We start from the raw sequence: 230,686 nt of genomic DNA, 5'->3' as shown, positions 1-230,686 counted from the left end.
GAACTCCCTCTATAAAAAACTAAGAGTATATTAAATCTTATAAGCGGATGCAGTCCTTAACCCGGACGTTGCTTCCGTTTCTTCTTAGTGGAGCAAAGTTTTCGAAATCTCGTTCTTCTTTCCATTACCGGCCAAGGTCGAAGGAAAAGAGAGGGGTTTTTTGTCGTGTCAGAAGGAAGATTGAAAGAGGAAATGCAAGAAGTCACTTTACTTGGTAATCAGGGAACGCAGTACAAGTTTGGTTATGATCCAGCTATTCTTGAGGTGTTTGATAACAAGCATCCAGGGCGTGATTATTTTGTTAAATTCAACTGCCCTGAGTTTACTAGCTTATGTCCTGTTACAGGTCAGCCGGATTTTGCCACATTGTATATTTCGTATATTCCTGAACAGAAAATGGTGGAATCTAAATCATTAAAGCTGTATCTGTTTAGCTTCCGTAACCACGGTGACTTTCATGAGGACTGCGTCAACATTATTATGAATGATCTGATCTCACTGATGGACCCACGATACATTGAGGTATGGGGCAAGTTCACTCCGCGTGGAGGCATATCTATTGATCCTTATTGCAACTATGGAAGACCGGGTACGAAGTATGAGGCGATGGCGGAGCACCGCTTAATGAATCACGACCTCTATCCAGAAAAAGTGGATAACCGCTAATCCCAACAAGTTGATAAGGAGAGATTAAGATGAACAAAAAAGCACTCGTCGTATTTAGCGGCGGACAAGATAGCACCACTTGCCTGGTTTGGGCATTGAAGCATTTTGAGGAAGTGCAGGTAGTTACCTTTAATTATAATCAGCGTCATGCGGCTGAAATCGAAGTTGCTACAGAAATAGCAGCTAAGTTTAATGTAAAACAGCATATCCTTGATCTTGGGCTGCTTAATCAGCTGGCTCCAAATGCACTAACCCGCCAGGATATTGATATCGTTGCTGGCGAAGGTGATGAGCTTCCTAGTACATTTGTTGACGGACGGAATCTGTTATTTTTGTCTTTTTCCGCAATATTAGCTAAACAATTGGGATACTCCCATATCGTCACTGGTGTCTGCCAAACGGACTTTAGCGGGTATCCGGACTGCCGTGATGTATTTGTGAAATCATTGAATGTTACGCTGAATTTATCTATGGACTATGAGTTTGCGATACACACTCCATTGATGTGGCTGGATAAAAAGGAAACGTGGAAGATGGCAGATGAACTTGGTTATTTTGATTATGTTCGCGAACAAACATTGACCTGTTACAACGGTATTATTGGCAGTGGCTGCGGTACTTGTCCAGCCTGTCTGTTGCGTCAGCGTGGTCTTGAGCAATATGAGGCGGAGAGAATGGAGGCCGGTTCTTAATGCTTAACGAGGTTTCAGTCTGCAAAATATTTACGTTTGATGCGGCGCATCAACTAATTGGTCACAAAGGGAAATGCAGCAATCTGCACGGACATACTTATAAGCTCGAAGTAGTGCTTAAGGGCAAACCAGAGGCTACGGAAGGCCATTCAGACGAAGGGTTTGTTATTGACTTCAGCGATATCAAGGCGACTGTACAACAAAGCCTTGTAGATCGTTTAGATCACGCTTTTCTTGCTATGGGAAATGAACCTGTGTTAGAGACGTTAACGAATACGGGCTCCAAAGTAGCCTTGTTGTCATTCCGCACCACAGTGGAGAATATGTCTTCATATATTGCCTACAAGCTTAAGCAAGCAGGGCTGCCTTTGTACTCGGTAAAGCTATGGGAGACTCCAACCTCCTGGGCAGAGGTGCTGGCTGAAGATGTTCCGGATGAAGGGCCATCCTACCGTTTATATGGAGGCTGTGACTGTGAGTAAGATTCCTGTAATTGAAATGTTCGGTCCGACCATTCAAGGTGAAGGTGCGGTAATTGGTGTGAAGACAATGTTTGTCCGCACCTATGGCTGTGATTATCGCTGTGGCTGGTGTGACTCTGCTTTTACTTGGGATGGTACTGCTAAGGATAAGGTTCGAATGATGACCTCGGATGAAATTATGAATGAACTTTTAGCTATAGCTGGAGATAATTTCGACTGTGTTACGATTTCAGGCGGAAATCCTGCTTTGATTGGTGATGGGCTGGGCTCTTTTATTAACCAGCTACATGAGCGAGGGATACAAGCTGCAATAGAAACTCAGGGCAGTAAATGGCAGGAATGGTTCAATAACGTGGATGTGCTGACCATTAGTCCGAAGCCGCCAAGCTCAGGGATGACGACGAATTGGGAAATACTAGATAACATCATGAGTAAGATGGAGAATCTGGGCCGCTCTACGCACAGTCTTAAAGTCGTTGTGTTTGATGATAAGGACTTTAATTATGCAAAAGACATTCACCAGCGATATCCCAATGTGCAGCTCTTTCTGCAGCCTGGGAATGATGATGTCACTGAAGAAGGCGACATTTCTGCTCGACTTTTGGGAAGGCTGGAATGGTTGTTTAATAAAGTAATCGTAGACTCTGAGATGAATAGAGTACGTGTCCTTCCACAGCTGCATGCATTGATCTGGCATAATAAACGTGGCAAGTAAAAAGTATTTAAATGTAACGGGTGTCTGCTCAGCAGATGCCCTTTTTTTATTGATTTAAGCCTTTAAATAGGTAGATAGAATGTCCCATAATCTGGTATGATTTTCATAAAAATTGTAGGAGGTACTAAATGGGAAATTCAACTGCACTATTAATTATCGATGTTCAAGAAGCTATGTTCTCCTATCCTGATCAAAAGCTGTACGATGAAGAGGGTGTAATGGAGAGAATTATTTCCCTTCAGAACAAAGCTAGGGTAGCAGGTACTCCAATAGTTTATATTCAACACACCGAAGATGAGGAATATACAAAAGGTACGCCCACATGGCAGATCAGTCACCGCATCACACCGCAGGAAGGCGAAGTTATTGTGGAGAAGCCTACTTGGGATGCTTTTCACCGAACCGAACTGCAAGAGGAGCTACAGAAGCTGGGGATCACGAATCTGGTGATTTGTGGGATGCAAAGTGAGTTCTGCTTAGATACGACAATAAGACGCGCATACAGTATGGGGTATAAGAGTGTTCTCGTCCAAGATGCTCATAGCACCTTTGATAATGGGGTTCTGAATAGTAGTGAGATCGTTAAGCATCATAATGCGGTAATCGGAGGGAGATTCGCCCAGTTACGAGCTGAAAGCGAGGTTCAGTTCTAGATGAGTACACCTCAGGCTGCCATGAAACCTATTCAGCGTTCTCGACTTAGACTATTTGCCGGAAAGCGATATTTTATTTGGAAAAGATATTTGAAATGGTGCACTAGCCGCAGCAAGGTGGCGAAGCAGCGCACTAGTGAAATTTTATCTAATGAAGTGATGGCTCATGCTACACCGTTATTAAGAAGTCTACGGAATGTAGATATGGTGCTTCAATACAATAAAATAACCAATTTACGTCTGGCGATAGCGAAACTGAATGGGCTCTTGGTGCGCCCGGGTGAGACTTTTTCCTATTGGAGAAGCATTGGTAAGCCCAGTAAGCGAAAAGGGTATCTGGACGGGATGGTGCTGCATTATGGTGGCTTCCATTCTGGAGTCGGCGGGGGACTGTGCCAGTTGTCCAATCTGATCTACTGGATGACACTGCATACACCTCTTACGGTTACAGAACGGCATCGGCACAGCTATGATGTATTTCCAGATGAACAGCGTACACAGCCATTTGGAAGCGGGGCCACCTGTTCTTATAATTATTTGGATCTTCAAATGAAGAATAACACGAATCAAACATATCAATTAAAGCTCTGGCTGGATGACAGCCATTTGCATGGGGAATGGAGATGCGATGAGCAGTCCCTTTATAAATATGAAGTGTACGAAAGTGATCATCGGATTAGTTTAGAACCTTGGGGAGGGTATATACGCAGTAACAAGATTAGTCGAAAAGTATTCACACGTACCGGCGACCTAGTTGGAGATGAAGCTGTAACGGATAACTATGCGCTTATGATGTATTCTCCGCTTCTTCATGGATAAGAGGATAAGGTAATGGGTTATAACATAGAAGACACGTTATTGTTCTATCCTATGCTATACTCAAAGGAGCGGATTAACAGCATGAAAGCATTAACCTACCAAGGGAAGAAGAAAGTGAAAGTTAAAGAGGTTGCTGATCCGAAGATTGAGAAAAAGGATGACATTATCGTTCGAATTACTTCTACAGCGATTTGTGGCTCAGATCTGCACATTTTTAACGGTGAAATTCCAGGAATGCATGATGACTATGTTATTGGTCATGAGCCCATGGGCATTGTTGAGGAGACCGGTCCAGACGTAACTAAAGTCAAGAAAGGCGACCGGATCATTATTCCCTTTAATGTAGCCTGTGGTCAGTGCTACTTCTGCCAGCATGAGATGGAGAGTCAATGCGACAATGCTAATGACGCCAAGGATACAGGCGGATATCTGGGTTATTCCGATACTTATGGGGGCTTTGCAGGAGGGCAAGCCGAATTACTGCGGGTTCCTTATGGTAATTTCGGCCCTTTTGTCGTTCCTGAGGATGCAGAAATGGAAGATGAGAAAATTCTTTTCTTATCTGATATTGTTCCTACTGCTTGGTGGGGAGTAGAAAGCGGCGGAGTGAAGCCAGGGGATACAGTCATTGTTCTCGGTTGCGGGCCTGTTGGTCTGCTTACTCAGAAGTTTGCCTGGATCAAAGGCGCCTCAAGAGTAATTGCAGTTGATCATATTGGCTACCGTCTGCAGCATTCGAAGCTGAACAATAATGTCGAAATTTACAACTTTGAAGAGATTAAGGATATTGAAGCTCATTTGAAAGAGATAACACATGGGGGCGCAGATGTAGTTATTGACTGTGTAGGTTTGGATGCCAAAATATCTGCTTTGGAGAAAGTGGAAACCACTCTGAAGCTACAGGGAGGCTCACTCAGTGCATTTAGAATGGCCTCGGATATCGTACGTAAATTCGGAACTATTCAGCTTGTAGGAGTTTATGGGCTTAATTATAATATGTTCCCTTTGGGTCATCTATTTGAACGCAACATTACTTTAAAAATGGGACAGGCTCCAGTGATTCACTATATGCCTTTGCTTTATAAGATGATTAAAGAGAATAAATTTGATCCCACAGATATCATTACACATCGCTTGCCTATCAGCAAAGCGGAGCATGGCTATGACATTTTTAGTGAGAAAAAAGAGGATTGCATAAAGGTGGTTCTGAAACCTTAGCCTTTAAGAAGCATGAGCTCTCGTCAGAAATGACATTGCTTATGCTTTTTTTAGTGAAATCTAATGAAAATAGATGCATTTTTTCACGGTCTGCGTTAAATTAACATAAGTGACTTAAGATAGTGAAAGGACGCGTACCATGTGAAGCTTAAAAAACCGCCACTTCCTATTCCGATTTTAATGTTGATTGGGATTGTGGCCATCTCTTTTTCCGCCATTTTTATTAAGTGGTCAGCAGCGCCAGCATCTATACAAGGAATGTATCGGCTGTTGTTCACCTCGCTGCTGATGTTGCCTTTTGCAAGACCATACAGCGGAGCAGCGTTTGCTCTTCGTAAAAAAGACTGGATCATGCTTGTGCTCTCAGGCACTATGCTAGCTCTACATTTTTTGCTTTGGATGGGCTCTTTGAAGTATACTTCGGTAGCTAGTTCAACGATGATCATGGCGCTGGAGCCAGTGTTTATTATGCTGGGCGTTTATTTTTTGTATAAGGAAAGAACGGCTGTGTCTGCTATTCTTGGGCTGAGTATTGCTATTGGCGGAGTAGTGTTTATCGGTTGGGGAGATATTGGTATCTCTTCAGATAATCTTAAAGGTGATTTGTTATCGGTTGGAGGAACAGTAGCGGTAGCTGTGCATATGCTTATCGGTCAAAAGCTTGTAGTGCGCATGCCCTCATACCTGTACAGCTTGATAGTTTTCTTATCAGCGGCTGGTGTGTTTGCCATATACAATCTGATTATGGGGATCTCCTTTTTCAATTATCCTGCGAAAGAGTGGGGGATTTTCCTATTGCTAGCAGTTGTTCCTACGGTGTTTGGCCATATTTTATTTAATTGGCTGCTTCAGTATGTATCCGCAACTACGGTATCTATGAACATCTTAGGAGAACCAGTGGGGGCAAGTATCCTCGCGTATCTGCTCTTGGGTGAACAATTAACTGCGCTACAATGGGCAGGTGGACTTTTGGTTATGTTTGGACTTGGCGTATATTTGTATACTGGAAGAAATAAAACGATTCAGGTGGCAGAAGCCATTCAGAATGCTTCATAACAGATATTTTAATCATAAAGGGGTCGCAAGGTATGGAAGAACAAGATCAAAATTTAGAATTACATCCTGGAAAAGGCACTGGGCCAACAAGTGAGGAACTATGGAACGAAGACACGTACACAGCTTGGGTTGCTCGATTTGGTACACCGTCTGAGGCTGCAGCCAAGTTAATCAAGGAACCAAGTGCAAAGCTGTACCCGCTCTCTTCTTATTTTGGAGATGTACAGGGTAAAAAGATGATGAATCTCATGGGATCAAACGGAATGAAGGCAGTCGCGCTGTCATTACTTGGAGCGGACGTTACTGTTGCTGACTTCTCAGAAGCTAATGCGCGTTATGCAGCTGATCTCGCACAAGAAGCAGGTGTTCAGCTTAACTATATCGTATCGGATGTTCTTAAGCTGCCAGATCACGTGCTCGATGGTTCATATGATATCGTATTTGCTGAATTAGGAATTGTACACTACTTTACCGACCTAGCACCGTTTATGGAAACCGTCCGCCATTTACTTTCTCCTGGTGGGATTCTTGTTCTACGTGATTTCCATCCTGTGACAACTAAGCTGATATCCTCTAAGGGTTCTACAGCGAAGGTTCGTAAGCACAAAGTTAGCGGGGACTATTTCGATACGACATTGGAAGAAAAAAAGGTCTCATACTCTAAGTATTTGCCTTCCACAGGCAAACCAATAGACGAACAGGAACATAGCGTTGTATATTGGCGCCGCTGGACGCTTGGAGAAATTGTAACAGCTGCTGCCAGTTCCGGGCTTGTGATCCGCCAATTGATCGAAGAACCCAATCTATCCTCGGATGTTTATGATAAAGGAATACCAAAGACATTCACCTTGGTGGCTGGAAAGGGTCAGAACCTGTAGGCTATTCGAATGTAAGGATTCCAACTGTTATACACATATGAGCTGATCTAAAGGCTACTTCGTCCGTAAAAGGACGGTGTGGTCTTTTTTGCTTGCTTCAAAACATAAAATTTTAAACTTTTTTACGGAGAATATTCCATTACATTGGAAACTTATAGGTAATACAATAATTTTACATTCAACATTTGAAAGCGATTACTTTACAAAAAGGCATTCATAAAGGATTTGAGGTGGATATGAAATGGACGAAGTATTACTACGAATGGCGGGGATTGATAAATTTTTTCCTGGTGTTCATGCATTGAATCAATGTCAATTTGAGCTGAAACGTGGGGAAGTGCATGCCTTAGTCGGTGAAAATGGCGCAGGAAAGTCTACCTTAATGAAGATTGCAACAGGAGTCTATTCCAAGGATGCGGGTCAGATGTGGTACAAGGGATCTGAGGTGGAGATTGCCAATACTCGCGCTGCGCAGGAACTCGGGATTAGTATCATTCATCAGGAACTGAATCTAATGCCGCATCTTACAGTGGCCCAAAATATATTTATTGGTCGTGAGCCGCGCAAGGCGCTGAAATGGTTCGTTGATGATCTGGAGCTAAATCGTAAGGTGCAGGAACTGTTTGATCAGATGAATCTAAAACTAGATCCGAAGACTTTGGTCTCAGATCTGACAGTTGCTAATCAGCAAATGGTTGAAATCGCCAAAGCTTTGTCCTTCAATGCGGAGGTACTGATCATGGATGAACCAACTGCAGCGTTGACAGATACGGAAATTAACGAGTTATTCCGTATGATCGAGCAATTACGAGAAAAAGGTGTAGGTATTATATACATCTCTCACCGCATGGATGAGTTGAAACGGATCACAGACCGCATTACAGTCATGCGGGATGGTTGTTACGTGGATACTGTTCGGACGGATTCAATAACTATTGATCAGATTATTAGCATGATGGTTGGTCGTGAACTGTATCAAACGTCGAAGCCAACACATTCGTTACAGACAGAGCAAGTCGTACTAGAGGTTCGAAACTTATCCAGTGGGCAAATGTTGAAGGATATCAGCTTTCATCTGAATAAAGGTGAGATTCTGGGCTTCGCTGGATTAATGGGCGCTGGACGTACTGAGGTTGTTCGTGCCGTATTTGGGGCTGATCCTATCGATAAGGGTGAGATTAAGCTGCATGGAAATACGGTTCGTATAAAACAGCCTCACCAAGCAGTGCAGCATGGAATTGGCTATTTGTCCGAAGATCGCAAACGCTACGGGCTGCTTGTAGATATGGACATTAGCATGAATAATGCGATTGCTTCCTTCTATAAATTCCGTAATGCATTCGGATGGATGAGGGATCGGGAGATGCGAAAGTCCGCGGAGCATCATGCGGAAGCACTAGCAACCAAGACTCCAAGTGTAAGTCAAAAAGTCAAATTCTTATCCGGTGGGAATCAGCAAAAAGTAGTTATCGGGAAATGGTTAACGAGAGATTGCGATGTGTTAATCTTCGACGAGCCAACACGTGGTATTGATGTAGGAGCGAAAAGTGAGATCTATAAGTTGCTTGATCAGCTAGCAGGTGAGGGAAAAGCGATCATTATAGTCTCTTCAGATCTCCCAGAGATTCTAAGAATGAGCCATCGCATTATTGTCATGTGTGAAGGACGTATAACTGGTGAACTACTCGCAGAAGAAGCATCGCAAGAAGCGATAATGAAATATGCGACGATGCGTTCATAATCGTTCAAGAGTTTATCGGAGGTGTCAAGGTCATGAAGATCGCAGATAAAGGGATTAGCCAGCCTATCAGCTCGAAGCAAACCGGGGCGCAATCAGGGTTTAAACAAAAATTACTAGCATTCGCAAGTTTGATCATTCTGGTCATCGTATTTTCCGTAGCATCAAGTAACTTTTTTCAGTTTTCTAACCTAGTTGGAATCCTCGTCTCCACAGCTGTAATTGGAGTATTAGCGCTGGGCGCAACCTTTGTAATTATTACGGGTGGGATCGACCTTGCTTTGGGTACTGTGATGACCTTCTCCTCGGTGATGGTTGGCGTCATCATTACATTCTGGGGTCTACCTGTTCCACTCGGAATTGTAGGCGGGATTCTAGCTGGTGCACTTTGCGGCTTTATAAGTGGTTTAATGGTGGCGAAAATGAATATTCCTCCTTTCATTGCTACTCTGGCGATCATGATGGTCACTAAAGGATTGTCACTTGTCATAACGGGTGCCAAGCCGATTTATTTCAATGATGATCCGATTTTTGCCAAGATTGCAATGGGCAAGATGATCCCAGGCATTCCTAACACCATCGTAATCTTCCTATTACTCGGTGTTATCGCAAGCATCATCTTATCGAAGACCATTATTGGTCGCTATAACTTTGCACTTGGCAGCAATGAAGAAGCAACTCGCTTATCAGGTGTGAATACGGTCAAATGGAAGATTGTGATCTATACCATCACAGGGATTTTCAGCGGAATCGCTGGTATCCTGATGGCATCACGTCTAAATTCAGCCCAGCCATCACTTGGCACTGGTTATGAACTTGAAGCTATAGCGGCTGTCGTCATTGGAGGCACATCTTTAAGCGGGGGCGTAGGTTCTATTCTAGGTACAATTATTGGTGCACTGATTATGAGTGTACTGACGAATGGCTTACAGATTATGTCCGTTGCTCAGGAATGGCGGACAGTCATTGTCGGAGTTGTAATCATCATAGCAGTGTATGCTGATATTCTTCGCAGACGGAAGCAATGAACTAGGTATTATCTCCATACGGAGTGATATACAAAGCAAATGACGAGGGGGAAGATTTAAATGAAACAACGTCGAAGAGGGATTATCTTGCTTGCCAGTTTATTACTGGCTACTACCTTACTTGGTGCTTGTAACAACAGTGATAGCAAAAAGAGTGCATCCGGTTCAGACAAACCATATATCCCAGTCATTTCAAAAGGCTTCCAGCATCAATTCTGGCAAGCGGTGAAGCAAGGAGCCGAGAAGGCTGCCAAGGAGTTTAATGTCGAGATTACGTTTGAAGGACCTGAAAATGAGAGTCAGGTAGATAAACAAATTGAGATGCTGCAGACGGCGCTAGATAAGAAACCAGCAGCAATCGCGTTAGCAGCTCTCGATAGCAAAGCAGCGATTCCATATCTGGAAAAGGCAAAGGAAAACAATATTCCAATCATTGGCTTTGACTCTGGTGTAGATAGCGATATTCCTGTAGCAACCGCAGCGACTGACAATAAAGCGGCAGCAGCTTTGGCAGCTGATAAAATGGCTGAGTTGATCGGCAAAAAGGGTAAAGTAGGTTTAGTTGTACATGACCAAACAAGCAGCACAGGTCAACAGCGTCGTGATGGCTTCTTAGAACAAATGAAAGCGAAATATCCAGATATTGAAGTGTTAGAGCCGCAATATGGCGGCGGAGATCAGTTGAAGTCCACGGATCTTGCAAAAGCGATGATGCAAGCCAATCCGGACCTTAAAGGAATCTATGGCTCAAACGAAGGATCTGCAGTAGGAGTAGCTAATGCAGTAAATGAATTACAGATGGGTGGTAAGATTGTGGTTATCGGCTTTGACTCCGGTAAACAGTTAATGGATGCTATTCGTAGTGGTGTTGTAGCTGGTGCTGTTACACAGGATCCCATTGGTATTGGGTATCAAGCGGTAAAGGCAGCTGTGCAGGCGATTAAAGGGGAAACCGTAGAAAAGAATATTGATACCGGGTTTCACTGGTACGATAAGAACAATATAGATTCCGATGAGATCAAACCTCTGCTATACGAATAGAAGAGATTAATAATAGAGGTTGCCTCAAGAAGGCAACCTCTATTATGCTTATCCCAAAAGGTAAACATTTACATTACATGTACTCGATGAGTCAATAGCTGAGGAGGTGTTGGATGTATAAGATTATTCTAGTTGATGATGAAGACGAGGTTCGTGAGGGGATTAAACAGAAGATAGCATGGAATAATCATGGTTTTGAACTTGTTGGAGATTTCGATAACGGCAGAGATGCCCTTGATGCAGTCGAGCAGTATCGACCGGATGTGATTATTACAGATATTTGCATGCCCTTTATGGATGGACTTGGATTGGCTAAAGCTGTAATGGAACGATACCGGGACATGAAGGTCATTATCGTAACTGGTTATGAAGACTTCGAATACGCTAAACAGGCTATAACCTTGAAGGTGACGGAATATTTGTTAAAACCAATTAATGCTCGTGAGTTTGCCGAATATCTAAGCAAGATGAAGCAGGATTTGGATGAAGAGCATTTACAAAAGGCCAATATCGCTAAGCTTCGTATGCAATTAAATCAGAGCTTTCCTTTGCTTCGCGAACGTTTTCTGGAGAAGCTGGTTACTACTCGTATGAAAAACGACGAGATCGAGAATAAAATGAATTATTTTCATATACAGCTGCAGGGTGAGGCTAACCTTGCAATCGTAATCGATATAGAAATGGACAATCGTAGCCTAGATATTGCTTCTGATGCTGAGCTACTGCGCTTCGCTGCTTTTAACATTGTGCAGGAGCAACTTGAGAAGGAGCAGGGCGGTGTCGTATTTCAGACGAGAGATGGGAAACTCGCTGCGATATTATCAGGGGATTCCGAAGAGATCGAAGTCACAACACAACTTCTTGCAGATCAAGTACAAACCAGCCTGAACAAGTACTTGAAGCTGACGGCAACCATCGGCATCGGTAGAAAATACGCTGATTTACAGCAAATTCCACAATCATTCCAGGAAGCGATTTCATCCATAGAATATCGATATCTTTTAGGTATAGATAAGGTTATCTCCATACAGGATCTTGAGTTCGGCAAAGGATTGGATCAAGCACATTTCTCTTCATGGGAAAAGCAATTCATATCCGCCTTGAAGACAGGTAAAGCATCAGCGATCTCGGAAGTCCTCTCAAAATGGTTTCAGGAGCTAAAAAGCAATAGCTCTTCTATAGAAGACTGCCGCAGTAGCCTCTACCAAATGCTCGTCTCTCTAATGAACTATGTGGTCGATATCGGATTCCCAAATACAGAGCTTGTTTCGCATAATATGTTTGCTGAGGTTGCAGCCCTTAAGACTTTAGATGAAGCTAGGAATTATTTGGAGCGAACTTGCCATGAGTTGATACTCAAGCTATCGGAACAAAGAACAACCGTCAGAACCTCTCAGATGAAGGCAGCAGAAGCTTATATTCGGGAGAATTATTGTAATGACAGCTTTTCACTTAATGAGCTGTGCAGCCATATTTTTATGAGCATCAGTTATTTCAGTGTGACTTTTAAACAGCATACTGGAGAGACTTTTATTGAGTATTTGACTCGTCTCCGTTTGGAAAAAGCTAAAGAGCTCCTTACCGTCACACAGTTGAAGACTTATGACATCGCTGCTAGAGTTGGCTATGCTGATCCACAGTACTTTAGTGTGATTTTCAAACGTAATGTTGGGATCACACCGAAGGAATATCGACAGCGACAGAAGGAGAATCTCCTTCTATGAAACCTCATCGCTTCTTCCGAAGTCGAAGTATTCATAATAATATCGCTATTTCTTTTTCCCTTCTTATTCTTTGCACAACTATAGTTCTGAGCTATACTTCATACCGACTCTCCTCAGCTGCCGTCATGGGGAATTCCGTAGCCTATACTTCACAATTAATAGAACAAGTAAAACTGAACATCGAGAATTATATTAGTAACATGGAGAGTATTGCTGCTTTGGTATTAACTAGTAGTGATCTTGAGAGATATGTAAAAGGTTCGAGTTCGGGACAAGATGGAAAAGTCAAAGATAAGCAGTTAGCCAGCCAATATCTTCGATCTGTCGTCCAATCCCGCACCGACATTTCTTCTATAGTGTATGCAAGCTCAGAGGGGATAACGGTTTCGGATCGACTGGACGCAGTTTTGAAACCGCTTCCTGAGTTGATTGCTCAAGAGTGGTATCTGCAAGCTTTGAACCAGACGGGAGTGGCTGTCTCCTCTTCACATGTGCAGCACTTATTTCAGGATGAATATCGTTGGGTAGTGTCGATCAGTAGAAAGCTATCAGATACCTTTTCAGAAATGGAAGCAGATCGACAAGGTGTGCTACTTGTAGATCTTAATTACAGCGTTATTAACAATTTGTGCAAACAAATCGAATTGGGAAAACGCGGCTATGTATTTATCGTAGATCCGTCAGGGAGCCTAGTCTATCATCCTCAACAGCAGCTGATCTACTCGCAGCTCAAGTTCGAGCAATTGGAAACCGTTCTTGGGATTAAAAGCGGGTCGGTTACAGTGAACACAGGGAACGAGCAGAAGCTGTACACGGTGGATACAACCAGCTTTGGTTGGAAGATTGTAGGGGTGACCTATCCAGATGATCTGGTTGCTAACAAACAGCAGATGCAAGGTACAGCTGCCTTGTGGGGAGCAGTAAGTCTCATCTTTGCCATGGCTATATCTGTGCTTCTTTCGTACGCACTAACTAAGCCACTCAAGAATCTTGAAATAAACATGAAAAAGGCTGAACGCGGAGAGTTCGACATTCGTGTGGAAATTGAGAGCACGAACGAAATTGGCAAGCTTGCCCGAACATTTAACCTGATGATTATGAAGATTAAAGAGTTGATGAGTCAGATTGTGATGGAGCAAGAGATGAAACGCGTGAGTGAGTTGAAGGCCTTACAAGCACAGATTAAGCCCCACTTTTTGTACAATACGCTAGACTCGATCATCTGGATGGCAGAGACCGGTAAGATGGAGGAGGTGGTCGAAATGACCTCATCATTATCGAAGCTGATGCGTTCTACGATTGGTGAGGGCGAGGAATTGATTCCGATCGCAAGAGAATTAGAACATATTCGACACTATCTAACGATTCAGAATATGCGCTATCGCCATAAATTCACATATTCGATAGAAGTGGATGAAGACATTCTTGAATGCAGTATATTAAAATTAGTCCTTCAACCCTTAGTTGAAAATGCGATTTATCATGGGATAAAGCATAATCCTGAGCAAGGGCACATCCTGATTAGAGGTAAAAAAGAGCAAAACGATATTACCATTCAGGTTATTGATAATGGTGTTGGTATGAATCCAGAGCAGTTGAACAAGTTATTGCTTCAAAAGGCAGATTACAGGATTGGCAGTGGGGTTGGCGTCGCAAATGTGAACCATCGCATTCAGCTATATTTCGGGGACCATTACGGGTTGTCTTTTACGAGTGAAATGGAAGAAGGGGCGACGGTCACTTTAAGAATTCCTGCGCTCTATGAGGAGGAGAATCCATGAGCTCACTATGGTCGAAAATAGGCTTGTCTGCTCTACTGGTAATCTTCATTGTAGTGCTCGGGTGGGTAGGATATCGTATGTTTATGAACGATCTTGATCCAAAAGTCAGAACCATTATATACGTTCCTAAGACTATCGATACCAGTATTGAATTCTGGGAGGTAATGAAACAAGGGGTGGCGACTGCTGCCAAGGAATTCGGTGCAGATGTCCATACGGTAGGAACAGATACCGAGCTAGATGTAGATAAGCAGATTCAATTACTGGAACAGGCGATTGAGGAGAAGCCCGATGCCATTATTTTAGCTGCTACCGACTATTATCGTCTCGTTCCGGTTGCAGAGCAGATTAAGGCGGCTGGTATCACTCTTATTACGGTGGATTCGGGACTGAACGGCGGTGTATCGGAGAGCTTTATAGCTACAGATAATTATGAAGCAGGCCGTAAAGCAGCGCAGAAGTTGATTGAAAATATTCAAAGCGACGATCAAGTCGCCATTATGAATTTTGTACAAGGCTCCGCTACAGCTATCGAAAGGGAGAAAGGGGTTCGGGATGCTTTATCTCAGAATGGAGTTAATCTTGTGCAGGATACTCTTTACAGTAACGGATCTTCGAAGAAGGCATATCAATTAACTGTTGATCTTCTAAAGAATCAGCCACAACTAAAGGGAATCATTGGCTTAAATGAGCCCTCTACATTAGGTGCGGGACTGGCAATTATGGATATGGGCTTAAAATCAAAAGTGAAGCTGGTTGGGTTCGACAATTCCAGTAGTGAGGTTCAGTTGCTGGAGAACGAAACGATGCTGGGAACGGTGATTCAAAAACCTTTTACTATGGGGTACTTGGCTGTGAAAACTGCACTTGAAGTCGTTTCAGGTCACAAAGTAGCTCCTGTTATGGATACAGGCTCCGAATTCATTACGAAGGAAAATATGTACACAAGTGAGAATGAAAAGTTAATGTTTCCCTTTATAGAATAAGCAAATAAGAGCGCTCAAAACCATTTTGGCTTTGAGCGCTCCCTTTTATAAAATAGAAGGACCTATTAGTTGTTGTTTAATATATCGGCAAAAGATTGCTGCAACGGTGTTAATATATGATCTTTTCGCCAAGCCAGTACAAAACCACCGCTCTCAGGCAAAACTCCCGGTAGAGGAGCATAACAAAGACGACCTAACGCAAGTTCTGCTTCAATGCTAACTCTAGAACAAATACCTACGCCATCTCCCTCGCTAACTAACATCTTTAGAGTTTCGGGTGAATTCAACTCGGATCGGTTCCACAAGCGAATATGATTTATTTCTGCCCATTGATCCGCAAATCCCCGTAAACAAGAACCACCCTCATACTGAATCCAAGGCTCAAGCGCGATCTGTTCTGGTGTTAACTTCTCTATAGTTGCAAAAGGGTGACCAGGGGCAAAAATGAGCACAGGCTCGTCGCGGACAACCAGCTGAAAGTTAAAGGATTCATCATGCCAATCAGAAGTGTGTAAAATAGCCATTTGAATTTCTCGGCTTCGGAGTCGTTCCTTTAACAAAATATCACTTTGGATCGACATTGAATTATTAATCCCAGGATATTGTTTCATGAATTGGATTAGCGCTTTAGGTAAAATATAAGTTGCAGGTATATAACTTGCTTCCAGCTTTAAAGTACCTTGTGTTGGTGAAGAAAACTGTTTAACAGTACGTTCAGCTTCAGCTGTAAGTGAGACAATCTTGAGCGCATATTGATAAAGGGCCCGACCCGCATCTGTGAGCAGTACTCTTCCACTTCGATATTGGAATAAAGGCGTTCCAAATTCATTCTCTAGATTCTTCATATGAAATGATACTGTGGGTTGCTTAAGGCCTAATTCAGCAGCTACATCGGTTACTTTCTTATATTTTTCAAGTAGGATAACGATCTTTAACTTCATAATATTCATGACTTTCCTCCGTACAATGCTAAGTTGGATAACAAATTATATCTCCATTATAGATTAAATCTATACATATATATAGTTTCTATTGGTATTTTTATCGTTGGCTTTACAAAGTTAAGAAGTTTCTCTAACGAACGAGCTCTAGAATAAGAAGAGTCAAAGGGGCTAAGAAGCTTCGGACAACAACAATAACATATGCGTACAATGCACTTTTACAGTAAACAAGCATATGGGGGCCAAAGCTCCACAACACCATGTTAAAGCTTGCGAAGTCAGTTCCGTATGAACTGTATGAGGAAGCTGTGCTAACAAAACATTTAGGAGGAGACAAAACAATGCAATTCAAAAAATCTTGGGTTATGACTTTGGCTTTAACAAGCGTACTGGCACTTTCGGCCTGCGGTAATGGTGGGGCAAACAACACGGGAGGAAACGCTGCAGCTACAAATGAAGGTAGCGGCGCTAAAATAAGTGGTTCGATTCTAGCTTCAGGTTCAACAGCACTACAACCATTGGTTGAGCTGGTAGCCGAGAATTTCATGGATAAAAATGCTGGTGTGGACATTCAGGTTCAAGGCGGCGGTAGTGGTACTGGTCTTACTCAAGTAGCTGAGAAACAAGTAGATATCGGTAACTCTGACGTATTCGCAGAAGAAAAACTAAAAGATGCAGATGCAGAAAAAGCAGCAGCTCTTGTAGATCATCAAGTAGCAGTAGTAGCGATCGCAGCAGTAACTCATCCGGATGCTGGTGTGGACAGCTTGACTAAGCAACAGCTTATCGATATTTTTACAGGAAAAGTTACAAACTTTAAAGAAGTTGGCGGAGCGGATCAAAAAATCCAAATCATCAACCGTCCAGGCAGCTCCGGTACTCGCGCAACCTTTGAAAGCTTTGCACTTGGAACTAAAACTGAAGATATCCCAGGATCGATTCAAGAAGATTCCTCCGGTACTGTTAAGAAAATGATCGGAGAAACTCCAGGGGCTATCGGTTATCTGGCTCTTTCATACCTTGATGATTCAATCAAAACACTTAGCCTTGATGGTGTAGAAGCATCTGTAGACAATGTTATTTCTGGTAAATATCCAGTATGGGCTTACGAGCACATGTACACAAACGGCGAACCAAATGAAACAGTAAAAGCATTCCTTGACTTTTTCTTGACAGACGAAGTACAAACAGGTGAAGTCGTTGAGCTTGGATACATTCCAGCAGTAAAAATGCAAGTTACTCGTGACGTTGCAGGAAATGTTACAGCTAAGTAATTCACTTCTAAGTAATTTGTAAGGATTAGAATCTCAAGTGATTAGAGGCGGATACATCTGCCTCTCTTTTCACTTTAGAAAGAGGGAGCAATTAAGGGTGAAACTAAAGAACTCACGCATCGAGAAACATCATATTGAAGATTTTGTGGGACGTACATATATGTCCTTCTGTGTACTGCTATTGATAACAATCATTGTATCGATGGTATATTTTGTAGCGTCTAAAGGTATTTCAACTTTCACAAGTGGTGATGTTAGCGTTACTGATTTTCTATTCGGAACAAAGTGGTCACCTGAAGCAGATACGCCATCCTTTGGCGCTTTTCCGTTTATCACGGGATCCTTCTTAGTTACTTTACTTGCAGCATTGATTGCTAGTCCACTTAGCCTTTGCGCTGCGCTGTTCATGACTGAGATTGTCCCAGGATGGGGTAAAAAATTGCTTCAGCCCGTAATCGAGCTGTTGGCAGGTATCCCTTCAGTTGTTTATGGTTTCATCGGATTAAGTGTTATTGTACCGTTTCTACGCAACAATCTGCCTGGTCAAGGCATCGGGGTAGCTGCAGGCGCGCTTGTGCTCTCGGTCATGATTCTTCCGACGATTACAAGCGTGGCTGCAGACGCGCTGGCTTCATTGCCGCAAAATTTAAAGGAATCCTCCTATGCGCTTGGTGCCACCCGGTGGCAGACGATCTCTCGAGTGATTATTCCGACAACGTTTCCTGCTATTATGACTGGTATTGTACTGGGGATGGCACGTGCATTCGGTGAAGCCCTTGCTGTACAGATGGTTATCGGGAATGCGCCATTCGTACCAAAATCACTCTTTGAATCAGCTTCTACCCTGACGAGTGTAATCACACTTGGAATGGGGAACACAACCATGGGCTCTGCGCACAATAATGCTCTGTGGAGTATGGCACTGGTTCTTATGTTGATGACCTTTGTATTTGTCTTCTTTGTGAGACTGCTTGAAAGGAGAAATAAAATTTGAAGCCGAGAACCGTAAATAAAATTGCCACAAGCCTTATTGTGTTTTTCGCATTGCTCATCGTAGCTATTCTGGTTGGTCTATTAGGATATATCCTCTTTCGAGGTCTTAGTCACATTAGTTGGGATTTTCTATTCTCTGCACCGCAAAAAATTCGAGCAGGTGGAGGAATTGGCCCTCAGCTATTCAACTCCTTATTCCTTTTGGTACTCACGCTAATAATTACAGTACCTCTAGGACTGGGTGCCGGTATTTACATGGCTGAATATGCTCGTCCGGGAAAAATCACCGGCTTTATTCGCTTAATTGTTGAGGTATTATCTTCGTTCCCTTCAATCGTAGTCGGCTTGTTTGGTCTATTGCTGATTGTTAACTATTTCAATCTTGGCTTTTCATTAATCTCTGGAGCACTGGCATTGACGGTCTTTAATCTACCGCTGATGGTTCGGATTACTGAGCAAGCTTTCCGTAGTGTTCCGAAGCAACAAAAAGAGGCTGGTTTTGCACTAGGATTGTCCAAGTGGAAAATCGTAACCTCCGTGTTATTCCCAGTAGCATTACCAACGATTATTACCGGTACTATTTTGTCCGCTGGCCGTGTCTTTGGGGAAGCAGCCGCGTTGATGTTCACTGCAGGAATGAGTAGCCCAAGACTAGATTTCACTAACTGGAATCCACTTAGTCCGAACTCACCACTGAATCCTTTCCGTCCAGCTGAAACACTGGCTGTTCATATCTGGAAGGTAAATAGTGAAGGCCTTGCTCCTGATGCCGCGCAAATTGCTGCGGGAGCTTCAGCAGTACTTGTAATTATGGTGTTAATCTTTAACTTGGCAGCACGTTATTTCGGAAGATTTATTTATCGTAAGCTTACAGCTTCAAAAAGAATGAACTAATTCCTAAAAACTAAAGTAGAGATGTAGGAGGAGTAATCGATGGGAACGTCGGCAACAGCAGTGCGTGAATCTTTTCAAACCGAGGACCTGAGTATTTTTTATGGAACATATGAGGCAGTAAAGGGGATTAGTCTTCCTTTTGCTGAAAATACGGTTACTGCACTGATCGGCCCATCCGGCTGCGGTAAATCAACCTTTCTTCGTTCACTGAACCGTATGAATGACGAAATCTCCGGATCAACAACCAAAGGAAGCATCTGGATAGATGGCGTTGATATTAATGCTCCTGGAACAGACGTGATCAAACTGCGTCAGAAGATCGGGATGGTTTGGCAAAAGCCGAATCCGTTCTATAAATCCATTTATGATAACATCGCCTTTGGACCGAAGTACCATGGGGTAAAAGGAAAAAAAGCACTCGATGAGATTGTAGAGAGCAGCCTTCGTAAAGCAGCATTGTGGGATGAAGTGAAGGACCGTTTAAAAGATTCAGCATTAGCTTTGTCCGGTGGACAACAGCAGCGCCTTTGTATTGCAAGAGCGTTGTCAGTTAACCCACAAATTCTACTCTTGGACGAACCAGCATCCGCACTAGATCCGGTTTCCACTGGTAAAGTAGAGGAGCTCATCAAGGAGTTAAAAGAAGAGCTTCGTATTGTAATTGTGACGCACAACATGCAGCAAGCTGCACGGATTTCTGATTATACGGCTTACTTTTATCTGGGATCTCTTGTAGAATACGATAAGACGGATAAAGTCTTTACTAATCCTGAGAATCAAATGACACAAGAATATATCATGGGTCGTTTCGGCTGAATTCTTTCAACATCGTTCCTTAGGGAACGGTGTTTTTTTGTTTCTATTATTTGCAAAAGACAGATAGATACTGTATCATTAATGATAATGATTATCATTATTACTATAGGGAGTGGATCTCATGACACAAACTCAACCGACTCAAAAGAATAGCGTAGCTGAAGTAATAAGAGAAAGACGCTCTATTAAGCTTTTTAAAAAAGATCCACTGCCACAAGGTCTATTAGAGGAGTTGTTAAATGTAGCGGTATGGGCGCCCAATCATGGGGTGCGTGAGCCATGGAGATTTATTGCTTTTCAAGGTGATGGTACAAAGTTCTTGGCTGAAGCGGCATTTGCTTTCGTGAAACGTGCTTTTTCTGATCCTGAAGTGGCTGCTAAGCGAAAAGAATATATCTCAAATATTCCATTAACGTTAATTGTGGTGATGCCTGAGGATCCTCGGCAGAGAGAGTGGGATGAGGATTTTGCAGCAGCGTCAGCACTTGTGCAGAACTTCCAGCTAGCAGCTTGGGAGCAAGGCGTGGGAACGATTTGGAAGACCGATCCTTATATCAATAATCCTGAATTCCGTAACAAAATTGGTGTGAAGCCAGGAGAGAAGATCATAGCTATGATCCATGCCGGATACCCGGAGACTGTGCCAGACAGCCGTCCACGCACGGATGCTTCTGAACTGCTGAAGATCATTGATAGCTATCCAGAGAACGATGTAGTGGAATAAGCAGAAGGTTTTACGGTATTTGAATAATGAATATTAAAAGAATATATATCCGAAGCATCCGAAGGGGTGCTTTTTTGTTGTAAGTTTAAGCTCATAATGTCGAATGGTTGATAGGAATATCGCGATAAATGTTTATAGCAATATATAATGTACATAATGAATGATATTGATTACAATTTGGTTAAGTGAATGAATTTAATTAAGGAGGGAAAAGCGTGGGGGAGAACAAGAACATCAAGATGAAACTGGCTCGTATACAAAAAGATCTTTCCCAAGAACAGTTAGCGGAAGTTGTAGGGGTTACAAGACAGACGATTGGTCTGATTGAAGCCGGGAACTATAACCCAACGCTTAAGTTGTGCATAGCTATCTGCAAGGCATTGGATCGATCTTTAAACGATATTTTTTGGGAGGAATAAGATTGAGAGGGTTAAGGGTGGGTTCCATTATATTTTTCGTTGGGATTACATGGATGCAGTGGTTCATTATTAAAAGATCTAATAAAAATGCGGACAAAAGTCTAGATGGATAAGAAAACTAATAATTCACTCTTGTAAAACTAATATGATTAGTTTATATTTAAGCTAATACCATTAGTTTTATGGAGGGGTAATGATGAGAGTAACGCGTGAAGGTCATTTATTACAGCTAACTTGGATGCCAAGAGTGTTTCCTGTGAATTGTTACATCATTGAGGAAGAGAATGAGTTGACTTTGATAGATGCGGCAATGCCGTTCAGTGTAAAAGGAATTATAGATACCGCAGCGAAGCTTGATAAAAAGATCACTCGTATTATATTGACGCATGCTCATGACGATCATATAGGTGCACTGGATGAGCTAAAGAGACAGCTTTCAGAGGCTCAGGTGTACATTTCAGAAAGGGATGCAGCATTGCTTAGTGGAGATCGTTCCCTTCGTGAGGGAGAACCTCAGACCCCTATAAAGGGAGGCGTACCCAAGAAGGTAGCAACGAGACCAGATGTATTGCTCTATGATGGGGATACCATTGGTTCATTAACAGCAATTTTAACTCCTGGTCATACTCCTGGATCTATGTCTTTCATGGATACACGAAGCGGCGCTGTTATTGTTGGAGATGCTTTTCAAACCTTCCGGGGAACCGCAGTTTCAGGAACCGTAATTCCTTGGTTTCCGTTTCCGGCTATGGCAACCTGGAGTAAAGATCAAGCATTAAAAAGTGCGATTAAGCTTCTAGAGGCTTCCCCGACTATACTGGCTACTGGCCATGGAGACTTACTTAGAAACCCAGTGCAAACGATGGAGAAAGCTATACACAAAGCACAAATGATTCAAGATAGGAGTAATTAAAATGTCACCTAGAGCAGGATTAGATCGTCGTACGCTAGTTATTGCAGCAGCAGAAATCGCCGATCATGAAGGAATAGAGGCCGTAACCTTAGCCGCATTGGCTAACAAATTAGGTGTTCGTTCTCCGTCTTTATACAATCACATTAACGGGCTACAGGAATTGCGCACACAACTTGCGATTTATGGACTAGGCGAGCTTTCCAATGCAATGAACAACGCAGCTAAAGGCTTTAGTGGAGACGCTGCTGTACAGGCGATGGGGCGAGCGTATGTGGACTTTGCTAGAAGCAGACCTGGATTATACGAGACAACGTTGCGAGCCCCTGAACAGGCAAATACGGAGCTGGAAACGGCAAGTGATCATATTTTGAAGCTTATCATTCATGTGATGAAGGATTATCAATTGGGTGAGGAAGGAGAAATTCATGCAGTACGCGGGTTACGAAGCATTCTGCATGGCTTTGCCTCTTTGGAACAAAAGGGCGGTTTTGGAATGGCGCTTGATACGAATGTAAGCCTATCTCGGCTCATCAGTACTTATATTGCTGGGATCGGAAATATGAAGTCTAAATAATGGAGCACATAGGAGATGATGTTGTGATGTATAAGGGATATGAAGAGGAAAGTGTTATCACCTTTGAGGAAACTGCAGAACTCATTACCAAGATTGGGATTTTGCCGCTTGCCACTCTGATTCCTGAGCACCCATCTTTAAATGGATTAACGAAAGCGGAGAATTGGCATACGGGTTCAGAGCTAGATCCATGGTCATGGCGTGTAAGGTTTCCTTCTGAAGGCCTGGCTGGATACGGTAAATTTGTTAAGAAGAAAGCTATCTTGGTCTCTAGGGAGTGGTTTCCAGCATTTGTGTCAGCTGTAGGAAGTACTAAATCTATAGAACAACGTTATAATGACGGATTGGCCAGCAGAGAAGCAATGACTTTACTGCAAATTATCCGTGAACATCAAGGGATTGATACGCGTATACTTCGTGTTGAAGCTGATATGAAGGCTAAAGAAAAGAAGACGGCTTATGATAATGCGGTTACGGAGCTTCAGGCATCGCTGGACATCGTTATTTCAGGTGTAAAAGAACGCCAAAATGCAGAAGGTGAGAAAAATGGCTGGAGCAGTACCTCGTTTGAGACTGTAAGCCACTGGATGGAAGATAACGGTCTTTCCTCATTTGAAGGCGATAGAGAAGAGGCGATAGCTTGGCTACATTCCAAAATGAATGACATATGGTCGCCTTCAGCAATAGCCTGGACGAACAAAGCATTTTCATGGAAATAAAAACGGTTAACCACTACTCCCATGAGAGTGATTAACCGTAAGCGTTTTCTAATAAAATCATATCCATCACATTATTGTTCCAACATAGGTGCCAAGTAAGCAATCAGGAAATACAAGAATCCGAAAAACAGCATAACATAGGCGGTATATTTGATTGCATTAGATGCAACAATTCTTGAATCCACCGGTGCTTGAATTTCGAGCTGTTCTTCTTCAACGCTGTCAATTTCATTGGATATTGGGTCTCTCAACATGATAATCCCCTCCTTGGAAATTAGATCCTTAACTGTATTGTGACATATTTGTGAACGGAAATCAACAATAGTGTGAACAAATATTGAACTTTTATTCAAATTTGGACTATTTATTTTCTGGATATCTAGTATGCAATAAAAAACAACCTGCTTTTGTCCTCGGAAGAGGAACCAAGCAGGTTGTTTGGCATTTTATTTATTCAATAGTTTAAGCGAACAATTTAAGCCCAATCTCCATCACGGAAGATAGGTACGGTTGTTCCATCATCCTTAATACCATCAATGCTCATTTCAGGTGAACCCATCATAAAATCAACATGTGTATGGCTTTGGTTCATTCCTTTTGCCTGCAATTGTTCTTTGGTCATTGTCGTACCTTCTTGAAGGGTAAAGGCATATGCTGCACCTAACGCCAAATGGCAGGAGGCATTCTCATCATATAATGTGGTGTAATATAGAATTCCGCTCTCGGAGATCGGGGAGTGGAAAGGCACCAAAGCGACTTCTCCAAGATAAGCAGAGCCTTCATCTAACGCGATAAGGGAAGCAAGCGTTTCTGAACCTTTTTCAGCGGTGAAATCCGTTACTTTGCCGTTCTCAAAGGTAAGAGTGAAATTATCAATAAGATTACCCCCATAGCTTAGCGGTTTAGTGCTGCTTACCTTACCATTCACACCAGACTTCAGTGGGGCAGTAAATACTTCTTCTGTAGGGATATTGGCTAGGAAAGGGACACCTTTGCCATTGACAGCTCCGGCTTGACACCAGATATGGCCTTCTGGTAGTTCAATCGTCAAATCGGTTCCATGTCCTGTATAGTGCAGCTTACGGAACTTATTATCATTCAAAGCAGTACAACGTGCTTTCAGGCCATCTAAATGTTGACTCCATGCTTGAATAGGATCAGCCTGATCCGCTCGTGTTGCTTTAAAGATAGCATCCCATAGCAAATCAATCTGCTGATCAGGTGATGCTTCAGGGAATACTTTTGCCGCCCATGATGATGATGGGAAGGCTACAATACTCCAGCTTACGTGATTCCCCATTAACAGTTCACGATATGGAGCTAATGTCTGTCCAGAGATCCGCTGATTATCCGCAATTCTTCCTGACTCAACACCGCTCAATAGATCTGGATTCGTTGAAGTTATCGATAGAAATGCTGCACCTTTTTTAGCCAGATCTTCTAATTCATCTGCTTGCCATTGTGGCGGTTCCAAAAAGGAATCGGATGGAGCGAGGTCATAACGTGTACGTGTAACAACCTCGTCGCTATAATTAACCTTGACGAGCTTCGCACCCGTTTCATAGGCTTTGCGTACGACAAGACGCACTAGTTCTGCCGAAACGATGTCGGCATTTACAACAAGGGTCTGCCCAGGTTGGATATTAACCCCAATCTTCACTGCCAGCAACGCATAGTTCTCCAGTTTTTGCTTGAAATCTAACATAGTTTCAACTCCTCCCAATATCTCTAGTCTTTTATTTCATATTTGCAATAATTAGAACGCCCAGTTTCCATTCAGGAATACAGGTTCTTCTGTTCCATCAGCAGTAATCCCGTAAATATTCATCTCCGCAGAACCGATCATGAAATCCACATGGGTAACGCTATTATTCAATCCATGTGCAATCAGTTCATCCGGAGTCATATCTTTACCGCCTTCTAAACAGAAAGCATAAGCCATACCTATAGCTAGATGATTGGATGCATTCTCATCAAACAAGGTATTGTAATAAAGAATATTGGACTCTGAGATAGGGGACTTATGTGGAACTAATGCAACTTCACCTAGGTATTTTGCTCCTTCATCCATACTAATGAGGTGCTCTAGTGCTTCTTGTCCTTGCTCTGCACTAACACTAACAATTCGTCCATTCTCAAAAGTAATAGAGAATCCATCGATAATGTTGCCGCCATGGCTAAGAGGTTTGGTGCTTCGTACGGTGCCATTTACACCAGTCTTTAGAGGAGCGGTAAATACTTCCTCGGTAGGCATATTGGCTACAAAAGAATGACCTTTCGCATTAATGCTGTCACCTTGTGCCCAAATATGACCTTCTGGAAGCTCGATGCTTAGGTCCGTACCAGATGCTATGTAATGCAGTTTCTTATATTTTTTTGCGTTGAGTACATTTGCTTTTTGATCTAAGGTGTCGAGATGTTCTTGCCATGCAGCTACTGGATCTTCACGATCAAGACGTACGGTGTGGAAAATAGCTTCCCATAGCTTACTTACACGTTCTTCAGCTGGAACATCCGGGAATACTTTATCCGCCCAAGCCTGACAAGGTACGGCAACAATACTCCAGCTAACTTTGTCGGACATTTGCATTTCACGATATTTGGTGAGTGCGGCTCCCCGTACTTTTTGATAATTTGAAATGCGTACAGGATCAATACCTTTAAGTGCATCAGGATCTTCCGCGATCACGTTAAGAATAGCCGCACCCTTCTCGGCGAGTTCGGTCATTTCACCTGCGTACCAAGTAGGAGGCTCAGTGAACACTTCTGGTGCAGCATGTTCAAACTGCTGGCGTGTAATGCTTGCATCACTCCAGTTCACCTTCACCAAGCTTGCTCCAATCGCATATGCCTTGGCGGTAATCATACGAACGAAATCAGCTGCAAGAATCGGTGCATTCACCACCAGAATTTGTCCTGGTTGAACGTTAACCCCAATTTGCACAGCTAAATCTGCATATTTACTAAGCTTTGCCTCGAAATCAGTCATCGATATTTCCTCCAATTACTAATAGTTTGGTACTTTACAAGTATTGTACTAAATTATTAACCGCCGGATGAAAAAAGTCAATTACATGGAATTTACAGTGTAAATTGAGGAATTACATTCATTTCAATGCTATACTGAGAGGGGAAATGATTTGATGAATGGAAGGAAGATTAGCGGATGAATTTAGAGATCGTAAGTGCTGAAATGAGCCGTAAAGAGGATAAAAGCTATGTAGGGAGGACGATATTTACTCTCGAAAACCATAAGGCTCCATATGAGATTACTTTTTTCAGTACAAGAGGAACGGAATGGGATTACAGCCTAAGCTTTGCTGGTGAGCCTGGAAGTGAAGAGCAGTTCTTAGAAACTGACGCGCTACTTGAAAATGATGACGATGTATACAATCAATTGCTTGATGCCGCATTAGATAAACAAGAGATCGTTGAAGAGTAAAACATACAAGTGTTGATTGATTACCAGCGGCAATATTCATTGCCGCTGGTTACATCTCGCCTTATCCGATTGTAATCTTACCTTCAGGATATCTGTAAAGTTCCTTACTACCCTTAGGTTTGAGTGCATAAGCTAGAGTAAGCGGACCTGTCCGACCCAGAAACATTAGAAAAATAATGAGCACTTTACCCGCCGTAGTCAATTCTGGAGTAAGTCCCATGGAGAGACCAGAAGTCCCGAATGCAGATACGGATTCAAAGAGTACAGCAAGAAAGTCAGCCTTTTCTGTCACGGATAACAACATCGTAGCAATGACCACTAACATTAGAGACATCAGTGTCATCGTCACGGCTCTATAGACATTTTCTTTGGCAATTCGATGACGAAACATTACAATATCCTCTTTACCCCTTAGTCTTGCAGAAACCGCAGCCACTAGAACAGCGAACGTAGTAATCTTAATTCCCCCACCAGTAGATCCAGGCGCAGCCCCTATGAACATTAGCAGAATCATTAGAAATTGCGTTGATTCCCGCATCAGTGGAATTTCAATTGTAGTGACGCCACCTGAACGTGGTGTTATCGCTTGTAAAAATGTAGCCATCATCTTTCCACCTGCACTCAAGGGCTTCAGCGTAGAATTAAATTCTAGTAAGAAAAATAGAGCAGCCCCAATGACAATCAATATCATAGAGGTCGAAAGAACAACCTTAGAATGTAGAGTAAGCTTTTTGCGTTTTGGAAAGTCAAAAACATCAGATAGGACGATAAAACCGACCCCTCCAAGAAAGATGAGGATCATTGAGGTGAAATTCACTATAGGATCATTTACAAAACGAGTAAGTCCACTAAAGGGCCCATGAATGTCACCGAATAAATCAAAGCCTGCATTATTAAAAATAGATATGCTGTGAAAAATTCCATAATATACAGCTTTCCCGAAAGGCATATCCATCATAAACCTACCGGCAAACATGATGGCACCTGTGAGCTGAATAACAAGGGAATAGATCAGGACTCTGCGGATCAACTGGACAATACCTTGCATGGAATTCTGGTTCATAGATTCTTGCATAAGAATTCGCTCTTTAAAGGATATTCGTTTATTAAGGACCAAAGTAATCAAGGTGGCCATCGTAATAAAACCCAATCCCCCAAATTGAAATAATACGAGTAGAACAACTTGTCCAAAAGTAGTCAACTGTGTGCCCGTATCAATGACTGCCAGACCTGTAACACAGGTTGCCGATGTAGCCATGAATAATGCATCAATAAAAGAAATATGCCCTTCTACTGAGGCGACCGGCAAACTAAGTAAAAAAGTTCCGGCAGTGATAAGTATTACAAATCCTAGTGATAAGACTTTTGGTGGAGTTAATTTCAATCCACCGAAGTTCAGATTAGCCAATTCAATTCTCCTGTCATACGTGAAATTAGAGTAGTGCACACAAAATTATAACATAACTTGCCAGACCTTCCCTAAGTGGAGGGAGGTAATTGACATATTTTATCGAATTATTCTAGAATAACACCCTATTCTGCAACTTTAAAGAGGAGGCTTTCTTAATGGTGGTAAGTCCGATTCTGAATCAGATTGGTGCAGTTTTTATTCCGGTAAAGGATATTGAGAAATCCAAAGAATGGTATTGCCAATTGCTTGGTTTGCCTTTGGATGGTGAAGTATTATTCGGGCATCTATACGTGATCCCCATGCAAGGACCAGAAATCGTATTAGACAGCAAAATTTACACTTCTGAGTCCGTTCTTAATATCCCCTCTTTTCATCTAAATACCGAGGATATTGATGCTGCTTATGACTATGTGAAAGCAAATGGCGGAGAGATTCTTACGGATATCGAGCATGACCATTGGTTTAATTTTAAAGATCCGAATGGCAATGTTATCATGGTCTGCCGTTGTTAAGAACGATTAAGAAAGGAATAAACAAATGATAAGAGAGGCTGTTCCTGAAGACGCATTGTATATTGAAAACTTATATCGAATGTTGTTGCCTGAGCAGACAGCTATACAAGTGTCCCCGGACCGACTGAAGCGGATAGCTGACAATACGGATAGTTTTCTTTATGTGTACGAAGAAGAAGGGGCTATTGTTGGGACGCTTCATCTTCATTTATGTATGGATGCTTTATGTGACGATCGACCCTTTGCTGTCATTGAAAGAGTCATCATATCACAAGAGGTGAGAGGGAAAGGATACGGTGCGAGACTAATGAGATACGCTGAGCACGTAGCCACTTCTAAGGGCGCCCTTAAGATCATGCTATCGAGTGCGGTCAGAAGAGAGGATGCACATCAATTTTACGAGCATCTTGGCTACAATAGCAGCTCCAGTAAACTGTACAAAAAGTACTTATAGCTATTTATGATTGGAAGTGATGATATGATGGTTACACTTAAAGTGCTTATACCAGAGGATGCAGAAGAATTACTTCGATTACAGCATCAGTTGGATCAGGAATCCAAATTTATGTTATTAGAGCCGGATGAACGACAATCCAGTCTAAATCAGGTCAAAGAGATGATCGAAAGCTTCGCTTTAGCAAATACTTCAATCCTTATTGGTGCTGAGGTTGATAACCATTTGATAGGTTTTATGTCGGTTAGAGGTGGAAATGTTAGACGCAATCGCCATAGTGCGTACATAGTCATTGGAGTTCTAAGACAGCATCAAGGTCAGGGGATTGGTACGGGGCTATTCAAAGAACTGGATGTATGGGCTAAGAATACTGAAATTGTCCGGTTAGAGTTAACAGTTATGACCCATAATGAGATAGCTATGTCGCTATATATCAAAAATGGGTTTGAGATCGAAGGGACGAAAAGAAAATCACTTGTAATTGATGGCCAATGGATAGATGAATATTACATGAGTAAGATTTTGATAAAAGAAAAAAGGATAGAGGATCAGATTTAATCTGATAACTCTATCCTTTTTTTTATGATTAAAAGCTTATGAATTCTCAAGCTCTGACGATTCAGTGTCACCAGTGGTCTCAATGATGACCTCAACCTTGCGTACACGGTATCTGTTCATTTCACGAATGATTAAGGTTACGTTGTCATGTACAATGCTTTTGCCAACGGCCGGATCTGGGATATGACTGTATAACCAGCCTCCAATCGTTGTCACTTCCTCATGTTCGAAATCAAGACCAGTAAGCTCCTTGACCTCAATTAAAGATACCTTACCATCGAACAGATAATTTGTATCGCTTAGTTTCTCAATTTCTCTGCGCTCATCACCGTCAAATTCATCTCGAATTTCACCAACGATTTCTTCCAAAATATCTTCAATTGTGATGAGTCCAGACGTTCCGCCATATTCATCAAGCAGCAGGGCGATATGCACCCGCTCCAACTGCATACGTGTTAAAAGGTTCTTAACAGGTGTTACCTCAGATACGGTTAGGACTGGCTGAATCAAGCCTTTGAAATCAAAATCAGGGTTATTGTCATATTGCAAATAAAGCTGTTTCGTATTAATCATTCCGATGATATTATCCTTGCTACCTTCTGCAACCGGGAAGCGAGTATATTGTTCCTTACGAATAATCTCGAAATTTTCTTTCAATGAATGATTGGTGAAAAGACATACCATATCCGTTCGTGGAACCATGATTTCTTTGGCCAACATCTCGTCAAAAGTAAAGATACGGTTGACATAGCCATATTCAGCTTTATTGATTTTTCCACTTTCATAGCTTTCGGATAAGATCAAACGAATCTCATCTTCACTATGAGCGTCTCCATGCTCACTGGCAGGCTTCATCCCGAAAAGGCGAACAAGCAGATTTGCGGAACCATTCATAAACCAAATGAGTGGGTACAAAATTCTGTAGAACCAAATAATCAGCGGTGATGTAATTTGACCGATTTTTTCCGGAATGTTTATAGCTACTGTCTTCGGAGCAAGTTCCCCGACAACGACGTGTAGGAATGTTGCAATGACGAATGCGAATAAGAACGCAAGAGGGTGACTCACACTTGGACTAATATTAGCCCAGTCGAATACCGGAAGGAGCAACTGCTCAAACGCTGGCTCTGCCAGTGCACCAATACCCAGTGCAGTGATTGTAATCCCAAGCTGACAAGCAGATAAGTATCCGTCAAGATTAGCAGACACTCGTTGTACAGCTAGCGCGTTCTTCTTTCCCTCGATCACCATTTGACTGATCTGACTACCTCTAAGTCTCACCAATGCAAATTCCGTTGCTACAAAAAAAGCGGTTAAAATAATCAAAATAGCCACCAACGTCAAACTAAGTCCTATACCCATATAATCTTTACCATCCCTTTCGTTCCTAAAATAGGTTATACTCATATTATGAGTTCTTATGAACTATTCTACGAACTTTTCAGAGAAATATCAAATGGTGGAGGGAAACAGATATGGAATCATTTGCATTGACTCGTGTGGAGATGTCCAGTCTTCTGCTCTCATTGACCGGATTATCAGACCGGAAACCGCTGAATATCCTCCAAGAGGCATGGACTAAATTTCATCTTGATGAAGTACAAAAGGGGACTTCGTTACCCGCTTTTTTATCTACAGATGTTCCACCCATTTTTCAAAAGATCATTAAGGGGCATGATGTAAAAGGCTTTTCACTCGGTGAAATTGCTTCATTAGGCCATCTAATAGAGTATTCCACCTTGACTGTGACTACTATGCAAAATTGGGTGAAGCGTGATTTTAAGGAGTATCTCGGTTCTCCAAGAGAAGGAAAGAAGTATTCAGTTAATCAGGCAGCACTTCTGTTTATGATCGATGATCTCAAATCGGCCCTAAATTTCGAAAGTATTCGTCAGCTATTCCGATTAATGTTCTTAAAGCCAGATCGAGACGATGATGATCTTATAGAACCGGCGAAGTTGTATTACGCATATGCTGGGCTGTTTGAAGAAATCAAGAGCAATCCAACTATACAAACCCAATGTAAAGTAGATCAACTTTTACACAAGGAGTTCTCCTGGAAAGAAGATTCCCTGCTTAGAAGTTCCACAGATCGTGTGATCAATCGGCTGACGCATCTTACGAGATCTCAGAGAGAGTCTGTCCGCAACATACTTCTGATAGCCACGATAGCTGTTCAGACCTGTTATTTTCAATCGCTTGCCAGACAATACTTTAATGCAGCTTTATTTCTTGATTTTTGAACGCTTCAATTTTAATATGTATAAGTGAAACAATCAAAAGTAAGTTTCATAAGATATATGTTGGATATAAGGGGGCTTAGAAGTGAATCAAATGACACTGCTGCGGAATCCGAAGCAAAGGAAATTACTCTTCAGTGCAGGCTTAAGCTGGATGTTCGACGCGATGGATGTCGGGATGATTTCTTTTGTTGTAGCGGCTTTAGCCAAGGATTGGAATCTGGGACCGGAGCAGATAGGTATATTGACAAGTATTAACTCCGTGGGTATGGCTGTGGGTGCTGCGGCAGCAGGGATATTAGCCGATCGTTTTGGACGTAAACCGATACTTTTATGGACACTCCTAATTTTCTCGGCTGCGAGTGGGTTATCGGCTTTTGCAACAGGCTTCGGAATACTCTGTGTACTTAGATTTATCGCTGGCTTTGGACTAGGTGGGGAGCTGCCCGTCGCCTCAACATTAGTGTCTGAAAGTATGCCTGCCCGTGAGAGAGGCCGTGCGGTTGTGCTGTTGGAGAGCTTTTGGGCGGTTGGATGGATCGCTTCTGCTTTAATTGCATTCTTTGTTATTCCTGATTATGGCTGGCGTGTAGCATTCGGTATTGGTGCTGTTCCAGCTCTATACGCTCTATACTTAAGACGTGCTATAGACGATTCACCGAAGTTTGCTGAGATCAAGAAGGCGCCTGTGTCCTTGAAAAAACGTATCACAACAGTATGGTCACCAGAGTATCGTCGTTCTACGATTATGCTGTGGATTTTATGGTTTACTGTAGTGTTTTCGTATTATGGGATGTTTCTATGGCTGCCTACAGTTATGGTACTTAAAGGCTTCAGCTTGGTTAAAAGCTTCGAATACGTGCTTATCATGACGTTAGCTCAGCTGCCGGGTTACTTTACTGCCGCTTACTTCATCGAAAAGTTCGGACGTAAGTTTGTCCTGGTCATCTATATGCTGTTCACTGCCGTTAGTGCGGCATGGTTCGGAAATGCAACTACAGAAGGCATGCTGATGGCGGCCGGGATTTGCTTATCGTTCTTTAATCTCGGAGCATGGGGTGGCATGTACGCTTATACACCAGAGTTGTACCCAACAACTATTCGCTCAACAGGCGCTGGTTTAGCGACTTCCTTTGGCCGGATTGGCGGCATCATCGCTCCTTTGTTAGTAGGGGTGCTGGTAGGTAAATCTATAGCGATTGGCTCGATCTTCATGTTATTTTTTGTAACGATTATTATCGGTGCGTTAGCGGTGCTCTTCCTAGGAAAAGAGACAAAGGGAACGGAGCTCCTGTAAAGGATAATTCTTCATTACATACTTGATGTTAATCTACCAACAATGCTAAAATTTAATAAGAACAAAACGGTTCCTTCACAGTTGTGAACAGGGCCGTTTTTTTTAACATTAGAAACTATATTTTTAGGGCCCCCGCAAAGAAGGCGTTATGCTTGCATTAGTCCTTCTTTTATAAGAACGGAGCGATCGAACATGAGTAAGGATAGGAATCAGCCTCATTTCACGGAATTAGTCTGGGAAAGTACGGAACAAAACGTTCCTATTCCCCCGCGAAATTCATCAGAACCAGCGCTGCCAAAATTATCTACTGCAAATGTAGGGAAGCCTAAAGTGTCGTCTGAACCTTCTTTACAGCTTCAGCTTTGGGATCTGGAGACCGACACGCCGGAGCCTGTGACAACTACCGAAGGTCAGTTTGTAGCTAGAGCGAAGGAGTTGGAACATAGAACCGAGGATTCGGCGCTATTTATTCCTTTTAAGAGTTACTGGCCAACGTATGGTCATATGACGGGCACGCAAAGTAGATGGTATTTTTATTGGCGCAATGAAGTTAGACAGGGTAGATATCCGAAAACGGATCTTTCATATATTTTTCTGCACGTGTATGAGCTTATTAATGGTGTAGGCTGGCAAGATCCTTATGATGGCTATAAGCAGCTCAGTCAAATCTGGGAAGCTTATCGTGAAAATTATAAACGTCTGGATCAATATTTGGGTGGTTGGATCGCGGACTTCTCGTTTGTTCATCATTTGGATGTGCCTCTATCTTTAATCGTTGCTCGTTCACGCGGTCTTGCCGGAGATCTGGCAGAGCTAGAGTTAGAGAGATGTCTTACTGTAGCTCCTGAGCAGTTAACCTTTACGGTATTAACAGCAATGTCGGACTACGATATTAGTAAATCGAAGTTTTATATGGGGGAAGGTAAAGAAGCCCTCGAACGATATATTCCACAGGTAGTGGCATTAATCAACGCTTATGTCAGTAGGAAACATGGCTCGAATTTGGTTGAAATGTTCCCACCAGGCCCCTCAGTAATGCGGGAGCGTTATTTATTTCGTAGCGCCGTATATGATATTTCGCTATATGGTTATTCAGTACTTATACCGGTTGTGCGTATCAGTAAATCTCCACCGATTCGCAGTTTAATTACAAGGCTATTCCGTTTGACTGAGAATAAATTACGGGAACTGCTGGGGTATCGAGGACGGCTCAAAGGGGTTAATGTGGATGCAGATATGGATGACCTTATCACTCGTTTTCTGAAGCGGGAATTTGAGAAAGAGAAACAGGAAGATAAGGGGCCGGCAGTAGTTATTGATCGTGAGAAGCTTGAAAGGCTGCAGAGTGATTCCGAGATTGTACGAACCATGCTTACGGTTGAGGAAATGAATGAGCTGGAAGAACTTGAGGATAGCGGTTTTGAGATTACTAATGAGGAATCCGAGCTTGAAGAAGTAGTAGAAAAAGAAGAATTTGAAGATATTGAAGATGAAATCATTGTACCGCTTCAGTCTCTTGAGCCTGAATTAACTATAGAAGAAATTCAATCTGCTAACGTAGATACGGAGTGGGAGCAGTTCTCTAATGCTTTAAGTCCACTCCAACACAAAGCCCTGATTGCGCTTATGAACGAGGATGGAACACAAACCATTCAGAAGCTAGCGGCTGCAAATGGCACGATGTCAGAACTCTTGATTGATGAGATCAATGATATCGCAATGAACATTCTAGGTGATTTGATCATAGATGGTGAAGAAATTGCAGAAGAATATAAAATTCATCTGCTTAATATTTAATGGGGTGAACTTTGGATGAATGGTTTAAAAATACCCAAACGCATGACGACAGCGCTAGTCAATTCACTGACAGCCGGTGTGGTTCCGCGTATCGGACTAGAGCATATAGCCGTTGGCCGCAGGCCAGAGATTGAAGCGATATTGAGAGATATGGATAATATTGCGGAGGGTGGAGCTGCTTTTAAGCTGATTACCGGCAAATTCGGTAGCGGCAAAAGCTTTCTTTTGCAGATGATCCGTAATTATGCAATGGATCGGGATTTTGTAGTAGCCGATGCGGATCTATCCCCTGAACGAAGATTAGTGGGAACGAAAGGACAAGGTCTTGCTACATATCGAGAGCTGATGAGTCATTTGTCTACCCGGACGCGTCCAGATGGAGGCGCTCTGGAGATTATTTTGCAAAAATGGATCATTACGCTTCAGCAGTCTGTGATGCAAGAGAATGAATATGGCCCTGATCACCCCCAGCTTGGAGACGAGGTAGAGAAACGAATCTATGCTGTAGCCTCCGAAATGCGCGGTTTGGTGCATGGATTTGATTTTGCCAAGGTGCTGGCTTCTTATTGGAATGCCCATAAGCTCGCTGACGATGAATTGAAGCAGGATTCCCTTCGCTGGCTAAGAGGTGAATTCGCCACTCGAACGGAAGCACGAAAAGCACTTGGTGTTGGCGTGATTATTGATGATGATAATTGGTATGATTATATGAAGCTGTGGGCGGAATTCACTTCTGCTATCGGTTATAAAGGACTGCTGCTGTTCATAGACGAAGGCGTCAACCTCTACAAAATCACGAACAGTATCTCACGTCAGAGTAACTATGAAAAGCTGCTTACGATGTTCAACGATACGATGCAGGGCAAGGCAGAAAGCCTAGGGATTTTTATAGGGGGAACTCCGCAATTTGTGGAGGATGGACGGCGTGGATTATTTAGTTATGAAGCGCTGCGTTCAAGATTAGTTGCAGGAAGATACGGCGCAGCAGGTCTGAACAATTATACTGGGCCTATTATTGCACTGGACATGCTCTCACATGAAGAAATTCTGATCCTTTTGCAAAAACTTAGAGATATCCATGCCCTTCATTATGGTTACGAAGCACAGTTAACACAGGAGCAATTGGTTCATTTTATGGAAGAAGCTGTGGGCAGATTAGGGGCAGACGAGCTCCTGACACCGCGTGAAGTGGTGCGTGATTTCATGGATCTACTTCACACCTTACACCAGCATCCGGAGATCTCTTTCGAGAAGCTAGTGGGCGAACGAACCTCTAAACCTGCCGATACTGAACAAAATGAGTTAGATGGATTCCTCGCGGAGTTTGAATTATGAGTGATAATCCGTTTTATAGGCTGGCTCCCTTTATTAAAGAGTTTATCTATAAGAACCGTTGGGAGACTTTGCGTGAGGCGCAGGTGGATGCCTGTCGTGTGCTGTTTGATACACCGCATCACTTACTGATTGCTTCGGGTACAGCTTCAGGTAAGACAGAGGCGGCTTTTTTTCCAGCGCTTACTGAGCTGTATGAACGTCCTTCCGGTTCGGTTGGTATTCTGTATATCGCTCCGCTGAAAGCATTGATTAACGATCAATTTACAAGGCTGAACGATTTGCTCCGTGAAGGCAATATTCCGGTATGGCACTGGCATGGGGATGTTCCGCAAGCCGATAAGACGAAACTGGTGCAGAATCCTTCCGGCGTGCTACAGATTACCCCTGAATCGCTTGAAGGACTATTGATGAACCGTCCGAATGCTATCCCGGCGCTGTTTCATGATCTCCGATATATTGTCATTGACGAGGTGCATGCCTTTATGGGTGCTGATCGGGGGATTCAGGTTCTAAGTCAGCTGGCGAGAATCTCACGAATGGCGGGATGTCATCCGCGTAGAATCGGTCTATCGGCTACGCTTAGCGACTATGCTTCGGTAACGGAGTGGCTGGCGGCAGGGACGCGGGAGAGCGTAGAGGTGTCCGCTCCACAGGGCGGGCGTAAGCTCCGTTTAAGTGTGGAGCATTTCTCTTTCCCGGATGCACGGGATGAAGTGCAGGCGGAGCATTTAGAACGCGCGAAGCAGTCTTATTACGATTTCATTTATGATCATACGCATCTTAAGAAAGCGTTGATCTTCACGAATAGCCGCTCGGATGCGGAGACAGCAACCCTTGAGCTGCGGAGAACGGCCGCGAAGCGTGGTGAACGGGATGTTTTTCACGTTCACCATGGCAGCATCTCCGCGATGCTCCGCGAAGAGACGGAAGCCGCGCTGCGGCAAGGCTCCGGACCTGCAGTTGCGGCAGCGACATTGACGCTGGAGCTGGGCATTGATCTAGGAGAGCTGGAGCGGGTGCTCCAGGTCGGCGCTCCTTATAGCTGCGCAAGCTTTGTGCAGCGACTCGGCCGCTCGGGCAGGCGTGGTGACGCCGCATCCGAGATGATCTTTGTCACGCCCGAGGAAGAGGATGAGGAAGCACAGCTTCCGGCACGGATGCCTTGGACGCTGCTTCGAGCGATAGCGGTTATTGAGCTATATGTGCGCGAGAAGTGGGTTGAACCACTGGTGGTGCGCCAGCTGCCAGTCGGGCTGTTATACCATCAGACGATGAGCATATTGAAGAGTATGGGGGAGGCGGAGCCGGAGGATTTAAAGGAGGCTGTACTAAGCTTACCTTCCTTCAATAGCATTGATCCTGCCGACTACGATACCTTCATGATTTATATGCTGGGTATGGGACAAATCGAGAAGATGGATGAAGGCAGCTTGATTATTGGGATGGCGGGGGAGAAGATCGTGAATAACTTCCGCTTCTACGCAGTCTTCAAAGACGATGAAGAGCATGTTGTCTATAACGGGACTGAAGAGATTGGCTCGATCACAACTGTACCACCACCGGGTTACTGTTTTACTCTGGCAGGGAAGCTCTGGAAGGTAGAAGAGGTCGATAATCGACATAAAGCTGTTTATGTAAAAACCTCACGCGGTAAAGTGGATACGTTGTGGCTTGGAGCGGGCGGGGATGTGCATACACGAATTATGACCAAAATACGTGAAGTGTTAGGCGCAACATCCTTGTATCCGTATCTTGCTCCGAGTGCGGCTGCGCGGCTTGAACGAGCTCGTCGTTTAGCGAAGGAAAGTGGAATGCTTGAACGTTCCGTTATGCCGGCAGGTGGTGATTCGATGTTTATCTTACCGTGGGCGGGGAGTCGGCAATTCCGTACACTAGAGCGCCTTCTCAAAAACAATTTGAAGAGCTCTCAGGGACTTCGATCTATCGTGCCGATGGAACCTTATTATATGGTGGTTGCAGGCAAATCAGATGCAGAAACGCTGGAAGCGGAGATCATCGCTGAGAGTATGGCTGCCGTTGATCCTTTAACATTATTATCTCCAGATGAAGCACCCTACCTCGGAAAGTATGACGAGTTCGTCCCGCATGAGCTGCTGCGCAAAGCTTTTTCTTTGGATGGATTAGATGTTCCAGGGCTGCTAGAAGTACTAAAACAATGGCGGCAACCACAGTAACTATCTTAAATATTTTTAATCGAGACGCCTGCTTATGCGGGCGTCTCTTTATGTTCGGACGCACAGCAACGTGTATCTCCTTCCGCCGATCTAGACTTTCCTCCTATTCCATAAGTTGTATAAAAACAGGGCAGGCAGAGAATAGTATCTAGAAGATTCCTATTAAAGGATGATAACGATGTGGTCTAAAATAGTCTCTTATATTCCAGATTGGACAGTTTTTATGCAGGCAGCCATCACGCTGCTCTTTCCCATAGGGTTATATTACCTTTACAAGCATTTGTATTTTTATGTTGGAAGCGGACGCTCCAAGGAGTCAGGAGCTGACTCTCAGGAGGAACATAAGAAGGCAGACAATGAGGGAGTAAAACAGCAGCAGGGTGCGTCTACAGTGTTTACGCAAGATTATGATACCGACCTAGCGGCGATAAGAACGGCCTTGGGGGGGAACAGTGATGTGCATTTTCGTGAATTTTCAGTCAAAGGTATTCAGGCACGTGCCGCATTGATCTATGTGGAGGGCATGCAGGATGAAGAGCTAATCAATCAACAGGTGCTGCAAAATCTGATGTTTGCCGGTGAAATGCAAGCTTCGGAAGGAATATACACCTATATGAAACAGAATATGCTCCCGCTGGCTCAGCTTAGTGATGCTAGAGATTTGGACCATCTGCAGGAGTCTGTCCTGTTTGGATACACTGCACTGATTGTCGAAGGCATGCGTGAGATGCTTCTGGTGGGCTTTCCACATGGAGCAGTGCGCGCAATTACTGAGCCAACCTCGGAAGCTTTACTGCGGGGACCTCGGATTGGCTTTACCGAAGTACTCAGTGAGAATACCTCTATGCTTCGGCGTCAAGGGCTCAATAAGAATCTGGAAATGAAAAGGGTTGAAGTGGGTAGCGAAATTAAGAAGAGTCTAGTTATCGCTTATATGAAAAACATTGTAAATCCTGATCTGCTACAGGAAGTGAATGAACGGATCTCCAAAATTGATATGGATTTTATTCTGGAATCTGGCTATGTGGAGCAGCTAATCGAGGATGATTATTTAAGTCCATTTCAGCAAACACAGAATACAGAAAGACCCGATCGAGTGATTGCCTCTTTATTAGAGGGGAGAATTGCAATTTTGCTGGACGGCACACCGTTTGCACTCATTGTTCCAGTGACGTTCAGTATGCTTTTACAGTCTCCCGAGGATTATTATGAGCGCTGGTTTCCTGGTACACTTTTACGGGTGTTACGGTTTTGCGCAGCATTTCTGGCGCTGTTAGCCCCTGCGCTTTATATTTCCTTTATCTCCTTTCATCCGGGACTAATTCCTACTCAGCTGGCCATTTCCATAATTGAAGCACGCCAAGGTGTACCCTTTCCTGCTTTAATTGAAGTACTGATTCTGGAGATTTCCATTGAGATCTTACGTGAAGCTGGAATTCGTCTGCCGAAGCCCATAGGTCCGGCAATGGGGATTGTCGGAGGTCTGATCATTGGAGATGCTGCGGTACAGGCCGGTATTGTAAGTCCCTTTCTAGTAATTGTCGTAGCCGTGACAGCGATCTCTTCGTTTTCCATACCGATGTACAGTGCTGGAATTACTCTAAGGATCTTACGATTCGCAGGCATGTTATTTGCAGCGGTTCTGGGCATGTACGGAACCATCCTGTTCTTCCTGCTGATTTGCAGTCATCTGACTCGCCTTTCAAGCTTCGGGGTTCCTTACATCACACCTATCTCGCCCTTTCGGGTAAGTGACTGGAAGGATTTATTTATCCGTGCACCGTTATCCATTATGAAGCGAAGACCGGAGATGCTGAAGACCCAGAAGAAAAATCGCAAATCCTAGAGAATGTATTCTTGCAGGAGCAGGGGGAGACCACAGTGTTCAAACGTACGGATGACAAAATCACAACTTCGCAAGCTGCCATAGTATTGACCAATTCGATGCTGGGTGCCGGAATTTTGACCTTGCCAAGAGATCTTGTCAAGGCTGTACAGACTCCTGATGCCTGGGTTTCTGTGGTGCTGGGTGGTGTCGTCGTGTTTATGGTAATTATGATTATGGTAAAGCTAAGTCAGCAATTTCCTGGTAAGACTGTCTTTCAGTATTCCAAAAGAATCGTAGGGAATCTCCCAGGCGGTGTACTGAGTTCCCTTCTGATTCTATATTTCATAGTGGTTGCGGGCTTCGAAATCCGAGTACTGGCGGAAGTAACGTTGTTTTTTCTTCTGGAAGGGACTCCAATTTGGGCGATTGTGATGCCGTTCATCTGGGTAGGCACCTATTTGGTGTATGGGGGGATTAATTCCATTGCCCGTGTGTTTCAAATTGTGTTTCCGATCAGTATCTTTATCCTGATTATTTGTTTTATCTTAAGCTCCAGAATATTTGATATCCATCATTTACGCCCTTTTATGAGTGAAGGCCTGATGCCGGTCATTCGGGGGATGAAGTCGGGCATCCTGATCTTTACTGGATGTGAGGTTGTTATGATCATGACGGCCTTTATGGAGCATCCGCAGGAAGCGGTGAAAGGGATGATGGTCGGATTCTGTATCCCGTTGGTACTGTATTTGGTAACTGTTGTGATGGTTATTGGAGGTCTGTCCATCAATTCTGTAATCACCAGTACCTGGCCTACGATAGATTTGGTACGAAGCTTGGAAATTTCAGGATTCTTTTTTGAGCGATTTGAATTTCCTTTGTTAGTCATATGGCTGATGCAGATGTTCTGCAATTTTTGCAGTTTTTTCTTTAATGCGTCACTTGGAATCTCGCAAGTGTTTAATCTGAAGATCCATCCGGTTATGTTCGCCCTAATGCCTGTAATTTTCATCTGCACGATGATTCCTCAACGCATCAACGATGTCTTCAGTCTTGGTGAATCGATTGGCTATATGGGTGTGCTGATTTTTATGTTGTTGCCACTGTTATTGTCGATCGTATTACTGATCAGGAAGAAAGGACTCAAGCAGAATGTTTAGACAAAGGGTAATACACTTACTAATAATATTCATGATTCTGCTTACGCAGCCTGGTTGTTGGAGCAGTAAAGAGATTGAAGACCTGAGTGTTATTACGGGATTGGCGCTTGATAAGGGGGAACCTAGAACGCTCGAACGGGAATTTGAGGAGCGTGGAGGGAGCTACCCAAAGCATAATAAACTTACGGCAACCGTACAAATTGTGCCTGAAAGAACAATCGGGAACTCCGGTAAAGAAGGCGAAAAAACCAAAACCCATTTTTACAATATTTCAGAAACAGGGGATTCTCTGCTTGAAATATTCCGTCAGTTCTCCATTCGCAAGAACCGTCCGATTATAGGCCATCACCTTAAGGTTATCGTCATATCAGAGGATCTAGTGCAAAAGGCGAAGATCAGACAGTTAATGGATTTTGTACTCCGAGATAACGATATCCGTCCCAGTTGTCTCATATTTCTTAGCCAGGAGCTCGCGTCCGATTCGCTTATGACGACTGAGGAGGAGATTCCTTCCTTCCGGCTGGTGGAGATGGTCCGTAACAATTTCAGAACCAGTAAAGTTATGAAGGGCATAACGTTATCGAATCTAGATGCGCTGATGTACTCCAAGCAAAGCTTTGTGTTGCAGAACGTTATAGAGGCTCAAGGTGAGATCAAATTTTCCGGAGCTGGTATTATCAAGGGGGATACAGGACATTGGATCGGAAATCTCGACCAAAATGACGTGGAGAGTATTGCCTGGATCAAGGGGGATATAAGAGGAGGGAGCCTCAAAGCATATGATCAGTCGAACGACTCGATTACTTATGAGATTAAATCCGTTAAGAGCAAGATTACGCTGAAAGAGACCGATGATAAGAAGATATCCTTTCATGTTGCAATTGAGTCCACTGGACGACTAATAGAGGATTGGAATGTTGATGCGCATTCCTCGGATGTTGATTATTTCAAAGAACTAGAGAAGATATTCGAAGAAAAATTAACCCAACAAATCAATGCTCTTATCAACAAAATGCAATCCACTTACAAAGTGGATGTAGCAGGATTTGGAGATTGGTTCAGCATTAAAAAGCCTCATGTCTGGAAACAGATTAAGGATCATTGGGACGAGGAATTTACTCGGATTCCAGTGACCTTTGATCTAAAGCTTAAGATTACCGATTTTGGTACAACATCTGATTGAACGAATTTCCAGACAGAATATCGAAAATATTGTTAATCGAAGCACCCCAATTAGCGGGTGTTTCGTTATGTTCGGACATATATTGTATTTTTCTAGAAAAAACAAACCATATATCTTAAATTTGACACCTTGTTGAAAGCGCTTAACAGTACAATAATAAGCCTATAACGAAAATAGGGGGCGTCAAACAATGGTCAGCAAAAAAATGAAGGCAACTTCAACAATTGCGTTATCAGCAGCTTTGGTTTTAAGTATGGCAGCGTGTGGAAATTCAAACAACAACGAGAGTAAAGGCGCTACAGAGTCGAAAGGAAATACAGCTACGAATGCTCCAGATGCCGGAACTACAAAAACCGAAAGCGGTAAGAAGGTCACGATTACTTTTCAAAATATTTACCCGGATCCAGCAACACCTTCTTATAAGATGCTTCATGAATTAGTTGACCAATATGAAAAAGAAAACCCTAACATTCACATCGAACTGGATACTTTAAATACGGACCAGCAAAAGGTCAAATTGAAAACACAAGCCGCTTCCAAAGAAATTCCTGATATTACGATTGTTAACCCGGCTGCACAAATGAAACCATTCGTTGATGCAAAGCTGTTTGCTCCTCTGAATGACATGCTGGATCAAAATGGACTGAAAGACACTTATCAATCCGGTCTACTTGATTACTACAGCTTCGATGGTAATGTTTATGCGCTGCCAGATGGTAATAACATCGAGGTAGTCTACTATAATAAAGAACTCTTCGAGCAAGCGGGCATCGCAGACACTCCTAAAACATTCGATGAACTACTCCAAGATGTAAAAACCTTGAAAGCAAAAGGCATTACGCCAATCGCGATCGGTGAAAAAGATTCATGGACGGGTTCATTCTTGTTCATGAATATCCTGCTTCGCACCAATGGAGGCCCTGGTTTCCTTCAAGATGTACTTGATGGCAAAAAAACATTTGAAGATCCTGCTTTCGTAGAAGCTGTAGATCGTTTCCAAGACCTCGTGCAAGCAGGTGCATTCCCAGATGGAGCAACTTCCATCGATGCTAATGCAGGTGGTAATATCTTCAAATCCGGTAAAGCCGCTATGTGGGTTATCGGTTCATGGGAAACGGGTGCAATTGACGCATCCTCAGTTGCTGGTAAAGCAGGAGCCTTTCAATTCCCAAGTGTTAATGGTAAAGGGGATCCAAATGAATTCATGCTCGCACCAGGTAGCGCCTTTGCGATTTCTGCAAACAGTGAGCATTTACAAGAAACGAAAGATTTCTTGAATTTCTTCACACTGAATCTTCCTAAAAAACAATTTGAACTTAAAAATGCTGTAGGGATTGGTCAAAAAGTGGATGGAGACCTGAAAGGCGCAGGATATTCTGATCTGGCGATCAACATTTCAGGATTGTTCAATCAGGTTAAAGGTGGCGACTTGGCCTTTGACAACACCATGAACCCAGCTACGGCACAAGTCCATCTAAGCAGTATCCAAAATCTTTTTGTTCAAAAAGTGGATTCCGCTCAAGTAGCTAAAGAACATCAAACCGCATTTGAAGCTAATAAATAAGAAGGTTTTGAAAACGCGATGCGAGGGTGCTTAAACGCTTCTTCGCATCGTGTTTACATTCTAGGGGGCGGAAATAATGAAGGTACTAAAGGTTCCAGCGCGCACAATCGCCGTCTTCGTGTTACCTTGCCTGCTTTTGTATGTGTGCTTGGTGTTTGCTCCTATCCTAGTATCCTTTTATACAGGATTGCTGCAATGGGACGGAATTACGACTACGAAAACATTTGCTGGACTTGCTAATTTCAAAGAGATGTTTTTTCATGATCCAGTGTTTTGGCCATCTGTAAAAAGAACGTTACTCTATGCTGTGGCTTCCATGGTGGAAATTCCATTTTGTTTGTTGATGGCTATCCTGCTAAATCGGTACGTGAGAAAAGGAAACACTTTAGTTTCTATTTACTTTACACCGGTTATTTTGTCGGTGGTTATCATTGGGCAGCTTTGGAAAACGATCTATGACCCTGTCTCCATGGGCGGGATGTTGAATGGCGTCCTGATCTCTCTTGGGCTGGATAGCTGGACTCATAATTGGATCACAGAACCTAAAATTGCGATGTTCGCGCTTTATGCAGTATCTCTTTGGCAATATTTTGGCTACCATTTGCTGATTCAATATACCGGTGTTCAGAATATTCCGGATGAGCTGTATGAAGCGGCAAAGATTGATGGGGCTGATGGATTTAAAGCCGATCGATATATTACTTTTCCACTGATTATTCCAATCTTTAAAATATCTATCGTACTCGCCTTTATAGGGTCTTTGCAGGCTTTTGATCTCGTTATGGTCATGACAGCCGGTGGACCTGCTCACGCTACAGATGTTATTTCTACACATATGTACAACAGTTCTTTCTTATCCTTTAAATATGGATATGGTAGTGCTATCGCTTCGTTCTTGGTCATACTGTGCCTTGTGTTTACTGCTAGCATTAATACTATCTTTAATAAGCTTGAGAAAAAATTCAGTTAGCAAAGGAGTGCGCGATCATGCGGAATGTCAAGAAAGGACTCGTGTATCTTCTCTTTGCGATTCCTGTCGTTACCCAGCTATATCCTCTGCTATGGCTAATGCTCTATTCCTTGAAGACCAACGAAGAGATTTTGGGAGGAAGTTTTTTCTCATTTCCTAAAGTATTTCAGTGGCATAACTATAGCGAGGCTTATAAGTCAGGTAGCTATCTAAAGTATTTATCTAACAGTGTAGTGGTTACCGGTGTAACAATGATCTTCGTCATCCTGCTTAGTTCGATGGTAGCTTACGCGATCTCACGGTTCCGTTGGCGTTACGGCAACTTGGTCATGACGATCTTCTTAATGGGGATGATGATCCCCATGCAGGCCACCTTGCTTCCGCTGATGATCATTTTCAAAAATATGCATATTCTGAATACACACTTATCACTCATATTGCCTTATGTAGCTTTTTCAACCCCAATAGCGGTGTTCATATTAAGTGGCTTTATGAAGAGCATTCCGCATGAAATTGAAGAATCAGCCTTTATTGATGGGGCGAGCGTATATCGGATCTTCCGCACGATCATTCTTCCGGTATCTGTCCCACCTGTAATGACTGTATGTATTCTAACGTTCATCAACATTTGGAATGAGTATATCTTAGCGGCCACCTTCATTTCCTCCGAGAAATTGAAGACCTTGCCCTTTGGTGTGTACACATTCGTTAGTCAGTATTCTGTAAACTATGGGAATATCGGTGCATTTCTAGTGATGGGTGCGTTACCCGTCATTTTAATCTATTTCTTCTTATCCAATCAGATTACAAAAGGAATGGTGGCGGGCGCAGTAAAAGGATAAATCTATATTGCAAATTACAATAATGGAATTATAATGAAGAAGCAGCAGGACAGATGAGTTTGAGGAGGGAAGCCTTTTTGAGAAACAGCTTTCATTCCATCCACCATCGATTGTTTTTGCTGTTTCTTTTTTGCATGTCTAGCATTCTATTAATTGTGAGTCTGCTCTATTACAACCGGACAACCGTACAGTTTCATGAGAAAATAAGTGATTTGTCGCAGAAGAATGTCGCTCAGACAGCGGATCTATTCAGCTTACTGTACAAAGGGTATGATAGTCTCTCTAAATCACTCAGCAATAACTTTGAATTGATACGTTTGATTAATGAGACAAGCACTGAGCCCGCGGTTGCTTACATCAATGAACAGACGATTACCAATATTTTGGGAGCTATATTTTATTCTCGGGATGATCTCGTAGGTATTCATGTCATTACAGATAAAGGTAAGATCTATAATTACGGAAACTATATGAATGTGGTTGATCCCGAATATATGAAGGAAGATTGGTACCATCAGCTGCAAGCTTCCTCCGGTAAAATGGTCTGGCTCGGCGTCTATGAACATTCTCTTATCGATCAAGTGGAGGATAGTCCTGTGTTTGCCTTCGGACGTCAGATTTACGATCTTAATGAACACAAACCGATAGGCATTGTTCTGTACGAGACGAATCCGAAGCCTGTTCTGGATGCGCTGGATAATGTGAAGCTGGGTGAGCATAGCCAGGTGTATTTAATGTCGCAGGATGGACGATTCGTATCCTCTGCCGAAGATCAGGAACCTGATTTAACTCAGCTCCCGTCTTTACAGAACTCCCAGAATGTTGTGGTCGAACAGACAGCCAACCGTCTGCTTGTCGCTTCTAAACTGTCCTTCTCTGGTTGGTGGGTGCTTAGTATCACTCCTAATCGCGACCTAAATGTAGAGTTGGTAGAGATGAAACGGTATCTGTTCATTGTATTTTCGATTCTTGTTCTCGTCTCTACTTTGATAGCTTCTATTGTTTCACGAACGATTTCTTTGCCGCTTAAAAAGGTGATTCGAGAGATGAAGCAAGTGGAGATCGGTAATTTTCGGGGAATGGTGAATGTTTCATCTTATCAAGAGATTAATATTCTTGTTGCTTCGTTTAATCGGATGGTTCGCCGAATCGAAGAACTAATCGAGCGGGTAAAACTTTCTTCCGTCAGTGAGAAGAATGCTGAGCTTCATGCCTTGCAATCTCAAGTGAACCCACATTTTCTATACAATACTCTGGATATGATTTATTGGATGCTGGATGAGGAAGGGAATGAGCAACTGGGTGAACTTGTTCTCTCGCTATCTTCGATGTTCCGGTACAGCAGTCATTGGGAAGTTGACGTAGAAGTCACACTACGAGAAGAACTGGAACAAATCGGGCACTATCTAAATATTATTTCTATCCGGCTGGAAGGTCGTCTACGGATTGAGATAAATATAGATGAACGATGGTTTGAAGTTCGCCTTCCCAAGATGACTGTACAACCGGTCATTGAAAATGCTGTAAAACATGGCTTGGAATCGCTCGATCGTCAAGGTATTCTGAAGGTGAGTATACTTGAAGAAACTGGAGTGCTGAACATCGTCGTTCAAGATAATGGCAAAGGTATGGATGCAGAGAAGCTGAATGCGCTGGTGGAATCCTTGGATCGACCAACAACGAAAGAAAATGGAAAAATGGGGATCGGTCTTCAAAATCTGCATCGGCGGCTCCAGCATATGTTCGGAGAATCCTATGGTCTTGTGATTCGAAGCTTACCTGGAGAAGGAACCGAGGTTGCTATCATGCTGCCGATTCCGCAGGAAGGAGAGCTTAGTCGTGAACATTCTCATAGCTGATGATGAACGGGTGATCCGAGAAGGCATTAAGCGCACTATAAGAAGTATCTATCCAGATTATTGTGTACATGTTGCTGCGTCGACAGAAGAAGCTGTCAAGATTATGGAGGAACAGTTCATCCATATCGTCTTAACAGATATTCTTATGCCCGGTATGAATGGTCTAGAGTTCATGAGGATTTCTAAGCGGCGGTATCCTTATGTCAAATGGGTGGTCATCTCTGCACACAGTGAGTTCGCCTATGCGCAGGAGGCCGTTCGTCTTGGAGCGAGAGATTATCTACTTAAGCCGATCGGCAAAAGCAAGCTACTTGAGATTATTAGTAACTTATCGCTAGAAATAGAGCAGGATCATAAGCTTATTAAAGATGAAGACCGATTAAGGTCAAGTCTGAAATATTTAAGAGAAGGTGTATTTCAGAGGCTCGCTTCTGGTTTTAATCTCGGTAATTTAGACATCAGCCAATTAATAGAAGACCATCAATGTTTCTATTTGATTTTGCTGCAAATGGATGCGGGTGATAAAAACATTCGTATAGAACATTTTATTGTAGAGAATGTGTTAACTGAGCTGATAGAGCGTGACGGGAGCGGTTTTGTGGTCAGCTATGACCGCCAGAGTCTGCTGGGATTAATCACCTTAAGGGAAGAAGCACGATTAGAATCTTTTCTGGAAGATGGGCGGACCTATTTGAAGCAATATTTAAAAACACCCTTCCAAATGATCCATTCTGGACTTAGCTACGATATAAATACTGTACCTCAGATCGTAACTAGCTTAAGAGAGGCGGTGAATTCGCAAGTATTGGATTTAACGCCAGCGAAAGGTAGTGGCGAAAAAGCCATCGACATCGCATTGCAATATGTAAAGGAACACTATTACGAAGACCTTACTTTGGAAAAGATTGCTTCCGTTGTATTTCTGAATCCGGTCTACTTCAGTCAATTATTTAAACAGAAGACGGGTCAAGGCTATAAAGAATATGTGACATCCTTACGATTGGAGCAAGCGAAGCTGCTGCTAGTAAACTCGAAGCTTAAGGTGGCAGAAATCGCCGAACGTATTGGATATCAGGACATGCGACATTTTACACAGATGTTCCGCAAGCGGTTCCTCGTAACTCCTACGGAGTATCGTCAGCAGCTTAACAACGGAACCTACTGAATTTTTGTTCATAGGAAAGGAAAAAGGATCTCTGCAGCCATTAGGGTGGCTATAGAGATCCTTTTTTTTGTGTGTAGATCAGTATGGGTAACTAGAAGCAGCGTATATAAAAATAACGAAAAATAAAATGATTATGGCGTAAAGGAGAGTGCCGACAATCCCGCATACAAGACCCGCAATAGCTAAGCCTCTTCCTTGCTCATACCTAATCCGTATTTCTTTAAGGGACAGGGCAGATAGAATAACCGCTACAATCCCTAACAAAAATCCGATATAAGGAACAATTATGGAAAGTACTCCTAAGACGAAACCAGCAATTGACTTGCCATTCATCGGTGTTGGTGGGGGCGGGGGAGGATAATAGTTTTGATTCTCGTTCGGCCCATAACTCATTCAAATCACCTCCTATCAAGCGTGTTATTGGATGTAGTTAATCCAGTGTTCAAGCTGTACACAAGGAATGAGTCCAATAGATTCAGCTAGTCTGATGGAAGCTTGATTTGTTTCAAGCACATGATAGCGTGGAATAAACCCTCGTTCTAACGTTTCTTGTATGGCGGTTTGGACCACCTTTTTCGCATACCCGTTTCTTTGAGAGGATTCTAAAGTATGCACAGCGCCGATTTCCCAGAGGGTTTCTTCATTACAGAACGCTAAGCAGGTACTGACCGGATTGTTGTCTAGGAAAATTGACACGGAAAAAGCCCCGTTTTGAAAATAGTCTTCTATTTCGTCTTTCGTGTAATGATTAGCGGCCCACAGCGGAATTAATCTGTCGTCAACCACATGACTGATAACAACATCTTCGTCCTTCGGAAAGATTTGTCCCGCAGCTGTACTGTATGAGTAGAACCCCCGGACTTTCTCCATTGAAAAATGTGATGATAATGCCTTTGTATAGTTCACGTCTTGCAGTTTAAAAACAATTTTTGCTTGTGGAGGCAACAATTGAAACAGAGCCGGAAATACATCTGGGCTGCTGTAATCCATAAATACGATGTAATCCGCTTGAGGATATACTCTATGATCATATGCGTACGCTGAAGCAGGAAGAAGCAATAAAACACCCCATTGATTTCCTTGCTCCACAAGATGAGACTCCATGACTTCATGGAATGAGGTTAGCATTTTTAATAAACTGACATTCTTTAACGGTTCTTTGCGCAATCTGGTCATAATTCGGTCATTCTGGTGCATGTTATTTACTCCCCGCTCAATATATTTCAATATAAATTGCACTTATGCAGATCATTGTATTTAGGATAATTATTATATCGCAGAAATACGTCAGCTTGACAGTGACTGCTATAATGTATTAGGAAAATAAAGCTTGCTGTTAATGCAGCATACGTAATCGGAGGCACAGAATTTCATGACACAATCTATCACACCCGCTGCAGTTCGTGTAGGAGGAGGCCTAACTAAGCAATTCATACTTATTTTAGCCATTGCATCAGGATTAAGTGTCGCAAATATGTATTACAATCAGCCCCTTTTGGCCGATATAGGACGAACATTCCATGCATCCTCTAACGCAGTAGGATATGTATCGATGCTTACTCAGATCGGTTATGCGCTTGGGATGTTATTCTTTGTTCCGTTGGGCGACATCCGTGAACGAAGAACACTAATATCCGGACTTCTTATTGCTGTATCACTATCACTTGTTGGTTTCGCTACAGCTCAGAACCTTATTTGGATGTATATCGCCAGTTTTGCTATTGGCATTACTACGGTCGTGCCGCAGGTTATCATTCCTCTCTCGGCGGAGCTCGCTTTGCCAGAAGAAAGAGGAAAGGTTATTGGAACAGTAATGAGCGGGCTGTTTTTTGGTATTTTGCTTGCAAGAACAATATCCGGAATTATAGGAGATATGTTCGGCTGGAGAGCCATGTACTGGATTGCCGCAGCTATAATGCTATTGTTATCCCTTATCTTATACCAACTAATTCCAAAGACGAAACCAGAAAATAATTCATCCTATACAGATCTACTGAAATCAATGGGGAATTTGATTCGCAGATATTCGACGCTTCGTGAAGCATCATTGATTGGTGCTTGTATGTTTGGTGGCTTCAGCGTGTTCTGGACTTCACTGGCTTTCTTTCTAGAAGGTAAACCTTACCACTATAGTAGCTCTATCACAGGCTTGTTTGGGTTGATTGGTGTAGCAGGTGCTGCGGGCGCTCCATTTATCGGTAGGTTAGCTGATAGGATCGCACCGAAAAAAATAGTAGGTATACTACTATTGCTGACATTGATTGCTTATGGATTCTTCGGTTTAGCTGGATTTACAATTTGGAGTCTGATTGCCGGTGTTATTATCCTGGATCTTGGAGTACAAGGGTCACAGGTTAGTAACCAAACACGAATCTATGCACTTGAGCCGGCGGCGCGCAGCCGAATAAATACGGTGTTTATGGTTAGCACTTTTACAGGTGGAGCTATTGGATCAACACTTGGAAGCTTTGCATGGCAGCATTGGGGCTGGAATGGCGTCTGTCTGATGGGTGGAATACTAATTGTGGCCGCTATATGCATATGGATAGTCTATAGAGGAATTGAGAAGAAGAAATTCAACGCAGGAGGTGCATGAGCATCGCTCAGAAGACGAAAGTCGTAGAAGTTGTCCCATATGATCCAGAGTGGAAGGTAGAATTCGATAGAATAAGAGAACAGTTGTTATCTTATGTTGGCGACCTCATTATTACGATAGAGCATGTGGGGAGTACTTCCATTGAAGGGCTCGCTGCTAAACCCATCATAGATCTTGATCTTGTAATGGATAGCTACGATGTACTCCCACAAATCATAGAACGTCTACAACAGCATGGCTATGAACATCAAGGGAACTTGGGAATCGAGGGAAGGGAAGCCTTCAAAAGAGGTCAAGCGGACGAATTCATGAAATATCATCTGTATGTATGCCCTAAGGATGGAAAAGGGTATTTGGAGCATATCGCTTTTAGAGACTATCTCCGTTCAAATGCGGAAGCACGCCAAGCATATGCAGAAGTCAAACAGCATTTGGCGGAACAACATCGCTACGATATGGATGCTTACTGTGAAGGAAAGACAGCGTTTGTCACCTCGATTTTATCGAATGCCATGAAATAACCCATAAGGAATCATGTGCCAGATCGAAGATGGTTTCGATATTCACTGGGGGACATGCCGCTCCATTTACGGAACTGTTTGGAGAAATACAACGCATCATTGAAACCGACCGAAGAGGATACCTGGTCGATGGTGAGCGTTCCTCCAAGCAGTTCCTTTGCTTTATCCATGCGAACCTTTAACAAATATTGCTTGGGTGACATTCCGATCTTTTGCTTAAAGGCCTTAGAGAGGTGTGCCCTATGATAACCAAGAGAGGACGCCATGTGGTCGATACTGATCTGTTGATGGAATTGGAGAGAGATCCAGCGGATCGCTTGATTGATCTGGCGGTCGATAACATCCGGTAATTGTGCGGATTTAGGGGTTAGCGAACCTATGTTCGCAAGTCCGAATTTGTGCACCAGAAGGCGCAGCCACCCAGAAGCCTCCAAACTTTCCAACCTTGGATAAGCAGACTGCTGAAAGGAAAAACGAATATGCTCATACAAGTTATGTATCTCTATAAGGTTATCTAAGTGTATTAACGGCTTGTCCGGTGTAATCCCCACTTCTTTAAATAGCTGCTGAACGGCTTCTCCTTGCAAGGCTACCCATACATAAGTCCAAGGCTGTTCCATGTCTGCCTGATAGCTGAATAATGCCCCTGGGAAAATAACAAAGGTATCTCCCGTACCACATATATGAGAGTTACTTCCACTCTGAAACACACCCTTTCCATCCATTACGGTATGTATAAGGTAGTAATCGTGAACAGAAGGCCCCATCTTATGTCCCGGGACCGGTTTACCTTCTCCGCTGAACAATACAGTTAGGTCGATTTCATCTGGAGCAAGATTAAACCCTGCTGTGAAATGATAATGCTCTGAAGCCATTTGCTTATGACCTCCTATACGTGATTTGAATTACATTTAGATTATAGGACGGGCCACTTAAATGCAACAAATATCCATATATGAATTGTATTTCTCCATACTCATTGAGACCGCTCTCATTTATAGTGAATAGTGAAGAGAGAGACGGATATCCTTTGACATTCTAGTGTTTATAAGGGGAATTCATTGAGGTTTTCTGAGTGGCTAGCGATGTCGAGACCGTAGAACTCACTACTTAAGGAGGAATATTTCATATGTCCAAAATTACATTTATCGGAGCGGGTAGTACTGTATTTGCAAAGAATGTTTTAGGAGATTGCATGAGAACTCCAGCCCTTCAAGGCTTTGAGCTTGCCCTATATGATATTGATCTTCAGCGCCTGAAAGATTCCGAGAATATGCTGAGTAATATAAAAGCAAGTAGTGGCAGTACTTGTATCGTGAAATCCTATACGGATCGTAAGGAAGCTTTGCGCGGAGCTAAATATGTGATTAATGCGATTCAGGTCGGGGGTTACGATCCTTGTACCATTACAGACTTTGAAATTCCGAAGAAATATGGCTTGCGTCAAACGATTGCGGACACGGTTGGTATCGGTGGTATTTTCCGCAACTTACGCACGATTCCTGTCATGCTTGATTTTGCGGCAGATGTGAGAGAGGTTTGTCCAGATGCTCTGTTCATGAATTATACGAATCCAATGGCAGTATTGACCAATGTGATGAACACTTATGGTGGTGTGAAGACTGTTGGATTATGTCATAGCGTACAGCATTGTATTCCAGGCTTATTCGAGCATCTGGGAATGGATCAGACGGGTGTACAGGCTAAGATTGCAGGGATTAACCATATGGCTTGGCTACTCGAGGTTACGAAGGACGGAGAGGACTTATATCCGGAAATCAAACGCCGCGCTGCCGATAAGCAGAAAGAGCATCACGGGGATATGGTTCGTTATGAAATGATGCTTAAATTTGGTTACTATATTACGGAGTCTTCAGAACATAACGCAGAGTATCATCCTTATTTTATCAAACGTAATTATCCTGAGCTCATCGAACGCTTTCAAATTCCACTCGACGAGTACCCACGCCGCTGTGTAGAACAAATTGAACGGTGGCAGAAGATGCGTGAAGAATTAGTAAATAACAAAGAGCTTGTACATGAACGTTCGCATGAATATGCGTCCTACATTATGGAAGCCATCGAAACGAATGTACCTTTCAAAATTGGTGGTAATGTTATGAATACAGGTCTTATCACCAATCTTCCGAAAGAAGCATGTGTAGAAGTTCCGTGCCTTGTAGACCGCAGTGGTGTCACTCCAACCTTCGTGGGAGATCTGCCTCCGCAGTGTGCCGCACTGAATCGTACGAACATTAATACACAATTGTTAACAATCGAAGCAGCGATTACTCATAAGAGAGAGCATATTTATCACGCAGCTATGCTCGATCCGCACACTGCCGCCGAACTGTCGATGGATGACATTACGAATATGTGTGATGAGCTGATCACAGCCCATGGAGATTGGTTGCCCGCGTATAAATAAAATTTCATATTGTTACAATTTTATAATTCTAAAGCCTGAGAAATCAGGCTTTTTTTGCTTATCTGTCTAGGACAACTGGGGTCCTACGGAATACAAATATATGGACACCTAAATGCGGAGGTGAAGCATGATGATCGTTGAGAATTATACTTTAGCATCGTCCACATCCCATGCCACCCCTTATTACGTGATCAGAGGTGGGCTTCCTGGTCCTGTGTTTATGGTGGTGTCCGGCATACACGGGAATGAAACGGCAAGCATTCGTGCGGCGAAAAACATCGTGAATCACTTAAGACAAGGAGAACTATATATTTACCGTGGTACGCTTATTATTGTTCCCCTCATGAATCAAAAAGCTTATCGCAAACGAATTCGGGGTGTGCCCGATTTGAACCGAACGTTTCCGCGTACTCGGAATGGATCTGCCAAACATCCGTTATCCGTAGCCTTGCTTCAATTAGTACGGCGTTATCGCCCCTCCTGGTACCTTGATCTCCATGAAGCGAACGGTTTGTCTCAAAGAAATCCGAAACGCCTCGGTCAGTCTATTATTATTAAGCCGGGGAGCCAAGGTACGGTTACGGCAAGACGTCTCATAAAAGACATTAATCGTACAATCGCTAATACTTCTTATCATTTTAATATCCGATTACGAGAGCGCCCCGGCTCGTCACGTTCAGCCGTCTCCCGCATCATAGGAGCGAAGGCATTTACTGTGGAAACATGCTGGAGTCTTGATCGTGACCTTCGTATTCGCTATCAGATAGACATTGTTAGTCGCTTTTTAAGAAGCGCTGGATTAATGTGATGATGATTATATAAGCTGAATGTCAAGCAAGCTGACCCTGAGTTCATAGGAATCGGCTTGTTTTTTGTGGATTTTGAAAGATCATTGACAACAATGAGTATAGTGTATATATTACATATATACATTGAACACACATAAACTAGGAGTGAGGGCACGAGTTCATGAACATATTGATATCCAACACTTCCGGTGAGCCCATCTATGCACAGATTGTAAGTCAGATCCGCCAGATGATCCTGCAAGGAGAGTTAGTCTCAGGTACGCCTTTACCTTCTATTCGACTGTTAGCTAAAGAGCTGCAGATTAGCGTAATTACAACAAAACGAGCTTACGAAGAACTGGAGAGAGAAGGGCTTATCAATTCCATTGTGGGAAAAGGCTCCTTTGTTTCTGGTGCGGATCAGGAGTTTATTCGTGAACAACGGTTACGGATCATGGAGAACAAAATGAAGGAGATTATCGACGAGAGTAAAATGTTAGGGATTGATTTTGCTGAGTTCAGTGAGATGTTGAAATTGCTGTATGAGGAGGAGACAGAATGAACGATGTCATTCAATTGAATCAAATATCTAAAAAATATGGCCATTTTAGCCTATGCGAACTTACGTTCGGTATCAAGGAAGGATATATTACGGGGTTAATAGGACCCAATGGGGCAGGGAAAACAACATTAATTAAAATGATGATGGGTATGGTACAACCCGACCAAGGAAGTATCGAGATTTTCGGCAAAGAAACAACCGTAAAGAATGCAAAGTACAAAGAGCGAATTGGGTATGTTTCCGATGAGAACTACTTTTACGATCAATTAACCATCGATCAGATGAGTAAGATGATTGCTCCCTTTTATAGTCAGTGGGATAAAGAGACTTATAGGAAATACATAGAGATGTTCAAGCTTTCCCCGCGGAAAAAGATTAAAGAACTCTCTAAAGGGATGAAAATGAAGTATTCGCTCGCCATTGCTTTATCACACGGTGCAGATCTGCTCATCATGGACGAACCTACTGCAGGTCTTGATCCCATATTCCGAAGAGAACTGCTTGATCTGCTTAGTGAGCATATACAGGATGAGAAGAAATCTATTCTTTTCTCCACGCATAACACGACTGATTTAGACCGGATAGCGGATTATATTGTTTTTGTAAATGAGGGGCGACTAGTATTTAATGAGATGAAAGAATCTCTACCTAATAAATATATGCTGGTAAAAGGCAACAAGGAGTTGCTTGATCGGGATGTGCGGAAGTGTTTTATTGGGATTAAAGAGACAGCACTTGGTTTTGAGGGGCTTCTTAACCACAATTCTGAGGAGGCGCGGTATTTTAGAGATCAAGCGATATGCGAAATACCTACCCTGGAAGAAATCATGTATTTTACGGTAAAGAGAAACGCTTTGTATGTCTAATCTCTTGCTGTTGATTCGGAAAGACTTTATTCTCCTGGGGAATTTCATTCCTTTATTTCTCTTGAGTATTTTGTTTGTCGCATATGTACAATTGGATAGCTCCAGTATGTTTGCTACATTTCAATCTTTACTATTGCTCGTATACTCCTGTTCAATGGATGCACAGAATAACAACACAAAGTTTGTTTTAGGACTGCCAGTAAGTCGGCAAGAGATGGTCTTGGCTAAATACTTATCATTGATTCCTTATAGTTTCATCGGTTTAGTTTGCTCTTTAGCTTTGTTTCTAATTTCCTTTTCATTTGGATATTCCATTAGCCCAGTGTATTGGATAGGGGTATCTTTAACGTTATTTATGATTTCTTTGACTGCGTCTATTTATCTGCCGATTCATTATTGGCTTGGTAACAAGAACTATCACTTTAATATCCTTTTTAATGTAGTTGTAACGATAACCACGATAAGTGCTGGATCTTCACTCAACAATTCATCTTTTTTCTTAACAATAACCCACTTAAAGCTGCAGGATCATCTGGTACAGACAGCTTTGATAGGGATCGTTTATCTATTCATCTTGTACTTCTCATATAAGATTTCACTACGAATGTTTAGCAGGGAAGAGTTATAAGCTAAGGAGGAATTATAGTGTATCATTCATTGTATCTTATTCAAAAAGACTTCATTCTTTTGCGTAAATTTCTGATGTTGCTCATCCCTTTCTTTATTTTTATAGCTTACTCGAACTATCATAGCTTCAGTTTATTTACGGTAATGCCACCCATGCTGTTATTGATTAGCTCCTGTTCTATGGATACTCAGCAGATGACGCAACGGTTTCTCGTTAATCTCCCTGTGCGGAGACAAGAGCTTGTCCGCGCTAAATACTTCTCAATCCTTCCGTATGCGCTTGTTGGGCTGGCAGCAACTGCTTTTACCTATCTCCTGATTATTATGACAGGTAAAGAGGTGACCCCTCATTTCTGGCAAGAGGTTGGTATTGCGATATCTATTTTCCCGCTCCTCGCTATGCTTTATTTACCGATTCATTACTGGCTAGGGGCTAAAGGAACGCAAGTGGTTAATCTCGTTTTTATGATGATTATAATGGTTGGTCCGAATGTGATTGGTAGCTTGCTTCAATGGTTTCCTGAATTAGAGAACTGGCAGAGCTTTGGTGTGAAGTCTAGCTTTATTCCTTATATCATACTAGGACTCGCTTACGTGTTTTTACTCAGCTGTTCTTATCTCATTTCTTTGCGGATTTTTGAGAAGAAGGATCTCTGATGTTAATAATTTGAGATTTAGATTGAATTCATATACCATTATCACTACAACGATAAATACTGTAGGGGAAGGGTATACATCCAATGCCTAAAATGATTTATAGTTTTCGTACAAAAATGATTATGCTGCTGATGGCCAGTATGCTAGTATCCGGTGGGATAACCTTTTTAATCTATAAGGCGCTCCAGCGATATTATCACTCTGAGGTGAAGTTTGAGAATCCACTAACCAAAGTTCGCTATGTAATAAGAGATATTGGAGATGTAAATACATTTTTAATTATCTTTATACCACTAGCCATTCTATTTTTCTTCTTATTCACTAAGCCGTATGCAAAATACTTCAAAGAAATATCAAAGGGGATTCATCAACTAGCGTCAGGTGATTTCTCCGAACGAGTAGATATACCCTCCAAAGATGAATTTGGGATGATTGGTCATGATCTCAATCTAGCCATTGAGAATATGCAAGAAGCCATTGAGCGGGGAGACATTGCCGAGAGCAGTAAAGATCAACTCGTGTTGAATCTGGCGCATGATTTGCGTACACCCCTAACCTCGGTTATTGGTTATTTGGATTTTATTTTGAAAGATAATCAATTAACGCCTGAACAGACCAGGCATTACACGACGATTGCTTATACCAAATCTCAACGTTTAGAAAAATTAATCGATGAGCTGTTTGAAATTACAAGAATGAATTACGGCAAGCTTAAGCTTGAGAAATCCTCGATTGATCTCAGTGAGCTTCTCTTACAATTAAATGAAGAATTATATCCAGTCTTTGAGAAAAATGGCCTATCCTCCAGATTGGATATGACACAAGCTCTGATAATTTACGGTGACGGGGAATTGTTAGCACGTGTATTTGAGAACCTTCTTACGAATGCGGCCCGATACGGAAACGATGGTCAATTTATTGATATTCACGGTTACTTGGACGCTAACGAGGTAGTCGTTGAAGTAATCAACTATGGAAATTGTATTGAGCCGGAAGAGCTGCCACGAATTTTTGATATGTTTTACACGGGTGATCGTGCACGAACACATCCAACAGGAAGTACGGGACTTGGCTTGTTTATTACTAAAAATATAGTAGAGCAGCATAATGGAACCGTATCTGCGCAAAGCAGTGTGGTGCGGACAATCTTTGAAGTGAGACTCCCGAGAAACAGTAATTGAAGATCATTTCTATATGATGAAGTACCAACCTAAAGAGGATTCGTTGGTGGGTGATATCTAAAAATCGTCCACCTTTGAAATCCTCTTAAAAACATGATATAATTAGCATGCTAATTAATTTGTAAGGTGGTTCGGGGGAACAAGCTGTGATTGAAGATGAGATAAGAGAACTACTGGATAGAATTTCAGCCGAAATGCGTAGAGATTATGCAGCGCTGCTTAGAGAATTTAATCTTCATGTAGGCCAAGAACAGTTATTATGCCGGTTATGGAGATCAGATGGAATGACACAGATCCAGTTAAGCGAAAGTCTGAATTGTGAGCCTCCAACTATTACGAATATGGTGAAATCACTTGAGAGTCATGGGTTTGTTGTTCGAAAAAGAGATCCTGAAGATGGCAGAGTAAGCCGAGTGTATCTAACTCCAGCCGGACGTAATCTTTGTGAACCTGTGGAACGTATATGGAATAAGCAACTGGATAAATTATTAACAGGAATTTTACCCGAAGAACGTTTATTATTAAGAAGGCTTATGAAACAGATGGCGGATAATTTATCTTGAATCTGGCATTACTCACCACATCCATTAGCAAGCTAATCAAAACTTAGAAAAGAGGAACATAGATGATTACCAGTTTGACTCGTATTAATGAACTAGCCAGGAAAGAACGTGAAGAAGGTCTGACAAAAAGTGAATGGGTGGAACAGATCGCTTTGCGTGAAGATTATCTACGTGAAATTCGTGGACAAGTTCGTAACAGTCTATCGGGAGTAACGATTGTAGATCCTGAGGGAAATGATGTTACGCCTGAAAAAATTCGTTTATCGCGTAAAGAATCTTTGAACTAATCTTTAGCTAATGAAGTGAATTTACACCTTTAGAATATCGTTGAATGGTCTTATGGCTAATCAGCGAATATCTAAAGGTGTTTTTTTTTGATATCAAATGGACGAAAATGGAATCATATTTATAAAAATTATCTTAACGGAAGCTTAATTTGATTTTGTTAGCTGATGCTGAAAGTTAAGGTTCACTTAAACTTGTGTTTCACAGGATCTAAGACTGGATTGTTAGAATGAAATGGACAGAAGAGAAGATATAAATATGTGGGGAGCGGGAATTACATGATGAAAAAGACATTTTTCTTTTTACTGAAAGCAATAGGAGTTATAGTCATAGCCATAGCGCTTTTTCTAGCCATTGTTTTTACTGTTAATGTGATCTGCAACAAAATCGAGAAAGGAAAAATTGAACCCTATGGTCAGCTTGTACCTGTAGATGGAAAAAAAATGAACGTCACGATTCAAGGAAATGGTGAAGAGACGGTAGTATTATTACCAGGATATGGAACTGCAGCGCCGGGTATTGATTTTAAGCCGCTTGTAGACGAGTTATCTCCATTTTATAAAGTGGTTGTAATTGAGCCATTTGGCTATGGATTAAGTGATATCACGGAAAAAGAACGAAGTACTGAAAATATAGTGAGTGAGTTACATGAAAGTTTACAACAATTAAATATAGACCGTTATATTCTGATGGGACACTCCATATCCGGAATTTATGCTCTAGACTATGTGAACAAATACAAAAACGAAGTTAGTGCATTCGTAGGGATCGACAGCAGTGTTCCGGCACAAGGAGCCGGCGATGAACTTCCAACAGCAGCCTTAAAATCACTTAAACAATCAGGTTTCTACAGATTGCTGGTTAAACTCTCGCCTGATCAAATCATTGCACCCGATGTTGATGCTAAAACGAAAGAGCAAAATAGAGTGCTTTCGCTTAAAAACATGATGAATCCGAACATCATCAACGAAGCAGATCATTTCTCAAGCAACTTCAAAGCCGCAGAAAACTTAAAGTTCCCTAAAGAACTTCCCGTGATGTTCTTCTTAGTAAAAGATAATTCGGATGTTGAGGGCTGGGCAGCTTTACATGAAGAACAGATCAAAGATTCCTTGCATGGGAAGATGATGATGTTTGAAGGCGATCATTATTTACACCATACCCGATCGAAAGAAATCGTGGAGAACTTCAGAAACTTCATGAGTGAGATAAAATAAAAGTAAATAAGAAAACGTCGAACGATTCATATAGTGAATCATTCGGCGTTTTCTTATGGATTAAAGTACGATTCACCAGCGTGATTCTAAAAAAAGATGATTGATCAACGCAATTGTGGGCACTCTATATCCTAATCTTTACTATAGGAAGGACTACAATAGCATGTGCGGAATAGCAGGAATCTTAAAATGTAATGGACAACCCCCGCAAGAGGAAACCTTAAAACAAATGACAGGTGCAATGAATCACCGAGGTCCTAATCATGAAGGCGTATGGCTCGATTCTCAAATTGGGCTCGGTTTTCGTAGGTTATCCGTTATAGATTTACGTGATGGAAATCAACCGATGACGAATGAAGATCGTTCCCTTTGGATTGTTTTTAATGGTGAAATCTATAATTATAAAACACTACGAGATCAGCTTAAGCTAAAGGGACATCACTTTCAAACGCAATCAGATACAGAAGTCATTGTGCATTTATATGAGGAATACGGTAAGGACTGTGTCCATCATTTACGAGGAATGTTTAGTTTTGCGATTTGGGATGTTAAGGAACAGACGCTTTTTGCTGCCAGAGATCATTTTGGCATCAAGCCTTTTTATTATTACAAAGATGAGAATAACCTTTTATTTGCTTCGGAAATTAAAAGCATTCTTGCAGTTCACGGAGTACCAAGAAAGCTTCAGTATCAAAGTTTATTTAGCTACTTAACTTTTCAGTATGTGCCGCAACCGGATACGATGTTTGAACATATTCATAAATTAGGACCTGCAGAGCGAGTATTTGTTAACGCTAAAGGTGAAATGAAGATCGAGAAATATTGGGAACCCCATTTTCATCCGGTAAAACGATCTTTAGCGGACTATGCGGAAGAAATTAAGTGGAAATTGAAAGAGTCTGTAAACCTTCATTTACAAAGTGATGTGAATAGAGGGTGTTTTTTGTCCAGTGGAATTGACTCCACAGCAATAGCTGCAATGATGAAAGCAGAAGAATTAACAAAGACCTTTTCGATTGGATTTGAAGGGGTAAACAATGAAACCATCATTGCAAATCAAACGGCAGCTAAACTGGGAACGGATCATTATTTTCACATCTTATCTACAGAAGACTTTTTTGATAGTATTCCGAAAACGGTATGGCATCTAGATGAGCCTGTCGCGGATCCTTCCGCCATCGCTCTTTATCATCTCAATCAGCTTGCAAAAGATCATGTCACGGTTGTCCTATCCGGGGAAGGCGCTGATGAATTATTCGGAGGATACCGGATCTATAGAGAGCCAGATGCACTAAGACCCATTTCATGGATGCCCAATTTCATAAAGGATTCGTTACGAAAATCATTGTCTATATATCCATATCATTTTTATGGAAAAAACTATTTACTTCGGGGGCTGACACCTTTAGAGGAACGCTTTTTCGGTAATGCTAATATCTTTAACAAAAGCGGAAAGATGAACTTGCTCCATGAGTCGGTGCACGCTCAAAATAGCTTTTTACATCCGACGGATATCGTTAAGCCTTTTTATGATAAGACAGTGCACCTAGATCCTACGACAAGAATGCAGTTTATTGATATGAATTTTTGGTTGCCTGGCGATATTTTGTCAAAAGCAGATAAGCTGTCTATGGCACATTCATTGGAATTAAGAGTCCCATTTTTAGATAAAGAGGTTTTTGAAACGGCTAGTAAAATTCCAGTCTCCAATCGAATTGGCAAAAATACAACAAAACTCGCTTTGCGTAAAGCTATGGAAGGAATTGTTCCTGATGCTATTGTGAATCGCCCGAAATTAGGATTTCCCGTACCGATTCGTGATTGGCTTAAGACCCCGATTTCAGATATAATGTTTGAGCAAATACGCTATAGTGGTATTGAAGAAATATTCAATATGAATATCATCGAAGAAATGTTTATCCAGCATCGGAGTAATAAAGGTGATTATTCGCGTAGAATCTGGCTAATTTACATTTTTTCAGTGTGGTACACGCTTTTTATGAAAGAAGATCTGAAGCAATTAAAGAGTGCCGTGCTGTAATGGGGGAGAGATCGTTTGAACATTGAGGAATATGCATGGAATAAACATGAGCAGCAAATAAAATCAACTAACGAATTTACTTACAGTAGTCCTAAGATAAAGATTGTAGACAATAATGAATTAAGAAATCAACTTGAAGAGACACTTGAAAAATTACCGCAGAAGTTCCTGGCCAAATGGGCTTTGAGCGTTGCTGTTGAACACCTGGATCATCTGGATCAACATCTTATAAATGACCCGCGCATTGATTTAGGGATAGAAACGCTAGAAAAACGTATAGCTGGTGGTATCAGAGCCTTTGACTTAAGAAAAGTTGGATTCATAGTCAATGAATTAGCGAAAGAGTCCACAACCGAAGCAAGTAAGTATGCTGCTCGTTCTTTTGCACAAGCCATTGCAACTGGACATATGAGAGGACATGCTATGGTAAGCAGTGACTATGCAGTTAAAATGGTAATCATATCCAATAATTCCTCAGTGGCCGAGTCTGCCACTAAAGAACGGGAAAGACAATTAAGGATAGCTAAAGAAATGTTTTATAATTGAAGCTATAAGACTGAACGGTATGAAGATACTGATATAAGTTAATTAATGGTAATAATTAGCTTTTTTATTTAAGAGGTACGTAAAGAACAATCAACAATAAACATATAAATATAACTAAACAAAGTTTAATCCGAGATTCTGATACACTTTAAAGTTTAATACTCGTTAGAGACAAATCAATATCTAAAAAGAGATTCAATTGTTCATGAAAGGGAAGCTAGTATGAACAATTTTGAATATTGTATAGATATCAATTATGGACAGCTAATTGGCATTAGTATGGTTTAAATTGGCTTGTTCCATTAATTTATGTACTACTTCCTCACAAAACCCGTATTTTGTACATATGTCTTTGAGTTGGAATAAGCCCTGTTTACATCTAGGATGTTGTACAAATGTCGGTGGACAAAAACATAGTCCCTTTTAGGACAAGAACTTTGTCCCTTTGCCGACAAAGCCCCTATTCTGGCCATAAAAAAACAACTCAACTGGAGCAGTTTTCAATAATCATGCTTCTTTATATAAGAATTTACGTAATTAATCCGTTCATAATTTTTTGGATAATCAATGGATATCCGTGCTGGTACATAGGATTTCATTTTTGAAATAGCTTTCTTTTTTCTTAAGCTATGATTGGGGCATTGATATTCAGTGATTCTTGTGTTGATTGTATTCTCATAATACATCTTAAAGTTTATACTTTCAGCGCTCTTACCTTTAACCTCTTGGTATTTAAAAGCCATTTTGAAGTTAGCTTTTGTGCTGATGTGAGAATTTATAAGAACTTTATCTTTAATAAGACATAATCTACATTCTTGAAGCATTCGTGCCCCAGCTCCCTGCCGGCATGCCTTAATGGTCTATATATTTGGCACAGGCCCCTCAAAAAAAATAACAGAACCCTTAAAGCACTTTAAGGGTTCTGTTTATTATTTTATTTATTTGACATATTTAATTGCATACTTGTCAAGAAGCACTTCGGATTTGTTCAATTGCTTAATTCCTTCTGCCACCTTCTTTTCACCTGCATTGAATTTGGACCAATTTATTTTGGTCGTCCTCAAGCTGTCCCGCATTATAGTGAACCCTTCCAACTGGAGTTTTGCTCCTGCCAGATAGGAGGTATGTATTTCTTTCAACTCTACATTATTAGCTTTGAGGTTTTTCAACCCGGATACAAATTTAGTATAATTGGGCAATACAGTATTGTTTAAAGTAAGAAAGATTGTTTTTCTTGTTGAATCGTTCAGGAAACTATTTTGATTTAACGTAGTTATGGCTTTCTTTTCATAGCTTCCTAATGGCTGCAACTGCTCGATGTAATCTTCAAGATCCTGTAACATAATTTCTTCGTGTGTAGGTTCCTTTATAACTACCGGCTTAGTTGGTTCAGGAATGACTGTATAATCATCCACCACTTGAACAGTGAATACATAAGGTTCAAACTTTTCTCCAATATTGACAGTTAAGGTAGCATTCCCTTTATTTATGGCATGAAGTTCAGAAACCCATTGCGTTTTTCGTACGACCTTGACAACATTCTCATCTGATGAGATTGGAGTGAAGTCATGTTCTGTAACGTCTGCATCAGTCCAGTCAGTGATGGCTATTTCGTATGATTTCCACTCCCCAACTTTTATCTCAGCAGGTTTGGTCACTTTGACAATGTCGGTGATGTTCTGTGCAGCCGCATAAATACTGCCAACCCCAAACACAACCGATACTATAATTGCTAGCATTAGCGAATAAATCCAACTCTTTCGTTTCATATAGCCTTCTCCCAGCTTAATTATTAATAGTAAAGCATCTACCAATTTTGCTAATGTATTCCTTGAATAGGTTACAGGTAGCAAAAATAGCATAATACTTTCCTCTTATATTATATAACTTAGCAGGAATAATTGTCCTATTTTTTTTTGGTGTGCTTCCCGTTTCGAAGCACCGCCTTTACAAAAAAATGGTTTTCCGTCCGGGTCTATTCTGATCGCTCACACAAATGCCGTCCGCCATCAGATTCCAAACGCTTCCTTGTTTCCGAACGCGAGTATAGGCGAGCATTTGACACCTGTGGCCTGCGTCAAGTCGGTGTAAGACATACATTAGACAATCAAATCGGCAATAGTAACATGTTCTTGTCCATTTTCGGCAATGGGACCAAGTTCTTGTCCTGAGTAAAGGACAAGAACTTGGTCCCATAAATCAGAAAACCAGCGCTGGGCGCGGGCTCTTATGGGACTATGTTCTTGTCTTCTGACATACAATGACAAAAAGTTACCTACATAAATATAAATGTCACCCTCCCTATAATGATAACAAAAAATTGATCTTCAAAAAAATAAAATTTTCCTCAATGTAAAAAGACTATCTCCATTAGGTAATAGCCTTCGATATTAATAAATCACGATTTTGCCAGGAAAAACCCTATTTAACATATCACGCATTTCTTCTTAGCATTGCTTTTAATTATTAGTATTTCAGAAATAAGTATTCCGATGACATCTTCAAAATGGATATTCTCTTATGTAGCGGTTCTTTAATGTTGTTCTAATTCAGTCAATTTATCTTCGAGATACAAGTACGAGTCAATCCCTCGATGGAATTTTTTACGAACCGTTACACGCTAGATTTTAGGGTCCGAGCCGTACTCTCGTCTAGTAAAGGTTGTGGCTGATTGGGATCCAATTCGCTTGGTAACCTTGTTTTGTTCTCTCCCATTCGAATCCGCCATCTCTTGAAATGGACGAGGTAGCTGCTGAGCAAACTACCAAGCACGTCTCAGTCGTTCATCAAACCGTATGCAGAGTGAAACGAAGTAGTCTTCTTCTCGGTCACAGACAGTCGACTAGATTCGCTCTCTCCCTTAGAAAGTTACAATAACTTTGCCTTGTGAGTGACCAGTAGAAACTTGTTGTAACGCTTTATTAATATCATCAAATTTGTAAGTAGAATCAATTGAAGGTTTAATATTGTCATTTTCAATAAGGCTAGTAATCTCTTGTAGCTGTCTTCCATTGGCTTGCACAAATAAAAAGTGATATTCTTTTTTATCTCTTGCTGCTAAACGGTCTAAACGTGCACCTACTAAAGAAAACAACATTTTTTTCCACATTGGAAGATTATTTTCAACGGCAAAGCGATAATTTGGTAAAGCCTTCAATGATACTAATTTTCCTTGAGGTTTTAAAATATCAAGTTCCCTTTTTATTTCGTTTGTACCCAAGGTGTCTATAACATAATCTATATTGGATAGAATCTCAGCATAGTTATCCTCCTTATAATTTATAAATTCATCTGCTCCAATCGACAGTACACGTGATCGACCTCTTTCACTGCCACTTGTAATAACGTATAACCCCATTGCTTTAGCAATAGGGATTGCCATAGCACCGAACCCGCCAGTTCCGCCAGGAATAAATAGTTTTGCATTAGGCTGAGCGTTGAGCACTTCTTTCAATGCTTGATAAGCTGTTAAAGCAGTAAGTGGGACCGCAGCTGCTTCAATAAAGGATAGATTTTTAGGCATTTTAAATATAGCTTCATCTTTGACCGCCACATATTCAGCGAAAGCTCCTATTTTATTCACCGGCAACCTCGTATAAACTCGGTTACCAACCTGAAAATCAACAACATCTTTACCACATGCTTCTATAACACCAGAAAGTTCATTGCCTAATGTTAATGGGAAATCATAATCAGCAATCATTCGGATACTGCCATTTAAAATAAGAATATCTAAAGGATTTACACCTGCAGCTTCTACTTTAACGAGTACCTCACGATTATCGATTTTCGGTATTTTAACATTGTTTATTTCCAAATGAATTTCTTTTGAGTATTTCTGTATTTGAGCAGCTCTCATGTTGTGCCAGCTTCCTTTCCATTTGCAAATCTTAGAGCGTACAATTTTCAGTTGTACGCCATTTGTGATTTCACTTATTCTTATTGCTGTTGAGCTTTTAATTCTTCCATTATAGGGTAGTCTGTATAACCTAAGCTTCCGTTACCAGCGTATAATGTTTTAGGATCAACTATATTTAAAGGTGTTCCTTTTTTTAGACGTTCCACAAAATCCGGATTAGCTAAAGACCAGATACCGACTGGCACCACATCAGCAGTACCACTATCAATATCTACACTAATATCTTCAAGTGCCCGCCCTGCTCTATTGACCAATAATGGATTTGACCAAATTGAACGAATTTCACGGAGCAGTATTTCATTCCCTAAATGCATAACATGGAGGTATGCTAAATTATACTTAGCTAATTCTTTTACAAGATGGCGATAAACCTCTGGTCCTTGTACGCCTTCATCAATCCCACCAAGAGGTGTTCCTGGTGAAATACGGAAACCGGTTCTTTCTGCTCCAATTTCTTCAACTACTGCTTTTGTTACTTCGATTGCAAAACGAGCACGATTCTCCACAGATCCACCGTATTTATCGATTCGTTTATTAGAATTTTCACCAATAAATTGATTAATTAGATAACCGTTGGCTCCATGAATTTCAACCCCATCAGCACCTGCTTTAATAGCTGCTGCAGCTGCTTTTCGAAAGTCTGCAATAGTATTTTGAATATCTTCTTCGCTTAGCTCTCGTGGAACGGGTATTTCCTGCATTCCTTTATCAGTAAACATTTCTACACCAGGTGCGATCGCTGAAGGTGCAACTGCTTGTCGATGATGCGGAGTATTGTCGGGGTGCGATATACGGCCCACATGCATTAATTGTATATACATAAAGCCCCCTGCTTCATGTAATGCATCGGTAACCTTTTTCCAACCTTCTATTTGCTTTTCAGTATAGATGCCAGGTGAATTTAAATAACCTTGTCCATCATCAGAAGGTTGTGTACCTTCACTAATAATTAATCCCATTGATGCTCTCTGAGCATAATAAAGGGAGCTTAGTTCTCCCGGTGTGCCGTCCTTTTGTGCTCTACTACGTGTCATAGGTGCCATTGCTAATCGATGAGGTAATTCCATATTTCCAATTTTCGTATTACTCCACAATTTGTTCATTTTGTAGTCTCCTCTATAAATTAAGTTAGAAATGAAATTGTTATTAAGAAAGATGAGGGTACAGTGCAGGAACGCCACCTGCAAGTCCACCTTGTATCATTCGGCTGTTATCATCAGCAATAATTTCAAAACTGCCAGATTCTATGCCATCAATAGCTATTTTTGCGATATCTGCAGGGCTTACTTTGGGAACTTCTAAGCTGGATGTCATGTCTGTCTCCATAAAGCCAACATGTAATCCTGCTACTCTCACATTATGTGGATACAAGTTTATACGTAAATCGTTCGTCAATGCCCATGCTGCAGCCTTCGCGGCTGTATAAGCACCCGCAGTTCCGGAACTAAACCAAGATAATGCGGAAAGAATATTTAAAACCGATCCTCCCCCGTTTTTCTCAATGATCGGTGCAAAAGCACGAACCATGTATAGCGTACCGAAGAAGTGCGTATCAAACTCCAACTGTATTTTGTCCACATCACCTTCCAGCAAAGAAGCGCCAGTAGATGATCCTGCATTGTTGATTAATAGCGTAACGTCCTTAGCGAGGATAGCAGCTGCTTCAACTTCTTGAGTGTTGGTAATATCAAGCTTTACAGGTATAACGCCTGGAATATCAATGGTTTCCGGATTTCTTGCACCTGCATAAACCTTAGCCCCTCTGGATAGAAGTTCAAGGGTGAGATGGCGGCCAAAACCTCGGTTTGCTCCAGTTACAAATGCCACTTGTTCAGAAATTATCATTTTATTTACTCCTTTTATTCATCTATTAACTACTATATGGGAATGATCATTCTAAAATGTACACAAGAATAGATCATTCATGAAAGAAAACTAAAGCAAGGAAAGAAACATATTTTGAGAACGATCATTCTAAAAAATATACAAGAAGGATCGTTTAAAGAGATCTATAAACGAGACAACACTCAGTTATGAGAACAATCATTCTAGAATATGCATAAGCAATTATTTTTAAATAATAATTACTTATGTAAAAGTTTAATTGATAAATCGGCTATTCGATGTAATTTTTCTTTAGGCACTGAGGTCCTTGTCATTACCCTTAACCCCACACAAACAGAATGCAGATGTTCCGCTAGATCGTCGGCATTGTAATCCGAGCTAAATTCTTCATCCTGCTGCCCCCACAAAATAATATCTTTGAGCAGCTTCTCTGATAATGTGAACGATTCAGTGGACTTCAAATCCACATTGGCATCGCGCATTGCTAGTTCCACGGCTGAATTCACCATCAAACAGCCTGAGGGCGAATCTTCTTCACCATTTATTATGAAACTAAAGATAAGCTGAAGTGCCTCAGTTGCAGTCTTGGAACGTTTAACTTCCCTCGTAAGCTCAGCATTCACTTTATCGCGAAAACGGTCCATGGCTTTCAAAAACAGCGTATGCTTGTCGCCAAATGTGTCATATAAACTTCTTCGATGAACTCCCATATGCTCTACAAGATCTGTCAAAGATGTCTTCTCGTAACCCTGTTCCCAAAAAAGCTTCATCGCCTTATCTAATACTTCATTCTCTTCGAATTCTTTGCTTCTTGCCATTCGATTCCCTCCCTAATAGTAAATGTAACATATTGAGAACGATCGGTAAAGAATGGATTTTCTAATCACTGTTAACGATGTGCTCTCTTAGCTTTCTTCTTTACTCCTTCCGACTGGTCTGTGGTGCCTTACCTCCGAGCGGATCCCTTCCCTGTCCTTTTTATTTATCTTAGACTTTTCATACAGGACATTTCTTAGTGCATAAATCATCATAGCGCGACTATGTAGGTAACTTTAAGTCAATAAACCACAATGTAGGCACTTTTGTGTCATTGGACAGTAATAGTTCGTAACTTCATCCATCGAAGCAAACCACAGTGTTGCCGTCCACTGTCCATCACTCACCTCACTTTTTATATGATAAGCAATTTACTAAGATAATCATTCACTTATATCAATTGCTCCAAGATAAAAAACCCATATCGACCCTAGTTATAGGGTGATATGGGCGCCTGCCTTGAGATGTTATTTTTTAATTGCAGCTTTCAGAATTTCGATCTTCTCTTGTCGTGATAGATCCGATGAGGTTGAAATGCTATATCCAAATTTACCGCCATTTTGCCAAAAAACGTATTTCGGGAAAACATTAGCCGGTAAATCATCGTCAAAAAATCCATTATTCTTAGTTCCATCGGCGTCCACAGTATACTTCGTAATCGCAAGCGTATCTTTCCCGTTCGTGTATTCCAGGCGAATATCGTCGGCTTCTTTCCAGTCCATTTTTTTCGTGAAGACCGGTTTGCCGCTCTTCTTCCCTTCAGCTCTCAAATCATCGATGAACTTGCCTCCCAAGGGTCCTCCGATTCTCGCTTTGGAGAAAGTGTAGCCTTCTGGCAGGTTGGAAGGCTCTTGCAAGACAGCGCCTTTTAAGGTTGCTGCTTTCTGAAGATATTCATCGAAGGAAGCATATTCCTTCGTCAGCCCCCAATAGCTAAGATCAAGTCCGCTGTTCAACGCTTTATATTTATGATAGATAACATACGTGTCACCCGTCTCTTTAACCAATTCCTTCACGCGATTGATTTCATCGTCGATATATTTTTTATCCTCTGCTGGAAGTGCCTTAGCTGCATCCGCCGCTAGTTTATTCATTTTATCCATTTCTTGCTTATACAACGCACGGTCTACCTTAGATCCATTGAATTCCTCAGGATAGGTGATATCTAATTGACGATCCCCAGCTTCTGATTGTGCCGAAACAGCTATCGTTGCGTTCCCATCATCTTTTTCCTTGGCATTGACCAGCGTCACGCTGCCAAGCGCGAGAATGATTGTCATCCCTAAGATAGAAAGGCGATATGATTTTTTATTGAATTGTTTGATCATGATAAGTCTCCTTTTCATTTGTTTATGTGTCGCAGATAGGCCGGCAAGTCCCGGCAGGCGATGGTCTCCCGAGAAATGTTCCAACACTTGGATGATCGTCTGCCCATACGCATTATTTTGCTGTGGTCTCATCCGATCCAGCACGAAGGCATCACAGGCCATCTCTTGATCTTGTCGCGCTCTGTTCACTGCAAGCCATACAAGTGGGTTGAACCAATGGAGAATCAGAACCAGGTGCATGATCCAATTCACGGCTACATCCCTGCGACGGACATGAGCGAATTCATGCGCCAAGATATACTGAAGCTGTCCTTCATGCAGCGACATCAGTAGACTTGGAGAGATGACGACTGTCGGCTTACAAAACCCAACGACGGCCGGACCGGGAATACGCTCGCTGGAAACAAATTCAACTTTGCGCTTCACGCCGAGCTGCTGCCGTGTATCATGGAACAAGGCCAATAACAAAGGCGTTTCTATACGGCTACCAGCGCGCAGGGCATGTTGCAATCGCAGCTGATCGTATATGGTTTTCGCGACGAGAAGCAGTACACCCGTAAGCCAGATCAGTACCAAGACTGGAACAAAGCCCATCGATGTAATTTCATTCCACCAGAAACGGTTCTCCGGCTTGCTTCCCGATGTATCCGTGGATGCGGTTAATTCCGTTATCCCAACTACAATTCCATATTTCTCCGGAACAGAACCCTTTACGTGTTCTCCTGTCTCGCTTGCACTTATCGATGGATCTTGCATTTGCTGGTGAATGCCAGGCATGAAGGATTCCAGAGATAATACATTATAAAGGCTAAGAGAAGACTCTGGTGCCCAAGGAAGCAGCAAGCGGATCGCCACGGGTATCCAGAGCAAATATTTCCATCTGGCTTCCAGTTTGTTTTGGAATAAGAATTGCAGAATCAAGATCAGCATGACTAGAATGCCTGCCATGAACGATCCCTGGATCACCCAGCCGAAGAATGACACAACAGTTTCGTATAAGCTTGGACTCATTTAGATTCTCTCTTTTCTAGTTCCCCAATTCTGCCGCTATTGTCGAATAACGTCTTTAAATCCTCAATTTCCTGCGTATTCAGCTTCTCATCTTGGAGGAAATTAGCCAACATCGGCATAATGGAACCACCATACATCTTCTCCATGAAGGAAGTAGTCTCGGAACGCTGATATTCTTGCTCGCTGAACCGAGGATAAAATAATTGCATACGCCTCGAACTCTGCTCCAGCTTCACGCCCGCCGCTTCCTTCTGTACCAGTCGGCTAAGAAGCGTTCGGGTCGTATTCGGGCTCCAGCCCATTCGATCCGTCATTTGTTGAACAACTTCACTAGAATAGCAATCTGGATTTAGCCACAATACCCGCAAAATTTCGAGCTCTGCATCCGTTATGGATGGTATTCGGTTCATATATACAACCTCCAAATCTAACTTGCGCAGAATGCATAGGATGGGTGAACTGCTGCGCATGCTCAAGGCAACCTATCACTTCTTGACCGCTGCTTTTAGAATTTCAATCTTCTGTTCTCGGGTGATATCGGATGAAGTTGAAAGGCTGTATCCGAATTTGCCGCCAGCTTGCCAATAAATGTATTTTGGGAAAATGTTTGCCGGAAGGTTATCGTCAAAATAACCTTTCTTCTTCCCTTCCTTCGCATCCACCACAAACTTCGTAATCGCAAGCGTATCTTCCCCGTTCGTGTATTCCAGGCGAATATCGTCGGCTTCTTTCCAGTCCATTTTTTTCGTGAAGACCGGTTTGCCGCTCTTCTTCCCTTCGGCTCTTAAATCATCGATGAACTTGCCTCCCAAGGGTCCTCCGATTCTCGCTTTGGAGAAAGTGTAACCTTTTGGCAGGTTGGAGGGCTTTTGCAAGACAACGCCTTTTAAGGTTGATGCTTTCTGGAGATATTCATCAAAGGAAAAGTATTCCTTCGTCAGCCCCCAGTAGTTAAGATCAAGTCCGCTGTTGAGTGCCTTGTACTTATAATACATGACATAGGTATCTCCAGTCTTGGCGGTCAAATCCTTCACTCTCTTAATTTCTGCGTCAACCACCTTTTTTTCCGCTGCCGTTGGAGCTTGATCGGCTGCTTTTTTAGCCGTCGACTTCTGGGCTGACTTGGAAGAAGCCGCGTCTACCTCAAGGTTCATCGATGAACCCAATAGTAGAACACTGCTGAGGGTTGCGATGGCTAATTTTGATGCTGCTTTCATGTGAAAAACTCCTTTCTGTGATCCTGCTTTAAAACTACACGTGTAGTTATAATTCAATACTACAGTTGTAGTTATATTTTGTCAACACTATTTTATCGGACCCTTTTCGAGTATCCATGAAATAAAAAAAACTCCTCCGGAGAGCAGTTTGATCGTACGATGGATTCGTTATTGCTGTTGTAGGATCTGGCTGGAGATCTGCTCGAGCACGTTCTGATTATTGTCCACCAACAGGATGACATGATCCGGATTGAGGCTGGACAGCGCTTTGAGACTAGTTGGAAGCAGTCCTAGGTCATGGAAGATTAAATCGGCGATGCCGGTCTTCACATAGATTGTATGCTGGGTAATTTTGTGGAATTATACTAATAAAAAAACCGCGATTTACGCGGCGGTTCGACGTTAGGCTGAATGGTTCTACCTTTAATCAATTTTCTTATCGATCATCGTTGTTGCGACTCTCGTCAAACAAAGCTTTCAAGTCATCAATTTCTTTCTCGTTCAGCTTCTTATCCTGCAAAAAATTAGCGAGCATGGGTTTCAAGGCGCCGCCATACAGTTTCTTCATGAACGATTTGGTCTCCGACTTCAAATATTCTTGTTCGCTGATGAGTGGATAGAACAAAAAGTTCCGTTTGGATCCCTCTTCCTGTGTTGTTCCCGCCGCTTCTTTCTGCACTAGACGGTTCAGGAGCGTCCTTGTCGTATTCGGGCTCCACCCCACTTGTTCCGCCAACTGTTTGACGACTTGGCTGGAAGGACAATTCGGACTGGCCCACAATACGCGCATCACCTCGAGCTCCGCATCCGTGATGGGTGGTATTTTTGTCATGCCTAAACCCTCCAAAATCAAGTTATGACTACATCTGTAGTCACAATTAAATAGTACAATTGTGGTCTGATCTTGTCAACCTGCAATGTGTTACATTCTGAAAATAAAGTTTTGCCGATCGATATCTTGACCTTTAGGTTTGACCTAAGATATATCTTGGATATATGCCGAGCTATTATTTTTAGGAGTGAACGTGCCTATAGGAATGGTTTAACTTTACCAAATCAAGGCTCGTGGCAATAGGATCATGTTTTTTCCGTTTTCGGCAATCAGTACAAGTTCTTGTCCTGAGCAAAGGACAAGAACTTGTACTGATAAAAGACATGAACTTGTATCTATTCCCGATTAATCTACCCTCCGCAATGAAAAATACTGATCCAGGGAAGATCAGTATTTTATAAAGATTTTAAATGATAAAGATCTTGAGAAAACTCTCCAAATGGCTACTTAACGAAGTATGAATTGATAAGCGAACAGAGATTTTAGAGTATAAGAAAAAATATCCTTACGGTAAAGTGAATATTAATGTTACGTTGAAACACACCGAGCGAACGCGCCATGAAACGCGCCGTCGATATTATAAACGGAATCGCAATAAGGTACGTCGATAAAGATGTGGAAAATAACGTAGACGTCGGGTGCCCTTCCTCACGCCTCTTTTCGTGTGGTAACAAGATATATTCAGGATTCTGTTCTGCATACAAAGTGGAAGTATATGCACGACACAAAAAAAGGACACTCCCAGAAAAAAACTAAGGAATGCCCTTTATTCTCATTAAACTAAAAAACTTTTTCCTTATAATTACTAATCAGCTCTTCTTTTACTGGTTTATATTACCTATTTTTTGATTTAACAGACTTACTATTTCCTTTGAATTATTACTCATTCCTTCGTCAATATTCTGATTCTTATTAGATTTTGAAAGTAACCGCGAATAGTTTTCTGTACTTGTAGCTTCGTCCTCAGCTTGTTTTGTTTCACTCAATAAAACTTTTGATCCGTCTGAATTAACAAGATACTGTCTAATATAAGCGCCTTCCCTTGCTGTAACCAGTTGCCCCTTTTTTTCTCCGGATTTGTCCTTCTTTTCTTCATCATCTTTCTTTTCAACTGTTTGTATGAGAAGCGTTGATTTAAACAACTCTTTGTTGTTTGTTAGATTGTTGTGTTGGTTAATGTGATAAACGCTAGGACTAGAATTATTAATACGCATGACTCCACATCCTCATCGAATGGAATTTATTAAAATAGTTGTAACATATCATTTAATATCGGTATCTTTTGTTGAGTGATGAATACAAATTGCGATTTGGACAAAAAAGGGACGCCCGCGGCCATTAGCCTAGACGCGACGAGTATAGCCTGTGCGTCTATGTCTAGGTTATAGGGATCAATCTGACGTTTGGATTGGTACAAGCGAGGGAATAGCGTTAATGTCATTTGTTACGTTATTATTATTGTTCATATATTTATGTATGGCCCCTAATTACTTTTTCGTCAACACATTTTTCTATCAATGCCAATGGAAACCAACGGCAGAGATCCTTCGAGTAAAAAAAACAACAGGCTGAGTTGCCTCTTGTAACTACCATCTGCACAACGTCTCCGTGCCCGTTGTACAGGTAATAATAGTCCTAATGCAGAAAGACTGCCGGCAAATTTCTCCGACAGTCTTTCTCTTAAAAAGTAGTATTCTTATCTTCATATTCGCTGGACAATCCCTTAAGCGATTTGATTTTACCATGGGGATGCTGTTCTTGCTTTCGTGACTTCCAGGCAGCTTCTTTCCTTCTCTTCTGGTGAGCCATAAAAGATATCCTCCTCTGGAAATTGAGATGTATACTACTTCCTTATGATGTCATTCCATGGCTACGTTCATTCATATAATTATTTTGTGCTTACAGGCATAATACACTAGGGTATTTGTTTTTTTGGTACGTTCTCTTGTATCCGTTGGCCGCTGGTGCATACTGTAGCGGCACAATCGAGTTTTCCGAGCACGGTTAGAGCTGGTTTTCCAAAGGCAATTGCATATTTTTCAACGAGCTTTGTTTAAAAGTTTGTTTTTCAGATTTCCACCTGTTGTGCGGTTTTAAATTTTCCTGAGAATCCTTATTATGTTAACAAAAAAATACGACCACGGAGCTCCCTTGGGACTAAGACTGCCCTGTCATTTATTATTCTGCAAATAGTTTCGCATACGGATTTTCGATCTTTTGTTCGCTACTGCTCTTACCTGTGTTATTTAGAACATAATATTGATAGAAATGGTTTGAAAAATTTAATGATTCCAATGCTTTAGCCATAAATGGATCTTCCGTCTGATCACTCAATTGGTCCCCTGTCCAAAAATAATGCAACATGAGACGATTCTGGTTATACGGATGTTTGATAATGTAGGCTCCGGATTGATTAGACTTATTCATGATTTCCTGCCATTTAAAACCGACTGTATCAGCACGCTTGATGATGCCGGACTTCAAGGCTTGTACAAACCCATTCGCATCCGGTTTGCCGATGACAATGATATTACTGTCCCCTAGCTCCTTCTTAAGCTTGTTTTTTAATACTTGACGTTCTGTTATAATCGTTGGTTTTATTCCTGCTATTTGGAAGAAGCCTTGAAACTGGTTGAGCAGCTGATCCTGTTGTTTTGTTGCTTTGTCCGATGTCATACGGTCGCTCAAGATAATCGTTAGCGGCTCGCCCTGCAACGTTTTATCGATAATTCGGCTCATCGTTTCAAACGGAACCTCTGGAAACTGCACAAACACCGAATGGTATATTGATTTAAATTGCTCGTACATATAAGCGGCTTCCTCGTCCGCTGTTAGACGATATTCAGACTTCAACGAATAATTGGGCTGGCGCAAATCCGCTTCCCAATCCTCTCTGATCTTTTTGCCCGCTTTGTTCTCAACAACCTGAAGCAGTCCTTCGATCGTCGCATTTTTGTATACATACTGGTCAAAATATGTCTGCATCAACTCATCAAACTTCTCTTCGCCAAGCGTACGATACAACTCATAGATGGCTTGACGGCCTTTTTTATAAAAAATGGCGTCGGGAGAATCGCCAACCTTATCATTGGTCGCATCAAGCGGACTATCTAACGATACTTCATCGATTTGAATCACCTTGAATCCATTTAACGGATTTCCTTGTTTCTCATAGAAATATACCATAGAGAAATCGGCAAATCCTTCATCTAGAAATGATTCCTTCTCGGAATTATTTCCAATTAATGCGTGGAACCATTGATGCGCAATTTCATGGACAAATGCTGAATGGTTTGAAATATCTGGCTGACCCTCGATCATACCCATCTGAATCATTCGCGAATATTCAACAGCGATCCCTTCAACGTACGATTCAACAATTCTGAACTCCGGATAAGGATATTTACCATATTTTTCGCTGAAGAAGTTAATGACTTTAAACGCTTGATCAATATATTGATCGATAATCTGTTTTTTGTCTTTCTGATTATCAAAGTAATAGTATTGTATGGTCAGACCATCTCGTGTAACACTTTCTACTTTAAAATCTGGACTCGTGAAGAAGACAAATTCTCTCGTATTATTCGCAGTGGCCGTTACCATCTTGCGGCCTGTTTCGGCATCCTGTACGTTCAGTGTTCCAGGCATGGAAACCTGATAATCGGCGGGTACATTCATGGTTACCTGATAATCCGCAGAATCATAATAATCGGATTCAAATGTAGTGCTGTAAGGAGTTTTGTCCCACGTATGATCTGCAGGGTTATAGACCGAAAGCACAGGGAACCAATGAGCACCATTGATGATATTCTTGTAATGGGACAACCGCTGTGAGCCATAAGGAATTTTTACGTCAAATTCAAGTTCCAGTGTGATAGATTGCCCGGGCTGCAATGCTTGTCCTAATGCAACCTTAAGTGCCTGATTCGTATTATCGAACTTCAAGGGTTGACCTAACGACTTCACATTGTTGATGTCAATGCCGCCCAGGAAATCTTCAGGTTTTTTATCCGGATTTTCCTTTGCCATTCGTTCATTTGAATTTTCGAACATACCCGACTGTGTTTCCTTTGAACGGTTTGCATCTGCAAAGGTGTGAAACACAATATTGTCCAGTGTATCCTTCGTGTTGTTTCGATAGGTCACAGTTTCTGTACCGTGAATTGTCATCTTCTTCTCATCAAGCCTTGCGTCTACTTGATAGCGCGCAAGCTGATGAACAGCCGCATCCGCTTCTAGCAACGAATCGTTCTGAATCGTTGGTTTCGCCGCCATCGCTATCCCCGTCCCGAAAACAGGGCCTGTACTTAATGCGACAACAAGACTGCCGGCAATCATGCACTTCGGTAGTTTAGTATTCCAATGTTTAAGTTTATTCATGTTGCTCCTCCTAATGATAAGTTCCTAATCATGATCGTAGATTCTCGAGTATGTACAAAGACTAGTATAAAGCTCTTACTTTACACGAGTTTTAAAGGAACCTTACATTAACCTTAAAAGGAATCACTTATAGTTTTTTAAAACTGATACTCTGCACAAGTGTATTGCACTAACTCGATAAAACAGCGTTCCAAGGAGGTCCGCTCCCACACTTGGCTTGACAATACATCTAGCCCAACAGGCTGCCGATATAGTAGCGCCTGTTGGGCTTCAAAAAAGGGTCTTATGTGGCTCTTGAACTAAAAGCTTTAATTTTTATCATAATTAACATGAAAGCAAGCAAAGCGAATATGATTCCACTCCATATGAGCGGATGTATTCCCCATTGAGAGATAAACCAATCACCAATGGAAGCTCCCAACGTAATGCTTTTAGCCTCACTGACACGGAACTCTATAAACGAAATGATGATCGATTTGAGCTGCTTATTTAAAGGAACGGGAAAAGGTACGCAATGACAATTTGGAATAATTCAGCTTCCATATATGCCAGGATTCGAACTCGGAGAAAGCCGCCTCATCTTGCTCGGTTAACCAGTGAAAGTCTCCTTTCAGGTTTTCTTGCAGCAAGACGTTCTCATCGGCTTCTGAAAAATAAAAAAGATAATCTCCGCCATGCAGAGTGACTCCCGCTTCATTCAATTTTCGGCGAATGATCTTCACAGACAGGTCTTGTCGTTGATAAAGGCTTACCTTATCGGCCATCGCATGCATCAGGACCGCCATAACCAGACTGTCTTTATCCAGGTTCGTGTTGATGGCAACAGTAGCGACTTCATCGGTATAGAGGATGTCTCCGTTCAAAAATTGCGTCCGCCAAAAGTCAGTTATCGTTTGTGAGAATAAAGACGTGCTTCTTCCCCCCTCGCTAACTTCATTTTACTACTATGGCCATTGTACCTTCTTTGCTAAAAAAGCCTCCTGTTGGACCGTCCAAGGGAGCGTAGCTAAAACGATAACAATGGACGGCATCTTCCCTCAACGTTCATTGAATAATAAGTTGTCACATGTTACTTTTCAAGCCTCTTACACCACTCAGCACCATTTTCTCATGATCAGCTCAATCGGACCTCTTTTCATCCACTTTCTCCACAGACTCGAAAAGATAATGGAGATAATGAAATAAACGGTTCCGTATGCCATTGCAAAAGAAAGACTTCCGTTTTCCAAATAACCCACTGTCATAAGAAAACCAATTCCGATCACTACGTGCCCGATATAATGGGTTAACGATAACTGTCCTGTATGGATCATCGCCTGTGTCAGAATGGAATTTTCAAATTTATCGACCACATAAAGACAGATCGCAATGATGGTGACAGCTGAACAAATGCCAGAGAAAACATACAGCATTGTGGGCGGCATCGGTTTTGTTCCAAAAAGATAAGTTGCTGCTTCTTTACTCAGTACTGGGGAGGTCCATTTAACCAAGAAGAAAGAAATCGATTCAAAAACAACCGTTCCTGACAACGAATATACTAGTAATTTTGAACGGTTTTCCTTATTCAGCCAACGCTTCCTACCAATCCAAATGCCGATAAGGAAGAAGCTCAGCCAAGGAAAAATGGGATGAAATCCGTTAAATAACAGATTGCGAGTAAACCCTTCTATCGTCCAAAAGCCTATGTATTCCTTAAAACTCGAGTCCCATCCCTTGCTGTAATCGAATACGATTAAAAACAACTGCGATGCTATCAGGATTATCGAAAACAAAACTAGTATTATATTATCGGATACTGTGATCAAGACTGCAGCTACAAGCATAAATACCGCATAATAATGCAAAATATCGGCACTCCAGCCTATTAGCAATAAAAGCACGCCAGATATAAACAGAAAAGCAGCTCTCTTGTACAAGCTGTTACGGATTTGAGGAATGAGTTCCCAGCTCATTGAGTTACGGGCTTTCGAGGTCATTAATGCCACCCCAATACCAGCCAACACGACAAACAAGGCGGATGCTCTCCCCTCAAAAAGGCCCGCTATCGCTTGCAACCATACAGGTCCGCCACTCTCTGCCTGCATCGCTAGCTTATAGTTCACCATTACCATGCCGAAGATCGCCAATGCTCTTGCAAAATCAAAGGCAGTTATCCGCTCTTTCGCTTGACTCATGCCGCATCCTCTCCCTTAATACATTTCGCTTTATGACATGACATCGCTCAATAGATAGCAGCAGCTTTTCCCATAGTGAACCGAGTGAGTATCCTAATCCGATAAAACTAATACACCAAAATAAGGCACCTCTATAAGCATAGACTTCAATGGTTCAGAACGAAGAACCCAAAATGCCTGTGAAATATCCGGTTAGCGTCACTCCTAAGGAATGCGGCTTGGAATACCTAAACAATAAACCCTAGGTCTGACCTAAGGTCAATTATTTTGTTCAAAATTTCAAGAACAGACTTAGATTTGTCTAAATGGAAGCGTTTTGAAGCAGAGATCATCCTATTAAGCGTAGATGTTATTTAAAATATAGTTTAAGTTATCGTGATAGATTATCAGATGAAGATAAATCTCTTATTCATTCTGACCAAGGCTGGCACTATCAGATGAAACAGTATCGTCATGCTCTCGAAGAACGCGGCATCAAGCAAAGTATGTCCCGTAAAGGTAACTGCTACGACAATGCCGTCATCGAGAACTTCTTTGGTATCATTAAATCTGAATTTCTATATTTAAAGGAATTCGAAAGTATCGCACATTTTAAACAAGAGCTATTAAATTACATCGATTATTACAACAACAAGCGAATTAAAGCAAAACTAAAAGGCCTGAGTTCAGTACCGAACTCAGGCCCAACAAGTTGCCTAATTATATAACCTGTTTAACTTTAATGGAAGTGTTTAGTGCTTGAACAGTCTGATTCAATCAGAAAAGCCATGATTATTTTAAATATTTCCCTGTGAAAGAATGTTTCGCTTAAATGAATTGTATGGGTTTCGCCTCAAATATAATTTGGCCACCCCTACTGCCGCCATCAGGCCCATGTCGATAATCCAATCCGCCTGACTGATGACGTCAAGGTTATACTCGATAACGATAACTGTATTGCCCTTGTCCACGTGCCGGTTCATAATTTGCCACAGCTCCAGTGAATCATTGCTTCAAAGGTATAACCATGTTCCACGTATCGGAAGCGTCCTTAAAACCATCACTGCCGTCCGAGACGGCCGCGAACAAATGAGTCGGCTTGCCGTTCTGGAACAACAGGAACGGCCGCTCTAGATTGCCCAGCGTCTGCACCGTACCGTCATCCCAACGCACCGTCCGGGAATAGCCTTGCGGCTGCCCATGCAAGCTCCATTTCAGCCCGTCTGGTGACTTGGCGTAGATGCCGCCGTATTTTTCTCCGCATAGATGCCCTTCCATATCTTTGGCTATCAAATTGAATCCTTCGTTTGTTTGCCAGATAAAAGGGTCTTCGATATGGAACGACTCTGGAGGAAACACCGGCTCGTCACTCAGCACCCGGTACAGCCCCTCGTAGTGATCCGCATACGCAACGCCAATCGTCATGCCGCCATGCAGGTTGCCTTCGTAGTGACGTGCCTTGTAGATCAGCAGCACGGAACCGTCCTCCCTGACACACGGAGCCGGATTGGAGGTCAGAAAGCTATCGAATCGGCCGGGACGTGTTGGCAATATCGGTTCGTCCGCTCTGCGCCACGGGCCCAAAACGCTGTCCGCTATAGCCAGACCTACCCGTTTGTTCGCCCGCGCCACGATGCATTGAGGATCTGTTAACCCGAAATTCCCGGGCGGCTCTGGATCGCTTAGCGGATGGGTCGAACCCGTATAATAAAGCAAATATTTGTTGTTGTGCTTGACGATATGGGGGTTGTGCGTGCAGCGTCCGTCCCAATATTCCGCTCCCCTCGCCGGAAGCGCCACCTCGCAGAATCGGTACGGTCCCTCGGGGGTATCCGAGTCTGCCCTGACAATCTCTGAAGCTGTCATCCAGCCGGGATGCATCGGCAGTGTCTTCGGCCAGCGCGAGGCAAACATATGGAATTTGCCGTCCTCGCCCTGCACTACGGAACCGCACCATACCCAATAACCTTCCATACGGAAGCCGCCGCCACGCGGAGCCGGCAACATTGTGCTAGTATGCATGTGCAGTCACCTCGTTTTTTCCCACTGCTCCATAATTGCTGTGAAACATGGTCTCCCATCCTTCCAAATGAAGTGAATAACAGGACTGCTCCATACATCAATGGATCGACATAGTCATGCCGGCGAACCAACCGCCGGCATGCTTGCACATATATCGATCCTAAGGCGTATTCAGCCCCACATTGTCGGCCGCTAGCGGGCGATTCAGTAGAGGCGCGCCGGAATATTCGTCCGCCCCCACATCTGCTGTCGCCCGCATTTGACCGTCCATATCCGCCAGCACGAACGTGTATGTCCCCACAGCTGCAGCAATTGCAGGGCTGCTCGCGGACAGTTTCTGAATGCCGTTCACCGCAGTCAGCAGCGGATTGATATTTCGGATCTGCTCCGAGCTGCGCGATATGTTGCTAATAGTGCTGCCAAACCCGATGTTACCTTGGAACAGCGTATTCGTTGTCGCCGCCTCGTAATAAAGCGTGCCGGTGCTGTTGTATATAATATTGTTCGCCACGACGGAATCCTGCGGAGCATACGCTTTGCCCGAGCCGATGACGATACCGGTTTTGCTGTTTACAATCGTATTGTTGACGATAAGCGCCCGGTAAACTTTCCATTGTTTGCGCAATTGTTCGACCGTCGGACTTGGAGGGGAGCCTCCAGTACCGCCGTCAAAGTCTCCGTTAGGCAAGTAGATTGCTTCGCCAGTCAAATTCTCAAAGTAGTTGTTATAAATCTTATGGTCATTGCCGAACATCCGGATGCCTTCCTGATCCGACTCCACGCCGTCCCCGAGGAAGAAGTTACCATATACGCTGTTGTTATGGCCATGCCGCAGCGTCAGGCTGCCCTTGGAAGTGCGGAATGTATTGAAGCGCACCGAATTGCTGCTGCTCTTGACCGATATGATTTCCGGCTCTCCATCGCAATTCTGAAATACATTGTATTGTATCGTATTATAGCTGTGGGAGAGCGTAAGACCCGACAAGCCGAGACGAATTGTCTCTTTGCCGTTAGCTACCCATGGGCCTACATCATGGAAATAGTTGTATTCGATAATATCGTATTGCGAAATTTGCCCTGAGCCATCCTGTCCTTCGTAAGCGATCAGCGGTTCGGTGTCGCTCTTCAGTCCGAAGTCGTTCCGGTCGATGCGGTTATGATGGCTGTTCGTGCCCCGCACTTGCAGCCACATCAAGCCGCTCCCCGAGCTGGGAAGCGCAAACGTATTACGGGTCAGCCGCGCATGGTGCGAGCCTTCCAACACCACTGCGCCATTGCTTGTGTTCGTAAACTTTAATCCGTCCAGCACCACATGCGAGGAGTTCTCGATGCGGAAGCCTGACGCTCCCGAGATGATAGCCTGACCGCGGTTTTTCGCTTTAATGACGATTGGCGCGTTGGCAGTGCCGTTTTTGTTTTGAACAGCGAACGGGCTTGTACGCGAATACGTGCCGTTTGCCAACACAATCGTTTTACCCGCCGTAGCGGTTACAAGCTCGGCAGCCAACTGCGTGGAAGTGCTAACTTCGACGACCGTCCCTTCGCTACCGCTGCCGCTTGAATCGCTACCATAAATTTCGACCTCGGCAAAGCTGTTCCAGGCGTTCACTGAGTTACCGTAGCCAACAATACGAACGTAGCGGACGGGGGCAACATCGGCAAAATCAAACGTCTGCAAGCTGTTGCTCAGACTGCTGACCGCTCCCGAAAGCACTGTACTGAAGTTGTAGCCATCATATGAAGTCTGGATATCAAAAGCGGAAGTTAGCTCCGCCCCGTTGGTGAAGGCGATCTTCACGTATTCCACCCGCTTGCTCGATCCAAGGTCGTATTGGACCCACTCCCCTTCGCCACTCGCTGACCAGCGTGTGTTAAGATCGCCGTCGATTGTATATGCGACGATATTGCCGTCATCTCCGCTGGCCATAAGTTGTGGCACGGTAATCGCCAACTTGCTTGCGCCTGGCGGAGATCCGTTCGCGGTGCCGTAGAGTTCAACTTCAGAATAACTGTTCCACAGGTTGGAGGAATTGCCGTGCCCAACGATCCTCACATAGCGGGTAGAATCGACATCCGGAAAATCGAACGTTTGCAGACCTTCCACAAGGCTGCTCACAACTCCGCTGCTGACGGTCGTAAAGGTGGAACCGTCCATTGACGTCAAAATATCAAAAGTAGAAGTGCGGCTTGACCCATTCAGAAATGCAATTTTGATGAAAGACAATTTGCGATTTACGCCCAAATCGTACTGGATCCATTGCATGTCGCCATTCGCCGACCAACGTGTTAAGAAATCGCCGTCCACCGTGTTGGCTGGAACGTTGCCGTCATCTCCGCTCGCCGTCACGTCGGAGCTGCCAATTGTGAACTTCGTATCAGCCGCACTTGCCGTTCCTGGTATTAACGCAACCAGCATACAGATCAAAATAATGAACGTCATACTTTTGGTTCCCATAATTCATTTTCATCCTTTCCATTATGAAATGATGGTTATTGAATCATTCCCTTCGTTCCGTCCGGCACCTCCTCTCAAGAATACGAAAGCCGGGAGGAGCTTCCTGTCCTCCCGGCTTCGTGATTATGGCCTTTGATCCCGCTTAAAAAACATGTTGGCTCCAGCCTTTGCTCTTCGCCAAAGCTTCAATATAATAGTAATCGCCGTAAATCAGCGATACGTTGATGTTGGTATTGACTGGTTTATGACCGGTTGCGCCGAGCAGGATGCCTTCATACTCCGGCTTGTCGAGCGCACTGTAGTTGTTCGACAGCGAGCGAAGAATGCGCGTGGCCGCGCGCTGATATAAAGCGGCTTCCTCAGGAGCCACCTGCGACGCGATATCGATCAAGCCAGATGCTGCGCAGCTCGCCGCTGAGGTGTCGCGCGGCTCGTCCGTCAAGTCGGTCGCCGCACGGAAATCCCAATGCGGCACATCGTCTTCCGCCAACGCGCTGATGAAATAATGTGCCACCCCCTTCGCCGCATTCAAGTAACGTGCTTCTCCCGTAAAGCGGTAAGCGCAGCTCATCCCGTAGAGTGCCCAAGCTTGGCCCCGCGACCAGGAAGATTGCGGGGCGAAGCCCTGTCCGCCGTCATAACGTTCTACTTCGCCCGTCTCCGGATCGAAGATAACGATATGATGCACCGAGCCGTCGCCTCGGATGAATGAGCGAAGCACCATATCTGCATGGGAGACCGCAATATGCTTGAAGCGCGGATCATCGCTTTCTTCACTCGCCCAGAACAGAAGCGGCAAATTCATCATCGAATCGATGATCGACCAACCCGTCTGGTTGCGGGGCCAGGCTCGAATAAACTGTCCTGCCGGGTTGTACCTGCCCGCCAGATAGTTGGCGGCGAACAGCCCGCGCCGCCGAGCGTCCGGGTCGCCGGTCAGCTTGTAGCGGATAACCGATGTCGGCAGGAACTGAAAGCCAACATCGTGGTGGAAATGGTTGTCCTGCAAGTAACATTGCTCCATGCGTTCGTCCCAAGGCTCCGCCTCCTCCCGATAACGTTGCTCACCGGTCATATCGTACAGAATCCACAGAATGCCCGGCCAGAAGCCTGAAATCCACTGATCCACTTTGATCTGGTCATATTTGCCCGCCGCCGAAACATGCGGCGCTTCTGTCCAGCCTGCTTCGATCATATGATCAACTTTAATCTTCACTTTATCCCACCAAGCCGTCAGCTCGGATGGTTTCAGTTTCACATTTTCATTGCTCATCTCTGAATTCCACCCCTTCTCTAACCTTTAATGGCACCGATCAAGGCGCCTTTCACAAAATATTTTTGCAATAGCGGATAGACCAGAAAAATCGGAAGGGTTGCTACCATAATCGTGGCGTATTTCAATGTCTCGCCCAATATGATGATCTCATCCTGGGAGGCTCCTTCCGCCATGGAGTTTGCCTCGCCAATAATCAAAATTTCTCGCAGGATCAACTGCAACGGATACAGCGACCGATCCTGAAGGAAGATCATGGCGTTAAACCAGGAGTTCCAGTGGCTTACTCCGTAATACAGGCCTACCACTGCAAGCACGGGTTTGCATAGCGGCAGGAAGATGCGGAACAGAATGCCAAAGTCGTTGGCGCCGTCAATCTTGGCCGACTCTTCTAGCGCATCCGGCACTGCCTCGAACGATGTTCGCATGATAATGAGGTTAAATGCGCTTATTGCGGTAGGCAGGATCAGCGACCACAGTGTGTCCGTTATGCCCAACCCTCTGACCAGCAAGTAGAACGGAATTAATCCACCGCTGAAAAACATGGTAAATACGATAAACAACGTAAGCTGCTTGCGATATTGCAATGTTTTTCTGGACAAGGCGTATGCGGCAAAAGAAGTAAGCAGCAAATTGAGAGCCACGCCTACAATGACAATAAATAATGTGTTGCGGTAGCCGAGCAGGATCATCGGGTTGCTGAATACCGCCTCATATGTTTCAAGCGAGAAGCCCAGCGGCTTCCAAAGAATGCCCTTATGCGCCATCATCAGCGCTGGTTCGCTGAATGAAGCAAATGCCACGTATAGAATTGGGTACACTGTTACAATCATGAGCGCGGACAAAAACAGCGTATTGCAAACCCGGAATATATGTTCACCCAAGCTTACTCGCATGCGAACCCTCCTCTACCACAAACCCGTATTGTTCAACTTCCGGCTTATCCAGTTGGAGCCGATAACAAGCGCGAAGTTAATCACGGAGTTGAACAATCCGACAGCGGAGCTGAAACTGAATTGAAAATCTTGAAGCCCGATCCGGTACACATACGAGGAAATGACATCCCCTGTCACATAAGTGGTCGGGTTGTACAACAGAATAACTTTCTCGAAGCCAACGCTCATAATTCGGCCAATGTTCAGGATGAGCAATATAACGAAAACGGGAAGCAGACCGGGTAGGGTAATATGAAGCATCTGCTTCCAGCGTCCACCCCCGTCGATCTTGCAAGCTTCATATTGCTCGAGATCGATCGCAGACAGCGCGGCCAAATAAATAATTGTACCCCAGCCTATATGCTGCCATATATTCGACGAAACGAAGATTGTCCGGAAAAAAGACGGCTCCAGCAGCATCGTAACCCGCTCACCACCGAAAAATGCGATAATATCGTTAATGACGCCGTCACTGCTCGTAAAATCTTTGATCATGCCGCAAATAATGACAAGCGAAATAAAATGCGGCAAATAAGTAATCGTCTGAACCGAACGCTTGAACAGTGCATTTTTCACCTCATTAAGCAACAAGGCGAGAATAAGCGGAGCGGGAAAACCGAAAATGAGATCGTACAAGCTAATCATCAGAGTGTTTTTTAACACCCGCCAAAAATACATACCGCCAAAAAAGTCTTTGAAATGCTCAAGTCCTACCCACGCGCTGCCCCCGATCCCAAGCCGGGGGTTAAAATCCTTGAACGCAATAATCGAACCGTACATCGGGAAATAATGAAAAATAATGAAATATAACAAAACAGGAGTAAGCATCATGTACAAATACTTGTTCTTAACCATGTCTTTCGCAATATTAAGCGGCAGACGACCGGCATGCGTGACTTTGCTGCGTCCCAGCTTCAATTGAGCCATCTCCTACTCCTCCTATCCAAATCCAGAATTATCAGCAGGGGATGGCTGCACCATTCCCTTGCCCCACGGCAGCCTGCAGCCAGCCGTGGGACGATACATGGAGTTATCTGTTGTTGTAGCGATCCAAAGCGCCTTGATAGATGTCGATTACATCACGAATCCCCATATCTTCCAGCTGCTTCACAAAGCTGTCGAACTTGTCGAGCGGCTCGTTGCCCATTACAAATTTGATGAACATTTCTTCCAGATACGTGTTGATTGCCGTCATCGTCTGCGCTACCTTCTTGCTCTCATCTACAGTAGGCGTAATGAACGCGGGCAAAATATGTTTCGCCGCATCGGTCTCCGACCAAATCTGGACCGCCTCGTCCTGTTGTGGGAACGTGTTGGTCGTTTTTTGCTCATGCATCGGAAATGGACCGTTCGGAACCGTATACTGCGCCAACATCTGCTGTGAAGTGTACTTATCGTTTTTTACGATCATATCAGTAAATTTCGGAACGCCGTTGTCCATCGTGTAGCTTTCGCCTTCAACGCCGAAGTTGTACATCATGGTTCCTTGCTCGCTAAATGCGAAGTCCAGCCATTTTACGATCGTTTCTAGGTCTTTCGCCGATGTCGTCACGGCCGCGCTTGCTTTCGGGTTATATTTGAAATCGCGCTGTCCGGTGAACGGTTTTTCGCCTGCTTTCAATACCGGATAAGGAGCCGCTACAAGATCAAAAGCCGGATTTTGGGCTTTACCGGACTCCAGCCATTTGCCCATGCCGCCGCCCAGCAGGAAAACAGTCGCGCCGGACTCACCGTTCAGAAGCCGCTTATCCAGCGTATCGCGTTCGACGATCGGGAAGTCTTTATCAATCAGCCCTTCGGAATACCACTGGCGGAACAGCGTCATAACATCCTTGTATTGCGGATCTAACGGACCGTATTTCACTTTGCCTAGGTCGTCAATATAGAAGCCGTGCGATGTTTTGTATGCGCCGAAGAACGCGTCCTGCAAATTCATTTTGTTCGCGTATAGCGCCGTCAGCGGTGCTACGGCGCCTTTTTTCTCTTTGAACGCCGTCAGAACCTTATGCCAATCGTCTATCGTTACAGGCAATTGCAGCCCTAGCTCATCCAACCAATCTTTGCGCAGCATTGGTCCGCGGAAGACTAATCCTTCCTCGTTTCGCACCATCGGGAAGACGTAATATTGGCCACTGTCGGTCTTCACCATTTTATCCAGCTCTGGATTAGCTTCCAGCATCTTCTTCAGGTTAGGCGCATATTGGTCGATCAAATCGTTTAGCGGTACGATAACCCCGTCTGAAATCGCCTTTTCCGGTCCACCCGGATAAATACTCCAGTCGTACTCCAGCACATCCGGCAGCTTGCTGGAAGCCAGCAGCAAATTAAACTGTTCTTCAGCTTGACTTTCGGTCGGATGGATGTAGTTCACTTTCACGCCGGTAGCTTCTGCAATCGCCTTCCCGATCGGCGCTTCCGCCAGATTCGTTGTAAATGTAATCAGGTTTCCGTTGATTGGAGCCCAGTATGAGAAAGTATCTTTCGTATCCAGCGGATACACCGGCATATCCGATCCCTCGTTGCCTTTGCTTACGCCATCGCCGCCCTTATTGCTGACGGCGCTTTGAGTCGGCTCTGTCTTATCCTTGTTTCCAGAGCCCCCATTACTGGAGCATGCGGTTAACAACAATGAAAGTACCATTGCGATCCCCAGTGTGAGCTGCAGCCTCTTATGAGTCTTGACGTTACGATTTTTCGCCATTGTGCCCTCCGTTCTTTTCGTCTCGAATAAGTTGGTGTGAATACGCTTTCAACATATCGTTAATCCGGTGCCGCAAGCTATCGTTAAAACCTAAAATATACTGCAATTTCTCAAAAATGAGGGTAACAAAACCGTATGTTTGCTACTTTTTCTTGAAAAGAAAAGCCCTAGAGCTACTTGACTTCCCTGTAGCGCCCGGGCGTTATTCCTTCAAATTTTTTGAATATGCGGTGGAAGGTATTCACATCGTTGTAACCAACCTTCAGCGATATTTCGCTGACCGTATATTTCCCGCCGATAAGCAGCAATTTGGCCTGCACCAGCCGGGTCTTGTTAATATAATCGAGCAGAGATTCGCCGGCAAGTTCCTTGAACAGTTTGGAAACATACGACGGCGTCATGGAGAAGGCTTCCCCGATCATCGAAATGTTCAGGTTCTCGTCCTGGTAATACTCGTTGACATATTTCATGACCTTATCGATTAGCGGATTGCTGCAGTATTCGCGGTTATTATTAACGTAGCCGCACAGAAGCTCTAGCATATCGTAAAGCTGGCTGCGCATCTCCCCTACCGTCTGGCATTGCATCAGGCGTTCGATGGCGCGCACTCCGTCAGGCATATCCGGCTTGCCCGCGATGCGGATTTCGCCGATTACTTTTTGCAGCGTAGCCATTAGATCGAACATGAGACATTTGGCAGTATGAAAAGGAAACGACTCCTTCGTCACATTTTTCTGAATGATCTCCCCGACGAACGCTTTTGCCTTATCGAGCTGCCCTTCGCGAACCATAACGATCAATTGCTGCTCGACCTTGAGCGGATAAAAATAACCACCTGGAGCAGCCCCTAGGTTGTCGTTACCGCTCAGGTCCCCATAATGAATAATGCCCCCGCTACCTACAATGATTCGGTATTCCATCGCCTCGATTGCTTCCTGGAACGCCTGGAAGATGCCATATTCGCCCTCCTGTTGCGCGCTGATGGCAGAGGTCAACTGTACATGAGTATGATTGGAGATGAACGACATCGTTTCTTCCGCGATGTGCCCCAGCTCCCCCCGCTGTTCCGTCGGCGATGCAAGTTGATGGTTGACGATGCAGGCGAGCAACTCCTGGTCCAGCTCTACCGCATAGGCGTTTACTGACTTTCGTGCGACCTCCTCGACCACGTTGGCGATCAGGAAGTGCAGCAACCGCTTATTATGGACCTGATCCTCATCCTTCCGATGGAACTTGCCGAAGTGCTCGATGCGCAGCAAAATAACAGAAAATCCGCCCAGCGGGAAACGCAGATCATAGGCTGAGAAAGATTCGTGCAACGGGATATGGCTGTCGAGTTGCCCCTTCAGCAGCCGCTGCAAAAAGTGCGATCTGAGTGTATTGTTATGCTGATTCAGTTTGTAATGAAGCTCCTCCTTCTCATGGAAGGTGCTGCTCAGCGCTTGCTCCAGAAAGGAGTATTCATTGGAGCCGCGATCAAAGGTAAAGCCCGCCTTGAACGACAAGCTCTGGATCAGTGCATGGATCGGTAGGTAGTTCCGTTTGAGGAGCCAATATGTCACGCCACCGCCAACAATAAGGCAAAGCAAGATGCTGGCGATCGTCAATTGCTCTACCACGTTCATTTTCTGGTGATATACGTTCGCCGGCAGCGTCATCACATATTTCCATCCCGTAATGGATGAGGTTGTGTAGGATGCAACAAGCCGGTGACCGTCAGTCTCGATCTCAAGTTGCCCCGATTCTTTCGACATATCGCTGTATAATAGAGCAGGTTCCGACAGCGAATCGCCCGTAGACGCAATGAACCGGTTGTCTTTATCCAGAATAAAGATCGTACCTTTCTCAGGCGCCGAAGCTTGCTCTAGCAGCTTACTGCGGTCAATCATGAACAGCAAGACAGCTCCAGGTTGATTCATGATTGTTGAGTTCACATTTTGGGCATACATGACCGTTGGCCGCCACTCATTCTCTTCAGACACAACAACGGAGTGGTAGCCTTTAATGTACCCTTGGTCAAAATATTCTCGTAACGACTGGAAGGGCATATGCTCTTCAAGGCGAATATGGTCGTATAACGCTTCGATGTTCATACGGTTGTTGCGGGCGATGACCGTATCGCTATTTTTGTAGTAAATATAAATACCTTCAAGAAAATCGTTAGCGATTTCGTATACGCGCAAATCATTAGCGATTTGGTATACATCGTAGTGGTCCGAATCAGACAGATTGGTATCGGCCGAAATAAATGCTGCGATTCGCCTATTGAGGCTCACCTCGAGGCTTAGATTCTCGATTCCTTTGAACTGGCTATCTATGGCTTGCTCCATCTGAAGAAGAATAGATTGGTTGGCACGGTTAATTTCAGCCTTTACAACGTTCAGCGTCGCGCCGTATATAACGCCGCTGATCAGAATGGGCACGAGCAGCACCGAGACGTAGGAAAGCATCCAGGTCATGTATACGCTGCGATTTTTATGCCGGAGCTGCTTCAGATAGATTGTCCACCGGTTTCGAGTTTGGGCCATAGGTTCTCCTCCATGTTAGTTTTATTCGGAGTCGGGACCGACATCAATTCTTGTCAGAATAGCCGGACAACGAATATCCGCGACATCCGCTTTATGATTGTTAATACAAACCGCCGTAGACGGCCGGTATTCATAGATGGCCGGCTGCTCCTTGCCGCTTATTCGATTGTAAGCGATTACACATTGCTCCGGCGCATAAGGAATCCGCTTGCCGAGCGTAATGCCGTGACGACAATTGACAATCGTATTATTCACTACACTGGCGCGATAGACACGCCAATGTTTCCTCAGTTCCTCCTGCGTCGGCGCCTCGGGATAGCCGTCCGATCCGCCATCGTATGTACCGCCGTCAATGAGCAGCGCATCCAACGTCAAGTTTTCCATATAGTTTTCAAAAATGTGATGGTCGTTTCCGTAAATGCGAAATCCGCCCATTTCTTCCTTCACGCCATCGCCGATAAATACATTATTATGAAAGCGATTTCCATGTCCGTGACGCGCTGTCACTTGGCCGGCGGAGTTAAGGAACGTGTTGTACCGAACTGTATTATAGCAGCTTTTTACCGAAATAATCTCGGGCTCTCCGTCGCAATTTTCAAACAGGTTGTGTTGAATGGTAATATAGCCGTTCGAGAGAGAGATGCCGGACAGGCCGAGCCGGATCGCTTCAAGCCCATTGACGACACGCGGGCCTATATGATGAAAATAATTATATTCAATGACATCATGCTGCGAGATTTGTTCACCGTCGCCATCAAAAACAACGAGCGGTCCGAGGTCGGCCTTTGGCCCGAACTCGTTGCGTTCGATCCGGTTCCAGCCGCTGCCGCTTCCCAGCACTGACAGCAGGCTATACTCCGCCCCAACCTGTCGCGGCTCAAATCTATTCCGCGCAATCCTCACATGCCGCGAACCGTCCAGAATGATAGATTCGCGCTGCCCGACCTGGAAATGCAGTCCCCATACCTCTACATAAGCAGAGTTCAAGATGCGTATACTTGATTCTCCAGCGATCGTCGCTTTTCCTTTATTTACAGCGCGAATGCTTAATATTGCGGTGTCCGATCCTACTTTGCCTTCAATAATATAATCTTCATTCCGTTCGTAAACGCCGTCTGCCAACAAGATCGAAGAACCAGGTTCTGCCCGGCCAATGGCTGCCGCCAACTCGTCGCTACTCGATACCCAATAAATAGTAGTCATTTTCCCACCTGCTTCCTATAGAATAGGCGGATATGAACTGCAGCCTCTTCAGGATCATATCCGCAACTTCACAACCTCTATTATGAAAGATACGTTTCCCATGCCATAGTGTAAAAAAATGAAGCAATCATAAAAATGTAAACTGAGGCGCAAAATGAGTGGGAATTACCTCCTTGCCAGCTGTTAATCGCAACCTGCCTGTGTACTATAAATGAGAAAGGACGTATCCCGACACCAAATCGTGGATACGTCCCCATTGTTGTTGCTTGCTCTGCCGTTCGCTTACCCAAAAAAGAAGTACGCAACCTTCATCTCTTCTTCTTTCAACAGCAACTTTTGTGCCGCTTCGAGCAAAGGCGTGCGGTCATAGACAAGACTTTTCATCGCTATTTTGCCATCAGTAATCGTGAAATAGTGCGCTTCTTTCGATGGATCGTCGCGACGGCGGTAGGACACGCTTCCCGGATTCAGCCACAAACTGTCGTCACTCAAATAATGAATGCATCTGCGATGTGTATGTCCCAAAATAATGCGGCGATCTTCTTTGGCCCCAATTGTCCTGACGTTGCGTTCCGCCCAGAAAGCATCGTACTTGGGCAAGCTATCAATCGTTAAATAGTTTTCGTACAGATGTTGCATTGTATAGCTATAGCCGTCCATCTCGAATGTGCGGTAGACCGGTATGCTTTCGAGGAAGGAAATTTCCGCTTCGCCGAGCAGCCTTGCATTGTAATGCGCCCACTTGATCTCATCCTCCGCCACATCGTGACCGCTATTGCCGTTTCGGTACAGGTCGATAATAATGTCGTCATGGTTACCGCGAACACAATTCGCATCGTTCTTATGCACCCATTCGATAACTTCCCGCGGGAAAGGCCCGTAGTCTACAAGATCTCCTGCGCAATAAATCACGTCACAGTCGGATTCTGCCTTGCGGATCGATTCCAGCGCTTTGACGTTGCTGTGAATATCCGAAATAATTAAAGCTTTCATAATCGATTCAACTCCCTAAGATTCAACATTCTCAGCAGTACCGTCACCACATCCGCCACGTAGCTTTATCGTCTGGCATGAAATGGTCCCGCGGCAGACGCCAAGGAAACAGCCTGTCTTTCCCAGTCGGGGGTGTCTCCACTGTCCTCAAACCACTGCGGCGCAGGGGCGCCGTCCACAACATTGGCCGGGACATAATTGGAGGCTGGTTGCGACGAATTGGCCGTAACGGAACATGCGTGTAACCCTATTTGATCATTCCCGTCAATCGATAACCTTCGGACAATATTAAGGTTGTAGACATTGCGTATCAGGCTGTTCTCCCATTTGTCGAGTGCACTCTCCCTCCTTTATATAAAAAGATGGAACCTTGATAAATCGTCAAAAGCTAAAATCGCCCTCAAATATTCCAACTTCTTATCTACAATTTTTGGAATGGACATCAAATCTTAAAAAAGTCACTCACATCTCACGAATATGCATAGAAACATCTTTGTAGCTATTTTTATATACAGCATTCAATGTTCTTAAAACAAAAGTATCAACAACATGATCCTTTTTATTTGGAGAAGTAAACAAAACGACATCCGGCCTTAGATGTTTTAGCAAGATTTCATTTTCGCAACTCCCTATGATCATTTTAATTATTATGTTTCTTGCCCTGGTCATATATTGCTTGAAGCCAATTTTGTAGGTCAGATCTTATATGCACAGAATCCTATAGTTGGGAACCCGCCAACATTTTAACGAAAATATACGCTTAGCCCTGAATCGCGTCCAGCTTGGTGTACTCTCATACTCTTAGGTGGTCCGGGACGTATCACGAGCGGACGCAACGAAACGTATTGGACAATCATTCAGCAACATTAACGTGGTACTGTATTAAATGATTATGATATAAAAAAAGCTGTCGAGACTTTCTTGACAGCCTTGCCGCAATTATCGCGGTTTCTATATGTTGCGTGTTTGTTCTTCACTCCCACCAATGCTTCATTTCACTGAATCCAACATCCCATAGTTTAGCGTTCCCGGAAACGATAATCGTAATTTCATTCACCTTGTCATAAAATGGTATGTTTAAAGGTTCTGCTTCATTATTATATTGTTCATTGTACTGATAATGAACTCTTTGGTTTCCATCTACCAATATAGTGAGTTCTCCCTTGGAATCTCCCTTGTCTGGAATGCCAAAATAAGAATAGAACGTCACATCTTTTTTGTTCCCTAAGATGTAGGTGTATGATTTTCTTTTATCCCCTTCACTGTAATACACGTTCATTTTGGGTTCTATTTTCTTGTCTGCTACGGTGAAACTTGGAAGATTTTCAGTCATAGGCATGGTTCCATTCATTTCTTTCACATCGTGTAATGCTTGAATTGGGCTTTCTCTTTTCGCTACAACATAATTGATGGTTTCCGAGATCACGATTACTCCAACTAGAAGAACACCAATAGATAGGGCTGAAACAATAAGCTTTTTATAAGAAATTTTAGAAGAACATCCAACTTTATAGGCGATAAATCCTATCGCTGCACCTAATGTATTGGATATAACATCATCTACATCAAAGCTGCCAAGATGAGTTAAAGCCTGCATCGTTTCCAGAACGAGAATCGTCAAGACAAAAAAGGATATGAACTTCCCAAAACTGGAACGATACAACAGAGGAATTACTACTCCAAAAGGGATAAAGGCAGCAATGTTTCCAAAGTTGTATACCCATGAAAAAGTTAGTTTTGGAAATCGAAGTGGAACTCCTTCTGGAACAAGTATAAATGTGTATCCATAATCGTTGTTCCAATGATCTAATCTACTGAAAGCAAAAAACATAAAATATAATATCAACAGCGTGTACAAAAATGTTCCTACAAAGAGGAGTTTCCGTAATTTCACTTCCATAATATCTCCTTTAATAATTCATCAATGGGTTTAGTATATCTTCCCAAAATGACATTAAAGTGACATTGAAGTGACATTTTAGTCACTTAAACGCTCATTAAATGATTTGTTTGTAAAATCGAATCCGAAATCATGCCTTTATTCATCCACTCTGGACATGAATATCTCCATCTTTTTTGGTTTAATGCTGTGAGCCATCGTAAGACCAATGCAAATGCTACTCTCTCTAGCATTCTTGTCTTATAAAGCGTAATAGAACAATTTTAATCTATCTATTGGAAAATGGAAAAAATTCTTAGTCTCAAGCGTATTCGGGAAATAATCTTGACAATGAGAAATGACAAGAATATATTCCGATAATACCGCGATTATCGCGGATATTATTCGTACAACATTCTTGTTAACTTACATGCTTTTCTTAGAAAACGCCGAAAAATTCTTCAGTATTTGATGAAGTACTGGTTACGCCTATTTGGATATCGCTCCAAAATCTCTCGTACCAATTCGTGATTCCCATAGGAATGGTTTAACTTTACCAAACTAAGGCTCGTGGCAATAGGATCATGTTCTTGTCCATTTTCGGCAATAGGTACAAGTTCTTCTCTCGAGCAAAGGACAAGAACTTGTACCTATAAATTAATAAAACCGCGCTCAGCGTGGATTTCAATAGGCATATGTTCTTGTCCTCTTACATCGGAACAAAGTATAATTAAGCTGATTAATATGACCCGTCTACTCTTCAACTCATTCCTCCCTAAAAAAATCAGGCCCCGGAAGTGTATAGATGTTCATTTATATTCCAAATACACTTTCATAATTAATAACCACCTTTAATTAATTCAACAGCTCTCTCAATATACTCGTCTCTGCCTTCCATAATCCCTTCAATGGTAGGATCAAGACGAATATCTGGCTGCAATCCTATTCTTTGCGTTGGGTTTTTATCTGGATTAAATATGCCGAGTCCACTTATAGCGGTTTTTATTTTTCCTGGAAGCATAATGATACGTATATCACCATCAGTTCCAGCAGACGGCCTACCGAGAACTATGGAGTTATCTGTATTTCTAAGAGACATCGTTGTAAACTCGCCTTGACTAGCAGTATGTTCATTGATTAGAATCACTACTTTCCCTTTATAAACCTCGGCATTTGTTTCTTGGGGCTTCCCTGAAACCATAGGCTCAAGGTAATAAAATTCACCGGGTATTGCACGATTGGGGACCGATACTGTGGCAAACTCTTTTTCAGAAGCGATCAGATATTTGGCTAATTCATAAGTAAGTATACTAGAAGGGTAGTTTCTAAGATCTACAATTAGCCCTTTAGTGTTCCACCACTTTTTCATGATTTTATCAATCTCTCCATCTTTCAAAAGACCAGCATTAATATAGTAGATTTCTCCACTCTCCATTGCTTGTGATTTCGTATCAACCAGGAAATTAATGTCTTCTTGATTGCCTACTGCACTAATGTTCATCTTATTTCCCTGCCGAATTACAGTAACGTCCGTATTCTTCTGTTCAGTTCGGAATAAATCAAGAAAAAATAAGCTGGCCGTGTCTTCTCGCGACTGTGATATATATTTTCTTCTATCTTTTAATAATTCATCTATATTTTTGTCTCCTACTTTTAATACAATGTCTCCGACCTCAAGTCCACACTTGTTAATTACTTTATTTATAACAATCTGATTGTTAATTTCGATAAAGTTTACGGGAAGCCGATACGTTCCAAAATAATCAGTAATCGTCTCTCTATCTTTGCCCACCAAATATGCATGAGAATCATGTATTCTAGTTGTCAGTTCTGCTAAAGTCATAAAATAGGAGTCATAATCCGATCCATCTATCATTTTAGGGATAAACTCCAGAAGCACTCGATCCCAATTTTCTCCGATGACATCTTTATACGGATAGTAATATTCGATAATATTCCAGTAGCGGAATAAACCTAACAACCTGTAGCCTGTATCATCGAAATTCATATTAGAGTACGGGTTTTCATTTCCCATAGACGGAAAGAATGAATCTTCCTTAAAACTAACATATGCATATTCTCGTTCTGAAATATTAGAATCCAGAAGCTTCGATAATTCAAGACTCAAGTCTGTTCCGAGATATTCTTCATCCTTGGACCAATCTGTAGATGGACTGAGCTGTATGGAATCTTTGGAAAATTGATATTGATCATCAAGCTCTCCAGAAATGGACTCGCTGCCTAATGAATGAACCCACTCATAGAGAATTGAATTCACATCTGAATTTTCTTCTAAAATAGAGGGCACCACCCGAAACAGCTCATAATCCCAATTTACATCTCCAGATACAACCTTAGGATGATGGTATTTCACCACTCCCCATACCTTACTGATCTTAGCTAAATCCACGATCTTTTGTTCAGAAAGGCTGGAAAATTTCATTCCACTTCCTTGGTCAAATTCCTGCTCCTTCTCTCTCCCGAGTTGATGAGTCTCTTGGGATGTAGAACATCCTGCAATAATAAAAATAAGCAACACACTGAAAAACACCAGGGAATTCCAGTTCCTTATTTTTCCTTCTCCCACCTTTTTTCCACCTTTCAGCTCAACAATTTATCTTTTTGTAATTCTTGCAAATCTAGGATCTGCTTCACCTATCTCTGCAAATCTACATGTCGTTTTTTAAATAAAAAAAACCAGCCTTATAGCTCTTATCGTAGGCTGGGGCGTATGTTGTCTGAGCTTTCAACCTGATTATACATCTAATAAACATGAAGGTGATAACCCAGCATCAAATAATGACAGATTAGATTTGCGTGTTGTTCATTCCGGCATTAATGTTCCTCATACAATTCATTCATAAATTTCCCGGCACTAATGATCCCTTCTTTCGCTTCCTCCAGAAAGGAATGACAGCACAGCCAACCGTGAAACAATGTCTCTTAATGATCTTGCGCTTAGTCCCATAGAGTTTTCCATTCTCATTCTTTACCACCGTTGGACTATATAGAGGTGCCGACAGGCATCGCATTATTCCATGCAGATATTTTGTTGCCGCCCAAGGAATGGGCTGTACGTAACCTAAATTAATTATCCACACAAATTAAGGCGACTTTCTTTGTGTGGATTACAATTTAAGTCGTTTAATCATTTATCAGCGTATACACTATTTAGCCATTTCTGCCCGCGTGACTTTACCTTTCGGGTCAAAACGAAGGTTAGCTTTGCCCTTGATTATCCCAGCCCATTTCCGTGCTCGACAGCTTATTTTGCCCAAGAAGATACTTGGTCTTGGTCAGAAAATATACTGACTTGCCCGTTAGATTAATGAAGAAAAGTAAGCAGTAAATACTTATCTAATCGGAAATCGGGACAAGAACTTGTACCGATAAAACAAAAAAAGCCACTAAAATAGCGACTTTCATTGGGACCATGTTTTTGTCCCTCGACTATTGTTGTCTGATGCCAAGAATATAGTCCGATTACCTCTATATCTCTTCTTTCTCTGCATACAATAAAGGCTGATCTTTAACAAATAAAAGATAGCCTTTTTCTAATTGCCCTTTTTAAGAATTTAATCCGAATCTATGTTTAATCGTCGTCGTAGTATACACCCGCTAGTAGAAGAGCAACACTAATAAATTATACAAAGAATGAATAATAATTACTGACCAAAGAGAATTACTTTTCTTATATACAAACCCAAATATAATACCCAACACAAAAACTGTTAATATGGAACTTAGTATATAAGGGAATTCAAACAGACCTTTATAAAACCAAATAGGAAAATGAATCGATACAAAGAGTAAAGCTGTAACTGTATTTGCTATCCAGAATCTAAAAGAATCCATAAGCTTTCTTAATAAAAAACCTCTAAAGACAATTTCCTCAGTAATACCAACCAATAGAATAGTATTAAGCCATCCGTTAAATCCTATTTGAAAATCGATATTATTATTTAAAACGATAAGATTTATTACAAAATAGAATAGTATCAAGGCTAAGGATACCCAACCTGTCCATTTTAGACTTTTTCTAAAGTTATGATGTAACTGTAAATAGGAAAATGGTTTACTTTTTTCCATAATTATAACTAATAAAATAACAGGAATGACCCAAACAACTATTTTAATAGTGGCTGATGTTATAGCTCTTGGAACGGGTTCCATCAAATCTAAATATTGAACCAACCATAATTCTCTGATACACCATAGGGCGTAAAATATTATGAAATATACCCAAATATAATTTTTATTTACTTTGAATTCTATCAGAAACTCCTCCTTTACTTCTTCGATAATCCTGCCCCGTTAGTTGAATAAGATATAATTATAACTAGGCATCTCGTTTACGGTAAAATACAATAGCTACTGTAATAAAGCTCAGTGTCCATAACATTGAAATACTCGTCCCTTGCATTGGTGTAAGGACACTTATTTCATCAGAGGAAGACGGCATATACATATAAGATCCTGCCGTATCCGGAAAATAATTTAAAAAATTTTTATTACTAGGTAGAAAAACTCTCGTCAATGGACTGACAATGAAATAATAACCAAGCAGTACCACTAAAGCAGGAGTGGTTCGTCTTAATAAAGCACCTACAGCTGCACTGAGAAGTGTGGTTAATGTTAGATAGCCCGTTGCACCTATTAATGTTGTTATCATTGTGTCTATTTCTATCACTACTGTTGTGTCTCTCATCATAATAAAAGTATAGAGTACACCAGATGCAGCAATAAAAAACGCCACAGGAATGGTTATAATCGCCAATGCCAAATGCTTCGTGGATAATTGAAACCCACGCCAAGGTATCGTAATTAAAGTAGTTCGAATCTGTCCACCAGTATACTCCGAACAAGTAGCTAAGATTCCAAGAATAATGAACCCTGCTTGAAGATATCCCATAGAAGCAAGTCCTATATTCAGTATATTTTGCGTACCTGTTGCCCCTTGTACACCAACAGAAGTAAAAGCTGCGGCTAAAACTAAATTTAGAATGAATGTACCCATAAGAGTGAACCATATCAATGGTAATGTAACTAATTTATCCAGTTCAGCACCAAGGATTTGTGTTAACTTTCTACCAGATGAGACACTCATGCTGCAACATCCCTCCTATGGAATACAACAGCTGCAACAATGAAAACAACAAGTACCCAGGCAAACATGACTAAACCGCCTGTGAAGGGGGTGTGAAACCCGTCGAATAAAGTGCCTGTGGACGTGTTGTCCGTAAACATAAACATTTCAGCGCCAGCCCTATCTGGTAAGTAAAACGCCAACTTTGTAACCCTATACAACAGGACACTAAATGATACAACGGATGAATTTATTATGAGCACAGCAAGCGGGAGGATGCCATTCTTAGTTAGAAAAGTAATTCCAAGTGCTAAATGAGCAGTGAATGTCCAGTAACAAACTGCACCGATAAGTCTGGACCATTCAAATGCGGGGGCATATTCACCAAGGATAAGATACGTTGCTGACACAGTTGTCATAATAGCAACAATACAAAGCAGTATGCTGATCACAGTCACAGCACCTGCTTTTGCCAGTAAAAAATGAAACCGGGATGAAATAACAGTTAAACTCGTTGTTATCTGTTGTCCTCCACCAGATTCACTGCTCTCTGTCAAATACTCACTGCTGACAGCAAGCACACCAAGAATAATAACGCCTTGCACACCAAGAGCTAACCCGATATAGCCAACTTCCGATAGCCGTGTGCTAACTCCAGCTATAATCTCCTCTTTTTGTGCTATGCTGTCCAAGGAAGCAATAAGCGCTGGTGCAAACGCTCCAATGAGAAAAGCAAGCCAAATACCCGGTAAGGAGAACAATTTAGATAGTTCCGCGTTAAATGCTCTCATACAACATCACCTGTATTTTCAGATGTCAGGGCAAAAAAGGCTTCCTCCAGCGTGGAATGGTTACCTATTACTTCATCCAATGTTCCATCTGCAACGATGGTTCCATGCTTAATAATCACCACATCATCAACCGTCTCTGCAAGCTCTCCCATTAGATGACTGGATAATAACACTGTATTTCCAGATTCAGCACGTTCACGTAAAAATGTCCGAATCCACCGAATTCCTTCTGGGTCGAGCCCATTTACGGGTTCATCTAAAATCAATATTTTTGGATCACCAAGTAGCGCAGCTGCTATTCCCAGTCTTCTCCCCATACCAAGAGAATACTGCCCAACTCTTTTCCCAGCGGCATTAGTAAGACCTACTATTTCCAGAACTTCCTCGACACGTGAGTTAGACAATCCTGCGGCACGAGCAATCCAACGCAAGTGTGCCCGTCCTGTTCGCATACGATGAGCTCCGAAGCCATCAAGTGCGGCACCTACTGTTGCTAGAGGATTATGTAATTCTGCGAATGGCTTTCCATTAATGAGTGCGCTCCCTGAGGTAGCGCGGTCTAATCCAAGTAGGATGCGAAGTGTAGAACTTTTACCTGCCCCGTTTGGACCTAAAAAACCAGTTACTCTACCTGGTCTAGCTTTAAAACTGATACCCGATAAGATTTCCCCAGTTCCGCGATGTTTGACTAAGTTATTAATTGTAAGCAACCATAACACTTCCTTTCTGTTATGGTTCTAATTATAAAGAAGCAAAGTTACATCTCGGTTATCATGCTGTTTACTTCTGGGTTAACTTTAGGTTAAGCTCTTCCGATAGCTACTCTTGTACCACTATCATTTGATGTAAAATCAGCTTTCAGCTTCATTTTTTTCAACATATAATTTGAAGTCGATAAACCAATCCCCGCCCCACGCTCATAGGAAGAGTTATCCATACCTGGACCTCTGTCTGCAACAATGATTTGTTCTTTTTCTACATCAACCACAATATTTACATATTTCCCCTCTACTGCATGACGAAGAATATTCTGAAATAAATTATCCAGAACCCGTGTCATCCATTTAGGATCTGCTTCCCAATAAAAAGTCGCCTCTGTCGGTAAATCAACCTCGATCTGGATTTCTTTTTCTTCAAATACAGGATACCACGCAGCAACAGATGCTCTTACTAAACGTCCAATATCTGTTGAAGTGGGCCTAAAAGGATGTTTCCCTGATGTAAGCAATGTATAGTAAAGTAAATCATCCATTAGATCCCCCACTCTTGTAATCGTATGATTCATTTCTGTTAATGAATTTTGTCCTTCTAGACTCATTGATTCTTTGTTTAATCGGGTGACATGTCCTCTCAAAATGGTAAGTGGCGTTCGTAAGTCGTGTGATAAATTCGCTATGAGTCGATGTCGTAACAATTCCTCTTCATGTTCTCGCTTGCGGCTGTCTTCAAGCTGCTGAATCATCCAATTAAAAGAATTGCCTAACTGGTCTATTTCATCCATACGATCACTTTGAACAGATATTGGTCTAGGAAATGAGTTGTGATTAGCTGAAAATGACATGGCTTCCTGTAAGCGGGTGAGACGTTTACGAAGTCTTAAGAAGAAAATCCAAGATATTACAACAAATGCGACAATAATAAAACCAAACAAAAGTAGTACAACGTAAAATAGATTTAACGCATTCAGCTCTTCACCATTAATAGGAGATTCAATGAACGCAGATAAGAAAATAAGTATAATTGGAGGCAAAAAGATAAATAGAAAATGTCCTTTTAGAAAATGACGAAATAATGATTTAGTCTGTTTCATAGTTTCACCCGATAGCCTATTCCCTTCAACGTTTCAATAATCTCTGGGGAATCTGGATGACGTTCCAACTTTTGACGCAGTCGATGGATATGTACCATTAGTGTTTTATCGCCAGTTATATATGTTTCTTCCCAGATGGCTTCATAGATTTGTTCTTTTGGTAAAACTTGATTAGGGTGGCGTAAGAAGTACATTAAAATATGATGTTGCTTCGCTGTTAATAAAATTTCTTCTCCTGTGCGTTTGTCAAATACCATTTGGCCTTCTGAATCAACTTCAATATAATTCCCTAATGAAATGCGTTCGGAATGTGTTCCGCCACTTCGACGGATTAGTACTTCTAATCTTGCAACTAATTCATCCGTATGGAATGGTTTCGTTAAATAATCATCAGCAAATTGTAAACCTTCTACCTTATCATCTATCGATGTTCGAGCTGTTAACAGCAAAATAGGAACAGCAGGAGCGGCCTTTTTTAATCGTTTCCCCACAGTAAATCCGTCTAAACCGGGTAACATGATATCCAAAATAACGATTTCATGCTGATTTACTTCTTTTTCAGCTCCTTCACCAGAAAGCAGCCACTGAACTGAAAATCCCCGCTGTTCCAATTCTTCTTTTAGAAAGCTGCCTATTTTCTCATTATCTTCAATGTATAATACGTTTCTTTTCAAGTAACATCCCTCGCTCTAAATTGAATTCACTATTAGACAGATTAACACAATCTAAAAAATATTTGTTTAGATGCTCATAAAACAGAAAAACCGCGCCAGGCGCGGATTCTAATGGGGCTATGTTATTGTTCTCCGACACCAATCCATAGTCCAGATATTGAGCCTCCGACCGTTTCAAAATAAAAGCCCTAATCAATCAGCAATTTTCTGGCCGCCGGCATTATTTTTTTCGGTCAGATCGGGTGCGGAGCGCTGCGCGGATGGTGCATTCTTGACGGATATGGAAACACTGCCTCCATCGCCCGATGTAACTTTTGGCACACCCATATAAGACAATGCTTCGGATACGATCTCTTTAAACACCGGCCCCGCCGCAGCACCACCGCCAGCAGCATTAGCAGGCTCGTCAATGCCGACATAGACCACAATCTTCGGATTATTAGCCGGTGCGTATCCGAGAAAGGACGAGTGCACCTTATCGCGGTCATACCCTCCCTTACCGTCGGGTTTAATCGCCGTACCGGTCTTACCTGCTACACTATAGCCTTCAATGTATGCATGGCGGCCGGTTCCATGGACCAGGTCTGCAACGACCTGCTCCAGATAGCTGCTGGTTTCCCTGGCGCTTTCCTCGGAAATGACCTGACGTACCACCTGGGGCTGGGTTACGGTAGTCTTGCCGGTATTCGGATCGGTGGTCGCCTTGACCACGTGCGGCACCATCAGTTTTCCGCCGTTGGCGATGGCCGAGATGGCAGTAAGCTGCTGAATCGGAGTAACAAGCACTTTGCCGTGCCCGAATGCAATCGTCGCGTTCTCTGAAGCATTATTCGGAGTCGGATTGACGATTCCGCTGATTTCGCCCGGCAGGTCAATACCGGTAAGATCGTTAAATCCGAAATCATCCACGTATTGCAGCAGCCTTTCCGGACCGAGCATTTCATAGCCAAGCTTGACGAAGGCCACGTTACTTGACCGCTTCACGCCTTCTAGGAAGGAGATTTCGCCATAACCGCTTCTCTTCTGGTCATACAGCGGCTTGCCGTACCCCTTGATGCGGATAGAACCGGACATGAAGGTTGCGTCCGAATCGAACAAATTCTCCTCCACCGCTCCTGCAAGAGGTACAATTTTGAACGTGGAGCCTGGTTCAAATCTTGTTTTGATGGCATGGTTGAAGAATACCCCTGGATCAGAGGCATATTTCCAGAACTCATTCGGGTTAAAGGTTGGCATATTCGCTAGCCCCAATATCTCCATGGTGCTGGGATCCGCGGCAATTACCGTAATACTCTTGGGTTTATATTCTTCATAGGCCTTCTGCATTGCCTGCTCGATATAATACTGGATTGTGCTATCAATCGTCAGCTTGAAAGTACTTCCATTGACCTCCGGCTGGTAAGTGTCCTCCGAGTCAGGCAGCTTGATGCCTTTGGCGTCGCTCTGGTAGAATAGCTTACCATCCGCACCCTTAAGCTGCTTGTCAAAATACTTTTCGAACCCCATCACCGCGTTGCCATCGCGGTCCGTATAACCCAAAATATGTGCGGCCAGTGTTTGTTGCGGATAATAGCGCTTCTGCTCCCTAATCAGGCCAACGCCAGTCTCCAGAGTGTCATGTTCATCCTTCAGTTTCTCAATGAACTCGTTGACCTTGTCGCGCAGCTCCTGGTCTATCTTCCAGCCTTCATTACGGATCTCCCGGTTCTTCAGATACTTGCCGTTCTCGTCTTTGGCTTCCACGAGCGCCTTAAGCTCATCCTCAGGCTTGTCGAGCAGTTCATGCAGGCCGGTGATAACTTCTTCCCCGATACTGAGAGCGGTAATCACTTCCGGATTGACCACTACCGTGTAGGCCGGCACATCGCTAGCCAGCATCCTGCCGTTGCGGTCCTCGATCGTGCCTCGCACCGCTTTAAACACCGAAGTATGGGCCCATTGCTTTGCGGCCTTGGTTTGCCAGAAATCACGATCCAGCACCTGAATCCAGAACACTCTGCCGAGCAAAACAAGAAAAAAGAGGGTAATACACCCTCCTATAAACAGCGTACGAAGTTTTATTCTCTTCACCATAAGCAAACCCCACAAACATATATATTGCAATTTTCGGCAAATCGCTCGTTAATAGTCACCGCGTTTTGTTCAATGATATGAATGGTATCGTCGGCATTCGCCTCTTGATATCCCATATCCATGGCTAGCTGAACAACCTTGGCACGGGATTGCTGTTTTTCCTTGTCCCAGGAAGGCTCATTATTGTAGGCGTAGGTAATGCCAGGTTTTTTATTAGTTTGATAAATGATCACCATAATGAACACCAGGCTCGTTACACATTGTACAATGTATAACAAGGTAAAAACAACCATTTTTGTGAATCCTTTGTCACTACGCTATTTCGCGAACTTAGGCTACATGTAATAGACAATTGGAACATCTTTGTGAATTCTCCATTTCACTGTATGCGGTCATTCAGATAAGGAGCGCTGAGCCAGCATGAGGTTGAGCAAAAATAAATTCAACGGCTGCCTGCTCGGCTTTATCAATGTAATCAGCTCAAATTCCATAGTAATCTGCTAGAGTTATTCCTTTCCTTCAAGGGTGAAGGATTTAAAATTGTGGCGGCTTTTATCTTCTCAATTACCGCCATTTATGACAAGAGATTAACAGCATCTATTGATGTCCTGATCGTATCCGGCGCCAGTCTGTTCACCGATGGACTGATGCTCAATTTTCTGACTATGCTATGAAACCGTATGAATATTTCTTTTTCTTTTTGGATGATTTCAGAATGTTCCTCGTGCCATCTAATCCAGTATGACCATGTTGTTTACTATAATCTGTTTAGTATAAACGCTTTTATTTTATGAACATTACTTTTTAATTTATTTTAAAGTATCTAGACACGGCGAAAATAGTTGTGTTACATTTGTGTGAATAAAGTAATGCTGTTTGGCTGGTGATTTGTAACCTGTAGGTGAAAAGTGACGTTGAGGATGCGATGATTTCCTATTGAAGCGCGTACCTTCAAATCTCTTCAGCATATATGTAAAATGTCACTTCCGCCCCAAAGTTAAAGCGCTTAAACTTTAGAAGTGTGAATAACACTTATTGTTAAGCGGTTTACTTTGGAGATCAGTCTAAAGGGAAGGAGGATTCATTGACGTTAATTAAACTAACCATCACTAAAGGAGGAATTTTTGTGTACTCATTGAAATCGACCTCAGGCACAATGAAAGTGATGTTACTTGTCATGCTTTCGGCGGTTATGCTTCTAGCGACATTAGCCGCCCCTGCACCGCTTCAACGGAAAGCTCATGGAGCGGGTGAATTGAAACCGTTTCCTCAACAAGTCAGCTATCCGGGTATCATTAAACCAAACCACGTCAGTCAATCCTCGATGAACAGTTCTGTATCTTCCTACTATGACTATTGGAAGGCTACTTATCTTAAAAACAACTTGTCCTCGCTGCCCGGAGGGTACTATGTAAAAGGTGATATTACTGGCGAAGCGGACGGCTTCGATCCTCTCGGCACATCGGAAGGCCAAGGATACGGTATGGTTATTACCGTGCTAATGGCTGGATACGATACGAATTCCAGAACAATCTATGACGGTTTGTTCAAAACGGCTAGAGCGTTCAAGAGCTCTAATAATCCGAACCTGATGGGATGGGTAATAGCAGATAGTACTGGGGCTCAAGGGCACTTCGGTTCAGCAACAGATGGGGACCTCGATATCGCTTACTCCCTTATTCTAGCTGATCGCCAATGGGGCTCGACTGGAACGATCAATTATTTGGCTGAAGCCAAAAAGATGATTGGCGCTATTAAGCTTAGCAATGTGACAACTAACAACAGGCTGAACCTTGGTGACTGGGATACGAAGAGCGCCTTGAATACGCGTCCCTCCGACTGGATGCTCAGTCATCTACGGGCTTTCAATGAAGTTACTGGAGATTCAACTTGGCTAAATGTCATCAATAATCTGTATAACGTATACAGCCAATTTACAGCAGCTTATTCGTCTAGCACAGGTCTGATTTCGGACTTTGTGGTAGGCAACCCGCCTAAGCCGGCCCCCCCAAACTATTTGGAAGAGTTCCCTGAAACAAATGAATATAACTACAATGCAAGCCGTGTACCACTTCGTATCGTAATGGATTACGCCTTGTACGGAGACACCCGTGGTAAGGATATCGCTAATAAAATGGTAGTATGGATCAAAGGAAAAACAGGCAACAATCCGAACAATGTGAAGGACGGTTACCAACTGAACGGTTCGAATCGCGGTACTTATGCGACAGCGGTATTCGTAGCGCCTTTTATCTCCGCAGCGACGACTACCAGCACGCATCAAGCTTGGGTCAATGCAGGATGGGACTGGATGAAGAACAAAAAGGAAAGTTACTTCAGCGACTCCTTTAACATGCTGAACCTACTGTTCATCTCGGGGAACTGGTGGAAGCCTACCTACAGTGCAGCGGATACTCAAGCTCCCTCGGATCCAACGAATCTGAACGCAACAGCAGCTTCAAGCAGCCAAATTAATCTGAGTTGGACTGCTTCTACCGATAATGTCGGTGTAACAGGCTACCGGGTATTCCGTGACGGCGTGGAAGTAGGAGCGCCTTCAGACACATCCTTCAGCGATACCGGACTTACCGCATCGACAGCTTACAGCTATATGGTAAAAGCTGTCGATGCCGCAGGCAACCTGTCTGCTAACAGTAATACCGCATCAGCAACTACAAGTTCAACTCCTGCTGCCGGTATCAACCTTGCGCTGGGCAAGACAGCGGTAGCCAGTTCTATCGAAGGTGTAGGATTTGAAGCTTCCAAGGCAACAGACGGCAACTCTACTACCCGTTGGGCGAGCATCGAAGGAAGCAACAATGAATGGATTTACGTCGATCTGGGCGCAACCCAAAGCGTAAACCGCGTCAAGTTGAATTGGGAAGACGCTTACGCTAAAGGCTACAAAGTTCAGGTGTCTAACGACGCAACAACATGGACGGATACTTACGTAACAACGACCGGTAATGGTTCTATTGACGATATTACATTTACCGCAAATAGCGGACGTTACGTCAGAGTGCTCTGTACTGCTAGAGGGACCGTATACGGATATTCGATATTCGATTTTGAGGTTTACAGCTCTTAATTGAACAAATCCTGGCGGATTTGACTCTGTCAGGATTTGTTTGTCTAAAAGAGCAGAATGTAACTTCTCGGGAGGTTCGTTAGTAAACGAATGGCCTCTTTTTTGATCTCATTTGAGATGTCTTAAACTTCTACCCTTTAATCTCCATAAAAATGCACCCCCTAGAATTTCATCGGACAAACCAGGGGGTTTATCCAATATCTATTCTAAGGGGTGCATTTCAGTTATCATCAAGACTTTTTTGATGATAACTGAAAATGAAATATTCATAATTATTCAGCGATTGCCTTTTCAACGTCCTCGAAACGAATCTTTATGAGACGCTGCAGTGCATGTTAGAGGGTTTCGTGTGTAGCTGCTATTGTTAGCGAATACTACTTCATGATACTAATGGATTTCGAAGTATTATTGAAGAATACATCTGCACCAAAATATTCAGCAATGAAGCGTAACGGGAGCATAGTACGTCCGTTTACAAGTTCAGCTGCAACATCCATTCCTGGTGCAAGTTCACCGATCGCAATGGACAAAGTCTGACCTTCCAAGGTAATCATTACGGTTTTCGTAATGTTATCCCAGCCTACATTTGCTCCTATGCTCTCCGCAACGAAGCGCAGTGGCACTAAAGTTCTGCCTTTAACTACCATCGACTCAACATCCATACTCATTTCGATTCCGTTTAATTTATACCCTTTCTTACCTAGAGTAAGTTCTAATTTCACAGGTTCAGGCTTGGTTGTAACAAAGATATAGCCTAGTCCTTTTGCCGTGAAGGTAAATTTACCTGTCTTATGGTCATATTTGCCGCCTAAGCGTTCCATGTTACCGTCTAATCGAAGCATGACACCGCATAACATGCTAATAACGTTAGTCGACAACTTCTCTTTTGTCAGATCGAAGGTTACTGGTATAAGCCCTGTATAATCCGTTACTTCCCGGCCATCTGCGAAGATCTTCAACTCATATCCCCGCCCTATAACTCCGTCTCTATTATTTACAGGTTTAATGACAACCTTCATACTCTTGCCTGTATTCAACTGCTTCAACAATTCAGGGGACAATTCAACAGATACGGTGTCATTCGTAACGGTTAGCGGTTTGTTGGCTTTAATAATCGCACCGATCGTATCGTTTTGAATCTCAAGCTCATCTTTTCCGGCTGACATCGTCAATGCAATGGAATTGCCTTTCATCAGCTGTTCTTTGATTGTAGTATCAATAAGATCTGCTACAGGTGATTCTGGAGAAGGAGTCGGCGTGCTGATTTGGCCACCTGATCCTCCGCCGTTATTATTTGCAGTAATTACGATAGTTAACTCTATCGTATCCATGCCAGCATGGTTAGAAGCCGTAACAGTGAATTTGTATGTTCCCGCTTCATTAGGCACCCCTGAAATAACACCTGTAGCTCCTTCTAATTTCAACCCTGCAGGTAAATAATTATCTCTCACTGTCCAGGTAATCGGTTCGTCGCCGTATACCGCTAGTGTTACCGTATAAGGTTCTCCAACTTTGCCGCTTGGCATATTCTTAGTGATAATCTCCGGAGCTGTTTCCACTGGCTTATTCTCTTTAATCTCGATGCTCAATACTCGCTTATCTATACCAAAATCATTCGTTGCTGCAACAGTGAATTCGTAATATCCTGCCTCTTGAGGCGTACCCGAGATAACGCCTGTTGCTTCATCTAGGTTCAAATCTACTGGCAAATCTCCTCCCTGGACCTTCCAAGTAATCGGTTCGCTGCCGTATACCGCTAATGTTACCGTATACGGTTGTCCAACTTTGCCACTCGGCAAAGTCTTAGTGATAATCTCCGGAGCTGTGTCAACTGAGACATCTTCAGTAATAACTATATTGAACGATTTCGAGTCACTGCCTGCGTCATTGTTAGCTTGAACTTTAAATGTAAATTGACCCCATTGATCCGGTGTACCCGAGATAACACCTGCATCTTCATCCAAACTCAATCCTGATGGCAATTGACCATCTACAACAGCCCATTTGATCGGCTTATCGCTGTCAGTGGTAAGAACTGCCGTATAAGGTTGTCCTACCTTGCCATCCGCAAGCGATTTCGTCGTAATCGTTGGCGCAGTACCTGCGTCTTCAACCCATTTCGCATATAATTCAATATCCCTTGTAACAGGATCAGCAACGAAATTCCAGACATCGTTTAATCCTACATCTTGATACCAACCGCCGAAAATAGTGTTTTCTTTTGTCGGCGCTGTTGGTTCGGTAATTGTCCCGCCCATATCTGCGAACTTCATCACCACTTCGCTGCCACCGTTGGAATCAAAAGTTACCGCATAAGGGTTGTGTGCGCCGATGGAAGGCGTTCTGCCGCTAAGTGGATTGCCGAAGAAGTCTGTTCTCTCCGTCATATGAGGCAGAGCGTTCGCGCGATCCACATATGGGCTTACAATCTCGGCACCTGCACCATAGGCCAGGTTATTACCGTCAGCAAGACGGAACCCGTTCATCGCACTGTAATCAAGCTTGGCATCCACTGTTCCGCTGCTGGTAATCCAATGTTCCGGCGCAGATTTATAATCATTTAATATAGAGTTAAGTTCCTCTTCCGATACATAGCGGTTGTCTGTTGCTGTTACGCCTGCACCTAGATACCCGCCTCCGCCTGCGTTCATGCTACCAAAAAGATTAGCCGGATATACAATGTTGTTCGTAAAACGTCCGGCTGCAAATGAAGCTGATGTTCCCCCGCCTTTCAGACCAACCTGGTTGTTTGCCCCAGTGTAGGCAAAAATATTATTTTGGAAATAAATATGCAAGTTGGAGGCCGTCGGATCAAATACTAACGAACTGCTATTCTTCAATGGTGTGACGATGACATTGTTATAGTATAATCCGCTTAATTCCTCGCTCGTTGAAGAACCTCCCGCAAGCAATATAAGACTGTTAAAGCTCTTGTTAAAATCCGGGCTGCGACCGTCGTTCACGCTAATGTTATAGCGAACGATATTGCCCTTGGCAGCATTCATCTGTAAGTACCAACCGCCATAGTTATTTCGGCTGTAATTGTATTCATACACATTGTCCTGACAATAATTGTCAATGTCCCATGCCATACCGTCATTACTTGCATGATAAGGGTTGTCCACGGCTTCATTATAGCGGAAGATCGTGCCTTTACTTGCCATAATCCACGCTGCCGCATAGTTTTGCGAACCTAGATATGTTGGCGTTGTATTATTTGGCCCCCAGTTCGTAACCAGGTTGCCGCTCTTATCGCTTAAATAGCTGTATCCGCTGTCTGTGACCACATTTCGTTCCACAAGGGAGTTGTTCCCGCCGGACATAACAATGCCATCTCCAACCGAACTAGAAATCCAGTTGTTTCTAAACACAGCGTTTGATGCCCAAGGATAGCTTGAGTTACTCCAAGTAATGCCTGTGTTATTCGTCCCAGGATTGCTTGGTCCGTAGGCATTGTTACGAATACCTTCGTTATCGCAGCGAAGGGTTTTATTTCCTTCAACCAATATATCTACATAACCATTAATAATGATGCCGCCGGATACCTTACTTGCTCCATTTGCTTGGTGCAGCCCATTAACATCATGAACGTAGTTATCTCGAATGACGATTCCTTGCATACGAGCATCAGCATAATCTTGAATATTAAACTGACCTTGTCCCAGCTTGGAAATCCGTGACATTACAGCGATACCGGAACGGCCGTCACCTGCTTTATTGCCGATGTTCGTTACTTCAATTCCACTGACAACCCAATAGTTAACGTCATATAACTCAATTGTACCGTTTAAGGAAATGCCTGATGGGCTTGACGCTGTTCCTCCACCATTAATTATCGGGCGTTGGTTAGGGTCGGTCGTATTATATTTTGTAAGCGTAATCGGATTTCCTTCCTCACCATTGCCGCGCAGTCTGATTTGTTCGTTCCATACGCTATTCGCATCCAGATAAATGGTTGAACCTGGCATAAATACATATTCATTAATCTTGGAGATTGATTTCCATGCCGTAGCCGGTGTGCGTCCATCTGCATGATCGTCACCGTTATTGGAGAAATAATAATCACGGACTTCAAGTGGTAGAATGTTCAACTCGAATGTGATTTCGGCAGGATTCAGATCCAGTCTAACGGTATATTTTCCTGGCACGATATTATTTCTTGAGAATGATTCTTTGTTAATTTTCAATACATTACCGCTAACCGTATAATCCACATCCCGCTGCAGTGTTACAGCGCCGATCTCCACTCCAGCTAGATCTGTTAAATCAGGATTTACGGTGATATTATAGTCGTCCAGACCAATAACATATGTGCTGTCTTCCAAGTGGCTATACTCTTTGGGCATGAGCTTTAGCGTAATAGAAGATGTTCCGGTTTGGGCCGTTATTCCACTATCGATAACATATACGTCATCGATAAAGTGCCTGTTCTGTATATCCTTAACCGTTCCAGCCTTGTTGCCCCAGTTCGTAGCAAGCTGCAATGCATCGATCTTGGAAATATTGTTCTTAACTAGGGTATCAAAATTGCCGCCATCTGTTGATTGCCTTTGAATGTCTTGTCCATCGATTTTATAGGTCGTTCCCGTTGATGTAACGAACCATTGGAATTTATGCCAGCCTTCGCTTCGCTTGACATCTACAGGATAGAATCTCCCGGATGAACCGGGTCTGACTGCGTAATTGGTCAGATTTCCGGCCCAATCGCCATCTCCATTGCCATAATTTATTGCGATATGTTCATTGGATGATGGGGTTAAACCAAAGACAGCGTGGTCATTGGAAGCCGCTCTGCCATCATCATAGTACCAAGCAGTAACGATTGTTGTCTTACCGGTTGCGGGGGTGTAATTATAGGTACCTGGAACAGTAGCCACCTGACCGGCGCCGCTTGATGTTGCGGCTTTTCCTCCGGTACGGGACATCACATCGCTGTGAACATATCCGTTCGCACCATTTGAAAATTTCTTCTCCCCTTCAAATCCATCGTAAAACATAGTGTCAGCCTTATTGAAGTAATCAACGCTTACTTGAACAGTGACCTCTTCGTTCCCTGTCGGAACATAACCTTTCTTAACCGTCACGAATCCGGCATCATCAACTTCAATCTTATCCTTGTCTTGATCTGCCGGTCTGAAGCTGATGTTATCAGCAACGAACACATCAGCAGTGTCAACGATTAACCGTGTTCTATCTCCTGCCCGTAAAGTATCGCTCTGGCGAATTAGTGCAATGTTGGCTGAATATTGTGCACTCTCTTCTGATTCATCAGAGTCCAAGAATCGTGACGTTGCATTGCCGTTTGCTTTTACTTTAAATGTATCATTTAAAGTCGGGGACAAAGCCGCATCATTGCTTGTTGCTGCAATCGGGCTTCCTTTAGCCACTCCATTACTGAAGAGTTGAACCGAATAGGCAGGTGCGTTAGCGACGCGGTCCCATGTAGCGTATGTGCCGTTCCATCTGACATTTACCGGTACAGGCAATTTCTCGATCTTTAATATTCCGGATGCTGCAACTTCTTCACTGATGTCCCCCGCATTATTAATGACAATGGCTGTAACCGTGTAGTTGCCCACTCCCAGTGCCCTTGCATAGGGCAGAACATGTTGCCTTTCGTGATTGTTAGGCTGGTCGGGTCCTCCATTTTTCGATAAATAATAACCAACAGGTCCACCGTCTTTGAACAGTGTTACAAGGGTGTCACCGTAATTGGAAGCGCCACTATAAATGCCCGTGTCCGAGTCAAGCGTCGGTTTAATTGGCGCATTCACCTGTGTATTGGTGGTTATCAACAACGGTGCAGCATTGGATTTCACCACAATTCCATCTGCCGAAGACACTTCGCAATAATAGAAATTGCCTTGTTGTGAAGCTGCGTCCACATTGGGAAGCGTTAATAGCGCCTTATCAGCTCCGCTGACTTTTGTCCCGTTCAAGCCAGACTCGTCGTCAGATACATACCATTGATATGCTGAAGCAGCGGCGGATGCCGCAACGCTAAATGTTGCTGTCTCACCTTGTTTCACTTTTTCCGCTGTTGGCTGAGTGATTATTTCTAAATTTGGCAATCCACCAGGAGGTACCAAATTCAATGTTAATGTTCTGGTTCCTGTTGTTGTAGCCACATCTTTAACAACATAAAAATCGTCGATTAGATGTTTATTTTTAATATAAGCTTTGTTACCTGACTGGTTGTTCCATCCTCCAGCTATTTTAGGCTGAATGGTTGTACCGCTCTTCATAGCTTTGTAAATATTACTTTGCGCTGAATCGGATATTAATGTTCCGTCTATTTGTAAAGTCGCACCATTCGGTGTAATGAGCCACTCGAATTTATGCCAGCCTGTGGAACGTAAAGCCCCGCTATCTTTCCAACGGTTGCCTGCTGTACCCGCTGATGATGGTGCATATGCCCAAGTATATCTAGTCGGGTTATGAATAACATCAGCCTCTGAACTTTGATAGAATGTCCCGGCAAAGGTGGCATTTTTGCCATCTACAATAGCAAATTGAGTTCTATCCGTCGCTGTCTTCTCCTCATCAGGATACGGGTCAAAATACCATGCTGTCATCTTATAATTGCTACCTGTCGGCAATGCCACGTCTTGGGCTACATTTTCATTATTCGTATCACTTGAAGGTGTAATCGCTTTCAATCCAGAACGAGACTGAGCATCGGAAAGCGTGTATGACGAACCTAATTTGCCAGTTGATGTCATTGGACCATTGTTGTTCTCGAAATCCTCCATGAATAATACATCTGAGTCATGGTAATAACTCGCCGCGGCCGTGATTGTCACCGGGATGCCCGGAGCACCTGGCAACGCAAATGTATAACCGCTAGCTAAAGTAATGTTCCCCTGATTATTAACAGTTAAAAGATTCGCATTGCTGGAATCATAATTAACCTCGTCAATAACCGGTCCTTTCACGAGACTGCTTAAAGGCGAACCTTTATAAGTAAGATTCACCCTGCCTGCCTGACCTGCCGCTTGTGTCAATTCTAGTACAACAGAGTCAAAAGATTCGCTCCCTCCCGCAGCTGACACTTCAGATGAAGGCGCCAGCCCGAACAGACCAGGGAACACCAACGAAGTTGCCGTAATCATCGACAAAGCTTTTTGTATCCATTTCGATCGCATCATCCAAAAACTTCCTCCCTTTGAATTTAATGAATTAATACTTTATAAAAAATCCGCATCTATGGAAGCCTCAATAGACATAGATTTTTATAAACTTAAAAGCATAACTATTCTAGTTCACTACTAATTCACTGAATCGATTACCGTTATATACGATCTTCAACTTATTCGTATTTGCAATTAACGCTCGTAAGTCAGACTCCGCCGATCCGTATAGTATGGAATCTTTCACTTCTTCCAGTTTTAGCTTGGTGATTTCCGGTTTTGTGGTTAATGTTGCAACGACATCCTCGCCCATATATTTACCGATTACTGTCTCACCTACAGAAGCAGCAGCTAAAGACTCCCAGAACTTAAGAGACTCGGTTTCTTCTTTGGATATATCCAAACGGTTTAGCACTTTCTCTTCCTTGGCCTGTCCCGCTGTCGCTAACGCAGCCGTCAATTCATTTGCAGCACGAACATATTCCGCACTTTTTGATGCATACTCAACTTGCAACTCTGCTTCGCTCATTTTCGTTTTTTTAACCTGCGTTTCTACCAAATCCGGCCAACGGGCGCCACTTAAATATTGCATGTATTGATTTAAATCAAACTGAGGCAATCCATAGTAAGTCCCTTCTGAATCATCCATCTTAGCTCGCTTAACATTTTCATCTTCCATGTCGGATTTTAGCTCATCAAAGCTTTTGTAAGGGGCGATCCCCCGCTCATCTGCAATAAATTGCTCCTGCTTGGTCTTTAGCAATGCAGTCATTGCAGATTTTTTGGCGTATTCAGTTGGGGTTTCATGATTTTCTCCGTATTGACGTGTCCAGAAGCCCTCATCTACTTGGACCCCATAAGTTCTGAAGAAATAGTCTGCCGTTATAGCTCTATGCTCCTTGACATAAAATTGAAATTCTTCCTCTGTTACGGCGTATCCATCTACTGTAAATATCCAATCTTCAGGTAGCTTCGCCTTTTTGTTAGTTAAGCTCAACACGAGTAAAGCAAGAACAATCAGAGTGGTAAACAAAATAATCACGGTTGCTTTTCGTCTAGTAATCCCCATGACGCCCCCTTTCAAATATTCAACCTAGCTTTGCAAGAAAGCTTATGACAGTGAAATTCATCGCCGTTGTTGGAGAAGTTCCTAAATTTAAATGGTTAGACATAATTGTAAGTTTAGCTGCCCTCTAATGTAAGCGCTTATTTAGACTGAATTAAAACAAATTTGACATGTTCAAAATACCACGTTTGGTTGAAAACACCCTGCTGATCTAGCATGAGCAGTATTATGTAAATATCACTCAGTTGTGAGCCTTGAAAGATTAGCATTTTACATAGTTCAATAATAAATTCCAAGAAATAAAAAAGCCGAATGGATTGTTCTCATCCACTCAGCTCATAGGTTTATTTTACAATAATCTGTATAGTATCACTTTCCGTTGTTCCACTTCCATTCATAAACTCACAGCGATATTGATAGATGCCAGGCGATTTCCCTGAAATTTGTGTAGTGGCCGATTGAGCACTTGGTGTTTGTGAAGATAAAGATTGCGTTTCAATAAGTTCGCCATTTTCATATAATCGATACTGTGTTGCGTTCGTGCCCCACCACATATTAGCAGCAATGTTATAGTCCCCATCTTGATCCCAGTTGTCACTAGACAACACAGGTTTGCCGGGCTTCGCATCAGTCACGGTGACGGTGTGTGGATCACATGAAGTCGTTCCATACAAATTCGATAACTCACATGTATACACATAGGTTCCATTCGGCTTTCCTTGAATAGGAATAATGGAAGTCTGGGCAACTGGCGAAACATCCGCGAGTGACTTCGTTTGGATCAATTGGCCATTCTCGTACAGCTTATACAGTGTGCCATTGTTTCCCCACCACATATTCATCGTAACCTCGTAATTGCCATCATGTAAGCCTGTCGCAACACCGCTATTATTCGATAGTGTCGGTTTGCCTGGCACCCCATTTGCAAGCAACGGCGGACTACTGGAATGACGTTCGAACTTGACTGCATCAGCCCTCGTATAAATCATATCGGCAGGTAGAGTTGGTGGATCTACCGTTGTCGGACTAACCCTTGTTAAACGAACATACTCGCTGCCGTCTCCAGTAAAGTCGAACGTTCCTAGATTAACCCAACCCGACGAGCCAACGGTTGCATCGATATACGTGACCTCGGTAACCGACTGATGCTTCACTTCCACTTTGACATAATTGTCATTTGCCGTCGTATGGACGAGCTTGTAGATGGAGACCGTATATTTCCCCTCTGGAAACTGGCCTTTCCACGTCGCTGAGGATCCTTGAACGGTAGAGTAACGGGACTTCACACCAATTTTGTATCCGGCTAAATTGCTTTGGCTCCAAGACCCTTCTGTCGTGTACAACCCAGTCGTATTCGTGCTGTCGACAATAACCGTTAATTCCCTGATCGCAATTGTCAAAGGCGGTGTTGTTAAGGTCACACCGTCAATCGTTACAGTGGCCCATACCTCAATGTGATCCTTTTCCCCGTCGAGACTTAGAAGGGTCAACAAACCGCTACTGTCCACTTCAGCCAGATCGGTTCGATCAACGAAATACTGCACATTTGCCTGTGATAGATCACCAATCAGACCATTATCCAAATAGCCGGTTACGCTTAGTTGTGCGGTTTGAGTCATCTGCAGTTCGTTCCGATTCGACAGGATCACCGCAGACTCCAATTGCGGTATCTTGTTCGGGTCCACCCACATCATCGCATCGGCAACTACCCGTGACTTATTGGCCTTATTGGTTAATTCCACGTACCCACTATCGCCTGCTGCAAAAGGATAAGCACCCAGGTACACCCAAGTCCCATTGGCCGTTGTCTCATCTACGTTAACCGTCTCGGAGCCTCCGCTATAATAAACGGTAAATGAGGCATTCGTTGCCCAATTTTCACTAGCAGCGGTTATTTGCGGAAGCTTATAGTACACACTGTAAGTAACACTTTCCGGCAGCTCAGGTCGCCATTTAATTCTACTTGTCGCTGTGCCGGCAGTCGATTTGGCATACACATAGTTATCATAGTAATAGTCGTTAGCCGTTGTATCCCGTATCCAGATCCCTTCTGTCTCTGCCTCCGTATTATCCACAATGATGGATGAACCCTCCTGCCAATCCGGTTGAGCTGGAGTTTCGGTTACCTGATCAGGCAGAAAGAGAGTCCGCTTGCGAGTCTGTTTCCCGTCCGATTCCACATAATAAGTGAAGGTTTGGGATAAATCGTTTACCCGTATCGACCATTCCATCGGATAGATCTTATCTGGAATAGTTGTATACGTAGCCCCGCCATCCAAGGAATAATGGATCGTCGCTGGTTTCGTCGTTTTTGCCTGCACATAAGCATCGTAAGCCGTTTCGTCGGGCTTGACGATCAGCATGCCTTTAACCGCATCTATTGGACTGTGGATATCGAAGAAATAGCTTGCTTCCGATGTTTCAGCAGTTCTGACCTGGTGCAGCGGCACTTCAATGTTGAGTCCTTCCACTATGATAGCGGTTATTCCCTTGCTTGAAACCGTGGCTTGAATGATTCCGCCACTCATAACCGCTTGCTCTGGTGTGCCATTGTCGCGGATGATGGTTACGGTATAATCTTGTGCCGGGTTGAACCCAATGATTTGCGCATTCAATTCGATCGGAGTCTGAACTTCAGCTGCCGATTCGTTGCTTAACCCGATGTAGAATTTATTCCCGCTCTCTCCCGTTATCCAATTCAATTGAGAATGGTTGGTCTGAATTATCCCCTTAGGCATCCAGAGCCAAACGTTGGAATTACCGTAAAAATGACCTGGTTTATTTCCATAGAGGTGATATTTGAACCATAGAAAATTAGTTTCAAATACAGAAGGAAATGTAATACTTCCATTCGATTTCAACGATTGCTCGCTGATCAAATAATCCATCGTTTGCCCGAGCTGTCCCGGTATATGGTGATAATAGATGGATGTAGCCCCGCTTGGGCCTTCCAGAGGAAACTCCGGTTCAAGTTGACTAACGGCGAAGCCCTTATAGTAATAACCTGGATAGCTCGAATATCGTCCGATGACTGCATTATGAGCAATATCCTGCAGCAATTTATCGCCTGTATAGAGCGACAATCTCAGCATGAATGGAGCTTCCTGAGCATTCATCCGATAATAACCAGTTGTACTTCCCGCTTCAAACGTCAATCCATTGGGAGAGACAAGCAAACTATCCGCTTGTACGCCTCCGGCTACATCTTCTGGGAGCTTGATCCGAGGATATTGATATTTACCACTTTCCGGCCAATGGAACGACTCCGCGTAATTATACGTCTCAGGCTGCGGAATAGTAACGGCACCTTCAGGAACCGGACGAGCAACGAACATAGTTGCATACCGTTTGGCTTCTTTATAAGCAGCATTCAAGTATTTGATATCCTGAGTTTCCTCGTAAAGCTCCAAGATCTCCATCCACAGCTTGCTATAATAATAAATGAACTCATTTTTACTCACATTTACGGATGCAGGCGTATCAATATGCTGCATGATATAGCTGTCGGCTGCAGCCTTGGCAGCCTGTAAATACTGCGCATCTCCCGTCATACGATACATCATCAGGGGCTGAATGACAGGACCCCGGTCTTTCTGGTCAGGATCACGCACGAGGTACTCTTCCTGTGCCAGCGCTCCAATTCCTGCCGTAGTCCCCATCATCTGATTGACAGCGGCTACGCTTGAAAAATCAAACGGCAAGGTTGCCATTTTCCATAACGACGGCACACCGTATACTGGCTTCTGCGTCGGCGACCAGCCTATACCATTTCGCGATAAGCCATACTGGACGGACGGCAATGCTCTCGTATCGTAAAGCTGGTCATCCCCAGTCAAATAGTAAGCCCCCAAAAGAACCGCATTCGAGCTTGTTCGAACACTATCCTCGTTTTCGATGTCAATAAAGCCCTTGGCACGGCTCCACCATCCGCTGGGTGACGGGACATAATCAACAGAGTCATCCCCTTGCGGCTCTTTCTTAAGTAAATCGATCATATTGAACATCGCGTCAGTAAGCGACTGATCTGATACATTTTCCCGGTATGCGGAATAACCGTACTCATTGCGAAGAATATCCGCGTAGGACTCATACAAATTGCTTTTTTGAGCGATTAGTCCCATATGAAATTGATAAGTGCTTTCTGCGGTCATTTGCGAATAAGTCCCTAATTGAGGAGCATACAAGATTGGCTGCACGCTGCCTTCGTTGTTGACAAGGCTCATGCCAAGCCTTTGTTTCGTAACACCTCCCGTCGGTTCAAATTCAACCGGGAGCTCATCCGAAGGTACAAATACCCCATACGTCAATGGATTCCCCGAACCGTCATTCTTTTCAACCAGACTCATTGGAGCGCTTAGCTCCCTTAAGCTTGTTGATTCCACCGAACCTACCATTTTGGCGTGTGACCTGAAACCATTTAACACTTCATTGATGCCAGAGATTTGCTCAGTTGTGAAAGACTGATAGCCGATCACGTAATTGCCATCCCGGCGGGGTGTAAAAGCGAAGGAAACATCAGGTTTGTCCCCTAACATGGACCAGTTCACTTGTAAATCGTAATCGCTTCCATGTGAAGAATCGGTTAATATCGCCGTGTGGCTGTCAGGGAAATCAATCTCGTCGAATGTAATCCAGCGTTTGTTCATCGTATCGTAGTAATTGGTTAGACTCCCCGCATTTCCATCCATTAAGACCCATTGCTCTTCAAGTCTTTCCGCCACATTATTGACAGGCACCCAGTTCCCCGTATCCGTGTCCTTGTAGAACATATCACGAACGATGGATTTGCCACCATCCCAAGCTGCTTCATAGAAGGTTACTTTGTAGCTGGCATTCACGATGCTGCCTTTTTCCGTGTAACTGAGATTCGCCAATGTACGGCTGCGCAGCGGAGGCAACGGCGGAGCTTGCTGCCGGATATTCCCTTCAAACTTGACCGCATCGGCCCGCGTAATGATCTTTCCGGTCGTAGGTTGCGTTCGAGTCAGTCTGACAAATTCGCTATCATCACCACTGAAATAATAGGACCCTAAATCAACCCATCCGGCCGATGGGCCCGACGAGGGCCTCAGATCCATAAACATGACATCCGTAATCCCATTGTGAACAATTTCAATTTTAACATTACTGTCTGCTTTATCCGCCCAATCAAGCTTGTTGAATGAAATTTTCGCCGTCCCTGCTTCCAATCGCGGATTCCATGTGATGCTTCTTCCTACTGCATCGGTAAATTTGGAACTGGAATTATTATATCCCTTCACTCCCGTACTTGTAGTCCAATAAGGAGCGGAGAACCCGTTATTTGCGTTATCTACATCAGTGGTGACGACATCATCAATCGTGATGCTTCCATCATCAATGATGATCGTCTTATGCGGCTCTTTTTGCTGAATATTCCCTTCGAACTTGACCGCATCTGCACGAGTAATTATCGTGCTGGTTGTGCTGGTAGACCGAGTTAATCTAACGAATTCTTTACCAACTCCGGAAAAATAGTACTCTCCCAAATCAACCCATCCCGCAGGAGCACCAAATGAAGGCCGCAAATCCATATAGAGAACATCGGTCGTTCCATTGTGGACGATTTCAATTTTTACATTGCTATCTGCTTTATCTTCCCAATTAAGTTTGTATAACGAAATTTTCGCCGTTCCCGCTTCCAATCGTGGATTCCAGGATATCGCTCTGCCTGCTGTACTCGTATATTTAGATCTGGAGTTATCATATCCCTTCACCCCTGTACTTGTGGTCCAATTCGGAGCTGAATATCCGTTGTTCTCGTTACCCACATCAGGTGTCACAACATCATTGATCGTGATGCTCCCGTCATCGATGATAATCGTCTTATACGGTAAGGGCTCCGCGTATGCGGTCCTTATTCCGACTAGGCTGAAAGGAACTAATATCGTCACGATGAAAACGATTAAGAAAAACAGCTTCCTTTTTATCATACAACTCACAGCCTCCCTTGTGTTGATAACGCTTTCAAAATAATGTTGCCCTCCTTTGTTCGAAGATCGTAAAGAAGCAATTAGCCTTATCCTTCTGACTACGCCCGCTCTGTCGGTTTTATCATAGCATGTTACAGAACTGTGAAATTTCTTTAATTTTAAGAATTTCTTATAAGATTTTAAGCAAGAAGAAACGACTTTGTCGTCCTTTAAAAAAGAGACCTACATCATAACTGTCCGCTCAACTGCAGTCAGTTATGATGTAGGTCTACCAATTGTACAAAGCCTAATGATTAATTATAATGGCGGTTGCACTAATAACAACTTTCCAAGCTGAATCACCGTTTGATCATACCAATCTGGATGCTGCCGAACATGCTCTCTACTTCGTTCATTGCCGCATGCTTCAAACATGGCCGCTTTGTCTGTCTTCTCGGTATCGATTTCAAAGCGAACCGTATGTTTTCCATTGGGAAGCTCCGGTAAGAATACATACTGATTTCGATTATGATCGTTGTGTAGTGTGAATCGATCGATAATAAAGGGTTCCCCACCATCCACCGACACCTTCAATCTGCCAGAATCAGGCCCACCGATATCGAATAACCCGATATGGGTGCCCTCGAACTGCACCGTGATAGCCTCTCCAGGATCGACTGCTCGCCATAGGCCGGGGAACAACCAATTGTACTCGCGCACTAAAGCAAAATCATCGGGCGTCATGTAAGACCATCCTGCGGAAAAAGTAGTAAGACTATCCAGTGACAGCATGGTCGCATACTCCCAAGGATTAGCCGGAACCAACGGATTCTGAGGTAAGTGATGTACTAACCTTCCCTGATGACCTCTGAGTTCGATAATTGCCTCAAATGACCGGGTGATCGTATCCGTGTAAATCTGGTGTCCTTCGGGAATAGTCGGATGGATCGAATCATGCGTAAAAACAACGGCTCCAGAAATGGACACGTCTTCCCTTGAGGTAAAAACGAGTTTTCCCTCCGAAACCAAGTGACTGACCGCTACGCCCAGATGAATCGAAGGAATACCATAATAGTCGGCCACTTCCTCTTGCATTAGAGCCCCCTTCTGGTATTCCCCAGACTGAAATAAGGCCACATCCCGCTCCTTCAGCGTATAAACGAACAGGATATCGGTAAACCGGCTCCGCTTGCGGATCTGACGGACAATCCCTTCGATCCGCGCCTTGGATTCGGGATCTCCGCCATCGTTACCGACAAATTCAACAAATACTAGATCAGGCCGATGACGCAGTACATCTGTCTCCAAACGGGCACAACCCAAATCCGATCCTGTCCCATTAATGCCTGCATTCACAGTGCGGATATCCGCCTTAGGATATTTCTCACGAAGCCAATCCGCCGTCATGACCCTGTAGCCTTCAGAACGGGTATTACTGCCGCCGAAATAGACGATTGATACGGTATCCCCATTTTCCAATTTCTGAATTATATTGGGGAGCCCATTACGTGGGAATAATTCCTTCATCGTGACTTCACCTGACCTCATTTATCAATTTTAGGAGCAAACAATTTTACTGCAAACACTTCAAAATAAGGCGAACCATACGTTGCGCAGAAATTAATCCGGATTCGGGTTACATGTTTCGCATCCACCTTATGTTTATTCAACGTGAGATAATTCCCACGAGTTATGATTGTCCTCTCGGTTCCGTCTTCTAAGATCAAGGTCATATCATAATCTTGGATAAGGGACTCGATCGGGTCGTTGAAATGCTCCAAATCCAACTGTGAATTGAAAACAAGATGGATTTCGTCTACATTTTTGGGGCTTGCAAAACAGAATTCCAACCATTCCTGTTCTTCCGTACGTTCAGAAATCCAGCCGTTCGGTAGACCATAAGGTCTGGAGAAGCCGTTGACGACATTCTCGGGATTATACATACTCTGGGACGGTAACAGATCCTTGAAGCAAATGCTCTTATTGAATTTCTTCAGCCTGGACGGCTCTTCCGGCCTATAATGGAAGCTGACCGCTCCTGTTATTTTTTCTTCATTGCCGTAGACGGCAAGACTCGCCGTACCTTCCAATACGATGTAGATTTTGTCGTCAGCCGGTTTCTTGCAGCCCAAATTTAGCGTAATCCAGTCGTCATGACCGGCTGCAATATCCAAGCGGTAATCTTTCAACTCGCTGGTGGGAATGTAGTTTTCCTTCCGTTCCCCGGCAAACAGCTTTACATGCAAAGTTTCCGAATGCTCGGACCTATTTTTAATTTTGATCCGTACACTTTCAGCCACGGATGTCTGAATCGGCAAGACCAAACATAACCCTTTCTCCAAGGGAATCTCTTCAGTTGGATGAAGATTATCATAGCTGCGCTGAGACGAGGCACGAATAGTTAATCCGTCAGCGAAGTAAGGATTCAATTCCTCTTGAAGCCCTACAATCGTTTGGCCATCTCGAAGCAGCAGCGCCTGCAGCTCCTCCATATGAGATTCGACTATGGCCGCAGGGTCTATCTCATATTTCAAGCATAACGAAGCTGCCGTTCCAACCGCCTGCCCCATACAACCGCAGGTTGCCATTACCCTAGTAGATCCGAAAGCCACATGGGTAGCACTTATATTGCGACCAGCGAACATGAGATTAGGAATATTTCGTGAATATAAACTGCGGAAAGGGATATTGTACAATCCAGGCACGAAATTCCATGCTGTAGCTGGCCCCTCATCGTAGATGCCCTTATTCGCATGTAAATCCATATACCATCCACCGACGGATACAGCATCTTCGAAATGCGGCTTTGCTGTAAGATCGTTCTGAGACAACATGTGGTCTCCTATGAACCGCCTCGACTCCCGCTTTCCAGGAATCGGGCATACATAATCCAAGATGAGATTGTCTACATCATCAAATTCGCCGCTATTTTTGATATAATCCCAAATCCCGTACACCAATTTCCGCAGTTCCAATGCGATGTCTTCATTATTCTTGATAATATCCATATGTCCACCATATTCTAGCCACCACAATCCGCCAAGCCCATTGATTTTTCTTGGTAAAGCCCGATGGTTTAAACCTTTTCTGATACTATCGAAAAAAGCCAACTTCGTAATATCATACGCAAAGCCAGGTCTTTTGAATGGAACGGAATATTCTACGTCACGGGCTTGAAACAGGATCGTATCGCCCATGGTGTAATGGTCCGCCACTTCAGGAGCCAATTCTTCCATGTATTCATGCTTCGCTTCTCTCCCCCAGCGGAAGAGAGCACCTGCTTGATATCCGACAACTCCATCTCCGGAGCAATCGATGTAGGTTCGGCTTTCGAAACGAAATTTTCTTTCGGAAGCCAATTGAAGGCCCTCCACCCATTTAATTCTACCGTTCTCCATGCCCGTTTCATGCACGCATGTATTCAGAAACAGAGAAATGTTAGGCTCAGCATAAACCATATCCAACAAGACCGTATCCGAAAGCGAAAGCATAAGCTTCTTGTTGTATAACGGATTATAGTGAAAAATCTTCAACTTGAGTTCTTCCACCAATCCGCCCTCGCGTGCATAATAGGATGGACTGTTTCCGAGATATGCTGACCCGTTGATATGAACCCGGACCTCGCTGCTCGCATTTCCTCCAAGAACCGGCCGATCATTAATAAGTGAAACCTGCAGCCCTTGGCGTGCGGCAGCAATGGCAGCGCATATCCCAGCAATACCTCCGCCTACGACGGTTACATCTGCTTTAATAAGCTCCATTTTGATAACCTCCATGATTAGATCCTTCTATCATGGTAAGCCTTTTGATGCTCTTTTTTTTACATGATTTCACGAGAAATTTATACATTTTTTGCAACCTTATTTGGATTCATATCGTGTCATTTTTATCCGATATTGCTTAGGCGTATCACCCGTATATTCTTTAAATAGTTTACAAAAATAACCTTCATTCACAATTCCTACTTCCTCACACAATTCCAATAAAGAATAATCCTGAACATTTAACAGCTCGAGAGCTAAGTGAATTTTTTTGCGGTTGATGTAGCTGATAACGCCCTCGTTCATTGTTTTTTTGAATAAGCTGCTAAAATACGATGGAGCTAAATTCACTTCCTCAGCAATAGCCTCAAGCGTTAATCTCTGTTTCAGGTTTTTCTCTATAAAGCGCATAGCACTCATGATTTCTATACGATGTAAAAGCTGGCCAGCGTGTACATATTCGAATGTGAAGTCGCCAATATAGGCAAGCTGCTCCCGAAATGTCATGAATTTTATGGGAAACTCTGATGCATCCGTGGTCAACGAGTTCCCCGATTTAAATTTCGCAGTAATGTCTCTGTACAAGCCTTGAAGAATAGGTGCCATGATGGACTTATGAATTTTATAATCCGTTACAAATTGGTTTAAAGCAGAGAGTTCTTTCTCTAGCTCTTCCTTGGAAACTTTCCTTTGTACCCATGTGAGAAAATCAGCCAGTTTCAGCTGAAAGTCCTCCTTTTTGTCATTACGGTAATGGAACCGATGCATGGGTGTTTTGACTACTTTCTCTTCATGATAATAGAAATCCTCACTCACGATATTAGCTTCCATGTAAGCTTGTTTGATAGATTCCCAGCCTCGGTGCGGACCTCCAAAAGCGACGGATACCCTTTGATTCAAATATTGATGTAAATGGGAGACGATCTGACTACCCAATGAATGGCAAGCATATTCCGTGTCCATATCGCTGCGATTATTTTCCCAGGAAAGAAAGCCAATAAAACGATTATCGGATAGATCCGCTGCTACACCTCTGCCACCATTCACCACAGTTTCTTCGATTATATTCGTAATCGCATATTTCAAGATGTTTTGATCAGACGCTGAATAATCGTTTCGGAAACTTTCATACAAATTCATTTCAACAATGAAGCAGCAATAGTTGGCTTGAAAGAAATGGAATTGCATGCGATTGGCAAAATCCGATGCCCGATGAGAAGGAATTTCGCCTCTGATAAGCTCATTAAAAAATTGCTTTCGGACTCTATATTTATTTTCAAGCACGGATACGTTTAACGATTGAAATTCCGCTTCTTTTTTCTTAACCTCATTTAAAATCCCGGCTGCCTTATCTAAAGCGCGATCTAAATCCTTTTCCCTGAGCGGAACCTTAACAATGTACTCCAAGACGTTGGCTTGAATAGCTCTCTGGGCGTATTCAAAGGATGAATAAGCGGTCAAAAGAATGTATTGGGTATGGGGAAGCTTTGGTTTTAGCTGCTCAATCATGGAAATTCCATCCATTCGAGGCATTACGATATCAGATATCACGATATCCGGCTTAAGCTTTACGATCTCCTCTATCCCTTCCAGACCATTTTTTGCTTTTCCCACTAAATGAAATCGCTTATCCCTATGGGAGAGCTCGTTAAAAAACAATTCCAATCTCTGAATGATTAGATCTTCATCGTCAACAATGAAGCAGGTGTAGTCTCTCACCATCATGCATCTCCTTTAAACGAGCCTGCTGGGAATAAGGCTTGAACACGGGTTATTTCCTTAGGTATGCTTATGATTTGAAGCCCGAATTGTTCTCCGTAGTGAAGTTTTATTCGGTCATGAATATTATTTAACCCGATTCTTTTCCTTTTCAATTCCACATCACTCGGTTCTGAAATCAAAATATGCTTTATTTTATCAGTTGGAATTCCCTCCCCTAGATCAACTACTTCTATGATGACGATGCCGCCCTCCCTGTACGCATGAATAGTAATAGGGCCTTCGATCCCCCCTCCGTTATAACCATGGAAGATACTATTCTCCACAAGGGGCTGCAGCAGCATTCGAAAAACTGGGAAATCTATTAAATCTGCTTCGATATTTTCAATCAAGTGGAAGTTCCTGTTATAGCGGATGTTCTGGATCGCGATATAGTCCGAGACATTTTGCAATTCCTGACGTAGTGAAACCTTCTCCGAAGCATCAGCTATCCCATATTCCAATATTGAAATGAGAGACTCGATCACCACATCTACTTTCTCTATTTGTCCGAGTCGTATGACATTGCTGATAGAACCAAGCGTGTTATATAGAAAATGAGGGTTTATTTGAGACTGAAGCACTTGGATTTCCAGCTTCCGCTCAAGTTCATTATGTAGCTCTGCTCCCCGTATCAGTTCCACAATTTGCTGAAGCATACGATCGAATGCGCGGGAGAGATCTCCAAACTCATCGTTTCGGTTAATCGATATTGTAGTTGTGAGGAGGCCTTGCTCCACCCGCTTCATTTTTGTTTTGAGCGCATAGAGAGGGGTCCTTATATATTTGGCAATAAAAAAGGAAATGAACAGACTTAAGAGAAGACCTGCAGCTAGAAGCCCGATATAATAGGTTTCCAATCTGGACAAAGCAGCTTTCAAGCGTGATTCATCGTTGATCGAGATGATGGTCCAGTTGAATTTCTCCGTCGGTTTTTTCAGAAGGGAGACTGGAATACCATCCTTGGTATGTAGTTGAAGGTTTGTTTCTGTAGTATCCAGAATTTGTTCCGCCGTCGTTTCACCGATTGAAAAAGTATGATCTTGAATATTCATGGGTCCTTTATTTTCCGAAAATCCGGCAATGATTTTTCCCGATGCGGTGATTAGAGCCAAATCCATTTGTTCTTTTTTATTAATCTTGAACAAGGTTTCTTCAATGGCATTTAGATCCAAATCTACAGCAATGGCCATAGGAAACGGAGCACTGTTCAGATATCGAACCATCGTAACTGTCCAGCCGGAATATTTAGATTTGTAAGGATCACTGACAAATGTAGTCCTTCTATTCTTGTCAGCCGCATCAAACAAAGGTTCTCTTTCAGCTAGAGGTTCATCGAATATTCGGGTAGGTGTACTCCCGCCTAGAATGGATAAATCGCTTTTGATCAAATAAATATTACTGACGTAATTACTATTGAGTTCATACAGCTCTCTTAATTGCTTTTTAATTACTTCTGTATTGTCAATGTTGGCTTTCACCGATGTTTCGACCGAGAACAGGATCGTCTGAAAGGAGGAAAAATTAACTGTGAAATACTGATCTACCTTGTCTAGTATTTGGTTGGTGTAATAAATGTCAGTTTTTCTTATTTCCTTTTGGACATAGTGGTAAGACAATTGACTTATCAAGATTATGCAGCTTAATACAAATGCAAATACGATAAAAAATAATTTTAAAGGCAAGCTGATTCTTCTTCGCATCTATCATCTTCCTTTTAAATCTGTATTAAACAAATAATAGCATATGATAAGAAGAAACGCCTTCGGCGTCCTTTTTAAGGACGATAAGCGTTTCTTCGAAAAATAGAAGGAGAAAGTATAAAGTAAAACTTATACTTTCTTATATTTCAATAAAGAGAGGGGCTATTTATAGCCTCTCTCTTTATTGAAAAGATAAGAATTTATATGCTTCGCGCATAAATGCTCCTTATCTTTCTCGCTGAAACGGTACCGTCCTTTAAAAGGACGGCGAAACCGTTTCTACTTGATTTACTTAATTAAGCCCGCTTCTTTAAATTGCTTGATTACTGTGTCCTTATATTTCTGCATGTCAAACTTGGTATCCAACGTATTGAGGAAATTCTCCCAGTTAGAAAGAGGATCTTTTCCGGTCATAAATTTGACCAAACTTTCATTAATGAAACGTTGGCGGTCAGCTGCCAATGTATCGTTCGGGTCTTCAGTCAATAAATTCCCGGGCAAAGTAGGCGCCACGTACTTCTGATTGTTCTCAAAAGCTTCTGCCGTCTTAGGATTCTGGAAGCTGAAGTACTCAGCATCATCACCACGACGCGGCATTCTATAATGGTCAACCCATAGGTACTTTTCTTTCATTTCCTTTGATAATTCGGAGGTTTTATTCTTGATCTTGCCGTCCACTAAATCCCAATGAATCCCTTTAATTCCGTATGCAAAATTCGGATATGCTTCTTTGTCCGTAAAGAGATAATTCAGCATGGATAAGATCCGAATGATTTTGTCCTTATCCGCTTTCTTGGATATGGCCCATGAATTGCCTTGGAACGATTTTCTCTCTACAATTTGATCACCATAAGGACCTATCATTGGAGGAATGACGATCCATTCCGGTACCTCTCCACTGATTTCTTTCATTTTCTGCTGATAATCCGGTTCCAGCCTGCGTGCATCTCTTATCATGAAGCCAACTTTACCCTTAAATAACTTTTGGTCCAACAAATCGGGAGTATTCATCGTCACCCAGTCTGGATCTACAACTTTGGCTTCCATCATTTTATTGATATAAGCGAGCGCCTCTTTCATTTTTGGGTCGGTATACAGGAACACCGGTTCATTGTCTTTCACATCAATGGCTGATGGAGGATTGACGCCAAACATCCACATTAAACTATCGAAGCCGTAGGTTTGCAGATTCCCTTCTTTATTCATGCCGCCTATGAATCCGTAAGTATCGTTTTTGCCATTACCGTCCGGGTCTTTCTCTGTAAAGGCTTTCATAACTTCGAATAACTCGTCAGGTGTCGTTGGCACTTCCATATTCAGCTTTTTCAGCCAATCATTGCGAATGAAGAAGCTTCGACTGATACCATTTACATTATCATAACCTGGAACCCCAATGGTTTTTCCTTGATAGGACATCGCCTCCCAGGAGTCGTTGCTAAAACGTTTCTGTAATTCAGGAAATTGATCCAGATACGGTGTCAAATCCGCAAGAACGCCTTGGTCATAATATTGCGCGAGATCAGCCCGGCTTTTCAAGAAAATCAAATCTGGAATATCTCCTCCAGCAATGAGCGTATTTAATTTAGTCGTTGCTTGACCTGATTGAGGAATCATCATTTCCAAGTCGATATTTACTGCTTTCTCCAACATTTGTCGTTGGATATCTTCTTCACGGGGAGGAATCGGAGCAGCAGCATTGAAAGTGCCTTGGTTAAACATCGAAATTTTCAATTTTTTTTCAAAGGGACTAGACTGGCCTTGTGAATTACCCGTAGCTGACGATGTAACCTCTTTTTTGTCCCCACATCCTGACAATACCGTTCCCACACCGACCATTGCTGTCAGAATAGCAAATGTAATCGCTTTACGTTGCATAATGACCTCTCCTTTGCTTCTATATTATCACGGTTTTCCCGTAACAACTCAGGTTGGAATTTCTTTTTAACCTTTAACAGATCCCAAGAGTACACCTTTGGTAAAATGCTTTTGCATAAATGGGTAAACGATCAAAATCGGAACTGTAGTCACGACAACTGCTGCCATTTGTATAGCGAACGTACTAACAGCTCCGGTATTGGCAAGCGAATCAGCACTTTGGGTTGCGACGTTAAGCAGGATGTTGCGCAAGATCACTTGAAGCGGCATTAAGTTGGAATCATTGATATAAACAATAGCATCGAAATAACTATTCCAATGCCCGACTGCGTAAAATAAGGAAATTGTGGAAAGGACGGGCAAGGACAGGGGTAAAATGATCCGCCATAACGACTGAAGCTCACTTGCACCGTCTACCCTCGCTGATTCCTCGATTTCAGCAGGCAATTGCTCGAAAAAGCCTTTAATGATCACCAGATTAAATGCACTAATAAGATTTGGAATAATCAATACCCACGGACTGTTTAGCAATCCCAGAGAGCGGACTAGTAAATAAGTCGGAATTAATCCTCCTCCAAACATCATGGTAAAGACAATGAATAGTAAAAATGGGCTTCGACCCGGCAAATATTTTTTGGATAACGGATATGCCGCTATTACCGTAAAGAACACATTGAGAGCAGTACCTACTATCGTTCGAAACAATGTAATTTTATACGCCTGCCCGATACCATGAGAAATGAATACTTCTTTATAGGCTAGAAAGGTAAAGGATTCTGGTATAATAACAATTCCTCTTCTTAACACTTCCGATTCTGGCGTCACTGAAACAGCAACCACATATAGAAAGGGTAGTAAGCAAAGTAGAGCTAGCAAAATAAGAATAAAATAAACGACTGCTTGCCAGACTTTCTCTCCGATTGTCAAATTGATCATATTGATAACCACCTCACCAAATTTGCCCATCGAATTTTTTGGCGAGCTTATTCGCTGCCAACACTAAAACAAATCCGATGACCGCTTTAAACAATCCCACAGCAGTAGCCAAGCCAATCTTAAGTCGCTCGAGCCCTTCACGGTATACCCATGTGTCGATAATGTCGATCTTCTCCTGATTAAAGCTGTTGGCAAACATGAATATTTGGTCAAAACCAGCATCCAGAATATGGCTTAATTTAAGGATCAGCATCAGAATCATCACGCCTCGAATGCCGGGAAGTGTTACATGCCATAGCTGTCTCCATTTGGAAGCGCCATCAATTCTAGCCGCTTCATATAAGCTTGGATCGATTCCTGCTAGTGCTGCAAGGTACAATATCGCTCCCCATCCAATATCCTTCCATATTTCAGATAAGATGATCAGCAGTCTGCCCCAGGCAGGTTCCGTTAGGAATGAGATGGGTTCAACTCCAGCTTCCTTCAAAATCATGTTAAAAAGACCATCCCCTGGGGCTAATAATGCCACCATCATTCCATAAACAATGACCCATGATAGAAAGTGGGGTAAATAAGTGATCGTTTGTACGATTTTCTTAAACCATTGGGTATAAACTTCATTGAGCAGCAAAGCAAGTATGATAGGAGCTGAGAAACCGAACAATAGCTTATACAGCGATATGATTATCGTATTTCTCATGATGTCCCAGAAATAAACGCCGTTCATAAAATCTGTAAAATTTCTAAATCCCACCCATGGACTATCCCATAGTCCCAATGCTAGGTTATAGTTTTTAAAAGCAATAATGATTCCCGCCATAGGAACGTATTTGAAAACGGCAAAGTAAAGTAATGCCGGGAACAAGAGAGCGTACATCACTTTATACTTTTTTATCGTTCTTATCCATGAATTTCGCTTTTTGGTGAGGGGAATGGCGTCCGCTGCCAATTTTGCTTGCATATCATCACCTCGTCTTTATTTATATTTGTATAATAGCATCCCACTACCCGAATAAATTTCTGTGATTTCAAGAATTTCTTATAAGATTTTAAGTAAGTACAGCCTTGGATAATTCCAATACAATAGGCATGATAATACAATCCAGAGGTCCCAAACAAAAAAAGCCCAAGAAAAAATTGGGCTTAATTAAATGAATCATGTTTTTTATATAATGCATCCACGTATTTTATTTTCCATTACTAAAGACTACATTCATGAGCAAAAAAGGCGTCCTCCAGCGTGGAAGGGTTTCCTTTTACTTCTCCAATGTTCCATCTGCAACGATTGTTCCATGCTTAATAATCACCACATCATCAACCGTCGCTGCATGCTCTTCCATTAGATGAATGGATAGTAACACCGAGTTTCCAGCTTCAGCCCGTTCTCGTAAGTTTAGACTTCTCATTAAATAAATCAATAGTGCTTATGACTGAGCCAAAATTCCTTTAACAAACAATGAGACACTGTGCTTGTAGAACTCTTCCTCGGTGACGAGTTGGGATTGATATTGCCGGTGAATCAGCTCGCTCATCTGAAATCCGTAGCACATCGAGAGAAAAGACATTGCGACAAGACGCTCATCCTGTCTGGCTATAACTTTTTTATTCTGCAAGCGTTGAAAATATTCAACCAGCAAGGAGTGAAGCTTCGCCGGCGGATCGGCTAGCACTCTGTCTAATTCGGGAAGCATTCCTTTGTCGCGGATGCCAATCAAAATGATGTCCGCATTTTTATGGAAAAACAAACGGTACTGCTGGCTTACATTCAGCAGATCAACTTCCGGATTATCGGTCGCGTCCTCTTTTAACAGCTTCTCAAATTGTGGGATATCCGAATGTCTTTCAATGATGGCTTCCAATATGCCTTGCTTGCTTCCAAATTGCCGAAAAATCGTAGATTCATTGACTTTAGCTTCCGTTGCAATGGCTTTGGTGCTTACTCCCCGATAGCCCTTCTTTTTGATGAGCTGTGTCGCGGCTTCAATGATTCTGTCTGAAGTTTGCATTGTATTTCTCCTTTTGCATATGTTAATCCTATTCTACTACAAGTTTTGCATATGCAGCAGGGTCGGGGTTCATCATTTTGATAAACGTTTTTTTAAGGCAAATCACTTCTTTTTTCCCAGCGGCTTGGATCCGTAATCTTGACATGATCAGGCACCAATTGCGTGAGCGTGCCTAATTTATCAAATGTAATCTGGATTCGGTCAGAGGGCAACAGCCATTCTTCGGTCTCGATTGCGCAGCAATCCGGTATCGTCCCCATTCCTATAATTGTGCCCGGGAGTGGCGTGAAAACTTTGAGAACCTCCTCCATCACTTTTGCAGGGTGTGCAGAATACTCGGATGTGCTTCCCTTCCAGTGCAGTCTCTCCCCGATGCGTACATCCACATCCAGTGCCAGCGGGTTGTCGATTTCATCCGGCGTTACCAGAAATGGTCCTATTCCTTTGCTTCGATCGAAATCTTTGCAGCGCGTCGGTCCGGTCATCGCCTGGAAATCCGGCCACTGCACATCGCGGACAGTACTGTCGTTAAAAATAACATAACCTGCAATGCAGTTCCCCTTCCCTGTAACAAAGGCCAGCTCCGGCTCGATATCCAGGTAGGAAGAGTACGAAGGCCAATGAATCGTATCCCCATCGCCAATTAATGCATTATGGTTACACTTATAATAACTGAAAGTTACTTTATTCAGATCTTGCTGGAATTTTTCGGAAATTTTACGTGTAAGCTCTTCTCTTTCCGGCCCTGTATATTCTCTTTGCAGCAGATTTACGCCAGCATTTCTCAGATGTCTTGGCGTCAGCCCGAAATCGATAAGCGCAGCCGGATTTGGAACTGGCGGCAGTAGTTTTACCGCTACAATCGGGCAGATTTCATTTTCATTAAATTGATGCGACTGTTCGACCGCATATTGCATTAATTCCTTAGCGGCATCATAACTTGCCGGTAAATAATGAAGATAGCTGTCCATACTTTCAAGACTGTCAACGAATGTTCCCTGCTTTTTCATGATTGCGGCAAAAGAAACGACAAATTTCTCGTTAATTACAAGCCCAAACAAAGGTTCCTGGGATGTCTTGGTTTGAAAGGTTACTAGTTTCATGTTGCAGCGCCTCCATGCATGTAGTGTGATGTTGTTCTGTTACATCATATTACATGGAGCGAATGCATGCAAGTACATGCTTGCATTTATGTTTTCCACTCTCTATAATAAAGGCATGCTTTACCCCAAAAACATATACACAAAGGAGAATTTTCATGAAGTATGGACGTATTATCCAAAAACCTCGCGTTAAATTTTTTGAAGTCGCAGATGGCGTCTTTGCCGGTATTTCGCCGTATCGCGGCATCAGTTGGGCCAATGCCGGGTTCATCAACAAGGGTGAAGGGCTGGTGTATGACACGTTCTTCGATTTGTTCCATGCACGGGAAATGCGGGAGGCTTTTAAGGAAGTAAGTAACGGTGGCTCTCCCGCATATGTGGTGAACTCGCACTATAACAGTGATCATGCCTGGGGAAACAAAGTGTTTGAAGATGCTTGCATTATTATGCACAAGGAAGCGTCCAGAGAGCGTCTCACCGAAAATATCGCCTGGATGGATAACGTCATCAGAAGAGGAAAGGATTCTCCGGAATCGACTTCGGGCGAGCGGTTTTTTGCAGCGGAATTTGAAGGATTCGACCTGGAAGGCGTAGAATGGGTGCTCCCGAATATTGAGATAAAGGACGATATCAACATCCGTCTTGGCGAAACGGAAGTTATGATTTACAACGTAGCTCCGGCCCACTCTGACAGTGACTTGCTGATGTGGATGCCAAAAGAAAAAGTGCTGTTCGCCGGCGATGTCGTGTTTAACGGTTGTACGGCATACAGCGAAGAGGGAACCCACAATTGGGTTAAAGTGCTTGACCGCATTATTGATGAAATTAAACCCGAAATCGTTATTCCAGGACATGGCGCCATCTGCGGCCTGGACTTCGTGAAGGAGCAGAGAGACTACCTCCTGAACTTGATCAGCGAGTTCAACAAGCATTACAATGACGAAATTGATGCCTTGTCCCTGACCAAGCAAATTGATATTTCCCGCTTCCTTCATTGGATTCAGCCAGAACGCTTGTATGTTACAGTGGACATCCTATTGAAAAGCAAACGAGGATTACCACCCCTTCCAATTTGGAACGAGGTGCCTGCTAAGCTGGAAGACATGAAAGTTTTTTTGGCCGGAAAATATGGCAATCAGATCAAGCCATGGGACCCTATGAGTGTTTGGCAAGAATAGCAATTTACAGCTAACCTATGAAAAACAAAAAACGGCCCTGTCGCAAACGATGCGAACAGCGGCCGTTTTTTTGAATTGTTCAACGGAATTAAATGGGCGCTTAGAACCGATTATGATCAACCCCAACTAGATTTGGAGAAGATTCCCGTTGTTTTAATATTTATTATTCCAAATAGCCTTTTGCAATTTTCATCAAAGTTTCTTTGCTTACTTTATTTATGTCTCCACGTAAAGTATAGGCGTATTTCACCTTTTTGTCTGGGCTCTCGTATACCCATTTCAGCTCGTGCGTCTGCGAAGGAGCAAATTCTGTATGCAGCATTTCTACTCCCTTCACTTGAACCTTCTCCTGCTTAAATTCAACCTTCTCGTCAATATACATTGTAGGATCGCTCTTTCCACTCAGATTAGTGATATTAACCCCGATTTTATCTTCGCCATTTTGATACGTAGCAAAGAAAAGGAAAAACTGATCTGTCATTTCAACCGGCATCATGGCATATCCCTGATTGGATTCTTCCGCCTGCTTTCTCAGCTTTTCTGCCATTTTCTTTTTTTCTTCCGAAGAAGGAGGATTCACTTCCTGAGCATTTTTAAAGATTACGTCCGCCTTTTGGAATGTATAATTTCCATTGACTTTGTCTGCGATCTTAATGGATTTATCCGTAATCTTATCTCTCAATTGAGAAAGATCTTGGAAGATAGTCACCTTCGTTCCAAGAATTGTTTCATGATTCGGATTATTGGCAACCATATAGAACAGCCCAGCTTCCCCGTTCTTTAGCACCTTATCCTTAAGTTCATAAAATGCCTTGTAACGCTCTATCTCATCTTTCGATTCTGCTTTTCCGTAATCTTTCGTCGATTTAGTCTCATATACGACTTCGCCATCCTTATTCGTCAAAGAATGATATTGAACTGCCGCATAACCTGTGGAGGCCATTAACATCATCCCTACACACGCAGTCAAAACAACTTTATATTTCATAAAAAACCTCTCCTTTTCTTTTGGCTTAGCATGTAATATTCTCATTACTTTTCCTGTCAAGTCGGCGTCGGGAATGCGCGGGTCATCAAACAGTCTTTTCAAATCCCGATCCCTGTCCATATTCATACACTCCCACTCCCTTCACTTGAGCATAATACTTTCGAAATTTTGCAGATGCACGTTCGTATTTTTTACGAAGGCTGGCACTGTTTTTGCCGAGAATCAATCCGATCTCCTGGTAGCTTTTATCCTCGACACAACGTAAGATTAACAAATTACGCTCTTCCGCCGATAATTTTGCTATGGCTTGATGTACGGATTCATCAAAATAGTTGGCTTCAATATGCAAGTCGACTTCATTATTTTCTTTCTCATCCTGGTAAAAGAAAGGCAAATATTTCACCAACTTTCGCTTACGGATGATGTCGATACATTGATGGTAGGCAATCTTGTATACCCAGGCGCCAAAATCTATTTGATATTGGGTATATTTCTTCAAGGTGCGGAATGTCTTCAAAAATACTTCCTGTGCGTTATCCTCGGCTTCGGCGTAATTGCCCAGCATATGATAACAGTAGAGAAAAATCGGTTTTTGATAAACCTCCATGATTTTTTCGAATTTTTCTGTGTCCCCATCCAACACATCTGCAATGATCTGACTTAACTCCGTATCATTCAAGCTGTCTCCCCCCCTTTCACTCTATACAACGAAGAGCTCGACCCAAAATGTGACAGCAATTGTTTATGTATTAAGCCATAGTTACTTACTTTAAATATTTTTTTCTTTTGTTGTATGTGAAAATTCATAGTCAGTTAGAGCCGCATCATAGACAAAGCCTGCAACCCCCTACACAGCATAAATGCGTTCATCTTCTTCATAAACCTTAGGAATATCAAGACTATGTATCATCACATTTTCTGTAGTAGATTCAAAGAAAAAACGGATTTTGGTGTTTACCTAAATCTTATATAAAAAACGAAAGGTGCCCTAAACAGCCATAAAATGGCTTTCGGGACACCGCAAGGAATTAATCAGTATTTTGTTTTAGATATTCATCTAGGTACGATTGGTGAAATGAAACTGTAATAAGTAGTTCTTAGCACTTCATAAATCCAGATCGTCAGTTTACTCATGAGCAGCCCAATCGATTCGAAATTGTTTCTCTTGATGTCCATTTCCTTCTCCTATTAAACTGCATACTTTATTCTATTAACAAGAAGGGAGCTGAATGCAATGGGACTTAGTTTTCGTAACAATACGAGTTTAACTGTATATGTTGCCTTCGCATATTACTCCTCTGCAAGCTGTAATCAGGGCTCTAACCCCTTGATACCTTGGCCCAGCTGGTATGAAGCGGTAGGTTGGTACACAATAAATCCAGGTCAAACGGTAGAGGTATTGAGTGGGGCAGTCAACAATCGAGAGATATATTACTATGCTGAATCTACAGATAGGAGTCTTGTATGGTCAGGTGTTAACTATCTTACTCTACCGCAAAATGCTTTCAAACTTTGTGGTGGCGCAGGTTACTGTGATGCTCCGCTTTGTAGAAGGCTAGGATTGAGAAAAATCAGTATTGGTAACTTCAGAAATTACACAGTTAATATTGTATCTAGTAATACTCAAAGTCAATCTAAGTTTTTAAATGTCAACACGGCAGTTCCTGGTAAAAATAAGAATGTTGGCCGGAGTACCTCTCCTATTAAAGGTCTTCGAGTTGTACGGCCTGCTGCTGGCAGAAAATCTATCTCGAAACGTTAGACGTAAAAATGCAGAAACAGTCTTGGGCTTTCCTATTCAGTTCAAGACTGTTTCTACTTTTCAAATCTTCACACTCCAACTTCTCCGATCATTTGCTGTTCGATTTGTTTCATCTCATAAAAATAGCCTTTTTGCCCCATCAACTCCGAATAGGAACCCGTTTCGACTACCTTGCCTTGGTCCATGACCACAATTCGGTCCATCTCTTCCAATCCGGTTAGCCGATGACAAATCAGGAGAAGCGTATCATTAGCCGCCTGTGCGTAGAGATGCTTCAAAACGTGATGCTCTGTCACATAATCCAGCGATGAAGTTGGTTCGTCCAGAAGCCATACCCGTCCTTTGCGGAGCATCGCTCGCGCCAGAGCCAACCGCTGCTTCTCGCCGTCTGACAGATTCTCTCCTTTTTCATACACCATATCGGTCAACGATGTATCGGGCAGCTGCATTTTAGCTAGCACATCCAACAATTGTTCGTCAGTATGTTCTTCTCCATTCAGCAGCAGGTTGTCCCGGATCGTTCCCCGGAAAAAATGACTTTGCTGAAACACTACATTAGCCGTTTGCCAAATGCTCGTCTCATCCAGTTCCTTCACCGAAGTACCGTTTAATCGTATATCTCCAGCTGTTGGTGTTCGCAGTTTGAGCAGCAATTCGATAATTGTTGATTTTCCTGACCCACTCGGCCCGACAATCGCCGTTTTGGAGCCAGGTATAATGTGCAGGGACACTTCCCTGAGCGCCGGTCTCCACTCCCCATCATATTGAAACGTAACATCGGATAGTTCCATCGTAACAGCATGATCAACAGACAATGTGCCACTTGGCTGCGAAGACTGCTCATCAAAGGTCTGAACTGTTTCCGTCAGTCGTTTGGCTGCGTGTTCGCTATCCTCTTTATACGCGGGTAATGTGGCCATAGCCGTCGCTTCTTCAAATACGGTTTGTGATGCCATGACCAACATGGCAAGAAATACGCCTGCAAGCGCTCCTTCTATAATTAAATAGGCGCCGAGCGTCAGCACTCCCCAGGAAACGAGAAACGTAACAAAAGTGTGCATCGATTGCCCGCGCAACAAGTGCCCGGCTGCTCGTTGCTGTTCAGTTGCCAATACAGCGGAAGCGTGCTGAAGCTGCTCCTCCCGCTGTGCCAATTGACCGTATACTTTTAAATCCCGGAAACCGTACAACACTTCTGTAACTTCCGTGGACAGCTGCGCCCTCTGCTCACGAACGCGTCCATGTATTCTCCGCTGCCCGAGTAACACAATTCCCGGTACAACGAATGCCGTTATCAGCATACCTAATACAAACAAAACGGCAATCCAGATCGAATAGGTAGAAGTAAACAGCACCGTAGCCAAAAACACCATGACGACCATGATCGGAGGATAAGCGACTCGCAAAAAATAATTTTGCAAACTTTCCACATCCCCAACGATCCGCGCAAGCAGATCCCCGCTTCGATTTTTGTTCAATATACCAGGCGTTAAAGGAATAAGCTTGGCAAAAAAGGATGTACGTAAACGGCTAAGCATGGAGAATGTCGCCCGGTGAGAATATAAGCGTTCTCCATAACGACTCGCCGCCCGAAGCAGACCAAGCAGTTTGACCATCGAGGTGAGTACAATTAAAGTATAAAGCGGCGGCGCAAATACCGTTTGCGAAATTAGATACCCGCTCGCAGAAAAGAGTGCCACACCGGCTATGCCGGCGATAAATCCACCCAAAATCGAAAGAATGATATCCTTACGCTCCTGAATCATCGCCTTTGACAGAACGGCCAGTTCATTCATGAGGATATCCCCCCTTTCCGCTCTACATCAATCATCTCGGCATATTGAGGCAGGCGCCCCAGAAGCTCTTCATGCCGTCCGGAGTCCACCAACACTCCATTGTCCATAAACAAAATCTTGTCGGCTTGTTGAATCGTATATAATCGGTGAGCCACCGTAATCATCGTAGCCGTTTTTGCCAGTTTGGCTATGGAGCGTTGCATTACCCGCTCGGTGTGCAAATCCAGTCCAACTGTGGGTTCATCAAACAAAATGATAGCAGGACGCTTCAAAAAAGCGCGTGCCAAGGCAAGCCGTTGCTTTTCCCCACCAGACAGTCCCCTGCCTCCTTCACCAACAAAGGTATCAAATCCATGCTCCAATTGGGCTGTAAGCGCAGTGAGTCCTGCTTCCTCCCCCGCCCGCTCAATTTCTGCCCTGGAGATGCTCCCACGAGCACCAATCGCAATATTTTCAGAAAATGTGCCTGCAAAAATATACGGATGCTGTGTAATGTAGCTAACATGTTCGAACCATTCGGTTTCATCGTATTGCGAGAGTGGTCTTCCATTCACCAGAAGCGTTCCAGATTCTGGTTTCAGCAGACCGGCAATGAGATGGAGCAAAGTCGTTTTACCGGAACCACTTTTACCTACAATCGCAATATGTTCTCCCGGTTTAAACTGGATCCGACCCGTCTCAAGCTTGAATAAATCTGGAGCATATTGAAACTGAAGATGATCTATTTCCATGGATGGCGGTACTGAAAGATCATTGGAATTTCCAATTTCCAATTTGCTTCCCCTGTCGACCCTATCCATGCTGTCGATCTCGTTGATTCCAACGGTTGTTAATGCTCCTTCAATGCTATTCGCGTCCCTACTCTCCCCTGCCGGTTCTTCAAGCATCTGTTCCACCTTACGAACCGCACCCATACTTGTCCGGCCACTGTGAAAGGCCGTTCCCGTATTCTTTAACAGGTTGTAAAACTCGGGAACGAGCAACAACACGAGAAAGGCGGTGTGGAACGTCATAGATTTGAAAACAAGCAATTGGATGGCCAGTTCAAGAGCGACAATGCCAATGCTTAGCATCACGATCGATTCCAGCATGAAGGTATTCGTAAACGCAATCTTCAAAATGCCCATTGTGGCATCACGGTAACTAAGGCTACTGTGTTCAATTTTCTGTTGCTGACGGTGTGCTCGTCCAAATATTTTTAACGTCACCAGCCCTTGAAGAGAATCCAGAAACGTACCTGAAAACTCGGCCAGCTGCGCATATTTTTCTTCGGATTTGTTCTTCGTTTTCAGTCCTACCAAAATCATGAACAGTGGGATAAAAGGAGCTGTAAACAATAGAATGAAACCTGTGTTGGCATGTTGGATAAATGTAACGACCAAAATCAGAATCGGGATGATAGCAGCTTCCATCATTCGCGGCATGTACTGACTGAAATAACTATCAGCCTCATCCACAGCATCAAGAGCAATACTGACCTTGCCTCCCGTCTGTCCACGAAGGGTGGAAGGCATGGAAGCATGGGTCAAGTTTTGCAGCACGGCTGCGCGCATATTTGTCTTGGCAGTGGCAGCCATACGCAAGCCAACTTTACCGTTTCCATATGACAACAATGTGCGTACAGCCATAACAGCCAGAAGAATGCCGAGCAACAGGATAACCGATGAAAATGAAGCTCTCTCCACAAAAATCCGTTGGACTGCTTCAGCAAGCAGTCCAGCCTGACTCACAATAGCTGTACCAAGCGCGAGCGAAAGGATCGCGAGGAGGGCCATATTTTTTCTTTGTGAAGACATTTGTTGAGAAATCAGACTGGATTTCCTCGGCACAGATCACACCTCCTTTATATATAGGCTTGTAGAGAAACCTCATACACGCCGTAATGGATCAATTAGCTTTATTTTTTCCCTTTTACATAATCCGCATCAAACAGGAAGAGCTTGAAGACCAGAATAAGGGATGGGATCAACAGGCACAGACCGCCGATAAACACAACAACTAACGCTAAGCCCATTGCTGGTGAAGTTGCACTGCTCTGAATCGTGATATACGGATCGAGAATATAAGGGTATTGCCCAATCCCATAAGCGAAAAAGGCACAGAAAAATTGCAGCATGATGCATATGAAAGCTAATCCGTAACGGCGTCCGTTATATAACAGCCACATCGCGATCATGAAGAAAGCAACGGAAAGTGCCAAGAGCCACCATAAATCCATCATATTTTGAAAATGCCGCTCATTGTGTTGACCCAAATAGATAAATGCTGTCAGTGCGAGAATTATCGTCGGTGTGCTCCAAAACAGGGCGTAGTTCCGCATCAGCTTCAACGCGGAATGATCCTCTGCACGAGATGCGTAAAAAGTCAGAAATGAGCCGCTTATGAACAAAACGGACACGATTGCCAGTCCAACGATGCTCCACGATAACGGATTGGTAAACAGCGCCCAGTAATCCAGAGAAACCGTCTCAGCCTGCTTCACAATAAAGCCGCCTTCAGACAAAGTAAGTGCCACTGACAACGAAGCCGGAATAAGCAGACCTGTAGCTCCGTACAAAAAAAGATATACTATGTTTTTCTTGGAACCATAATTTTCAAAAGCGTAGAACGAACCGCGAATCGCAAGAAGAATAACTGCAATACTTCCCGGAACAAGCAGCGCGGAGCCATAATAATAGGCTGTGTCCGGAAAAAATCCGACGATGCCAATATAGAAAAAGATAAAAAATACATTTGTAATCTCCCATACGGGTGATAAATATCGGGAAATCAGACGATTAATGAGATGATCCTGCTTCGTCAAACGGGCATAAAAGGCGAAGAATCCCGCTCCGAAATCAATGGAAGCTATAATTAAATAGCCGTACAAGAACAGCCAGAGCACCGAGATGCCAATTATTTCGTAACTCATCATTCAGTGCCCCCCTTTTCCACAGATTGATTAGGATGTTCCTTCATCCATTTCTCCATCTCAACTTCTGCCGGATTATTGTTGAACAAACGTCTTAGCACGATTACACACATACTGCCGAGTACGATGTACAAGAGCAATAAGGCGAAGAATATAATTCTTACATTCGGTGAAGTCGTGGCAGCCTCCTCTACACGCATATATCCACGGATAATCCACGGCTGTCGCCCAACCTCTGCATAAAACCAGCCCAGCTCTACAGCTAGAAAAGCGAGCGGTGCGATCAGTGCGATGATGCCAAGCATCCACTTGTTAAGCACATTGCGTTTTTTCCAGAACACAAACAGGAAGTACAGGACCGAAATCGCGAGCAGAGCAAATCCGATTCCAGCCATTAAATCAAACAGGTAGTGAACAAGAAGCGGTGGCCATTCTTCCTTGGGGAATTCCTCCAGCCCCGTTACCTCCGCATTAAAGTCTCCAAAGGCCAGGAAGCTGAGCACTTTCGGCAAATGAAGAGCCCCTATCACTTCATGCTCTGCATTCAGCCATCCCATTAGAACCAAGTCCACACCGCTACCCGTCTCAAAATGCCACTCTGCCGCTGCAAGCTTCTCTGGCTGATGCTCGGCCAAAAACTTGGCGGACACATCACCAGCTAATGTGTTCAGCAAGCTGAACAGCAAAACGACCGCCATCATGAGATTCAAGGATTTTTTGTGGTATGCGGACACTCCTTTTCTCAGCATCGCAAAGGCTGCAATCCCGGCTAACAAGGCAGCTCCTGTCAAATAGGCCGAGCTTAATACATGGAACACCTTGGAGAAGGTCGCCGTATTCAGCATCGCTTGCACCGGGTCAATCGCTGTGAATTGGCCCGCTTCCATGACAAAGCCTCCAGGCTGGTTCATGAATCCGTTCACCGTCGTAATAAAAACGGCAGACATGCCTGCCCCGGCGACAATCGGAATCGTCAACAGCCAATGGATATACGGATTTTTAAACCGATCCCACGTATACAAATAAATGCCCAGGAAGATGGCCTCAAAAAAGAACGCGAACACTTCCATGAATAACGGAAGTGCAATAACATTCCCAGCCAGTTTCATAAAATTCGGCCATACCAGGGCTAATTGTAGTGATATGGCTGTACCGGTCACGACACCAACCGCTACAGAAATGACAAATCCCCGAGACCATCTCTTTGCCATAAGTGTATAATGGGGATCCTTTTTGCGGATCCCGATGAACTCTGCAATAGCGATCATTAGCGGTATACCGACGCCAATCGTCGCAAAAATAACGTGGAACCCGAGAGTCAAGCCTGTCACCAGCCTGCTCCATAGCACCGTATCAATTGCCATTCTTTACTGCTCCCTTCAAACGCTGTTCATTTTTCGTCATAACTTGATGCTTATGATTAGGCCGGCTAATTCTGGGGCTGCATTCAATATCAGGTTTAGCAGGGCTCAGCGACATCGTTGCCTGTTCGTTTTAGTATGACGTTCCTCGTTCTTTGCTATGTAAAAAGAGAAAAATTTCACAAAGCAAGAGTTGGCGAGCCTGATTTACCTGATACTGAGCAGTCAAATTAATAACGTGACCTAATGATTAAAATCATCTTATCTTAAATTGCAAGTAATTCAATCACAGATATCTCTTAATCCCTAAATGTTCAAGAAAGGGTCAAATCTTTCTGACAACTCAGTGAATAACATAAAAAGAACCCAAAAGAGCTATTGATTCAATAGCGTATATATGATTTCACAAGTCTCCTCCTACTTCGATGTTAGAAAAAAACAATATTTCCTCATTTTAACCTCTAATATATACCCCCTTCTGCAACAAAAAAAACACTGACTCAAATCATCAGTGTTTTTGAATTAAAGCTAATGTCATCTTCGTCATGACAAATCTTTCTCCATTTCATATTGCTCGATGTATACGTCAAGACCAACACTTTGAAGGAAACGTATAGAATTTGTATCTCTTTTGTCTACATTATTGACGGTGATGATAGAATGTCTCTCTCCCATCCAATGAAATAAGGAACGCCCAAATCCCTGGTTTCTTTCTTCTCGCAAAATACCGAACTGTACAACTGCTCCGTTGGCCGATTTTATTACCGCGTATCCACAAATCTTATTCTCTTCCCTTATCGTGACCACATCGTATAAATGCGGATTTCGTAAAATTGCATGAACAGATTGTTCCCAAGAAGGTTCAAAATTCCAATAAGAATGTACCGATGTCCAATCGAATTCTTCCAGTCGAACCATAGTAATGAATGTATGTCTATGATCGTCCGGAAGGGTGACATCAATACGCCCCTTGAAACAAGCCAATTCTCTATGAATTTGAAATCCTATGGCGGTATACGCTTTTATAGCTTTATCATTCGTTTGAATCACTTCAAGCAAACACTTTTGAATATGAGCTTCTTTAAGGATGGGAAGAGCATGACGATAAATTTGTTCGACTAGCCGTCTCCCTCTATATAAAGGAACGACTCCTGTACCAGTATTAAATGCAGTACTTTCGCCGTTACGATCCCCGATGCCATGCATAACAAATGCAACCAGCTTCTCTTGATCAAAAGCACCAAACGACATCTGATAATTAACTCCCGCACCTGCAAATTTATCAGCTAAATACTCCGAAGAAACATGAAATGGAATTACATAATCGGAGAAGGCTTCGTTAAAGCAAGTTGTAAACTCTTGTAATTCAAGATCCTTAACACTTTTGATCAACATGTAGTTTTTTTCTCCTTTTTTTTGGTACTAAGTTCTTCATCATCAGCCAATCTCCAATTCATCATTTAGTACGGCCATAGAAAAAAGAATACCCATCTGACTTTCCAAGCTTAGTCGTCTCCGTTCCGTCCACTATCTTGACCGCTTTCAGTAACGATATAATTTGTGTATGCATGAGCTTTGCATCAAATTTGCCCATCTCTCTGTCTTCACTATCCACGAGCAGATAGTCGGGCATTGGAATGAAGCCAATCACCGGTATCCCTGCTTCAAATAAAGGCTGACTCTCTCCAAACTCAAACTTGTTATGTCCACGTAATAATACAGTACGTGTGCCGTCGGACTTTTCAATAGCTTTCAGCCATATGGACGCCATCATTTCATTGCCCGCATAGGTATATTCTGTACTTATTTTTCCAGTTGGTCTATAGTGACCCGTATCATCGTCCTTCCACTCCATACTGCCTAAATGCTCAACCGTAATTCCAGCTACAGCTTTTATATGGCCTTTCTTGCCATCCCAGAGCTCTCGATGCCCCTCCATCCAAGTGGAAGTCGCCTGAGAAGATCCTTTGAAATCCGGTAATCTAAAATGGCCTGTCACAAAAGCGAAAATCATCGTACGTTCCGGCTGCTCCTGCTGTAAGTAACGAATCATGGACAGCATGCCCACAGCACCATTTTCCTCCACCACATTTATCCCATCCGTATGGGTATTTATGATAATCGCTTCATCTTTATTTTTTCCGTCAATTTTCACATAAAAGGATTCTGTTGGAGCATTTTTTTGTATTTCTGCTTCTAAAATAACCGTACCTTCTTTGTGCTCCTGGGCTGCACTGATCACCTTTTTCCCTTCCGTTTCATTGACCCAGATCGCAGGAATTCCAGCATAAGCTGTAGTAAAGGGCACATACTGCTTTTCAACCTTATCGTCGGATACCCCTTTCCAGACAACAACAACAGCTTTCACACCCATTTCCTTCGCTTGCTCCAATTTAGCTTCTTTTAAAGCTGTAGTGAGGACTAGATCGCCTTCATTTGGGGCAATTTGGCTTTCCATTGGAGAGGAATCCCGCATGTTCATAACGATCCCACTTGGGAAATTTCTGAAATTCTCAATTTCAATGACAGCAATTTTTCCGCTGGCCTGGTCATACTCACCACGCTTCGTATATACCAGCTCCCCTGTTACCCCATTTTCGTCAGTTTCCCCGGAATAAGGAAAAGCTGAAGAGACATGAGTTGACTGCTGATCAATCATTAAAGAGCTGCTCTTTTCTTCCCATCGGTCAAAAGTATAGTGATCACGATAAACTTTCAGCCCCATATCTGTTACCTGTTGCTCCAGCCATGAAATAAATTGATTATGACCCTCAGATCCAGTTGTACGGCTTCCAAAAGAATTCATTACTTCAATATCCTTCAGCATCACTGCTGCAGAATCCAATTTACGTTCATCGATCATCACAGCCGCATCAGTTGGTAATGCCACAGGTATTGTAATAGGTTTTGCATAGATTCCAATACCACAAAGTACAGTAACGATAAGAGCAGCAATGCTGATTAACACTTTACGAACCACTATCAATGGAGTGACTCTACTGCGCACCTTGTGTCCAAAGAGTCCTCTCCATATGCCCGCTACGATCAGCAGCAAGATAGAAAGCGCAAGCAGCCAAAACTCTCTTGTTAGTAAGAACAACCCTTCTCCCACCATCGCACTAATTAACACTACATGTAACTTCTCACGCTTCTTTAAAAGTAAAAAGGAGATGCCTAATTCCGCTAACAAAAGGATAATGGTCACTGTCGAGATTACCGTTTCTTTACCAATAAATACCGTAGCACAAAGTGCTAGGATCAAAAGCAGCCCCGCTGACAATCGTCTATATAAGTTCTCTAACATGACGCCCTCCTATTGTATCTACTCCTATTTTGACATTACATTTGTAATGCCTTATGGTTTTAGCATATTGAAAAGACTCATGTAAAACAATAAAATGAACACCAGAATGTACAAACGGAGGGGAAATGTCATCTCAAATCATGAATTATACAGTCCGAATACCTCTCAGCATCGTTCCAATAAAGAAACCAACCGTTTGACAAGAGAAGCCATCTGCACGGCATTAGTCTACTTGATCCAGGAACAGCCTTTTAACAAAATCACCATCACCGATATTGTGAAGCGTGCAGGGGTCTCTCGAACGGCCTATTACAACAACTATTCCTCCAAGCAAGAGATCCTGGTGGATTTGGTCGATTCGCTTATTTTCGAAATTAATCAAAAACTCTTACCTTACACAAATGAATTAACAGGCAAAGCTAAGGAACCTCAAAAATTTATCAGAGTGCTTTTTGAAGTTGTTTTTCAGCAGCGGAACATCTACAAAGCACTTCAAAGCGCAAAGTTTGATGATGTGATTCTGGATTGCTTGAATGAAATGATGCTCTCTACTGCTCACGACAAAAGCGATGAAAATGTGTATCGAATATACTTTAAAGCGGGGGCCCTCTATAATGTTCTCCTCAAATGGATACAATCCGACTTTGCAAAATCCATTGATGAGATGACCAAGATTTGTCTTGAAGTGTACCATACTCCGATGTCCAAGGAATAAGGGGGGATTATCAGCAAAAAAACGTTCACTCATCAATTGATGGGTGAACGTTTCAAGCCTAATCATCTAGCAATATGCAGCTGCGGCAGAAGCCCGAATGCTCAACATGTTGAAGACGCCAATACCACGTGATGTATTGGCGTCTTTGTGATTTAACGGTTAAGGATTATTGCACGTACACGGTGATCGTATTACTCGATGTCACTCCAGCTTCGTTCACAAGCTCGCATCGATATTCATACGTGCCCGCCGGTAGATCACGGGTCTCCGTTACTGCCGATTGCGCTTGAGGTGTCTTATTGGTGAGCGTCTGGGTATCGATGAGCACGCCGTTCTCATAAAGCCGGTACGACGACCCATTTGTTCCCCACCACATGTTCATGCTCACTTTGAAGGTTCCATCCCCATTCCAGTTATCATGTGAGAGAACTGGTTGGCCTGGATCAGCATCGGTCACGCGCACAGTTAGTATGTTGCTTCGCGTGGTACCGAATGCATTTGTCAGTTCAGCGAAATAGCGGTACGTACCGTTTGCCTTGTACGTCACGGAGGTGACTGTGGATTGGGCTTGAGGTGATGCGTCTTTGAGTGTTTGTGTATCGATGAGTGCATCATTCTCATATAATTTGTAAGTCGTACCGTTGTTTCCCCACCACATGTTCATCTTTACGTCATAAGTTCCGTCCATTAAGCCTGTATCATGGCCGTTATTGCTTGATAGTTCGGGTTTACCGGGACCCCCAGAAGCATTCGCCACGATGTTGCTTACCTCCGCTTTCGCCGTACCCGTGTTCCCTGCTGCATCAACGAATTCGAATGTGAAGATGCCATTCTCCTTAAACGTATAGCTATCTGCTCCCTCATTGTTCGTTATCGTAACCGGCTCACTTGCCGTCATTGTAGCGATGACCTCTTGTTTGGTCGGTTCCGTAGTGCTGTATACAATTGATGCCGTTGGTGTAGTCTTGTCTATGCGGAAGGTGATTTTCTGGTTTGCCTCCACATTTCCTGCTCGATCCATCGATCGATACAGTAGGGTATACATACCGTCTTGTTCAAAAGTCAGAGGAATCGTGTACGGCAGCCATATTTTCCCGCCATCTAAACTGTATACCACGGATGCTACACCGGACTTGTCATCGGTTGCGCTCAGTGTCGCTTGTACGCTGCTCATATACCAACCGTTACGTTCCGTCCCTTCGAGTGAAGCGATCGTCGTCGGAGGGGTCATGTCAGTAACAATCCACTGCATGGAACGAAACTTGGAAGATAACTTCCCGTCGCCGATTCCTCCTCCCCATTCAATGAACCCTTTTCTGCCGGATCCGTCATTGTCATTAACAAGCAACGAGAAGCTGATGTTCCCGTTCTTCTCCGGCTTAATCGGTGCGACTTCCGACCAAGGGAGAGATAGTTCGTAGATCGTATTCTGCTCTTGATCTCTTGTAATAGCTAGCTGACCATTGGTGATGGGTCCTTTAATCACGCCCGGAGGGGCATTCCAACTGTATATTTGCGGACCATCAGGTGTTTGAGAAATTCCGATTTCGTACCAATACGATTCTTCACCCGGAAGGCCATTCGCAATGGCAAACTGAATGCTGTCGTTGTTCCAAATATCGGCACCCAGGAAAGAAGAATAATGCACATTGTCCTTTACTTTCGCAGATAGATAGAGTTGGTTTGTATCGTAACTGATCCAGACATTTCCGCTTAAATCTCCTGCACCTTGATAGCCTGTCATTTTGACCGTACCCTTCGACAGATCGATCGGAGATGCGCTGGCTGCCGTGTCCGGATCCAGCACTCCATCTACTGCAACAGACCTAAGGGGCACAGGATTAAATTCGGCAGATCCCGTGTAGGTATACGGATCAAAACCATCGACATTAACTGTCACTTTAATTGTACTACTAACACCAAGGCTAATGGCAGATAGGGGGAATTTCACGGAGGTAGATGCATCAGCTGGAATCGAAACATTCAGAACCTCCGATCCGGATTGGGTTCCGAATCTCCATTCCACTTTATTAATCTGAATCGGCTTGGTTGTGGATTCGTTCTTAATTGTAACCATAAGTGCTTTGCTGCTATCCGATTCATTAAGAGTAGGTCGTACCTGAACGTTATACGATGGAAGTGTCGATGCCGAACTTCTCAACAGGCCGACTCTCTCGCTCCCATTCATCAATACGCCTGTAATAAGACGAGTACCCGGTTCGTTACCACTCGGCACGCTGATTGTTTCCGTCGTTTTCTGACCGCTAGGTGTAGACACCGAATAGTGCTGTCCTTCTACAACTAGATTGAAATCAAAGTCATCGGACATCTTGTTATCCGTCTCAAGGGCGAGTGACATCGAATCACCTACGTGTGATGACTTACTTGTTAACGTAAATGTGGAATCCTTCTCAATACCTCTAACTTCTCCTGCCACATAAAAGGGTTCATTGCTTAATGTCACAAATACGTTGCCATTATACGGCGTGTATGTGTGCGTATTTCCCATCATATCCGTGATCTGAATCGGACTCGGCGTACGTATGACGACTGGCGTCGATGTGCTTGTTGTCCATAAGACACGAACCGGTTCACCATTTTTATCGAACGTATAGCTTCGAATATCTTCTTCCGTGACATCCCGCGCAACGAACTGTACGTTGTTCAGTATCCTTGTCATAGTCGCAAAACTCGTATAGGCAGGCTTTGGCGTAAGGCTCCCTAACGGATCGTTCGGATTTCGCAAAAGGCCGAAGTTATCTTCATTAATATTTTGGATCCCGTCATTGATCAGGTCGTACCATACAACCTGATCCACACCATTCGCGATTGCAACGACATAAGCGCGAAGCAAATAATTGGCTTGGGTCTTCTCATCCACGCCGCGGGCATCAAGCTGGGTTGGCCATCCGGTCTCATTAATCCAGATCGGCTTCAGATTTCCGTTGTTGTACTTCAGAATCAAATTTTTCAAATCAGCAATCTGGGTTTCATACCCTTCCGGCGCACCGGGATATAGATAGGGATGAATCGAGAACCCATCCATATATGACATGCCGCCCAGCTTAAGCACATCTTCAATCCATTTGAGATTACCTACTGTCGATGTGCCAAGAACAGGCAGTTCAGGGTACATAGGTTTGATCGTCTCATACGTTTTCTTTAAGAGTGGATAATAGAATTCTGGTTTGGAATCGGCTGGCCCATTGCCGCGATCTCCGAAGCTGCCATAAAATTCGTTGTATACTTCAACGGCATCCATCTGGCCTTGGTAATGATCGACGTAAGCCTTCATATAATTGGCGAATCCTGTCCGCCCGGCATCTGTATAAGGGGTACTGTTATTGTCGTAATTGGGGTTAGTGTATCCGGATACATAAAGGAAATCAAAATCGTCTGAATCTAGCATATTCATGTAATAGTCCGGCTGAGGGGTAAAGGTGTAGTTCCCCTGCTGTCGCTCGATGCCAGGCCACTCATAGCCGCCCCGCACCATGCGGATGCCGGCATCCTTCATCAGCTTCACGATATCAGGAGTCATGGCCTGTGGAAAACGATGCAAATGAGTCGATACTCCGAACGGTGCATGTTCATTTCCCGTTGCATCACGAGTGGCAAGTACAGTGAATGGTGTTTTAATTAATACAGGATCGCTCCCTGCAAGATCGGCTCTGACATGCAGTGTGAAATATCCATACGTGGAATGTGGAACAGTCCATATGGCTTCGTTATGAACCGTTGGTGCCACGCCTTCCGATACAAATGCTCCTTGATAATCGTAAACAGACCATGCGACAGATGGCCTCGCCGTTCGGACTTTGAACTGAATCGGCTCACTGTTCGTATAGACATTCCCTGGACGGGTCTGGATCAGCTTCGTCGTTGGTGTCGCTGCTGTAACATACGGACCATCATTGCTCCATTGATTCTGGGCGTTTCCGGCTTCCACTTTGAACGTATAATTCTGACCTAGCTGCAATCCCGATACGGTGTAAGAAGTCGTTGTTCCATTCACCGTCCCTAAGATGCTACCATTTCGATACACCGTATAACCGGTCACGCCAACTGGGTCGGTTGCTGTGGACCATTCGAGCTGTAGACCAGACTCCGTTATATTGGTGACGCTCAGTACTCCACCACCTTGCCAACTCGGTGCATTTGCATTCGTCCTATTGGAAGAAATCTCCAGGTAGGGCTGGTTGACGATGTTCTCCCTGCTGTTGATAGAGACCGAATGGCCTTGCACCGCCTGCTGTATCAATGCTAGGCTTGCTATACCGTCTGCAGCCTTTTGCTGTTTGACAAAGGCCGTTACATCCCATTCTTGCCAGCTTGCCGTCTTACCGACATTAGCGGAGGACAAATAATGATTGATGTCAGGTTTATTGTTCCAGGTCACTGACTGCTCTTCCCAGGTGTCGTCCTCCATGCCATACGCTTGAACGCCGATCGTCGAATTCTCTGTATCAATGGCATATACCTTTACTTTGGCCGTGCCAATCTCTCCGGTAATGGAGCTAAGATCGAATTTTAAATACGTTTGCCGATTTAAATTAATATCCGCGTTATAATTTTTGACAATGAGCTGATTAGAGGTCCCATAATTTTTACTCGCATTCCCTCCAGCATTGACATAGGTATCTTCGAGCGGATTCAACTGGACAACTGTGGGAGCAGTATTAGCAGAGGCGATAGATGACGTTACGAACATCGGTGCAGGCCATGGCAGTACAAGACTATGAAGCAAGGCTAACGACAATGTTAACCCCAAGATACGATTGGAGGCTTTCGTTGAGCTCTTATTGAACACCCTTCTCACCTCAATTATTTATTGTTAATCTACTTGATTTCACGTTCACAAACTTCAGAACTTACGTCCTCCTTATTTGTTAATTATGAAATAATACGACCCGTTCGGATGGCTTCTTCGCTAGCTTCAATGTTAGCGATTGGTCAGGCGACTCCAACGATGTTTGAACTTCATGTTCCGAGATAGAGAGCGACGACCTTCTGTCGGAATCCTCGTCCGGTCCGCAAAGCGTCAATGCAAACATGAACAACGCTTCCTTCATCGCATGGAAGTCAATCATCGAAGGTTCTCCTTTGTAGAGGACGTAATCCAAGCTAACAATCGGACCCTCTTCGTCCAATTCCCAATGAAACACACTGAATTCATCCATCGCGCCATATAAAGCCTTGACCGATAACGTCATCTCTCCAAGATACGTTTGGAATGTATCTTTGCCGATCTGTTTCCATGCAGGTACATCACCAGTACTGCCAATTTCAAGCCGGATTCGCAGATCTGACGCCGTCATTCGACCGTGGATAGGATCCAAATTCACATGTGTATCTCCGCCGTCCAGAGCGAATTGGATGCCATATAGTACGGAAGCTTGCTCCTGTACACTTGTATACACCGCCGAACAGAAGTCGTAACCGTCATGCAGCACCCGAAGCTGGATATAACTTCGCCCCTGATTTCCGGTGTGAACGTAACCCAGCAGATTTCGGCACTGCTTCCACATCACATTATGATTGAACGTGCCAAGCGTGAACTCAGAAGTCATGTACGTATAAGCCTTCCGCGTCCGGAACTCGTGATAAGGAGGCAAATCCTGCCTCAGTTCCCGCTCAACAATACTGGTGAACAGTCCATACAGCCGCTCCGGACAGACGATGCCTTGCGCATACCATTCCAGTCCATATACGAATTCGTCATTGCTTACAAATGACACGTCACCTTTACAGGCCATCTGAAGGAATGAGAGATGCGAATTACTTAGGAATGTCTGGTATGAACGGGCGTGGGGTCCGGACCATTGCTTCAGCATCGGGTGGAAATGCTCGGCAACCATCAGCCAGGTCGCCTCTAACATCTCGTTCGCCAACCGCTTGGCCTCTGCTGTATTCGAATACATCACAAGTGCGGATAGTTCCAGAATGGCTACCGTACTGTACGCCGGGCTATTATATTCGAGAAATGCGCCGGTCTGCATAGAATAATCGTATAGGCGCGTGAGTCGTTCCAAGCCATACTCGAAATAGGTGCGGTTCTTTAAGCGTTCGCCTGCAATCAATGTAACGAATGCCCCCATAATCGCAATATTCGTGTAATCAGGTCCGACATTTCTTTTGATGATGGCTTCGCAGCTATGGGAGATCGCCTGGCTTGTTAATTGCTCAAGATCGCCTGGAAGTCGGTTGCTATGACGTATCAACACTTGCAGTAGTCGCCTCCCGATGAAATCAGCCCAGTTCCAATCCGGCGGTGACATCATGGACAGAGGCTCCTCAAAGTACCATGACCATATTCCGAAGGTAGGCGAATCCGGCTGCTGATCCTGAAGGGATAGAATCGTTCGCAGTATTTCGAACGCCCGATCTTTATAAGCATCTTCATGGCAATCCAGAATGGCCAGGGCATAATCCAGAGACTCCCGGATGGGGTGAACATTTTCTACATTTCTAAGCTTCGTATGATACCCTGGACTCGTAAACGGTGTGCGAAGCAACTTTATCTCATCATTGTAATTCACATGTTTGGGTTCCAATGCTTTCTTGAGGAAGGGAAGCCACTGGGTTTCCTCTTCGTGTATTCTGCTGAATTGCGTGCTCGACATGTTTTTCCTCCTTAGCTTTACCTGGTTACGGTATACTTCTGATCCTTTAGGCAATCAGAAGTATACCTACCGAGTGTTTCAACAGCGTTCTAATTCAGATTATCTTTGTTTGCGTCATACCACGCTTGCGCGAGCCTCTCCACATTGTCGCCGCCAAGACGCTTCCATTCTTTCTGTAACTCGTTCAGACCTTGTGCAGGCGTCATCGAGTTTCCGCCGGTCACAACCTTCGCTTCAATCTGTTGTGCGATCGGATTAAATGTCGCGATTAATTGGGTCAATTCCGGGAAATCAGGATTAAAAGGGATATCTCTGCGGTATTTATTTTTCATGACCAGTTCAAGCGACTTACCCTTCTCTTTGGCATAATTTTGTGACTGCTCATCCTCGGCCGCCATAGCGAGGAACGTCTCTGGACGTAACACATTATCGAGCATGATCGCATATTCAGAAGCATAGGCAACTTCATTCTTGAATTTATCCGGGTCGGTTTTCTGCCGGACGCCGTCGACCATGTTAAAGTGGACGCCTTCTTCGCCATACCTGAGCGGTTCCCAACCATCCTGCAGCATCCAATCGATAAATTGAATTGCTGATTTAATCTGATCTTCATTCATTTTGCTATTGAACGCGGTGAATACGCTCGGCGGTGCCTCTTGATACAATCCGTTTTTGCCATATTTGCTGCTGATCGACTCCAATGGAACTAGCTTTGCTGTGGGATCATTTTTTATTAAGTTATTATTCAACTCTTCGATATCCCAGTTGGCAAGGTAGATGCCAGCTTTGCCTGTCGTCAGCAGTTGCCCTGAGCGCTGGAAATTCGTATCCGTGATATATTCCTTGTCGATTAATCCTTCGTCGAAGAGCTGCTTCTGGAAGGTTAACGTATCCACATACCGATCTAGCGTTCTGCCGAATTGCAGTTTGTCATCCTCGACGTACCATTGGTTCTCGCTTGTAAAAAAGAAAGCTTGATCAATCGAGTTGGAACTCACGCTTAATGCGATCGGTACGGTGTCTGCTTGACCATTGCCATCCGGATCCCCCTCCTTGAACTTTCGGGCAACATCGATGAACTCTTCCACGTTTGTCGGCGCTTTCAGTCCAAGCTTATCCAACCAGTCTTGACGTATCCACATCCCGTGGTTGGCAAGCGTTTCCCGTGCGAACGACACCGCATAAATTTTTCCGTTAAAATTCAAGTAGGGCAGTAGCTCAGGATGCTTCTCTAGATACGCCTTGTACGTCGTACTGTATTTGTCGATATATTCGCCAATCGGTTGGATTGCGCCTTGATTTGCCAACTGACTGATGTAATTCCGATCGTATTCCCAGATTAGATCAGGTGCTTCCCCAGCGGCGATGAGTGCATTCAACTTCGGCTGTGCTTGGTTCCGCGCAATAGGAACCCATTTCACATGGACGGGTGATTTCTCATTGATCCACTTCGTCCAGCGATTATTCTCGTACGTTCCTTCTTCTGTCGGCACTTTCCCACGATCAAACATCGAAATGCTGATTTCTTTCTTGTTTTCCTCGTTTACTGTGGCAGCTGTGCCCGATGAATTAACCGGTTGCTCCGATACAGTTTTGTTCGAGCTGCATGCGGCCAGCATCGTCACGGACATCGTGATCACCATCATGGTCATCATGGCTTGTTTCAGCTTCTTCATCGTTTCATCCCCTTTTTCCTATTGAACTATATCAAGAGCCTTCAGCCCAGTGATATCAGTCGTCAACCCTTGACCGACCCAATAAGTACACCTTTGACGAAATGTTTTTGTAGGAATGGATACATACATAAGATCGGCGTGACAACGATGACGACGGCAGCCGCCTTCAGCGCCTCTGGTGTCAGGAGTACCTGCTCCAATGCCTCATTCCCCCCCATGTTGTTGTTCAATAAGTTACTGTCCACCAGACTAATCATCTGATACAGCTTGACCATAACGGTCAGCTTCGTTGATTCTGTGATATACAGCATTACGTTGAAATAACTGTTCCACCAGCTGACAGCGTAGAACAGAGACAACGCCGCCAAAATCGGCTTGCATAGCGGCAAATAGATTTGTAAAAGGATCCGCCAGTCGCCCGCGCCATCGATGGATGCCGACTCCTCAATTTCCTCCGGCAACCCTTCCATAAACGTCTTCATCACGAACATGTTATACGTACTAATCAAGCCTGGAAGCCATACCGACCAATATGAATTCATAAGCCCAAGCGACTTAATCAAAATAAAATTTGGAATCAATCCAGCGACAAAGAGCATGGAGATTGTAATAAACATCAGCAATACGCTTCGTCCCACCAATCTCTTCCTTGAGAGCGGGTATGCTGCCATAATCGTCATTACTACGTTTAATAGTGTTCCGATAATCGTAACGACGACGGTATTTCCCATCGCTTTGATGAGCTGTCCATCATCGAATAGCCGGCCATAAGCAACGGTATTGAATTCAATTGGCCACAAGAACACTTCACCGGACGTAATTGCCCTGCTGCTGCTGAAAGATGCCACGATTTCGTACCAGAAGGGAAATAAGGTTAACAACGAAATAACACCTAGGATTGCGTAAGCGCTTACCATTGCGAGTTTATTTAAGAGTCTTTTTTCGGTTCGTATCATTGGATCACCACAACCCCCGTTCCCCGAAAAGTCGGATCAGTCGATTGACGCTGAGAATAAGAATGACACCAATGATGGATTGAAACAAACCGATGGCCGTCGTGTAGCTGTAGTTCATGTTCTGAAGCCCTACCCTATACACAAAAGTACTAATGACATCGGCCACATCCAGTACGGAATTATTCTGGAGGACAAGGGTCTGCTCCAATCCGACATCCATCATTTGTCCCATTCGGAGAACGAGCAAAATGGCTATAGTACCGCGAATGCCGGGCAATGTGATATGCCAGATTTGCCGCAGTTTGGCGGCGCCGTCGATTTTAGCTGCTTCATAGAGTTGAGGATCAATCGAAGCCATGGCCGCCAGATAAAGAATGGTTCCCCAACCAGCTTCTCGCCAAATCCCTGCAAGGGTATAGGCAATAGGCCACCAGAACGAATCTGCCATAAAATAGATGCTTTCCCCGCCGGTTATTTTCTTCAATAGAAGATTCACGATTCCCGTACTCGGCGATAGCGCAGCAATAACAATGCTCCCTAGCACTGCCCACGACATAAAGTGGGGAATGTACAGCATATTTTGCACGATCCGCTTATACCAGTTACGACGTACTTCATTTAATAAGAGAGCTAGTAGTATCGGAACAGGAAAGCCGAACACCAGACTATACAAGTTAAGAACAAGCGTGTTTCTTAGAATCCTCCAAAAATCTGAGCTTGCGAATATCATTTGAAAATGTTTGAATCCAACCCAAGCGCTGCCGAATACACCGTCCGAGAATCTGTAATCTTTAAAAGCAATGACCTCTCCGACAATCGGCACGTATTTAAATAGAAAATAAAATCCGATGACAGGCACAAGCATTAGATATAAATGTTTGTCCTGCAGCATTCTACTCCAGATCGACCGCCTGTGTGTTCCGCTTCGTACTACATGCGATCCGGCCTGCGATTTCGCTGTCGCTAACCTCCCTTTCATATGTTCTCATCCTTTCATATCATCTCGCCTCACCCTTTCGCATGAAGACATGCGACTGATGAATGCTACGATTCAAATTGTAGGATAAGAAGCCTTAACCCGGAAAGAGACGCCTTATGCTATGAGTGACTTTTCTTACAAGATGTCGGGTCGCATTTTTTATGCTTCGTTCATTTTTTTGTGATGAGTTTCGTAAAAATCTTATTCCACGGTGATTTCGGCATTCGTATCTAGCATCCAATCCCGATGTTCCGAAGGCGTCATGCCTGTATATTTCTTAAATGCCCGTAAAAAGCTTCGAGTATTGTTATACCCAACCTCTTCGGCAATATCGTTGATTTTGCGATTCTTATCTATGAGCAAGCCAACAGCAGCTTTAATCCGTGTCTCAATCAAGTAATCAATGAAGTTCTTCTCGGTATGCTCTTTGAACAATTTGCTGATGTACGTAGGAGTGAGCTCAAACTGATCAGCCAACTGTGCAAGTGAAAATTCGCTTTCTCTATAATGCTCCTCGATATAGATCAACATGGCCTCGATCAATTTATTACTGCCCCGCTGCTCCCGCTTCTCTTTTACTTTGCTTGCTATCTGCGTAAGCACGTCCAGCACGATCTGCTCCAGTACCTTCCAATCATGACAACGGTTCATTCGTTCGTGTAGATTGCCCATGCTATCTAGTACTTCGTCTGTTTCAATGCCTGTCACAGCAATGGCCTGCAACGATTTTATCACCAGCTCATAGGATAAATGCCGGATGAGTTCCGGGGACAGACTGTTCCCAATCGCCTCCTGGTATAAGAGTGCAACAGTTATCCTGATTTTCTCGATCTCCGTGTGCCTAAGCGCTTCAATAATGCGCTCTGTCATTTTAATGAGCCGGTAATAATATTGATTATCCGAGCCGATCAAATCTTCAAATGAGATAACGGCATGGCTGCCGAACACCATGCGATATTGAAGTGCTTTTTGTGATTGCTCATACGATGTCGGAATATCCTTCATATCGAAATAACATCTACCTACCCCTGCCGTTACGCATAGTCCGAACTGATGCTTCATAATGTCCAGAATGAGTTCAAGAATCGTTAGGGCATGCAAATGGTTCTGTTCCACATCTCCTTCTGCGAAGCTAAAAATAATGGCAGATCTACCTGAACCTAAATCGATTGCAATGCCGGCGGTCTCCATATTGATCAACTCTTCGGCGACATTACAGAACACATAGGTATATAGCGTCTCATCCTTGGAGCTCATACTGCCTTCTTTCTCAATCTCAGCTGTACAGACGACAAACATGCTCGGATGCAATGGAAACCCAGTAAATTCTAACTGGATGCTTACGGACGAATACTCAGTTCGATAACCCGCTAACATATCCATCACGATTCTCCATTTCAGGATCGGCTTGGAGTCCCGAACTCGCTGCTCCAACTGCTCGCGATCCATGAACATTTGATCAAATACCGTCTCTAAATAATCAAGTCTGGCGGCGTGCTCCGGCTTCATTGGTTTGAATGCGCCAGTCATTTTATTTGCCAAGCGATCCAGCGGTCTAAAGGTTCGACGGTTCACGTAGAACAGCACGGATAATGCGAGTACGACCATCAAGACAACAATCCCGATCATAAGATTTCGAATCGATGCTAATGGATGGTACAACTGAGTCTCAGGAATAACGCTTACAATTCTCCAACCCGTATAATTGGACTTCGTATAGAAGATGGACTGCTTGCCTCCATTCCATTCGACTGCGAATTGCCCACTCCCCTTCTCACCTAGTATCCGGTTGATGTAAGGAATGTCTGTCATATTCTTATATAATTGTGATTTGTCATCATGCGTCACGATGTTCCCTTTGTCATCGATGATGAACGTATGTATTCCTTCTTGATTGCCATCGAACACATCGCTAATCATGCGGTAGAGTACCTCTTCATTAATATTGACAGCTACAAGACCTTTCCGGTAAGCCGGACTACTAATTAGCGGATAGGGTCGGATTAATGTGACGACATCCTGCATTTTCTCCCCATCCCATATCTTGTGCGTCGCGATCCACTTCGTATAACCATCCATATCTAGATAACTTCCTAACCAATGATCTTCTGACTCGTTTTTGTTGATATAAGCTTTATCCGTTAATACATCACCGCTCGTATTCGAGTAAATAAAGACGGAGGAAAATTGATTGTTGGCATGAACCATCGTTTTCAATTTGTTCGATAAACCGAAGAAATTCGCATACTTCTGTGAGACATCATCGTAACTGTCATACATGAAATACACGTATTCAAGTTGTTCAGATAAATTCAGCAAATCTTTCTCTGTTGAGCGAAACACGAGTTCGATCTTATCGTCGATCTGCTTGAGTAGCGCAATATGTGTATCTTTCAAATCACTACGCAGACGTCCTACCATCCCGAAATAAGACAAGCTAAAGGTAAGGATAATAACGATGATAAAGATCGATCCATAAATCATCATAACTTTCCCCGAAATACTTAAGCGCATAACATATCCCTCCCTCAGCAGATGATTGGATGTCATTCATTTCGTCGTGAATTCCTATATCACTCTTTAAAATTCTAGAAATAGAAAAACTCCCTCCTGTTCCATCGTTTCTCTCTAGTTAAGAGCCTTGATGGACAAAAGGGAATCTATCTTGATTACGAATTCGTTGTTTGCGTGGTCAGATTACCGTACCAGTATTATTTGACTTCCGCCTTTCACTTCAATGACTTCACCATTCACTTCCAGCCATATCGAATGATAAGAGGGATTGTATACAAGATCCATCGCAGCAGAAAATCGTAGGCTCTGATAGATTCGCATGTAATCTACGATTTCGATGTTCGTCGCGTACCATATATCCTCACGACCACTAACCGATTCACAAAAGCTCTCGATTAGTTCCCAATTACTGTCTTGATCGAACTCGTAGCTGTGTCCCCAGATATACATCAAATAAAGATGCTGTCTTCGACCAAGCTGCTTGAATGTCTCGGTCAACGCAAGAAGGTTTTGGTTGTGGTGACAGGTCGGGTTCCACGCGAAGTAATCATCTGGCAGGTGAAAATTCCCATGACTTAGGACGTTTCTGGCATATTCGATCCCGAGGTGTGGGAGCATCTCTTGGATCTGGCGGTTGAATGAACCGTTGGGATAGGAAAACCCTCTGATCGGGTAGCCTGTGACTCGTTCTATAGACTTCCTGTCTTCAATTATCTCACCAACGATTTGCTCCCTTGAACATCGTGTTAGTGTCGGATGCGTAACCGTATGCACCGCGATTTCATGGCCTTTGTACAGATCCTTGACTTCTTCCAAAGGAATTCGTTCGTGATGTCCGGCCAGGCCTGAATTTAAATGGAAAGTTCCTTTAATGCCATATTGATTGAATAAGTGCAACAATCGTCTATCGGCTGATCTTCCGTCATCATAACTCATCGTGAGTACCTTATGTTTCCCCTCAGGGAACGTCAGTTGTACATTAGGCATAGAATTTTCCACAGTCTGCGTGTGCGAGTGATAACAGAATAAGAGTTAGCCCTTGGCCATACAGGGTCGGAATGCACGGAATTTCATCATAGGCCGCAATGCTCGGCATAACTGGCGTTCCTCCAGATACCCCTTGTACTGTACCGTCAGGGTCAATCCGATCTATAACGCCATGCAATGCCAGATTAATGGCTTTCTTGTATGAATCATCCAGCCAACCTAATCGCATACCAGCTAACCAACCCGCCGCGATGCCTGCGCTCCCGGATGTCTCCTTATAAAATTCGGATTGATCCATGACGGTACTCCACATGCCAGATACCCCTTGGAAATGCCGTAGTCCTGCTGCAAGCCGCTGGTATCGTTCTACAATCTCATCTGAAAATGGCGTCGTGGTACCAATCTCCTCCGCAATCCAAGGAATTGCGAGGATGACCCATGCATTCGCACGCGTCCAACGAGCGGAGGACATATGATTCTTCTCCTCACAATTCCAGCCATGGAACAATACACCCGTTGACGGATCCTGAAGCACACGTAAATGGCTAAGTAGTTGGAATTCCGCTTCTATCGCGTATTTGCGATCACCAGTTAGCTTTGCAAGTCGAGCCAGAAAGAGTACGGTCATAAATAAGCTGTCCGCCCACACTTGTTCGGAAAACTGAACATTCTCCGTGACTGTATGCTCAAAAGTACCTTCCCGCGTGCGTGGTGCTTCCGTTAGCATCCAATCCCCGACATTGAGCGCGGTATCCAAGTACCAATGTTCGCCCCCCAGCCGATACAAATCAGGGAAGATCGCATACGGCGCCATGGAATTGATGACATTTACTTGCTCACTCAATTGTTTATTTCGAGCCGTCCATTGAAGCAAATATTCGATGGCTTCATGATTGTTCATTAATTTGCCGTAAGCCAGAATTGAAATGACGCCGACGCCCGGAACCCAATCCCAGCTATCGATACCCATTCCCCAATCATTCGTCGTCTTATCGATCATCCGATGATAGACGCGATCCGCTAGTTCAGCTAGTTCATCTTTTCCCAACATCTAGATCCTCTCCCCTGAACAAGAATCATACTTTTGTTGTTCCCTTTCAAAAGGCTCTATTGTAAATGTAAAGGATATCCCCCTCAAAACTTGAGTAAATGTTCAGGTTTTATGGGGAATTTCCAAATTAGCAAGAAAGCATTGGAATAACACATGGTAATATTCACTTACTGCTCATCATTCCTTTTGGAACAGAAGCGCATATCATGGGTTTGTTTTTCCGTGACAGGTTTATTGGACAAAACAAGATATTTTTGCCTGGAAGGTGAGGGCAAGCTGCTAGTTGCGCCGATCGCATGTATTCTTTACATCCTGGCTCCATTGTCATCATCAATTTATTACACTTGATAAGCCGATACCTTCAAAACAGCACTTTTTTCATAAAACGTTCGGATTGCCGCTGTCTCTACCTCCGTCAGTTGCTTTAGCGGCTGCCTTGCTCTGTACGAGCGGATAATGCCCTGTGCATAGCAAATATACTTCTCATAAGGGATCACATCGAAAGACACCATATTCGCAATGACCTCATTCGCCTCGCCCTGCAGTTCTGAAAGACTTGACCAGTTCCCATGTTCCGCTTCTTGATACATCTGAACGAATAACGGAGCCATCATATTATAGGTGCTGCCTATAGCGCCGTCGGCTCCAGTGAGCGCGCCAGCCGCATACACCTCATCATGTCCGTTAAAGATTAGAAAGCGGTCTCCGCAGCGGGCACGAATTTGCTGCATCTCGAACAGGTTGAGGGATGTGAATTTGACGCCGATGCATTGGGGATACTGGGCCATCTCTTCGTAGAAATCCATCGATAATTGGACGCCTGTCGCTCCCGGGTAATGATAGATAAGCATCGGCAGCGGGACAGCGGCCATAATTGCAATATAGTGTTCCTTGATCTGTTCAACTGTCGTCTTGTAATAAAACGGCACCACTGCCGACATCGCATCGACGCCCTGCCGTTCGGCATGACGCGCCAACTCGATCGAAGCTTCCGTACCTATGGCTCCGACGTGGGCAATGATCGTTGACTTCCCCTCCGCCGCGCGGACGACTGTCTCCAGCACCTCTTGCCTCTCCACCGTATTCAGGATGAAGCCCTCACCAGTACTTCCGCCTACATAAAACCCTTTAACGCGCTGGCTTTGCAAATGTCGAACTAGACGGGCAAGTGACTCATGATCAATACTACCGTCATCGTGCATCGGCGTAATAAGCGCGGTATACACGCCTTTGAAATCATAAGAATTAGTCATCTCTATCGGCTCCTTTTTTTAAAAAAACTATCAACCCTTTACGCTCCCTGCGGTCATTCCCTCGATCAAATATTTCTGAATAAATGCGAAAATGACGATAATCGGTAAAATAACGATAACCCCGCTTGCGAGCAATCCGCCCCAGTTGGTCGAACCCATGCTTTCCATCAATTCGGCGATGCCGACCTGAACGGTCTTTGCGTCGATAGAGCTGGTTAAAATGAGCGAGTACTGGTAGTCGTTCCATCCGAGAATAAATGCATATAGTGTGATTGACACCAACCCCGGCAAACTAAGCGGAATAATGACTGTGAACAGCGTCCGCCACTTGCCTGATCCGTCAATCGCCGCTGCTTCCTCCAGCTCGGGCGGTATGGTACGGAAAAACCCGCTCATAATCCACACACCAACAGGTATCGTCAGTGTCCCGTAAATTAAGACCAAAATCGCTTTCGTATTCAGCAGTGAAAACGCTGCCGCTATTTTGTACCAGGGAATCATGATCAACGGACCCTGAATCATCTGGGCCAGCACGATTAGCACGACGACCAGGCTAACGCCGGGTACCTTATAGCGGGCCAGACCATAGCCGCTAATGCAGGCGATGGCTCCTGTAACCAGTGCGGTGATACCGCATACGATAATTGAATTGAGCAGCAGTCGGGGCAGCTGAAATCCTACATCGCCAAGCGCCCATCTGTAATGATCCCAAGTCAAATTGTCCACGATCCAGGTCGGAATCGTTGAGAACATTTCCGTGTCCGACTTCAGCGTCGTGACGATCAACCAAGCGAACGGCAGCAGCGTGAATACCATCAACAGCGCCAGCCAGACATAATTTGCCGTTCTTTGAGCAAAAGACTCTTTCATAAGTCGCACCTCGAATCATGCATCGTTGTTAGTGGTACTACCCTGCATAGTACAAGCAGGACCAAGACTCGTAAGAACATCGTTTTAATCGGGTATAATATCGTTCCTCTGATGCCTATTCTAGGTTTCGGCCGAACAGACGCGAGTAAATACCGACGAGAATCAATACTATCGCCATCGACAGCGTAGCGATGGCCGAACCTTTGCCGAGATCGAAGTAAACGAATGAATTCGTATATAAATACGTCGGCAAAATACTGGTCGAATAGCCCGGTCCACCGTTCGTCAGCGCCCATATCATTTCGAATTTGGTCCAGGAGGAGACAATGCTGACAAGCCCGGTGACGTACATGATCGGCTTGAGCATTGGCAGCGTAATCCGGGTAAACCTCTGCCACGCGGAAGCCCCATCCATATGCGCCGCCTCAATCATTTCTTGGGAGATGCCCGTGAGTCCAGATAGCATCATCAGCGTAATATAGGGGAATCCCTTCCACGCCGACGTTAGCAGCAGTGCGGGCCAGACCAGTTGTTCATCTCCAAGCCAGACGATATTTTCCGAAATCAAGTGAAACATTTTTAAATAATGATTGAATAGTCCGTAATGACCGTCGTAAATCCACTTCCAGACAATGCCGATAATAACGACCGGCGATACCCATGGAACCATCATCAATCCACGCCACAACCCTCTGAACCGTATCTTGCTGAACAGAATAATTGCGGCGGGTATTGCAATCGCGAATTGAAGGGCAGTGGAACCCAGAACCCAGATGAAGCTGTTCCAGAAAATTTGCCAGAAAGCTCCGTCATTCACGAGCAGCTCCTTGTAATTACCGAAGCCGTTGAATGACATGCCACGTCCGGAGATGAGCGAATAGTCGTACAAGCTCAGCCGGATCGTTTCCACAAGCGGATAAAATTGAAATACTACAATATAAAGGACGACGGGCGCCAGCAAAAAATACCCGAAGCCGAATTCCCGAAAAAACGCCGAAACGCGTCCCCGCTGTCGGTTGAGCGGCGGATCCTGCCTATCTAGCCTCAGTATGTCGGACATTTCTTACGCTTCCTTTCCTTCACCGGTCCCATAACATCCTGTGAAGCTGCAATGGCTCGGCATGCAGCTCCAACGGAGTCTGGCCTATTCCAGTTTTGACTTGATTTTGTCAATGCCGTCTTTGATGGCGGCATATGCCTCTTCTACCGTCACTTTGTTGTTAAGCAGCTTGGCCATCTGTTCCTGAACGATGACTTCCATCTCGCTTTGTCCCGGAATTTTGTCCATCGGAACGCCGGATTCATCCAGCAGCTTGCTGAAGTCGTTCAGCATCGTCTTGTGTCCCTCTATCGCTTTTGGATAAATTTTTTCTGACTTCTTGATAATTTCATCGAGGCTTGTACTCTTGATCGCCGTCACGTTGACGACGGACGCTGCCGTGCTGTTGAATTCCTGGGATGACCATTCCTGAATGAGTCTCCAGGCGACTTCCTTGTTTTTACTGTCCTTGAACATCGCGATACCGACGTTCGATACCGGCGCTTTGGCTGATGTGCCTGAAGGCCCCTTCGGATACGCAATCGTACGGGAGACATTGACGATGTCTGGGTTAATGCTGTATACATTGGCTGTAAAGAACGTTCCCGCCGCAATCATGCCAACCTCGCCATTGCTGTATGCGCGAAACATTTCCGGGTACCCCCAGGTCAGATGCGCTTTCGGCTGATAAGGCTCCAGATTTTTGAAATGCTGAAGCGTTTCCAGGTATTTGTTTTTGCTCTCAGCTGACGTATCGCTCAGCAGCAGATTATTGCTATATGCGGCCGTGAACGGCACACGGAATGCGAACCGGGCTGTTCCAAGCGGATAGCCGAAACCGTACTTGCCGTCTTTCGTCATCGCCTTGGCTGCTTTCTCAACATCCTCCCACGTTTGCAAGTCCTCCAGCTTCATGCCTGCTTCGTTCAGCATTTTCTCATTGACGATCATCGTGAAGGAGTTCGCTAGATTCGGTACAGCGTACAGTTTGCCATCCTCTTGGGCATATTCCATCGTACCCCGCAGAAAATCGTCCTTCTTCAAATGCTCGCCTTCTTGCTCAAAATAGGGGGTCAAGTCTTCCAAGCCGTTCAATCGAACCAAATTGGTGATGTCTTGCGTTTGTGTGAGATCCGGGACGTCCCCCGAATTTAACATGACGGATAGTTTTTTCTCCATATCGGCCCACGACAGATACATGTACTCGATATTGACGTTCGGATATTTTTCCTTCATTCTCGCCTTGAACTGTTCAGCCAGCTCTTTCTCCGCCTCTGAAGTTCCCGGATAGACGAACCGGATGTCAGCCTTGACTGTGTTCCAGTCGATGGCCTCTCCGCTTGCCGCCGTCGATGGCGGCTGGCTGTTCTTTCCATTCTCTGCCGCGTTATTCCCGCCAGATGTTCCGCATCCGCTCGCTAACAGCGACAGTGCAACAACCACCGCGCCGAACCCAAATCTCTTTTTCCCCCTGCGCATATCTGATCATCCTCCCGTTTGGACTTGTCTTGCTTGTGCACAATCCCATCTTACCCGCAGATTCGATACGCAACAATGCGGCAATTTCAAGGTTTAGTGGACTTCGTCAAGTAACTGGTTTCGATCTTCTACCTCCATATTGAATGTAGAGAAAGGATTTGCTAATGTAACAGTATAAATTGCTTATAACATTATTTTCCTATGCGGATGATCAAGCGCCGACTGTTGGGAGGCTTTCCATGTTCGTATTCAGACATCTGCAAACGAAACTGTTCGTATCCTTTGTATTACTCGTCCTCATTCCGCTGCTGACGCTCGGCTTCTTTTCGTTTCGGACCGCCACCTCCTCTCTAGAGAAGGAAACGGAGCAAAATCAAGCCCAGACGGTACGCTTGATCGGCAATAACATCAAGCTGATGCTAGACGACGCCGGAGACATTACTTCCTACATTATGAATAACGTTAGCTTACAAAGCTTGCTCAGTCGGGATTATAACGGACCGGTCAACACTGAACAGGCTGCCGCACTTGCTTATCTCGACAACATCAAAGCCGCAAAAAAATACGTTAGCTTCCTTGTTATCTACGGCCAAAACGGCTTTTTGTACCGCGATTTCAGCGAGTTTTTCCGGCAGGTCATCCCTTATTCAGACTTCGCTGAGATGCCGCTATACACCGCTGTTGCTTCCCGGGACGGCGAGGCATTCTGGACGTATTACAGCACCCCCCTATTTACATTCGGGCACAGCTACAATGAAATTATGATTGGACGGCGGATCGTCGATTTATATGACCCGGACAACAAGCTCGGCTTGCTTTTTATGGGTGTTAATCGTGACGCTATCGGCAATATCATTCAGGACATTGAGATTGTGCGCTCGTCTAACATCTTTATTTTTGATGACAACTACAATCTTGTATCGAGCAAAAGTCAGGACAACGGATTAAAAAAAACACTGATGGACGATCTGAAACTCAAGCAGCAGCTTTCACTTAAGTCGCATTCGGAGATCTATGATATTAACGGAAAGCGTTATTCCGTCGCCAGTACGGTCGTGGAACCATATCTTTGGAACATTGTAAGCCTCACACCGCTGGAAATTATCCGTAGCCAACACCGAATCATGCTAAATGTAACTCTCGCCCTATCGGTATCGCTGCTCGCTCTCGTCGGGTTCTGCTCGGTATTCCTATCGCGCAGTATTACAAAACCGATTAAGAAGTTACTCCGTTCCATGAACAACTTCAAACGGGGCGACTTCAACCAGAATGTCGAGGTCACCTCACGAGATGAGATTGGATTGCTTACCCAAAAGTACAATGATATGGTCATGGAAACGAACAGTCTCATTCAGAAAGTGTACATTAGTCAAACAAAACAAAAGATGATTGAACTTAAGACGCTTCAGACTCAGATCGAACCGCACTTTCTGTACAATACGCTGGACTATATTTTCCTTAAATCGAAAATGAACGGTGATGATAATACAGCCCAGGTAACGCAATCCCTGACTGAGCTCTTCCGTCTTTCTCTTAACAAGGGTAAAGATTATTATACGATTCGTCAGGAGCTGAGCCAGGTCAAGGCCTATATTCATATCCAATATGCCCGCTTTCCGAACCGATTCATTCCTTGTTATGAGATCGATCCTGACATCATTCACTTCTATATGATGAAGCTACTGCTGCAGCCATTGGTGGAAAACGTGATTCTACACGCCTTTAGTACAAAGCGGGCACAGCCCGGCACGCTCTCGATCAGAGGAAGAAAACTGGACGAGCAGCGGGTTGAATTCGTCGTCGAAGATGATGGATGCGGCATGAGCCCGGAGATGGCAAGTTCTCTGCTTGAAAGTGATACCAGCGGCACCGGTTATGGCATCCGTAACGTCAATGAAAGACTGACGATGATGTTCGGGCCGGAATACGCACTACGTATTGAGAGTGAACTGGGGCATGGCACACGTGTTATGCTGGTTATCCCGCTCATATCAGACGAAAACCAATGGAGGCTGCTTTATGAAAATCATGGTCATTGACGACGAACCCATCGTACCTCAAGCCCTTCGTGCCCTTATTCCATGGGAGGAGCATGGTTTTACTTGGCTTCCGCCTGCCGATAACGGAGATGAAGCGCTGGAGCTTATCGAGCGTGACAAGCCCGATCTGCTGTTACTGGATTGCCGGATGCCGGGCAAAACTGGCCTGGAGCTGTTGCAGGAAATCCATGCGCGGGAGCTGCCGGTTAAATCGATCATCTTGAGCGGACACGACGAGTTCACGTACGCACAGCAGGCGCTCAAGCTAGGCGCCCTGGATTATTTACTAAAGCCACCGGATCTCGACCAGCTGCTGAATGTTGTCCTATCCATCCAACAGCAATGGAAAGATGAGCAAAAGCTCAAAAGTCAACTTAAGGACCATCTGCCGCTGATCCGTTTCCGTTTTCTTACTTCTTTGCTGGAGGGCGCCTGCTTCAACGACGATCTGTTCGTGGAAAAAACGGAGTTCCTACACATCCCTCTACGGATCGGTCCCGTATATCTAGCAATCATCGAGTTGGACGAAGATCCAGACTTTCCGAAAAACTACTCTTACGAAGATCAGCAGTTGATGAACTTTGCTGTTATGAATATAGCTGAGGAGACGCTTGAGGCATGGCCTGACAAATTCTTAATTTGTCCTGAGCACAACCGATTCATTCTGCAGGCCAATGTCACACCGTCGCAGAAGGCTCAGTTTCGGGAGGATTTGTGCAGACTGGTAAGAAATCTGCGCGAGGCGCTTCACTATATGGTGATGATCGGGGTATCGGTGCAAGGGATGAGCCTCAATACGGAGGGCAAACATCTCTATCAATCGGCTCGGACGGCGTTGGAGTACAAATACTATACCGGTCAAAACCAGGTCGTGTTCGTTGAGGATCTGGAATGGGAAAATACCGTCTCACCGAATCAGAAGTTTCCAGCTTCCACTCCAGTTGACGAAGCGCTTCAACTTGCGCTCAAAGTCGGTAATCCCGATCAGCTCACCCGATGGCTAGAGGACTTTATCCAACATTTGAAGAGCCGCGACTATCCTGTACAAGTGACCAAATCCATTGCACTCCAGCACATGGTGGCAGCTGCGGACTCGCTGATGGGCATGCACCCGAAGCTGGCACTCGACGAACTGCTTCCCGCAGGTCAAATTACGATGTTCTTCGAGACATCTACGCTGGAGCAGTTAGTGGAAGAAATGCGACGCTATCTGGACGTACTTCTGCGGCGGACCCTCGATTTTCGCAAAGTCGGTAAAAACGCTATCGTGGAAAAGACAAAGCGATTTATTGAGGATAATTTCAGGGAGTATGTGACGCTGGAGACAGCAGCACAGGCAGTCTACTTGTCGCCCGTCTATCTAAGCTTTTTGTTCAAGCAGGTCCAAGGCATCAACCTGTCGGATTACTTGACCGAAATACGGCTTGCCGAAGCGAGACGATTACTTGCGGAAACCTCTCTGAAAACCTATGAGGTGGCACTCCGCTCCGGCTACCAAGACGAGAAATATTTCTGCCGTCTGTTCAAAAAAAGGACTGGCCTGACACCGACCGAATACCGCAATCGCCAAAATTGATCAGCCATACCGCTCAAAAGATTAATATAATCTACCAAATCTAGACTCTATCCAATAGGTTAGAAAGAGTTGATTTGGTATGATTCTTAATGTAAGCGCTTTATATTTTATGTCCAAGGAGCTGATGATTCTTTTGAAACAAGCTGTTTCCTGTTTGCTGCTCGTTTGTCTTATGGCGGCTTTGGCTGTGCCAGCAGCCGCTACTGGTTACCGTGTCGATCCGAAACGGATCTATGCAAATGATGGCACCAATGATTTCTGGTGGTCTCATACGCGTTGTGCCACCCTGCCGGGACAAGGTCAAAATGGCACTCCGGCGATATTGTGCACGGCATCCAAAGATTTGAACGACAACCACTCTGACGTGTTTTATGACATCGCCTACACGGTCAGCACTAATCTTGGTGACAACTGGACGCCTTACAACGTTATCCCGCAATACGATTGGAAGACACTTCCGAATGGCTACAGGGGCATGCTCATCGATCCCGTTCCTGTCTATCATGCTGCAACCGGCAAGATCATACTGCTTGGCATGGCGCAGTCGTACGACGCCAATTTCGGCAAAAAGCAAACCTATCCGGCATACGCCGTATTCGACCCAACTATCGAAGCCTGGAGTGCAGATTGGCAACTCTTTGATTGGCCACAAGTATTCGGTCATGCGGGAAGCTCTTATCCACACATAGACGAGCAGACGGGCAAGGTGTTATGGCCGATCCATTCGACCTCCGGCTCTGGCGCGCTGCAAGTTGTGACCGCCTCCTTCGACGGGACCTCGTTGATATACGAAAGCATGAGCGGTACGGTCCCGAACACCGGCGTACACGGCAATCGTTCAGGTATCGAGGCTTCGCTGACCATGTTCGGCGGCGAATACTTCCTGACGAGCCGTGATGACACGAATAATCGTTTGACCAAGAGCGTCAACGGTATCGACTGGCAGCCCGCCGTTGATCTACAGTGGGAAGACGGCACTCCCATCGTCGGTAGCATGAATACGCAGATGCATTGGATTACGCGACCGGACGGCTTGTATCTCGTTTATACTCGGCAAGATTCCGTCAATTCGGATGTGTTCCGATATCGGGCGCCTCTATGGATGGCCAAGATGAATCCGGAAACGCTTAGGCTTAAGAAGGAAACAGAGCACAACGTGATGCCGAACACGACCGATCGTGCGCAGCTCGGGAACTTTGGCACGCTGGATGTTACGCCAGAGCTGAGTATTGTGACCAGCAATGAGTGGAATTCGCTCCAGCCTAACAGTACCATCGTGTCGCGTATCTGGTGGAACCGTTCATTGCTCGGGAGCTGGCCGCTGAACGAAACAGCCGGGATGACGGCCGTCGATACATCAAGTGCAGGACACGACGGCTCGATCTCAGGTGCAGTACCGGGCGCGGAAGGGCACTTTGGTCCAGCACTGAGCTTCTCCCAAGCTGGCGATCACGTCAACCTTGGCCATTCTGCGGACGGCTCGTTTGACTTCGGCTCGACGCAAGACTTTACTGTCTCGGCATGGGTCAAGACAAGCCATACCGGATCGATCCAATATATCGTGAACAAAGGCGATACCAACGGCTCCTTCTGGCTTCGCTTCGAAGCGGACGGCTCACTCCGATTCTTGCTCGATTACGGGAATACGTTCGATGCAGTACAGTCCGCCGTTTCCTTAGCGGACGGTAAGTGGCATCATGTCGCTGGCGCGGCAGACCGCGATGCCGGACTACGGCTGTATGTCGACGGATTGATTGTCGCGCAATCCTCTGCGTTCCTGGGAGGCGACATAGTTAGCAACCTCCCCCTGACGATTGGTTCTAATTCAGCTTTGACGTTAAAGGGGCTGATTTCTGAGGTTAAATTATTCAATTATGTCTTAGAAGAACATGAGATGCTTGCTCTTGGTGGTGTCGCTGGCAGCTGGAGCTTTGACGAACCGACGGTGGGAAGCGGCATTATCACAGCCAACGATATAAGCGATTACGAATACGGGATGCTTTTGAACGGCGTGGCTCGCAGCTCATCAGGTAAATCAGGTGGAGCTGTCCAATTCTCGGGAAGTGGACAATTCGTCAAGCTTGGTGATCCGGATTCCGGCTTGTACGACTTCGGCACAGATCAAGACTTTAGCCTGACCGCTTGGTTTAGAACCAATGTTGTCGGCACGCCGAAATACATCGTAAATAAAGGGGATACTAACGCTTCCTATGCCCTGCGAATCGAGAGCAACAATACAATTCGATTCTGGCTCGATTACGGTAGCACCGCCGATGTCGTACAATCGACGCAGACGTATACAGACGGCAACTGGCATCATGTCGCGGCTGTAGCAGATCGGGACACGGGACTGAGACTGTATGTAGACGGTATATTAGTTGGAGAAAATAATTCGCTGCTCGGAGGTAACATCTCGAACAAACTGTCGTTGACCGCCGGACATAACTCGTCCTCCACAATGAACGGCCTAATCGACGAGGTTCGGCTGTACCGCTATGCGTTAACGGAAGAACTTTTACTGAACGAAATTGTAGGTGATTAAATCGGTGTACAGTTCCTTGTAGGACAAGTACTTGGACCTTAGCGCTGATTCTCTCTTGATCGGCAGATGTGACACAAGAATTGGAATCAAACAAAAACACCCTAATGCATTATGAAGTGCACCCCTTAGAATAGACATCGGATAAACCCCCTGGTTTATCCGATGAAATTCTAGAGGGTGCACTTCAATTTCGGCTCCGCAGTTCAATTATTAACCCTACAATTGGATTTGTTTCATGTAAGCTTTGAATTCCTCAGCGATTTCTTTGTATTTTGTATGATGCAGGTAATGAGAACCTTCCATCGGGATCATTTTTCCCTGTGCGGATTGTTTGACTTGCTCTTCATGAAGCGGAATCCACTGTTTATTGTGCTCATTATTCGATTGAACGAAGAGAAGCAACGGCAAGTCTTTTGGCATTGTGAGTTTTTCTCCATTTTTAAAATTGGAACCGAGGTGGCTCAGTTCATTCATCAACGTTGGATTGGTCGCGACTTGATTCGAAATCAAACGCATCTGTTCTTTGGTATGCTCATCAAATGCAAGCGATTTATACGCATCTCCGCTAACTTTTTGGAACAATCTCATCAGACCAGATTTTTGAAGAAATTGCATGGATTTCAAAGGTAATTTGACATCCATCCCGGGTTGATTGGGAACGCTGCTATCGATGCCGACAAAAGCAAGAACTTCATCCGGATAAGTATTCACATAGGTTGCTCCGTAAAGTCCCGCAATGGAATGTCCCATTAGAATGTAACTGTCTAAACCCAGTTGCTGCAAAGCTTCGTGCACCTCACTTACTATATTCTCCGTCGTTCTTTCCTTCTCGGTTTTATCGCTCAAGCCATAACCGAAAGGCTCGACTACCACGACTTTATAATTAGGGGTAATTTCATCGATCAGCAATTTGAAATCAAGTGCAGGTGACGGGGTTCCTTGTCCCGGTAGGAGTACAACGGTTTGTTCTCCGCTGCCTTGAATGAGCACATTCATCTTTTTCCCATCCACATTGACATACTGGCCATAGGATTCGATTTTCTTTTTCTCTACCCCATCGCTGATTGCATCAACGATAAAAACGATGCCCATGAACAGCACGAGCGCCCCTACAATACCACCGATTATTTTTAACCATAGGTTCCGTTTCTTGTGGCTCTTAGTCCCAGTTGTTTTTATTTCTACCTTATTTGCCACGTTCATCTCTTCCCTTCCTTGTCTCTGTATCTGAAGTGCCGCCTTGACGACATATTCAAAGTGTAATCAACTAAGATGTACTCATCGTGACGACAATATGAACGGAATATGAACAAGTCAAAAAGGAGGCATTATATCTGAAAGATATAAGCACCTCCTGGAGACATATTTAGATCAACAGCAAATAGGTATGCAACACCTTGGAATACTTCTTACAAGATTTAAACGCTCATCGTATTATTTGTTGACGGTTACGTTGATGATATCACTTATGGTCTCTCCCGCTGCATTAACCAGCTCCGCCCGGTATTCATAATTGCCGGAAGCGCGACCAGTGACGTCAGTCGTAGCGTTCTGCGCCGAAGGCGTGTTGGCGTTTAGCGCTTGCGTGTCGATCAGTTGCCCGTTCTCATAAAGGCGGTACTCTGTGGCATTAGTGCCCCACCACAGATTCATCGTTACTTTATAAGAGCCATCTCCGTCCCAGTTGTCATGGGCCAGGACCGGTTTGCCCGGTGCGGCATCGCGGATCGTCACCGTGAGCGGCTGGCTCTTGGTTGTGCCGTATTTGTTGGTTAGCTCCACTGTGTATATATAGGTGCCATTCGGCTTACCGTAAAGCGCTGTGCTTGCCATCTGCGCGGAAGGAGATAGATCCTTCAGAGACTTGGAATCGATCAGTGTGCCATTCTCATAAAGCTTGTAGCTGGTAGCGTTATTGCCCCACCAGAGGTTCATGGTGACGGTAAAGTTACCGTCACTGAGTCCATAACCGTAGCCGCTGTTCGAAGACAACACTGGCTGTCCAGGCTTGTCAGTTGCAAGCGCCGCTCCGCCAGTAATTTGGAACGTGTAGCTCTTTTCGGCAGTGTTGCCTGCGGCGTCGGTCACGACGTAGTTTACAGTATGGGACCCGGCACCCAGCTCCGCAGCATTCAGGGTCTGTCCGTCAGCTATGGGCTGTCCATCCAGCAGAAGCTGCTTGGAGGTGACGCCAGACAGATTATCTTCGGCAGCCAATACAAACTTAAGCTGGGCTTCCTCCTCCACATCTCCGACCGCATGACCGGACTCCGTCAGCTCCGCTGTCGGTGAAACCGTGTCGATATTAAGGCTCAGTGTCTTAGTTTCTTCCGCCTTTCCCTTGCCCGAAACCGCATGATAAGACAGCGTATGCCGTCCATCTTTGCTTACGACCAACGGAGTGCTGTATACGGCTTCCGCACCGCCGTTCAGCGAGTAATAAACCTTAGCTGTATCAGAGTCGGCCTTCAGGGTTACTTCGGTGGGCTGGTTCAACCAGCCGGCAGCGTTCGGATTTGCCGACAGGGTTGCCGTCGTTACCGGAGCCCCCACTTCTTCCACAATGCTGAAGTCTCCGAGACTTCTAGGTTTTAGTTGGTATACATCTTTGAAGATCGCGGCTACGCCCGTAATATCGAGCTTCTGTCCTTCCGCATAAGGGAAGCTGTCTTTCGTGATGCCCGTCCGGGCATCCACGCGAATGTGATTGCTTGTCCCGTCATCGGCGATGGCGTCAAATTCAAAGGAACCGCTTGGAGTGGCTGTGATAATATTCGTCACTTTCACGTCTTTAAGCTTGAGCAGCTGACCTTGATTGGTATCGTTCACTGCCGGCACGTCAACGGACTCGGGCAGCTTCGCAGTGCCGGTCTTCTCGATCTGCACAACTTCGGTCAACTCTAGCTCCGTATTGTACAGCGCCGTGGACGCTGTTACCTTGACCGTGTCGCCGGCATGGAAGTCACTTTGGCTCTGGTAGACATAAAGTCCGCCGGTCTCATCCTGCAGATAAAAGGTTTGCCCCCCGAAAATACCCGGCTCAGTCGTTACGATCCCCTCAACCGTCACCAAGGATCCAACAATCTTTGTCCGGGCTTCGCCGATGGAAACGGTCGCCGGAATCGGATCTTCCTCGTCCGGCAGCGGTTCTGCTGGGACGTTACCGAGCGTTACTGATTCGGTCTTCAGGTTCGTTCCGTTCTGGCGCAGACGCAGATTGGATGCAGCCGTGGTGCCCGGTTTGATCTGCACGGTCAGATCTTTGTAGGCATGGCCGTTCAAGTCTGAAGTCAGGCTAAAGTTGGTGCTGTAAGCATAGCTACTCGGCCAAGTGCCGTCACTGTTCTGGATCTTGGCGATCTGGGCACCGCTACTCACCTGATAGATACCCAATTGGAATCCTGATACGCTCGTATTGGCAGGGAGATTATCTGCGCTGACACGAATCTGGAAATCCTGCGCGTTCGGCAGCACCGTTTGGTGCGTGAAATTGTACACCGCACTTGCAGTAGCCGCCGGTCCGCCGTAAGAGCCCGCCTTGTAGCTGGTGCGGTCAAACCATTTGTAGCCGGCATTCGGAGCGGCCCATGGCTCTGGCTGCGGCTCGGTGGAAAGCGTCGGCTCTTCGAACGGCAGCAGTTGCGTCGGCTGATCCAGCGTCAGGCCACTTACCTTGGTGAAATCCGTATAGCTCTCTTGTTCGGCGAGCCAGTTAACGGTGTTCACCAGGAGCTCAGCATCGTCAGCCTCCTTGAAGCCATCGTAAGTCGTTTTTTTGGCACCGGTATCCTCGCGCAAATACTTCGGTGTGGCATCCTCGACTGGGGAGGAGTCGCCGAGAAAGGCGGCTTTGCCGGCACCTTTTTTCGCCACGGCCACATAAGGACCTTCCGCTACGCCGCCGCCATTGTAGACACCTTGGTCCACCGCGTTGCCCCAAGCATTGTTGGTTTTCGGCAGATAGACGATGCCCTTCGCCCGGGTCGGGTCGAGGATTGCCAGCGTGGAGCCGGCATGCATGGCTACACTTGATACTCCTGATGTAATACCGAAGGCCTGATCGGGAGCCACGATGTTGGTGGCGTTAATGTCACCGAGCGCATTGAAGCGGAACCGGACACCGAACTCTTCCGCCAGCCAGTCGGAGCTGACCACGCCTTGCATTGCCGCGGAACCGGCCTCTTCAGTGCTCATTCCTTTGGCCGGGTTGTCCCAAGCTCCGCGGCGGTAACCGTTGAATGCCTCATTGCCGTCCCAGCGGTTCTTATTGCGGTCCGCATTGTAATGATCTCCGATGAAGAAGATGCTGCCGCCGTTCTCCACGTATTCTGCCATAGCTGCCTGCTCGCTGGATTTATATGGAATGTTAGATTCGGCCACGACGAAGACGTCATAGCTGGAAAGATCGCCTAGCGTAATCGGAGTGGTCTTACGAAGCTCTTTTACGTAATAGCCTTCTTGCGCAAGCGCATTGCCAAAATCGGAAAAAGCGCCATCAATAACCCAGTCGGCCGCTCCGGCCGTCTGCGCGTGGGTATTGTCAAACAGAATTTTCTGGCCTGCATGCTCGTTGACCACTTTGGCTTCAATGAATGGGGCGGGGTCGCTTGGTCCCTCAGCGTATATCGCCGAGCCGGCTCCGAATGCGAATAAATGCAGGGGTACGGCAACAGATGCAACCAGCATGCTTTTTAGCAGCTTCTTATTCCAACCTGAACGCTTCTCCTTCATATTCTTCCTCCTTAAGATATAGATCGGTGGATTTTTCCATAATTGTCCACCGCTTTCGTCTAATATGCTATCTCATAAGGATTAGGAAAAACATAGATTTTTGTAAAGTGTTGTAAATTTATACTTTCGGCCTATACAGTGGGTGAAAACAAGGTCGAATCTTGGAAATAAGCTATGAAAAAAGTCTTAGTGATACTGGAGTTTGGGTCCGGAATGTCCTAAGTGATTCTACAAAAATATAACAACTTTCAGCGGCAAGTAAAGTAATAGACTGACCCTAGAATTAAAACAGCGACAAAACAGCGACAGCAAAGGACGAAAAATATAGTCCTAGACTGTCGCTGTTTAATTGAACTAACGTTTCATGTTAGTTTAGCACTATTTGATATATTAGCCCCTGAATGATTCAAATTATTGGAATCAGAAAATATAGAAGATGAGACCTTTGCCCTTCGCTACAGTTTGACTGTAGAAACGCCGGATTTCGTTAAAATGCTGAAGCATGTAAGCAAAGAACTCGTCCTTATCCTCGTCTGAAACAGTATCAGGATCTAGAGGATATACCTCGTTCTTGACCATGGCCGGGAAATTATACCGCAAACGGAGCTGTGCTTCAACCAGCGTAGACATAGCCTGAAGCGCTTCTGCAACTTGCTCGGCACGTAAGGAAAAAGCCCCGTATGAGCCAAAATCGATGGCTCTTTCTGACGTCAGTGGAACAACATACCCAAGAGGCGCATCTCCATCGGAGATATCTCCACAAAGCAAGTAGTGAATCGCCTCCCAGGATCTATCAATGTCCAGTCCGGGATAATCGTCTATTTTCAAACTCTTCAATGCAATGTCTCCTACTGAGATTTTCTGCACCAGATTGTCATCCATTGCAAAGTAATAACCACGCATTCCCATGTTCTCAACCTTCTTTACATTTTTAATCCCATAAATTTCCATGCACTGTTATTGTAAACTGCCTGTTAGCTGAGTGAAACATCGTCTATTGAAAAACGGTTATCACAACCAATATATAAAATCCCACTTTTTTCTCTTTTGAATGTACTTATAACAAATTTTACTGTGCTGAAGTACTGATTCATGAACTGAGTCCTACACTAGACACTAAAAAATCCCCCCATGTATACAGGAAGAGTTCACAATCACGTGATCTCTTATATTCCTGACTATCATGAGGGGATTTTTGGCTAAAAAGCAGGCGCTGCTTGATGCAGCACATACTTCATTCGATTATTTATTGAAAGTAATCTTTTCCGAACCGTTCTCAAGAATAATCGAAGTGTCCCGCGGCTTTGTTTCCGCGATTTTGCGGCCGGCTCTGAACGAATAAAGTACTCCGGCCTGTTTACGAATGGTCTCATACTCATTCTCTGCTTCAAGAACGATGAAATTGGCAGGTTTACCTACTTCAATGCCATACATATCCTCGATATTCAACGTCCTTGCGCTATTTTTCGTAATAAGATCGATTGAATTTACGATTTGATCGTATCCGAGCAACTGAGAAGCATGAATACCCATGTGCAGCACCTGAAGCATATTGCCTGTGCCAAGCGGATACCATGGATCAAAAATGTCATCGTGACCGAAGCATACATTAAGTCCCGCTTCCAGCAGTTCTTTGACGCGAGTTAACCCTCTTCTTTTCGGATAAGTGTCAAAGCGTCCCTGCAGATGGATGTTAACCAGAGGATTGGAGACAAAATTTAGGTCAGCCATCTTCAGTAATCTAAACAATTTGTACGTATATGCGTCATTGTATGACCCCATCGCCGTCGTGTGGCTTGCTGTCGTACGGGAGCCAAGCCCGCGTTCGTAAGCTTCTTTGGCTACAACTTCCAAGAAACGGGATTGCTCGTCATCGATTTCGTCGCAATGGATATCGATCAGACGGTCGTATTTTTCAGCGAGGTCAAACGCAACCTTCATCGAATCAACGCCATATTCTCTTGTGAATTCGAAGTGTGGAATACCACCCACCACGTCAACGCCCATTTTCAGCGACTCTTCTAGTAATTCCACGCCGTTCGGGAAGGAGTGAATACCTTCCTGTGGAAAAGCGACAAGCTGGATGTCAATGAACGGTGCCATTTCTTCTTTTACTTCAAGCATCGCTTTTACGGCGGTCAAGCTTGGATCAGTAACGTCTACATGTGTTCGTACATGCTGGATACCCTGCGCGATCTGCCACTTCAATGCAGTTTTGGAACGCGTTTTGACGTCTTCATGCGTCAGGAAGGCCTTGCGTTCTGACCAACGCTGGATGCCTTCAAACAGTGTTCCGCTCAAATTCCATTCCGGCTCACCTGCTGTTAACGTTGTATCCAAGTGAATATGAGGTTCAATGAACGGCGGCAGCACAAGTGAGCCGTTAACATCAATTACTTCCTCATTCGCAGTTAGTTCCATTGACTGCGTTATAAGCTCAAACTTCCCATCTTTCACAACAATATTCCATAAACCTTCTTTACCCCGCAATTTTGCGTTCTGTATAATCATTTTTATTCCCCATTTCTTTGGATTCTTTCTTAGCAACGATCAGCATTATCACGGTGTATACAACCGCTGTTCCAATCAGTGCATTAAGTGGTGTTATTCCTGGAGCCAGCTGGGCGAAGGCCACGCCGATAACCCAAGCCACCATCGCGATCCAGTTTACATTTTTGAAAGTCATGTCGGCAAATGGTTTATAGTTTCTGCGCTTCACAATAAAATAGTCTGCGATGATGATCGCCCCGATGGACGGTATCGCCGCGCCCAGCACATTCAGGAAACCAACGAAATTGTTGTACATCCACATGGCAAATACGGTACCCACGATGCCGTTAACGATAACGAAAAACTTTTTCGAAATTTTAGTGATATTGGCAAAGCCCAGCCCGGAAGCGTAAAGTGCGTTATCGTTAGTTGTCCAGATGTTCAGCCCCAGTACGATGATCGCAGGAATGAGCAATCCTTGCAAGAACATGACCTCCGAGATATCTGCCAAATTATAAGCCATTGCGCCGACTGCACCGAAGAGAAACATAAGTGAGTTCCCTAGAAAGAACGAAATGACCGTTGCAGTAACCGCCTGCCGGGAGGTTCTGGCAAACCGGGCAAAATCGGGCGTCAACGTTCCGCCGCTAATGAATGACCCGATACAAATGGTCAATGCTGCTGCTGCGGTGAGCGACTCTGTTGGTGTGTAATCGAGCAACCCTTGCATACCACCCAGCGTGTTTACTCCTTCGAACACGGAGTAACCACCGAGAATAGCAATGGCCGGAACTGCTATATAACCCAGAATGACGAGCGACTTCATGCCGAAGATGGCTGATGCCGTCATTGCGAGACCAAACACGAAGATCAAAAGGTACACATTCCAGTCCATCGCTCTGGCGACCGGTACCGCGAACATGGCTACACCGACACCGAACCATCCGACCTGTGTGAAGCCAAGCAGGAAAGAAGGAAGGTACGAGCCTTTTTCACCGAACGCATATTTTGCAAGCAAATGCGTGGAAAGACCTGTTTTGGCAGCGATATGTGCCAGTGCTCCGGTATAGATGCCGAGTGCCAGATTACCGGCAAGCACGATTCCAATGAACTCCATGAATGTCAAACTGACCCCTAACGTTCCCCCTGCCAACATGCTTGCGGAAAAGAAAGTGAATGCTAACATGACGGAGAACGTCTTTCCAAAATGATTTCTCTGCGTTTTCGGCACCGCTTGCCACGAAAACTCTTGATCTTGTTTACTCATCAGAATACCCCCAGTATAAAGTGTCCTGATACCAAAAAAGCAGAAACAAAAGAGGCTACTCGTCAGATCTAACTGACAAGTAGCCTCTTTTGTTCATCATAATCCGCGCTAAGACACAGAGCATCCCTTGACGGAATATGCCCTGCTTCTCACGTGATTATAAAAATCCGCTGTCCTTGTCAGCCTCTCTGGACTGAATTAAAGGTACCAGTATTCAATTACATTCTATTATTTTAGAAAAACCTATAGATGTCAATGTCATTAATATCCATTGATATAAATCCTCTTTTGAATGCTGCGCTTGGAATTATTATGTGGATGAGGTCGACCAAGGCACTTGCTCATAGTACAAAGCCTTATGTGGTACCGGACAACCTCACTCTCGGAGTTCCTCCACTTCCTATCAGGAACGGCCTGATCCACAGTCCAAACGGAGCGGTTATTTAATTTATTCAGGAGGTGGATTCCGTTTCGCTCAGATGTGCCATATCTATTAAATTATTTAGTAGTGCCAAGTAATAAATTAACAATCGTATCCAGCTGAAGCTCTAATGAAAAAGGATCCTCCATTACGAATTCATCATGATAGTTATCACCATACAAATAAACTTTGCCATTTTTCACTGCAGGGATGCCTTTCCATATGTTACTTTCCATTGCTTTATTTGTTGCATCAGCATCGCCATTATAAACAAAAACATAATCCCCTAAGTATTCTGGGAGCACTTCAAGTGAAATCGATTCAAACCCCTCAGCCATATTTTTTGCACTTTCTGTTGGAGGCAGCTGCAGCATATTGTATATAGTGGAAGAACCATAGTTTCCTCCCTTTGCCGCTAAGACGTATACCGCTTTTTCTGAAAATGAAACAACCGAAACGGTTTCCCCTTCCTTGATAACACCGGCGAGTTTCGACTTTGCTTCAGCTACTTTCTGTTCGTATTGCGCAATCCATTCTTCTGCTTCTTTTTCTTTTCCGAATATCTTGCTTACACCCCTGAATTTATCAAGCGGCCCTGCGGTTGTTAACCCCTCCCAATAAGGCAGAAAAACAGTCGTTCCAATCTTCTCATATTGTTCTATGTTCTCATCGATTGAACCGATAATTAAGTCCGGATCTAGCATCGTTAATTTTTCCAGATTTAAAGGAAAATCCCCTAAATCTTCAATCTTCTCGATCGTTTCTTTCGGAATGTCCGCCTTTTCCATCCAGCCTTCATCCAGCATAAATGTTCTTGCACCGATTGGAACAATTCCTAATTTCAATAAATGTCCCATATATTGGTCAGCCGCTACTCTTTTCGGCTCTGCAGGTACTTCCACATCTCCCTTTGGCGTTGATACTATTCGAGTCTTCGAACTTTCTTCTAATACTGTTTGATTAACGGTTCCATTCCCAGTACTCTGCTCCTTCGCAGCTGTGCCCGTCCCGCTTGAGCAAGCACCTAATAATAGAGAACCGCAAAGCAGCAAAGCTGCCGTCGTTTGAGATTTTGTCATTTTAAACATATGTAATTCCCCTTTTTCCGTATTATGATAATGATTATCATTATTAATATACTGTTGAACGATGTGTTCAAAAATAGAGGATGTGGGGAAGTTTGATGGACTTTCAGCAACTTTATGTGCCTGTAACTCTCTTGTTCTAAAATGTGCAGGGGATACACCTTTTCTTTTCTTAAAAATTCGGCTGAAATAATAAACGTCTTTATAACCAATGCTTGCTGCAATTTCCCCGACAGAAGCCTCTGTTGTCATTAAAAGCTCTGTTGCCCGTTCAAGCCTAAAACGAATTAAGTAATCAATCGGACTCATACCTGTGTACTCTTTAAACAATGATGACAAATGATAAGCACTGAAATTAAATACTTCCGCAAGAGAATCTAATGTAATTGGGTCCGCATAGTATTCCTGAATATAGGTGATTACTTGGACTGCAACACTTGTTTGTTTCACCTCAGTCTCTTTTCTATATAATTCTTTTAAAACCTGATCAATGAATTGATAAAACAGTGATTTAACATGGAGTCTCTCTTCTTGCCTGTTCCATTTTTGATGCATCATTTGAATTTTGTTATAAAGTAAAATGGGTGCATCAGGGGAAAAACAATATTGTATTTGGAAGGGATCCTCTTCATGAATCCATGCACGGTAGTAAATAATATAGTAAACAAATTTTTTGCTTGTCGGAACAATATTGAGGCTCGCCCCTTTCCCGCTATGGAGGATTTGAAATCCTGTAAAAGAAAATTCGGCCTGATCTAACTGAACTTGAGCGCTCCCATGTACCGAAAGTAAAAAAATACTGGCAGGAATCTTATATTTTTGAAGAATTTCGCCTTGAACCATTTCAATTTGGCGTACATCCAATAACTTGACGGTCGCTTGATCCCATAGAAATATTTGATTGTTGATGTGCATAATGACTACCCCTTCGTTATCTGTCTAATGATCATCATAAATGATAACCATTATCAATAACAGTTGTCTAAAGATAATAAATGTCTAGACTGAAGAAAACTGCTAAAATGTAGTTAATGTATAGTGTAAATATCACTCATGAACAAAGGAGAACTGAAAATGAGAAAACTCGTTCTATTTCTTCACGCATCGCTTGACGGTTTTGTAGAAGGGCCGAATGGTGAAATGGACATTGGCTGGGTTTCCTATGATGCTGATTTGGAGAAACATGCGAAAGAAATTCTGAGTACTGCCGACACTGTCCTTTGGGGACGTGGGACTTATCAGATGATGTATAGCTACTGGCCATCTGTGCCTTCGAACCCATCAGCTTCGCAGCATGAACGGAATCATGCCGAGTGGATCGAAAAGACAGCTAAAATCGTTTTTTCCACGACGCTGGAGAAAGTCGAATGGAATAATTCCAGACTCGTGAAAGAAGATGTCGAGAAAGAGATCAATAACCTCAAACAGCAGCCAGGCAAGGATATGGTTATCCTCGGCAGTCCTAGGTTCGCACACCACCTCATGCAGCTTGATTTAATTGATGAGTATAAAATTACGGTTTCTCCCGTTCTGATCGGTAAGGGATTGCCGTTATTCCAAGGTCTCAAGGAGAAGATCAATCTTAAGCTAATCGAAAACAAAACCTTTGATTCTGGAGCCATAGGCCTCGTTTACCAGACGGTAAGATGACCTTGTCGCTTAAGGTGATTATGCTAACGGGGAACGTTATTGGAACGACAACAGCTGCAATCTAATATTTTATTTTCACCAAACAACAGGTCAAGATATTTATCTAAATAACAAAAATCCGATTGCGCCCAGCAGCGTCAATCGGATTTTTGTATATTAATTATTGTTCAGCCGCCAATTGCAGGAAATGTTCTGCAGCTAAACGGACAGCCAGGATACTTGCGCTGTTTAGTGAATTATCAAAGATAAGAACATGATTGTTTTTTACTGCTTCCAGTGAGTTCCACGCTTTTGAAGTTTCCTTCTCCTTGATGGCCGCCTTTGCGATATCCATATCATGCTGGATAATAATATAATCGGGATTCATGCTGTATAGACCCTCCAGAGAAAGCGCCCCGCCCTCTTCGGGATATCCCTTTGGTGGCAACAACCCAAAGCCCACAGTTTGATTGTAGTACATCGTGTTTTTAGAGCCTTGAGCATTAAAATTAGCTTTTCCATCGACCCGTAGCAAGGCAAAGGTCTTATTTTCAAGACTATTTAACTGTTTTTTCGTATTGGCTATCATTTCTTGTGTTTCCTTAATGGCTTGTTCTGCTAACGTCTCTTTTCCAACAATCTGAGCACACAGCATCATCGTTTTTTCCCAGGTATCGGTGTAGTCAATTAAGATGACAGGTGCAATCTTATTCAACTCATCATAATTGCTATCAACAGAACCCTTGAAGGTTACAATCACATCAGGCTTTGCATCCATGATCATTTCCAGATTCGCATTGCTATTGCCCAAATCAATAATCTCAGCAGTTCCGGCATAAGGCTGTAAAGTAGCGAAATCTTTTATTGCTTCTGCTGCGTTAGTTGATGCGATTGGAGGCGTATCTAGAGCAAAAAAGTAATCCAAATACAAAGGATGAAGAACCGCTATCCGCTCAGGTCGTGTCTTGAGCACCACTCCATTGTCGCTGGCATCTGCAATTGTTCTTGGCCATCCCGCTTCCTCGATCTTGCCGACTTCAGGTGCAGGTGTGACTGAAGTTTCGGAACATCCAGCCAGTAATCCTGCTATTATAATTAAGGATGCAATCCATCCAAATAGTCTATTCATTTGGCTCCTCCTTGAGTTGTTATCATTACTATCTGTATAAATGCTTCATTAAATCACGGTTTTTCTGTATGAACAGGTCATTGTGCGAAGACACCATCCCGGTCGAATTTGCCTCTGGCGTGATGTATTGTTTGGCCTGGTTTACTGCATTGGCAGAATCCTGGAACGCTCCCGCTATCAGGTGCAGCTTACCTTCATGATGCAGAACATCACCTGCCGCATAAATACCCGGCACGGATGTCCCGCTCATTGCTGATCCTGAAATCCGATGTTCCCACAGATCAATTTTAATTTCACTGTTCACCAGTAGTTCCTTGTCGCGTTCATAGCCGTGATTAATGATGACCTCATCAACGGACAGCTCAAATGCTTCTCCGTTGTCATTGCTTTTTAGCAGTACTGTCCCTATTCTTTCGTGATCCGGTGTGGCAATCAATTTTTCGATTGAAGTATTTAACAAGCACACTACGCCATTGTTCGCCAAGCGTGAAATATCGGCTTCATGCCCCTTTAAGTTCTCTTTCCGGTACGTTAAATACACCTTCTTGGCAATCGGGGCCAGTTCGTTCGCCCAGTCAACAGCAGAATTTCCGCCACCCGATATTAGAATAGTCTTCTCTTTGAAGCGGGCAAGTGACTTCACCGTATAATGCAAATTTGTGATTTCAAATCTTTCGGCACCCTCGATTTCAAGCTTGATCGGCTTCAGAATGCCTCCTCCAATGGCCAATATTACAGTTCTAGTGAAATGCTTCCGGTTTGCATCCGTGTGCAATATAAAGTAACCTGCTTCATCTTTCGAGATGGATGTGACCTTTTCATTAAAAGCAACCTCCGGCTGGAACGTCATCCCTTGCGCAACCATTTGTTCAATAAGCTGCGAGCCAAGAATAGGTTGTAAGCCTCCCACATCCCATATCATCTTTTCCGGATAGACATGCACCTTGCCGCCAAGTACAGGCTGAAATTCAATGATTTTGGTCTTCATTTCGCGGAGTCCACTATAAAATGCAGCAAATAATCCGGCCGGACCGCCGCCAATAATCGTAACATCAAACATTTCCTCTTCATGCATCATTCAATCGCCTCAACTCTCTTTTTTTATATCCCTAGATGCTCACGAAAAGTGCACCCCGTATATTCACTTCGAAACAAGCCTCTCTCAACCAGCTTCGGTACCAGCTTCTCAAAAAACAGTTCCATAGATTGTTCTGAACCGCCCGGCAAGGCGATGAAGCCATCCATAGCCCCCGCTTCAAACCGCTCAATAATATCGTTCAGTACATCCTCGACTGTCCCGACAGATACCCAATGAGCAGATCCGACAACCTCCGGCCTGTCCAGGATCTCTTTCACTGTAGGCTGGTTTTTGATAATATACCGCCGCAATAGTTCGGCATGTGTCCGACTGCGGACGGCCTGATTTGAATCGGGTAACATATCAGCAGTTACGCGCCTATCTATGGAATAACCGGTTAAATCAAGACCTAACACCGATTTAAGCGAAGCATGTCTGCGCTCAAGACTTAAATTCGCATGTGCGGTCTTATGTAATTCAAGCGCTTCTTCGCGCGTATCAGCCAGGAAAAAATATAAGCCCGGCAAAACTCTGATGGCATCCGGATCACGTCCCTGCTCTGCCGCTCTTTTTCTCAGATCATTCCTTAGCTCCACTCCTGATTCGATATCCGGCATTGCTGCAAAAATAGCATCTGCAACGGAAGAAGCGAAATTCCGTCCAATATCCGAAGCGCCGGCTTGAAATAGCGGAGGCGTTCCTGACCTGTGAGCAGGCAAAGTAATCGGTCCTTTTACACTGAAAAATTCACCGGAATGATTTATAGCAGTTACTTTATCCTTATCCGAGAACATACCCGACTGACGGTCGATAACAATCGCCTCATTCGGAAAACTCTCCCACAGCTTGCATACAACATCTGTGAACTCTTTTGCCTTGGCATATCTCTCTTCCGGTGAAGGCATAGGTGAATCGCTGAAATTATCGGCGCCTTCAATAGAAGTGACAATATTCCAGCCAGCACGTCCATTGCTCAGCCAGTGTAAAGACTGAAGCTGTCTTGCTACAACGTAAGGCGGATTAAAAGTGGTAGAAATCGTGGTCACCAGTCCGATCCGCTCGGTTTCACGGGCTATCGCTGCAAAAAACAATGCAGGGTCCGGGCTGCCGAAATTAGAGGAATCCCCTAACATCTGCGGGCTAACATACAGATAATCAGCCCTGAATAGAAAATCGAGCTTAGAATTCTCCGCCATTTTTGCCAAATCAATATAATATTCGATAGACCCCATCTTTTCGACTCCGCTATCCGGGTGCCGCCAGCCGTCTCCTTTCATCCAGGTTGCATTTAAGGACAACCCAATACATAATTGTCTGTTTCCTGTCATATCTACCAGCCTTTCATTTATAAATCAATTTACTGATAATGATTCTCAGTTACAAGGGTGAGTTTATCAAAAATTTAAATAAATTCAAATGTACAAATCTCAAATTCTACATGCATCATTATTTAATCTAAATAAAAAAGTCTGCACTTCTGGTTCATCACCAGTAGCTGCAGACTTAATTCAAGTATAAGAAACTCGATATGTATATTATCTAATTATCTATAGGCAGAGGGAGAAACACCGAATTTCTTTTTAAATAATCGGCTGAAATACAGCGGATTGTCATAACCGACACGGTCCGCAATCTCGTGAATAGGAAAATTGCCTGCTTTGAGTAAGTCACAGGCTCGTTCCATACGATAATTAACGACATAGTCGATTGGACGCAGCCCCGTGTATTTGTGAAAGAAGTAAGAGAAGCGGTTCGTACTCATTGCATGCCGTTCCGCTAACTCACCGAGTGTAAGTGAATTCATATAATGGAGTTTAATGTATGCAAGGGCTTCATCAACCATCTTTTGATTCGGTGAACTGTCGTTCTCTCTGTAACTGCAAGCAATCAGAACCTGATGCATTAGGCTTAAGAACAACTCTTTGATACGCAGCTTTCCAATTTCTCCGGATGGATGAGTATTCTGATGAAGCATGATTAGTAATTCAATAATTTTTAGATTGGCTCCTGGCTCCAGCTTGAAATGAGAGTCAAATTCGGTAGTACAATTCATTTCTTCTGGCATATCCAATTTATAAAAAAGGGAGTAATACTCAAGCTCTGATTGTCCTATTACCTGTGAATCCATTTGCATACCTGGAGCCGCATGAAAAACTGACCCTGGCCGTAATTCATATACGGTTCCATTCACACGTATTCTGGCTCCCCCGCGAATGATAAACAGAAATCCATGCTTAACGGTGGTAAATTCACTTAATAAACTTTTGGGCTGGATGACTAATCTGCTTCTATCTTCTATATCATAGACACCTTTAGTAAATGCCTTTGCTAATTTGTCCAAATTTATCAATGTTCTGCACCTGCTTCTGTTAAAATCAGATCCCATTCTGATATTTATTTAAAATAGTATAGACAAAAGCGTGCGAAATTGCTAGAAGTGTAGTAGATATTCTACTGTACATTGCACTCAAAAAGATGCTCAGGAGATTTTGGTTGAAAATATGCCGTCTTCATTACAATCAATTTGAAGAAGTTCATCCTGTAAAATCCAAACATCAGTGTTTTCAACAAAGAAATGAAATCTACCAATGGATTGAACCCATGCTGGATCGATCGGTGTAGCACTTGCATTAATTCCAACAGTGAAGGCATCTGAGCCTCCACCGGAATATTTTGCATAAATTCTTACATATTGGCCCTCTTCCAAATCCCATTCATTCTTAAATGAATCCAATGCTTTTTCGGATACTGCAAATGATATCATTCCTCTTCTCTCCTTTCTGCTGTTTAATCACATTTTTTTATTTCGCCACGATAATTGGCCATTCTGAAACTGGCTCCGCATCCACATGAAGCTTTTGCATTAGGGTTATTCATAGTGAATCCGCCTACCATTCCACTCTCTTCATAGTCAATTTCAAGCCCGTCAATATATGCAATACTATTCGGGTGAACCAATATACTAAAATCCTTTTTATTTAATACAATGTCCTCTTCTGCCTGCTGTTCATCTACGACTAGGGTGTAGGATAATCCACTGCATCCCCCTTCATCAACACCCACTCTAAGGAATGGATTTCGGATATTCGCACTTAATAAGATTTCGGCGATTTTTTCTGATGCCTTATCACTGACCTCGATGATCATTGTAAACTCCTCCTTCGGTTATTTGTTTTTCAAACCTAAAGATTGGATACCCGTTCCTATCTTGGTATACGTCCTATGGATAGTACAAAATAACGTGGGCTGAAAATGCTTTGATGATTAGAAGGCATGAAATGTGACCTCCAAGAAAATTGGTATGTATACATCGTATCCGACACTTAGTAAACATTTTTGTTTATAATGTCTAAGCTACAGTTCAGCTTTGACTTTGTCAACATTTTTGTTTAAAATGTAGTCTGTGATGTAGATTTAGTTGCTTCAAAAGGAGGTGCACCTTGAGCCGAAGTCATACCAAAAAGGATGTCTCAACCAAGACCCGAAGAGCGATCATTGATCTGTTAAAGCAGCAAGGGGGAATGGATGTTATGGCACTCTCCTCCCAGTTTTCGCTATCTGGAATGGCTATTCGTCAACATTTGAATGCGCTGAAAGAAGAAGGGTTGGTAACTAACAAAGAAGAGTCCCGTCCCATGGGTCGACCCACCAAGCTATGGATCTTAACTCCCGCGGCCGATCGGTTTTTTCCAAGCGGATATTCGGATTTATCCGTCAGTTTGATCAATTCTATGAAAGAAGCTTTCGGAAATGAGGGGCTGGACAAGCTGCTGGCTGTTCGAAATAAGAATATGCAAGAACAATATCTTCAGCATCTTGGTGATACAACAGACGTTAGAGAGAAACTGGAGAAGCTGGCCGAGATTCGAACAAATGAAGGTTATATGGCCGAGGTTAAGGAGCAGGAAGATGGCAGTCTTTTATTCATTGAGAAACATTGCCCGATCTGTGAAGCTGCTGCTGTGTGTACCGGGTTATGTAAGAATGAGTTGCATCTATTTAAAACTGTTCTAGGAAATAATGTTCATATTGAACGAGGGGAGTACATTTTAGCGGGAGGAAGAAACTGTGTATATACGGTTAGGCAAAATAAGCTGCCGTTTTAGCGACTTTTAAAGGGACTATGTTCTTGTCCCTCCATCTTAAAACTGGCGGTGCGACGGATGAAAGAACCAGCCGCCTATGAGATTTATGGGAAGTAGCTAATTTTTTCAGATTATCGAATACACTAGTCCATTCCCAATACCTTGAAAATCTACAAGCTCACAGCCTATCTCCCCCTATACACATAGTTAGTAATGCCACCATCGCACGATTACATACAAAGGTAACTTCTCACGCTTCTTAAAAAGTAAAAAGAAGATGCCTAATTCAGCTAACAAAATGGTAATGTTCACTATCGAGATCTTGAAGTATACCATACCCCAATCCCAGGAATAAGGTGTATAATCAGCAATCACGACCCATGCTCGACAACAGGATCATGATTTCTTCTGCCGATGTTATTTCCATCGTATAATTCACCCCCTGCGGTAATATGAAGAACAGAATTTAGAGTGTACTAAATTCTTTGTCCTTGCCTCCTACGGATTTACACCGATTGAGAACGGACGTGCACCTACAGGAATAACACTAATCACAGCCTGGGTAACCATATTCGTAACCCCGTCAATGACGGTAACAATATCCGAGTTGAATTCAGCTACATAAATAGAATTGTTTAAGGAATTCACACCTATCCCCGTTGGAAAAGGAGAACCGCCGGCGGGAATAATGGTAGTCACCACAGTGTTTGTTAATCCGTCAATGACAGTAACAGTATTATCATTAAAGTTGGCAACATAGATAGCATTGGTAGAGGTATTGACCGCTCCGTCCATAACGGATAGTTGTTGCTGTTCAAATTAGCAACATAAATACGATTGGTTAACGGGTTTATGGCTACCCCGGAGGATTCACGCCTACAGGGATGACTACTATCACCGCACCTGTTACTCCGTTGATCACAGAAACATCATTGCTATTGAAATTGGAAACATAAATGCGGTTAACGGAGCCTGTGTGTCTATACAGAAAATGAAATTCTAGTTTTTAAAAATTGTTATTTCGATGAATCTTGGTATTCAGTATCTCTTGACGAAAGTACGCTAACATAATCGGATCCGATAGTAAATTATCAACCTATGTAAATGCACTCACTAAAGAGGGATTTGTCATTGAGCAAATGATTGAGCAATCTGATGATAACTTATGTAGTTGCGGGACGATAAAAGCGATTTTTCAAAAAAAGCAAAAATGCTTCCTGTAACTTCTGTAATTAAAGCAAGAAAACTCTAGCATCCGATACCTATTGAAACAACACCTTACAACGTAATAATTATTAAATAAGCCGATCCAGAAAAGGATCGGCTTATTTAATAGCTTTTTTAACGTCAATCTTGTCTGTTCTCAACAGATTTCATGCGGTTTTGATCGTCAGGCACTCGATCATTACTGAATTCCTGGCCTGCTTCTACTTCACCATGACCGGAAACACTTCGGGCAAAATTTGTGAACTGCCTTTTTTGCTCATCTAGCTTGTGTTTACTCTTAAGAAGCTCCTGCGGATCCTGATTTGTCATAATGCTATCCTCCCAAAATGGAATCATGCAGTTTATTCGCACTACAGAAGTTTTCCATAATAGAGCGGTGCTTATGCAAGAATTTCAAATACTTTATTCAAAACAAGGTATTCTAAAACAATGATCCCAACGCAAAGAATAATAAAAAACTGAAGTCTTGCCGTATTCATTCTATCCTTCCAATACTCTCCTCGGAATAATGAAACGATGTTAGGTGTAAAAGTATGTCTGATCGTTTCGTTATAATCATCATTATCCACAAAGAACACGCGAAACAATACTTTATATACTGGAATATTTAAGAACAGTAGAAAAATGATCATCACAAGATCGAGACTCAATTTACTCGCCTCCCAAGATTCACTTATCCTAATTTTACCACATGAATAACTCTAGACATTGTAGGTCGATGACAATTTTATAATCGCTTCGTTCAATAAAAAAGACCACCATTCGATACTCTAATTGGTAATATCATTGTATCCACCGAGAGAAAGTTTCTTTTATAGAAACTTTCTCTCTTTATTTGAGCTTATTCAAGTTCTCTCTTAATATTGACCTACATAAAGGAGGTGAAAGTATGAATTCAAAAATCTTAATAGCACTAATGTCACTTGCACTAAGTGCTTTTGCCATTGGAACAACAGAATTTGTTATTGTTGGTATTCTGCAAGAGGTAGCTTCAGATCTTGGCATATCGGTTACACAAGCTGGGACTCTGGTGTCTGGGTATGCAATTGCCCTTGCTATTGGAACCCCGATTATCGTTGTTATTACAGGTAAATTTCCTAAAAAAGGATATCTACTGTTCCTCATGATCGTATTCACTGCAGGGAACGCTCTGGCAGCGTTAGCTTCTACCTATTCCATTTTGCTCTTAGCAAGGATAATTACAGCTGTTGCACATGGTGTGTTTTTCGCTGTTGCAGCTACAGTGGCCGCAGATATGGTCCCTACTAACAAAAAAGGCACCGCCATCTCCATCATGTTCACCGGGTTAACCGTCGCTACCATTCTAGGTGTTCCCCTTGGGACATATATCGGTCAGGAATTTGGATGGCGGATGTCATTTGCGGTGGTTGCAGTATTAGGACTAATAGCTTTGTTTGTCACTATTATTGCCGTGGAAAAAATTCCGCGTTCAATTCACTCACCGAGCCTTAGAGATGTTGGTAGTCTGATTGCCAATCCACGTATCATCGCTGCACTGCTAATGACAGTACTGGGTTTCGGCGGAACCTTCGCCTTATTTACGTATATCTCTCCTATCCTTAAAGAGATAAGTGGATATTCAGCCTCGTCTATTTCATGGCTGCTGTTGGTTTACGGAGTTGCTGTGGCAATTGGGAATATTATTGGGGGGGAATTAGCAAATGGACATCCTGTAAAGTCGCTCCGATTTGTATTCCTGTTTCAGGGCATTGCTCTGCTGTTGCAAATATGGCTGCTACCCAACAAGACGTTCACCATTTTATCCCTTATATTAATGGGGTTCTTCGCTTTTATGATGTCTTCCGGCGTACAGGCTTACATTCTAATGCTTGCAGATAAGATGGTACCTTCTGCTAAGGATGTCGCCTCTGCATTAAACATCTCTGCATTTAATATTGGGATAGCTGCTGGTTCTACATTAGGTGGGCTTGCAGTAGACCATTTGTATATTATGGATACGGCCTGGATCGGTTCAATTATGGCTGGATTGGCTTTTTTACTCGCAGCTATAAACTACAAAATGGATAAGAAACAGAATCTTTATGTTGAGGAGAGAGGATAAATGGATTTAAAAGCATTAGACCTATTAGAGAAGGAATTGGAATTCACAAGTTTTAGCCATCAAGATGCACTCGCTATTGGCAACCGGATTGTGCAGTGTGCCCAAGATAACAAAGTAGCGGTAGCCGTGCATATTGAACGTAACCGAGTTCCCGTGTTTACGCATCTAATGGATGGTACTTCGGAAGAAAACTACGAATGGTTATTTCGCAAAAAACGGATCGTTGATCATTATAACCGAAGTTCTGCCTACATTGAGCAACGCTTTATCCAAAGTGGTGCTTCTCACACAGAACACTCCCTGCTTTCCACGTCAGAGTATCAAGCAGTGGGTGGTTCTATTCCCATCCGTGTCAAAGGTGTTGGGGTTGTCGGGTCCGTAACAGTCGGGGGTTTGACCGGCGAGTTAGATCATGCTTATGCAGTTGAGGGCATTCACCTGTTTTTAAAAGGCGAATAAGTGTCATAGTTATGGTCATGACCATAACTACTTTAATATAAATGAGAGGGTTAGGCGTAAAGCTCAACCCCTCTCATTTTCATTCATAATAGTTCATCAAGAGCCATTTTCGATGTAATCTTTGTGTTTCCCAAATAACCCCTTTGTAGAACAGACTAATTCATTGAAATGCGTTGAGGTTCTCTGGCGAAAGAACTAACCAGTATAATGTTACTTTATATAAGCTAAAATGGAATTAAATGTTTTTATTTGTATGCCAATAATTCAATTATAGTTTTGAGGTGAATCAATGGATCAATATGAGGTTGCAACCCTAAAAAAAGGTCTACTCATTCTAGACGCTCTGCAGCAAGGTGAACCCATGAGATTGACTGAGATTATGCACCGGTTTAACCTTAATAAGTCAACAACTTTTCGTCTGCTTTATACGCTGGAATTGACAGGTTTTATTCAAAAAGAAGGTCACACGTACAAAGCTTCTGAATTAAAGGGGCACCATTCATCATCTGCTAACACTCGACTTAATTGGTTAGTTATTCCATCCCTGCATCAATTAGCGAATGAACTTGGCGAAACCGCATATATTGGGATTTTAGATGGTATGAAAGTCATGACAGTACAAGTGGTGGAGAGCAATCATGCCATCCGTAGCCACACACACGTGGGTGATTCTGCTTATGCCCATCTCAGTGCCTTTGGAAAAGTAATCCTGGCGCATCTAAGTGATGAACAACTAAAAGAAATGCTTACACATCTTACCCAGTACAAAGCAACAAAGCATACTTTTGACGACAACCATTTATTAAAAGAGCATCTTTATGTAATCCGTCAACAAGGATACGCCATTGATGATGAAGAAACAGAAGTGAGTTTACGCTGCGTTGCTGCACCTATATTTTATAATGGTAAAGTGATCGCTGCATTGGCTATATCCGGCCCTGCTGCACGATTGAACCGAAAGAGAGACCGTGCGGTAAGTAAAATATTGAAGGAATGCAGTGCACAGATTTCCAGTCAACTTTGACACGCTCAACTATTCAAATTTCAATAATTCACACCAATAACACCATCTGACGCGAAAAAAAGGCGTATCCCAAACTGGGACACCCCTCTTTAAGCTTAGCTTAACGTTTCACCCTTCGAGCAAAATCCACGAACTGAAATTTATCCAGTCGATGCCTGGACTCGGTATATTGGAAAAGCACCGTGTTCTCCAAATAAACATAGTTTCGTACTACTACAATATGCGTGTAACTCTTCAAATCAAGCAGTCTATGATCCTCCTCGGTAGAAGGCTCAACGGATATCAGCTTCTTCGCATAACTGATTTTAAGACCCAACTCCTGCTCCAGATAATCATAGAGTGAGCCTTCCGCGATTTCCTCGCTTAGGAATGGAACAATATCCGCCCGGAAATAATCCTTATCCAAAATGATCCGATCGCCTTCAATCTCTCTGGCACGAATAACTTTCCAAACCAGGGTTTCAGGCGGAATCTGTAGGTGTCTGGCGAGCGCGGAGCCTGCCGGCTCACTTATCGTCCGCTCTACCAGTGTCCGCGAGGCAGTACCCAAAGTATCGGCCATCTCTTTAAATGAAATCAGACCGGTAACGGGGAAATCCATTCTCGTCATATCAAGCACAAAGGAGCCTCTGCCCTTAATTTTGTGAATGTATCCTTCACGGAACAGCAGGTTCAGCGCTTTGCGAACGGTCTCTCGTGAAGTGCTGTAAGCTTCAGCAAGTTCACTTTCAGAGGGCAGCTTGGTTCCCGGCAGCAGTTGTCCAGAAAGAATTTGGTTGCTGTACTCATTATAAATTTGCAAATATTTATTTTCTCTCAATTTTGATCACCGCCCTTTATTGTATCACGTCATGCCTTTAGAAGCATCGATTCAATTGGAGGGGAATTTATAGCGTGGAACATATGAATTCTTATATTTACAGAAAGACAGCCCCCCAGGGGCTGTCTTTCTGTAATATAAAGTCTTTGCCAATATAGCCTGTATCAACCCTTGAGATGAATAGTCAAGATGCTAGATTGTCTAGCTGCAGCTGGTCCAGTCTTCTCCTCAATCTTCTCCACCATATCCTGACCTGCAGGAATGATGATTGGAGTAATCAAAGGGTAACCTGCTGCGCGGATAGCTTCCATATCAAATTCTAGCAGAAGCTCGCCTGCCTGCACCTTGTCGCCAATATTCTTATGTGTGGTAAAACCACTGCCTTTAAGCGACACGGTATTAATTCCAACGTGGATGAGTACTTGTACACCACTAGCATGCTCCAATATAAGCGCATGTTTGCTCTTGATCACATGAGCTACTGTAGCATCAAAGGGTGCATATACTTTACCCTCAGAAGGTTCGATTGCAATGCCTTCGCCCATCTGCTTCTCGGCAAAGGCAGGATCAGGCACCTGTTCTAGGGATACTGCAGTTCCACTGAGCGGAGAGATAAGCTCCAGAATATTCACGGATTCCTGTGACTCTTGAACTGTAGGGTGGCTGTTCAAATTGTCTGTCTCGCTCACAGTAGTAGTAGCCTTTGTAGCTGAGTTCTTTTCGGAACGCCCCACCACAGAACGGCCGTAGAGTACAGTAGCGACAAATGGCACAATGAGAACAATAAGCATGCCAATGAAGAACACGCCCCACTGGTTCGGGAATATCGAAAGGAAGCCGGGAATCCCGCCTACGCCAATGGAAGAAGCGCGAACCTGATTAACGGTAAGAAGCATACCGGCAATCCCTGAGCCGATCATCCCGAAGATGAAAGGATAACGATAGCGGATATTCACTCCGAAGATCGCCGGCTCCGTCACACCGAGGAATGCAGAGACTGAAGATGTAGCCGCCAAGCCTTTTGCCTTTTGTTCTCTGACTACGAACATCATTGCCAGTGCCGCGGCACCTTGTGCAATATTGGATAACGCTAACATCGGCCAGAGGAAAGTGCCGCCCTCGCTGCCGATGAGCTGCACATCAACCGCCAAGAAGGTATGATGCATACCAGTGATGACCAGAAGCGCATAGAATCCTCCGTAAATCAAGCCACCAAGGAGCGCAAAATGATCAAATACAAAGATCAGGCCAGAGGTGATGGCATTGGCAATGCCAAACGTAACCGGTCCGATAATGGTGAAGGCCAGAAAACCTGTAATCAGTAAAGTCACTGGCGCAACAACCAGCAGTTTAATGGAATCATGCACCCGTCGGTTGAGGAACTTCTCCAGCCTTGCCAGAATATAGGCCGAAACCAGCACTGGTAATACTTGTCCCTGATAACCGATCTTCTCCAAATGCCAGCCGAACAAATTCCAGGTTGGAACAGTACCCTCAGTGGAAGCACTTGCATAGTTATAGGCACTTAATAGATCTGGGTGCACGAGAATGAGACCCAAAACGATCCCGAGCAGAGGACTGCCGCCGAAACGTGTAACAGCTGCCCAACCGATAAGTGCTGGTAAAAAGGTAAAAGCTGTGCTGGCAATCGTATTAATAATCGCAGCAATGTCTTTCCATGCGGGATAGACATCCACCAGCGACTGATTATCAAAGAAGATACCAGGCCCGGTCAAAATATTATTGATCCCAAGCAGCAAACCTGCGGTTACGATAGCTGGAAGAATAGGAATAAATATATCAGCTAGCGTCTTGATCGCACGCTGCAGCGGATTCTGTTTTCGGGCAGCAGCGGATTTCACTTCATCTTTGGAAGAACGAGAACCGCCAGTGATCTGAATCATTTCATCGTATACTTTATCTACAGTTCCCGGTCCGATAACGATCTGAAACTGCCCTTGGCTAGAAAATTGTCCCTTTACTAGTTCGTTGCGGTCCAAGGCTTCCGAATCCACCTTGCTCTCATCATACAGCGAGAATCTCAGCCGGGTTACACAATGTGTCGCAACCTCTATATTCTCCTTGCCCCCAACTGCCCGTACAATATCCTCAACATTTTTGCGGTCTATAGCCATATTTTCACTCCTTACATAATTGATTTGTGCTCCTTCTCAAGTACACCTCGTTAGCGGATTAACCACATGTAGGAAGCATAAGGACTAAGCTGAAGCTCTTGTGTTAATGCAGGTGTTTCTGTTGTATTTCCAATCAGAAGCTCGTCTTTACCACTTGATGATAACTCTGCCCAGTGACTATCTTCAAAGCGGAAGGTAATCTCTTTACTGCTGAAGTTCGAGACCACTACAAGCGCCTCTCCATCACCTGTTCTGGCGTAAGCGAACACTTCAGGATGACCATCATCGAGTCTCTTGAATACACCTTCAATGAATATCCCATAATCCTTGCGTAGCGCAATCAGCTTGCGGTAATGATGGAAGATGGAATCGGGATTGGCTAGCTCCTTCTGCACATTGATGTCCGAATACCGCTCATCAACTTTCAGCCATGGAGTACCTGTGGTGAATCCGGCATTTCGGCTTTCATCCCACTGCATCGGCGTACGGGAATTGTCCCGTGAACGTTCCTGAAGAATACTCAGGGCAGTCTTAGGGCTTTTCCCCTGTTCACACAAAATACGGTACATATTCAGTGACTCAATGTCACGGAACTCATCGATGCTCTTCCATACCGGATTTGGCATCCCGATTTCTTCTCCCTGATACACATAAGGTGTTCCCTGAAGGCCATGTAGAGTTGTTGCAAGCAGCTTGGCACTCTCTACACGGTAGACCTTATCATCAGTGAATCTGGAGAGGGCACGCGGTTGATCGTGATTGTTAAAAAATAAGGCGTTCCAGCCCTGACCTTTTTGCATTCCGGTCTGCCACTCTGTGAACAAGCTTTTCATCGCCTCAAAATCATAGGGCATTAGCTCCCACTTCTGTCCATTCGGATAATCGACTTTTAAATGATGAAAATTGAAAGTCATGGAAAATTCCCGCTCTTTAGGACTCGAGTATCGGATGCAATGCTCCAATGTAGTTGAGGACATCTCTCCGACCGTCACCATCTCATACGGACCAAATACCTCTTCGTACATCGCTTTGATGTATTCATGAACCCGTGGACCGTCAGTATAGAACTTGCGTCCATCCCCCGGTGGAACACTCCCGTCATCGTTAGGGAAGCGTTGATCCTTGGAGATTAAATTAATTACATCCATGCGGAAGCCGTCGACACCCTTTTTAGCCCAGAATAGCATCATATCATTCACTGCTCTACGTACCTTCTCGTTCTCCCAATTCAGATCCGCCTGGGTTTTATCGAAGAGAGTAAGATAATTTTGTCCCGAAGCTTCATCAAACTGCCAGGCAGGACCTCCGAACTTCGACTGCCAATTGTTGGGTAAGCCACCGTCCGGAGCGGGGTCCTTCCAGATGTAGTAATCACGATAGGGATTGTTTCTGCTTGAAATGGACTGTTTGAACCACTCATGTTCTGTTGAAGTATGGTTAACCACGATATCGATCATTAGCTTCATTTCACGTCTGTGCAGTTCCTGTACTAACTCGTCGAAATCCTCCATCGTACCAAAATCCGGGTTGATATTTTCATAATCCGCAACATCGTAACCGTTATCATGTTGTGGCGAGACATAGACCGGCTGTAACCAGACAATATCAATTCCAAGCTTCTGCAAATAGTCTAATTTTTCAATAAGTCCTTTAATATCTCCTGTTCCGTTGCCTGTAGTGTCCTTAAAGCTCTTCGGGTACACCTGATACACCGTGGACCGGCGCCACCACTCCGAATACTGGGACTTACTCAAGTTGAACACCTCCAAAAGAATTACTTTATGTCAAATATTAAACCTGTATATACAAGTTCAAACACTTCACACAGTTTAAACCTGTATATACAGGTTGTCAATACTTTTGCTATCTGACTCGGAAAAAGAGTAAAAACTGGCAGTTCTTCTTTAATTAACCCATTTGATAATCAATTATTGTTATTCCTATTTCCTATCTTAATAATTGTTCTATAATCACAACAAAAAAAGCCGCTAAGAAAGCGGCTTTTTATATACAAAGATGTCTTGTGCAGAATTCATAACGATGACGAAAATCCGCTAAGTTTAACTAAAAAATGATACCGATGATCAGAGCGGATAAAACGCTTACAAGTGTGGCGCCAAATAACAGTTTTAATCCAAATCGAGCCACAATATTCCCTTGTTTTTCATTTAAGCCTTTCACTGCACCCACAATGGTACCAATGGACCCAAAGTTAGCAAATGAGATTAGAAAAACCGAGACAATGGCTGTAGTACGCCCACTTAAACCATCTTGGATCTTAACAAAGTCAAGCATAGCAACGAATTCATTCGCAACAAGCTTTGTCGCCATGATACTGCCTGCATCAACAGCTTCATGCCATGGGACACCGATAAGAAAGGCAATGGGTGCAAAGACATACCCTAAAATTCCTTGAAACGAGATACCGAATACTCCGCTGAAGACCCCGTTAATTAATGCAATGATCCCAACGAAACCAACCAACATTACACCAACTACTATGGCTACTTTAAAGCCATCCATAATATATTCGCCCAGCATTTCAAAAAACGTTTGTTTTTCTTCTACCTGAACTTCAACAATATCTTCTTCAGGTGTAACTTCATACGGATTAATGATGGATGAAATGATAAATCCGCCAAATAGGTTTAATATCAATGCAGCTACTACATACCGAGGTTCTAGCATCGTCATATATGAACCAACAATTGACATGGATACCGTCGACATTGCAGACGCACATAATGTATACAAGCGATGTTTTGGTAATAATCCAAGCTGGTTTTTCACCGAAATAAACACTTCATTTTGTCCTACAATTGCGGCTGCAACTGCATTATAAGACTCCAATTTGCCCATGCCATTAATTTTACTTAGTACCAAACCAATATACTTGATAATGAACGGGAGAATTTTGTAATGCTGCAATATCCCAATTAATGCCGACATAAAAACAATTGGCATCAAAACATAAAGGAAAAATGTATGGGCCCCTTCATTTGCAATCCCACCAAAAACAAAGTCAGTCCCTTCATTGGCGTATCCAAGTAATTTTGCAAAACTATCGGCAAACCCTTTAATTAAGAATTCACCTATACTTGTTTTTAGTATAATTAATCCCAAACCGATCTGAATAGCAATCATTACAATGATTGGTCGATATTTAATCTTTTTCTTATTGTTACTTCCTAGCCATGCCAGTAATAGAACAATAACCAAACCAGCAATAGAAATTAGATAATGCATTTTTAGCCCTCCAAATTATCGGTTAATTTTCTTGGAATCCTCATATCGAAATGCATCTTTCCACATTAACCCTTGTTCCAAAATAATCGCCAACAGACTTCCGCATATTAATCCATTATTTAAAATGGCTATCACGATCGGAGATAAATGGGCCGTAGCTGATGAAGGGATAAACATTAATCCCACACCCACTAAAAGGGAAATTCCACTAACGATAAATGTTCGTTCTTCATGAATGACCTTCTTCAATTCCTTTAGCGCTAGTCCGACCATCTTCACAAAAATGACGAAGGTAACGGAATAGCCTATGGGAGCTGGAATCGCTGATATAACATTCATCATTGGCGGAAATAAGGATATTGAGATCACAAAGCAACATCCAATTAAAAATGATCTGCGCTCCTTCATCCCTGTTTGTTCAACATATCCTGCCGCTCCCGAGATAGGGACAGAACCGACCGCTCCTAAACCGCCACTAATAAGATGCGTAATTCCAGAAGTAAACCCGGCGCGTAAATAACGATGATGATCCACTTGCTTTTGTTTCATAACGGTCTCCATCAAACGGATCGACGCAACTGCATTGGTTATTAATAACAGCGTTAATAAAAATGCAGTAGTGATTGTCCCAGCATCGAATTGAGGTCTGCCAAATGGGAATATTTTCGGTAGCTTAAATATAGTATCCGCATGAGAAAACACTGGTATATTACCGCAGATAATAAATAATAGGCAGCCTATCAATATACTGAAAATGATTGAAAACTGGCTGAGTACTACAAAGCGACTTTTTCCTAACCAAAAGGTAATGCAAACCACAATCACACTAAGGATGAATACTTTAACATCTAACGTGGTGTGGGCTATGGTAATCCCCATCATCCCTTTCATAAAAGATCCACTTAATTGAAAGATCAATAAAAGTAAATAAATAAAAGTGATGGTGGGAGTAAATAGACGAGCGATTTTATCCATTAGCTTAAATGCTGAAATTAGGATAAATAACACACCGCTAATGATCATTGCCCCACTTAAAGCTTGTAAAGCACCATTGTTAGAAGAATAAAGCCCCCCCACTAAACTTGCGTAAATCGTAAAAATGCTCCACCATAACCCTGCCGGACCTTCATGGATAGGGAATTTATGACCCGTCAGGCCTTGTAAAAATCCAGCTATCCCTAAAGTAATCATTGTGCTCTGGATAAGCCCGGAAGTCTCTATGGGTGTTAAGTTATATAAATCTGCGATAGCAATGGGTGCAGCAATTGCACCAGCGATCATAAAAATCATCCACTGCAATCCTGACAGTATTACCTTCATTTCTTTCTCACTCTCTTTTCTAACAACACTGCTCTTATCCATAAATCAGCCATCAATGACTGTGTTAAGGGCTATTTCGACCATTTCATAAAAGGATTGTTCACTTTCTTTATGAGTCAGGTGTTCCTGTCGTAGCAATTGACTGCCGACTGTTAAAATCGATAACGCTTTTACACCATATTTAGCGGCTAAAGTGTATAAGGCTGTACTTTCCATTTCTACTGCTAATACACCAAAATCCATAAACTTGTGAAGTCGATCTAAATTTTCACGATAGAATTCATCAGAATTATAAATGTTACCAACAAAAACATTTGCATTTTTAGCTTGTGCTTGTTGATACGCTTTCATTAACAATGAGAAATCTGCTGTAGGTGCAAAATTACAACCATGAAAGATCTTCTCCGTCATATTACTGTCTGAAGACACCGCTTGGGCTATTATAATATCGCGGATATTAATTTCACTTTGCATCGCACCACATGTACCAATGCGAACCAATTTCTTAACTTCATAATCGACGATCAATTCTGTAGCATAGATACTCATCGATGGATTTCCCATCCCTGTCCCCTGAACTGACACCGGTACACCCTTGTATATTCCAGTGTATCCATACATCCCTCTTACTTCGTTATAACAATTAGCCCCCTCTAAAAAGTGTTCTGCTACAAATTTTGCACGTAAAGGATCTCCTGGGAGCAAAACGCGCTCTGCTATTTCTCCCTTATTTGCACCTAAATGCCTACTCATAGTTCTTCCTCCAACTTTTAATAGTAAACTGAGGTTTACCGAAATCGCTTTCCACTTGCCCTCAAGTAAAATCAGTTTCGAAACTAGATTGAGCATAAGGTTTTTTAACATTACAAACTAGACCAAAAACTTACGTAGGTAACGGAAAATAATTGGTCAAATTATAAAAGCAATTCTTTACGGATATTGTCCAAATCTCTTTTAGAAGGGATCGTAGAAATAATAACAACAGGCACGGTCTTTAGTGCAACCGGGATATTACTAATGACAAGATCAATATTATTTTGCTGCATGATCTCGTCAGTTAGCCCTTTCATAATGGAGGTATTAAGGATCAATTGATCCCCAATTTCCTTCTTTATCAAATCTGCTATGTAATGACGAATTGAAAATTCCTCCCCGATCACTAAGAAAGCCCTCTTACTCTTATAACGTAAACTCGAGCGGACAATTAAGGTTAGTTTTGTTAAATGAAAATTATTGAAGAGAACGGAAGGGTAAGCTTTATTCCACGTTTGCATACAGGTTTGCATTTCTTGATAAATCTGCTGGCACTCCTGCTCTACATATGTTGTTAAATGACTTTTTGAAATCATCATCCATTCCGGAATGGCATTTTCGATTAATAACTTGTCAAAGAACCCGTAAATCTCCAAGATAAATCGTTCATGCATATCCAAGTTCGGGTATACCTTTGCCAACAACATTAGAAGCAGATTCCCCATTTGATATTCTTCTTTATCCTTGTGTAATTCGACTTCTTTAATCGGAGTGATCTCTGACCCTTCGTAATAATGATATTGGCTGAGACTAACCATGGATTGCATAAAGAATATTTCACTCTTTGGAAATTCGATAGACAGCTTTTCTTCAAGACGCTCTGCTATGGCTCTCACTGGTATATAAAACATCCCCTTTTCCCAGGGGGATGCATTTTCGTCGATGGTTACACAATTTCCTTTCCCAGCTCTTTCTATTACAATTGCCAACAAAAAGGACAATTTCCTTTTGGAATTGATAAAATATACAATGTTATTCTCATTCTCTATATTTGTGATCAACTGATTTATATAAGCAAAATCGACATTCGCAAAGGGCCATCCTGTAAACTCATACGCATCACAATATAAATTCCAATAAAAATATCGAATATTCATTTCATTCCCTTTGATCACAGGTGTAGAGTAACTAATGCGTAACTTATACGCTTTTAGATCATTGTTATTTAATTCCACAATCAGCTTCTTCAAAGACGAGGTACTCATAAACATGGCTTCAGAAAATTCCTCCACAGACATTCGACCAGCATTCGTAAACAATAAATGCATCAGCCGATAAAAAATGGTTTGTCTGAACATAGAAGAAATCACTTCACTTATCGTACTTTGCCCATCACGTAGAAGAACGATTCCCTTACCTCTAGAAACTTCAATGGTTACAGTAGAGGGTAATTGCTTACTGATTTCCTCCACCATCTTCCGTATGGTCTTATCTGAGATCCCTAAACTTTTTTCTACTTCGGCTAAGGTAAACCATCTTTGTTCCGTATCAAGCAGCGTTAATAGTTGGCTAGCTAAATTAAATCCCTTATCCATTGTTATCCACCCTATTTCAATTTCATTTTAATTTTTATAGTATAAACAAATTCACATCTATAACCATATTATTTTTCAATAAAAAAACCCGGGTTTCATTTACCCGAGTTTCACATCACTTTATATTTGTGTTTTTTCTTCAATAGGGCTAATTGCTTTCAGCTGCATCGTTATGACGGCTGCTATAACGGCTTTGATGATGTCCCCCGGAAGAAAGGCTAACGCTCCGACAAGTCCAGCCCAGATCGACGTATTGGTTATTAATGCCATGACTGGTGCACCAATCAGACTCACTAGTAATACACCAAAGATTATGTTGATCGCTATCAGCTTCCAAGTTCGGACCTTCGGCCAGATTTTTTCAGAATACCAGCCGATAAGGCCGGCCGCGATCGGGAAGCTAAATATGTATCCTGCAGAAGGACCAATGAGCACTGCGATTCCTCCGCGGCCACCAGTCAGTACAGGCAGTCCAATGGCTACCAGAATTATGAAAATGACTAGACTGAGGGCCCCCATCCGTTTCCCCAGAAAACCTCCAGCTAACATGACGCCAAGCGTCTGGGCAGTGATCGGAACGGGGATGAAGCCGAGGGGGATGGGCGGAATCATGCCCAGCACCGCGATAAGTGCTGCGAATAATGCAGCATAAATAAGTTCTTTTGTCTTCAAAAATTTAACCTCCATTGGTTATAAATAATTGTATTCTGGTTAGTAAATACGTCCAGTAAGCTGAATTATAATGGAGATATTATTGATTGTAAACCATAATATTTTTAAAGGTTTACAATAGAGTGAAATACCAAGCTTGAGTTTTTCCAATTGTTATATAGAATTAGAGTATTCAGTCGCAATCGTTGGATGTTATTATATTCAATGGGTTTTGGTCGGAGAGTTATACTTTTGGAGGTTTAAGTTCATGACAGTAAAAGAACATATTCTTGCCTTGCTCGACAGTAATAAGGGTGAATACTTTTCTGGCGAGGAAATAGCCGTTCAGTTATCCGTGACGCGCAGCGCTGTCTGGAAAGCCATAAAATCGTTACAGACAGACGGATATTCCATACAAGCTGTAACTAATAAAGGATATTCCATGTCACCTCAAACAGATATCCTATCTGCAAGTGCAATTTCAAAATATCTGGATACCCAGGGGAAAAAGTTACGTTTAGAAGTCTTTAAGACACTATCTTCAACGAATGAAGCCGTAAAAAGCCTTGCCTCAAATGGAGAAGCTGAGGGTAAGGTGATCCTTTCCGAAGAACAGACCGCTGGACGCGGGAGAATGGGCCGAAAATTCTTTTCTCCACCGGGAACGGGTATCTATATGAGTATCCTGCTGCGTCCCAAGCTGTCAGCAACAGATTCCGCTCTGCTGACCACTTGCGCCGCTGTTGCAGTCGCCCTTTCCATCGAGAGCGTATCCGGTAAAGAAACGCAGATTAAATGGGTGAATGATGTCTTCATGGAAGGTAAAAAGGTGTGTGGGATTCTTACTGAAGCATCCGTGTCACTGGAAAACGGCTGGCTTGATTATGCCGTTCTTGGTATTGGTATCAATGTAGCGCTACCGTTCGACGGCTTTCCTAACGACCTTACCGAGATTGCAACAACTGTAATTTCTGAAAACAATTCTTATGGTGATCTCCGCAACCGACTGGTAGCAGAAGTACTGAACAATTTCATGAGATATTATGAGCAATTAACGGACAGATTGTTTCTTACCGAATATAGAAAACGGTTAATTTCACTTGGCAAACCCGTAACAGTGATAAAGAATAATGAACAGCTTAAGGCAACAGCCATTGATATCGATAACGATTGCCATCTGAAAGTCAGATATGAAAATGGTGACGAGGAATATCTTTCAAATGGAGAAGTCAGTGTTAAAATTTAGCTATTGTTCTTTTTAAGATAGGCTAGCTTATGACGTTTTTCGCAAAAGAAGCCACCTTGTAGGCGGCTTCTTTTGCGTATATGTTATTCGTGGTAATCGTCAAATTTAAACATGGAGGAATCATTTTTCAGTGGTTTATTATTGCAAATTATTTTTTATCCAGCTAAGCAGCGACTCTTCCTTCGGAGCCCAAGCAAGTAGATTTCTTGCATGGGTGGCACGCACACGGCTGTTCGAGGCGATAGCAAAACGCGCCCAGTCTCCAAGTTCTGCTATCGCTTCGTCTGCGGGCCAGCTTATGGTCTTGCCCCCAAAGCCTAACGCCTCGCTGACAGATTTGGCGATGTCCCCATAAGATTCCTCCCCATTTTCGGCAAAGAAATACGATGCAGACGGTGCTTTTTCAAGTGCCAATACATACAGTTGTACCAAATCTTTGATGTGGACATTAGACCAGCGATTTACGCCTTTACCTACGTGAACGCCTGCCTGTAGCTCTCTCGACTTGCGAATAATTTGCGGCAATTGATCGCTTTCCACAGGTAACGCTAGTGCATCACCATAAATCATAGATGGGACTATCACGATACTTCTCACCCAATCCTCAATTCCAGCCTTGCGTACGAGGTTGTTGATCGCTACGCGGTTTTCTCTAATATCCATAGGCACAAATGGTGTTTCCTCGTCAAAAATTTGTTCGCTCGCCGTTTCGCCACGGGCATCATCCCCTACCACACTTGAACCCGATGTATGCAAAAATGGTTTTCCACTTCCACGTAGAGCAGCTATAAAAGTTTCAACTGCCAGCAAATGATCTGAATCGGCTGTGTGAATTACTGCATCGCTGAGCTTAGCATATTTCGTTAGCGTATCCGTATCTTCCAAAGTGCCGAGTATAGGCTCTATACCAATATCCCTTAATGCTTCCACCTTATCGGGATTGCGAACCAGACCGAAGACAGTATGCCCGGCATCAAGTAAACCTTTAGCCACCGACCCGCCGATATAGCCTGAAGCTCCTGTGATAAACACTTTCATAATAATATTTCCTCCTCATCTATGCTGTTGATGCTTGTCCATTCGACAAAGTATGGTGCCAGTATCAATTATTTATTAATTTTGCTGCTTCTTTATTGTAAGCTCCAAAACATAAATAAAACAAATTATGAAATAACCATTTATTCATAAATTATTTTATAAATAATACTAGCTAATCCATCTTCTTTTCTCTTAGGATAGATATGATCTCATGAATCAGAGGCAAATGCTTATTCTTTAACTGATAAGCGATATATAACTCGTTTTTTACTTTTAAATGCTTAAAAACAACTTTTGATTTTCCTTCTTTTAACGAGTTTCGCAAGAGGTATGTAGGTATGACACTCAAGCCCACCCCGAGCTCAACTGTCTTCAGGATCATGTGTAAATTAGGAATGATATGAATAGGTCTAATTTCAGGACGTTTCTTAAAATGTTCTCTCCAAATTCTTCTAATTATCGGCAATTCCAAGCCATAGCTGATCCATTTCTGTTCAGAGAGCCATTGCTCTTCAAGCTTTAGATTATCAAATTCAAGGATTTCATAATTGCTTGGAGCTACTATAACAAACTCTTCATCCATTAATTTCAAATACTCGATACCGGGAGTTTGGAACCTTTTTGACATAATGAGAATGTCTAGCTTGTCTTCCTTCAGGAGCTCTAGCAATTGCTCGGCGGTTCCAAAGTGCGAAATGGTACATGTATTAAATTCAGGAAGCCGTGGCAGTATTTTTTCACTAAAAAACTCATGCGCCGCTCCCAGCTTGATCACACTCAGCGTAGGCAAAGAAGCCGATTTAAAGCTCATTGTCGTATTCTCTAATGATTCTATAAGTGGAGCGAGCTGGGAATATAACTCCTTTCCCCGCTCTGTTGGGGTGATTTTTCTAGTCGACCGAATAAATAAAGTTTCTCCCACCTCCGCCTCCAAGGCGGCTAAGTGCTGACTCATGGCTGGCTGCGTCATCATGCGGGTTTTTGCGGCTTCAGAAATCGATTGATACTTATATATTGTGCAAAAGCTTCTATACCATTCAAAATCAACCATACTCTAGGCTCCACCTTTATACTGTAAAATTTATATTAGAAGATGAACTTAATATATCAACTTAAGACTCTGTATTCTACTGTGCTAAAGCATTTAAATCGGGCTGCATCTTGTTCCGCAGAACATACAGCATGATGGCACCAACAAGGAACGCAACGGCATCCGAAATGACGAGCGACCAGACCACACCATGGAAACCATTCATTCGATTGGCTATATACAACACAGGAATCAGAGTAACTCCTTGAATAATTGACATTATAAATGCAGCAGTTCCTTGCGCTGTAGCTTGGAAGATCCCGGTAAACAACGAAGTCATTCCTGTAATAAACAAGGATAAGAATGTCACATGCAGAATGTAGCTGCCCATCTCAATTAATTGCGGGTCATTCGTAAATAAGCCAATTAAGTGGTCGGAAATCAGATAGACGATAACGCCGAACACGACAGCTAAAGCTATTATCGCTTTGATCGTGAATCCGATGGTATGCTTCATGCGTAATTTATTCGCTGAAAAAGAGAAGGCAATGAGCGGCACGACTCCCTCGCATAAACCCATCAGAATACACTCAGGTAATTGCAATAAACGGGATGAAATTCCGAACCCCGCTATGGCTTGATCTCCATATTCGACTAGAAAATGGTTCAATATGAGTGACATTGCACCCAAGAAGATGCTCATTATAAAGACGGGAACTCCGATTTTGAATACATTGCTCAGTATATCCTTGGTAGCTTTGAACCATTTAAAAGAGACAGTTAAGAATTGGCTTTTATAACCCAAATGGTAGGCGTAGAATGCGCTCGCAACCAAGTTAGAGATGACCGTAGCAGTCGCAACGCCAATCACGTCCCAATGGAAGACGAAGATAACTAGCGCATCGAGAATAATATTCACGACAACACTTAGAATCATCCCAATCATCGATGTGATTGCTGAACCTTCCGAGCGAACGATATTCTCCAATGTGAAGCATAATACAACGAATGGTGAGCCAATAAGCATAATCGTTACATAGTCCTTTGTAAATCCGAAGGAGTCGGGCGTCGCTCCCAGACCATGAACAATTGGATCAATCAACGGGAGGCCAACAGCCATCACGATAAGACCGATAACTAAACTGCTATAAAAAGCGAATGAAGATACATGCTTTACATCATCATATTTTTTCTCCCCTAGCAAGCGGGAGATGAATGTACCACTGCCCATGCCAATCAAATTTCCTAGAGCCATAATGATCGCGAATAACGGCAAGGTTAGTGCAAGTGCGGTTAACATAGCCGTATTGCCCAGTGTGCCAAGGAAATAGGCATTCAAGATGGAATATATGACACTCATTGACATGCCTAACATCATCGGTATACCGAAGTGAGCTACGGCTTTTGAGATGGGTGCTTTTTCAAAGTAATGGAGGTTTTCTGCATCCATGTGGGTCACCACTTTCTTCATCTATTTGGTATTCAATTTACTTAGAATTCTAACTATTTATTGAATATGAACCATGACGCAGCAACAAACAACCCCGTACCGTAACATCGACTTTACGGGGTTGGTGTGCGAAATTAACTGTTCTTCAGTTTCCAAGAAAGTACGTCATTGCGCCGCCTTTGCCGTTCAGCTTTCCTTTGTAAAAGGCACGCCACTGCTACTGTTTGACGAAAAGACTTTGCTTACTTATCGTCCGGTTCATGTGACTGGTCTGGTGACGAATTTCTTCCATCTCTGGAAGGCCAGCCAAATCCGCGCATGTCACGATGCCCTTCCCCGCCAAAGCCAGGGAACCTTCCGCTAAAGCGTTCGTCCCTAGAATTCCCCCACATTTTTTGCATTTGTCCACGCATGGCCATTAGTTTTTCGAATTCCTCTGTACCCATACGCTCCTTTGCAGCCTCCATCCACATAGCCATTACATCACGTTCACCGTCCGTTCCAAGCTCTTCTTCTAAAGCCATAATAACGCGGGTTAAGTAATCCCCGAAAGCAATCTGCTCTTCTGAAGATAGGCTAGAAAATATGTTGACGCTGTCTATCTCTTGCCCCTCTTCCTCTTCTCCTTTTTGGGTTAAGTAAATCAACATGATGCGTTTGTCTGTTTCTGATGGCTTACGGGTGATATATTCGGCTTTTTCCAATTTTGCAAGCAATTCATTGAGGGATGATACACGGATGTCCAGCATATAGGATAAATCTTTGGTGCTGATACCATCTTTCATCCGGAGAAATGCCAGTATCCTGCCTTGCCCGCGGGATGTGTCGGCCATAGGGCCAACAGCCGCATGTGTTTTTAAGTGTTGTCGTTGCAGCAGCCATTGCAGTTTCGCGAGTTTTTCATATAATTCAGTATTCATGTCCATATTGGATCCTCCATAAAGTTTGTATGGTACCTGTTAATCTTTGTGACGGTACCTGTTGTTTTTATTATAACGGTACCTGTTAGATATGTCAAAATGTTTTTTACAGGTACCGTTAGTATGTTGTTGATTGTTTCCAGAACCTTTAATGACTCGTAGTATGTAGCGGGCAAAATTACTTACATCCTTATTACATTTTTTATCATATACTTACTGTAAGTTCGCTTGCACGATCGTCCAGCCCTCACAAAAGATCAAGTATTTCAGCAGAAAACGGAGTTTACAGCAGGCAATTATGGCGACTATTTAAAATATATTCTAGTAGTGGGCAGGATTCTAAAATAAGTAAATACAATTCACGAAACGCAAAACGAGCCTAAAAGTGATTTTAGAGGCTCGCTTTTGTCTTATTTTACAAGGAGGGTTATTAATATATGAAACACCCCATTCTAAGTAAAAAATCGCTCATTCTAATAATTTTTTTGATATTCCTTATAGGAATATACTTTTTATTCTTCGGATTACCATGGAAGTCCATAGCCCATAAAAAACAATTCGAAGTCTATTTAGAAGATAAGTATCAAATTGACTTCAAGTTAAAAAAGATGGACTATGATTTTATGCACCGAACATACCTTACTTATGCATATCCCGTGAGTGACCCAACTTTAGTTTTTTTTGTAGGTCAAGATATTGAAAACAAAGAAATTCATGATCTTTATCTATATGAACTAGAAAAACGTATGTTCAAATAGGTTACTAGAATAACCGTTGAGCTGTGATCAGTTTTCTTTTTTTATATCTTCAAGCAATCCTTCAAACCATTGAACATTTACTATATGGTGGGAAAGTGAATTTTCTAACATTTTTTTGAAATAAGCAGTGATATTTTCATCGTTCTCAAGAGATAGCTGTATTAAAGAAATCTTATGTTTAGTTTGTTCGATTTGTATTTCTATTAATTTAGTTAGCTCTTCTTTTTTATATTCATCTGAAAATAACATTGCTACATAAAAAGATAGGTTTATATAGTCTGTCTTAGACCCATATTTGAACATCAACTTTTCAAACTCTTTATCCCCTAATTCCGTGATGTTATAATTATGTGTCTCTCTGGTGCTGTCTCTTTGGTCAACTTTTACAATATACTTCTTCTCTACTAATTGCCCAAGATTATAATAAAAGGACCCTTTGGTGAAATTCACTATATATTTATAGTGTTTTTCTTCCATTAAGGATAACAATTCATAACCGTGAGCCCCTGGATTTTGTTTTAATAATCCTAAAATTAGTAATATTATCAACTCAACGCCTCCGTCAAAATGCTACTAGGTTTAATCATTGTTGATTTGTATAAACTTGGCTTGAAATTCGTCAAATGATATTTTTCCCCATGCAAAATCCATACTCAATATATACATTTTTTCCGCTTTAGTGTAGGTTCTTGCATCATGGAGACTTAACAACTCCTGTTCATTAATTAGCGGCTCAAGTACATGCTGCTTATTAATAAAAGCTTCAAAATATCGCAACCCAAATTTTCTTTGAGATATTGCATCGATATGAATACCATCCGGATTAGAAGTTAAACCTGAAGCTGTAACAAAGTAACAATCATCTTGTTCAAAAGCAAATTTTTGTAACTCTTGATTCATCAACTCGTATTCAGTGCAATGTTTCCCAAATCCTTCTTTGCCTAAAAAATCTCCTAAGCCACCAATTATAAATGGAATATTTGGAGCATCTAACTCTTTTCTAAGCGTCGTAACCATTATAAGTAATTTCTGATAATAGACTTTGTAGCTGCCATTGCTACTATCACTTTCTCCTTGATGCCATAAAATCCCCGATAATTCACTATTTTGTATAGCAAATTTAGTTTCTTGTAATGCATGTTTAAAAAGTGCCCCATCTACAGCCCATTCATCAATGGTGCTCCCACCCTCAGCACAAGGAATTAAGCCAATGATGTCTTCTTCATTTTCACGACACCATGCATCCGAAAATGATCCTGCCAGACTTATTCCAGAAACAGGACGGTCATAATTAATAGGTTCAGCCATCATTTGCCATCTGCCATTACGTAGCATTTGGATTCTCTCGTTATAAATTGGGGGTACTTCATGTATAAATCCTCGTCCAGCCATATTTGACTGTCCAATCATTAGAAATGATTTGATCATTATTCTCATCCTCTCTTCAATAGTCTAATTAGACTGTTTATAATATTAGTCTAATTAGACTATTTGTCAACAAATAGGCTTTTATTCTCTCCCTCTTTATGAAATCAAAAAAGCTGATCTTCAAAAAGATCAACCTTTGTATGAAGTATTAACATATCAGAAGTGAGGTAATACCATCTAATTCTGATACGATTTCATATACTCGCGTCCGTCTGCCTTACTTTGAATAGGGTTCCAAACCTGAGCAAAGAACGGTTCACGCTTCGCACGTTCTTTGTAATTCCAGCTTTCGAGCTCACACTGCGGGCAGAAATGTCCACCTTCTAGCATAAGCTTGGGGCTAGCCGTAAAGGTATGGTCGAACGCACATTTGAAATCAAGTTTGCCTGCCCAATTCCCCGTTTCCATATCTGTTGAAAGACATTCACCACCACGAAATTTCGCAGCACCCTTGATATCTTCAAGATTTAATTGCGATGTTGGCTTATTCTCATCATACCCGTGGTCAAGTTTGATGACTTTATCCCAATCCGCGAATTTCTTCATTTCAGACACCTTTGCAGGAATCGCCTCCCAGTTGTTCTTGCTGCCCCAATAAGCGTCTATTTTCTCAATGTCATTTTCCTCGATAAAACGTATCGTTCCTCGCTCTTTTACTGCTTGCTTTTTCATCGCCCGCTTAATCATCGCACCCATCAATTTTTGACCTCCGGGCAATTTAGTGATGACTTTCGCAACAGGCACAAGTGTGCCTAGATTATCGAGGTAGCTTTGATAGAAATAATCTATTGAATCTCGGCGAAAGTGAAAATAGTCCTCCAGCTTATCAGAGTCCAGATAATATTGTCCGTGAAAATTCCGTGTTGCATACCATTTAGGATCTATCACATAATCAAGATTTGTTAAACCTAACTTACCATAAAGCACCTGATACATCTCAAGCGTGCTGACTCGACAGCTCTCGCCCCCGCCAATGTTGTAAATATGTTGCCAAAATCCTTCATTTAGTTCTCCGTCTATATCCGAGATGCAGAGGTTTCGCATTAAACGTCCTGAATCCCGATCTGATACGTATTCAAGCACATTTTCTAGACAGTTATGGAACATAATAGGGTCTTCTATCTTGCTCATCGCTGGCCCCATAATACCTGTTTGGCGGAGGCTCACCCAATAGCTTAGTCCTGATTCAATTACCATACGCTCGGCGGCAATTTTCGAAACGGCATAGTAGTCATACACACTTGGTTTGAGAGGGTCGCCCACACGTCCCCAATGGATTGGCGGCATACGGTCACCCGTTTCCGCAATTGTACCGATATTTACGAAACGCGTTACATGGGCACGACCACTTTTCTTGATGGACTCGACGATGTTCTTCGCTGAACCATAATTAATCTGCATCGTTCGCTCGGGAAACTCATCTGCAGCAGGAGATACAAAGGCTGCTATATGAAGCACAATGTCGGCATCTTTCACACATTCATAGACAAGGTCGCAGTCTAGTAAATCGCCATAGACTACTTTAACGCCACTTAGTCTCTCATATTCTTTCAGATTTTGGCGGCTGGTTGAATTGTCTAAATCAAAGAGTAACAGCTCACATTTCGCTAAATCGTTTCTAAGAAATTTCAATGTTTCGCCACCCATATTGCCCGCTGCACCTGTTATCATGACTCGTTTTTTCTTTACCATATTCTTCACCTGCATTATAAGATTATTGACAAGTCATTCATCTCCCTTCAGAATACAGACACAGTGTCTATTTCACAACCACCAGTTGATTATCAAACTGATGTAATATAGACAGTCGAAGATATTCTGTCCATTAGTTTTTAAAAATTTTTATAGGGGGTGAATCAACAATGAATCAACGTGAACGGTTAACCAAATTGCTGCTGAAGCAAAGCTTGATTCGTCTGCTCAAAGAAAAAAATATAAGCCAAATCAGCGTTAAAGAATTATGCGCTTCAGCAGACATCAATCGCTCTACCTTTTATTTGCATTATGCAAATGCATACGATCTGCTTGAACATGTTGAGCAGGAGATTATTGATAACACAAATGCATATCTAGAAAAAATCGAAGCTAATGACAATGGCATCACTTATATATTGACCTTCTTAGACTACATCAAAAAGAATGATGATTTATTTGCCATCATGCTACTCAAATCAAATGATAACGAGTTGTTTTCAAAACGTTTGCTTAATGAAGTACTGATGAATATTGACACTTTCCTTCAGCTTGACGTTCCAGAAAATATGAAGCGTTTTACTTACGCTTATTTGGTTAATGGAAGCTTAGCAATTATACAGGAATGGATATTAGAAAATTTCATTATATCAAGCGATGAATTGGCTCAACTTATTTTCTCTTTGGCGGATCATTCCTTATTAACGTTTAAGTCATCGGAAACTTGAAGTAATAGTCACCAGATCCAACTAGTAGTTTAAGGCCTTCTGACATTTGTTCCACACTGGATAGACCTATGACTTGTTCTATTGGTGTCCCAGACTCCAAGATACTGTCCTGATTCATCGTTGGAATAATAATCTCAGCTGTTGTATTGGATGGAATCAGCACTTGCATTTCTACTGAATCTTCGTTCTGTTTTTTCCAAGTTACCTTGATCGTTCCATGGACAGATTCAAGCGAAGCATCAACCCACGTCAAATGTTCCCCGATCTGCGGCTGGATCCGTATTTTTTTATAGCCTGCTTCTAATAGTTCGATGCCACCGGCAGTGCGATAGAGCCAATCTCCAATAGCACCGTAAGCATAATGGTTATAGGAGTTCATATCATCGCTCCAGAACGAACCGTCCTGTTTTATTCCATCCCAATGTTCCCAAATGGTTGTAGCCCCTCGGATTACAGAATATAACCAGGAAGGATACTCTTTCTGCAGTAGCAATTGGTAGGCTACATCCGTATAACCAAATCTAGAGAGGACTAGACACAGATAGGGAGTCCCTACAAAGCCGGTCGTTAGGTGCACTCCATTTTCTTCGATATGGTCGGCTAGCATCTTAGCCGTCCGATGACGATCCTTTTCCTCTAATAAGTCAAACATAAGGGCAAGTGTATACGCAGTTTGTGTCGGTGAGGCCACCCGACCATTTGGTGTTACGAACTCTTGGCGGAATGCCAGAATAATCTTCTCATGCAATGCTTCATATTTTAAGGCATCTTCGGGTTTTCCAATGACAGCCGCTGTCTTAGCTAGCAATTCCGTTGAATAAGCATAGAACGCGGTAGCGATCAACTCTTTTGGTGTTGCTCCGACGTAGCTGTTTTCTTTGGCATCCAGACCTAACCAATCTCCGAAGTGAAAACCTGTATTCCATAGATATTCGTCTTCACCTTGCGCCCGAATATACTCGACCCATGCTTTCATACTTGGATATTGCGTTTTCAGCACACGAATGTCCCCATAACATTGATAAAGCGTCCAAGGACAAATCACCGCAGCGTCGCCCCAAGCAGCAGAGCCGTATCCTGCCGCTGGCACATCGGGAACAACATGCGGAACTCTTCCGTCCTCTTCTTGATCCGCGGCCAAATCCTTTAGCCACTTTTCAAAGAACGGAACTACATTCATGTTGTAGGCAGACGTGCGAATAAAAACTTGAGCATCCCCCGTCCATCCCAATCTTTCGTCTCGTTGAGGGCAATCTGTCGGGATATCTAGAAAATTCCCCTTTTGTCCCCATAAGATGTTGTGCTGAAGCTGATTCAAGAGTACATCTGAACAGTTGAAGTTTCCCGTTTGCTCCAAGTCCGTATGGATGACGCAGCCGATGAATTGTTCCAATAATTGATCTAGCGGTATGCCAGTCACTTTTACATAACGGAATCCTTGGAAGGATAAATAGGGCTCAAACGTTTCTGCCTCCCCGCCATGGCATATATAAGTAACAGTTTGTTTTGCAGATCGTAAATTTCCGATGTAGAAATTCCCCTCGCGGTCCAACACCTCAGCATGTTCTAAAGTAATTATCGTTCCAGCTTCAGCATGAACCGTAAATCTTACCCATCCAACCATATTTTGTCCCATATCCAGCACGTGTTCGCCTTTAGGTGTAGTAATGACTGCAATAGGCTTGATGGTTTCTATAACCCTGGTCGGTTCGTTTTCCTGAGCAACCAATGAAGTCTCTGGACGGTCCTTGAGAATAGTCTTTTGCCACTTTACATCCTCAAAACCGGGAGAAGACCAACCTTCTACCTCGAGCCTCGCATCATACCTTTCGCCATGATACAATTCTGACATCAAGAGTGGACCTGTAGAAGTACGCCAGTTGTCATCCGATACAATGATTTGTTCCGAACCATCAGATAATGTGACGTGTAGCTGGATAAGCACAGCACGATCCTCACCAAAGATGTTCTTCTTTCCTTCCCAAGCTAAATATCCTTTATACCACCCGTTTCCCACCATGCAACCAAGAGCGTTATTGCCAGCAGCAATCAAAGAAGTCACGTCATAGGTCTGATATTGAAGCCGTTTATTATAACTGGTCCAGCCAGGGTTAAATAACGTGTTATCTGCTGGTTTACCGTTTATATATAAGCGGTACATCCCAAGAGACGTTGCATACACACGAGCTGATACAACATTATCAGGGATTGAAAATTCCGTACGAATATAGTCGCAAGGATCAGCCCCATTCTCTTGGTGATTCGGAGGTGCTGATATCCATTTTGCCTGCCACTCATCTACCGATAACAATGCCGTTTCCCAGAACACAGGTTCACTCCATTCTGAAACTATCCCATGATCGTCCCAAGCTCGAACCCTAAAGTAATACCGAGTGCGGGATTGTAAGGCGGGACCTTCGTATTCAATATGCACATTGCTATCCGACTCTACCTTTTCAGAATCCCATATGATTTTTGAAAAGAATTTGTGATCATTTGCGACTTGAACTTGATAGGCTGATTGGATAAATCCCCGTATTTCTGTGCTGATCCACCAACTAAGCCGCGGATGTAAATCATCAATCCCCAACGGATTCTTTCTATAGTTCACTTTAAGATTTGTAACTTCAAAATTGGACATTTGTATCAACCTCCTATATTCATCCAGTAACCTGCCGGAACACTTTGAACTGTATTCATAGATCTTTGATCCGGCAGCTATTTCTATTGTATGAGTTGAGAGAATTTAGAATTGGGGGTATTTCAGACATTTTTATAGGTGGATCTAGACATTCATTCATTAGTTTCGTACGATATGTCTAGCCTTAGCAATTTGAAAGGGGGCACGATTATGAGTATCAGACGCAGCACTTTTGTCATGTCTGGAGATAGCTTTTTCGAGCCTGGTGTGCCAATTTATGTGAACAGGGCTTACGAAACGTTCGAATTGAATGCGCATTCCCATGAGTTTATCGAAATTACTTATATCAGTGAAGGAGCAGGCGTTCACTACATTGACGATGAGGCTGTTCCTGTCGAGCACGGTACGTTATTTTTTATCCCCATTGGACGCAGTCATGTATTTCGACCTAAGACCCCGATGAAAGACCGCCCGCTCATCGTTTATAACTGTTTATTTCCAGTAGAGTATTTATCAGAACTTCAGGCTACCTTTCCTCACGCTACAGATATTTGTGAATTTTTCACAGACATGCAATTGCTATGGTACTCTATGAAAGATGTCAATGGCGCATACCATATAATGTTTCGTGAACTGTTTCGTGAATTCTCGGCAAAACCGCCAGGATATCTAGCTGTACTCGATGCTCTAGTCGTACAAATATTAACAGGCTTGTTTAGACATCGATTGCAGATTGTTGCGCCATCAGGGGATAAGCCGCAATGGATGGCAGTGGATGATGCGATTGCATTTATAAATTACAACTATGCCAATGGGCTTAAACTTAGTGATCTCGCCAGTAAAGCGAACCTTAGCGAACGGCAATTCAGTCGCCTTTTTCAGCATCAGACTGGAATGAGCTTTACAGATTATACGCAAAGTATTCGAATGGATGCTGCATGTCGTATGCTTTCAGGAGGTCATAGAAGTGTAAGTGAAATAGCCGCTGCAGTTGGATATGCTGATCTCAAATTTTTTCACCAAATATTTAAAAAAAAGATAGGAATGAGTCCCCGACAATATAGTAATTCTATTCGAAGTGAACACTAGCTTCTAACATTCAAGATAACAAAAGCTGCCTAGCAATTGCTAGGCAGCTTATCCTACTTATCACCGGCAAGTGTAAGCCACTTGCGATTGTGATGCTCCTGAACTTCTACGGGGGTATCAAAGAAATCGCTCAACACATCCGACTGCAAGCAGTTTTCTGTCTCATCCCCTTTGTAGATTTCTCCGTTCTTCACCAGCAAAGTATGTGTAAAGCATGGTGTTATCTCCTCGATATGATGCGTTACATACAGCAAAGTTGGTCCGTTCGGTTGCTTCGTAATCTTCTCAATCATTTGTAACAGCTGTTCTCGGGCAAAAATATCTAGTCCAGTGCAAGGCTCATCAAGGATCAATAGATCTGGATTGGCCATAAGTGCGCGTGCAATGAGGACCTTCTGACGCTGACCTTGCGACAAGGTATCGTATGTACGAGCGGCTAAGGAAGAGCAGTCTAGAAATTCCATCAGCTCCTCGGCTTGCTTTTGATCCTCTTCATTCGTCTTGTCATATAAACCGATAGTTGCGAATTTTCCGCTGAGGACGATGGTCAGCGCAGTCTGATGGCCGTATAGCTTCTGTTGCAGCGAGGTGCTGACCCAACCGATTCGCTTCCGTAACTCTCTAAGATCCACATCGCCAAAGCGGTGGTCTAGCACTTCGACTTGCCCAGTCGTCGGCCATATATAGCCGTTTACTACGTTCAGCATCGTCGTCTTGCCTGAACCGTTTAGTCCGACGATACACCAGTGTTGCCCTTGTTTCACTTCCCAATTCATATCGCGTAAGATCATTGTTGTATCACGTTGCCATGATACATTTTTGAGTGATATAATCATGCCCAAATTCCTCCTCTACATGAATGTCTATATTGAACTTAAAGCTCAGAAAGTGTTCCATTTAAAATTTTGAGCGTCGATTGTACTGCTTGATCTGAATCCCCATTTTTAATAGATTCATATACTTGTTCATGGTAATCGGATTGAGGATCATGGGAACTATAATTACGGTTTAATTTACTCATTGCATCTGACAAAATATGAGTAAACGTTCTATATAAGTCAATGATTACAGCGTTTTTACTTGCCATTGCTACAGCCATGTGGAATTCTATATCCGATTTGGCATACAGTTCACGATCATTCTGCTTTAGAGCCATATCTCTTGTATCCAAATGTTTTCGCATGTTGAATAAGTCAGTGTCATCATGCCGTAGAGCTGCTAATCTTGCGATTTCTAATTCAATCATTTTTCGAGCTTCAAAGACCTCAATCAATTCTGCACGAAGTAAACGATGGGTAAGTGGTTCTTGAATAATAGGACTGGATTTTAAGTAAGTTCCAAAACCCTGCTTTTTCTCCAATAAACCAGCATGAACTAACACACGGACTGCTTCTCTTATCGTTGATCGCCCTACATTAAATAATTGCATTAATTCAGGTTCTGGAGGTAATTTGTCTCCTGGCAGGATTGTTCCTGTTGAAATTTTTTGTTGTATTTGATTAACAACATCGTCCACTAACTTAGTGGCTTGAACGGGTTGGAACGCCCCCTTTTCAAACATCTGATCATCTCCTCTTTTTGCAGAATAACATGATATTCTTGACTTAACAAGTAAGATTTTGAAGTTTATAACGGTCATTATGGGTATGAAAAAGCAGCTAATCATTTTGATTAGCTGCTGACGTAATGTATTTAACTATAGCCTTATTGCATGTTCACTCAATTTTATTGTCCTTTTTCCATTACCGCAAAGTAGTTATTTTCACCGTCTGCGAAATTGAATACTCTTCCACCGGGAATTTCTACAATATCTCCAACCGTAACATTTTTGTCCTTCAACTCTCGATTCAATTGATCAAAATTATCCGAAAAGAACATTAAAGAAGGTGTTCCGAGATTCATTTCAGGATTCATTTGGGCAACCAACTCTTTATTATGAAGAACAATGCTAGTCGCTGCACCTTTCGGAGCAAGCTCGATAAATCTCATAGGGCCATTTGTTTCGTCTAAAATCACCTCAAATCCTAGCTTTTCTGTCCAGAATTTTTTAGATTCCTCTTGGTTATTTACATATAACATAATTTGTCCAATTTTATTAATCATAAGTTATACTCTCCTTCTTAGTCGGGATAATTTATTGCTTTTACAATATACCTCGTTAAGAATATTCGCGTCAAGGAATATTAATTCGAACTCCCCTTTTGCAACTATAAGTTGGCTTTGTTTCCGGAGGTTGTCCATATCCCCATATTATTTACTTTCTTTTCCTACATTAAACCGAATTTCAGACCAGCGAAAGAGAACATCGATAATTATTTTTATTTTTAAATACCTCTACAATATTTCAATATAACCTTCTGTTCCATTCACACGAATTCGTTGCCCGTCTTTTATCAGCTTGGTGGCATTTTCCACTCCGACAACTGCTGGCAAGCCATATTCACGAGCGATAACGGCTCCATGGGTCATCAGTCCACCAACTTCGGTGACCAGGCCTTTAATAGATACAAACAATGATGTCCAGCCAGGGTCAGTAAAGGCGGTGACTAATATATCGCCATCTTCCAGATCTGCCTCTTCCATGTTTAAGATAACACGAGCTCGTCCCTCTATTACTACGGTAGAAACAGGGAGACCTATAATCGCTTTGTCTGGCAGATTTTCTCGTTTGTATTCACCTGTAATAATTTCACCATCAGATGTGATTACACGTGGCGGAGTAAGTTTTTCAAAAAAATTGTAATCGTCTTTTCGTTTACTGATGATCTGATCATCCAGTTTATTTGTGCGTACGACTTCGTGAAGTTCTTCAAAAGTGAGATAGAATATATCTTCTTTTTCATGAATAACGCTAGCTTGTACAAGTTGTTCGGCTTCTTTCAGCAAAGCCTGCTTATAAATGAAGTAGCGGTTAATCATTCCGTATTTTGGATATTCACGGTAACCGATATAATTCCGGATAAAACTGATTACTCGTTTTGTCTCTTCAGCTTTTAGTTCTCCATCCGGTAATTGCTTCAATCGATCTAATAACTCTTGTTCTTTTTCTAAAGCCTCCTGTCGGCCTTGCTCAAATTTTCGATTGCCAGCATTAGGCTCAAAGTTTTTGATATTACTGAGAATCATGGGGACAAGTGTAATCGGTTTTTCACTCCAACGAGTTCTCGAAATATCGATTTCACCGGCACATCGCATTCCGAATTTGTTGAGATAAGCATAGATTGCGTCTTGAGTTGCTTGTCCACCATCAAACTTAACCAGTTTATCCAAAAAAACATCATCTTTTACATGTTTTAAATAATCAACTATTTCCGGGTAAGGACGAATCACATCTGCAACATCCAAAAGCGCCAGACCCATTTCTGAGGTAATGTTGTTTGGTACAGATTGAGAAAGCATATCTGCTGCGTTTTTTTCACCTAACCACTCGTACATTTTTTCATTAATCCATGACGAAGCGTTCATAGCAGTCATAAAAACCTTTGTACTTTGTGGGTCAGATAAGAACTTCTTTAATTGCTGGAGATCTTCAAGAATAAAATCAAATAGATCTGCTCCTGATTTCGTTCGGATGTTTTGTCTTAATTCTTCTATCGACGTTTGACTGTTCTTAATCAAATCAGAAACGATTGCCGGATCATTTTCGATTAATGCTTGAAAACCTTCTGACGAACTATCTTTACTGCTATTAACGGGACTCAGTTCTTTTCTATCATCTGGTAACGATTTTATATATTCTCGTTCTATTAGGGTCATAAATGCGTCTTTTATGAGCGGATCGGATTTCCCAAGGGTATTTATGAAATTTTCTCTGCTGACAGGTGAAGCCAGCATATGTGTAACATCAACAAACAACCTTCCACCGGCCTTACGCATGGGTGCAGGAGTGATTAACAGGTAAAAAGACAATCCTAGTGGTTTCATGGGATCCGTCATCATTTGTTGATGACCGACAGATACGTAAACGTGATTTTCTTGATCATTTACTTCAGGGATCGGGTATAAAGTAGTGATTGGCCGGCTTTGAACAATATAAAAAGTATCATGATCCAAACACCATTCGATATCTTGTGGACAACCAAAATAAGCTTCAATCTCTCTACCTATGCGTGCCAGTTGTAAAATTTGTTGTTCGGAAAGGGTTTGAGTCTTTTGCTGATCGAGATCGATTTTCAGGGTCTCTGTTCCACCTTCTTTTAATCCATAGATAGCCAATTTTTTGGTTGCTATCATCATATCGACGATTTCCTCTTCCTGTACTTTATAACAATCGGCAGATACCAAGCCAGAGACCAGAGCTTCGCCAAGCCCAAAACTGGCATTAATAGATAGCAGCTTTCGATTAGAAGTCATCGGATCCGCTGTGAATAAAATCCCTGAAGCCTGAGGGGAAACCATCTTTTGCACGATAACAGATAAATATATCTGTCTGTGGTTAAATCCATTTTGCATGCGGTAGATTACCGCGCGATCCGTAAATAGAGATGCCCAACATTTGCTGATATGCTGCATGATTGCTTCTCTTCCGATGATATTTAAATAGGTGTCCTGTTGACCGGCAAATGAGGCATGTGGTAAATCTTCAGCAGTTGCACTAGAGCGTACTGCATAAGCCTGTTCTTCACCAAATTGGGAGAGATAGTGAGTAACTGCTGTCACAACATCTGAAGGAATTTCTACTTCCATAAGGAGTTGTCGAAGCTTCTTACTGATTTCACCAATTTGCTCTCGATCGTCTACGTTTAATATGGATAGTTGATCCAATAAAATATGATACTTTTCGTTCTTTTCGATGGTTTTTTGGTAGCCCACTGTTGTAACACAAAATCCTTCTGGTACTTTTATTCCTTCGATAGTTGATAATCGCCCTAAATTCAACCCTTTTCCGCCCACGAGCAAAAGCTGTGTGGTTTCTATTTCCTGAAAACCAAGAACCAATGAATGCATACAAAATCTCTCCTAACCATTAAAATGAGAAAAAAATTTGACAAGATTTTGGCTGCATGGTATATTAATAATATAAGATGTATTAACTATGCCTTTATATTTTTTATAGTCGTGATCCGATTATATCATCGTGTCTTTTTATATGCAATATAAAAGAACCTGAAGGCTATTCAGGTTCTTT

At 43.3% G+C, this 230,686-nt stretch carries 185 protein-coding genes, 5 pseudogenes and 1 riboswitch (1 of these 191 cut by a window edge); of the genes and pseudogenes, 74 read left to right on the top strand and 116 right to left on the bottom strand.

Going from position 1 to position 230,686, the window contains the following annotated elements; translation table 11 throughout:
• Positions 1-29, top strand: a riboswitch (PreQ1 riboswitch) (it extends 15 nt beyond the left edge of the window).
• A gap of 163 nt (positions 30-192) precedes the next feature.
• The 15 genes from queF (at position 193) to MKY99_RS16045 (ending at position 15,477) form a co-directional block, all read left to right on the top strand.
• Complete coding sequence (gene queF / locus MKY99_RS16115) at positions 193-666, top strand: preQ(1) synthase (RefSeq protein WP_042193989.1); 474 nt, start codon at positions 193-195, stop codon at positions 664-666.
• Between the two features lie 23 nt (positions 667-689).
• Positions 690-1,358 carry a 7-cyano-7-deazaguanine synthase QueC gene (gene queC, locus MKY99_RS16110; protein WP_339271681.1) on the top strand — a complete coding sequence of 223 codons (669 nt, stop codon included), beginning with the start codon at positions 690-692 and terminating at the stop codon, positions 1,356-1,358.
• On the top strand, positions 1,358-1,840 hold the full coding sequence (locus MKY99_RS16105; protein WP_076283605.1) for a 6-carboxytetrahydropterin synthase: 483 nt from the start codon (positions 1,358-1,360) through the stop codon (positions 1,838-1,840). Before queC ends, MKY99_RS16105 begins: the two co-directional genes overlap by 1 nt.
• Entirely contained in the window at positions 1,833-2,555 is a 723-nt protein-coding gene (gene queE, locus MKY99_RS16100) for a 7-carboxy-7-deazaguanine synthase QueE (RefSeq protein ID WP_339264965.1), read from the top strand. The genes MKY99_RS16105 and queE overlap by 8 nt, the downstream gene beginning before the upstream one ends.
• 128 nt (positions 2,556-2,683) lie before the next feature.
• Positions 2,684-3,208, top strand: coding sequence for a cysteine hydrolase family protein (locus MKY99_RS16095; protein WP_042188616.1), 525 nt, complete (start codon positions 2,684-2,686; stop codon positions 3,206-3,208).
• Positions 3,209-4,027 carry a VanW family protein gene (locus MKY99_RS16090; RefSeq protein WP_339264963.1) on the top strand — a complete coding sequence of 273 codons (819 nt, stop codon included), beginning with the start codon at positions 3,209-3,211 and terminating at the stop codon, positions 4,025-4,027. It abuts the gene before it with no gap.
• Between the two features lie 81 nt (positions 4,028-4,108).
• Positions 4,109-5,245: a zinc-dependent alcohol dehydrogenase gene (locus tag MKY99_RS16085; RefSeq protein ID WP_339271679.1), complete on the top strand. Its 1,137-nt coding sequence runs from the start codon at positions 4,109-4,111 to the stop codon at positions 5,243-5,245.
• A 141-nt stretch (positions 5,246-5,386) separates the two neighbouring features.
• Complete coding sequence (locus MKY99_RS16080; protein WP_339264961.1) at positions 5,387-6,301, top strand: DMT family transporter; 915 nt, start codon at positions 5,387-5,389, stop codon at positions 6,299-6,301.
• A gap of 32 nt (positions 6,302-6,333) precedes the next feature.
• Entirely contained in the window at positions 6,334-7,179 is an 846-nt protein-coding gene (locus MKY99_RS16075; RefSeq protein WP_339264959.1) for a class I SAM-dependent methyltransferase, read from the top strand.
• Positions 7,180-7,420: 241 nt separating this feature from the next.
• Positions 7,421-8,920, top strand: coding sequence for a sugar ABC transporter ATP-binding protein (locus tag MKY99_RS16070; RefSeq protein WP_339264957.1), 1,500 nt, complete (start codon positions 7,421-7,423; stop codon positions 8,918-8,920).
• 32 nt (positions 8,921-8,952) lie between these two features.
• The gene (locus MKY99_RS16065; protein ID WP_076283610.1) at positions 8,953-9,945 is read left to right on the top strand and encodes an ABC transporter permease; all 993 of its coding nucleotides are present in this window, start codon (positions 8,953-8,955) and stop codon (positions 9,943-9,945) included.
• A 60-nt stretch (positions 9,946-10,005) separates the two neighbouring features.
• A complete protein-coding gene (locus MKY99_RS16060) occupies positions 10,006-10,986 on the top strand; it encodes an ABC transporter substrate-binding protein (protein ID WP_042128145.1) in 981 nt (326 codons plus the stop codon).
• Between the two features lie 113 nt (positions 10,987-11,099).
• The gene (locus tag MKY99_RS16055; protein ID WP_339264955.1) at positions 11,100-12,710 is read left to right on the top strand and encodes a response regulator; all 1,611 of its coding nucleotides are present in this window, start codon (positions 11,100-11,102) and stop codon (positions 12,708-12,710) included.
• On the top strand, positions 12,707-14,491 hold the full coding sequence (locus MKY99_RS16050) for a sensor histidine kinase (RefSeq protein WP_339264953.1): 1,785 nt from the start codon (positions 12,707-12,709) through the stop codon (positions 14,489-14,491). The genes MKY99_RS16055 and MKY99_RS16050 overlap by 4 nt, the downstream gene beginning before the upstream one ends.
• A complete protein-coding gene (locus tag MKY99_RS16045) occupies positions 14,488-15,477 on the top strand; it encodes a substrate-binding domain-containing protein (protein WP_339264952.1) in 990 nt (329 codons plus the stop codon). Before MKY99_RS16050 ends, MKY99_RS16045 begins: the two co-directional genes overlap by 4 nt.
• A 65-nt stretch (positions 15,478-15,542) precedes the next feature.
• Here MKY99_RS16045 and MKY99_RS16040 read toward each other — a convergent pair whose 3' ends face one another.
• Positions 15,543-16,427, bottom strand: coding sequence for a LysR family transcriptional regulator (locus MKY99_RS16040; protein ID WP_076283614.1), 885 nt, complete (start codon positions 16,425-16,427; stop codon positions 15,543-15,545).
• Positions 16,428-16,759: 332 nt separating this feature from the next.
• On the opposite strand from MKY99_RS16040, the gene MKY99_RS16035 reads away from it, so the two are divergent.
• The 9 genes from MKY99_RS16035 (at position 16,760) to MKY99_RS15995 (ending at position 23,744) form a co-directional block, all read left to right on the top strand.
• Positions 16,760-17,692: a phosphate ABC transporter substrate-binding protein gene (locus tag MKY99_RS16035; RefSeq protein ID WP_042132223.1), complete on the top strand. Its 933-nt coding sequence runs from the start codon at positions 16,760-16,762 to the stop codon at positions 17,690-17,692.
• 97 nt (positions 17,693-17,789) lie between these two features.
• Positions 17,790-18,686: a phosphate ABC transporter permease subunit PstC gene (gene pstC, locus MKY99_RS16030; RefSeq protein ID WP_076298709.1), complete on the top strand. Its 897-nt coding sequence runs from the start codon at positions 17,790-17,792 to the stop codon at positions 18,684-18,686.
• Positions 18,683-19,579, top strand: coding sequence for a phosphate ABC transporter permease PstA (gene pstA, locus MKY99_RS16025; RefSeq protein ID WP_042128135.1), 897 nt, complete (start codon positions 18,683-18,685; stop codon positions 19,577-19,579). The genes pstC and pstA overlap by 4 nt, the downstream gene beginning before the upstream one ends.
• A 39-nt stretch (positions 19,580-19,618) precedes the next feature.
• Positions 19,619-20,395, top strand: coding sequence for a phosphate ABC transporter ATP-binding protein PstB (gene pstB, locus MKY99_RS16020; protein WP_042128132.1), 777 nt, complete (start codon positions 19,619-19,621; stop codon positions 20,393-20,395).
• Between the two features lie 121 nt (positions 20,396-20,516).
• Positions 20,517-21,119, top strand: a complete 603-nt coding sequence (locus tag MKY99_RS16015; RefSeq protein WP_076283615.1) for a nitroreductase — start codon at positions 20,517-20,519, stop codon at positions 21,117-21,119.
• A gap of 239 nt (positions 21,120-21,358) precedes the next feature.
• A complete protein-coding gene (locus MKY99_RS16010) occupies positions 21,359-21,538 on the top strand; it encodes a helix-turn-helix transcriptional regulator (RefSeq protein ID WP_042132222.1) in 180 nt (59 codons plus the stop codon).
• A gap of 196 nt (positions 21,539-21,734) precedes the next feature.
• Positions 21,735-22,451 carry an MBL fold metallo-hydrolase gene (locus MKY99_RS16005; RefSeq protein ID WP_339271676.1) on the top strand — a complete coding sequence of 239 codons (717 nt, stop codon included), beginning with the start codon at positions 21,735-21,737 and terminating at the stop codon, positions 22,449-22,451.
• Position 22,452: 1 nt separating this feature from the next.
• Complete coding sequence (locus tag MKY99_RS16000) at positions 22,453-23,025, top strand: TetR/AcrR family transcriptional regulator (protein WP_042188592.1); 573 nt, start codon at positions 22,453-22,455, stop codon at positions 23,023-23,025.
• Between the two features lie 26 nt (positions 23,026-23,051).
• Positions 23,052-23,744 (top strand): hypothetical protein, encoded by a 693-nt coding sequence (locus MKY99_RS15995; RefSeq protein ID WP_339271674.1) that lies wholly within the window; start codon positions 23,052-23,054, stop codon positions 23,742-23,744.
• A gap of 71 nt (positions 23,745-23,815) precedes the next feature.
• On the opposite strand, the gene MKY99_RS15990 is transcribed toward MKY99_RS15995, so the two are convergent.
• The 3 genes from MKY99_RS15990 to MKY99_RS15980 all read right to left on the bottom strand — a co-directional run bounded on the left by MKY99_RS15990 (position 23,816) and on the right by MKY99_RS15980 (position 26,733).
• Positions 23,816-23,998 carry a hypothetical protein gene (locus MKY99_RS15990; RefSeq protein WP_042128123.1) on the bottom strand — a complete coding sequence of 61 codons (183 nt, stop codon included), beginning with the start codon at positions 23,996-23,998 and terminating at the stop codon, positions 23,816-23,818.
• A gap of 221 nt (positions 23,999-24,219) precedes the next feature.
• Positions 24,220-25,449, bottom strand: a complete 1,230-nt coding sequence (locus MKY99_RS15985; protein ID WP_339264948.1) for an aminopeptidase — start codon at positions 25,447-25,449, stop codon at positions 24,220-24,222.
• Positions 25,450-25,500: 51 nt separating this feature from the next.
• Positions 25,501-26,733, bottom strand: a complete 1,233-nt coding sequence (locus MKY99_RS15980) for an aminopeptidase (RefSeq protein ID WP_339264946.1) — start codon at positions 26,731-26,733, stop codon at positions 25,501-25,503.
• A 177-nt stretch (positions 26,734-26,910) separates the two neighbouring features.
• Between MKY99_RS15980 and MKY99_RS15975 the strand changes: the two genes are divergently transcribed.
• Entirely contained in the window at positions 26,911-27,186 is a 276-nt protein-coding gene (locus tag MKY99_RS15975) for a hypothetical protein (RefSeq protein ID WP_042188584.1), read from the top strand.
• Between the two features lie 61 nt (positions 27,187-27,247).
• On the opposite strand, the gene MKY99_RS15970 is transcribed toward MKY99_RS15975, so the two are convergent.
• Complete coding sequence (locus MKY99_RS15970; protein WP_339264944.1) at positions 27,248-28,594, bottom strand: TrkH family potassium uptake protein; 1,347 nt, start codon at positions 28,592-28,594, stop codon at positions 27,248-27,250.
• A gap of 161 nt (positions 28,595-28,755) precedes the next feature.
• Between MKY99_RS15970 and MKY99_RS15965 the strand changes: the two genes are divergently transcribed.
• The 3 genes from MKY99_RS15965 to MKY99_RS15955 are packed head-to-tail and all read left to right on the top strand — an operon-like array spanning position 28,756 to position 30,121.
• Complete coding sequence (locus MKY99_RS15965) at positions 28,756-29,109, top strand: VOC family protein (protein WP_042193979.1); 354 nt, start codon at positions 28,756-28,758, stop codon at positions 29,107-29,109.
• Positions 29,110-29,134: 25 nt separating this feature from the next.
• The gene (locus MKY99_RS15960) at positions 29,135-29,563 is read left to right on the top strand and encodes a GNAT family N-acetyltransferase (RefSeq protein ID WP_339264942.1); all 429 of its coding nucleotides are present in this window, start codon (positions 29,135-29,137) and stop codon (positions 29,561-29,563) included.
• Between the two features lie 6 nt (positions 29,564-29,569).
• On the top strand, positions 29,570-30,121 hold the full coding sequence (locus tag MKY99_RS15955; RefSeq protein WP_339264940.1) for a GNAT family N-acetyltransferase: 552 nt from the start codon (positions 29,570-29,572) through the stop codon (positions 30,119-30,121).
• Between the two features lie 36 nt (positions 30,122-30,157).
• Here MKY99_RS15955 and MKY99_RS15950 read toward each other — a convergent pair whose 3' ends face one another.
• Positions 30,158-31,483, bottom strand: a complete 1,326-nt coding sequence (locus tag MKY99_RS15950; RefSeq protein ID WP_042188579.1) for a hemolysin family protein — start codon at positions 31,481-31,483, stop codon at positions 30,158-30,160.
• A 113-nt stretch (positions 31,484-31,596) separates the two neighbouring features.
• Here MKY99_RS15950 and MKY99_RS15945 point away from each other — a divergent pair, with 113 nt between their 5' ends.
• The 13 genes from MKY99_RS15945 to MKY99_RS15885 all read left to right on the top strand — a co-directional run bounded on the left by MKY99_RS15945 (position 31,597) and on the right by MKY99_RS15885 (position 49,553).
• Positions 31,597-32,364, top strand: coding sequence for a DUF1836 domain-containing protein (locus tag MKY99_RS15945; RefSeq protein WP_339264938.1), 768 nt, complete (start codon positions 31,597-31,599; stop codon positions 32,362-32,364).
• Positions 32,365-32,446: 82 nt separating this feature from the next.
• Positions 32,447-33,658 carry an MFS transporter gene (locus MKY99_RS15940; protein ID WP_143759352.1) on the top strand — a complete coding sequence of 404 codons (1,212 nt, stop codon included), beginning with the start codon at positions 32,447-32,449 and terminating at the stop codon, positions 33,656-33,658.
• Between the two features lie 192 nt (positions 33,659-33,850).
• Positions 33,851-35,455, top strand: coding sequence for a TerB N-terminal domain-containing protein (locus tag MKY99_RS15935; protein WP_339264936.1), 1,605 nt, complete (start codon positions 33,851-33,853; stop codon positions 35,453-35,455).
• Between the two features lie 15 nt (positions 35,456-35,470).
• Positions 35,471-36,790: an ATP-binding protein gene (locus MKY99_RS15930; protein WP_149647456.1), complete on the top strand. Its 1,320-nt coding sequence runs from the start codon at positions 35,471-35,473 to the stop codon at positions 36,788-36,790.
• Positions 36,787-38,985 (top strand): DEAD/DEAH box helicase, encoded by a 2,199-nt coding sequence (locus tag MKY99_RS15925; protein WP_339264933.1) that lies wholly within the window; start codon positions 36,787-36,789, stop codon positions 38,983-38,985. The genes MKY99_RS15930 and MKY99_RS15925 overlap by 4 nt, the downstream gene beginning before the upstream one ends.
• 178 nt (positions 38,986-39,163) lie before the next feature.
• Positions 39,164-40,831: a spore germination protein gene (locus MKY99_RS15920; protein ID WP_339264931.1), complete on the top strand. Its 1,668-nt coding sequence runs from the start codon at positions 39,164-39,166 to the stop codon at positions 40,829-40,831.
• A gap of 35 nt (positions 40,832-40,866) precedes the next feature.
• Positions 40,867-41,970, top strand: coding sequence for a GerAB/ArcD/ProY family transporter (locus tag MKY99_RS15915; RefSeq protein WP_339264930.1), 1,104 nt, complete (start codon positions 40,867-40,869; stop codon positions 41,968-41,970).
• Positions 41,963-43,153, top strand: coding sequence for a Ger(x)C family spore germination protein (locus tag MKY99_RS15910; protein WP_339264929.1), 1,191 nt, complete (start codon positions 41,963-41,965; stop codon positions 43,151-43,153). Before MKY99_RS15915 ends, MKY99_RS15910 begins: the two co-directional genes overlap by 8 nt.
• Before the next feature lie 190 nt (positions 43,154-43,343).
• Positions 43,344-44,717, top strand: a complete 1,374-nt coding sequence (locus tag MKY99_RS15905) for an extracellular solute-binding protein (RefSeq protein ID WP_042188568.1) — start codon at positions 43,344-43,346, stop codon at positions 44,715-44,717.
• 76 nt (positions 44,718-44,793) lie between these two features.
• Positions 44,794-45,687, top strand: coding sequence for a sugar ABC transporter permease (locus MKY99_RS15900; protein ID WP_042188566.1), 894 nt, complete (start codon positions 44,794-44,796; stop codon positions 45,685-45,687).
• 17 nt (positions 45,688-45,704) lie between these two features.
• Complete coding sequence (locus tag MKY99_RS15895) at positions 45,705-46,529, top strand: carbohydrate ABC transporter permease (protein WP_042188564.1); 825 nt, start codon at positions 45,705-45,707, stop codon at positions 46,527-46,529.
• Between the two features lie 77 nt (positions 46,530-46,606).
• Positions 46,607-48,388, top strand: a complete 1,782-nt coding sequence (locus tag MKY99_RS15890) for a sensor histidine kinase (RefSeq protein WP_339264926.1) — start codon at positions 46,607-46,609, stop codon at positions 48,386-48,388.
• Positions 48,369-49,553: a response regulator gene (locus MKY99_RS15885; protein ID WP_339264924.1), complete on the top strand. Its 1,185-nt coding sequence runs from the start codon at positions 48,369-48,371 to the stop codon at positions 49,551-49,553. The genes MKY99_RS15890 and MKY99_RS15885 overlap by 20 nt, the downstream gene beginning before the upstream one ends.
• Before the next feature lie 78 nt (positions 49,554-49,631).
• Here MKY99_RS15885 and MKY99_RS15880 read toward each other — a convergent pair whose 3' ends face one another.
• Complete coding sequence (locus MKY99_RS15880) at positions 49,632-49,946, bottom strand: DUF4190 domain-containing protein (RefSeq protein WP_076298693.1); 315 nt, start codon at positions 49,944-49,946, stop codon at positions 49,632-49,634.
• A 24-nt stretch (positions 49,947-49,970) separates the two neighbouring features.
• On the bottom strand, positions 49,971-50,750 hold the full coding sequence (locus tag MKY99_RS15875; RefSeq protein WP_339264921.1) for a GNAT family N-acetyltransferase: 780 nt from the start codon (positions 50,748-50,750) through the stop codon (positions 49,971-49,973).
• Positions 50,751-50,925: 175 nt separating this feature from the next.
• On the opposite strand from MKY99_RS15875, the gene MKY99_RS15870 reads away from it, so the two are divergent.
• Positions 50,926-52,149 carry an MFS transporter gene (locus MKY99_RS15870; protein WP_339264919.1) on the top strand — a complete coding sequence of 408 codons (1,224 nt, stop codon included), beginning with the start codon at positions 50,926-50,928 and terminating at the stop codon, positions 52,147-52,149.
• Positions 52,146-52,670 (top strand): GrpB family protein, encoded by a 525-nt coding sequence (locus MKY99_RS15865; protein ID WP_339264917.1) that lies wholly within the window; start codon positions 52,146-52,148, stop codon positions 52,668-52,670. Before MKY99_RS15870 ends, MKY99_RS15865 begins: the two co-directional genes overlap by 4 nt.
• 11 nt (positions 52,671-52,681) lie before the next feature.
• On the opposite strand, the gene MKY99_RS15860 is transcribed toward MKY99_RS15865, so the two are convergent.
• Positions 52,682-53,545, bottom strand: a complete 864-nt coding sequence (locus tag MKY99_RS15860) for an AraC family transcriptional regulator (RefSeq protein ID WP_339264915.1) — start codon at positions 53,543-53,545, stop codon at positions 52,682-52,684.
• A 254-nt stretch (positions 53,546-53,799) separates the two neighbouring features.
• On the opposite strand from MKY99_RS15860, the gene MKY99_RS15855 reads away from it, so the two are divergent.
• From MKY99_RS15855 to MKY99_RS15800, 12 genes are all read left to right on the top strand, one after another.
• The gene (locus MKY99_RS15855; protein ID WP_339264912.1) at positions 53,800-55,098 is read left to right on the top strand and encodes an alpha-glucosidase/alpha-galactosidase; all 1,299 of its coding nucleotides are present in this window, start codon (positions 53,800-53,802) and stop codon (positions 55,096-55,098) included.
• Between the two features lie 130 nt (positions 55,099-55,228).
• Positions 55,229-55,906: a succinylglutamate desuccinylase/aspartoacylase family protein gene (locus MKY99_RS15850; protein ID WP_339271671.1), complete on the top strand. Its 678-nt coding sequence runs from the start codon at positions 55,229-55,231 to the stop codon at positions 55,904-55,906.
• 161 nt (positions 55,907-56,067) lie between these two features.
• A complete protein-coding gene (locus MKY99_RS15845) occupies positions 56,068-56,448 on the top strand; it encodes a GntR family transcriptional regulator (protein ID WP_042188506.1) in 381 nt (126 codons plus the stop codon).
• Positions 56,445-57,314, top strand: a complete 870-nt coding sequence (locus MKY99_RS15840; protein ID WP_339264910.1) for an ABC transporter ATP-binding protein — start codon at positions 56,445-56,447, stop codon at positions 57,312-57,314. The genes MKY99_RS15845 and MKY99_RS15840 overlap by 4 nt, the downstream gene beginning before the upstream one ends.
• The gene (locus MKY99_RS15835) at positions 57,307-57,942 is read left to right on the top strand and encodes an ABC-2 transporter permease (RefSeq protein WP_339264908.1); all 636 of its coding nucleotides are present in this window, start codon (positions 57,307-57,309) and stop codon (positions 57,940-57,942) included. The genes MKY99_RS15840 and MKY99_RS15835 overlap by 8 nt, the downstream gene beginning before the upstream one ends.
• Before the next feature lie 17 nt (positions 57,943-57,959).
• Positions 57,960-58,598 (top strand): ABC-2 transporter permease, encoded by a 639-nt coding sequence (locus tag MKY99_RS15830; RefSeq protein ID WP_339264906.1) that lies wholly within the window; start codon positions 57,960-57,962, stop codon positions 58,596-58,598.
• A gap of 83 nt (positions 58,599-58,681) precedes the next feature.
• The gene (locus MKY99_RS15825) at positions 58,682-59,779 is read left to right on the top strand and encodes a HAMP domain-containing sensor histidine kinase (RefSeq protein WP_339264904.1); all 1,098 of its coding nucleotides are present in this window, start codon (positions 58,682-58,684) and stop codon (positions 59,777-59,779) included.
• Between the two features lie 146 nt (positions 59,780-59,925).
• Positions 59,926-60,342 carry a MarR family transcriptional regulator gene (locus MKY99_RS15820; RefSeq protein ID WP_339264902.1) on the top strand — a complete coding sequence of 139 codons (417 nt, stop codon included), beginning with the start codon at positions 59,926-59,928 and terminating at the stop codon, positions 60,340-60,342.
• Positions 60,343-60,404: 62 nt separating this feature from the next.
• Complete coding sequence (locus tag MKY99_RS15815) at positions 60,405-60,629, top strand: DUF896 domain-containing protein (protein WP_149647472.1); 225 nt, start codon at positions 60,405-60,407, stop codon at positions 60,627-60,629.
• A 276-nt stretch (positions 60,630-60,905) separates the two neighbouring features.
• Complete coding sequence (locus MKY99_RS15810) at positions 60,906-61,844, top strand: alpha/beta hydrolase (RefSeq protein WP_339264900.1); 939 nt, start codon at positions 60,906-60,908, stop codon at positions 61,842-61,844.
• 163 nt (positions 61,845-62,007) lie between these two features.
• On the top strand, positions 62,008-63,885 hold the full coding sequence (asnB, locus tag MKY99_RS15805) for an asparagine synthase (glutamine-hydrolyzing) (RefSeq protein WP_339264898.1): 1,878 nt from the start codon (positions 62,008-62,010) through the stop codon (positions 63,883-63,885).
• Positions 63,886-63,900: 15 nt separating this feature from the next.
• The gene (locus MKY99_RS15800; protein WP_339264896.1) at positions 63,901-64,431 is read left to right on the top strand and encodes a putative immunity protein; all 531 of its coding nucleotides are present in this window, start codon (positions 63,901-63,903) and stop codon (positions 64,429-64,431) included.
• Positions 64,432-65,369: 938 nt separating this feature from the next.
• On the opposite strand, the gene MKY99_RS15795 is transcribed toward MKY99_RS15800, so the two are convergent.
• From MKY99_RS15795 to MKY99_RS15715, 17 genes and pseudogenes are all read right to left on the bottom strand, one after another.
• Positions 65,370-66,200, bottom strand: a complete 831-nt coding sequence (locus MKY99_RS15795; protein WP_339264894.1) for a hypothetical protein — start codon at positions 66,198-66,200, stop codon at positions 65,370-65,372.
• Positions 66,201-67,291: 1,091 nt separating this feature from the next.
• Positions 67,292-68,290 carry an NADP-dependent oxidoreductase gene (locus MKY99_RS15790; RefSeq protein ID WP_339264892.1) on the bottom strand — a complete coding sequence of 333 codons (999 nt, stop codon included), beginning with the start codon at positions 68,288-68,290 and terminating at the stop codon, positions 67,292-67,294.
• An 80-nt stretch (positions 68,291-68,370) separates the two neighbouring features.
• A complete protein-coding gene (locus tag MKY99_RS15785) occupies positions 68,371-69,453 on the bottom strand; it encodes an alkene reductase (protein ID WP_339264890.1) in 1,083 nt (360 codons plus the stop codon).
• A 43-nt stretch (positions 69,454-69,496) separates the two neighbouring features.
• Positions 69,497-70,195 (bottom strand): SDR family oxidoreductase, encoded by a 699-nt coding sequence (locus MKY99_RS15780; protein WP_076298629.1) that lies wholly within the window; start codon positions 70,193-70,195, stop codon positions 69,497-69,499.
• Positions 70,196-70,434: 239 nt separating this feature from the next.
• The gene (locus MKY99_RS15775) at positions 70,435-71,013 is read right to left on the bottom strand and encodes a TetR/AcrR family transcriptional regulator (protein ID WP_076283651.1); all 579 of its coding nucleotides are present in this window, start codon (positions 71,011-71,013) and stop codon (positions 70,435-70,437) included.
• Positions 71,014-71,478: 465 nt separating this feature from the next.
• The gene (locus MKY99_RS15770) at positions 71,479-73,350 is read right to left on the bottom strand and encodes a M56 family metallopeptidase (protein ID WP_339264888.1); all 1,872 of its coding nucleotides are present in this window, start codon (positions 73,348-73,350) and stop codon (positions 71,479-71,481) included.
• Positions 73,347-73,760 carry a BlaI/MecI/CopY family transcriptional regulator gene (locus tag MKY99_RS15765; protein WP_339264886.1) on the bottom strand — a complete coding sequence of 138 codons (414 nt, stop codon included), beginning with the start codon at positions 73,758-73,760 and terminating at the stop codon, positions 73,347-73,349. Before MKY99_RS15765 ends, MKY99_RS15770 begins: the two co-directional genes overlap by 4 nt.
• Before the next feature lie 75 nt (positions 73,761-73,835).
• Positions 73,836-74,567, bottom strand: a complete 732-nt coding sequence (locus tag MKY99_RS15760) for a hypothetical protein (RefSeq protein WP_339264884.1) — start codon at positions 74,565-74,567, stop codon at positions 73,836-73,838.
• 168 nt (positions 74,568-74,735) lie between these two features.
• Positions 74,736-74,897 (bottom strand): hypothetical protein, encoded by a 162-nt coding sequence (locus MKY99_RS15755; protein WP_339264882.1) that lies wholly within the window; start codon positions 74,895-74,897, stop codon positions 74,736-74,738.
• 106 nt (positions 74,898-75,003) lie between these two features.
• Complete coding sequence (locus MKY99_RS15750) at positions 75,004-75,399, bottom strand: BlaI/MecI/CopY family transcriptional regulator (protein ID WP_076283655.1); 396 nt, start codon at positions 75,397-75,399, stop codon at positions 75,004-75,006.
• Between the two features lie 821 nt (positions 75,400-76,220).
• Positions 76,221-76,613 carry a hypothetical protein gene (locus tag MKY99_RS15745; RefSeq protein WP_339264880.1) on the bottom strand — a complete coding sequence of 131 codons (393 nt, stop codon included), beginning with the start codon at positions 76,611-76,613 and terminating at the stop codon, positions 76,221-76,223.
• A gap of 113 nt (positions 76,614-76,726) precedes the next feature.
• Positions 76,727-76,865 (bottom strand): annotated as a pseudogene (locus MKY99_RS15740) (MarR family transcriptional regulator); the annotation flags it as partial.
• A 214-nt stretch (positions 76,866-77,079) separates the two neighbouring features.
• A complete protein-coding gene (locus tag MKY99_RS15735) occupies positions 77,080-77,208 on the bottom strand; it encodes a DUF6254 family protein (RefSeq protein ID WP_234540893.1) in 129 nt (42 codons plus the stop codon).
• A gap of 369 nt (positions 77,209-77,577) precedes the next feature.
• Positions 77,578-79,779 carry a M1 family metallopeptidase gene (locus MKY99_RS15730; protein ID WP_339264878.1) on the bottom strand — a complete coding sequence of 734 codons (2,202 nt, stop codon included), beginning with the start codon at positions 79,777-79,779 and terminating at the stop codon, positions 77,578-77,580.
• Positions 79,780-80,062: 283 nt separating this feature from the next.
• A pseudogene (locus MKY99_RS15725) lies at positions 80,063-80,206 on the bottom strand (MFS transporter); the annotation flags it as partial.
• A 58-nt stretch (positions 80,207-80,264) separates the two neighbouring features.
• Complete coding sequence (locus MKY99_RS15720) at positions 80,265-80,642, bottom strand: hypothetical protein (RefSeq protein WP_339264876.1); 378 nt, start codon at positions 80,640-80,642, stop codon at positions 80,265-80,267.
• A 231-nt stretch (positions 80,643-80,873) separates the two neighbouring features.
• Positions 80,874-81,953, bottom strand: a complete 1,080-nt coding sequence (locus tag MKY99_RS15715) for a DUF418 domain-containing protein (protein WP_339264874.1) — start codon at positions 81,951-81,953, stop codon at positions 80,874-80,876.
• A gap of 377 nt (positions 81,954-82,330) precedes the next feature.
• Here MKY99_RS15715 and MKY99_RS15710 point away from each other — a divergent pair.
• Positions 82,331-82,616, top strand: a pseudogene (locus tag MKY99_RS15710) (IS3 family transposase); the annotation flags it as partial.
• Between the two features lie 113 nt (positions 82,617-82,729).
• On the opposite strand, the gene MKY99_RS15705 reads toward MKY99_RS15710, so the two are convergent.
• The 20 genes from MKY99_RS15705 to MKY99_RS15610 form a co-directional block, all read right to left on the bottom strand.
• Positions 82,730-82,915, bottom strand: a complete 186-nt coding sequence (locus tag MKY99_RS15705) for a hypothetical protein (RefSeq protein ID WP_339271845.1) — start codon at positions 82,913-82,915, stop codon at positions 82,730-82,732.
• Between the two features lie 22 nt (positions 82,916-82,937).
• Entirely contained in the window at positions 82,938-83,906 is a 969-nt protein-coding gene (locus MKY99_RS15700) for a glycoside hydrolase family protein (protein WP_339264872.1), read from the bottom strand.
• 208 nt (positions 83,907-84,114) lie between these two features.
• Complete coding sequence (locus MKY99_RS15695) at positions 84,115-86,409, bottom strand: chondroitinase-B domain-containing protein (protein WP_339264870.1); 2,295 nt, start codon at positions 86,407-86,409, stop codon at positions 84,115-84,117.
• Positions 86,410-86,551: 142 nt separating this feature from the next.
• A complete protein-coding gene (locus tag MKY99_RS15690) occupies positions 86,552-87,604 on the bottom strand; it encodes a glycoside hydrolase family 88 protein (protein ID WP_339271669.1) in 1,053 nt (350 codons plus the stop codon).
• Positions 87,605-87,702: 98 nt separating this feature from the next.
• Positions 87,703-88,578 (bottom strand): carbohydrate ABC transporter permease, encoded by an 876-nt coding sequence (locus tag MKY99_RS15685; RefSeq protein WP_339264868.1) that lies wholly within the window; start codon positions 88,576-88,578, stop codon positions 87,703-87,705.
• Between the two features lie 12 nt (positions 88,579-88,590).
• Positions 88,591-89,544 (bottom strand): ABC transporter permease subunit, encoded by a 954-nt coding sequence (locus MKY99_RS15680; protein WP_042188470.1) that lies wholly within the window; start codon positions 89,542-89,544, stop codon positions 88,591-88,593.
• 103 nt (positions 89,545-89,647) lie between these two features.
• Positions 89,648-91,318 carry an extracellular solute-binding protein gene (locus tag MKY99_RS15675; RefSeq protein ID WP_339264865.1) on the bottom strand — a complete coding sequence of 557 codons (1,671 nt, stop codon included), beginning with the start codon at positions 91,316-91,318 and terminating at the stop codon, positions 89,648-89,650.
• Positions 91,319-91,491: 173 nt separating this feature from the next.
• Entirely contained in the window at positions 91,492-93,846 is a 2,355-nt protein-coding gene (locus tag MKY99_RS15670) for an AraC family transcriptional regulator (protein ID WP_339264863.1), read from the bottom strand.
• A 21-nt stretch (positions 93,847-93,867) separates the two neighbouring features.
• Positions 93,868-95,049 carry a polysaccharide lyase 6 family protein gene (locus MKY99_RS15665; RefSeq protein WP_339264861.1) on the bottom strand — a complete coding sequence of 394 codons (1,182 nt, stop codon included), beginning with the start codon at positions 95,047-95,049 and terminating at the stop codon, positions 93,868-93,870.
• A 282-nt stretch (positions 95,050-95,331) separates the two neighbouring features.
• Positions 95,332-96,042 carry a metallophosphoesterase family protein gene (locus MKY99_RS15660; protein WP_339264859.1) on the bottom strand — a complete coding sequence of 237 codons (711 nt, stop codon included), beginning with the start codon at positions 96,040-96,042 and terminating at the stop codon, positions 95,332-95,334.
• Between the two features lie 973 nt (positions 96,043-97,015).
• Positions 97,016-97,942 carry a VanZ family protein gene (locus MKY99_RS15655; protein WP_339264857.1) on the bottom strand — a complete coding sequence of 309 codons (927 nt, stop codon included), beginning with the start codon at positions 97,940-97,942 and terminating at the stop codon, positions 97,016-97,018.
• An 817-nt stretch (positions 97,943-98,759) separates the two neighbouring features.
• Complete coding sequence (locus MKY99_RS15650) at positions 98,760-100,508, bottom strand: S41 family peptidase (RefSeq protein ID WP_339264855.1); 1,749 nt, start codon at positions 100,506-100,508, stop codon at positions 98,760-98,762.
• Positions 100,509-101,539: 1,031 nt separating this feature from the next.
• Positions 101,540-102,094: a CPBP family intramembrane glutamic endopeptidase gene (locus tag MKY99_RS15645; RefSeq protein WP_339271667.1), complete on the bottom strand. Its 555-nt coding sequence runs from the start codon at positions 102,092-102,094 to the stop codon at positions 101,540-101,542.
• A 166-nt stretch (positions 102,095-102,260) separates the two neighbouring features.
• Positions 102,261-103,028 carry an ABC transporter permease gene (locus tag MKY99_RS15640; RefSeq protein WP_339264853.1) on the bottom strand — a complete coding sequence of 256 codons (768 nt, stop codon included), beginning with the start codon at positions 103,026-103,028 and terminating at the stop codon, positions 102,261-102,263.
• Complete coding sequence (locus MKY99_RS15635; RefSeq protein ID WP_339264851.1) at positions 103,025-103,798, bottom strand: ABC transporter permease; 774 nt, start codon at positions 103,796-103,798, stop codon at positions 103,025-103,027. The genes MKY99_RS15640 and MKY99_RS15635 overlap by 4 nt, the downstream gene beginning before the upstream one ends.
• Positions 103,795-104,508 (bottom strand): ATP-binding cassette domain-containing protein, encoded by a 714-nt coding sequence (locus MKY99_RS15630; protein WP_339264849.1) that lies wholly within the window; start codon positions 104,506-104,508, stop codon positions 103,795-103,797. The genes MKY99_RS15635 and MKY99_RS15630 overlap by 4 nt, the downstream gene beginning before the upstream one ends.
• A gap of 92 nt (positions 104,509-104,600) precedes the next feature.
• Positions 104,601-105,608, bottom strand: coding sequence for a HAMP domain-containing sensor histidine kinase (locus MKY99_RS15625; protein ID WP_339264847.1), 1,008 nt, complete (start codon positions 105,606-105,608; stop codon positions 104,601-104,603).
• On the bottom strand, positions 105,605-106,282 hold the full coding sequence (locus MKY99_RS15620) for a response regulator transcription factor (RefSeq protein WP_339264845.1): 678 nt from the start codon (positions 106,280-106,282) through the stop codon (positions 105,605-105,607). The genes MKY99_RS15625 and MKY99_RS15620 overlap by 4 nt, the downstream gene beginning before the upstream one ends.
• 192 nt (positions 106,283-106,474) lie before the next feature.
• A complete protein-coding gene (locus tag MKY99_RS15615; protein WP_339264843.1) occupies positions 106,475-108,355 on the bottom strand; it encodes a penicillin-binding transpeptidase domain-containing protein in 1,881 nt (626 codons plus the stop codon).
• Positions 108,349-108,633 (bottom strand): hypothetical protein, encoded by a 285-nt coding sequence (locus MKY99_RS15610; RefSeq protein ID WP_339264841.1) that lies wholly within the window; start codon positions 108,631-108,633, stop codon positions 108,349-108,351. The genes MKY99_RS15615 and MKY99_RS15610 overlap by 7 nt, the downstream gene beginning before the upstream one ends.
• Positions 108,634-108,897: 264 nt before the next feature.
• Here MKY99_RS15610 and MKY99_RS15605 point away from each other — a divergent pair, with 264 nt between their 5' ends.
• The 3 genes and pseudogenes from MKY99_RS15605 (at position 108,898) to MKY99_RS15595 (ending at position 111,443) form a co-directional block, all read left to right on the top strand.
• Complete coding sequence (locus MKY99_RS15605; RefSeq protein WP_339264839.1) at positions 108,898-109,029, top strand: hypothetical protein; 132 nt, start codon at positions 108,898-108,900, stop codon at positions 109,027-109,029.
• A 554-nt stretch (positions 109,030-109,583) separates the two neighbouring features.
• Positions 109,584-110,750 (top strand): annotated as a pseudogene (locus MKY99_RS15600) (glycosyl hydrolase family 8); the annotation flags it as partial.
• Positions 110,727-111,443 (top strand): discoidin domain-containing protein, encoded by a 717-nt coding sequence (locus tag MKY99_RS15595; RefSeq protein ID WP_339271665.1) that lies wholly within the window; start codon positions 110,727-110,729, stop codon positions 111,441-111,443. The pseudogene MKY99_RS15600 and the gene MKY99_RS15595, both read left to right, overlap by 24 nt.
• A gap of 374 nt (positions 111,444-111,817) precedes the next feature.
• On the opposite strand, the gene MKY99_RS15590 is transcribed toward MKY99_RS15595, so the two are convergent.
• The 13 genes from MKY99_RS15590 to MKY99_RS15530 all read right to left on the bottom strand — a co-directional run bounded on the left by MKY99_RS15590 (position 111,818) and on the right by MKY99_RS15530 (position 138,711).
• On the bottom strand, positions 111,818-118,591 hold the full coding sequence (locus tag MKY99_RS15590; RefSeq protein ID WP_339264837.1) for a stalk domain-containing protein: 6,774 nt from the start codon (positions 118,589-118,591) through the stop codon (positions 111,818-111,820).
• A 109-nt stretch (positions 118,592-118,700) separates the two neighbouring features.
• Positions 118,701-119,642: a hypothetical protein gene (locus MKY99_RS15585; RefSeq protein WP_339264835.1), complete on the bottom strand. Its 942-nt coding sequence runs from the start codon at positions 119,640-119,642 to the stop codon at positions 118,701-118,703.
• A gap of 341 nt (positions 119,643-119,983) precedes the next feature.
• Positions 119,984-125,590, bottom strand: a complete 5,607-nt coding sequence (locus MKY99_RS15580; RefSeq protein WP_339264833.1) for a hypothetical protein — start codon at positions 125,588-125,590, stop codon at positions 119,984-119,986.
• A 297-nt stretch (positions 125,591-125,887) separates the two neighbouring features.
• A complete protein-coding gene (locus MKY99_RS15575; protein WP_339264832.1) occupies positions 125,888-127,096 on the bottom strand; it encodes a GDSL-type esterase/lipase family protein in 1,209 nt (402 codons plus the stop codon).
• 17 nt (positions 127,097-127,113) lie between these two features.
• Positions 127,114-129,345, bottom strand: coding sequence for an FAD-dependent oxidoreductase (locus tag MKY99_RS15570; RefSeq protein ID WP_339264831.1), 2,232 nt, complete (start codon positions 129,343-129,345; stop codon positions 127,114-127,116).
• Between the two features lie 84 nt (positions 129,346-129,429).
• Complete coding sequence (locus MKY99_RS15565; RefSeq protein ID WP_339264829.1) at positions 129,430-131,055, bottom strand: response regulator; 1,626 nt, start codon at positions 131,053-131,055, stop codon at positions 129,430-129,432.
• Positions 131,052-132,791 (bottom strand): histidine kinase, encoded by a 1,740-nt coding sequence (locus MKY99_RS15560; RefSeq protein ID WP_339264827.1) that lies wholly within the window; start codon positions 132,789-132,791, stop codon positions 131,052-131,054. Before MKY99_RS15560 ends, MKY99_RS15565 begins: the two co-directional genes overlap by 4 nt.
• A 288-nt stretch (positions 132,792-133,079) precedes the next feature.
• On the bottom strand, positions 133,080-134,666 hold the full coding sequence (locus tag MKY99_RS15555; RefSeq protein ID WP_076283685.1) for an extracellular solute-binding protein: 1,587 nt from the start codon (positions 134,664-134,666) through the stop codon (positions 133,080-133,082).
• 66 nt (positions 134,667-134,732) lie between these two features.
• Positions 134,733-135,602 (bottom strand): carbohydrate ABC transporter permease, encoded by an 870-nt coding sequence (locus tag MKY99_RS15550; protein WP_042188438.1) that lies wholly within the window; start codon positions 135,600-135,602, stop codon positions 134,733-134,735.
• 13 nt (positions 135,603-135,615) lie between these two features.
• On the bottom strand, positions 135,616-136,563 hold the full coding sequence (locus tag MKY99_RS15545) for an ABC transporter permease subunit (RefSeq protein WP_042188436.1): 948 nt from the start codon (positions 136,561-136,563) through the stop codon (positions 135,616-135,618).
• Between the two features lie 295 nt (positions 136,564-136,858).
• Positions 136,859-137,008 (bottom strand): hypothetical protein, encoded by a 150-nt coding sequence (locus MKY99_RS15540; protein WP_339264825.1) that lies wholly within the window; start codon positions 137,006-137,008, stop codon positions 136,859-136,861.
• Between the two features lie 18 nt (positions 137,009-137,026).
• Complete coding sequence (locus tag MKY99_RS15535; RefSeq protein WP_149645738.1) at positions 137,027-137,608, bottom strand: TetR/AcrR family transcriptional regulator; 582 nt, start codon at positions 137,606-137,608, stop codon at positions 137,027-137,029.
• Between the two features lie 92 nt (positions 137,609-137,700).
• A complete protein-coding gene (locus MKY99_RS15530) occupies positions 137,701-138,711 on the bottom strand; it encodes a fumarylacetoacetate hydrolase family protein (protein ID WP_339264823.1) in 1,011 nt (336 codons plus the stop codon).
• Between the two features lie 155 nt (positions 138,712-138,866).
• On the opposite strand from MKY99_RS15530, the gene MKY99_RS15525 reads away from it, so the two are divergent.
• The gene (locus MKY99_RS15525; protein WP_339264821.1) at positions 138,867-139,889 is read left to right on the top strand and encodes an MBL fold metallo-hydrolase; all 1,023 of its coding nucleotides are present in this window, start codon (positions 138,867-138,869) and stop codon (positions 139,887-139,889) included.
• Between the two features lie 163 nt (positions 139,890-140,052).
• Here MKY99_RS15525 and MKY99_RS15520 read toward each other — a convergent pair whose 3' ends face one another.
• The 3 genes from MKY99_RS15520 to MKY99_RS15510 form a co-directional block, all read right to left on the bottom strand.
• The gene (locus tag MKY99_RS15520) at positions 140,053-140,877 is read right to left on the bottom strand and encodes a hypothetical protein (protein ID WP_339264819.1); all 825 of its coding nucleotides are present in this window, start codon (positions 140,875-140,877) and stop codon (positions 140,053-140,055) included.
• An 85-nt stretch (positions 140,878-140,962) separates the two neighbouring features.
• On the bottom strand, positions 140,963-141,556 hold the full coding sequence (locus tag MKY99_RS15515) for an RNA polymerase sigma factor (protein ID WP_339264817.1): 594 nt from the start codon (positions 141,554-141,556) through the stop codon (positions 140,963-140,965).
• Between the two features lie 374 nt (positions 141,557-141,930).
• A complete protein-coding gene (locus tag MKY99_RS15510; RefSeq protein WP_269321747.1) occupies positions 141,931-142,053 on the bottom strand; it encodes a hypothetical protein in 123 nt (40 codons plus the stop codon).
• A gap of 58 nt (positions 142,054-142,111) precedes the next feature.
• On the opposite strand from MKY99_RS15510, the gene MKY99_RS15505 reads away from it, so the two are divergent.
• Positions 142,112-142,639, top strand: coding sequence for a DUF1036 domain-containing protein (locus MKY99_RS15505; protein WP_042188430.1), 528 nt, complete (start codon positions 142,112-142,114; stop codon positions 142,637-142,639).
• Positions 142,640-142,707: 68 nt separating this feature from the next.
• Here MKY99_RS15505 and cydC read toward each other — a convergent pair whose 3' ends face one another.
• From cydC to MKY99_RS15475, 6 genes are all read right to left on the bottom strand, one after another.
• A complete protein-coding gene (gene cydC, locus MKY99_RS15500; protein ID WP_339264813.1) occupies positions 142,708-144,435 on the bottom strand; it encodes a thiol reductant ABC exporter subunit CydC in 1,728 nt (575 codons plus the stop codon).
• Complete coding sequence (gene cydD, locus MKY99_RS15495) at positions 144,432-146,264, bottom strand: thiol reductant ABC exporter subunit CydD (protein WP_339264811.1); 1,833 nt, start codon at positions 146,262-146,264, stop codon at positions 144,432-144,434. Before cydD ends, cydC begins: the two co-directional genes overlap by 4 nt.
• 68 nt (positions 146,265-146,332) lie before the next feature.
• A complete protein-coding gene (locus MKY99_RS15490; RefSeq protein ID WP_042188427.1) occupies positions 146,333-147,349 on the bottom strand; it encodes a cytochrome d ubiquinol oxidase subunit II in 1,017 nt (338 codons plus the stop codon).
• Complete coding sequence (locus MKY99_RS15485) at positions 147,346-148,710, bottom strand: cytochrome ubiquinol oxidase subunit I (protein WP_076283693.1); 1,365 nt, start codon at positions 148,708-148,710, stop codon at positions 147,346-147,348. The genes MKY99_RS15490 and MKY99_RS15485 overlap by 4 nt, the downstream gene beginning before the upstream one ends.
• Before the next feature lie 540 nt (positions 148,711-149,250).
• Positions 149,251-150,102, bottom strand: a complete 852-nt coding sequence (locus MKY99_RS15480; protein ID WP_076283694.1) for a GNAT family N-acetyltransferase — start codon at positions 150,100-150,102, stop codon at positions 149,251-149,253.
• A gap of 61 nt (positions 150,103-150,163) precedes the next feature.
• Positions 150,164-152,011, bottom strand: coding sequence for a hypothetical protein (locus MKY99_RS15475; RefSeq protein WP_339264808.1), 1,848 nt, complete (start codon positions 152,009-152,011; stop codon positions 150,164-150,166).
• 94 nt (positions 152,012-152,105) lie between these two features.
• On the opposite strand from MKY99_RS15475, the gene MKY99_RS15470 reads away from it, so the two are divergent.
• Positions 152,106-152,726, top strand: coding sequence for a TetR/AcrR family transcriptional regulator (locus tag MKY99_RS15470; protein ID WP_339264806.1), 621 nt, complete (start codon positions 152,106-152,108; stop codon positions 152,724-152,726).
• Between the two features lie 166 nt (positions 152,727-152,892).
• Here the strand turns inward: MKY99_RS15470 and MKY99_RS15465 are convergent, their stop codons facing one another.
• From MKY99_RS15465 to MKY99_RS15410, 12 genes are all read right to left on the bottom strand, one after another.
• A complete protein-coding gene (locus MKY99_RS15465) occupies positions 152,893-157,485 on the bottom strand; it encodes a DNRLRE domain-containing protein (protein ID WP_339264804.1) in 4,593 nt (1,530 codons plus the stop codon).
• A gap of 130 nt (positions 157,486-157,615) precedes the next feature.
• Positions 157,616-159,349: a hypothetical protein gene (locus MKY99_RS15460; protein WP_339264802.1), complete on the bottom strand. Its 1,734-nt coding sequence runs from the start codon at positions 159,347-159,349 to the stop codon at positions 157,616-157,618.
• A gap of 89 nt (positions 159,350-159,438) precedes the next feature.
• Complete coding sequence (locus MKY99_RS15455; RefSeq protein ID WP_339264800.1) at positions 159,439-161,025, bottom strand: extracellular solute-binding protein; 1,587 nt, start codon at positions 161,023-161,025, stop codon at positions 159,439-159,441.
• A 62-nt stretch (positions 161,026-161,087) separates the two neighbouring features.
• Positions 161,088-161,942 carry a carbohydrate ABC transporter permease gene (locus MKY99_RS15450; RefSeq protein WP_339264798.1) on the bottom strand — a complete coding sequence of 285 codons (855 nt, stop codon included), beginning with the start codon at positions 161,940-161,942 and terminating at the stop codon, positions 161,088-161,090.
• A 43-nt stretch (positions 161,943-161,985) separates the two neighbouring features.
• A complete protein-coding gene (locus MKY99_RS15445; protein WP_339264796.1) occupies positions 161,986-162,960 on the bottom strand; it encodes an ABC transporter permease subunit in 975 nt (324 codons plus the stop codon).
• Between the two features lie 201 nt (positions 162,961-163,161).
• Positions 163,162-165,474 (bottom strand): helix-turn-helix domain-containing protein, encoded by a 2,313-nt coding sequence (locus MKY99_RS15440; protein ID WP_076283709.1) that lies wholly within the window; start codon positions 165,472-165,474, stop codon positions 163,162-163,164.
• Between the two features lie 183 nt (positions 165,475-165,657).
• On the bottom strand, positions 165,658-166,461 hold the full coding sequence (locus MKY99_RS15435; protein ID WP_076283710.1) for a polysaccharide deacetylase family protein: 804 nt from the start codon (positions 166,459-166,461) through the stop codon (positions 165,658-165,660).
• Positions 166,454-167,512, bottom strand: a complete 1,059-nt coding sequence (locus tag MKY99_RS15430) for a glycoside hydrolase family 88 protein (RefSeq protein WP_339241129.1) — start codon at positions 167,510-167,512, stop codon at positions 166,454-166,456. The genes MKY99_RS15435 and MKY99_RS15430 overlap by 8 nt, the downstream gene beginning before the upstream one ends.
• Before the next feature lie 338 nt (positions 167,513-167,850).
• A complete protein-coding gene (locus MKY99_RS15425) occupies positions 167,851-168,765 on the bottom strand; it encodes an N-acetylneuraminate lyase (RefSeq protein ID WP_339264794.1) in 915 nt (304 codons plus the stop codon).
• Between the two features lie 30 nt (positions 168,766-168,795).
• A complete protein-coding gene (locus MKY99_RS15420; protein WP_179086710.1) occupies positions 168,796-169,551 on the bottom strand; it encodes a carbohydrate ABC transporter permease in 756 nt (251 codons plus the stop codon).
• Between the two features lie 199 nt (positions 169,552-169,750).
• The gene (locus MKY99_RS15415) at positions 169,751-170,695 is read right to left on the bottom strand and encodes a sugar ABC transporter permease (RefSeq protein WP_076283714.1); all 945 of its coding nucleotides are present in this window, start codon (positions 170,693-170,695) and stop codon (positions 169,751-169,753) included.
• An 84-nt stretch (positions 170,696-170,779) separates the two neighbouring features.
• Complete coding sequence (locus MKY99_RS15410) at positions 170,780-172,153, bottom strand: extracellular solute-binding protein (protein WP_339264793.1); 1,374 nt, start codon at positions 172,151-172,153, stop codon at positions 170,780-170,782.
• Between the two features lie 239 nt (positions 172,154-172,392).
• Here MKY99_RS15410 and MKY99_RS15405 point away from each other — a divergent pair, with 239 nt between their 5' ends.
• The 3 genes from MKY99_RS15405 to MKY99_RS15395 all read left to right on the top strand — a co-directional run bounded on the left by MKY99_RS15405 (position 172,393) and on the right by MKY99_RS15395 (position 178,310).
• The gene (locus MKY99_RS15405) at positions 172,393-174,192 is read left to right on the top strand and encodes a sensor histidine kinase (RefSeq protein WP_076283716.1); all 1,800 of its coding nucleotides are present in this window, start codon (positions 172,393-172,395) and stop codon (positions 174,190-174,192) included.
• Positions 174,173-175,768 carry a response regulator gene (locus MKY99_RS15400; protein WP_339264790.1) on the top strand — a complete coding sequence of 532 codons (1,596 nt, stop codon included), beginning with the start codon at positions 174,173-174,175 and terminating at the stop codon, positions 175,766-175,768. Before MKY99_RS15405 ends, MKY99_RS15400 begins: the two co-directional genes overlap by 20 nt.
• A 79-nt stretch (positions 175,769-175,847) precedes the next feature.
• Positions 175,848-178,310, top strand: a complete 2,463-nt coding sequence (locus MKY99_RS15395) for a LamG domain-containing protein (protein WP_339264788.1) — start codon at positions 175,848-175,850, stop codon at positions 178,308-178,310.
• A 216-nt stretch (positions 178,311-178,526) separates the two neighbouring features.
• On the opposite strand, the gene MKY99_RS15390 is transcribed toward MKY99_RS15395, so the two are convergent.
• The 6 genes from MKY99_RS15390 to MKY99_RS15365 form a co-directional block, all read right to left on the bottom strand.
• A complete protein-coding gene (locus MKY99_RS15390) occupies positions 178,527-179,513 on the bottom strand; it encodes an alpha/beta hydrolase (RefSeq protein ID WP_339264786.1) in 987 nt (328 codons plus the stop codon).
• A gap of 231 nt (positions 179,514-179,744) precedes the next feature.
• Positions 179,745-182,996 carry a chitinase N-terminal domain-containing protein gene (locus MKY99_RS15385; protein WP_339271664.1) on the bottom strand — a complete coding sequence of 1,084 codons (3,252 nt, stop codon included), beginning with the start codon at positions 182,994-182,996 and terminating at the stop codon, positions 179,745-179,747.
• Between the two features lie 465 nt (positions 182,997-183,461).
• Positions 183,462-183,950: a YfbM family protein gene (locus MKY99_RS15380; protein WP_339264784.1), complete on the bottom strand. Its 489-nt coding sequence runs from the start codon at positions 183,948-183,950 to the stop codon at positions 183,462-183,464.
• A gap of 333 nt (positions 183,951-184,283) precedes the next feature.
• On the bottom strand, positions 184,284-185,552 hold the full coding sequence (locus MKY99_RS15375; protein ID WP_042188420.1) for a cytosine deaminase: 1,269 nt from the start codon (positions 185,550-185,552) through the stop codon (positions 184,284-184,286).
• Positions 185,521-186,798 carry a cytosine permease gene (gene codB / locus MKY99_RS15370; RefSeq protein WP_339241117.1) on the bottom strand — a complete coding sequence of 426 codons (1,278 nt, stop codon included), beginning with the start codon at positions 186,796-186,798 and terminating at the stop codon, positions 185,521-185,523. The genes MKY99_RS15375 and codB overlap by 32 nt, the downstream gene beginning before the upstream one ends.
• Before the next feature lie 498 nt (positions 186,799-187,296).
• Positions 187,297-189,219 carry an AraC family transcriptional regulator gene (locus tag MKY99_RS15365; protein ID WP_339264782.1) on the bottom strand — a complete coding sequence of 641 codons (1,923 nt, stop codon included), beginning with the start codon at positions 189,217-189,219 and terminating at the stop codon, positions 187,297-187,299.
• A 159-nt stretch (positions 189,220-189,378) separates the two neighbouring features.
• On the opposite strand from MKY99_RS15365, the gene MKY99_RS15360 reads away from it, so the two are divergent.
• Complete coding sequence (locus tag MKY99_RS15360; RefSeq protein ID WP_076299809.1) at positions 189,379-189,954, top strand: dihydrofolate reductase family protein; 576 nt, start codon at positions 189,379-189,381, stop codon at positions 189,952-189,954.
• 160 nt (positions 189,955-190,114) lie between these two features.
• Here MKY99_RS15360 and MKY99_RS15355 read toward each other — a convergent pair whose 3' ends face one another.
• The 6 genes from MKY99_RS15355 to MKY99_RS15330 all read right to left on the bottom strand — a co-directional run bounded on the left by MKY99_RS15355 (position 190,115) and on the right by MKY99_RS15330 (position 195,284).
• The gene (locus MKY99_RS15355; protein ID WP_339264781.1) at positions 190,115-191,062 is read right to left on the bottom strand and encodes an ABC transporter substrate-binding protein; all 948 of its coding nucleotides are present in this window, start codon (positions 191,060-191,062) and stop codon (positions 190,115-190,117) included.
• 28 nt (positions 191,063-191,090) lie between these two features.
• Entirely contained in the window at positions 191,091-192,137 is a 1,047-nt protein-coding gene (locus MKY99_RS15350) for an NAD(P)/FAD-dependent oxidoreductase (RefSeq protein WP_339271662.1), read from the bottom strand.
• 26 nt (positions 192,138-192,163) lie between these two features.
• Positions 192,164-193,468, bottom strand: a complete 1,305-nt coding sequence (locus tag MKY99_RS15345) for an NtaA/DmoA family FMN-dependent monooxygenase (RefSeq protein WP_339264779.1) — start codon at positions 193,466-193,468, stop codon at positions 192,164-192,166.
• Positions 193,469-193,683: 215 nt separating this feature from the next.
• Complete coding sequence (locus MKY99_RS15340) at positions 193,684-194,481, bottom strand: AraC family transcriptional regulator (RefSeq protein ID WP_339264776.1); 798 nt, start codon at positions 194,479-194,481, stop codon at positions 193,684-193,686.
• A gap of 138 nt (positions 194,482-194,619) precedes the next feature.
• The gene (locus MKY99_RS15335) at positions 194,620-194,904 is read right to left on the bottom strand and encodes a Fe-S cluster assembly protein HesB (protein WP_339264774.1); all 285 of its coding nucleotides are present in this window, start codon (positions 194,902-194,904) and stop codon (positions 194,620-194,622) included.
• 23 nt (positions 194,905-194,927) lie between these two features.
• On the bottom strand, positions 194,928-195,284 hold the full coding sequence (locus tag MKY99_RS15330; RefSeq protein ID WP_339271660.1) for an iron-sulfur cluster assembly accessory protein: 357 nt from the start codon (positions 195,282-195,284) through the stop codon (positions 194,928-194,930).
• Positions 195,285-195,580: 296 nt separating this feature from the next.
• On the opposite strand from MKY99_RS15330, the gene MKY99_RS15325 reads away from it, so the two are divergent.
• The gene (locus MKY99_RS15325) at positions 195,581-196,246 is read left to right on the top strand and encodes a metalloregulator ArsR/SmtB family transcription factor (protein ID WP_339264772.1); all 666 of its coding nucleotides are present in this window, start codon (positions 195,581-195,583) and stop codon (positions 196,244-196,246) included.
• 477 nt (positions 196,247-196,723) lie between these two features.
• On the opposite strand, the gene MKY99_RS15320 is transcribed toward MKY99_RS15325, so the two are convergent.
• Together MKY99_RS15320 and MKY99_RS15315 are read right to left on the bottom strand one after the other, a co-directional pair.
• Positions 196,724-197,020: a hypothetical protein gene (locus MKY99_RS15320; RefSeq protein ID WP_339264770.1), complete on the bottom strand. Its 297-nt coding sequence runs from the start codon at positions 197,018-197,020 to the stop codon at positions 196,724-196,726.
• A gap of 61 nt (positions 197,021-197,081) precedes the next feature.
• Positions 197,082-197,147, bottom strand: a complete 66-nt coding sequence (locus MKY99_RS15315; protein WP_231573487.1) for a hypothetical protein — start codon at positions 197,145-197,147, stop codon at positions 197,082-197,084.
• A gap of 53 nt (positions 197,148-197,200) precedes the next feature.
• Between MKY99_RS15315 and MKY99_RS15310 the strand changes: the two are divergent.
• Positions 197,201-197,477: pseudogene (locus MKY99_RS15310) on the top strand (class I SAM-dependent methyltransferase); the annotation flags it as partial.
• 95 nt (positions 197,478-197,572) lie between these two features.
• On the opposite strand, the gene MKY99_RS15305 reads toward MKY99_RS15310, so the two are convergent.
• Both MKY99_RS15305 and MKY99_RS15300 read right to left on the bottom strand, forming a co-directional pair.
• Positions 197,573-197,761, bottom strand: coding sequence for a hypothetical protein (locus MKY99_RS15305; RefSeq protein ID WP_339264768.1), 189 nt, complete (start codon positions 197,759-197,761; stop codon positions 197,573-197,575).
• A gap of 71 nt (positions 197,762-197,832) precedes the next feature.
• Positions 197,833-198,102 carry a hypothetical protein gene (locus MKY99_RS15300; protein ID WP_149645694.1) on the bottom strand — a complete coding sequence of 90 codons (270 nt, stop codon included), beginning with the start codon at positions 198,100-198,102 and terminating at the stop codon, positions 197,833-197,835.
• Between the two features lie 239 nt (positions 198,103-198,341).
• Between MKY99_RS15300 and MKY99_RS15295 the strand changes: the two genes are divergently transcribed.
• The 3 genes from MKY99_RS15295 to MKY99_RS15285 all read left to right on the top strand — a co-directional run bounded on the left by MKY99_RS15295 (position 198,342) and on the right by MKY99_RS15285 (position 201,018).
• On the top strand, positions 198,342-199,535 hold the full coding sequence (locus MKY99_RS15295; RefSeq protein ID WP_339264765.1) for an MFS transporter: 1,194 nt from the start codon (positions 198,342-198,344) through the stop codon (positions 199,533-199,535).
• The gene (locus MKY99_RS15290) at positions 199,536-199,994 is read left to right on the top strand and encodes a heme-binding protein (protein WP_042188408.1); all 459 of its coding nucleotides are present in this window, start codon (positions 199,536-199,538) and stop codon (positions 199,992-199,994) included.
• A gap of 289 nt (positions 199,995-200,283) precedes the next feature.
• A complete protein-coding gene (locus tag MKY99_RS15285; RefSeq protein ID WP_339264763.1) occupies positions 200,284-201,018 on the top strand; it encodes an IclR family transcriptional regulator in 735 nt (244 codons plus the stop codon).
• 100 nt (positions 201,019-201,118) lie between these two features.
• Here MKY99_RS15285 and treR read toward each other — a convergent pair whose 3' ends face one another.
• The 8 genes from treR to MKY99_RS15245 all read right to left on the bottom strand — a co-directional run bounded on the left by treR (position 201,119) and on the right by MKY99_RS15245 (position 211,559).
• Entirely contained in the window at positions 201,119-201,838 is a 720-nt protein-coding gene (gene treR, locus MKY99_RS15280; protein WP_042188406.1) for a trehalose operon repressor, read from the bottom strand.
• 164 nt (positions 201,839-202,002) lie between these two features.
• Positions 202,003-203,973 (bottom strand): PTS system trehalose-specific EIIBC component, encoded by a 1,971-nt coding sequence (gene treP / locus MKY99_RS15275; RefSeq protein WP_339264760.1) that lies wholly within the window; start codon positions 203,971-203,973, stop codon positions 202,003-202,005.
• A 50-nt stretch (positions 203,974-204,023) separates the two neighbouring features.
• A complete protein-coding gene (gene treC, locus MKY99_RS15270) occupies positions 204,024-205,727 on the bottom strand; it encodes an alpha,alpha-phosphotrehalase (RefSeq protein WP_339264758.1) in 1,704 nt (567 codons plus the stop codon).
• Positions 205,728-206,037: 310 nt separating this feature from the next.
• Positions 206,038-207,219 (bottom strand): NupC/NupG family nucleoside CNT transporter, encoded by a 1,182-nt coding sequence (locus MKY99_RS15265; RefSeq protein WP_042188403.1) that lies wholly within the window; start codon positions 207,217-207,219, stop codon positions 206,038-206,040.
• A 15-nt stretch (positions 207,220-207,234) separates the two neighbouring features.
• Positions 207,235-208,581, bottom strand: coding sequence for a purine/pyrimidine permease (locus MKY99_RS15260; protein ID WP_339264756.1), 1,347 nt, complete (start codon positions 208,579-208,581; stop codon positions 207,235-207,237).
• Between the two features lie 3 nt (positions 208,582-208,584).
• Positions 208,585-209,292: a purine-nucleoside phosphorylase gene (gene deoD / locus MKY99_RS15255; RefSeq protein WP_339264754.1), complete on the bottom strand. Its 708-nt coding sequence runs from the start codon at positions 209,290-209,292 to the stop codon at positions 208,585-208,587.
• A gap of 161 nt (positions 209,293-209,453) precedes the next feature.
• Entirely contained in the window at positions 209,454-210,887 is a 1,434-nt protein-coding gene (locus tag MKY99_RS15250; protein ID WP_339264752.1) for a helix-turn-helix domain-containing protein, read from the bottom strand.
• Positions 210,888-211,007: 120 nt separating this feature from the next.
• Entirely contained in the window at positions 211,008-211,559 is a 552-nt protein-coding gene (locus MKY99_RS15245; protein WP_339264750.1) for a biotin transporter BioY, read from the bottom strand.
• Positions 211,560-211,806: 247 nt separating this feature from the next.
• Here MKY99_RS15245 and MKY99_RS15240 point away from each other — a divergent pair, with 247 nt between their 5' ends.
• Positions 211,807-212,784 carry a biotin--[acetyl-CoA-carboxylase] ligase gene (locus tag MKY99_RS15240; protein ID WP_339264748.1) on the top strand — a complete coding sequence of 326 codons (978 nt, stop codon included), beginning with the start codon at positions 211,807-211,809 and terminating at the stop codon, positions 212,782-212,784.
• Between the two features lie 138 nt (positions 212,785-212,922).
• Here MKY99_RS15240 and MKY99_RS15235 read toward each other — a convergent pair whose 3' ends face one another.
• The 7 genes from MKY99_RS15235 to MKY99_RS15205 all read right to left on the bottom strand — a co-directional run bounded on the left by MKY99_RS15235 (position 212,923) and on the right by MKY99_RS15205 (position 221,100).
• Complete coding sequence (locus tag MKY99_RS15235) at positions 212,923-213,822, bottom strand: NAD-dependent epimerase/dehydratase family protein (RefSeq protein WP_076283745.1); 900 nt, start codon at positions 213,820-213,822, stop codon at positions 212,923-212,925.
• A gap of 172 nt (positions 213,823-213,994) precedes the next feature.
• A complete protein-coding gene (locus MKY99_RS15230) occupies positions 213,995-214,873 on the bottom strand; it encodes a LysR family transcriptional regulator (RefSeq protein ID WP_339264745.1) in 879 nt (292 codons plus the stop codon).
• Positions 214,874-214,949: 76 nt separating this feature from the next.
• Positions 214,950-216,302, bottom strand: coding sequence for an MATE family efflux transporter (locus MKY99_RS15225; protein ID WP_339264743.1), 1,353 nt, complete (start codon positions 216,300-216,302; stop codon positions 214,950-214,952).
• A 242-nt stretch (positions 216,303-216,544) separates the two neighbouring features.
• A complete protein-coding gene (locus tag MKY99_RS15220) occupies positions 216,545-217,228 on the bottom strand; it encodes a MarR family transcriptional regulator (RefSeq protein WP_339264741.1) in 684 nt (227 codons plus the stop codon).
• 779 nt (positions 217,229-218,007) lie between these two features.
• Complete coding sequence (locus MKY99_RS15215; protein ID WP_339264738.1) at positions 218,008-218,529, bottom strand: helix-turn-helix transcriptional regulator; 522 nt, start codon at positions 218,527-218,529, stop codon at positions 218,008-218,010.
• A 30-nt stretch (positions 218,530-218,559) separates the two neighbouring features.
• On the bottom strand, positions 218,560-219,408 hold the full coding sequence (locus tag MKY99_RS15210) for a sialate O-acetylesterase (protein WP_339264736.1): 849 nt from the start codon (positions 219,406-219,408) through the stop codon (positions 218,560-218,562).
• Between the two features lie 177 nt (positions 219,409-219,585).
• Positions 219,586-221,100, bottom strand: a complete 1,515-nt coding sequence (locus MKY99_RS15205; protein ID WP_339264734.1) for an NAD(P)-dependent oxidoreductase — start codon at positions 221,098-221,100, stop codon at positions 219,586-219,588.
• 170 nt (positions 221,101-221,270) lie between these two features.
• On the opposite strand from MKY99_RS15205, the gene MKY99_RS15200 reads away from it, so the two are divergent.
• Positions 221,271-221,828: a TetR-like C-terminal domain-containing protein gene (locus MKY99_RS15200; protein WP_339264732.1), complete on the top strand. Its 558-nt coding sequence runs from the start codon at positions 221,271-221,273 to the stop codon at positions 221,826-221,828.
• Here the strand turns inward: MKY99_RS15200 and MKY99_RS15195 are convergent.
• Positions 221,809-224,469, bottom strand: coding sequence for a family 78 glycoside hydrolase catalytic domain (locus MKY99_RS15195; RefSeq protein WP_339264731.1), 2,661 nt, complete (start codon positions 224,467-224,469; stop codon positions 221,809-221,811). The genes MKY99_RS15200 and MKY99_RS15195 overlap by 20 nt on opposite strands.
• A 210-nt stretch (positions 224,470-224,679) precedes the next feature.
• Between MKY99_RS15195 and MKY99_RS15190 the strand changes: the two genes are divergently transcribed.
• Positions 224,680-225,558: an AraC family transcriptional regulator gene (locus MKY99_RS15190; protein ID WP_339264729.1), complete on the top strand. Its 879-nt coding sequence runs from the start codon at positions 224,680-224,682 to the stop codon at positions 225,556-225,558.
• Positions 225,559-225,611: 53 nt separating this feature from the next.
• Here MKY99_RS15190 and MKY99_RS15185 read toward each other — a convergent pair whose 3' ends face one another.
• From MKY99_RS15185 to ppsA, 4 genes are all read right to left on the bottom strand, one after another.
• Positions 225,612-226,394 carry an ABC transporter ATP-binding protein gene (locus tag MKY99_RS15185; RefSeq protein ID WP_149645671.1) on the bottom strand — a complete coding sequence of 261 codons (783 nt, stop codon included), beginning with the start codon at positions 226,392-226,394 and terminating at the stop codon, positions 225,612-225,614.
• 38 nt (positions 226,395-226,432) lie between these two features.
• Complete coding sequence (locus MKY99_RS15180; protein WP_339264726.1) at positions 226,433-227,119, bottom strand: FadR/GntR family transcriptional regulator; 687 nt, start codon at positions 227,117-227,119, stop codon at positions 226,433-226,435.
• A gap of 164 nt (positions 227,120-227,283) precedes the next feature.
• Positions 227,284-227,661, bottom strand: coding sequence for a VOC family protein (locus MKY99_RS15175; RefSeq protein ID WP_042188380.1), 378 nt, complete (start codon positions 227,659-227,661; stop codon positions 227,284-227,286).
• Positions 227,662-227,892: 231 nt separating this feature from the next.
• Positions 227,893-230,505: a phosphoenolpyruvate synthase gene (gene ppsA / locus MKY99_RS15170; protein ID WP_339264723.1), complete on the bottom strand. Its 2,613-nt coding sequence runs from the start codon at positions 230,503-230,505 to the stop codon at positions 227,893-227,895.
• Between the last annotated feature and the right edge of the window lie 181 nt (positions 230,506-230,686).

This window comes from Paenibacillus sp. FSL R5-0470 (assembly GCF_037975205.1).
Taxonomy (GTDB): domain Bacteria; phylum Bacillota; class Bacilli; order Paenibacillales; family Paenibacillaceae; genus Paenibacillus_AQ.
This window is presented reverse-complemented; position numbering and strand designations above follow the sequence as displayed.

Excerpts from the sequence above, each read along its gene's own strand:
- MKY99_RS15645 (WP_339271667.1), bottom strand. The coding sequence starts at position 102,094 with ATGGAACCCGTTCCAAGAGCTATAACATCAGCCACTATTAAAATAGTT.
- MKY99_RS15990 (WP_042128123.1), bottom strand. The coding sequence starts at position 23,998 with ATGTTGAGAGACCCAATATCCAATGAAATTGACAGCGTTGAAGAAGAA.
- MKY99_RS15700 (WP_339264872.1), bottom strand. The coding sequence starts at position 83,906 with ATGGAAGGTTATTGGGTATGGTGCGGTTCCGTAGTGCAGGGCGAGGAC.
- MKY99_RS15840 (WP_339264910.1), top strand. The coding sequence starts at position 56,445 with ATGAACGATGTCATTCAATTGAATCAAATATCTAAAAAATATGGCCAT.
- MKY99_RS15570 (WP_339264831.1), bottom strand. The coding sequence starts at position 129,345 with ATGGAGGTTATCAAAATGGAGCTTATTAAAGCAGATGTAACCGTCGTA.
- MKY99_RS15475 (WP_339264808.1), bottom strand. The coding sequence starts at position 152,011 with ATGTTAGAGAACTTATATAGACGATTGTCAGCGGGGCTGCTTTTGATC.
- MKY99_RS15590 (WP_339264837.1), bottom strand. The coding sequence starts at position 118,591 with ATGATGCGATCGAAATGGATACAAAAAGCTTTGTCGATGATTACGGCA.
- MKY99_RS15730 (WP_339264878.1), bottom strand. The coding sequence starts at position 79,779 with ATGAATAAACTTAAACATTGGAATACTAAACTACCGAAGTGCATGATT.
- MKY99_RS15675 (WP_339264865.1), bottom strand. The coding sequence starts at position 91,318 with ATGGCGAAAAATCGTAACGTCAAGACTCATAAGAGGCTGCAGCTCACA.
- MKY99_RS15235 (WP_076283745.1), bottom strand. The coding sequence starts at position 213,822 with ATGAAAGTGTTTATCACAGGAGCTTCAGGCTATATCGGCGGGTCGGTG.
- MKY99_RS16060 (WP_042128145.1), top strand. The coding sequence starts at position 10,006 with ATGAAACAACGTCGAAGAGGGATTATCTTGCTTGCCAGTTTATTACTG.
- MKY99_RS15685 (WP_339264868.1), bottom strand. The coding sequence starts at position 88,578 with ATGCGAGTAAGCTTGGGTGAACATATATTCCGGGTTTGCAATACGCTG.
- MKY99_RS15415 (WP_076283714.1), bottom strand. The coding sequence starts at position 170,695 with ATGTCCGACATACTGAGGCTAGATAGGCAGGATCCGCCGCTCAACCGA.
- MKY99_RS16105 (WP_076283605.1), top strand. The coding sequence starts at position 1,358 with ATGCTTAACGAGGTTTCAGTCTGCAAAATATTTACGTTTGATGCGGCG.
- MKY99_RS15285 (WP_339264763.1), top strand. The coding sequence starts at position 200,284 with ATGGATCAATATGAGGTTGCAACCCTAAAAAAAGGTCTACTCATTCTA.
- MKY99_RS15205 (WP_339264734.1), bottom strand. The coding sequence starts at position 221,100 with ATGGTAAAGAAAAAACGAGTCATGATAACAGGTGCAGCGGGCAATATG.
- MKY99_RS15350 (WP_339271662.1), bottom strand. The coding sequence starts at position 192,137 with ATGCATGAAGAGGAAATGTTTGATGTTACGATTATTGGCGGCGGTCCG.
- MKY99_RS15905 (WP_042188568.1), top strand. The coding sequence starts at position 43,344 with ATGGTCAGCAAAAAAATGAAGGCAACTTCAACAATTGCGTTATCAGCA.
- MKY99_RS15765 (WP_339264886.1), bottom strand. The coding sequence starts at position 73,760 with ATGAACCGAATACCATCCATAACGGATGCAGAGCTCGAAATTTTGCGG.
- MKY99_RS15615 (WP_339264843.1), bottom strand. The coding sequence starts at position 108,355 with ATGGTGAAGAGAATAAAACTTCGTACGCTGTTTATAGGAGGGTGTATT.
- MKY99_RS15440 (WP_076283709.1), bottom strand. The coding sequence starts at position 165,474 with ATGCGCTTAAGTATTTCGGGGAAAGTTATGATGATTTATGGATCGATC.
- MKY99_RS15365 (WP_339264782.1), bottom strand. The coding sequence starts at position 189,219 with ATGCACATCAACAATCAAATATTTCTATGGGATCAAGCGACCGTCAAG.
- MKY99_RS15895 (WP_042188564.1), top strand. The coding sequence starts at position 45,705 with ATGCGGAATGTCAAGAAAGGACTCGTGTATCTTCTCTTTGCGATTCCT.
- MKY99_RS15585 (WP_339264835.1), bottom strand. The coding sequence starts at position 119,642 with ATGGGGATTACTAGACGAAAAGCAACCGTGATTATTTTGTTTACCACT.
- MKY99_RS15695 (WP_339264870.1), bottom strand. The coding sequence starts at position 86,409 with ATGGGAACCAAAAGTATGACGTTCATTATTTTGATCTGTATGCTGGTT.
- MKY99_RS15930 (WP_149647456.1), top strand. The coding sequence starts at position 35,471 with ATGAATGGTTTAAAAATACCCAAACGCATGACGACAGCGCTAGTCAAT.
- MKY99_RS15680 (WP_042188470.1), bottom strand. The coding sequence starts at position 89,544 with ATGGCTCAATTGAAGCTGGGACGCAGCAAAGTCACGCATGCCGGTCGT.
- MKY99_RS16070 (WP_339264957.1), top strand. The coding sequence starts at position 7,421 with ATGGACGAAGTATTACTACGAATGGCGGGGATTGATAAATTTTTTCCT.
- MKY99_RS15750 (WP_076283655.1), bottom strand. The coding sequence starts at position 75,399 with ATGACAAAAATACCACCCATCACGGATGCGGAGCTCGAGGTGATGCGC.
- MKY99_RS15510 (WP_269321747.1), bottom strand. The coding sequence starts at position 142,053 with ATGGACATCAAGAGAAACAATTTCGAATCGATTGGGCTGCTCATGAGT.
- ppsA (WP_339264723.1), bottom strand. The coding sequence starts at position 230,505 with ATGCATTCATTGGTTCTTGGTTTTCAGGAAATAGAAACCACACAGCTT.
- MKY99_RS15550 (WP_042188438.1), bottom strand. The coding sequence starts at position 135,602 with ATGATCAATTTGACAATCGGAGAGAAAGTCTGGCAAGCAGTCGTTTAT.
- MKY99_RS15545 (WP_042188436.1), bottom strand. The coding sequence starts at position 136,563 with ATGCAAGCAAAATTGGCAGCGGACGCCATTCCCCTCACCAAAAAGCGA.
- MKY99_RS15900 (WP_042188566.1), top strand. The coding sequence starts at position 44,794 with ATGAAGGTACTAAAGGTTCCAGCGCGCACAATCGCCGTCTTCGTGTTA.
- MKY99_RS15180 (WP_339264726.1), bottom strand. The coding sequence starts at position 227,119 with ATGTTTGAAAAGGGGGCGTTCCAACCCGTTCAAGCCACTAAGTTAGTG.
- MKY99_RS16095 (WP_042188616.1), top strand. The coding sequence starts at position 2,684 with ATGGGAAATTCAACTGCACTATTAATTATCGATGTTCAAGAAGCTATG.
- MKY99_RS15355 (WP_339264781.1), bottom strand. The coding sequence starts at position 191,062 with ATGAATAGACTATTTGGATGGATTGCATCCTTAATTATAATAGCAGGA.
- MKY99_RS15660 (WP_339264859.1), bottom strand. The coding sequence starts at position 96,042 with ATGAAAGCTTTAATTATTTCGGATATTCACAGCAACGTCAAAGCGCTG.
- MKY99_RS15785 (WP_339264890.1), bottom strand. The coding sequence starts at position 69,453 with ATGAACAAATTGTGGAGTAATACGAAAATTGGAAATATGGAATTACCT.
- MKY99_RS15780 (WP_076298629.1), bottom strand. The coding sequence starts at position 70,195 with ATGATAATTTCTGAACAAGTGGCATTTGTAACTGGAGCAAACCGAGGT.
- MKY99_RS15460 (WP_339264802.1), bottom strand. The coding sequence starts at position 159,349 with ATGTCGAGCACGCAATTCAGCAGAATACACGAAGAGGAAACCCAGTGG.
- MKY99_RS15485 (WP_076283693.1), bottom strand. The coding sequence starts at position 148,710 with ATGGCAATTGATACGGTGCTATGGAGCAGGCTGGTGACAGGCTTGACT.
- MKY99_RS15265 (WP_042188403.1), bottom strand. The coding sequence starts at position 207,219 with ATGCATTATCTAATTTCTATTGCTGGTTTGGTTATTGTTCTATTACTG.
- MKY99_RS15745 (WP_339264880.1), bottom strand. The coding sequence starts at position 76,613 with ATGCGTATTAATAATTCTAGTCCTAGCGTTTATCACATTAACCAACAC.
- MKY99_RS15320 (WP_339264770.1), bottom strand. The coding sequence starts at position 197,020 with ATGGACGGAGCGGTCAATACCTCTACCAATGCTATCTATGTTGCCAAC.
- MKY99_RS16065 (WP_076283610.1), top strand. The coding sequence starts at position 8,953 with ATGAAGATCGCAGATAAAGGGATTAGCCAGCCTATCAGCTCGAAGCAA.
- MKY99_RS16005 (WP_339271676.1), top strand. The coding sequence starts at position 21,735 with ATGAGAGTAACGCGTGAAGGTCATTTATTACAGCTAACTTGGATGCCA.
- MKY99_RS15450 (WP_339264798.1), bottom strand. The coding sequence starts at position 161,942 with ATGGTAAGCGCTTACGCAATCCTAGGTGTTATTTCGTTGTTAACCTTA.
- MKY99_RS15220 (WP_339264741.1), bottom strand. The coding sequence starts at position 217,228 with ATGGACATGAATACTGAATTATATGAAAAACTCGCGAAACTGCAATGG.
- MKY99_RS15410 (WP_339264793.1), bottom strand. The coding sequence starts at position 172,153 with ATGCGCAGGGGGAAAAAGAGATTTGGGTTCGGCGCGGTGGTTGTTGCA.
- MKY99_RS15670 (WP_339264863.1), bottom strand. The coding sequence starts at position 93,846 with ATGGCCCAAACTCGAAACCGGTGGACAATCTATCTGAAGCAGCTCCGG.
- MKY99_RS15715 (WP_339264874.1), bottom strand. The coding sequence starts at position 81,953 with ATGAGTCAAGCGAAAGAGCGGATAACTGCCTTTGATTTTGCAAGAGCA.
- MKY99_RS15980 (WP_339264946.1), bottom strand. The coding sequence starts at position 26,733 with ATGACTGATTTCGAGGCAAAGCTTAGTAAATATGCAGATTTAGCTGTG.
- MKY99_RS15910 (WP_339264929.1), top strand. The coding sequence starts at position 41,963 with ATGTTTAGACAAAGGGTAATACACTTACTAATAATATTCATGATTCTG.
- MKY99_RS15945 (WP_339264938.1), top strand. The coding sequence starts at position 31,597 with ATGGAATCATTTGCATTGACTCGTGTGGAGATGTCCAGTCTTCTGCTC.
- MKY99_RS15540 (WP_339264825.1), bottom strand. The coding sequence starts at position 137,008 with ATGAGAAGTCTAAACTTACGAGAACGGGCTGAAGCTGGAAACTCGGTG.
- MKY99_RS15520 (WP_339264819.1), bottom strand. The coding sequence starts at position 140,877 with ATGAAATATAAAGTTGTTTTGACTGCGTGTGTAGGGATGATGTTAATG.
- MKY99_RS15855 (WP_339264912.1), top strand. The coding sequence starts at position 53,800 with ATGTCCAAAATTACATTTATCGGAGCGGGTAGTACTGTATTTGCAAAG.
- MKY99_RS15555 (WP_076283685.1), bottom strand. The coding sequence starts at position 134,666 with ATGCAACGTAAAGCGATTACATTTGCTATTCTGACAGCAATGGTCGGT.
- MKY99_RS15260 (WP_339264756.1), bottom strand. The coding sequence starts at position 208,581 with ATGGATAAGAGCAGTGTTGTTAGAAAAGAGAGTGAGAAAGAAATGAAG.
- MKY99_RS15480 (WP_076283694.1), bottom strand. The coding sequence starts at position 150,102 with ATGTTGATCAAAAGTGTTAAGGATCTTGAATTACAAGAGTTTACAACT.
- MKY99_RS15560 (WP_339264827.1), bottom strand. The coding sequence starts at position 132,791 with ATGCGAAGAAGAATCAGCTTGCCTTTAAAATTATTTTTTATCGTATTT.
- MKY99_RS15185 (WP_149645671.1), bottom strand. The coding sequence starts at position 226,394 with ATGATTATATCACTCAAAAATGTATCATGGCAACGTGATACAACAATG.
- MKY99_RS15770 (WP_339264888.1), bottom strand. The coding sequence starts at position 73,350 with ATGAGTCCAAGCTTATACGAAACTGTTGTGTCATTCTTCGGCTGGGTG.
- MKY99_RS15390 (WP_339264786.1), bottom strand. The coding sequence starts at position 179,513 with ATGAACGTGGCAAATAAGGTAGAAATAAAAACAACTGGGACTAAGAGC.
- MKY99_RS15815 (WP_149647472.1), top strand. The coding sequence starts at position 60,405 with ATGATTACCAGTTTGACTCGTATTAATGAACTAGCCAGGAAAGAACGT.
- MKY99_RS15850 (WP_339271671.1), top strand. The coding sequence starts at position 55,229 with ATGATCGTTGAGAATTATACTTTAGCATCGTCCACATCCCATGCCACC.
- MKY99_RS15825 (WP_339264904.1), top strand. The coding sequence starts at position 58,682 with ATGCCTAAAATGATTTATAGTTTTCGTACAAAAATGATTATGCTGCTG.
- MKY99_RS15290 (WP_042188408.1), top strand. The coding sequence starts at position 199,536 with ATGGATTTAAAAGCATTAGACCTATTAGAGAAGGAATTGGAATTCACA.
- MKY99_RS15580 (WP_339264833.1), bottom strand. The coding sequence starts at position 125,590 with ATGATAAAAAGGAAGCTGTTTTTCTTAATCGTTTTCATCGTGACGATA.
- MKY99_RS15795 (WP_339264894.1), bottom strand. The coding sequence starts at position 66,200 with ATGAAACGAAAGAGTTGGATTTATTCGCTAATGCTAGCAATTATAGTA.
- MKY99_RS15375 (WP_042188420.1), bottom strand. The coding sequence starts at position 185,552 with ATGATTATACAGAACGCAAAATTGCGGGGTAAAGAAGGTTTATGGAAT.
- MKY99_RS15880 (WP_076298693.1), bottom strand. The coding sequence starts at position 49,946 with ATGAGTTATGGGCCGAACGAGAATCAAAACTATTATCCTCCCCCGCCC.
- MKY99_RS15175 (WP_042188380.1), bottom strand. The coding sequence starts at position 227,661 with ATGATTAATAAAATTGGACAAATTATGTTATATGTAAATAACCAAGAG.
- queF (WP_042193989.1), top strand. The coding sequence starts at position 193 with ATGCAAGAAGTCACTTTACTTGGTAATCAGGGAACGCAGTACAAGTTT.
- MKY99_RS15490 (WP_042188427.1), bottom strand. The coding sequence starts at position 147,349 with ATGATGAGTTACGAAATAATTGGCATCTCGGTGCTCTGGCTGTTCTTG.
- MKY99_RS15775 (WP_076283651.1), bottom strand. The coding sequence starts at position 71,013 with ATGGCAAGAAGCAAAGAATTCGAAGAGAATGAAGTATTAGATAAGGCG.
- MKY99_RS15225 (WP_339264743.1), bottom strand. The coding sequence starts at position 216,302 with ATGGATGCAGAAAACCTCCATTACTTTGAAAAAGCACCCATCTCAAAA.
- MKY99_RS16085 (WP_339271679.1), top strand. The coding sequence starts at position 4,109 with ATGAAAGCATTAACCTACCAAGGGAAGAAGAAAGTGAAAGTTAAAGAG.
- MKY99_RS15230 (WP_339264745.1), bottom strand. The coding sequence starts at position 214,873 with ATGGTTGATTTTGAATGGTATAGAAGCTTTTGCACAATATATAAGTAT.
- MKY99_RS15920 (WP_339264931.1), top strand. The coding sequence starts at position 39,164 with ATGTGGTCTAAAATAGTCTCTTATATTCCAGATTGGACAGTTTTTATG.
- MKY99_RS15845 (WP_042188506.1), top strand. The coding sequence starts at position 56,068 with ATGAACATATTGATATCCAACACTTCCGGTGAGCCCATCTATGCACAG.
- treP (WP_339264760.1), bottom strand. The coding sequence starts at position 203,973 with ATGGCTATAGACCGCAAAAATGTTGAGGATATTGTACGGGCAGTTGGG.
- MKY99_RS15195 (WP_339264731.1), bottom strand. The coding sequence starts at position 224,469 with ATGTCCAATTTTGAAGTTACAAATCTTAAAGTGAACTATAGAAAGAAT.
- MKY99_RS15925 (WP_339264933.1), top strand. The coding sequence starts at position 36,787 with ATGAGTGATAATCCGTTTTATAGGCTGGCTCCCTTTATTAAAGAGTTT.
- codB (WP_339241117.1), bottom strand. The coding sequence starts at position 186,798 with ATGAGTAAACAAGATCAAGAGTTTTCGTGGCAAGCGGTGCCGAAAACG.
- MKY99_RS15575 (WP_339264832.1), bottom strand. The coding sequence starts at position 127,096 with ATGAAGGAATTATTCCCACGTAATGGGCTCCCCAATATAATTCAGAAA.
- MKY99_RS15385 (WP_339271664.1), bottom strand. The coding sequence starts at position 182,996 with ATGCTGGTTGCATCTGTTGCCGTACCCCTGCATTTATTCGCATTCGGA.
- MKY99_RS15735 (WP_234540893.1), bottom strand. The coding sequence starts at position 77,208 with ATGGCTCACCAGAAGAGAAGGAAAGAAGCTGCCTGGAAGTCACGAAAG.
- MKY99_RS15305 (WP_339264768.1), bottom strand. The coding sequence starts at position 197,761 with ATGACAAATCAGGATCCGCAGGAGCTTCTTAAGAGTAAACACAAGCTA.
- MKY99_RS16035 (WP_042132223.1), top strand. The coding sequence starts at position 16,760 with ATGCAATTCAAAAAATCTTGGGTTATGACTTTGGCTTTAACAAGCGTA.
- MKY99_RS15760 (WP_339264884.1), bottom strand. The coding sequence starts at position 74,567 with ATGAAAGCAGCATCAAAATTAGCCATCGCAACCCTCAGCAGTGTTCTA.
- MKY99_RS15240 (WP_339264748.1), top strand. The coding sequence starts at position 211,807 with ATGACAGTAAAAGAACATATTCTTGCCTTGCTCGACAGTAATAAGGGT.
- MKY99_RS16050 (WP_339264953.1), top strand. The coding sequence starts at position 12,707 with ATGAAACCTCATCGCTTCTTCCGAAGTCGAAGTATTCATAATAATATC.
- MKY99_RS15935 (WP_339264936.1), top strand. The coding sequence starts at position 33,851 with ATGAGTAAGGATAGGAATCAGCCTCATTTCACGGAATTAGTCTGGGAA.
- MKY99_RS15865 (WP_339264917.1), top strand. The coding sequence starts at position 52,146 with ATGAGCATCGCTCAGAAGACGAAAGTCGTAGAAGTTGTCCCATATGAT.
- MKY99_RS15565 (WP_339264829.1), bottom strand. The coding sequence starts at position 131,055 with ATGATGGTGAGAGACTACACCTGCTTCATTGTTGACGATGAAGATCTA.
- MKY99_RS15200 (WP_339264732.1), top strand. The coding sequence starts at position 221,271 with ATGAATCAACGTGAACGGTTAACCAAATTGCTGCTGAAGCAAAGCTTG.
- MKY99_RS15445 (WP_339264796.1), bottom strand. The coding sequence starts at position 162,960 with ATGAAAGGGAGGTTAGCGACAGCGAAATCGCAGGCCGGATCGCATGTA.
- MKY99_RS15960 (WP_339264942.1), top strand. The coding sequence starts at position 29,135 with ATGATAAGAGAGGCTGTTCCTGAAGACGCATTGTATATTGAAAACTTA.
- MKY99_RS15380 (WP_339264784.1), bottom strand. The coding sequence starts at position 183,950 with ATGGGAATGCGTGGTTATTACTTTGCAATGGATGACAATCTGGTGCAG.
- MKY99_RS15790 (WP_339264892.1), bottom strand. The coding sequence starts at position 68,290 with ATGAGAGCTGCTCAAATACAGAAATACTCAAAAGAAATTCATTTGGAA.
- MKY99_RS15470 (WP_339264806.1), top strand. The coding sequence starts at position 152,106 with ATGAACACCAGAATGTACAAACGGAGGGGAAATGTCATCTCAAATCAT.
- MKY99_RS15435 (WP_076283710.1), bottom strand. The coding sequence starts at position 166,461 with ATGCCTAATGTACAACTGACGTTCCCTGAGGGGAAACATAAGGTACTC.
- MKY99_RS15690 (WP_339271669.1), bottom strand. The coding sequence starts at position 87,604 with ATGATCGAAGCAGGCTGGACAGAAGCGCCGCATGTTTCGGCGGCGGGC.
- MKY99_RS15655 (WP_339264857.1), bottom strand. The coding sequence starts at position 97,942 with ATGGAAGTGAAATTACGGAAACTCCTCTTTGTAGGAACATTTTTGTAC.
- MKY99_RS15995 (WP_339271674.1), top strand. The coding sequence starts at position 23,052 with ATGTATAAGGGATATGAAGAGGAAAGTGTTATCACCTTTGAGGAAACT.
- cydC (WP_339264813.1), bottom strand. The coding sequence starts at position 144,435 with ATGAATGAACTGGCCGTTCTGTCAAAGGCGATGATTCAGGAGCGTAAG.
- MKY99_RS15360 (WP_076299809.1), top strand. The coding sequence starts at position 189,379 with ATGAGAAAACTCGTTCTATTTCTTCACGCATCGCTTGACGGTTTTGTA.
- MKY99_RS15190 (WP_339264729.1), top strand. The coding sequence starts at position 224,680 with ATGAGTATCAGACGCAGCACTTTTGTCATGTCTGGAGATAGCTTTTTC.
- MKY99_RS16000 (WP_042188592.1), top strand. The coding sequence starts at position 22,453 with ATGTCACCTAGAGCAGGATTAGATCGTCGTACGCTAGTTATTGCAGCA.
- MKY99_RS15665 (WP_339264861.1), bottom strand. The coding sequence starts at position 95,049 with ATGACTACTATTTATTGGGTATCGAGTAGCGACGAGTTGGCGGCAGCC.
- deoD (WP_339264754.1), bottom strand. The coding sequence starts at position 209,292 with ATGAGTAGGCATTTAGGTGCAAATAAGGGAGAAATAGCAGAGCGCGTT.
- MKY99_RS15625 (WP_339264847.1), bottom strand. The coding sequence starts at position 105,608 with ATGAAACAGACTAAATCATTATTTCGTCATTTTCTAAAAGGACATTTT.
- MKY99_RS15530 (WP_339264823.1), bottom strand. The coding sequence starts at position 138,711 with ATGAAACTAGTAACCTTTCAAACCAAGACATCCCAGGAACCTTTGTTT.
- asnB (WP_339264898.1), top strand. The coding sequence starts at position 62,008 with ATGTGCGGAATAGCAGGAATCTTAAAATGTAATGGACAACCCCCGCAA.
- MKY99_RS15950 (WP_042188579.1), bottom strand. The coding sequence starts at position 31,483 with ATGGGTATAGGACTTAGTTTGACGTTGGTGGCTATTTTGATTATTTTA.
- MKY99_RS15705 (WP_339271845.1), bottom strand. The coding sequence starts at position 82,915 with ATGAACCGGCACGTGGACAAGGGCAATACAGTTATCGTTATCGAGTAT.
- MKY99_RS15835 (WP_339264908.1), top strand. The coding sequence starts at position 57,307 with ATGTCTAATCTCTTGCTGTTGATTCGGAAAGACTTTATTCTCCTGGGG.
- MKY99_RS15335 (WP_339264774.1), bottom strand. The coding sequence starts at position 194,904 with ATGATATCATTTGCAGTATCCGAAAAAGCATTGGATTCATTTAAGAAT.
- MKY99_RS15400 (WP_339264790.1), top strand. The coding sequence starts at position 174,173 with ATGAAAATCATGGTCATTGACGACGAACCCATCGTACCTCAAGCCCTT.
- MKY99_RS15635 (WP_339264851.1), bottom strand. The coding sequence starts at position 103,798 with ATGAGAGCATTTAACGCGGAACTATCTAAATTGTTCTCCTTACCGGGT.
- MKY99_RS15345 (WP_339264779.1), bottom strand. The coding sequence starts at position 193,468 with ATGACAGGAAACAGACAATTATGTATTGGGTTGTCCTTAAATGCAACC.
- MKY99_RS16090 (WP_339264963.1), top strand. The coding sequence starts at position 3,209 with ATGAGTACACCTCAGGCTGCCATGAAACCTATTCAGCGTTCTCGACTT.
- MKY99_RS15640 (WP_339264853.1), bottom strand. The coding sequence starts at position 103,028 with ATGAGTGTCTCATCTGGTAGAAAGTTAACACAAATCCTTGGTGCTGAA.
- MKY99_RS15535 (WP_149645738.1), bottom strand. The coding sequence starts at position 137,608 with ATGCAAACTTCAGACAGAATCATTGAAGCCGCGACACAGCTCATCAAA.
- MKY99_RS16040 (WP_076283614.1), bottom strand. The coding sequence starts at position 16,427 with ATGAATATTATGAAGTTAAAGATCGTTATCCTACTTGAAAAATATAAG.
- MKY99_RS15810 (WP_339264900.1), top strand. The coding sequence starts at position 60,906 with ATGATGAAAAAGACATTTTTCTTTTTACTGAAAGCAATAGGAGTTATA.
- MKY99_RS15955 (WP_339264940.1), top strand. The coding sequence starts at position 29,570 with ATGATTGGAAGTGATGATATGATGGTTACACTTAAAGTGCTTATACCA.
- MKY99_RS15975 (WP_042188584.1), top strand. The coding sequence starts at position 26,911 with ATGAATTTAGAGATCGTAAGTGCTGAAATGAGCCGTAAAGAGGATAAA.
- MKY99_RS15430 (WP_339241129.1), bottom strand. The coding sequence starts at position 167,512 with ATGTTGGGAAAAGATGAACTAGCTGAACTAGCGGATCGCGTCTATCAT.
- MKY99_RS16075 (WP_339264959.1), top strand. The coding sequence starts at position 6,334 with ATGGAAGAACAAGATCAAAATTTAGAATTACATCCTGGAAAAGGCACT.
- MKY99_RS15525 (WP_339264821.1), top strand. The coding sequence starts at position 138,867 with ATGAAGTATGGACGTATTATCCAAAAACCTCGCGTTAAATTTTTTGAA.
- MKY99_RS16055 (WP_339264955.1), top strand. The coding sequence starts at position 11,100 with ATGTATAAGATTATTCTAGTTGATGATGAAGACGAGGTTCGTGAGGGG.
- MKY99_RS16010 (WP_042132222.1), top strand. The coding sequence starts at position 21,359 with ATGAAACTGGCTCGTATACAAAAAGATCTTTCCCAAGAACAGTTAGCG.
- MKY99_RS16015 (WP_076283615.1), top strand. The coding sequence starts at position 20,517 with ATGACACAAACTCAACCGACTCAAAAGAATAGCGTAGCTGAAGTAATA.
- MKY99_RS16045 (WP_339264952.1), top strand. The coding sequence starts at position 14,488 with ATGAGCTCACTATGGTCGAAAATAGGCTTGTCTGCTCTACTGGTAATC.
- MKY99_RS15860 (WP_339264915.1), bottom strand. The coding sequence starts at position 53,545 with ATGGCTTCAGAGCATTATCATTTCACAGCAGGGTTTAATCTTGCTCCA.
- MKY99_RS15295 (WP_339264765.1), top strand. The coding sequence starts at position 198,342 with ATGAATTCAAAAATCTTAATAGCACTAATGTCACTTGCACTAAGTGCT.
- MKY99_RS15455 (WP_339264800.1), bottom strand. The coding sequence starts at position 161,025 with ATGAAGAAGCTGAAACAAGCCATGATGACCATGATGGTGATCACGATG.
- pstB (WP_042128132.1), top strand. The coding sequence starts at position 19,619 with ATGGGAACGTCGGCAACAGCAGTGCGTGAATCTTTTCAAACCGAGGAC.
- MKY99_RS15210 (WP_339264736.1), bottom strand. The coding sequence starts at position 219,408 with ATGATCAAATCATTTCTAATGATTGGACAGTCAAATATGGCTGGACGA.
- MKY99_RS15985 (WP_339264948.1), bottom strand. The coding sequence starts at position 25,449 with ATGTTAGATTTCAAGCAAAAACTGGAGAACTATGCGTTGCTGGCAGTG.
- MKY99_RS15405 (WP_076283716.1), top strand. The coding sequence starts at position 172,393 with ATGTTCGTATTCAGACATCTGCAAACGAAACTGTTCGTATCCTTTGTA.
- MKY99_RS15425 (WP_339264794.1), bottom strand. The coding sequence starts at position 168,765 with ATGACTAATTCTTATGATTTCAAAGGCGTGTATACCGCGCTTATTACG.
- MKY99_RS15875 (WP_339264921.1), bottom strand. The coding sequence starts at position 50,750 with ATGCACCAGAATGACCGAATTATGACCAGATTGCGCAAAGAACCGTTA.
- MKY99_RS15395 (WP_339264788.1), top strand. The coding sequence starts at position 175,848 with ATGATTCTTAATGTAAGCGCTTTATATTTTATGTCCAAGGAGCTGATG.
- MKY99_RS15250 (WP_339264752.1), bottom strand. The coding sequence starts at position 210,887 with ATGGATAAGGGATTTAATTTAGCTAGCCAACTATTAACGCTGCTTGAT.
- MKY99_RS15505 (WP_042188430.1), top strand. The coding sequence starts at position 142,112 with ATGGGACTTAGTTTTCGTAACAATACGAGTTTAACTGTATATGTTGCC.
- MKY99_RS15870 (WP_339264919.1), top strand. The coding sequence starts at position 50,926 with ATGACACAATCTATCACACCCGCTGCAGTTCGTGTAGGAGGAGGCCTA.